Origin of the sequence: Ancylobacter mangrovi (assembly GCF_024752355.1) — a bacterium.
GTDB lineage: Bacteria > Pseudomonadota > Alphaproteobacteria > Rhizobiales > Xanthobacteraceae > Ancylobacter > Ancylobacter mangrovi.
The window spans coordinates 1-229,265 of the sequence record NZ_JANTHZ010000008.1 but is presented as its reverse complement, the minus strand read 5'-3'; the positions used below and the strand labels follow the sequence as shown (position 1 = coordinate 229,265).

Below are 229,265 nucleotides of genomic sequence, written 5' to 3'. Positions count from 1 at the left end.
ACGCAGGAAACGTTCCTGAGGATGATCGAGGTGCCGCAAAGCACCATCATCGAGAACCCCCAAGCCTATCTGTTCCAGGTGGCAAAATCTGTTGCACGCGCGGCCTCTGCCCGGCGTGCCGCCGAGACGGGACTTTTCGTGCCGGAAGAAGCGGGCTGCGTGTCCGCGGACGACACGCCCGGACCGGAGCGCATCGTCCTTGGCCGGCAACAGCTATTGCTCATGGCGAAGGCGATCGAGCAATTGCCGAACCGCTGCCAGGAGGTCTTCATCCTCAGCCGCCTGCACGGCCTTGCGAATGGCGAAATCGCCGTGCGCCTCGGCATTTCGCGCAACATGGTGGAAAAGCACATCATCCGCGCCCTGCTGCATTGCCGAAAAGTGCGCGCCGAGATTTTTTTCTGAGCGACGTCAGGTCATAAGCTGCGCTTCGACTCCAGTCCGATAGGACGCCGCCAGGGCTGCCGATGGCGAACAAGGCGAAACAGACCGAGGACGGACGGCGGACGGAAGAGGCTGCCGGATGGGTCGCGCGCCTCCAGTCGCGCGACGCGACGGATCAGGATCGCCGCGACTTTCGCGCATGGCTCGCCAGGGACCCCGCCAATGCCGCCGCCTATGAGGAATTGCAGAGCCTGTGGGGCGACCTCAGAGCGGTACCGATCGGGAAGGACCGGCTGAAGAAGCTGCGCCTGTCCCGGCGCGCGATTGCCGGCAACATCGTCGCCGTCGGGCTGATCGCGGTGCTGGCGACGACGCTCTACCAGCTGGGTTTCGTCGACCGGCTGCGCGCCGATCACTACACGTCGGTCGGCGAGGTCGGCCATTTCACGCTCGCGGACGGCACCCGTGTCGACCTGAACACCGACAGCGCCATAAGGATTATGTATTCACCGGCGGAGCGCCGGATCGAATTGCTGCGCGGAGAAGCCTTCTTCGATGTGGCAAAGAATCCCGCCCGCCCATTCGTCGTCGAGGACAACATCCTCAGCGCCACCGCGCTTGGCACGCGCTACGGCGTGCGCCGCGACGATGGCGGCGGCAGCGATGTGCAGGTCGAGGAAGGGCGCGTCGAGGTCACCTCGGCCCGTTCGCAGGTCGCGCTGGGAGCCGGAGACGTAGCGCGCGTGAACCGGGACGGGGCGCTGGATATCGGCACCGCCGACGTCTCCAGCCGGGTCGCCTGGCGCGAAGGAAAGCTGGTTTTCTCTGACCAGCCTCTGCGCGAGGTACTCGCCACGCTGGAGCGCTACCGGCATGGCCGTATCGTGGTCCTCGATGAGGCGGCCGCTGAGCGCCGGGTCTCAGGCATCTTCGACCTGAGGGATACCGATGAGGCCCTTGCCGTGCTGGAATCGAGCCTGCCCGTCACCATCGTTCATCTGACAGGGATGATGGTGGTGGTGCGCTCGCGCTGACGCAATTATTTCGAGTCCGACGTCAGGAGGCACCCGCCCGATCGACTCTAACCCATCGAGAGAATGTCGCCACGGAGCGGCATCCGACGGGACACGGGGATTGGGGATCGAGAATGCGGGTTGAAGAGACGACGGCAAGCATGCGTCGCATGATCGTGGGCGCGGGACTGGCGGGAATTTCCCTGCTGGCGTGCGCGACGGCGCTGCAGGCCCAGACCACACCGGCTCCCGCTCCCGCCGCGGCGGCCCGTATACCGATCACGGTGCCGGCCGGCCCGCTCGAAAGCGGGCTGCTCAGCCTCGCGAGGCAGGCCAATCTCCGGCTGCTCTATCCAAGCTCGCTTACGGTCGGCCGAGGCACGCCGGGCGTCAGCGGCCAGTTGTCGCCCGACCAGGCAGTCGCCCGCCTGCTGGAAGGCACCGGGCTGGGCTACAGTTTCACGAGCCCGAACACCGTCCGGATCTTCGATCCGACAGCGCGGAACGGCAGCGAGACGGGCGCACCCGCCGGAGGCGGCATCGCGCTCGATACGATCACGGTGGACGGAGAAGGCGGACTGCCGGCTCCCTATGCCGGTGGTCAGGTCGCGGTGGCGAGCCGGCTCGGCATCCTCGGCAACCGCGACTTCATGGACGCACCATTCAATGTGGTGACCTACACGTCCGAGACTATCAAGGATCAACAGGCGCGCAGCGTCGCCGACGTGACGGAAAACGACCCGTCCGTGCGCGCCACCTGGGCGGACGCCAGCTATTCCAACCAGTTCTACATTCGCGGGTTTCCGCTCGCCAATGCGGATATCTCCGTCAACGGCCTCTATGGCCTCGTCCCCTACCAGATGGCCGGCACATCCTGGGTGGAGCGGCTGGAGGTCCTTAAGGGGCCGGGCTCGATGCTGACCGGAATGCCGCCCCAGGGCAGCATCGGCGGCACCATCAATCTCACCACCAAGCGCGCCGGCGACGATCCGCTCACTCAGTTCACGCTGGGCTATATCTCGGACAGCCAGTTCGGCGGCAAGTTCGACGTTTCCCGTCGCTTCGGCGACGAGAAACAGTTCGGCGTCCGCATCAATGGCTCCTACAGCAATGGCGACGCACCGGTCGACGGCCAGTCGAACGAACTGGGCGAGGTAGCGCTCGGGCTCGATTATCGCGGCGAGCGGGTGCGGCTGTCGGCAGACCTGATCTATCAGAAGAACTATGCGGACAATCCAGTCCGGCCCGTCTATCTGCGGGCAGGCGCGGTTCCTGTCCCACAGGCGCCCGATGCCTCGACCAATCTCGGCCAGGACTGGTTCTACGCCGATGGCGAGGATATTCTCGGCATCGTGCGGGGCGAGGTCGACATCACCGACAACGTCACCGCCTACGCGACTGTCGGTGCGCGCCGGAACGACTTCCTCGGCCTCTACAATTTCATCTATCTCACCGACCCGGTCGGTAATTTCACCGCCAATGTCTATCTGCAGCCCACCTATGTCGACACGCTCACCGGCGAGGCCGGCGTGCGCGCCAACTTCGATACCGGAGCCATTCGCCACGAACTGACGGTCAGCGCCAGCGGCGTTCACAATGAGATGGGAGTGGTGGCGCCGGTGGTGGCTACATACTCGTCGAACATCTACGCACCGACGCCCTTCGCGGAGCCCGATCTCAGCGGTTATGCGACCAGCGCTCCGAAGACCAGCGAGGCAACGCTGACCAGCCTCGCCATCGCCGACAGCCTCTATGCATTCGATGATCGCGTGCAGCTCATCCTCGGTGCTCGCTACCAGAACGTGGTGCAGGAGGGTTGGAACGGGACGACGGGCCTGCAGACCGCCGATTACGACGAAAGCGCGGTCACGCCGGCGGTGGGCCTGGTGCTGAAGCCCTGGCAGAACGTCTCCCTCTACGCCAATTACATCGAGGGCCTGAGCCAGGGGCCGGTCGCGCCGGCGGGCTCCGCTAATGTCGGCGAGACCTTCGCGCCCCTCAAGTCGAAGCAGATGGAAGCCGGCGTGAAAGTCGACTTCGGCCAGTTCGCCACCACGCTCAGTGTCTTCCAGATCGAGCAGCCAAGTGGCGTGCTGGATACCGCGACCAACATCTACAGCATCGATGGTGAGGTGAGGAACCGCGGAGTCGAGTTCAACGTGTTCGGCGAGATCACGCCCTCGGTGCGTGTGCTGGGCGGCGTGACCTTTATGGACGGCGTCCAGACGGAGACGGCGAACGGCGCCTATGACGGCAACGCGGCCATCGGCGTACCGGACGTGCAGCTCAATCTCGGTGCGGAATGGGATACGCCCTTCATCGAAGGACTGACCCTGACCGGCCGGCTGATCTACACCTCCTCGCAATATGCCAGCCTCGACAACGCGCAGAGCATTCCCGACTGGACACGCGTCGACCTCGGCGCGCGCTACACCTTCGAGAGGGCAAACGGCAAGCCGGTGACGATCCGCGCCAGCGTCGAGAATGTCTTCGACGAGAGTTACTGGGCGGCCGCGTCCTCCTCGTTCGGCCTTGCCCGTGGCGCGCCGCGTACTGTGCTGTTGTCGACGACCTTCGATTTCTGACGTGGAACGCCCGGCGAGCATGCGCGTGTCCGGTCGCAGGATCGGAATCGATCGTCGGCGCTTCCTCGCCGGTGCGGCGCTGCTATGTGCGCCGGCGGGCAACGCTGCGGCAAACGCCGCGCCGCGCCCTGCGGCCGTTGATTGGGCGGCGGCTGAATGCCTGCTGGCGCTGCGCGTCGCGCCCATCGCGATCGCCGACATCGCCACCTATCGGCAATGGCTGCCTGAGTTCCAACCGCCCCTCAACGTCCGCGATCTCGGAGCGCGTACAGAGCCCAATCTGGAGTTGCTCGCCGAACTCGTGCCCGACCGCATCTTCATCTCAAACTGGCAGGGCGGCCTCGCGGCTTTGCTCCAGCGGATCGCACCGGTCGAGGTCGTGACCATCATCGATGCACGTACCGACGCCATGGACAATGCCCGCGAGGCCTTCACCCGGATTGCATCAGCGACCGGACAGCAGGAGGCCGCGTCCTCCTGCCTCTCGGCATTCGACGCTGCCCTCGCGGAGGGGAGAGGGGCTCTGGCTCGGGTGGCATCGCGACCTGTCTATGTCGGTGTGCTGCATGAGAATGGCACGCAGCTCTTTCTCTATGGCAAGGGGAGCTGGGTGCATTCCCTGATGCTCCGGCTCGGCCTGCGCAATGCCCTGACGACACCGACATCGGCCTTCGGCAACGCGCTGGTCGACATTGCGGAGCTTGCCGCCGTTCCGGATGCCGTCCTTCTGTATCTCGACCAGGGCGCACGCACCCGGCGCGCGGAGCGGGAACTGCGGGCCAGCACGCTATGGCAGGGCCTGCCGATGGTGAAGGAAGGACGCGCGCGCACCATTCCAGCCTTCTATGCGCTGGGGGGCGTCCCCTCGATCTGGCGGACCATGCGCCTGCTCGTGGCCGCTCTGGATAATGCGCCGACTGGCCGCGGCGATGGTTGAGAAGACATCGGGCAGCGGCTCCCGTCGCGTCGGCGGGCCGGGCATCCTCGTGTTTTTCCTCGCCCTCGCGGGCGCCGTGACGAGCGCCCACGCACTATCGGGCCTCCTGCCGCCCCGCCTATGGTGGCAGGCCGTCGCCGATACGAATGGCGATGTGCCGATGCTGATCTTCATGCATGTCGCGCTGCCACGCATCGTCATCGCGTGGTGTGCAGGCGCGGCGTTGGGGCTCGCCGGCGTGCTGCTGCAGGCCGGCCTGCGCAACCCCATGGCCGACACGACGACGCTCGGCACGGCGTCGGGTGCCTATCTCGCTCTCGCCGTCTGTTCGGTCTATGCGCCGAACCTTCTCGACCACGGCCAGGGCTGGGTCGCGCTCGCAGGTTCGGCCACCGCCGGCGCGATCGTGCTCGCCATCGGGCGCGGGGCCGGTTTCACGCCGATCACGGTCATCCTAGCCGGCCTCACGCTGAACCTCCTCTGCGGGTCGCTCGGGGCCGCGCTCACCATCCTGAACCATGAGACGCTGAACCCGCTTTTCGTCTGGCAAGGCGGCTCACTGGCGCAGAATGGATGGGGCAGTGCCGCCACGCTGCTTCCGCTGGTCGCGCTGGGGGGAATGATTGCCGCGCTCATCGCGCGCCCGCTCGCCAATCTCCACCTCGGCGACGAGCATGCCCGCAGCGTCGGCGTTCCGGCCGGACCGATCCGGCTGATGGCCCTCGGGCTGGCGATCGCGCTCGGCGCCTTTACCGTCAGTGCCGTCGGCGTAATCGGCTTCATCGGACTTGCTGCGGGTCACCTCGCGCGCCACACAGGTGCCCGAACGCTCGCGCAGAGGCTGCTCTGGGCCCCCGCGATCGGCGCTGCACTGCTCTGGTCGATCGACCAGGTCGTCCAGCAAGCCGGCACCCTTCGCAGCGGGCTGCCGACCGGCAGCGCGGCGGCGCTCCTCGGTGCACCTTTGCTGCTGTGGATCATGATGCGACTGCGCCATGCCGAGGTCGCCCCGCCGCGCCGTGTTCCGGAGGATGGCTTCCGCACGCGGCGTCCTCCCGCCGTTGCCGGCCTGCTGGTCGGCCTGCTCTGTACCGCCTGCGTGCTGGCGCTGGTCTTCGGCCGGAATGCGGATGGCTGGGGCTTCCTCAGCCTGGCGACCGCGCCGGACGTTCTCATATGGCGTGCGCCGCGCGTCGTGGCCGCGCTCGCCGCCGGTGTGCTTCTGGCCGTCGCCGGAACCCTGATGCAGCGCATGACCGGCAATCCGATGGCCAGCCCCGAGATGCTGGGCGTCTCCTCCGGCGCCGCCTTGGGCGTCATCGTCCTGCTTTATGCCCTGCCGGGGTTTCACCGGCCTGCAATGATGCTGGCGGCGTTCGCCGGCGCTGCGGTCACACTGGGTGTCATCGTCGCGATCAACTGGCGCTGGCACTTCGCGCCGGAGCGCCTGCTGCTCGCCGGCGTCGCGCTTGCCACGCTGTTCAGCGGCGTCGCCGCAATGCTGCTGATGGGAGGAGATCCGCGCACCGCTATGCTGTTGGCCTGGATGTCCGGCTCGACCTATTGGGTCACCACACCTGAGGCGTCGATGGCGATCGCGCTGGCGCTGGCGACGTTCCTCGCCGCGATGCTGAGCTTACGCTGGCTGGAGCTTCTGCCGCTGGGGACGACGGCTCGCTCGCTCGGCGTGGATGCCGCGCGAAGCCGTCTCGTGCTGCTCGCCATCGCCGCCGCAGCGACCGCTTCGGCCACTCTCGTCGTCGGACCGCTGAGCTTCATCGGCCTGATGGCCCCCCACATTGCACAGCGCGTCGGCATGAAGCGCGCGCTTCATCAGCTCGTTGCCGCCGCCGCCATTGGCGGCTCGCTGCTGCTGGCGGCGGACTGGGCCGGACGTACGCTGCTGTTCCCCTGGCAGATGCCAGCGGGATTGGTCAGTGCGGTGTTCGGCGGGCCGCTCTTCCTGTTCCTGCTGTGGGCACGCCGATGACACCTATCGCCTCGCGCCCGCTGCTCGTCAGCGCCATCCGCCTGCTGCGGCCATTCTGGCGTCTGGCGCTGGCGGCGACGCTTAGCGGGATGGCGAGCGGCCTCGCGACCGCATGGTTGCTCGCGAGCATCAACGACGCGCTGCATTCCGACCAGGGCGCCACGCCAGCCCTGCTGCTCGGTTTCGCCGGCCTCTGTCTCGTCACCGTGGCCGGCGAGGTCGCCTCCGATCTCGGCAACAGCTATGTCGGCCAGCAGGCCGTGGCAGTGCTGCGCACCGAACTCACCGACCGCATCCTGAGCGCGCCCATCGACCGGATCGAGCGCTTCCGCACGCATCGCATCACCGCTGTGCTCAACCATGACGTCGAGGTGCTCAGCAATTTCACCTTCGCCTTCTCCAGCCTGGCGATCGCCTTCGCGGTGACGCTGGGCGGCCTCGTCTATCTCCTCATTCTGTCGCCCCTTATGTCGCTGGTCGCTGCGGTCGCGCTGGCGCTCGGGATGACCGTGCATATGCGGGCGCGCAGCAGGGGACGCGCCGGCTTCGATGCCGCGCGGCGCCTGCAGGATGAGCTGCAGCAGCAGTATCATGCGATCTCCGAGGGAGCGAAGGAGCTGCGGATCAGCCGTCCGCGCCGCCTCCACATGCGCGCGGTGCGGCTCGGCGGCACCATTGCCGGCATACGCGATCTGCGCATCCGGGCAATGCGGACCTACATGTCGGCCAACGCCTTCGGCTCGGTCCTGTTCCTGCTCGTCATCGGCCTCCTGCTCGCCCTGCAGTCCCGCTTGGCAATTCCCGCCGAAGTGCTCTCCGGCTTCGTGCTCGTGCTGCTCTACATCAAGGGGCCGCTGCAGCAGCTAGTCGCCGCGCTGCCGGCGATCGGCCAGGCGCAGGTCGCGCTCCACAACATCGCCGCTCTCGAACGGGCTTTCGCCAACCCGGAAGACGGATTGCTCGAGCCCGTAAAGTCCATCCCGGCGATGAGGAGGATCGAGCTTGTGGGAGTCACCTATGGCTTTCCGCCGGAGGGCGGCGTGTCCTTCCATCTCGGGCCGGTCGACCTCACCCTCGATACGGGCGAAATCCTGTTCATCGTCGGGGAGAACGGCTCGGGAAAGACCACGCTGGTAAAGCTGCTGCTCGGGCTCTACGAGCCGCGCGAGGGGATCATTCGTCTAGACGGAAGGGAGGTAACGGCAGCAAGCCGCGACGACTATCGCCAGCTCTTTTCCACCGTGTTCGCCGACTACTTCCTCTTCGACGAGGTGATCGAGCCCGTCGACGAGCGCGATATGGCGCGTCACCTTCAGCGGCTGGAGCTTGTCGGCAAGCTGTCGATCCGCGAGGGCCGCTTCACGACGACGGACCTCTCGACCGGCCAGCGCAAGCGGCTCGCCCTGCTGCTGGCCTATCTGGAACAGCGCCCGGTCGTCGTCTTCGACGAATGGGCTGCCGATCAGGACCCCGCCTTCCGCCGCATCTTCTACGCCGAGCTACTCGGAGAACTGCGCGCGCAGGGCAAGACGGTGGTCGTGATAAGCCATGACGACCGTTATTTCCGCTTCGCCGACCGTCTCGTGCTCATGAAGGAGGGACGCATCGCCGAGATCCGGCACGGCGAAGAAGTCATTGGCATTCCGGAGCACGGTCATGCCTGATCCGTCTTCCCTCTCGCCTTCCGGCACCCCCTTGTTCGAGATGGCGGACCTGTCGTGCCGCATGGGTGAGCGCACGCTGCTGGACTCGTTGACCTTGCAGCTTCCGGCGCAGCGGCTCATCGGGCTGGTCGGCCACAATGGATCCGGCAAGTCGACGCTGCTGAAGATACTCGCGCGCCTGCAGGCGGCATCGACCGGCGAGGTCCATTTCGCCGGCACGCCGCTCGCCCGGTGGCGAGACCGTCCGTTCGCCCGAAAGGTCGCCTACCTGCCGCAGCAGCCCCCTCCGGCTCCAGGCCTGCTTGTCAAGGAACTGGTCGGGCTGGGGCGCTATCCCTGGCACGGACCGCTCGGACGCTTCCGCGAGGCCGACCGTGCCCTTGTCGACGAAGCGCTTGCCCTGGCCGATGTCGCGCAGCTCGCCGACAGGCTGGTCGACACGCTCTCGGGTGGGGAGCGCCAGCGTGCCTGGTTGGCGATGATGGTCGCCCAGGACACCGAATGCCTGCTGCTCGACGAGCCGATCGCGGCGCTCGACCTTGCGCATCAGATCGATGTGCTGGCCCTCGTACAGAACCTCTGTCGTTCACGCGGGATCGGAGCGCTTGTCGTTCTCCACGACATCAACCTGGCCGCCCGCTTCTGCGAGGAGATCCTGGCATTGCGCGCCGGCCGGCTCATCGCTCGCGGCACGCCTGAGGAGATACTGACGCCGGAACGGCTGCTTACAATCTTCGGTCTCCAGATGGACGTGCTGGTAAATCCGGCGAACGGGCAGCGCATTGCGACGGCACGGTGAGGGATAGGCGGATAGTCTTTCCGGACCGCGCCAATCTCGGTCATTGATCTGGCAACGGCCGCGGCCCAAAAGCGGACAGCAGCGAGTTGGGAAACGTCGGCACCTTTGCGCGCCCAGGCCGGACGTTCATGCCTCCAATCAACGCCCCCCAAAAAGCGGACGGATCTAACTCCAACTGACTCACAGCCGTCAGATAGTTGGAATCCTGCCTGGCGCACCAGCACGACCAAATCATCTGAGGCCCGACCGATCCGGCCGCCACACGGCGCGCCGGCGGAGAACGCCGTCGGCGACAACGTGGGCTCAGGCGCCCTGCGCCAGCAGTTCCGGATAGGCGTCGGTGACGATGTTGACCAGAGCCTCCGCAGCCCGGCTCGGCGCCCGCTCACGGTTCAGCAACAGGTAGAACTCGCGTTCGGGCAGCGGAAACGGCACCTGCCTCAGCAATCCGGCCTCGAGGCTCGGCGCGGCGACCGAGGCCGAGAGCGCCGTTGCCCCCATCCCGGCCTCGACGGCGGCGCGCACCGCCTCATTCGAGGGCAGCTCCAGCACCACCCGCAGCCCGGAGCCGCTGCGCAGATGCGGCCGCATCGCCTCCTCGAACACCGAGCGGGTGCCCGAGCCGGGTTCGCGCAGCACCCATTCGGCCGCCATCATCTCGGCGATCGTCACGTCGCCCCGCCCTTCCCAGGGGTGGCCCGGCGGCACCAGAACGATGAGTTGGTCACGCGCCACCGGCACCAGGGTGAAGCGCTCACTCGGCACCGCCGCCTCCACGAAGCCGATCTCCGCCGCCCCGCTGTCCACCGCCGCGGCCACCTGCGTCGTGTTGCCGACCGCCAGATGGATGTCGATGCCCGGATAGGCGAGGCGGAACGCCACCAGATGGCGCGGCAGCCAGTAGCTGGCGATGGTCTGGCTCGCCTGCACCGCCAGAGTGCCGCGCAACAGGGTGCCGTATTCGGCCAGCGTCAGCTCGGCCCGCTCCACCCGCGCCAGCACGGCACGCGCCTCCAGAAGGAAGGCGGCGCCCGCCTCGGTCAGCTCGATGTGGCGGCCGATACGGTTGAAAAGCCGGGTGTCGTGCCGCGCCTCCAGCGCCGCGATGGCGTGGCTGGCCGCCGATTGAGCGAGATTGAGCGCCTGCGCGGCCTTGGTGACGTGCTGGCGCTCCGCCACCGCCACGAAGATTCGCAGCTGATCAAGTGTCATGCCATACCCTTCGCGCGATCATAGTGCGCGGGAGGCATCGTTCGAAAGCGCCGATCTCGGAGGCGTGGCATCGCCGCTCTGGTCGGCCGCCGCACCGGGCGCCTGCCCGCCCGCGCAGGCGCGGCATTCGCGGAAGATGCGGGCGGTGCAGCGGGCGCAGATGGCGGCGTCCAGACGCGGATAGATCGCCGCGATCGCCTCGCGCTTCGAGCCGAAGATGTGATCGGCACCCAGCTCGTCGATGAAGCCGGTCCGTTCCCAGACCGCCAAAACCGCGGCGCGGGGGCGGTGGAAATTCAGGTCGCCGCCCGCGGCGCGGCGCTGCGCCAGCTCGTGCGTCCAAAGCTCGACGCCGGCGAGGTCGATGAAGTTCATGCTCTTGACCATCACCAGCAGGTGTTTCTGGTCGGAGCGCGCGCGCAACTGCTGCAGACGCCGCGCCACATGGCCAGCGGCGCCGAAATAAAGCGAGCCCTCGATGCGCAGAAGCTTGAGCTGCGGGCACTCGACAACTTCCCCCGGCAGATCCTCGACCGCGGTCAGCGTGCGCTCCGGAACCCGTTCATCGGGCACCAGCGCGCGCACCGCCGGGTGCGCGGTACGGTGGAGATAGGCGGCAAGCGCCAGCCCGCTGCCGATCAGGATCGCATGCTGGAAGGGCAGCACCAGCATGCCGGCCAGCGTCGCCACGGCGACCGCGAAATCCGCCCGCCCGACCCGCCAAAGCCAGGCGAAGCGCTTGAGGTCTATGAGGCCGGCGGCGATGTAGAGCAGCAGCGCCGCGATCGCCGGCAGCGGCAGCCGCTCCAGCAGCGGGCGGCTGACAAAGGCAAGCACGACAAGGAACAGTGCCGAGAGCACCGCCGCCATGGGGGTGCGGGCGCCGGCGAGATAGTTCGGCAGGGAGCGGTTCAGCGAACCGCAGGACACGTAGGAGGAGAAGAACGCTCCGGCGATGTTCGACAGGCCTTGGCCGACGAACTCGCGGTCGACGTCGACATACTCGCCGGAGCGGCGCGCCAGCGCCTTGGCAATCGACACCGACTGCCCGAGCGCGACGATGGAAAGCGCGGCGGCGATCGGGGCGAGCTGCTCCAGCTGCTTCAACGGCACCACGGGCACCGAGAGCGGCGGCAGCACCGAGGGGATGGTCCCGGCCCGCGCCATCTCCGGCAGGCCGAGGTGACGCACCAGAAGCTCGCTCGCGCCATAGCCGGCGAGCACGCCGATCAGCATATAGGGCAGCCGACGCGAGAGGCGGCCGGCGACAATGGTGACGACCAGCGTGCAGGCGGCGACGATGACCGCGCTCGGATTGGCCTCCATGAAGCCGCCGGCCACCGCCGACAGCGTGGCCGCCACCCCATGCGCGGCCCCGGGCGCGATCCCCAGCGCGTCCGGCAGCGCGTAGAGCCCGATCAGCAGCGCCGCCCCGCTCATGAAGCCCGCCAGCACCGGTGGCGAAACGAAATCCGTCACCCAGCCGAGCCTGCACAGGCCGAGCGCAAGCTGGATGAGCCCGACCATCGCCGTCACCGCCAGCGCGGCGGCGATGAAGCCGGGGGTTCCCGGTACTACAAGCGGCGCCAGCGCGGCGAGCAGCGCCAGCGAATTGGCGTTGGTCGGCCCCGAGACCACGTAGCGGCTCGACCCGAACAGCGCTGCCACGATGCAGGGCACGATCGCGGTGTAGATGCCGTATTCGGGGGGCATTCCCGCGAGGGTGGCGAAAGCGATGCCCTGCGGCAGCGCCAGCACCGCGCCGAGAAAGCCTGCGAGGGCGTCGGCCGGCAGGGTCCGCGGCGACACCAGCACGGCGAGGCGGGGAGCCGTCATCATCGTCCGTAGTACAGCATCACCGTGTGCCGGGCCTCGGCGAAGAACAGCCAGCGTTCGACCAGCAGCCCTGCGAGCTGGCACAGCGCGGCAAGCAGGCTCGCCCCCACCGTCACCGCTCCGGCCGGCGTCAGCGCGGCCAGCACAAGCAGCACCGCCGGCGCGAGGAAACCGAGGAACTGGGCAATCAGCCGAAGCCGGTCGCGATGCTTGCGCGCGACCCGGTAGCCCATCTCCTTGAGGAGGTAATTCTCCTCCGAATGAGGCCACTCGATGCTCAGCACCCGCCCTCCAGGCAGGCCGGTGGCGGAGTTGACCGTGGCCGGAAGGCCGGCCGTGTCGTCGTGCCGCCAGCTCGCCCGCTTCCATGCCCAGCCGGCCAGCGTCAGCGCAGCGGCCGCGCCGGCGAGCACGCTCCCGCCATCACCGGAGGCCGCCAGCAGCGCATTGAGCAGGGTCAGGCCGCTCATCGCCGCATAGAGCAGGTAGCCCGGCAGGGTGAACCGGCTCCGCCACTGCGCGATCGGCGTGAGCGAGGCGTAGATCATAGCGGTACAGCACACCGTCACCACCGCGCCCAGCGCGGCGAGGGCACCTGCCAGCGCCACCCAGCCCTCGGCTCGGCCGGTCAGCAGCCAGCCGAGCCCGAACAATCCGGCCGGCACGAAGGTCGCTACCGCGCTGATGCCCTCGCGCGAGAGCCACGAGGAGCGCCACTGCGAGAAAGCCCGCCACGCCCGCTCGGGCCGGCCGAGATGGCCGGCGGAGGAGAGCAGCCCACCGGTGATCAGGACCAGCGCCAGACCGAGGCCGAACAGACCGGGCCAAAGACCTGGAGGCGCCATGCCGGCGAGCGCCATCAGCCCGAGCAGGGCCAGCAGGCCGTAGCCCGCGCCGGTGGCGGTGGTGAAGAGGATGACGGAATAAGCGGGATGCATCGGCTACCTCGACAGCATGCGGTCGACCCAGCCCAGGAAACCGCCCTCCGGCGCGGCGTCCTCCAGCGGTGCCGCCGCGACCGTCGGCGCACGCTCGGATCGGGCACGGGGCGGCAGGTAGCGGTTGGTCGGCTCGTACCCCAGCTCGGGCATCAGCGGCACGCCGCCGCGCTCCTCGACCAGCCGCGAGATCGGCGATGCCGGGTCGCCGAGGTCGCCGAAATGGCGTGCTCCTGTCGGGCAGGCAGAGACGCAGGCCGGCACGCGGTCCTCGGGCGGGATGTGCTCATTGTAGATGCGGTCAACGCACAGCGTGCACTTCTTCATCACGCCGATCTCGACGTCGAACTCGCGCGCCCCATAGGGGCAGGCCCAGCTGCACAGCTTGCAGCCTATGCACTTCTCCTCGTCGACGAGCACGATGCCGTCGCTGGCACGCTTGTAGGAGGCGCCCGTTGGGCAGACGGTGACGCAGGCCGGCTCCGCACAGTGCAGGCAGGAGCGCGGGAAATGCACCGTGCGTCCTCCCTCCTGCGTGATGTGCTCGAAGGTGTGCACCCGGTTGAACCACACACCGTCGACACCTCCGCCATAGGGCTTCACGTCGGTGAGCGGGGCCATATGACCGCCGGTGTTCCACTCCTTACAGGAGGTGACGCAGGCCTGGCAGCCGACACAGGTGTCGAGGTCGATGACAAGCCCAAGGCTCTTGTCGGTCGAAGCGGGAAAGCAGGTCATCGTCCGAACGCCTTGCGGAACTGGGCGCCGAAGCTCAGCGTCTGCGGCGCGGGCGGGATCGAGGGTGGAAGCGGCAGGCGCTCGAAAGCCGGCTGGGTGAAACCGAACTCCGCCGGCGCGCAGCGGCGCAGCCGCACCCGCAGGTCGAACCATGCCGCCTGCCCCGTCACAGGGTCGGAGTTGGAATAGCGCTTGCCGGCGACGTCCGGCGGCAGGAGGTCGCCGATGGCATGGTTGAGCAGGAAGCCGCGATTGCTCTCGCCGGCATCGTCCTTCAACCCCCAGGCCCCCCGCCGCTTGCCGATGGCGTTCCAGGTCCAGACGGTGTTGCGCTCCACCCCGTCGACCAGGCGGATCTGCCCCTTCACCTGGCCGTTGACGCTCTCGATCCATACCCAGTCGTCATCGACTAGACCCAGCTCGGCGGCGAGGTCGCGATGCACGAACAGCCGGTTCTGGCTGGTGATCTGGCGCAGCCACGCGTTTTGCGATCCCCAGGAATGGTACATGTGCATCGGTCGCTGGGTGATTGCCGCCAGCGGGAACTCCCGGTCGTCCACCAGCGTCTGCTCGAAGGGCGGATACCAGAAGGGCAGGGGATCCATATGCGCTTCGATGCGGGCGCGCTCGCTCTCGGGCGGCTGCACCGCGCCATGGCCGCGCGCGGCGAGACGGAAGCGCTGCAGCGGCTCGGAATAGAGCTGAAACACCACCGGCTCCACCTTCGGCACGAAGCCCATCTGCTGGGCGAAGTCGAGATAGGCGCGGTTGGCCATCTTGTAGAAGCGCTGGTCGGCGTCGAGCGTGTGGTGCCAGAAGCCGCCATGGGCGATGTAGCGCTCGAGCTGCGAGGGGTTCGGCGCGCCCCGCCCGATCGCCTCGCCGTCCTCGCCCCGCCAGCCGGCCAGCGGCCCGATGCCCGGCGTGCGCTCGTGGTTGACGATGTAGTCGGCATAGTCGCGGTACGTGGCGCCGCCGTCCTCATTGACGAAGCCGGGCAGGCCGAGCCGTGCGCCGAGCTCGATCAGCACACTCTGGAACGGGCGCACGTCGCGGTCCGGCGGCACCACGGGATGGCGGATGGCGTCGCCCGGACCGTCGGCATGGCTGATCGGGCGGTCGAGCAGGCTGATGCAGTCGTGGCGTTCGAGATAGGTGGTGTCGGGCAGCACCAGGTCGGCATAGGCCACCGTCTCGGACGCATAAGCGTCCGCATAGATGATGTAGGGGATGCGGTAGTTCCCCTCCTCATCCGTGTCGGTGAGCATCGTCATGGTCTCGTCGGTGTTCATCGACGAGTTCCAGGCCATGTTGGCCATGTACATCATCAGCGTGTCGATCGGGTACGGATCGCCTGCCCACGCGTTGCGGATGACCATGTGCATCATGCCGTGGGAGGCGAGCGGCGCCTCCCAGGAATAGGCCTTGTCGATGCGCACCGGGTTGCCCTCGCCATCGACCAGAAGGTCCTCGGGCGCGTGCACGAAGCCCAGCGGCATGCCAGCCAGCGGCGTGTCGGGGCGCCCGCCATCCTTGCCGGCCGGCTTGGGACCGGGCGGCGGCGGCTTCGGGAAAGGCGGCTTGAAGCGCCAGCCGCCGGGCACGTCGACCGTGCCGAGCAGCACCTGCAGCAGATGGATGGCGCGGCAGGTCTGGAAGCCGTTGGAATGGGCGGAGATGCCGCGCATGGCGTGCATCGCCACCGGCCGCCCACGCATGGTCTCGTGGCGCCGCCCCTGCAGGTCGGTCCACGGCACCGGCAGCTCGATCGCCTCGTCGAAGGCGACATGGGCCAGCTCCGCGGCGATGCGGCGGATCACCTCGGCGGGCACGCCGCAGCGCTCGGCCACGGCCTCCGGCCCGTGCGAGGCGTCGAGATAGCGCTCGGCGAGCAGCTGGAACACCGGCACGCAGGCGCGCCCCTCGACGGTGAAGGCACCGGTCAGCGCCGGGGCGAGTTCGGGGTCGTCGAGCGGCACGGCGCGTGCGCGCAGCCGATCCCAGGCTAGCGGGCTGCCCTCGGCGTCGCGCAGAAACAGCCCATCGTCCGCTTCGCCGGGCGCCTTCACTACCAGCACCGGGGCGTTGGTGAAGCGCGCCAGATAGTCGATATCGACCCGCCCGGCTCGCAGCAGTTCGTGGATCAGGGCGAGCACGAACAGCCCGTCCGTGCCCGGGCGGATGGCGATCCACTCGTCGGCGATGGCGTTGTAGCCGGTGCGGCACGGGTTGATGGAGACGAACTTGCCTCCGCGCCCCTTCAGCTTGCCGAGCCCGATCTTGATCGGGTTGGAATCATGGTCCTCGGCGACGCCGAAAAGCAGGAAGTACTTGGCGCGGTCCCAGTCCGGCTCACCGAACTCCCAGAAGGCGCCGCCCACCGTGTAGAGGCCGGCGGTCGCCATGTTTACCGAGCAGAAGCCGCCATGAGCCGCGAAATTGGGGGTGCCGAACTTCGAGGCCCACCAGCCGGTAAGCGACTGCGACTGATCGCGGCCGGTGAAGAAGGCGAGCCGCTTCGGATCGGTGGACCGGATGCGGGACAGCCGATCGGCGGCGATCGACAGCGCCTCTTCCCACTCGATCTCGCGGAACTGGCCGGAGCCGCGCGGCCCGGTGCGCAGCAGCGGCTTGCGCAGCCGGCCCGGGCTGTAGTGCTGCATGATGCCGGCGCTGCCCTTGCCGCACAGCACGCCGCGATTGACCGGGTGGTCCTTGTTGCCGTTGATGTAACGGATCTGTCCGTCGCGCAGATGCACCTCGATGCCGCAGCGGCAGGCGCACATGTAGCAGGTGGTCTTTGCGACGCTGTCGCCCACCGGGCAAGACGTCTCGACCCCATCGCCTTCCGCGGGAGCGCGCGACACGTGAAGCGGCTGCTGCGTGGGGGCGGCGTTGGCACCCCGGACCTTACCTGTGATCATGCGGCGACTGTGCGGTCCAGTTTGGATTGCGTCTAATATTGGTTTGAGATCGGGATGATCTCGCCCAATGATCAATCGGCACGGAGCGCGGCTTGGCCTATCCCGTGTACCAGCCGCCGTTCAGGTGCAGCGTCTGACCGGTGATGAAGCGCCCGAAGGGGCCGGCGAGGAAGCACACCAGCTTCGCCAGCTCCACCGGCTCGCCCGGGCGCCCCATCGGCACCGGGCGCTGGACGAAGTGCTCCGGCAACGGGCCCTTGCGCTCGGTTGCCATCTGCGCCGGCGAGATGCAGTTCACCGTGATGTTCTCGGCGGCGAACTCGGCGGCCAGCGCGCGCGTCAGCCCGGCAATCCCCGCCTTGGCCGCCGAGACATGGGCACGGTGGCGCACCCCGACATGGGCGGCGACGCCGCCGATATGGACAATGCTTGCCGCCGCGCTGCGCCGCAGCAGCGGCAGCGCCGCCTGATCGCACAGGAAGGCGCTGTCGAGGATGCTGCTGACGATGCGGCGCCACTCGTCGTAGCCGATCGTCTCGAACGGGCCGTCCGCGCGCTCGGCAGCGTTGTGCACCAGCAGGTCGAGCCGACCGAAGCGCGCCTCCACCTCGCCGAACATCGCATCGACCGCCGCCGGATCCGTGAGATCGGCAAAATGCGCGAAGGCCGCCGCTTCGCCGCCGCCCGCTTCCCGGCACAGAGCCACCGTCTCCTGGGCGGCCTCGACCGAGCTTCGGGCATGAACCACCACCCGCGCGCCGGCGCGGGCGAGTTCGAGCGCGATGGAGCGCCCCACATTGCGGGCCGCGCCCGTCACGAGCGCGGTGTGGCCCTCAAGGTTCCGGCTGTCCGCCATGCTTTCCTCCCGTTTCCGGCCCGAATGTTCCGGGCTCGAATGTCCGCATCAGGAAAGCCGCCAGCTCGGCGGGCCGCTCCTGCATGATCCAGTGGCCGCAGCCCGGCAGGGCAGCGGTGAGCGCGCCGGGGCAGGCCGCCTCGACCGCGCGGCGACGCTCGGCCAGATGCTCGCCCACGGTCGGGTCACGCGTGCCCCAGACGGCGCCAACCGGCGCCTTGACCGCCTTCAGCATGCCCAGCGCGTCGCGGGTGCGCGAGAACACCCGGCTGTTCAGTCCTGGTCGGCGCCGGGTGTTGCAGTGCTGGATCTCGACCGCCAGCGCATCGACGCGTGCCGGGTCGGCGATCATGAAGACCTTGAGATTGTGGGCGGCGACCGAGCGCATCTCCCCCTCGCTCATGCCGGGACGGCGGCTGCGCAGGTCGACCGCGTCGCGTTCCTCGCCCAGCCCGCCGCCGGCGACCAGAACCAATCCGGCCAGTTGCGCCTCCAGATGTCGGGCGAGGTGGACCGCCACCAGCCCTCCGAAGGAGAAGCCGGCGACGCGGATGGTGGCCGCCGCGGGTGCGAGTTCCGCGAGGCCGGCCGCCAACCGGTCGGCCAATAGCGCCGGCGTGGCGTCCGGCGGCACGGGATCGGAATCGCGGAAGCCCGGCATGTCGGGCAGCAGCAGCCGGAATCGGCCTTCCAGCCGTTCCACCATCGGCAGCCAGTGCAGCCAGCTGCCGAAGCCCCCGTGTAGCAGTACCAGGGGCGGACCGGCGCCGAAGAGCCGCCAGACCACGCGGCCGCCCTCCGACCCGGTGACGGCGTGCTCGGCCCGCGCATCGGCGGCTTCGATGAAACGGCCCGCCTCGGCGGCATCCATTTGGTGCCACTCCCTCGGCATCAGGGGCGGATCTTTGCCTCGACGACGACAGCTCCCGCCTCGTCGCGGGCCCAGAGCGCGTAGCCCTTGCCGTCCTCGGCGCCTTCGAGATGGACGGGCGTGCCGGCGAAGACCGGCCGCATGGCGCGGAAAGAGAAGCTTCCGATCGCCATCGTCGGGCGCTCCCGACGCAGGGCCTCCACCAGCAGCGTCGCGGTCAGCTGGCCGTGGACCACGAGGCCGGGATAGCCCTCGACCTCGCGGGCATAGGGCTCGTCATAGTGGATGCGGTGGGCGTTGAAGGTGACGGCCGAATAGCGGAACAGCAGCCGCGTGTCGGGCACCACGCGATGCGACCACAGCGCGCCGCCGGGCGCGGGCTGGGGCGGCGGCGCCGGCTCGCCGGGCGCGGGAGCCTCGCGATAGACGAGGGTCTGGACCTCGGTCAGCATCAACAGGCCCCCCTTGAGATAGGAATGGTTGACCGTGACGAAGGCAAGCGTGCCGGTGCGCCCGTTCTTGACCGACACTCCGGCGATCCGCGAGCGCTTCTCCACCGTGTCGCCCACGCACATCGGCCGGTGGAAGGTGATCTCGCTTGCCGCCCACATGCGGCGCGGCAGTTCGATCGGCGGCAGAAAGCCGCCGCGCTCAGGGTGCCCGTCCGTTCCCAGCCCGGCCTGAGGCGCCAGCGGCTGGAAATAGAGCCACTGGCCCGTCGGCGGCAACGCGGTGCCGATCTCGACGGTACCGGCCTGATCGAGCGCCGCGTGCAGGCCCGCCAACGGCCAACCGTCCAGCTGCGCGACCGCCGTCTCGATGCGCCCGATCCACCCATCGAAGCCTGTCATCACACCTCCCCTTATCGTAGTTGTCATTGCAACTACTAATGCGGCGCTTTACAGTGCGCGTCAATGCCGAACGAGGCATCACGGAGGAAGCAGTGGCTAAGGTCGACATCAAGACAGAAATCACCGGCAACGTCTGGAAGATCGAGAAGGCCGTTGGCGACAATGTCGCTGAAGAGGAAGTCATCCTCATCCTCGAATCGATGAAGATGGAAATCCCGGTCTCCGCCTCCGAGGACGGGGTGATTCTCGAAATCCTCGTCGCCGAGGGCGAAACCGTGACCGAGGGTTCGGTCGTCGCGCGCATCGAGGTGTGACGATGAAAAGCGTCCTCGTTGCCAATCGCGGCGAAATCGCCTGCCGGGTGTTCCGCTCGGCCCGCGCGCTCGGGCTGTCCACGGTGGCGATCTATTCCGACGCCGACGCCGGCGCCGCCCATGTCGAGGCCGCCGACCGCGCGGTCGGCGTCGGCCCGGCGCCCGCGCGCGAGAGCTATCTGCGCGTCGAGAAGGTGCTGGAGGCGGCCCGCGAGGCCGGCGCCGACGCCATCCATCCCGGCTACGGCTTCCTCTCGGAGAACGCCGAGTTCGCCCAGAGCGTGCTCGACGCCGGGCTGACCTGGATCGGTCCTTCTCCGCACACCATCCGCCAGATGGGCGACAAGCAGCGCGCCCGCCAGATCGCCGCGGAGGCGGGCGTACCGGTGGTACCCGGCAGCGCCCGCTTTGAGCCGGGCGAGATCGAAGGGTTGGCGCAGGCCGCCGAGGCGGTGGGCTATCCGCTGCTGGTCAAGGCGGCGGGCGGGGGCGGAGGCATCGGCATGCGCCGGGTCGACGGTCCCGAGAAGCTCATCGACGTGGTGGTCGCCACCCAGTCCATGGCGCAGAAGTCCTTCAACAATGGCGCCGTTTTCCTCGAACGCTTCGTGCCCAAGGCCCGCCATGTCGAGATGCAGGTGTTCGGCTTCGGCGACGGGCGGGCGATCCATCTGTTCGAGCGCGACTGCTCGCTGCAGCGCCGCTTCCAGAAGGTGATCGAGGAAGCGCGCGCCCCCGGCCTACCCGCCGAGGTGGCGGACGCCATGGCGGCGGCCGCGGTGCGGCTGTGCGAGGCGACGGCCTACAGCGGCGCGGGCACGGTCGAGTTCATCGTCGACGCGGAGAGCTTCGAGTTCTTTTTCCTCGAGATGAACACCCGCATCCAGGTCGAGCATCCCGTCACCGAGATGATCACCGGCCGCGACCTTGTGGCCATGCAGATCGAACTGGCGCGCGGCACGCTCGGTTTCGTGCCGCAGAACGAGGTCGCCGCGCACGGCCACGCCATCGAGTGCCGGCTCTATGCCGAGGACCCGGCCAAGATGTTCATGCCCTCTCCCGGCCCGCTTACCACCTTCCGGCCGCCGTCGGGCATGGCGCACCTGCGGGTCGACAGCGGCTATCGCGAAGGTGACGCGGTAACTCCGTTCTACGACCCCATGGTCGCCAAGATCGTGGTCTGGGGCGAAAGCAGGGAGGTGGCACGGCTGCGCGCCATGGATGCGCTGCGGGCCTTCTCCATTGACGGCATACGCAACAATCGCCATTTCCTGCTGGCGTGTCTGGCCGATGACGACTTCGCCGCCGGCGACGTCCACACCGGCTTCATAGACGCCAATCGCGGCCGGCTGCTCGCGGCCTGAACTGGCGCCCCGCGGGGCACGACGGAGACGATAGTGGCAGGCAAGCTGGCCGTTGAGGCAAATGAATCCGACCCTCTTCTCACCGACCTGAAGCGGCTCGGCTTTACCGAGTACGAGGCGAAGATCTACGTCCAGCTGCTGCGCACGCCGCTCTCGACGGCCTACGAGATCTCCAAGGGCGCCAACGTGCCGCGGCCCAACACCTATCACTCGCTGGAAGCCCTCGCCCAGCGCGGCGCGGTGCTTCCGGTGAGCGAGAATCCGGTGCGCTACGTGGCGGCCCCGCCGGACGAGTTCCTGGTCGCGCTCTCCAACCAGACGCAGGCGCTGTGCGAGGACCTCTCCAAGCGCCTCACCTCCGTCGCCCCCGCCCCGAACGACCAGTATGTGTGGATGCTGCGTGGGGAATCGAGCGTCCATTCCAAGATCGAGACGTTGATCAAGGAGAGCCGCGTCTCGATCTGGATCAAGGCCAGCGACACCGTGCTGCGCCGGCACACCGACGTGCTGCGCGAGGCGGCGGCGCGTGGGCTCGACATCTTCATCGTGCTGTTCGGGCCGGACGCCGAGGAATTCCGCTTCGGCCCGACCTGCCGGGTTTATATCCATGAGGGCAATGGCGTGCGCATGGGTACGACCGACAACCTGTTTACGGTGTCGATCGACCATGTTGAGACGCTTACCGCCGCAGTGGAAGGCGAGGTGATCGCCTCCTACACGCGCAACGGTCCGATCGTGAACCTCGCCGAGTCGCTGGTTCGCCACGATTATTACATGGCCGAGATATTCGCCCGGCTCGGGCCACAGATCGAAGAGGAATTCGGCCCCTATCTGCGCGACCTGCGCCTCGCCTGCTTCTCGCCCGAGCAGGCGGCCTCCTTCAAGCACCGCACCGGCCTCGACTGATCGGCCCCAACGGGAAAAGGGCGGGGAGCCCCCACCCTTCCTGCTCACCGCCGGCCGAGCTGGCGCTCGATATGCCCGATCCCGGCCAGCGCGCGCGCCGCCGGGGCAATCTCGTCGAACACCGGCACCCCGATCGCCCGGGCTTTCTCGCGGTAGTGGCGCCGCCGCTCATCAAGCGCCGCCGAGCCGTCGGTGCGCAGCGCCAGCGCGAAATGCGCGCCGCCAGGCCATTTCGCCTTGGTCTGCTCGACCACCACGAACAGGTTGTCGATCGGGTCGACCGAGCCGCGACCGACAAACGCGGACAGGTTGAGGTGCATCAGCACCGCGTCCGGATCGGCGTGGCCGTAGACGATGTCGAGGATCTCGCCGGCGACGAAGCCGTCCTTCTCCTGCAGCGTGCGCACCGGCGTGTCGATGGGGTTGGCCACGCTGGTGCCCGGCGGCAGCTTCATCGCCTCCAGCCGGTCCCGTGCCTCCGGTGCGTAAGGCGCGACCTCCAGCCCGGCGGCGGCGAAGGCGTCGGTGCCGAGCACGCTCGATCCCCCGCCATTGCCGAACAGCGTCACCGCGTAGGTCGGCTTGTCCGGGCGCAGCGTGAAGTGCTGGAGCGCCAGCAGCATGTCGATGAACTCGTCGACTGTGGCGACGATGCTGACCGGCGTCTGCTTGCCCAAGGCCTCCCAGCCCTTTTCGTCGCCGGCCAGCGCCCCGGTGTGCGAGGCCGCAGCCAGCCGGCCGAGCGCGGAGCGCCCGCCCTTGAGGATGACCACCGGCTTGTCCGCGCCCTTCAGCATCTCGAAGAAGGCACGCCCCTGCTTCACGTCCTCCAGATAGAGGCCGATCGCGCGGGTCTGCGGGTCCGCAAGGTAATAGGCCAGCAGTTCGTGCGGCTTCACGTCGGCGCTGTTGCCGATCGTCACCGCACCGCTGAAGCGCAGCCCACGCCATTCGCCGCGCTTGATGATGTCCGTGGTCAGACCACCCGACTGCGAGACGATGCCGACCGTGCCGACCTCCTTCGGCGCGTCGGAGGGGAAGGTGAGCCCGCCACGCGGCGAATAGGTGCCGAGGCAGTTCGGCCCCAGCACCCGCACCCCGCCGGCCCGCGCGCCTTCGATCAGCGCCTCCTGAAGGGCCTTGCCCTCCTCCAACTCGCCGAAGCCGGAGGAGATGACCTGCGCGATCCGACAGCGCCCGCCCGCCTTGGCAAGGATGCCGGGAATGCGCTCGGCGCCGACGGCGATATAGGCATAGTCCACCGGCTCGGGGGTGTCGGCGAGGCCGGGATAGGCCTTCAGCCCCTCGATCTCCTCGGCCGCCGGATGGATCGGATAGATCTGCCCGGCATAGCCGAACGCCTTCATGCGGCGGATGAAGGTATTGGCGATTGCGACGTCCTTGGTCGACGCTCCCAGCACCGCCACGGTGCGCGGCTCGAACAGCGGCCGGAACGTGTCGAGGGGAGAGGCCGACGAGTCCGGGCCGGCGTCGACGCTCTCCGGAGTCGGCGACAGGATCACCCGTGCGTCGACCGCCACCGCGCCGCGCGAGGAGACGATGACCGGGTTGAGATCCAGTTCGGCGATATCGGCCTGGTGGCGCATCAGCAGGCCGTCGGCCCCGCCGATGCGCAGCATGACATCGACCAGCGCCGCCTCGTCCACGCCCGCCTCGCCGCGCGCGCCCTTGAGCAGGGCGCGGCCCTTCAGCTCGCCCAGCATGGCTTCGGCATCGCCAGCGTCGATCGGGCAGATGCGGAACGCAACGTCGCGCAGCACCTCGACGAAGATGCCGCCGAGCCCGACCATTATCATTGGCCCGAACTGGGGATCGCGGTAGCCCCCGATCACCATCTCGCGGCCGACCGGGACCATCTCCTCCACCAGCCAGCCGTCGACGCGGGCGGCGGCGATCAGAGGTTTGGCGGCCATGGCGTCGACCGCCTCACGAACCGCTTTCGCGTCGGCGAGGCGAAGCGTCACGCCGCCGGCGTCCGATTTGTGCAGGATGTCGGGAGAGACCACCTTCACGACGAAGGGCCCCTCGAGATCGGCCGCCATGGCGGCGGCCTGCGCGGCGTCGGCAGCAAAGCGCGAGCGCGGCACCCGGATGCCGAATTCGGCCAGAAGCGCCTTGCCGGCCGCCTCGTCGAGGCTGCCGCGTCCGTTGGACCGCGCCTCCGCGATCAGGGATTGTGCGCTGGTGGCGCGCAGCGCCGGAGTGTCCTGTACGGTCATGCTCGCCTCCTCAGTAGCTGGTCGGCCAGGTGTGCATCAGGTGCTGGCCGACGCCACCGGACCGTCGGCGGCGCTGGATCTCGAGCATGCGGATGATCCAGGCGCGGGTTTCCTGCGGCTTCACCACGTCCTGCGCTGAGAAGATGCGGGCCATGTCCCAGATCTCGAGATCCTTCTGGATATGCGCCAGCGCGTCCTCGAAACCCTCCTGCCCGGCGGTCAGGTTGTGGACGATGCTGGTGGCGAACACCGGGTCCATGAAGCTCACCTCGGCGGTCGGCCAGGCGATCATGGCGTCGTTGTGTGCGCCGCCGCCCATCGCCACATAGGCGCGCCCATAGGCCTTGCGGCACAGCACCGTGACCGAGGGCACGGTGGTGAGGCAGGTGGCGTTCATGAAGTTCATGATGTGGCCGGGCGCCCCGCGCCGCTCCGCCTCGGTGCCGACGACGAAGCCGGGTGTGTCGACGAGGCGCACGATCGGCAGGTTGAAGCTGTCGCACAGCACGGTGAGGTCGATGATCTTGCGGCAGGCCTCGGCCGAGAGCGCCCCGCCACCGACCTGTGGATTGTTCGCGACCACGCCGACCGCCTGCCCGTTGAGACGTGCGAGGCCGACCACGGCGGACTTGCCGAACCGGGCCTTGATCTCGAAGAAGCTGTCGCGATCGAAGATCACCTCGATGATCTTCTTCATGTTGTAGACCTGCGTGCGCTTCTCCGGCAGCACGTCGAGGATTCGGTCCTGCCCCTCGCCCGAGCCCTCGGAGACCGGCGCGGCCGGCGCCAGTTCGCCGCTGTGGCTCGGCATGTAGGAAAGGAAGCGGCGGATCGCGGCCATCGCCTCGGCGTCGGTATCGACGAAATGGTCGATGAGCCCGGTCTGCTCGGCGTGCAGCCGCCAGCCGCCCAGTTCCTCTAGATCGACCTTCTCGCCGATCGCCATCGAGACCAGGCGCGGGCTCGACACCGACATGATCGAGCCCTTCTTCATCACCGAGAAGTCGGCGCAGCAACACAGCCAGGCGGAGGAGCCGAAGGAGGTGTCGAGCGCCGCCGCTACCCAGGGCGTTTCGCGCATGCGCTTGAACTGGGTCGTGTCGTTGCCCAGCAGCGTACCCATGCCCTTGGAGCCCATGGCGTCGGGCAGCCGGGCGCCGGTGGACTCGCCGATATGCACGAAGGGCATGCCGCGCTCGGTGCAGGTGCGGCGTATGTAGCCCATCTTCTTCGAGTTGGTGGCGCTGGTGGAAGCGCCCTTGGTGGTGAAGTCGTTCACCACCACGCCCACCTCGCGCCCCTCGATCTTGCCGAAGCCGGTGATCTTCCCGTCGCGCGGGGTGGCGTCGACGTCGGCGTCGAACACCCCGGAGGCGCCCAACATCCCGACCTCGAAGAAGGTGCCGGGGTCGATCAGCGCGTCGACCCGCTCCTGCGCGTTGAACTGGCCGCGCTCGGTGCGCTTGGCCAGCTTGTCGGGGCCGCCCATGCGTTGCGCGCGGGTGCGGCGCTCGTCGAGTTTGGCGAGCATTGCGTCGTGAGGCATCGTGACATCCTGCGTGAGGCGGAGGGAGCGGCTGGCGCGTCGGACGCGCGTCAGGCGACAAGTTCGTGGGTTGCGGTGGTGGCCCGCGCGACCGCGTCGCGATCGAGTTGCGGGCGGTAGCCGGCGGGCATGCGCACCTCGCCGTCGACGAAGGGCAAGGGATTGGCGAACAGGCCGGTCCTGGGCTTGAGGAAGCCGTTGAACTCGCCCGCATTGTCGACCGTGTCGCGCGCTACGCAGGCTTCGAGCCAGCCCTGCACCTCGCTGCCGAGCCCGTCGCCCAGCACCGGGCTCATGCCGTTGGCGCGCACCGCGTTCAGGCCCTCGGCGAGCCGCTGCAGGCTGCCGAATCGCTTGAGCTTGAGCTTGCAGAAGCCCACCCCCTCGATCCCCGCCGCCCGATCGATGTCGGCCAGCGTGCAGATCGGCTCGTCGAGCATCAGAGGTACGGTCGAAGCGGCGGCAACGGCGGCGTTGGCCTCCCAGTCGTCGGAATCGCAGGGCTGCTCGAACAGCTCGATGCCGGAGGGGTCCAGACGCGAGGCGAAGGCGATACCCTGCGCACGGCTGAAAGCGCGGTTGGCGTCGAGCCGCAGCGTCGCCCGCTCACCGACCGCCTTCTGAATCACCGCGACACGGGCGAGATCGGCCTCGACATCCTTGCCCACCTTCACCTTGAAGGTGCGGAAACCCTGGCCGATCCATTCCTCGACTTCGGCGACGATCGCCTCGGGCTCCAGCGCGTTGATCGGCGTCAGCAGCGGCTGGCTGCGCGCATCACCCACGTCCAGCAGGTCGCTGCCTTCCAGCACCTCGATGGCCGCGGTGAGCGCGGTGGCGGCCACCTTGCTGCTGGCGAAGTCGGCAAGGACGATCGCCTTCGCCTCCTCCGGCGTCTTGCCGAGGACGGCGTCCATCTTGGCGAGGCAGAACGCCCAGCCGCCCTCGCGGGTTTCCGAGCTGGAGCCCGGCGAGATGTGCGCGTCCGCGAATCCGGTCCGTCCGTCGCTGTCCTCGACCTCGACCAGATACGGTTCGAACTCGTCGAAGGTCCGGTAGGACAGGCGGTAGGGCCGGATCAGCGGCAGCCGGAGCCGGCTGAGACGTATGCGTCGCAGATGCGTCATGGTGGCGTTTCCCCCGGGGAGAGCATGCGGCGGCAGCGCTGGTTTCCAGCCGCGGCGGCGCTTCGACCAGCCGCCCGCCTGCCCCGCTCGATTAGTTGTTGCTATTGCTACTACGAACTTTTAGAGTGCGCAACGTGGATCATTCGATCCCATGCCGGCCGTGCGGTCCGGTCCTTCCGGGGGACGGCAGGACGGACGCGGGGCTCGTAAACGGACCGAGGAGCCGGCACCTCTAAGCCAGCCCCGGACACGACTTCCGATTGCTGCTCGTCCCTCGTTCCAGGCCCGAGGATGAACGAAACGCCGTGACGTGCTGCCTGTCGTGGGATTGGATGGCCTGAACTCGAAGAACCAGAACGAAACTGGCGACAGAGCCCGCGCCAAAGGGCCGCCAGACTAGGGAGAATGGAAATGCTCACACGTCTGCTGAGGGCTGCGGCTATCGCCGCTTCCCTGTTCGTGGCTCCGGCCGTCGCCATGGCCGACTATCCCGAAAAGCCGATCCGCTATCTGCTGCACGTCTCGCCGGGCGGCGCGACCGACGTCATGGCCCGTAAGCTCGCGATTGCGATGGAGAAGACTCTCGGCGTTCCGCTGGTGGTGGAAAACAAGCCGGGCGGGCGCGGCGCGACCCAGCTCGCCGATCTGGCTTCCGCCAAGCCGGATGGCTACACCATCGGCGCCGTCACCTCGACCCATATCGGGGCGTTCAACCAGACCCTGAAGCAGTACAACGTCGACAGCTTCGACTGGATTGCGCGGCTGGTGAACGAGCCGTATCTGATCGTGGTCAACAAGGACAGCAAGATCAAGTCCTTCAAGGATCTTGTCGACGCCGCCAACGCCAAGCCGGGCAGCGTGGTGATGGCCGGCTTCGTGCGCGGTTCGGGCGGGCACTTCGCCTGGGAGATCATGGCCCAGTCGGCCGGCCTCGACAGCAAGAAGGTGCGCTGGGTGCCGTTCGACAGCGTCGGCGACGCGGTGACCGCCGCTCTCGGCGGTCATGCCGAGGCCGCCATCGCCTATGTCGACCTGGTCAAGACCTATGTGGACGCCGGCAGCCTGCGCGTCATCGGCATCATGTCGGAGGAGCGGGCGCGCCAGTTCCCGGACGTGCCGACGCTCAAGGAGCAGGGCTTCGACGCCGACACCTCCTGGCAGCAGATGCGCGGCATCATTGGTCCCAAGGGCATTCCCGAGCCGATCAAGGCCAAGCTCGCCGCGGCCGTCGAGCAGGCGCTGAAGACGCCGGAGTTGGTGGCCTACATGGAGGAATCGTCCCTGATCCCCTCCTTCCAGCCCCCGGCCGAGTTCACCGCCACCGCGGCCCGAGAGAACGCGCTCACCAAGGAATGGATGGAGCGGCTTGGGCTGACGCGCTGACGTCCGCCTCGTTCCGCCGGAGGCCGCCGCGCGCGGCCTCCCCTTCTCGGCCTTCCATCATGAGAGCCTGACCGTGACCATGGCAACGCAACATGAGGAATCCGCCCTCGACCACGCGGTCGAGGAGGACGAGGACTTCGCCTTCCGCCTGGAATTGGGCGACGTGCTCGTGGGCGCCGCGCTGCTGGCGCTGTCCATCACCTTCTGGGTGCTCGGCGCCCAGATCGACGATGGCGGCGAGGGGAGCATCGGCGCGGCAACCTTTCCGCGCGGCATCGCGCTTCTGCTCGGCATTGGCGCTCTTGTCCTGTTTGCCAACGGGCTGCGCCAGCTCGTCGCCGGTCCGAGCGGGCATTGGGTGACCATCGGGCGGCCGCTGCGGGTACTGATGGGCATCGCCCTGATGCTGGCCTTCGCGCCGGCCATGCGCGCCGTCGGCTATTACCCGACCATGGCCGTCTATCTCGCCGCGACGCTGTGGGTCGCCGACTGCCGCCGGCCGCTGCTTATCCTCGCCTATGTCGCCGGCTTCCTGCTGTTCAGCAAGCTCGTCTTCGAGATGCTGCTCTCGATCCCGCTGCCCTGAGGTTCCCATGATTGACGGTTTTCTCGCCGGTCTCTCGGCATTCTCCTCGTGGCAGGTCATCGCTGGTCTGTTCGGCGGCGTCGTCATCGGCTACATCGTCGGCGCGCTGCCCGGCCTATCTGCCGGCGTCGGCATGGCGCTGCTCATCCCCTTCACTTTCGGCCTCGATCCGGTCGTCTCGGTGGTGATGCTGGTCACCCTCTACATGGCCTCCGAGTATTCCGGCGCCATTCCGGCGATCCTGATGAACACTCCGGGCGAGCCTTCCTCCGCCATCACCGCGCTCGACGGCTACCCGATGCGCGAGCGCGGCGAGGCGGGCGAGGCGCTGACCCTGTCCATCCTCAGCTCGGCCGTCGGCTCGGTGATCAGCACCGTTCTGCTGATCTTCTCCGTGCTCTGGATGACCAAGATCGCGCTGGCTTTCGGCCCGGCCGAGTATTTCGCGCTCGCCGTGCTCGGCCTCAGCCTGATCTCGACCCTGGCCGGCCATTCCGTGCTGCGCGGCTTCATCGCCCTGCTGTTCGGCCTGCTGCTGACCACGGTGGGCACCGATCCGGTGGACGGGGTGATGCGCTACGTCTTCAACGACGGGCTGCTCGGCGGCTTCCCCTTCATCGCCGCGCTTATCGGCCTGTTCGCTCTTTCCGAGGTGCTACGGATGCTGGAGACGCCCGGCAACCGCACCACCCCGCTCAAGGCATTGCCGGGTCTCTCGGCTCAGATCGGGCTGCTCAAGCCGCACACCGGCAACATGCTGCGCTCGACCTTCATCGGCTACATCCTGGGCGTCATCCCCGGGGCCGGGGCGACCATCGCCTCCATCACCGCCTACTCGGTGCAAAAGCGGTTCTCCAAGTCGCCCCAGACCTTCGGCAAGGGCAATCCGGAAGGCGTCGTGGCCGCGGAGACCGCCAACAACGCCTGCATGCCGGGCGCGCTCGCCCCCATGCTGGCGCTCGGCATCCCCGGCAAGGCGAGCACCGCCGTGCTGGTGGGCGCGCTGGCCATCCAGGGCGTGCGGCCCGGGCCGCTGATCTTCACCCAGCACCCCGAGATCCCGTACTCCATCTACATCGCGCTGCTGGTCGGCATGCCCTTCATGGTCATGCTCGGTCTGTTCGGCTCGCGCATGTGGGTGCGTCTCACCACCATCCCGGCTTCGGTGGTCACCGCCATCGTGGCGGCGACCTGCCTGCTCGGCACCTATTCGGAATCCAACGAGATCTTCGCCGTCGGCGTCGCGGTCGGTTTCGGCATTGTCGGCTACCTGCTTGCCAAGGTTGAGATCGAGCCGGCGCCGATCGTTCTGGCGCTGGTGCTGGGCTACATGATGGAATCGAACTTCCGCCGCAGCCTCGTCATGTCGGGCGACGACATGACGGTGTTCCTGCGCGAGCCGATCTCGGCGATCTGCCTCGGGCTGGCCGCGATCATCTTCGTCGCACCGCTGGTGCAGACCCTGCTGGGCCGGCGACGCCGGAGGGCGGCCGCCGGAGAGACGTCGGTCCTGTCCGAGGAGGCCTCGCGATGAGCGCGGACCATCCCTTGCGCAGTGTGCTGTACGTGCCGGGCGAGAAGGCGCGGGCGCTGGAGAAGGCGCGCGGGCTCGACGTCGACGCGCTGATCATTGACCTCGAGGACTCGATCGCTCCGGAGATGAAGCCGCAGGCGCGCGAGAGCGCCTGCCGCACCATCGCCGCCGGCGGCTACGGCTTCCGCCAGCTGGCGCTGCGGGTGAACCCGCGCGGCTCGGCCTGGTTCGCCGACGACCTGAAGGCAGCCGCCGCCGCGCGGCCCGACATCGTGGTGCTCCCCAAGGTCGAGAGCCCAGAGGACCTCGCCGAGGCGTCCCGCCGTCTCGACGACGCCGGCGCCCCGCCCGACCTCGCCCTATGGGCGATGATCGAGACCCCGCTCGGCCTGCTGAACCTGCGCGAGATCGCGCAGGCGGGCGTTGGAGCGGGTGCGGGCGGACGACTCGCCGCGCTGGTGCTCGGCACCAACGACATCGCCAAGGATACCGGCGTGCAGCCCGGCGGCGATCGCGCGGCGCTGGTGCCCTGGCTGCTGCAGGCGGTGCTGGTGGCCCGCGCCTACGGGCTGCGGGTGTTCGACGGCGTCTACAACGCCTTCTCCGACCTGGAGGGCTTCACCCGCGAATGCACGCAGGGCCGCCGTCTTGGCTTCGACGGCAAGACGCTGATCCACCCCTCGCAGATCACGTCCGCCAACCGGGTGTTCGCCCCTGCGCCCGAGGACGTGGCGCAGGCGCGTGCCATCGTCGACGCCTTCGCCCGGCCGGAGAACGCGGAGAAGGGCGTGATTACGCTCGGCGGCCAGATGGTGGAGCGGCTGCACGCGCAGTCCGCCGCCCGCCTCCTGGCGCTGGACGCCGCGATCCGCGCTCGCGAGTCCAGCCCGGGCGACAAGCCTGCTGCGAGGCCGGCATCGGCTGGCGCATAGCCGCTGGCGCCTCGGGGCGTTGCCGGCATGCAGCCCGCGGCGACCGTTTTTTCCCTGGAAGCGGCAAGTAGGCCACCCGATTGGCAATCTGCAGCCGTATGCGCCGTGCCCAGATATGCGTGGGCTTTAGGGGAGCCGGCGCCTTAAGGCTCGTCCTGTAGACGGGTCTCTCGATGGGCGCGCATGGCATTCTCCTTCCGAGAAGCAGGCCCCAGTTAGCCCACGGCCTCGAGAGCCCGTCAGGAAGACGTCGAATCCGGCATGCCGGCGCCATGAGCAGAAGTTCGCTGCGGCAACGACGAATGGCCGGTTTGGGGCCGGAAGTGGTCACTTGTTGCTAGTCGTGGCGAGACGGCAATGCACCTGAACTCGGACACTGTGTCTGCTTTGGCCGTAGCGTGAAGGCGGACTTCAATGGACGGAAGCGCGGAAGGGGCTCACCCGATACAGCCCCTTGCCGTACAAGCCGATTCCGACGATCAATTCTTCGGGTTCGGCTATGCGACCGGGCCGTTTGAGCTATCCAGTCGAACGCCAGTCAGCTCTTCGCTCAGAGTCCAGAGCTTTTCAGCGGCCTCCGGGTCGAACGCCCAGGATCGGACACCGAGCAGTTCCCTGGAGTCGTCGGGCAACGCCGGGGCCACGTCGCAATTCTCGCAATACAGCCCACCCAACCCATCGAGAATGGGGCTCGTGGCACACCAGACCGCCGTCGCCGCGCCTTGTGCCGGGGTCTTCATGTTGCGCTCGGGATCGATGATCGGGTTTCCGTCGGCGTCGATATAGCCGGTTGCCTTGAGGTCTTCGGTTGAAATGAACTTGGCGAGTTCGGTTATGACCCCGCCCGGATGCAAGGAAAACGCACGCACCCCATGCGCCTGCCCGCGCTTATCCAACCCGACCGCAAACAGGGCGTTGGCGGTCTTGGAACGACCATAGGCGAGGCTGGCGTCATAAGGCTGACGCTCGAAGTTCGGGTCGTCGAAATCGAACCGGCCATACTGATGTGCGCGCGAAGAGACAGAGATGACCCGCGCGTTCTTCGCCTTGACCAGGGCTGGCCAGAGACGGACCGCAAGGTCGAAATGACCAAGATGGTTGGTCGAAAGCTGGCATTCGTAGCCACGGCTGTCGCGCGTCAGCGGGTTGAGCATCGTTCCGGCGTTGTTGATGAGAATGTCCAGCCCGCGGTTCGAGGCGAGGAACGTGTCGGCCAGGGTCTTGATCGAAGCGGGATCCATCAGGTCGAGCGTAACAACCTCGACGCCTTCGATCCCATCGAGGGCAGCTTTTGCCTTGTCGAGATTGCGCGCCGGAACAACGACGCTGGCGCCGGCCGAAACCAGAGCTCGGGTGATCTCCAGTCCCATGCCGTTGGAGCCGCCCGTGACCAGCGCGGTCTCGCGCGAAAGATCGATCCCGGAAATAACTTCGAGAGCCGTGCTCGCGGCGGAAAAGCCAGAGCCGAGTGGATTTTGCGATTGAGACATCATGTGCTCCTTATGTTGAACGCATCACATATCTCCGCATGTCGGAACGATGAATGCTTGATCGTGCAGAAAAATTGCGCGATCGTTCAGAAATGATCTCGGACCCTCTATCGCAAATCCTCAACCTGCTCGATGCCCGCTGCATCCTGAGCGGAGGCCTCATCGCTTCCGGGACATGGGTTCGGCGGTTCGCCCGGCCCAATGCGCTCAAGATCATGGCGGTCGTCGAAGGCGACTGCTGGTTGCTCATGGACACTTTTCCAGCGCCCTTACGGCTCACGAAGGGTGATATCTTCCTGGTCAACGGCAAGCACGCGATGACTCTTGCCAGTGAACCAGCGCCGCCGGCTCCGGACGTCACGTCCGGCGCCATCCGCGCGGTCTCCGATATTGTTGCGCACCGGCACGACGGCGACACTCTCATCATGGGCGGGCATGTCGCCGTCGATGCTGTGCGGCAGAGCCTGCTGCTCGACGTGCTGCCGCCAGCCGTTCACGTAGCCTCGACCACGCCGCAGGCCCCGATGCTCGACTGGCTGCTGGATCAGCTGGTACGCGAGGATCGGGTCAATCAGGCCGGCGCCGAGGCCACGCGTGCCTTGCTGGCGCAGTTGCTGTTCGTCCAGTCGCTGCGCGCAACATTGTTGGCCGAGGGGGCGGAGACCAGCGGATGGCTCAAGGCTCTCGGCGATCGGCGTCTCGCCCCGGCCTTGCAGATGATTCACGCCGATCCCGCCCGTAACTGGACCATCGCCGAACTGGCGCGTGGTGTTGGCATGTCACGCACCGGCTTTGCCCTGCGCTTTCGCGACGTGGCTGGGATGGCACCACTCGCCTACGTCTTCAACTGGCGGATGCGCCTCGCCGAATGCAAGCTCCGCGATATCGGTGTGCCCCTGTCCGAGCTTGCCCGCGAGGTCGGCTACAGCTCCGAAAGTGCGTTCAGCAACGCCTTCAAGCGGGCAACTGGCGTCTCGCCGAAACGTTTCAGGAGTCAGCTATCAGCAAACGTGGCCAAGGTGGACTGATCCTGGCGAGTTGAAGCTCTATGGCATGAAGGCCGCCTTCGACGAGATCATCGCGACCGCCGTGAAGCGTCAGCATGAGCCTCAGCGCGTTGTCGGCGACCTCCTTAACGCCGAGATCAGCGAGAAGCAGGCCCGCTCGATCAAGTATCAGATCACCATCGCCAAGCTGCCGCTCGCCCGGGACATCGACGACTTCGTGTTCGACGACACCCCGATCAACGAGACCCTGGTACGCGACCTCGCCTCCGGCAACTTCCTCGCCCATCAGCGCAATGCCGTGCTGATCGGCGGCACCGGAGCGGGCAAGACCCATCTGGCCATCGCCATCGCCCGCGCCTGTATCCGGGCCGGTGCTCGCGGCCGCTTCTTCAACGTCGTGGATCTCGTCAACAAGCTCGAGGCGGAAACCCGCGCCGGGCGCCAGGGCGGCTGGCCGACTATCTCGGCCGCATGGACTTCATCGTGCTCGACGAACTCGGCTACCTGCCCTTCGCCCGGTCCGGCGGCCAGCTCCTGTTCCACCTCATCGGCCGGTTCTACGAGCAGGCCTCGGTCATCGTCACCACCAACCTCGCCTTCGGCGAATGGCCCTCAGTGTTCGGCGACGCCAAGATGACCACAGCTCTCCTCGACCGGCTCACCCATCACCGCGACATCATCGAGACCGGCAACAAGAGCTGGCGCTTCAAGAACAGGATCTGACCTCGCTCGCCGATCCTTCCCGGGGTCCCTTTGCACGCCGATCAAGGGTCCCGTTCCAACGCCGTTTGACACGCCTGAGCTCGGATGGGCCAGAGATTCAGACGAATCGATGCCTGAGGCGCCCGGCATCCGGGGACTGCAGGGCAGATGACGCCGAGGCCATATCCCGGCGTTTTCGACCTCGCATTGCGCCTGGCAGAGGCGAAGGAAGGGCGCCGTCAGCGCGCCATGCTATCCGGCGACTTTCGTGCGGATGCTTCCGTTATGCTTCCAGCGCCCGCAGCGTGGAGCTTTGGAAGCAGAAAGCGCCCCGATGGGCGCTTTCTAAGCATTTGATTTTATTTGGAAAATTTGGAGCGGGCGATGGGATTCGAACCCACGACCCCAACCTTGGCAAGCAATAAATTACCTTGTCAAAGTATTGAGCGTCTCTATCGCACAATTCATTCCAGTACGCAAGAGAGCGCGTTTCTTCGGGTATCGAGCGGGTGTCTGGGATTGGACGGATTTGTACCCCAGTGAACTGGCGTGAAGCGCAGCGAAATGAGGAAACGGTGACCGCGCGGTGACCCTAACCTAAGCTCGGACTCTCCTCCGTAAAATCGGAGAATCCGCACGGTGATTTCTGGACGCTGCCCGCATCGCCAGCCTCTTCTTCTCGGCAGATACGACCGGCGGGGTGTTCCCAAGGCCGAAATGCGGGCGGTGGTGATTGTAGTCGTCCTACCGGGCTCGGATCTGCTCTCGAGAGCCGCCCATGCTAGAGAACAGTAAATCGTTGAGCAACTCGTCCCTTAGCCGACCGTTGATGGGATGGACGGCCCCCTGTGTTGCAAGGCGATCGTGAGGTTGGGGCAAGGCGCGGGTCGGGTGCCTTCACGTATGCGGCCCTTTTCTGCGGGCTATCTCATGACCGCTGGCCCTGATGAGTTTCGCGGATCGATGCCGCAATCAACAGAACGTGCTCTGGCTGCGCCTCAAGCTCTGCGGGTTCTATTCGATCCCCGGTCCGCGGTCGTGCCATCGCCTCACTTTCCCCTCGCAACTCTCAATGCCCCCTCTTCCTATCCCGCTGGGACCACGTACGGGCGGCAGCTTTCCCTGCGCGTCATTCAGCGCTCATGCAATGCGGGCCATCTTGTTGGCGGGCGCGATGATCACGATCTTGGGCGGGCGACGCTCCTGAAGGCTTCGGATCCATGCCTCTCTGCTTGACGCTCGGGCCTTGGCGAAGCGAACGGCATTGCCCGCGCCGATGTAGAGAAGATGTCGGATGTACCGCTCGCCCTGTTTCGATATCCGCCCCAGGTTCTCCCAGCCGCCAATTGAATGGCTGTAGGGAGTGAAGCCAAGCCAGACCGCGAACTCGCGGCAGGTGCGAAAAATGGATGGATCCGGCACAGTTGCAGCAATCGCCATGGCCGTGATCGGCCCGATACCCGGAATGGAGGCGAGGCGACGGCTGACCTCGTCGGCGCGGTGACGTGTGACAGCCTCAGAGATCGCTTCGGCATCGGCAGCATCTGCATTGTTGCGCTTGATATAGGGCTTCCCGTAGCTCGGAGGCATAAGGCGGACGTTTTGCCCAAGCCCACCAGCGGGCGCCCAGTAGTGGGCCTTTGCGCAAGCCTTGATTCCAACGACGCACCCGGGCAGCGCCCAGAAGTATTCCAAAACCTGTGAACGGCGACGCTTCACCTGCGCCATAGCACGCCCTTCCATATCGGGAGCATGGAGCCGCACTTAATGCCGGGCAGAGGAGCGGCCAGTAGGTCAGACGTTGCCCAAGAAGGCGACATGAGACCGAGCGCGCGCCTCCATTGCCTACTCCACATCGCCTTCACCGTTGCGTGGACGTCTGATAAACTCATCAAATAGCGATGGTCGAATCGCGCAAATGGTCGATGCGGCGGACGAAAATGAGAGATGTAAGTTCTATCTTGTGAGAATCTCTATCTTACCGAGCTTTCTTCATGGAAAGATTAGTAACGTGACATTTAGTAAGATATTATTGTCCAATAAATTTCAATTAGTATCATTGCCAATGCAGGGGTTTACGCACCTCAATGAAGCGAGGCGCGCATGAGAACTCGTTTTTGGCTTTGGATCTGCATCGGGTCTTTTGTGTTCGGCTTAGTCCCGACGGTTTCTCGAGCTGATTGGGAGACAAAGATACCGATGGGATACGTAGTCGGGCGGGTATTAACTTTGCACAACAAGTCAGATAACTTAAAATGGATCGTTAGTTTCGAATGTATTCCTGGTGCCGAGACTAAGCTGAGATTTGTTCTGACTAAATTGAATGATAATTCGTTTTTCTCATTGAGATACGTAGATTCGATAGTAAGTGTTGCGGGTGAAGATTTTCAGTTAAAATTATCAGTTGATACTACTGTTTATAGCAAAAATTCTCGCCTGGTGTCATTGGAGGCAGACGAAAGAGTCGTGCTTCTAATGTGGGAGCGGATGACGCTTCGTGATGGGGTAATTAGGGTAAATTTGTCGGGAGACAATTTATCCTTCTCCAGAGCGGGGGGGCAACCAAGAGGGGAATTCGACAAATTCGGGTCCAGATGTCGCCTTCGTTGAGTAAATTTTAATTTTATAGATATCAATGATGAATATCAAAGGTTGACGGCTCAGCATGTCAATTAAATTGAATGCACAAACCAGGAGGGATCGAAAGGATTCTCACGGTTACCTCATTGATATGATGCTCCTTGTTTTTTGATTGGCGGGGAAGGTGACATAGGGCAACGGGAATTTGCCGGCGTCGAGAAATGCAGGTCGGCCTGGCGTGCCACTGAAGCTTCATCCAGGGGCGATTAGAGCCTTGCCCGTTCAAGCGATGATCGCCTTCATCGACGACCACCGGGGCACTTATGGGGTCGAGCCGATCTGCAAGGTCTTGCCGATCGCCCCGTCTACCTACCGTGAGCGGCAGGCCCAGCGGCGCGACCCGGCACGGCAATCGGCGCGCGCGCGCCGGGATCTGGCGCTCAAGTCAGAGATCGCCCGGGTTCTTCGCCGAGAACTTCGCTGTCTATGGCGTGCGCAAGGTCTGGCGGCAGATGCACCGGGAGGGCTTCGCGGTCGCCCGCTGCACGGTGGCGCGGCTATATGGGTGAACTTGGCTTGCAGGGCGTGATCCGGGGCAAGGCCGTGCGCACCACGATCCGCGACGCGGCCGCGCCCTGTCCGCTCGATCATGTGAACCGCCAGTTCCACGCGCCGGCACCCGACCGGCTGTGGATGTCGGACTTCACCTACGTCGCCACCTGGGCGGGGTTCGTGTACGTGGCCTTCGTCATTGACGCCTACGCCCGGCGGATCGTCGGCTGGCGTGTCAGCCGCACGGCCCATGCCAGCTTCGTGCTTGATGCCCTGGAGCAGGCCCTGCACGAGCGGCGTCCGCAGCACCGCGGCGGCCTCTGCACCACTCCGACAGAGGCGCGCAATACGTCAGCATCAAGTACACCGAGCGCCTGGCCGAGGCTGGGATCGAGCCCTTCGTCGGCAGCGTCGGGGACAGCTATGACAACGCCTTGGCCGAGACCATCAATGGCCTCTACAAGGCCGAGGTGATCCATCGGCGTGGTCCCTGGCGCTCATACGAGGCCGTCGAGTACGCCACGCTGGAATGGGTCGACTGGTTCAACAACCATAGGCTTCTCGAGCCCATCGGCAACATCCCGCCCGCCGAAGCCGAGGCCGCCTATTATGCTGTGCTCACGCCCGCCACTATGGCGGCGTGACTCAAGCAAAATGGCCTCCGGCAAACACGGGGCGGTTCATCTTGCTCGTCTTGGCTCCACTGTCCGTCGTCAGATGATTTGAGACGGTTGCGGTGTCTCAGGAACGGAGGCTCTGGCTCATCTGAGCTCCTGAATGGCTGCGATGATCCAGAATTCCTCCCTTCCCGAAAACCCCTAAACCGTCTCAAGGGCGCTGACGGCAGACAATCATATCATCTGACGACGGACACACCTCCTTCTCAGGAGTTGGAGCCTCCCGCAAACACGGGGCGGTTCAGGAAACGGTGGGGTGGGATGGGCGTGTTCACCCGAATGATGGAAGACCTGTCCGGCCAGGGGGCCGTGCCTCAGACTGTCATGATCGGTGCGACTTATCTCAAGGCTCACCGCACGGTTTCCAGCCTTGGGGTAGAAAAGGGGATCTCGGACGCGTGATCGGCACGGACCAAGGGCGGCATGAATACCAAGCTGCACGCCGTCACCGATGCCGACGGCCGCCCCTCGAGCTTCTTCATCACGGCAGGCCAGATCAGCGATTACACTAGCGCGACAGCTTTGCTCGACGATCTGCCCAAGGCACAGGGATGCTGGCCGACCGGGGGCTATGACGCCGAGTGGTTCTGCGACGCGCTCGAGCAGAAGGGCATCAAGCCCTACATTCCCGGCCGCAAATCCGGCTCCTTGCCCGTCAAATACGACAAGCGCCGATACAAGCGATGCAACCGAATCGAGATCATGTCCGACCGGCTCAAAGACTGGCGCCGCGTCGCGACCCGCTACGATCGTTGCCCAACCGTCTTCTTCTCCGCCCTCGCTCTGGCCGCAACAGTCCCCTTCTGGCTCTGAGCAACGAGTCCTAAGCCTCCCTCCAAGTGGAGGAAAAACTCAGTGGCAGGCCGCTTGAGCTGCAGCGAAGGCGCTACTCGCTTTTTAATGGCAGACGAATACCGATTCCGCCAATTTTCCACAGAAATCAAGCGTGTCGCACAGTTTCGATTGCGCACGCCTATCTTGCCCAACCCATAATTTTTGACGTAGATGAATTAGGCAGTTTCAACGACTATGTCAGGAACTTTCGGATTAACGTCACTTTGAATGGGGGTGATCCCAATGGCTGGATTGACGCGGCAAATTGGCACGCCGTGTCGCGGCTTGCAATATGCCCGAGGCGGATGTCTGCAGGCTAAGGTGCAAGGTCTTTTGCGCCTTGAAGGTCCCACGTGACCTAGAGGATTAGATGGCACAGATGGTTCTTCCCAGCAAGATAGTCGTTTCGGACATTGTCTGTCAATAAACAAGTCTCGCACAGGTCTCCGCCAATAAACCCAGGAAAGTAGGAATATTTAAGCGCGCCATATAAATGGACTATTGATGCCATACACCAATTAGGCAAATGCAAACATACATGTATTTATCATGGTGTTGTATGCATTCTCTGATCAAATTTAGCCAATACCGTAGCTAAAATCGGAGAAGAATGAGGACATATACAATGAAATTTTCTGTCGAGCGGGCGGTAAGTTGGCATCAACGAGCTACTGCGTCGACAATAATGCTGTTAGTATTTATGAACTTTTTTTTGTCGATTATAAATAGCAATATATTTGAAATAGGTTCGTATAATGTTATTATAGTACAGTTGATTCTTACGTTTACGGCGGTCATATTGACGCTTCTCAATGGATTCAGGGCGACAAATACGATTCTGATATCATTGTATGTTATTATATTTATCGCAATATGTAATGTATTATATAATAATTATATGCCGGACTTAACTCTAGTGTACAACATACTATGTATACCTATATTTATTTTATGTGGAATGTCATTCAGGTCCCCTCCCGTTCGCGTGTATATGAATGTTTTTATATTTACATTCATTATTGTGTTGTTTGAAGTTATTTTCCCTGACACTTTTACAAAGATTGTGAATCCATTGTCTTATTATTTGAATACGAGAGACTGGGTAAGTGTGTCGGGAGATAATCACGAGTACTCGGAAATCGGACTATATGTCGGCGCAATTCGCCCTGGGGGGAGCTTTTTCGACTTCATTGGTGATGGCCACCGAGTAAGCGGACCGTTTTTAGAGCCTCTTTCGCTAGGTTATTATGCCATAATAACGGCTATTATGTCGATTTATTATTTCCAATATCGACGGTCTCGCAGATATATCTGTTGTATACTATGTATAGTGCTTGCGCTACTAGCTGACACGCGTATCGCGGTTGCATTGATTGTTATTTTTTCGTTTTCATTTCCAATGGTTAGGCGAATTCCTCGCTTATTTGCTTTGTTCGTGCCGACAATAACGTTCTTTCTTGTTTTTATAATTTATTTAATCAACTCATTTGGAGTGAGAGACGAGTTGATATATCGTTTGTCGATAACCTTTGACCCATTGATAAACCTAACTACATCTCAATTCCTTATTGGTGGATTTGATGTGTTTCAAAAAGGCGACAGCGGATTGGTGTATGTCTCGTCATTCATCGGAGTTATTGGTTTTTTTATCCTCTTATATCTGATATCTGGATTAATCATAAATAGACGAATTCCTCCATGGCTCGGTGTTTATATGTCCGTTTATATAATGGTCTCCTCTTTTTTTGGGGGCGCTTTTTTTTCGATAAAGACCTCGTCACTACTCGGGGTTTTTATTGGCCTCGTCGCGTCGGGAGTACTGAAGCCTATGAATTCTAATTCGCATAGCCGTCGGGGAAACGCGGGGTTTAATGGAGATGTTACTGATAGAAGAGGCCGTACTAGTTCGCTGACGTGCTCTTATTGACTGCTCAATTTAAATCTTTTGATTCTAGAGCTGATTTGACAATATTAGAGCTTGAGGTTTGTTTTGGGGATCTCGCAGCGTCATTTGCGTGATTCATGAATAGTCGGTTTCAAGGGAGCCGGCCATGGACGGGAGCTGGAAACACGATTTTGAGGGTTGGCTTGTGCTCTTCGAGGCCGGTGGCCCGCTCCGCATGAGTGGTCCATGTTGACTCTAATGCATTGTGGGCCTGTTGGCCGCATTTGATGTTGGCGGCACCGGCGGCACCGGCGGCACCGGCGGCATGATGACGGCCGGTGCCAGGGGCTTGTAGCCGAGCGCGGAGTGTGGCCGCTCGGTGTTGTAGTGCTAGTGCCGGCTCTCGATGACGATCCTCGCCTCGGCCGGGCTGTAGAAGATCTCACCGTCGAGCAGTTCATCCCGGAGCTTGGAGTTGAAGCTCTCGCAATAGCCGTTCTCCTACGGCGAGCCGGGCTCGATGAAGGCCGTCCTGGCCCCGACGGCGGTGATCCAGTCCCGCACCGCCTTGGCGATGAACTCCGGGCCATTGTCGGAACGGATATGGCTGGGCACGCTCCGCAGCACGAACAGGTCCGTCAGCACGTCGATGACCGCGGTCGAGTTCAGCTCGTGGTCGACGCGGATGGCCAGGCACTCCCGCGTGAACTCGTCGATCACGTTCAGCATGCGGAACTTCCGCCCGCTGTGGGTGCGATCCTCGACGAAGTCATAGGACCACACGTGGTTGGGATGCTCCGGCCGCAGCCGCAGGCAGGACCCGTCGTTGAACCACAGGCGCCCCTTCTTCGGTTGTTTGCATGGCACTTTGAGCCCCTCCCGCCGCCAGATCCGCTCGACCCGCTTCACGTTCACCGCCCAGCCGGACGCCTGCAGCAGTGCCGTGATCCGCCGATAGCCATAGCAACCGTATCGGGTGGCGAGTTCGATGATGTCGGCGGTCAGCTCCGCCTCATCGGCACGGCCCATGGGCTCCTTGCGCTGCGTGGATCGATGTTGCCCCAAAACCCGGCACGCGAGCCGCTCCGATACGCCGAGCTTGACCACGACGTGCGCGATGCAGCGACGGCGACGGGCGGGGCTTAGAAGTTTCCCGACGCGGCTTCCTTCAGGATCAGCTTCTCCAGCGTCAGGTCCGAAACAGCCTTGCGCAGCCGTTCGTTCTCCTTCTCCAGATCCTTCAGCCGCTTCACCTGGTCGCTCTTCAACCCGCCGAACTCCTTGCGCCAGCGATAATAGGTGAATGCTGTCACCCCGATGGTCCGGATCGCCTCCGCCACCGGCCGCCCCTGCGACACCAAGACGTCGACCTGCCGAAGTTTCGCGACGATCTCTTCCGGCTTGTGCTTCTTCTGCGCCATCGCGCCATCCTCCAAAGGCTCAAAAAACCTACTTCACGGACCACTTTGCAGGGGAAGGCCACTGCGCGTATGGGGTCGAGCCGATCTGAATGGTTCTGTCGATCGCTCCATCGACCTACCATGCATATGTCGCCCAGCGCCTCGATCCGGCGAAGGGATCGGCGCGGGAGCAGCGTGAGGCGACCTTGCGGCCCCAGATTGCACGGGTCTTTGCAGAGAACTTCGAGGTCTATGGCGCGCAAGATCAGGCGACAGATGACGCGCGAGGGGTTCGACGTGGCTCGCTGCACGTCGAACGGTTGATGCGGAGCATGGGCGTAGCCGGTCCGGCAAGCCGGTCCGCATGACCATTCCGGACAAGGCGGCACCATGCCCGCTGGACTGTGTGAACCGGGTCCTCCATGCCCCGGCACAGAACCGGCTGTGGCTGTCGGATTTCACATATGTCTCAACCTGGTCGGGCTTCGTCTACGTTGCCTTCGTGATTACCGCCTACGCCCGTCGTATTGTCGGCAGCTGGCATGAGCCGGACCGCTCATGCCAGCTTCGTGCTGGATGCTCTTGAGCAGGCTCTCCACGAGCGGCGGCCCGTTCATCGCGGCGGCCTGGTGCATCATAGCGACCGCGGCTCACGATAAGTGAGCATCCGCTACACCGAACGTCCCGCTGAGGCCGGCATCGAACCCTCCGTCGGTAACGTCGGTGACAGCTATGACAACGCCCTGGCCGAGACGATCCAGGGCCTCTACACGGCAGAGATCATCCATCGCTGAGGTCCTTGGAGATCCTTCGAGGCCGTCGAGTTCGCGACGCTCACCTGGGTAGACCCGTTCAACAATCGCCGGCTGCTGAAGCCGATCGGCAACAGCCGGCTAGCCGAAGCCGAGAAACGCTATCGCGCTCTGCTTCATGAGCAGCAAAATGGCGGCGTGACTTAAATCAAATGGCCTCCGGTGAACCCGGCGCGGATCACGATGGAACGACCGCAACGGGGGGCTCAGAGGCTTCCCGACGCAGCCTCACTGAGATCAGCTTCTCCCGCGTCACATCCGAAATCGCTTTGCTTCGGCGTTCGTCCTCCCTCGACAGGCCCTTAAGCCTCCTAGATTGTGGGCATTCCCTTTCCGTCCTTTGCTAAGCTCCAAGCACGGCTTAAAGTCGAGCCGGAGCTGCGAGGCCTCCACCTGCGGTGCACGGGTACATAGCATATGATCGAGGCCACGCTTCCCTCCGAGCACCGGGGAATTCGTTAGCGACGGCCGAACGGGCGGAGGAATTTGGATTGTCACCCCAAACGCCGGAAGCTAGCCGACTATTCGGCCAACTCGTGCGCGGATTTTTCGGCACGGCCGGGCTACGCGGCGCCTCCATGGTCTTGAGCTTCGGCGCCACGACATTGCTTGCGAGGCACTTTGGCCCCACCGATTTTGGCGTATACTCGCTAGCCTTGGCAACTGCAACATTACTTTCAGTTCCAACCGACCTCGGCCTCACACGGCTGGTGGTGCGTGAAGTTTCCAGATACCATGTTCGCGAAAATTGGGGGCTTATGCGAGGGTTGATCTCTCGCTCCAATCAGATTGTCATTGCCGCAAGCGGCGCGTGCTGTATCGGCCTAATAGCGTGGTTGTTCTTGCGCCGCGATCAGGGCAACCACGAAATCGATCTCGCGTTTGCCATCGCCTTCCTGCTTATCCCCCTCGTGACCCTTGGACGCCTCCGCGACGCCGTTCTTCGCGGCCTAGATCATATTTTTCAGGGTCAAATACCTGAAACTTTAATTCGCCCAGCTTTTTTTGTGACGATGATCGGCGGAGTTCTGATATTCGGCGACCTTCGACCTTGGTCTGCCTTAGCACTCAACGTCTTGTCTGCAATTGTAGCACTGGCAGCTGGTTCATGGATGCTATTACGTCAGCTTCCGCAAGAATTGCGCAATGTTAGACCGGCTTATGAAATGGCCGCTTGGCTTCGAGCTCTGTTACCATTATCGCTGATCGGTGGTCTCGACGCAGTCAACAATCAAGCTGATCTCATTGTCATTGGTATCTATCGAAGCGCTGGTGACGTGGGAACTTATCGATCCGCTTCGTTAATTTCCATGCAGATAGGTATAATATTAACACTGATGAATGTAGTATTGGCTCCTGCGATTTCGCGCATGTATCACAGCAATGCACACGATGAGTTACGTCGTCTCGCTCGGAGAAGCATGATATTCGTTGCTGGATCAAGCCTTCCGCTTGTATTAATCTGCATTTTTTATGGTCGGGCACTTTTATCGATTATCTTTGGCTCGCCTTATGTAAGCGCGTACATGGTCTTGGTTGCGCTCGCGCTAGGGCAAATGGTGAATGTGCTGGTCGGTTCGGTGGGTTTGATCCTGAATATGACTGGTCATGAAAAAGATGTGGCGATTGCTGGTGCGGTCGCAGCCGTTGGGAATCTGGCTCTAAATTTCGTCCTAGTGCCATCTTTCGGCATAGAAGGTGCTGCTTGGGCTACGGCGTCGAGCCTGGTCGTCGCGAACGTTATGATGTTTTGGGCTGTTAAAAGACGGCTGAATATCATTATGCTGCCGTGGCCAACGAAAAGTTGACGTCCTAGACTGTCTGTTCGTGTATTGAGACGAGGGATAAATGTGGGGATTTATTGTCGATCGAATAGGGTCGCGAAAAGCGGCAGACATTAAGGAGGCGTTGGTCGTGTCATTGCCATCGCCAATTCTACGAGCGCTGAACAATCGGATCGTTAATTTTGTTCCTCAACCGTTTTACGCGAAAAGCGCAATCTTTGTACACGTGCCGAAGGCCGCTGGAACTTCGATTGCCGTCAGCCTTTACGGTTCAAGGGTTAGCCATCAGCCCGCCGAATTGCTTCGCAAAGCAGATCCGCAATTCTGGAGCAGCGCCTACAAATTTTCTGTCGTTCGCGATCCATATGAACGGGTACTTTCAGCCTACCACTACCTTCGAATCGGCGGGACGGAGGAGGCTCCGATAGACGATAGAAGGGACATGCGTGATGTTGACCTGTCTACATTTGAAAACATGATTTATTGGCTAGAGAAAAATTTTCATAATATACGAAAATACAATTATGTTCTTTGGCCTCAGTATTGGTTTGTCTGCGATCAGGCCGGTCGGATCATGGTTGATGATATATTTAAAGTTGAAAATATGCCCGACCTTCAAAGAGAGCTGAATGCGCGGGGACTTATCAGTGGCGCCATCCCCCACGTTAATGCAAGTAGAAATAGCAACAAGTCGGCTCGAGATATTTTAGACGAAGACATAAAGCGGCGTATATTTTCTATGTATCGTAGAGATTTTGAGATGTTCGGATATATGTCGTGAGTATAAGCGATGTTGTAGAATGAAGTTGTTGGCAGTTGTTAAGTCGCGCTCAGGCAATGCGATTGCCGGCGGACTTTAAAAACGAAACATCTCGACGTTGAAATGGAGTTCATCATGAAATTGCCGAGATTTGATCCGACGTGGTCAGTGGATGTTAAGTCCTGTTACCTTTACGATGTGAAAGAGTATTTCGGAGGCGACGCGCCTGGCTCTCGGACGCCATTTCCTGACTATTATTTTCGTTTTAGAAATAGATTTACGCAAATTGTTGATGAAATTGAAAAATATTTACCTATTGGAAGTTCGATTATCGATATAGCTGCTGCTCAGGGGAACTTTTCTCTTTTTCTTGCAGAGCGCGGTTATAAGGTAACATGGAATGACCTTAGATCAGATCTCGAGGGCTACGTTCGTTCGAAATACGAATATGGCGACATAAGCTACGCGGCCGGAAATCTGCTTGATATTGAAAATGAGCATATCGGACGATACGATGGTGTGATCGCCACTGAATTATTGGAGCATGTCGCTCATCCCGACGAATTTTTGATTTCTCTTACTCGGTTGGTTCGCCCTGGGGGTTATTTGTTTATTAGTACTCCTAATGGTCGCTATTTTCGTAATCGACTTCCAAAATTTTCTGAGTATAGTAACCCCGCCGACTTTGAGGCTGTTCAATTTCGTCCGGACGGCGATGGCCATATATTTTTACTTTATCCAGATGAGATTACGGTCTTGGCAGAAAGGGCGGGGATAGATATCTGTGAGTTGAAACTCGGCTCAAATACGCTTACTACTGGAGAATTTAAGTCGAAATATTTATTAAAATGTCTGCCTGTGCGCGTTGTTGATTTTATAGAAAATGTCACGCGACGTTTACCTGAACCATTTCGGTCGAAAATGTTGAATAGTATGGTTTTCGTTCTTCAGAAGCCAAGATGATGTGCTATTGTCGGGTGAGAGTGCGGGAGATTTGAGTTGAGACTTTGGTGCTGAATTTGTTTATGCATCCTGTGCAGCTGACGAGGCATGTCGATTGCTGACTCGCGTGCTCGGGGTTTGCTGCATTAGATGATCTCACCATCGGTCGATTCCTCTGAGCTGTTCTGAACCGCTCCTAGAGTCCTGGACGCCTTCTTTCCTAAATTTTGAGGCAAGGAGGCCCCGATGGGCAAAGCGAACCTCACCGAGGACTTCAAGCGGGACGCCGTCCTTCAGATCACCGAGCGGGGCTATCCGGTTGCGGAGGTGGCGGCGCGGCTGGGGATCAGTAAGTACTCGCTCTACGAGTGGAGGAAACGCTACGGCAAGCCTGCCGCCGTGGCCCGCGATGACGATCAGGCTGCCGAGGTCCGCCGGCTGAAGCGCGAGTTACAGCGCGTGACGGAGGAGCGCGACATCCTAAAAAAAGCGGCCACGTACTTCGCCAAGGATGCAAAGTGAAGTACGCGTTCACCGCCGCGCATCGCCTGCAGTTTTCGATCCGCGCCATGTGTCGGTGCCTGCGTGTCCAGCCCAGTGGCTTTTACGCCTGGCTGAAAGACCCGCTGAGCAGACGCGCTCGGGAAGACCAACGACAGACCGAGCTGATCCGCGAGGCATGGAGCGGGAGCGGCAAGGTCTATGGCTATCGTAAGCTTCACGACGATCTGGCGGACATGGGCGAGAGCTGCTGCCCAAACCGGGTTGCGCGGCTGACGCGACTTGCCGGCATCCGGGCGCAGATTGGCTACAAGCGCCGCCCCGGCCAATATGGAGGCAAGCCATCCCTGGCGGTCGACAACACGCTCGATCGCCGGTTTGACGTGGAGGCGCCTGACAAGGCTTGGGTGACCGACATCACCTACATCCGCACCGTTGAGGGCTTCGCCTATCTGGCGGTCGTGATCGACCTCTTCTCACGCCGCGTCGTCGGCTGGTCCATGCAGGCCCGGCAGACGACCCACGTCGTGCTTCAGGCGTTGCTGGCCGCCGTCTGGCGGCGCAAGCCGAAAGACCGTGTGCTGGTGCATTCGGATCAGGGAAGCCAGTTCACCAGCATGGAGTGGGCTTCGTTCCTGAGACACCACGATCTGCAGCCCTCGATGAGCCGTCGCGGCAACTGCCATGACAATGCCGTGCGCGAGCCATCGAGCGCACCGGTGCGCATCTCCTGTTCCTGCCGCCCTACAGCCCCGACTTCAACCCGATCGAGATGGCCTTCTCCAAGCTCAAGGCTCTCCTGCGAAGGGCCGCTGCCCGAACCGTCGACGACCTCTGAGCCGCCGTCGCCGAATGCCTCGACGACTTCAAATCCCACGAGTGCCGAAACTACTTCGCCGCTGCCGGATATGACCCTGTGCAAGTCGAAAACGCTCTAGGCACTCGCGGGTGCAGTCGTCCAAGATTGCCAGCATACGGAAGCGCCGGCCATCCGTCAGCTGGTCGGCGACGAAGTCGAGTGACCAGCGGTCGTTCGGTCGCTTCAGGATCATCATCGGTGCCCGTGCTCCGATCGTCCGCATGCGACCGCCTCGCCGGCGGATGATCAGCCGCTCCCCACGGTAGAGGCGAAACAGCCGCTTGTGATGGGTCCGAAGCCCTCCCGCCTGAACAGGACGTGGAGACGCCGCTACCCAAACCGCCGGCGCTCCCGGGCGATGGCCTTCATGCGCTCCCGAGGCGCCGCGTCATGCCCGCGCGCGCCTCTGGATCTCATGATCATGCGGCAGAAGCCGGAGGCTTTACACGCCCGCCGTTCGCTCATCCCATGGGCTTCCATAAGGTCGGCGACAGCTCTGCACTCGGCGGCGGACGTCACCACTTCTTTCCGAGAAGATCCTTCAGCGCGACGCTATCCAGCATGGTGTCGGCGAATATGCGCTGAACGCTTGGTATTCTCGTCCTCGAGCGCTCGCAGCCGTTTGGCCTCCGACACGTCCATCCCGCCGAGACAGGCCCTCCATTTGTAGAGGCTGGCGTCGCTGACCCGGTGCATGTGACACAGGTTCGAGACCGGCGCCGCGGCCTCGTGCTCCTTCAGGATGCCGATGATCTGCTCTTCGGTGAAGCGGCTGCGCCTCATGTTCTGGTCCTCTCAATGGGCCAGAACGAACGTCAATCCGGATTAGAGCGATTTCCACTCATTCGGGCTCATAGCCGGACGATCTGAAGTAGTTGGTGCATTCGCCGGGCTGGAAGACGTCGACGAGCCTGCCGATGAGGTCCCACAGTCCGCTGACTGTCCGCTTGCCCGCCTTGCGGAGCATGGCCCTGAGCCGGGAGAATGCCTTCTCGATAGGGTTGAAGTCCGGGCTGTATGGCGGGAGGAAGCGCAGGGTTGCGCCGACCGCTTCGATCCTCTCCTTCGCTGCGGCCCGCTTGTGGCTCGAGAGGTTGTCCATGATGACGACGTCGCCGGGTTGGAGCTCAGGCACCAGAACTTGCGCCACATAGGCTTCGAACCAGTCGCCGTTGATCGGCCCGTCCAGAACCGTCGGTGCGACCATGCCGGTCATGCGCAGGCCCGCGACCAGCTTGGTGGCCATGCGGGAAGCCCATCCGCAGCCGCCCGCCTTTCGGGCAGCGCCCTGGCCGCGGGTCATGTTGGTCACAGTCCAGGTCTCGTCGATGAAGACGAGGGGTCCGGGTTCGAGGTCGATCTGGCCGTCGAACCAATGTCGACGTTGCCTCAGGACGTCGGGGCAGTCCTGTTCGATCGCGTGCCCGGCCTTTTTTGCGCGTGATCGCGTGACGCACGATGAAGCGATGCACCGTGCCGATCCCAACCGGGGCGCCGCGCTCGATCAGCTGCGCCTGAACCTCGACCAGGGTCATGTCTGCCTGCTCGGCGATGAGCTCCAGAATGAAGGCGCCATGCGCTTCGATCTTGCCGGAATGCCGGTCACCGCCGCGCGGCTTGGCCACGGCCTGACCGTGCTCCAGGGCACGCCGTCGCCAGCGGATCGCGATCGACACGCTGACCCCGAAGCGAGCCGCCGCCGCGCGGCAACTCAGGCCACCATCAACCGCTGCAACAACCCGATCCCGAAGGTCCTGTGAAAGCGTTCGAGCCATCCATGCTGGCCTCCTGCCACCAGTACGACGGGTGAATCACAACGACACCGGAAACGGAATCCCGGCTGAGTCAGATCGTGTGGAAAGCGCTCTAGCCAGGAAGGACAAAGCCACAATCGATAAGTTCGCAGGGGAGTGCCTAGCGATCCGCATCGATCGCAAGCTCAGCTCGACCGCCGTCATTGATGACCTGTCGGACCTGGTTGTGCTAAGGGGTGTGCTGGAACATGCGCGGTCCGATAATTGCTTGGAGCCCATCGGCAAGGCCGCGCGGATTGGATCGGGGCCGTCGTCGCCAGGACAGCCTTCATCGAGTAGGGTTTCACCCTGGGAGAATGGCTAGTGCGAGAGCTTCAATACCAAGCTCCGAGTCGAGCTGCTAAATGGGGAGATATTCTACAACATGGCCGGGGCATGCGACGTCGTCTGGGGCTCGCCAACACTACAACACCAAGCGCCGCCCTTCCTCGCCCGGCTACGAACCTCCATAACCGGCAGCTGTCCGTCAGTCGCCGCCGGCACCTCCATTGAAATATCCATGTGAATAGAAAGTTGACGGAGAGCATTCTTATGGACTGGCCACTATTTCTGAGATGCCGCACCGAACAACTCTCGGTATTATCGACACAAGTGCAGAAAGTCTTAGACAACTCTGCGACGACGTCTGAGCAAGCTGGACGAATTTACCACGCTCTCGAGATCCACGTGCAGGCATTGAGAATGGCCCGCACAACACTGATCGAAACAGCTGCTGACCGGGAGCTGATAGATGATATTAGACGTCTAGAGGAGTCCTTTTGTGACCTTGCAGACGCTACTGGGAGTAAGTTCGTCGAGCTTAGTCTGGTGCCAAATGACCCTTCTGACCGAAGGGTTGTGTAAGTTTGCAAGAGGCCTCGTTTCCGAATGAAGAAGAGGCCTCGCGTCAACAAACCCTTGCAGAGGGTTACGGGTAAGGAGCCTGACTGGCAATGAATAATGAAACCTTTGTCTTCCTCGCCTGCGTTAGGCTGAGTTGTGCGGCACCTTTCATCGGCAAAAGTCATTGAGGCTCGTTTTGAATCGGCGTGGTCGAAGTAGCTGCGCGCTAGTTCTCGTACACCCTTCCCACTTCGTCCCTCATGATCGATAACGTTAATGAATAATATTCTCCCATACGAAACCGATCCTCCGATTTTTGGCTTCCGTTTTTCGCCAGCTCGGATGAAATCAATCGTTGAGTTTATCGTCGCCAATCCTGTCCCACTTGACGGCGGTGTACGTTGTGTGGTGACGGCCAACCTCGACCACATCTGCAGATTGCGCGTCTCGCCAGCCTTCCGACATGCTTACAGTGACGCATGGCTGAGGACAATCGACGGAATGCCCGTGCTGGCCTACGCCAGGTTGCGTGGGAGCACAGTCCCATGCCGCATCACGGGTGCTGACCTTTTTGCTCAATTGTTCGACCTGCTCAATCCAGCGACAGACCGTCCCTTTTTTGTGACTGCATGCGACGAGGTTGGGTTGGCGCTCGTCTCGGAGCTGCGCTCGAGAGGATTTTCCGAGATGTCGGTAGCTTATATAACACCCCCGTATGGCTTTTCGGATATCGCCGCGGAGGACGAACGGCTTGCTTACATTATAAGAATGCACCGGTGTACACACCTTTTCTTCGGGGTCGGCTCACCCAAATCGGAGTTGTGGATCCACTCGCATCGAAACGAGCTGGGTGATCTCTACGCCTTCTGCGTCGGCGCTGCGCTCGAATTCAAGACAGGCATGAAGAAACGAGCGCCAAGTTGGATGCGGAGAACCGGAACAGAATGGTTATGGCGGCTTGGTCAGGAGCCACGCCGCCTCGCCCGTCGCTACCTTCTTCATTCTTGGTATTTTTGGGCTGCAGTTCGAGATGATATTTGGAATCGAGGCGCTTGATGGCGGCCACTAAAATAATAATTTTTCAGAATTACTACACTCCCGCAAGAGATGCCCTTTTTCGCGAACTGCATGGTTCCGGAATCGAGTTAATGGTCCTCTACGCGCACCAGCCTGGAGATGAAGGCCGTCTTTGGTCAGAGCCGGATGACGTTCCCTATCGATCTATTCAATTGCGCCACATTTCGATTTTTAAAAATGTATTATTTTTGGTTCCATTGTTTGCATTTACGTCCGGCCGAATAGTGATATTGCTTGACAATAACCCAACTAATTTATGCATGATTGCTTGGGCAGTTATATTTCGACTGTTTGGCTGCAAGATTGGTCTTTGGGTCGAGCACATTCCCGATCAGTTCAAGGGGAGGCTAAAATTAATTTTTCAAGAGACGAGCACTAGAATACTCTCGAAGTTGTCCAACGTTATCTTATCGTTTTCTGAAATGTCCGACAAATATCTAAATTATTTACAAATTAGTAGACCTATTCGCCGAATGATTCAAGCTGTACCACCTCCAAGTCGCCCCCCCTCGCCGCCGATACGAGGCCCTATTCGTAGCTTTGGCTATCTTGGGTCTGCCGATCGGCGTAAGAATGTACAAGCGTTGGTCGCTGCTTTCTCCAAGCTCCCCGATCCCTCGTTACGGTTGCATGTCGGTGGATTTTCGGGGGTATCTGAGGATGTTCGTATCGTCTGGCATGGCTACGTCGTTGGCGACGACAAGGAGGAGTTCTTTAATAATATACAACTACTTGTCATTCCGTCGCTCGCGGATCCCTGGGGCCTGGTCGCTAATGAAGCGCTCGAGCGACAGCGATTGGTAATTGCGACTGACGCCTGTGGATGTTCGGAGATGATCAATTTTATATCTCCCGAACTCGTGTGTTCGAATGACGTTATCGGACTTTCATCTTCTTTGGAATGGGCATCGACGCTGAGCGTCGTGCAGGTCACTCAACTAATTGAGAGATCATACGAAGTTATAGAAAAGTACTCTATATCTGCTGCGGCTAAGCGGTTTTCTGATATTGTTAAGGCGTTTTAGGAGATAAGTTTTGTAAACCCAAGAGCGGTCGGATTATTTAGCGTGTAAGTTTGATTATCTATGTTGTCATAGAATATAGATAATATGTCGTTTTTATTTAAGCAACGATATCAAGCTGCGGGAAATCGAGATGATGGCCGTTTCGGTTGTAATTTGCACTATTGAGGGCTCGGGGCGCGAGCAAAAACTGAAGGAAATCATTCGATGCCTTCAGCTGCAGGATCGTATAGAGCTCGAAATAATAATCGTTTGTCAAGTTTTAAATCCGTCGTTTCGAATTGAAATCGAGGGTGCAAATATCGTTATGACCGATATTTGCGGGTCGGGCGAAGTTCGTAACCGTGGCGCAAAGATTGCGAAGCACGAATTGATTTGTTTTCTCGACGACGATACCTATCCCGTGGGAAATGACTTTTTCCAAAGGGCTGAATCCGAACTGAGAAAACGAAACATTGATTTTTTGACGTGTAACATCCGATCTACTGGGAGGGTCAAGGCGTGCGAGCCGATTTCACATGATGTGGTTTTGAATAGGCGTACTATTATGGCTAACATGTGGGAGCCCGGCCTCATGTTATATAGATCTGATTTTAATAATTATCGCTTTGATCCGACGCTTGGAATTGGGTGCGTTCACGGATCAAGTGAAGGTTTCGATTTTGGCGTGCGCCTTATTGCTGCTGGGAAGCGTGGTACTAGAATTGCATCGTTGTTAATTGATCACCCTCCATTGAACGACGATGTCAATAACGGAATTGAGCGAGCATTTTTTTATGGTCTTGGAAACGGTGCCACTTTGGTTCAGCATGGCTATTATGTCGGTTATATATTCGCAATTATTCGTACTATAGCTCGTCTATTCGTTTCTCTCATGAGGGGAAAGTGGGCGATATCGCGCACCGCCTTTGTTCGTCTTGTAAGCCTCTGCGTGGGTCCTTTCCTTCCTCGTCGTCCCGCCCGCATTCTTCCTTTGCGCACATTGCATAATTGTTGATGTTAGTGGAGGATGAAGACTGCTGTCTGCCGAGATCCGGCTCAAGTTGATCGGGGTTAACGTAAGTGACTCTCTATTCCGCGCTCGATATGTTTCCGGATCGGGGAACGTTGTCTCCTCAGATGAGGAGGGGATGACCGTCGTCGGTCGCTAGGGAGTTATAATTGTGTTTGAATGGATGTTGCTTGGGGTTCAGATTCGTAACTGTGAATCGGCGTGCGTCAGTGGCACTGACGCATATTTGTTGGCGCCCTTTATGCTGGGGCGGCGAGGCGTGCCTCTAGCAGGTCGAGTTTCCCGCGCCCGTACATTTGGCGCTTCACTAGCTTGAGCTTGGTGATCTGGCCCTCGGTCTGGCCGTTGGACCAGGCAGACGTGATGGCCGCGGCGACGGCAGCGTGATCGTTTTTCACGCCACGCCCAAAGGCGGCGACGAGGCTTGAGTCCGCAAGTTCCAGCCAAGGACCGAGATCGGCAAGAGCCTTGTTACGGATCATGGTCTGGAAGGCGGCGATGATCTCGCGGGCCTCGACAAGCGAGGGAACGCCGCTCTCGGTCGCCGCGATCAACACGGTTTCGGATCTGGAGAGTTGATCGCGGGCGAGGGTAATCAATCGTGCAAGGGTTCGCGCCGATGGCGTCCGGTTCAGGCCGCCGCCCTCGACCGCCTCGACTCGCCTGCGACGCGTGGCCCATTCCGTAACGACCCTCAGGCTGCCGCGAAACCCCTGCTGTAGGAGCCGGCGCCAGAGTTCCGCACCGTTCCGATGCCTAGCCGCCCATTGCGCGTCGAGCCAGGGCAGGAGTAGCTCAAGAGAGCTCTCACGGGTGCGGAAGACATCCGAGCGCTGCCCGCGCAGGACACGCCGGACCAGACCGCGGCTGTACCCGGTGCGGCGAACGATATCCTTGATCGTCACCCCAGCCTTTGCGAGGTCGAGAATGACCCCGTTGGTCTCCTCATGGTGCAGATATCCTTCATACTGGATGCGTTCGGCAGCGGTCAGCAGATTCGGGTTGATGGTGGATGTGCCGACGGCGGCACGAGTCTGGCGCATGGATTTGCGAACGGCGTCGACGAAGGCCCGGCTCGCATTCTCCATCAGGTGCCGGCGATCGGCGACCTGTGTCGCTGCTGGAACGACCTTGGCTGCGGCCAGGGCATAGCCGCCACCCCGGTCCCGGGCGACAATGGTGATCTGCGGTTGGGCCCTAAGCCATGCCTGCGCTGTTGCCGGCTCCCGGTCGGGCAACAGGGCGATGGTCTGGCGCCTCTCCAGATCGAGATCAATGTTCCATAGCGCTGATTGCGTCGCCAGGCCCAGTCGTCAATGCCGATCACGGCAGGCGGAATCAGGGGCGGGCGGCCTCTTCTTCGGATCACCCGGAGCAGCGTGTCGTTGCTGGCCGGCAGCATCAGCCTTTGCGCAAAGCGCGCCGCAGGTCGGCCGCCCAAAGCAAGCCCGAGATGGTGGATAATCTGATCGAGCCGGGATGTGCGCCAGGACCATGGCAGCAGCGCCCCGCTTTCGAAGCGCTCCGTGAAGATGCGGCGAGGGCAGAGAACCGCATCGCAATGAAAGCGCCGCGCCATAACAACAAGACGAACCGGCCTGCCAGAAAGCGGCAGATCCGCTAGCTGCCGAGCATAGCGGCTATGAACGCGCGTTGAGGTCCCCTCACATCCCCGGCAGCAACTGCTCGCGCTGGAGGCACGGAGGCAGGTCCGGATGCCGGAATCCGTGCCGACCACTTCGTCGACGACAAACCCGCGCGGCACCAGCTCCGAGACCCGTAAATGCTGACCCATGGCATTGATTCTCCACGTGAACCAATTCCAACCCGACGCTCAACTCCATCGAAAGTGAGTCAGAGCCCCTTTTGAACGCCGATCAAGGGTCCCGTTCCAACGCCGTTTGACAGCCGTCACCGCGAAGAACGCCGAGCCACTACTTCCCGGCGCTCCTTCGACTGGAAATGGAGATAGCTCTCCGGCTGCCTGGCACCGCAGGTGCGGCCGCGACACGAATGCGGCTTAATTAGGGACGATTTCATTTTCGGATAAAGTCAGCATCAAGCCTAAAATTCGCCTAAAAGGGTATGCTCACATGCAATATGACTGATCATAGTTGACTGTTTCGCAATGAAATGTGGTTCGGAGTTCGATATGTGTAGAAACTCTCGACGTCAACACCTCTCACGCAGAGGATTTCTGACCTCCGGAATGATCGCATATACTACTGCGAACTCGGCTGGCGATGGCGCTTCAGCGAACGTCACGTCTGAGATTACCTCTGTTGAGCGCCTGACTTTCGCGGCCGCCAAGGCGCGACGCTTCTCGACTGACGTTCATTCTCTGGTTATTTCGAGCTACGCTGAAGACGTGCCATTCAGTCCGGCCACTTACCGGGCCTCCGTGAATGAACCTTCACACCCGGGGAAACTGCAGACAGCTGACGGGCGCTGGTGGGAAATGGTTGACGGGAATGTGTCACTTTTTGCCTTTGGGGCCAAAGGCGACGGGGGAGATGTTTTTAAAGAGCTTCAAGACGCTCTAGACTATCTTTCAGCAAAGGGAGGCGGTGAATTATTTATTCCTCAGGGGAGGTTTTCGTTTTCGAAAGACGTCCGTATCTTAGGTCATAATATTACGTTACGCGGCGTTGGCCCCGCTAGTCGCCTGAGTGGCACGAACAATGCTCGCCTGATAGTGGGCAAGGCGGAGTTGTTACCAGATGGCATGAAAACCGGCACCAAGACGATTGGCACAAGAATTTGTAATTTACATGTTGCACCCGCTGGGAACCATTCTGGCGAATGTGTACTTCTCGATTTTGCCGACAATACGACTATATCTGACAGTGTAGTTGGTCCTTTTGTGTTAGACGGAACAACGGTTGCGCATGGAATTAAAACGAATTGGGTGCAGTATACAGAATTTAGAAATGTTCTTATAATTGTAAATGGGTATGGCATTTATATTGTTTTACCGAAAACTCAAACAGAAAATGAGGATCATTTTTCTGTGTCCAGTTCGTGGATTTATTGTGGAAAATTTCGAAACAAAGAATTCTCTCCTGCTTGCCTCGCAATCGAGCGAGAGGCGGGCCGCGGGGCCGCTATATTTCAGCTCTCTCTCTCGTCGTGTCATCTTGGCGCGTTTATGAGCGGGGATGGGGACAATAAACATACCACCGGCGTAAAATATATAAGTACGGAGCCTGTCGATTCACGTCTAACCCACGCATTTCAATTGAATAATTGCATGTTTGAATACGTGTTGACTGGAATCGATATGAAATCGGCTACTCATGGCGATACGAGTAGAGTAATTATGGTTGGGTGTTCATTTCTTGGGCAAGCGGTTTGTTTATTGGGGTGGAAGACGAAGTCGATAGCCACCGTAATTAGTAGCTATTTTTTGCAGTGCGGTATGATTGTGGATGGTCCGCGCGTTTCATTTGTCGGAGCAAATGTTCAAACGGCAGTTAACAAGGTGTCGGCACAGGAGTTGACATACCATTCATTTAGTGACAAATACTTGCCAGGTTCACTTAGCGGTGTCCGTTTGGCGGAAAGAGGAGTAATATTTGTAAACAAGAATTCATCTCACGTTGTCATTCCTCATAATATGAGCGGGGTTCCTAATTCGATACGGATTAGTACAAGTTGGGACACCACGTGGTGGTTGGGGGGGGTGTCCGGTTCGGACTTTGTTGTGCATTTTGGTTCTCCAGCGCCGAAAAAGATGACACTAAATTGGGATGCAGAATTATGATAAATAGACAAATATATGATGTTGTATACGCCAATTCGTGCGTGCGGTAAGGGCGCTTTGGTGCGGTCGGATAACGCCTAATTATTCGGAGTTTTTGCAATTGACTTCACGTTATGTCCGTCTGCCTTGACCTAATAATGCATTCTTTGATCGAGAAGAGGCCGACTGTGGTCCCGACGACGTCCCACAGAGCAGAGATGCTGCGTTCGGCCCCGGGCGGGAGGGTGTCTTTCAGTTTTGCGGAGGCATTCTCGATCTTATTAAAGTCAGGGCTGTAGGGCGGCGCGAGCGTAAACGTGTCGCGGGCGTTTTCGATGGCTTTGCCGGCGACTGCGGGTGCTTAGGCAGGCAGATTATCCATCTCGATGACGTCCCTGGCTTCAACGTAGGGGCCAGCACCTGCTCGACAAAGACAAGGAAGACCATGTCGTTCATGGCTCCGTCGTCGGCGAGCGGACGGTCATGCCGCCGAGGCTCGGGGCTCCGCGAAGGTCGTCGTTTTCCGTCGTCCGTGAGGAACACCAGCCCGACGGCGCTCCCTAGGCTCAGGACCTATTAATTGCATTTGAGCTGTGATTCACAGTCTTCGTCGAGGAGGCTGAGATGGGCGATTTGTTCCTGTTGAGCGAGCGTCAGATGGCGCGGATCTCGCCGTGCTTTCCCCTGGCCCATGGCGTGCCGCGGGCCGATGACCGTCGGGTGGTGAGCGGCATCGTGTATGTCATCAAGCATGGCCTGCAATGGAAAGATGCGCCCAAGGCCTACGGCCCGCACAAGTCGCTCTACAACCGTTTCATCCGCTGGAGCCGGCTCGGGGTGTTCGATCGCATCTTCGCCAGCCTTGCCGGCGAAGGGCCGAAGCCTGAGCGCATCATGATCGATGCCACCCATCTCAAGGCCCACCGCACCGCGGCGAGCCTCTTAAGAAAAGGGGCTGTTCCCCGCCGTATCGGTCGCACAAGGGGCGGCCTGAACTCCAAGCTCCACACCGTCTGCGACGGCGAGGGTCGGCCGATCGTCATGCTTTTGACCGAAGGCCAGATGAGCGACCACAAGGGCGCCCGCCTCGTCCTCGACACCCTGCCACCGGCCCGAACCCTGATTGCTGACCGGGGCTATGACCGCGCCTGGTTCCGGAATGCGCTGACCACCAAGGGGATCGCACCCTGCATTCCCTCGTCGCGGAGCCGCAAACGCCCCTTCGCCTACGACAAGGCCCTTTACCGCCAGAGGCACAAGGTCGAGAACCTGTTCGCAAAACTGAAAGACTGGCGCCGCATCGCCACCCGCTACGACCGATGCGCCCACACCTTCTTCTCCGCCATCCGCATCGCAGCCGCCGTCATCTTCTGGCTCTGATCAATGAGTCCTGAGCCTAGGGAAGGGCGGCCATCTTGGTGGACAGACCTGTCTCGTCGATAAAAACGAGCCGCTGAAGATCGAGTATCGAATTCCACTGAGATCTGAACCGGTGGAGGTGGCTTTTTCCATCGAGGAGTGACCGATGTTTTCACCACATCTCACGCGGTACACGCGGAGGACATCGGAGTAATCGACACGGATTTGTTGAGCGTCATTCGGAGTTGGCCTCATCGGGTTCGTTGTTCGATCGGGGACATATCTCGCCGCACCGGCCTCTCGCGGTACATAGTCCGCAAGTGCCTGTGGGCGGGCGGCCTCGAACCCCGATTTCAGGTCCTTCAGCGCTCGAGCAACCACGATCCATATGCCGACAAGCTGCCGACGATGCTGCGGGTCAAGGTCGGCAAGTCATGCAAACACAAAGGCACGGTCAAGCAGCAGCAAGCAGATCCGGTGAGCCTCGGCTACGAAGGGGCGTACAATCGGGTCGTAACCTTTGCGCGGGACTGGAAGGTAGCCCGGCTGCGCAAGCAGCAAACCAGCCGCCGCGGCACTTTGGTGCCGGAGGCCTTCGTACTGGGCGATCATCGCCGGCGAGCGGACCAAGCTGCAGGTCGCTCACGTCAAACTGTCCTATAGCCGCGCGTTTACGCTGCGAGCCTACCTGCCGCGCAGACTCACGGGTTGCCGTTCGATACCCACAACCACGCCTCCCGGGTGCTGAGTGACGTGCCGCGGCTAGGGCGTGGCTCCATAAATTTGCGCGCCTTAGCGTGTCGTGATTCAAGCTCCCGAACCGGGAGCCTGAGAGATGCGCCCTCGCGAACTGTCCGACGAGGAATGGGCGATCATCGCGCCGCTGCTGCCGAACAAGGTGCGCGCGTGACGCGTGTGGACGATCGCCGGGTGATCAACGGCATCCTCTGGCGCTTTCGTACCGGCGCTCCGCGGCGGGATGTGCCGGAGCCCTATGGTCCGCGCACGACCCTCTACAGCCGCTTCGTGCGCTGGCAGGCCGCCGGGGTCTGGGACCATCTGCTGGAAGCGGTCTCGGCCGCCTATGACGGCGACATTGTGATGATCGACAGCTCCTGTGTCCGGGTGCATCAGCACCGCGCTGCGGTCAAAAAGGGGGCATGACGATCGTTGCAAGGGACTCTCGAGGGGCGGCCTGACCACCAAGATCCATGCGCTGGTCGATGCTGAAGGCAAGCCGATCCGCCTTGCCCTCACCGCGGGACAGGCAGGCGATGCCCCTCCAGGGCGGGAACTCCTGGCCCGCATCGCCCCGGGAGGCATTCTTCTCGCCGACAAGGCCTACGACACCGACGCCATCCGCGCGGAGACGACGCAACGCGGCGCCTTCGCCAAGGTACCGCCACGTGTCATCCGCAAGCGGGCCTTCGCCTTCAGCCCAAGGCTCTACCACCGGAGGGCCCAGATCGAGCGTTTTTTCAACCGCATCAAGCAGATGCGGGGCCTCGCTATACCCTACGATCGCCGCCCCGACAACTTTCTTGCAGCACTCAAGCTCGCCGCAACACGCGTCTGGATCAACGCGTCATGAGTCCGCTGCCTGGACATCGATGACAACATCCCAACGGCCGTCGACAAAGTCGGCCGCGGCAAGGAGCGCTAGGTCAATATCCTCTTCTCGGCCATGGTGAGCCACTTCCTGTCCAAGGCAGAGTTGTGCAAGCCGGCCTGCGGTTGGAAGAAGGGGCAGATTGCGAAAAACATCCAGGATGCCAATCATCGGCTCTGGCAACCGATGCCGAACGTCTTTCCGCTGGGGAGATCAAGTACCAGGAGCTGTGGATACAGATCGTGCACGGGGCGCAAACCGGCTCGATCGCCGATGTGTGGGCGGAGGAAATTCGCCACCTGATGTCGATGCAGTTCGACGGCTTCATCGAACGCGTCAAGCGCGTTCCCCTCCTGCCTCGCTCATCACAAGCGCTATCCAAAAAAAGTAGAACGAAGGCACCAGAAATATTGTAGCACTCACGCCTTCGTCGCATCAGATTCCATGATAAATTGAAATATATGCTCGAATATAAACATTATTATATGCCGTCGCCTAAACAAAACTATCTTGGGTGAATAATGCTCTCTAACATACGCCTAGAAACGGAACTCCACGAATATTGTTTTATATACTTAGTTCCATCATGGCGTCCCCTCATGCTTTGAGACGAAATCGCATTGACGATCTCAACCGGCCCCGCCTCATCGGACGCGATATACGCCCAGTCGGGAGCAACCGATCTATGTATCGCAATGTCACTGCAAACCGTCGGCAATCCTGCCGCAGCAGCTTCGGCCAGCGGCATGTTAAACCCCTCCGCAAGAGACAACGATATAAAGCAGCTAGCGTGATAATATAACCAACGAAGTTGCTTATCCTCACCATCTTTATACCAAATCACAGGACCATTAGGATCGGATGATATATCTTCGAGTTGGGCCACGTCCTCTCCCCATCCGGAGCGACCGACAATAACAAGCTTCCAACCGCGGATCGCCAACTCTGGCACTATCTTCAATAGTCTTTGATAATTTTTTCGAGGCTCAACTGTACCAACCGCTAAACAATAGGATTTTCCGAGGAGGGGCACCTGCTCCTCAACCTCGCCGGCAATATCAAGTCCTATAGCATTTCCGCATACTATTGTATTAAGTCGCGGAAAAATATTATTTAATTCGTCTGCAACAGTAATTGTTGGAGAAAAAACTTTTTCATGTCTATATATAGAAAGCTTCTCCGCATAATCAAACATAATCTGACTTTGCAAGCTGGCCATACCACGACGCGTCCAAGGAAAGGCATCGTGTACGACGCGAAAAGTCGAATTTCCTGAAAACCGGAATAATGGACTTCCAGGGAAACTGGGGAGAATGACGTTGGCAGTGGAAAGTCCATTTCGCTTCAAGGCAAAAGGCAACATAAGCCAATTTCTGAAGCCGGCTTTCATCTTAATACTGCGGAACGCAGCATCCGAAATATAATCATCGTTCAACACGGTGACCACATTTCTATGCTGCCGATTTAGTTCTTTCGCAAGCTGAATTCCAAATCTTTCAACCCCTGTCATTTCGCGTCGACGGGTCGCAAGCAAGAGATCGATCACGATCGGAGCGTCGTCAGCTTGAGTGTCGGAACTCAAATTACAAGTGCTGGACATATCTATCCTTAATGGGCTTAAACAAGCCTCTCCGTACCATGCGCTTATGTTTCGTTCCGTCAGACGCGAAGAACAATATAAAGGCGCCGGCGCTGAAGAAAACACAATAACACCGCCGACATGGCGAGCAGAGCCTCCTTTCTTGCTGCATCTCAGTTCAGTTTGCCCGCGTATTGGTTCTCAATTTGATAACCTCGTCCTCCGAATCGAATGCTTTACCCTACTAACCGTACGCATATGCGTGAATGGTGGCTAGGCTTAGGGCTCGGATCCATAAATTGGTTGGTTTCGTTGGCCTGGTGTGATTCGCGGCTTCCGGGAGGAAGCGCGGATGAATCGGGATCGTTTCTGGCTCACGGATGCGCAATTCGCGCGGATTGATTGCACAGCATCTGCCGACGGATACGCGCAGCAAGCCGCGCGTTGACGACCGCCGCGTGATCAGCGGCATCTGGCCTGCTGCCGGTTTCGTGGACACCGGGTTAGGGTAGCACAGCGCGTTCCTCGAAGGCGATTGGGCCGCGAAATCCCAGTGTCGAGTGTCGGCGCTTCGGATTGTAGAACCGTTCGATGTAGTCGAAGACGGCGGCCCTTGCCGCGTTGCGGGTGCGGTAGGTCTTGCGGGCCGTGCGCTCGGTCTTGAGAGACGAGAAGAAGCTCTCCATTGCCGGCCCGGCTCATCGAGCAGGCGATGCCGTGGTCGGCAGCCAGGCGCTGGAACTGCTCGCTACTGTATTGCGCCCCCTGGTCCGAGTGATGGAGGAGAGCGTCGGCCTTGCCGCGGCGCCAGATCGCCATCATCAGCGCGTCCATCACGAGGGTTGCATCCTGTTCGGCCTTCATCGACCAGCCGGCGACCCTGCGGGAGAAGAGGTCGATCACGCTACTTCCTTCTTCAGGGCGGCTATCTCGGCAAGCTCGGCGCGCTGCTGACCGTTGCCGGGAAACGCCAAGCCCGGCGCATCCGACAGTTCTCTCATCCAGCGTCGCAGGACGCTCTCCACCAGGTCGAGGCTACGGCAGGCCTGCGGCACGGACCCCCCGCGCTCCGTCACCAGCCTCACCGCCTCGATCTTGAACTCGCGGCTGAACTTCCGTCTCACCATTTCTGCACTCCAGGTCCGTGGTCACGATCTTATCTTCGTGTCCACGAAAACCGGCAGCAGGCCATCAGGGCGTAACAGAGACGGCCGGGGCTCTAATCGCCGCTGGATGAAACTTCAGTGGCAGGTCAGTTCTAGCCCTTAGGCTTCGAGCCGATGTCCGGACTCTACGCAAGCAACTGAACGGCACGTTTCTGGCAGAACTTCTGAGTTCGGAAGCTGCGCCCGACCCTTTCCTACGTCTCGAACACACCGTGCCTATCCGTGCCCCGCTATGCGCTTTTCCGCAGCGGCGCAGCCACGTAGGCACGGGAGCGTGGAACGGCATTAGCCGTGAGGCCTTTATGCGGCCGCTCGGCCGATCTATCTGTCAGGCATGACAGAGATCGACTGGACATGGATCCAATCTGAGTTCGATAGGATCGCTAGCGAGCTTAAAGGATGGCGCCTGATCGGCGAGGACGAGTACGAGCGGCTGAAGCTAAGTCGGCTGACGTACGGACTGATCGACGCGCAAGAATGGCGCGAGCGGAGCTTCGGGACGGCGATCTATGTCGCCCGACTCGGAGACGGAATCGTCAGGGACATGGCTGTCGGCCTCGCGCTTGAGTTGGGGCTAGTGATAAGCCCGTCCATGCTGCCGCCGAAATTCCTTCGATCTAAAATCGAGCGGGTGGATCATTTTGCAGTAGTTCAGTCGGCGCTGGATGACCGGCATGTTTCGCAAGAATTTCTGCTTTCATGGAGTAGATTGCAAATTTTATATGCACAGCGTGAGCTTCTTATTTGCTTGCCGGAGACAGAATCCGGGTTAGTTGAGAATAAATTGGTGGGCGCTCAAGGAAGCACAGAAATTCAACGCTATTGGTTTGCGTTCTGGATCAAAACGAATGCACGATCTCTATCAGTGTTTGATCGCGAGGAGGCCGGTCGGGAATTAGCCGACATATGTAAGGATGTGATTTCCAGCAAATTGATGCCTTGGGGCCCTTACCCAATCGATTGGTATGGGCGATTGCTTGACGAGGAGCAGGGCGATTTACGAAATGAGTATTATAAGCTGGGCATTAAGAAACTTGAGACATTGACGAAGTCCCCCTACGTCACGCCAGCGGTCCTACCTCCGCTGAGCCGGGCGGGCTTCTCGCCCGCGGACCCGGGGGGGGCGCGGGTACAACGCAAACGGTGAGCATAAAAGGGCGTTCCCCTAAACCAGGAGAACGTCGTGAGCGACACCCTTGACCCACGGACCATACTACTGCCCCAGCCGCCCCAGCGCGGGCCGATGGCCCACTGCGGCAATGACTTCCAAGGAACACCGCGAGATCAGAGGATGTTGGCTGTCCGCCAAGCAGCCGTCGATCTCATCTGCTACTCTGGCGTGCACAGCGCGGTCATAGACACGCAGTGCAGGTTTCGATTTTCTGCCGATCTTGCAGTCGTTTGTGGCCACGAGATCGACATTGAATTGAGTGCGGCTCACCCGAAACTTGTGAGCCTTATCGCTGAGAACCCGACAATATTTGGAGATGCCATGGAATATGGCCTCGAGATATGGGCAGGCGAAAAGGTTCTCGACATTGAGTGGAGTGTCCGCGGGGCGATTTTGGTTCGCTCGTTCGGAAGAGGGGCCTGGGAAAAGCGCCTGATCTCTGCGGCGTCGGAGGCGGTTTGATGACAGCTCAAACCGAGAAGCTCATGCCCCTGAAGGAAGCCGCCGAGCGCGTAGGCGCTCGGTATTGGCAGCTTCAGCGCGCCGCGAAGCGGAGCTGCTTTCCCACGTACACGCCGTACAATTCGCGTCGCCTCGTCAAGCTGTCCGAGGTGCTCGCCTACATCGAATCCTGCCGGCATGGAGGGCTCGATGAGCGCTGAGTTCAGCCTGACAGCCTTTGTCAAGGCGCTCTGGGGTGCGGATTTCGAAGGCGAGATCAAGCTCTGGAGCCGCCAGACGAAAAAGACCAGCTCCTACAAGCCGGGGGATATCCCCCGGCTTCTTCGCGATGTCGAAGAGCGCAAGCGTGCCGAGGATCTCTATCTCGGGCTAAGCAGCCAGCCCGGCGATCTGAGTCCGGCGGCACGCGGCTCAAACGACACCGCCATGGTCGTTCCCGGCGCCTTCGTCGATCTCGATTTTGCCGAAGCGAAGGACAGCTCCAAGCGATATCCGCCTGATCGCGACACAGCCCTTGAACTGATGCGTTCGTTTACGGCCCAGCCGCTCTTGGTCCAACATAGCGGGAACGGCCTCCATTGCATCTTCGGCTTCGACAAGCCCTTCGTGATCCGCAATCTAAGCGATCGGAAGCGGATTCAGACCATCCTTCGACAATTCACGCGGGAGTTAGCCGAGCATTTCGCTCAAGCCGGCTACGAGATCGACAATGTCAGCGACCTCGCCCGTGTCTTTCGGGTGCCAACAACCTTCAATCACAAGTCGGGCACTCCGAAGCCGGTGGAGGTCATCGAATTCTCCCCCGAGAACCGATTAACGCTGGCCGAACTGGAGCGGGGTCTACCGGACGAGGAAGTCGCACCGGAGCGCAGTCGCACCGCCAAGCTGGCGGACCATGCGCTCATACAGCGAGAATGTCCCTGGTACCGCCATTGTACCGGCGAAGGCGCGGCGACGTGCGACGAGCCCAACTGGTACGCCGCGGCGTCGATCACCGCGCGCTGTGACGATGGCGAAGCCATCTTCCACCAGTACAGCGCCCGGCACGCCGGCTATGACGCGCGCGAGGCGGACAAAAAGTTCCGTCGGGCGTTCGAGGAGGCAGGGCCGCGCACATGCGACGCCGTCTGCTCCGAGCTCGGCAACGAGCGCTTCTGCGACGGCTGCGCTCACCTTGGGACCATCACCTCGCCGGTGCAGCTGGGGACCGGCTACGATCCCGGCTCGGCCGGTCCTATCCCGCTGGGCTATACCAAGCAGGGCGACTACGCCCTGCTTGACCCTGTCCGGAAGATCGTGATCCTAGCTTCTGCGCAGCAATTGCTGTCGCAGCAGTACCTCATCGGCTTGGCGGAGTCGGGGTTCTGGCGACGCCAGTTCCCGGGACAGAAGCCCGGATCGGCGAACTATGCTGCAGCCGGCGAAGCGCTCCTAAAGGCCTGTCGCCGGGCGGGACCGTTCGAGCTTTCCCGGATCCGCGGTCGCGGCATCTGGCTCGAGAACGGCGAGGTCGTCGTAAATCTCGGCAAGCCGGTCGTGAGCGCGCGATACCTCTACCTCTGCTTCGAGGTCATTCCGCTCGAGGACCAGGAGCCTTTCGACGCTCAGCGCCTGAGGGATCACCTCGGACGGTACAAATGGCGTAGCCCTCAGGATGCCGGGCTCCTGTTCGGCTGGTTCGCCATGGCGCCGGTCTGCGGTGCGCTCCCCTGGCGGCCTCATAGCTTCGTCTACGGGCCGGCCCGATCAGGCAAGACCACAATCCACGCTGTCGCTTCCATCGTGCTCAGCCCGCTCGCCATCTCCGCCGATGGGCAGAGCACGGAGGCAGGCATCCGCCAGACCCTGGGACCGGATAGCCGGCCGATCCTTCTCGATGAGTTCGAGAGTGACCAGAACGGCACGACGCTGCGGAACGTCCTCCGGCTGGCGCGCAGTGCTTCTTCTGCCGACGTACCGGTGCTCAAGGGCACGCCCGAGGGTAAGGCGATGAGCTTCAGTTTGCGTACCACCTTTCTGTTAAGCGCCATCAATCCGCGCGGCATGTCGCCAGCTGACCAATCCCGCATCTCGATGTTCGAGCTGCTGATGCACGACAACGACCGGGATGTCGCCCGGCGCATCGCCGAGGACGAGGCCTATTTCCGCTCGACAGGATCGGCCTGGTGCTCGCACATGATCGCTTTGGCGCATCTAGTGCAGCCGGCGGCGGATGCCGTTGATCTCCACCTGACGGGAGACCGGCGGCATCGGCAGAATATGAGCATCCTGATCGGCGCGGGCTTCGTCGCTCTCAATGGCCGGGTGCCGACCGATGACGAGGCGAAGGCGCTCGCCGTCGAATACGCACCGGCGATCGAGCGCCACGCCCTCGAGGTCGACCGCGACGACGCGCAGGAGTGCTTCGACCATCTCCTTTCGCATATCGTCGACGGCTATCCTCTCGGGCATTGGCTAGCTTGCCTTCGGAATGGCCAGAAGGGGCGCACCAACGACCTCGGCGACGCCGAGATGGTGGTCGCCAGCTTCGGCCTGCGGCTGATCACCGAAGGCGAGAAGGCGGCGCTCTACATCGCCAACGGCGCGCCTCGCATGGAGGAGGCGTTCCGCGGCAGCACCTGGGCGCAGAAGGCCTGGGAGCGCGCTCTGCGCAAGCTGGAGGGAGCCTTCACCCCGAAGGATCCGGTTCACTTCCAGCTGTTGGGCAAGAAGCGGGCTCTCGGCATTCCGCTGCACTACCTGCCGGACGAGCCAATCCCCTCCAAGTTCGACTCGCCGCTCTGAGGCGGCGGCGCGGTACGGACGGACACCTACACACTATAGGGGAGGGAGGGGTATGTGCGCGCCGCGCGCCCTGCCGCATGCCCCCTATGGGTGCCGTATGGGCGTCCGTCCGTACCGGCCGTCCTTCATGCCCGCGCCTCGCCGGTCCGCGATTTCCACCTCGGGAAGCGTGGAGTCCGAGGCCACCGGAGCCGCGCGACGACGCGGCTTCGCCCCATTCGCACTGGCCGAGGTTACCGCGCAGGTCACCGTCTCGACCGCCTGGAGGCCCTCTGAGGCGCCGCCGCGATTAATTGTGCGGGTCACACCCGCTGTGTTTTCCTTCGGCTTTTTTGCCTGGAGCGAGCCATCCCCATGAACGACTTCAAGGTGTCGATCACCTCCACCACCCGCCGCCGCAAGCTGAAGGGCGGCCAGACTGCCGCCTATGCGCAGTTCTATTGCGAATACCGCGATCCCGACACCGGGAAGCGCCGCCGCAAGGCCTTCGACCGCAAGAAGGACGCCGAGGCCTACCGCAGCCAGCTGCTGCTCAAGGTCGCCGAGGGATCCTATATCGATGAGGCCAAGGTGCCGACGGTCGCCGAGGCGATCGATCACTGGCTTGCCGATAAGGTCGGCAAGGTGAAGCCGTCGACCTTGAAGGGCTACCGCGTCGTGGTGAACGGCGCGATCCGCGGCCCGCTGCTGGTCGGCACGAGGCAGGAGCGCGCCGACTACACCGAGAGCGGCCTCGCGCCGAAGGGCGCCCGCTTCCTCAAGCTGCTCGGCCATGTAAAGCTAACCGACCTGACCACGGCGGCGATCCGGTTATGGCATCGCACCGTCGTCGACCAGTGTGGCACCTATACTGCGAACCGGGCAAAGAGCCACCTGATCTCGATCCTGGCGCTCGCCGAGGAGGACTTCAAGGTTCGCGCGCCCTCGATGCCGACCGGCCTTGCACGGGCGCGGCACAAGCCGAAGAAGGCCATCCTGACGCCGCAGGATATCGGCAGGCTGATCGCCGCGGCGCGCGAGGATGCCGAGCACGGCCTCTACTACGCCTTCGCCTTCCTCGCCGGTACCCGGCCCTCGGAGCAGCTCGGCCTGCTTTGGTCAGAGGTCGACTTTGAGCGGAACGTCATCCGCATCGTGCGCATCCAAGAGCGCGACGGCAGCCTCACCGAAATGACCAAGACCGAGGCGGGAACGCGCACCATCCCGATGAGCGCTGTCCTTCGGGAGATGCTGCTCGCCTGGCGGCTGCGCTGCCCTCGGCTCGGCAAGGAGCTGCACCGCGTCTTCCCCGGCCCCGGCCGGCTGCAGGAATGGCCGAAGCCCCGGCTCGGCGGCGGCGGGCCGCTGCTCTACCAGAATTTCCGCAAGCGCTATTGGGCACCGGCGTTCAAGGCGCTGAAGCTGCCCTATGTCACGCCGCACTCGGCCCGGCACTCCTTCATCTCGACCTTGCAGGCCGAAGGCATCGAGGTCGGGCTGGTGGCGCAGATCGCCGGGCATGCCAATCCGACCGTGACCCTCGGCCATTACACCCAGGCCGTGCGCGACGGCAGCGCCGCCATCGAGGCGCTCGACCGGGCTTATGCGCGGTAGAGCAAAGGCTCAGTGCGGCGGCTGGCGGCTGGCGGGCCGTACGTCAGCTACGCGACGGGGCGGCAGCAGTACGCCGGCGCCCGCCGCGGGCTGGCCGCGGCCAGCCTACCGGCCCGCGCCGGCGCCCGTCAGCGGGGCTCCCTGGGGCATGGAGCGGCATGCAGCGAGCTCGCATGCAGATGCTGGCACTTTTGCTATCACAAGGTTGCCGCGTGGAATAATTGTGCGCCGATTTTCGCCGTGCTCTCCTGTCCTGTTCAGCAGAGGAGAACGCCATGCACATCATGGTGACGGATAAGCGGACCGGCGACGTCGAGTGGTTCCCGCTCGAGCAAGTGGCGGTGATGATGGAACTCGATCCCGAGGACATCGAATGGGCGCTGGAAGAGTTCGGCGAGTGCGAGGTCGAGGACTACCTCGCCACCCAGCCGGACTGATGCGCCGGTAAGAACGACCGACCGAAAGCGCAGCGGGCGCCGGGATGACCGGCGCCCGCGCTGTCATGTCTGCCTCTCCGGGGCGGGAGGCGAAACCCTCCCCCCACTCGCGGGTCCCTCCTTGCGGCTTTGACTGGGGCCCCAATCAGGCCTGCGATGAGGTTCGACCGCATATGCATGTACGTCCGGCGCCGCCGCACCCGCCTCACATGCAGGTGTTGACGCGGCCGGCCTTCACCAGATCCGCCCAGTTTTCGCCGAGCATCTCGCGCGCCGGCACGGCCTGCTCCGCGCCGGGCTCGCCATTGTGGAACATGCGGATCGCGAAGGCCTGGTCGTGGGTGCCGTAGACGACGGGAACGCCGGGCCGATAGGTGCTGGTCGCGTTGTAGAACCCACCCTGTACCACGCCGGTCGTCTGCACCGAGCCGGGCGTCTCCATCATCCTGACATTGTTGGCGCTGCGCGCATCGACGATGATGTAGCGGTCATAGCCGGCCTTGATGGTCTCGATGGCGGCCTGTTTCTGGGCGACCTGTGCGGCCCCGCTACCGCGGCATACCGGCGCCGCGCTGGTCTGGATGATCGCGGTGTCCGAGGATGTGCGCACGGCGCTGGAGGAACTGCAGGCGGCGAGCGCCAGCGCGGGCAGCAGCGCCGCGCAGACCAAACGTGCATCGGTCATGTCGAAATCTCTCTAGATGATTGAAACATAAGGATAATCAGAAAAAATCGGCCGCAATTCGCCGTCAATTATTCGGCCGTGTCGTCATCCAGTTCGGCCAGCAGAGCAGCCAGAGGGTTGTGCGTGAGTGAGGGAATGAAGCTCCCGAGAATGAAATCCTCCCTATGCCACTTTGCCGACGCTCGAGCCTTGGCGGACCATTTGGTGCTCGCCAGTTGCGCAGCCTCGGTGAGCGCCGCCGGGCTCTCGGGATGGTTCAAGAGCAGGAAGACCACGTGGGCCGTGCGGAACGCGCACAAGGTGGCCGCGGGTGCAACGGCATAGAGCCGAGCGGCGCAGGAGGCGATGAAGGCCTCGCGCTTCTCTCTCGGGAAGTGCTGGTAGATCAGCAGCGACTTGCCAGCCGCGTAGAACGCCGCCGCCTCGTCGAGATAAAGGAATTTGGACGAACCCTTTCGTCCTCGATGTAGGGTCGTTTCCAGGCCGTTATCCGGATCGAAGAAGACAAGGTCGGCATTGGCGAGTTCGCGTCGACAGTCCGCCATGAACCGCATGCGCTCGTCCGCTGCGTCGGTAAGGACCGCGTTGAAGTAGGTTGCGCCGGGAACGATGCCGCTCTGCTCGATGCTCTCCAGCCGCCGCCGGTCGGGCTCGGGGCTGACCAGCGAAAGCTCGTCGAAGAGCTCGGGATCGAAACGGCGATAGCGCTCTGGCTGCTCGAGGTATCTGCGCTTCTCGCCGTCGCTGCTGCCATCCGACGGCGTCAACATCCAGCACACGCCGATGCGGATGGCCCCGCCGGCCGATAGGACGCGCAGCAGCGCATACTTCCGGTAGTCGTTTATGTCGCCGACATATTGATGCTTCATCCGCGCCCACCTGCACATCGCGGCGAGCGGTTTCAGCCCATGGCGAGATGGCTGCCATCGCACACCACGTTTCGTCGTGTCTGGTGGCGCCGTAACGTACATGGACCCGTGGGGTATGTCAGGAACAATTCGTTCCCATGGAGCCCTTCGCATCGAACCTGAGGAAGAGAGCCGAGGAACTCGGCATTTCGAACGCCGAGGCAGCGCGCCGGGCGGGGCTAAGCGAGCGGCGCTATGGCAACTACATCAGCGGGCGCCGGGAACCGGACCTCGCCACGCTGGTGCGAATCGCCACGGTGCTGGAAACCTCGCCGAACGCGCTTCTGTCATTCGGCGCTCAGGTGGACGTCGTCGGCCCCAAGACCAAACTGCTCGCAGCAGCGAATGTGCTCACGTCGGCCGATTTGGAGACTGTCTCGATCATGGTTGAGGCACTGGCAAGCCGCCGCGGCGCACGTTGACGACAGTCGGGAATTGAACCCCAGCGAACTCCCGCAACACCGCGATTTCAACCGCCATGCCCGCGACGGACTTGTAACCCTGCGGTGACCGCGGGCCTCAAACGCCTGCTAATAGCTTGTGATTTCAACCGCCCGAAATCCCCGCAAACCTTGTAATGACACCGGTTTGTGAGGGATGGAAACTGGAGCGGGCGATGGGATTCGAACCCACGACCCCAACCTTGGCAAGGTTGTGCTCTACCCCTGAGCTACGCCCGCCCGCTCCGCACATCCGGCGCCGGTGAAAAGCTTCGGCGCCGAACGGGCCGTCTCTATGCCCCAGCCGCGCGACGAATGCAACGGGCTTTCTCGCGGTTTCGCACAGGCCGTGAAAGGCGGGCCTTTGCCGTCACGGCGCGGCGCGCAGCGTGAAGGCGTCGGCGAGCCGGGCGCCGTCGCCCGCGCGCTCCAGCCGGCAATGATGGGCGAGCCGTCCGTCCTCGCGCCGGGCGGCCATCCAGCGCACGCGTACGCTCTCGCCGGGGTCGACATTGCCGTAGAAGAACAGTTCGCGCCGCAGCGTGCTCGCCCGCGGCGCCCGCGCGGCGTCGAAGCGCCATTCGGTGCGGTCAACGAAGGCGACGAAGCTGGGAAAATAGAGGAAGCCCGCGCCGTTGAAGTCCTGCGACGGGCAGGGCTCGATCTCGAGCGCGCCCGCCTCCGCCCCCGCCCCGTCGAGCGGAAAGCCGCGGTGCTGCGTCAGCCGGCCGGTGCGCATCGCCGCCGCGCGCTCGCTCAGGCCGGAACGCGCGACCGCGCCCGGTAGCGCGTCGATCGCCACCCGCGCGACTGCGTGATTGCCGCTGCCGGCACGCCGCACGAAGCACGAGAGCAACTCCACCGTCCCCCGCTCGCGTCCGCGCGCGGAGAGCCGGTGCCGGCTGAGGAACTGGGTGCGCGAGACCCGCGCGATGGCGGACGAGATCGTCAGCCGGTCGTTCTCGCCGAGCGCGCCAAAATCGGCATTCTCGATCGAGAGCGCGCAGAAGGCGGCATAGACCGGCGCGCCGTCGACATCGCGGAAGTCCGGCACGGCATGCCCTGCGAGCCGCGCCAGCGCCATCCAGTGGCGGTGGCCGAGCTCCTTCAGGAGCCAGCCTTCCGACAGGCCGGCGAGGCAGAGCTGCGGCATGCCGAGCAGCACCGTGTCCTCGATCGCCGTATCTGCGAGCCCGGCGCCGCCGGGCATCGTCGCGTCGACGCCTGCGTCAGGGTGAGGGGCGAGACCGGCCGGGGGCACCGCGACGTTCATGCCGCGCTGCCCTGCAGCGCGCCCTCGGCGCGTGCGGCGATATGGCCGACGATGTGCGCGGCGTCGCGCCCGACGGCGCCGAAGCGGCCCGAGCCCCAGGTGTGCAGCCAGGGCAGGCCGATGAAGTACACTCCCTCGCGCTGGGTCACGCCGCGCCGGTGCTGGGGATGGCCGGCGCCGTTGAACACCGGCACGTCGAGCCAGCGGAAATCCGGCCGGAAGCCGATGCACCAGACGATCGCGGAAATGCCCGAGGCGGCGAGGTCGAGCCGCCCGCGCTCGCCCGCCGGCCGCCACACCGGCGCGTAGACGGAGGGCGCCGGCGCCTCGATGCCGTTCTCGGCGATATATTTGTCGATGGCGGCGTTGATGCCGTTATAGGTGCGGTCGGCGTCGTCGAGCGCCTGCGCGAGCCCGGTGTCGAAGACGAGGCCGGCGCCGTCATAGTCGCGCAGCGCGCCGTAGAGCTCCATGCCCTCCAGCGCGAATTTGCGCAGGTCGATGTCGCGCCCGCCGTCGCGCCCGGTCACATAGTGGTTGGTGTTGTCGCGCACCCCCTCGCGCAGGGGATGCTGGTCGACCGACATCTCGTAATAGCCCATGTCCGCCAGCCAGGCGACGACGTCGCGGCCGCGGTAGAAGCGGGCGCAGCGCGGCGCGTTGCCGACCGCCAGATGCACCTTGCGGCCCGCGAGGTGCAGGTCCTCGGCGATCTGCGCGCCGGACTGGCCGGAGCCGACCACCAGCACCCCGCCTTCGGGAAGCTGGTCCGCATTGCGGTAGTCGGCCGACTGGATCTGCCGGATCGAAGCCGGCAGCCGCTCGGCCATGCGCGGCACGATCGGCTCGTGATAGCCGCCGGAAGCGACGACCACATTGTCGGCGGTCACCTCGCCCGAGGTGGTGGAGACGTGAAACCCGCCTTCGGCGCGCGGCGTCACCCGGCGCACGGAGACGCCCTCGCGGATGGGCGGCTCGACCACGGCGCGGAAGCCGTCCAGATAGGCGAGGATCTCGTCCTTCTTCATGAAGCCGTCCGGGTCCGGCCCGGCATAGGAATGGCCCGGCAGGTCGCACTGCCAGTTCGGTGTGACGAGGCAGAAATTGTCCCAGCGCTGCGTCTGCCAGCTGTGCATCGCCTTGTGCTTCTCGAACACCAGATGGTCGATGCCGCGCGCACGCAAATGGTAGCTGGTGGACAGCCCCGCCTGGCCGCCGCCGACGATGACGACCGGGTAGTGCTGGATGAGGTTCTCGTTCATGGCGTTGTTCCGATCCGATGAGGGCGTCACGCGCGGCTATTCGGTGAAGGACTCGACGGTGACGCGGGCGTCGGGTGTGGCGAGGTAGCGCTGGCCGGCGCTCTCGATGCGGGCGAGCTGGCCGAGCGCCCGCGAGCAGGGCATGCCGTAGCGGGCCTCGACGCGCTGGCTGGCGATGTTCAGCGCCTCGCGGCTCTTGGAGAGGAATTCGTCGAGCGGGTAGCTGCAGCCGGGCTGGAGGAAGTCCTTGATCACCAGCGAGGGCGAGTAGCACTGCTCGGCCTGGCCGTCCGGCCAGCGGATGGAAAACAGCATCTCAGGCATGGGCCGGCTCCCGCAGGCGTTGATAGGTGGCGACATGCGCGCGCGCCGTGGCGTCCCAGTCGTGGCGCGCGGCAGCGGCCGGGCCGCGCCGGGCGAGGCGGGCCGCGCAGTCCGGCTTGAGGGCGATGACGAAGGCATCGGCGATGGAGGCGATGCTGGCCGGGTCGCACCACACCGCCTCGTCGTCGCGCAGATGCTCGGTGAAGGGTGCGATGCGCGAGATCACGCAGGGCACCCCGCTCGCCATCGCCTCCAGCGCGACGAGGCCGAAGCCCTCCTTCACCGAGGCGAAGGCGAGCAGATCGGCGATGCGGTAGAGCGCGGGCATGTCGTCATGTGGCAGCGGGCCGGTGACGATCACTGCGCGCTCGGGAAGGCCGGAGGCGGCGCGCTCGGCCGCGAAGGCGTCGGCATAGCGCGAATGGTCGAGCACGCTCGCCCCGCCGGCGATCACGAGCTGGGCGTCCGGCATCAGCGCATGGAGCTGGGCGAAGGCGGCGAGGATGGCCCGCGTGTTCTTGCGCGGCTCGACGCCGCCGACGCTGAGCACGACCGGTCCCTTGCCGATGCCGAACCGCGCCCGCAGCCCCGCCTCGCGCCCGTCCGGCCGGGGCGAGAAGCGGGCGAGGTCGACGCCGTTGCCGACGATTTCGGCGTCGAGGCCGAAATCCTCGGCCAGCGTCGCCCGCCACAGCCGGCTGACCACGAAATGCCCGTCGGCGCGGGTGATGGCGCGGCGCTGCAGCCGCTCCAGCCCCGCATGGTCGAAGCGGTCGATATGGTGGACCGTGCGCGCGAAGCGTCCGATCAGCCCGCGCTCCTTCAGCGTCGCCAGCGCATTGCCGGAAATGCCGTCCTGCGCGTGGAAGACGTCGAACTCGCGATGCGCGGCGCGTTCGAAATGGCGCACATAGTCGCCGGCGCGCAGATGCACCATCTCCTCGACATCCGCGCCGGCGCGGGACGCGGGCACGCTCACCGTGCCGCACAGGCTCGGGCGGAAGAAGCCGGCGCCGGAAGGGTCGGGGGCGTGCACCACCGCCTCGTGGCCGAGCCGGGTGAGCGCGTCGCCGAGCTCCAGCGCGTGCACCACGCCGCCGCGCGGATTGGTGGAGTGGGCGAGGATGGCGATGCGCAGCCGCGCGGGGGAGGGCGCGCTCATGCGGCGTCCTCCGTTCCGGTGCCGGTGCCGGGCGCGCAGCCGAGCAGCCGGTCGCGGGTGAAGTCCCAGATCACCTCGCGCGCGCCCTGATGGGTGACGGTGACGCGCCGGTCGGCGGTCACCGTGCCGATGGCGGCGGCGGCGATGCCGCGCTGCTCGAAGCTCGCCAGGATGGCGGGCGTTCCGGCCGCGCTCGCGCTCAGCAGATAGCCATAGCTCGGGAAGCTCATCAGCCAGCGCGCGGGGTCGATGTCGGCCGGCGCGGGCACGCGGGCGAGGTCGATCTCGACCCCGACATTCGAGCATTCCGCCAGCATGGCGGCCGTGCCCACCACCCCGCCCTGGCTGATGTCCTTGGCGGCGCGAGCGAGGCCGCGCTCGGCGATGCGGGGCAGCAGTTCGAGGTCGCCTTTGAGGCGGTGAGCGGGCGCGTCGGTCGCCGCCTCCCAATTGGAGAACGGCTCGCGATAGCGCCCGCGGAGGTCTATGGCGGCGATCAGCGCCTCGCCGGGCCGGGCGTCGAAGCTGGTCAGCAGACGGTTGGCGCGCCCGAGCACGGCGACCGAGAGCTGGCCGCGATCGGTGGAAAGGTTGGTGTGGCCGCCGACCAGCGGCACCCCGAAGCGCTCGCACGCCGCGCGCAGCCCGTCGAGCACCGGCGCCGCGCCGTCCTCGCCGGCCGCCCACACCGCGTCCACCACGGCGAGCGGGCGCCCGCCCATGGCGGCGATGTCGGAGAGGTTCACCATCACGCCGCACCAGCCCGCGAACCACGGGTCGCCGGCGACGAACTCGTTCATGAAGCCTTCGATGGCGAACAGCAGGAAGCCCTCGCCGTCGGGAATGGCGGCACAGTCGTCGCCGACGCGCACCGCGTCCGTGCCGCCGATGCCGAGCCGGGCGGCGGCGCGGCCGATATCGGCCTTTGCCCTGAGCCCGGCCGAGGCGCGCAGCTTCGCCACCACCGCCGCGAAGGCGTCAGCGCCGAGCGGAAGGGACGGGGCGGAAATGGAGGAGGTGCGCGTGGTCATGGCTCAGGCCGCCTCCCGCGGCAGCGGCGCGCGGGCCGGCGTGCCGCGCGCATGCGCCTGAAAGCCGGTCTCGGCGTCGCCGATCGGCGGATAGAAGCGCAGGTCCGCCTCCATCATCAGGTGCGGGCGCCCGTGCAGCTCCTTTTCCTCGACCACGGCCCAGTGCAGGCGGCGAAACAGCAACCCGTTCTGGCTCTGCACATGGGCGAGGAAGCGGGTGCAGCCGCGCGCATGGGCGGAGGAGACGGCGAGGCGGATCAGCGCCGGGCCGAGCGCGCCGACCTTGCGGTAGTCCTGCGCCACGGCGAGGCGCGAGCCCCACCAGGTGCCGGGGGCCTCCTCGTGGATTCGCACCGTGCCGACCACGTCGTCCGGCACCACGCCGAGCATGGAGACGGCAACGATGGGCGTGGCGATCTCGTCGATCGCGTCGCGGTCGTCGCCGGCGAACAGGCCCTGCTCCTCGCAGAACACCTCGCGCCGCAGCCGCGCGGCGCTGCGCTTCTCCCAGGTGGCGGTGGCGAACTTCACCTGGAAGGCGCAGGGCAGGAAGGGGCGGAACGGCTCGAAGATCATGAGCAGCCTCCCTGCCCGAGCGCCTGCCTTTCATAGGTGGAGAGCGCGGAGCACGCGCCGCATTTGGCGCAGCCCGCCTTCACGTCGATGGCCTTCAGCCCGCGCGCGATCATCATCCCCGAGAGCGGGCCGAGGATCGCATTCATGAAGGCCGGGGAGGGCGTGGGGTGGCTCTCCAGCGGCGTGCCGGAGATCGGCACGAAGGGCACCACGAAGGGATAGACGCCGATCCTCGTCAGCCGGTCGCACACGTCGAGGATCTCCTCGCGCGTGTCGCCGAGCCCGGCGAGGATGTAGGTCGAGACCTGCCCGCGTCCGAACACCGGCACCGCCGCCTCGAACGCCTCGAAATAGCGCGCCACCGAGACCTGCGCCTTGCCGGGCATGATCCGCGCCCGCACCGGCTCGGTGACGGCCTCCAGATGCATGCCGAGCGCGTCCGCCCCGGCCTCGGACATGCGGGCGAACCAGGCGTCGTCGTCCGGCGGCTCGCACTGCACCTGGATCGGCAGGTCGACCGCCGCCTTCACCGCCGCCGCGCTCTCGGCGAGGATCTTCGCGCCGCGATCCTTGCCGGGCGGGGTGCCGGTGGTCATCACCATGTGCCTGACCCCGTCGAGCTCGACCGCGGCCTTGGCCACCTCGGCGAGCTGGGCCGGGGTCTTGTGGGCGATGGTGCGGCCCGCCGCCAGCGACTGGCCGATGGCGCAGAACTGGCAGGTCTTGGTGCGGCTCTGGTAGCGGATGCAGGTCTGGAGGACGGTCGTCGCCAGCACGTCGCGCCCGTGCAGCACGGCGATCTTCGAATAGGGCACGCCGTCCGCCGTGCTCAGCCCGTAGAATTTCGGCTGCAGCGGAAAGGACACCTCGCCCAGCACCAGCCCGTCGCGGCTGATGCGGCTCCTGCCATAGGCGTCCGGCTTCTCGACCAGATACGGGCTCTCGAAGGCCGGCGCGGTGTGCACCGGCACCATCACCGTCATGCCGTCGATGGTGATCGCCTTGTGGTCCGAGGGGCCCGCGCCGCCGCGGCGCGAGTCCGCGCCGGCCCTCGGATCAACGAGCCGGACCCCGTAGGACTGCAACTCGTTGATCAGGCGTTCCGTCGGCATCGGCCGCAGCTCGCTTGCCGGGTCCATCGGTTTCATCACGCGCACTCCCGTAGCTGGCGAAGGTGGGAGCGGCCTCGGCGTGCGATGCGGTGTGCATGGGCACGGCGGGCCGGCTGTCGAGATTGAGGCTGAGCAGTTCCGGCCGGGCGTAGTGGCCGACCGAATCCATCATCCGCTTGCGCTTGGTGATCAGCGCCATGTCGAGATCGGCGACGAGGATGCCCTCGCCGGAGGTGAGCGGGGGCACGATGTGGCTGCCCTCGGGCGAGACGATCGCGCTCATGCAGCCGCCGGTCAGCGCCTTGCGCAGCTTCTCGTCCGGCGCGATGCGGGCGATCTGCTCGTCGGTGAGCCAGCCGGTGGAATTGACCACGAAGCAGCCCGATTCCAGCGCGTGGTGGCGGATCGTCACCTCGATCTGGTCGGCGAAGATCGGCCCGACCAGCGAGCCGGGGAACTGCGCGACGTGGATTTCCTCGTGCTGGACCATCAGCGCGTAGCGGGCGAGCGGGTTGTAGTGCTCCCAGCAGGCCAGCGCGCCGACCCGGCCGACGGCGGTGTCCACCACCTTCAGCCCGGCGCCGTCGCCCTGGCCCCAGATCATCCGCTCGTGGAAGGTAGGGGTGATCTTGCGCCGCTTGAGCTTCAGCGTGCCGTCGGCATCGAACACGAGCTGGGTGTTGTAGAGCGAGCCGTGGTCGCGCTCGTTCACACCCAGCACCACCACGACCCCGAGCCGGCGGGCGCTGGCGGCGACCGCCTCGCTCACCGGCCCGGGGACGACCACGGCGTTCTCGTAGAGACGCAGATGCTCGCCCCCGGTCAGCACCGGCGGGGTGACGAAGGAGAAGTACGGGTACCAGGGCACGAAGGTCTCGGGGAACACGACGAGCTTCGCGCCCTTGCCCGCCGCCTCCTCCAGCGCGGCGAGCACGCGGGTGAGCGTGCCCTCCACGCTGTCGAGGTCCGGGGCGATCTGCACCGCGGCGACCCGGACCAGCCTTTTCTCTGCCATCGTGACCTCCTTCGGGTCCGCAGCGCTCGAAGCGGGCCTCAGAGCGTCCAGGTGTCGAGGATGAAGGCGTTGTCGCGACGGTGGAGCAGCACGATGTCGAGCACGTCGAGCGGGCTGATCGGGACGATGCCGGGGATCAGCGCGCCCTCGCCATGGCCGTACAGCGCCTGCAGCGCGAAGCGGCAGGCATAGACCTTGCCGCCGTCGGCCATGATCTTCTCGATCCGGTTGTTGAAGTTGAGATGGCCGGGGAAGGCCTCGTCGCCGAGCTTGGGAAAGCCGCGCTGCACGCCGAGCGTCACGCCCGGGCCGTAGAGCAGCACCGAGGTCTCGAAGCCCTTCTGGATCAGGCGCGAGGCCTGCAGCAGGTTCACGAGGCCAATCGAACCCTCGAAGGCGACGGTGTGGAAGGTGACGAGCGCCTTCTCGCCCGGAGCGGCTTTGACGTCCTCGAACTTCTTGTCCTCGTAGTCGACCAGGACGTCGCCCTTCTGGTGCGCCGGAACGGTGATGGTGGCCATGTCGCTCTCCTTGGCTGGCGAAGGGGTCGCGGCGGGATGCCGGCCCATGCCAACAGGTCTGCAATCAATGTGCCAATTGACAGTTTTTCAAAAGAATCAATGAAACAGTCAAAATGCAGTCAAAAATACATTCAATAGCGCAGCCGAAATGGTGCGGTCGATGCTGAGAAAGGGTGCGAAAGCCTAACGATTGAGCGGGAACTTGCCCGCTTCCTGCGCATGCGCCGGCGGCTACGTAGTAACCCTTAGAACGCAGCAAATTGCGGACCAGTGGTGACAGGCCACCTCTGCAACATTATACAGTCAATTATGCTGTGTTTCCCGACTCGCGGCCGGCACGCGGGACGGGGCGCCTCGCGCGGCTGCGGGCGCGCGCAACCTTGCCGGACGACAGGCGAAGAACGACGACGACCATGGCCGACTGGATTCCCGACCTCTCCCGCTCCGACAAGCCCCGCTACCTCGCCATCGCCGATCTCATCGCCGAGGACATACGCGCCGGCCGCCTCGCCATCGGCGACCGGCTTCCGCCCCAGCGCAAGCTCGCCGGCCGGCTTGGCATCGACTTCACCACCGTGGCGCGTGGCTATGTCGAAGCGCAGAAGCGCGGGCTGGTGGAGTCGCGGGTCGGGCAGGGCACCTTCGTCTCCGGCATGCCGCGGGCCGAGGCGCGCCCGGCGACGCCCTCGCGCCCGGCCACCGTCGACCTGTCGATGAACCTGCCGCCCGAGCCGGAGGACCCGGCGCTGATAGCGCGCATGCAGGACGGCCTCGCCGAGGTCGGGCGCGATCTCGTCTCGCTGCTGCGCTACCAGGGCTTCGGCGGCACCGGCGCGGACAAGGACGCGGCGAGCGCCTGGCTCGGGCGCCGGGCGCTGGTGCCCTCGCAGGAGCGGGTCTTCGTCACCCCCGGCGCGCATCCCGCGCTGCTCGGCATTCTCGGCCTGCTGGCGCGGCCCGGCGAGAGCGTGCTGTGCGAGGCGATCACCTATCCGGGCGTGCGCGCCATCGCCGCCCAGCTCGGGCTGAAGCTGGTCGGCCTGCCGATGGACGGGCAGGGCATCGAGCCCGACGCGCTGGCCGACGCCTGCCAGAGGCTGGAGCCGAAGGCGCTCTACCTCAACCCGACGCTGCAGAACCCGACCACGATCACCGTGCCCGAGGCGCGGCGCGAGGCCATCGCCCGGGTGGCGCGGCGCTTCCACCTGCCGATCGTCGAGGACGACGCCTATGGCTTCATCCCCGCCCATGGCCCCGCGCCGCTCGCCGCCATCGCGCCGGATCTCACCTGGCACGTCGCGGGCCTCGCCAAATGCATCGGCGCGGGCCTGCGCGCGGCCTATGTCGTGGTGCCGGACGCGCGCTCGGGCTACCCCTTCGCGGCGGCGCTGCGCACGGCCAACGTCATGGCCTCGCCGCTCACCGCCGCGCTGGCGACGCGCTGGATCGAGGACGGCACCGCCGACACGCTGCTGCGCTTCATCCGCGCCGAGACCCGAGCACGCCAGGCGCTGGCGTCGGAAATCCTGCCCGAGGGCAGCTTCCACGCCGATCCGCTGAGCTTCAATCTCTGGATCGAGCTGCCCGAGCCCTGGACCCGCTCCGCCTTCGTCGGCCACATGCGCGCGACCGGCGTCGGCGTGGTGGCGAGCGACGCCTTCACCGCCTGTGGTCCGGCGCGCGAGGCGGTCCGGGTCTGTCTCGGCGGGCCGGCCAGCCGGGCCCAGATCCGCTCCGCGCTGGACTACATGGCGCACGCGCTGACGCAGGCGCCCGAGGCCGTCTCCGCCGTCATGTGACGCCTCAGGCGGCCTCGCGCGCGGCAGCCAGAAGCTGGTCCACGTCGTCGGCGCTGGTGGCGAAGGAGGTGACGAGGCGCACGATGTTCTCGCCCCAGCGGTCGGTGTAGAGCCGGAAGCCCTGCGCCAGCAGCCCGTCGATCACCCGCCGCGGCAGCCGCACGAACATCATATTGGCCTCGACCGGGCTCATGATCTCCGCCCCCGCCAGCGTCGCCAGCCCTTCGGCGAGCCGCGCCGCCATGGCGTTGGCCTGGCGCGCATTGGCGAGCCAAAGGTCGTCGGCGAGATAGGCATCCATCTGCGCGGCGAGGAAGCGCATCTTCGAGGTGAGGTGGCCGGCGCGCTTGCGGCGGAAGGCGAATTCCTGCGCCCGCTCGGGATCGAACAGCACCACCGCCTCCACTCCCATGGCGCCGTTCTTGGTGGCGCCGAAGGAGAGCACGTCGACGCCGGCCTTCCAGGTCATCTCCGCCGGCGTGGCGCCGAGCGAGACCAGCGCATTGGCGAAGCGCGAGCCGTCCATGTGCAGCGGCAGGCCGGCGTCGCGGCAGGCGGCGCCGATGGCGCGGATATGCTCCAGCGAATAGACCGTGCCGAGCTCGGTCGCCTGCGTGATCGAGACGCAGGCCGGCTGCACGCTGTGCACGTCGCCCTTGTTGCGGCGCGTCGCATGGGCGAGCGCGTCGGGGTCGATGCGCGCCTCCTCGCCCGGCACGTGGATCAGCTTGGCGCCGCCGGTGAAGAATTCCGGCGCGCCGCATTCGTCGTTCTCGATATGGCTTTCCGCATTGCAGAGCACCGCGCCCCAGACCGGGGTGAGCGCGGCCAGCGACAGCGCGTTCGCCGCCGTGCCGGTGGAGACGAGGAACACCTCGACCTCGCGCTCGAACAGCGCGCTCAGCCGCGTGGCGACGCGGGCCGAAATCTCGTCGGCGCCGTAGGAGGGCATGGCGCCCGCATTGGCGGCCCGGAGCGCGTCGAGAATGGCGGGCGAGACGCCGGCCATGTTGTCGCTGCCGAAGCCGGGCCGGGCGACGGCGGACGGGGAGGAGATGTCGGTCACGGGATCGTCCTGCGAAAGGGTGGTCCGCCTGTTTAGGCCGGAAACGCGGCCGCGCCCATTGCCAAAACGCCCGAGCTCGCGCTGCCGGGGCGCCTCGCCGAGGCGGGCATCGGGCGGGGCCCTCATGGCGTCCCCGCCCGGCTCGGCTAGAGTGGCGCCGCCGAGATCCACTCCCGACCCGTTACCGCTGATTCATGACTTCCGATCACGTCGTCGCCGACCAGGAGCCGGTGTTCCGCCTGCTCGCCGATCCCGCCACCCATGGCCTTGCGGGCGAGGTGGCGCGCATCGACACGCATGGCGCTGCGGTGTTCCTCGCCGGCGCCGACGTCTACAAGGTCAAGCGCGCCGTGCGCTTCGACTTCATGGACCTTTCCACGCTGGAGAAGCGCCATGCCGCCTGCCGACGCGAGCTGGAGCTGAACCGGCCGGCGGCCCCGGGCATCTATCTCGGCCTCGTGCCGGTCACGCGCCGCGAGGGCGCGCTCCATCTCGGCGGCGAGGGCGAGGTCGTCGAGTGGACGGTGCATATGCGCCGCTTCGACGAGACGGCGACGCTCGACCGCATCGCCGACCGGGACGGGCTGACGCCGGCGCTGCTCGATGATCTCGCCAGGGCCGTTCTCGCCTTCCACGAGCGCGCCGAGCGCCATGTCGAGACCGATTCCCCGGCCGCGCTCGCCAGGGTCGCCGCCGGCGTCGTCGCGGGGTTGCGCGAGACGCCGCGGCTCTTCGCGCCGCAGCGCGTCGCGGCGTTCGAACGGGCGCTGTCGGTCCTGCTGGAGCGGCTTGACCCCCTGCTGGCGCAACGGGCACGGACCGGCGAGGTGCGGCGCTGCCATGGCGACCTGCACCTGCGCAACGTGGCGCTGATCGACGGCGCGCCGGTGCTGTTCGACGCGCTGGAGTTCGACGAGGCGCTCGCCACCATCGACCGGCTCTACGACCTCGCCTTCCTGCTCATGGATCTCGGCCTGCGCGGCCGCGCGGACGCGGCCAACCGGGTGCTGAACCGCTACCTCGCCGCCTGCGGCGACGCCCCGCCCTATGACGGGCTGGCGGCGCTGCCGCTGTTCCTCGCCCTGCGCGCGGGGATCCGGGCGCAGGTGACGGCGGCGGCGCTGGCGCATCGCGCTCCGGCCGAACGCGCGGCCGGCGAAGAAGAGGCGCTCGCCTATCTCGCCTATGCCGAGCGCGCGCTGGCGCCGGAACCGGCCCGGCTCGTCGCCGTGGGCGGCCTGTCGGGCACGGGAAAGAGCACGCTCGCCGCCGGCCTTGCCTCGGCCATCGGCCCGCTGCCCGGCGCCGTGCATCTGCGCAGCGATGTGGAGCGCAAGCGGCTCGCCGGGGTCGGCGAGTTCGACCGGCTCCCGCCCGGCGCCTACACGATGGACGCCACCGTCGCCGTCTATGCGGCGCTGCGCGAGCGGGCCGGCGCGGTGCTCGCCGCCGGTCATGGCGTGGTGGTCGACGCCGTGCACCAGAAGGAGGACGAGCGCGACGCCATCGAAGCGGTCGCCCGCGCCCATGATGCGTCCTTCACCGGCATCTGGCTGGAGGCGCCGGTGGAGACGCTGGCCGGCCGGGTGGAGGCGCGGCGCGCCGATGCTTCCGACGCCACCGCCGAAGTGGTGCGCCAGCAGGCCGCGCGCGCGGCGGGGAGCCTCGACTGGATGCGGATCGACGCCTCCGGCACGCCGGACGAGGTGCTGGCGCGCGTGCGTGCCGCGATGGGCCTCCCGGCGCCGAAGCCCTGAGGCCTTACTTGCGACGCGTCGTTGTCTTGCGGCGGCTCGGCTTCTTCTCGCCGGCGAGGCGAAGGGCCGCCTCGCGCAGAAGCCGCTTGTCGTCCTCGAGCGCCAGGGCCGCCTCCGCCCGCTCCAGCGCCAGCCGCGACTGGTGCCGCGCCGCCTCGCGGAAGGCCTCGTCGCCCATGCCGGAAAGGGCGTGGAGCGCTTTCTGCAGGCGAAGCTGCACCTCGACCAGCGCGGCACCGTCGCGGGCGATCAGGCGGAACGCGTCGTCGAACAGGTCGGCGGGGGTGAGCGGCGTCACCATCACCCGCTCGTAGCGCACCTCGATCTCCTCGCCATCCTGCGGTCCGTTTGCCCACAGCGTCAGCAGCCGGGTGCAGCGGCCGATGACGTCGATCGCCGTGCCCGGATCGTTGACCGCGGGCGACAGCGCGCGCTGGGCGATCTCGCTCAGCACCTCGAGGCCGAAGCGCGGGTCCTGGTCGTAGCTGCGCTGCTGGCCGATGGAAAAGGCGCCCTGCGCGCCTTCGAGCGCGTCCGCGATCTCCTCCTCGCCCGCCTCCTTGGAGGGCTTGTCGAAGCACGCGAGAGGCGTGCCCTCATAGACAAAGGAGCCGGGCACGACGCACAGCCGCACGTCGACCTCCAGCGCCTCGGCGCGGGCGGCGACGGCGGCGACGTCGACATGCTGGACATAGCCCGTCAGGCGCGAGGGCACCGCCAGCGGCAGTTCGGGCGCGTCGGGATCGGCCGGCCGCCCGCCGAGGCAGGGAAAGCGCAGCCGCGTCTCGATCGCGTCATGGGCGGCGTCCTCCACCCGCCGCGTGGTCTCGCCGACCCGGCCGAGCGTGGTGAGGTGGTCGATCCAGCCCATCAGCGTGCCGACCACCAGGATGACGACGCCGATGGTGACGACGAACAGCACCACGCGCCCCTGCGGGCCGTAGGCGCCGGTCTTCAGCACGATGATGCCGACGATGCCGAACAGGAACGCGCCGATGAAGGTGGACAGCACGTTCTGGGTGATCCGGTCCTGCACCAGCAGCCGCGTGGCGCGCGGGGTCACGTTGCTCGTCGCCGCGCCGAAGGCCGAGGTCATGACGCTGAGCGAGAAGGTGGTGACGGCGAGCATGCTGGAGGCGATGATCGACAGGATGCTGTCGACCGCGTCGGCGCCGATGTCGTAGGTGAGCTGCCACGGCAGGAAGCGTTCGGCGATCGCCGCCAAAATGGCAGCCGCGACGCCGAGGGCGCCGATCAGGCTCGCCCTCACCCAAAGCCTGCGGCCGAACTGCCGCAGGATCCACTGCCATTTCGACATCCGCCCATCCGCTCTGCGCTCGGGACTGCGCTACCACTATGCCGCGACGGGCCGAACGGTTCCATGCGGGTGTCATGAGCGGGACGTCGCGGCGCCCCGGTGCGGCGGAGCGTGGCCTACACCCGCGCCAGAGCCTCCACCGGGTCGAGCCCTGCCGCGCGCTGGGCGGGCAGGTAGCCGAAGGCGATGCCGATGGCGGTCGAGCAGACCACCGCCGCGACGATCGAACTCGCCGAATAGATCAGGCTGAAATTGCTCTGGAACTGCGCGAAGGCGGCGCCGAAGCCGAGCGCCAGCGCGATGCCGAGCACGCCGCCGATCAGGCACACCAGCACCGCCTCGATGAGGAATTGCTGCAGGATGTCGCTGCGCCGCGCGCCGACCGCCATCCGCACGCCGATCTCCGCCACGCGCTCGGAGACCGACACCAGCATGATGTTCATCACCCCGATGCCGCCGACGACGAGCGAGATGACGGCGATCACCGCGATCAGCACCGTCATGGTCTGGGTGGTGGAGGTGATGGCGCGGCGTATGTCGTCGGTGTTGAGGATGAAAAAGTCCTTGGTGCCGTGCCGGCCCTCGAGGAACTCGGTGATCGCCTGGGCGGCGAGGTCGGTGGAAACGTCGTCGGCCACGCGCACCGTGATCGAGCGTAGCGACTGCGAGCCGATGATGCGCGTCTGCACCGTCGTGTACGGCAGGAACACGGAGAGGTTCTGGTTGCCGCCGAAACCGCCCTGCTGCGGCTCGGCGACCCCTACCACGCGCGCCGGCACGCTGCCGAGGAAGATCACCTTGCCGATCGCGTCGCCATCCACGCCGAACAGCGTCGTGGCCGTGTTCTGGTCGATCACCGCGTCCTGCGAGCGGGTGCGCACCGCGTCGGCGTCGAAGAAGCGCCCGGCGGCGAGGGTGGTGCCCTTGGCGAGGAAGTACTGCGCGCCGACGCCGTTGACGAGGGCGTTCGCTTCGGTCGACTGGTAGCGCGCGACCGAGGAGGTCGACACGGTCGGGGTGACGGCGGCGACATAGGGCTCGCCGGCAAGCGCGTTGGCGTCGGCGACCACCAGGGTGCTGATCTTGGCCGAGCGCACGTCGCCGAAGCTCTTGCCGGCGAACACCTCGATCGTGTTGGTGCCGAGGTCGGAGATGTTGGAGAGCACGCGCTGGCGCGAACCCTCGCCGAGCGCCACCACGCAGACCACCGAGGCGATGCCGATGATGATGCCGAGCATGGTCAGGAAGGCGCGCATGCGGTGCGCGTTCATCGCCAGCAATGCCATGCGCAGGGCCTCGCCGAGCGAGCCGAACCGGCCGCCGGCGCGCGTGTCACGGGTGCGGGCCGGCGCCGGGGGGGCCGCGGGCGCGCCATCGGTGCGCCGGTCGCCGACGATCTCGCCGTCGCTGATCTCGATGATCCGGCGCGCGCGGGCGGCGACGGCCGCGTCGTGGGTCACGATGATGACGGTGCGCCCCTCGGCGTTGAGCTCCTCGAGGATGCGCAGCACCTCCTCGCCGCTGCGCTTGTCCAGCGCGCCGGTGGGCTCGTCGGCGAGGATGACGTCGCCGTCGTTCATCAGCGCGCGGGCGATCGACACGCGCTGCTGCTGCCCGCCCGAGAGCTGCCCGGGGCGATGATCGGCGCGCCCATCGAGGCCGAGGCGCTGCAGAAGCCCCCGCGCGCGCTTGTGGCGACCCTCGCGCGGGGTGCCGGCATAGACCGCGGGAACCTCGACATTGTCGCGCGCGGTGAGTTCGCCGAGCAGGTGGTAGCGCTGGAAGATGAAGCCGAAATGCTCGCGCCGCAGCGCCGCCAGCTCGTTGCCCTCGAGGCTCGAGGTCTCGCGCCCGCGGATGCGGTAGCTGCCGCTGCTCGGCCGGTCGAGCAGGCCGAGAATGTTCATCAGCGTGGACTTGCCCGAGCCTGAGGCGCCCATGATGGCGACCATCTCGCCGGTCTCGATGGTCAGGTCGAGCCCCTTGAGCACCTCCAGCCGGTCCTCGCCGGTGATGTATTCGCGCCGTATCCCCGACAGCGAGATGAGCGGCTCGGCCATCGCTAGAACCCCATCGGCGGGCGCGGGCCGCCGGGGCCGGAGGAGGTCGTCGTGGAGGCGCTCGCCTCCCTCAGGACCACGCGCTCGCCCTTCGTCAGGCCCGAGCGCACCTCCACCTTCATCTTGTCGTCGAGCCCGATCCCGATGGTGCGCTCGCTCGCCCGCCCGTCCTCGCCGATCACGCGGACGCGGGCATTGCCCTCGCCGTCCGAGCTGAGCAGGGCGGAGGAGGGGATGGTGAGCACGTCATGGGCCGAGCCGAGCACGATGTGCACCTCGGCGGTCATGTAGGTGCGCAGCTTTCCGTCCGGGTTCGGCACGTTGAAGATGCCGTTGTAGTAGATCGCCTCCGAGCTCGAGGACGAGCTCGACGAACTCGAGCTCGTTGAGGTGGTCGAGGTGCTGAAGCTGGAGTCGCTGCGCACCGATTCCGGCGCCGGCTCGATGGAGGCAAGCGTCGCGTCGTAGCGCTTTTCCGGCTCGCCCAGAATGGTGAAGTAGACCGGCTGGCCCGGCACGACATGGACGATGTCGGCCTCCGAGATTTCCGCGCGCACGGTCATGGTGTCGAGCTGGCCCAGCACCACGATGGTGGGCGCGGACTGGGTCGCGTTCACCGTCTGGCCCTCCTGGCTGACGATGGCGAGCACGGTGCCGTCGATCGGCGCGGTGATGCGCGTGTAGCCGAGATTGGCTTCGGCGGTGGATACGGAGACCTCGCCGGCGGCGATGTCCGCGTCCAGCGCCTTGATCTGGGCGCGGGTGACGTCGACATCGGCGGTCGCGGTGTCGAAGTCGCTGCGCGAGACCGCCCTGGTTTCCAGCAGCTTGCTCTGGCGCTCCAGCGTCTTCACGTTGAGCGCGAGCGTCGCTTCCTTCTCGGCGCGCTCGGCGCGCACCTTGGCGAGCGTCGCCTGGGCGGTGCGCAGATCGTTCTGCTGGGTGGTGGAATCGATCTCCGCCAGCAGGTCGCCCGCCTTGACCTCGTCGCCGAGCTTGACCTTCACCGCGGTGATGCGGCCCGAGGCCTGGGCGCCGACCGCCACCAGCTTCACCGGCTTCAGCGTGCCGGTGGCCAGCACCGTGCGCTCGATGTCGCCGGTGGCGACGGTCGCGGTGATGTAGGAGGGCGTGGTGGCGGCAAACAGGTCCTCGCGCGCCAACCAGCCGCCCCCGGCGAGCAGGAGCAGAGCCAGCAGCGCGGCAAGCAGGCGCTTGCGAAGGACGGTGTTGCGACGTTCGTTCATGGTCCTGCGGGCGACGATCCGCCGGTGGCGGCCGGCATCGCGGCCGGAAAACGGGGAACGGCGGACATGGCTTTCGCCCATGTCCGCCGTCGGGACCCGATCGGGGGGCAGTCTGGTGATCAGGTTCCCTGCGCCCCCGGATGGGCAGTCCCGGGGGAATGGGGCCGGACCGACAGGCGGCGATCTTCCGCACGCGTCCGATGCCGCGACTATCCGGGCGATACGTTTCCGGCGAAGGTCTGGCCGTTTCCGAAAGTTGAGACGGCCGCACTATGTTGTTTCCGAATGTTGCCAGGTGCCGGTTGGAAACCTTTCGTTGCCATTCCTGCGTTGAACCCGGCGCTTTGTTGCTCCTTTCTGCGGTGAGGGAGCCGTGACCGGGAGGACCTTGTTGGACGCGGGCGCACATATTCTCGTCGTCGACGACGACCATGAGATCCGCAAGCTGCTCGGGCGGTATCTTCAGGGGCAGGGCTTCCGCGTGAGTCTCGCCGAGGACGGGCGCCACGCCGAGGAATGTCTCGCGGCCGCGCGCATCGACCTCGTGGTGCTCGACCTCATGCTTCCCGACGTCTCCGGCCTCGACCTGTGCCGATCGCTGCGCGCGCGCTCGAGCGTGCCGATCATCCTGCTCACGGCGCTGAAGGAGGATGTTGACCGCATCATCGGGCTGGAGGTCGGCGCCGACGACTATCTCGGCAAGCCGTTCAACCCGCGCGAGCTGCTGGCGCGCATCCGCGCCGTGCTCCGGCGCACGGCGCTGCGCGAGGAGCCGCTGGTGCCGGTCCACCAGAGCTTCCGCTTTGCCGGCTTCACCGCGCTTCCCGCCACCCGTCAGGTGATCGACGCGCAGGGTAAGGAGGTGGCGCTGACGGGTGCGGAGTTCGACCTTCTCAGCGCCTTCCTGGAACGGCCGGGCCGGATGCTCTCGCGCGACCAGCTTCTCGACATCACCCAGGGACGCAGCGCCGGCGCCTTCGACCGCTCGATCGACGTGCTGGTCAGCCGGCTGCGCCGCAAGCTCGGCGACGCCGGCCAGTTCCGCATCTTCAAGACATTGCGCAATGGCGGCTACCAGCTCGCGGTGCCGGTGGAGGCCGCCGAGGAGCCCGCCCGCCCGGTGGTGATGCCGTGAACACGCTGCGCACCAAGATCACCGCGCTGCTGGTGGGCGCGGTCCTGCTGGTCGCCCTGCTGGCGACCGGCCTGTCCTTCCTGCTGCTGTCTCCGCCGCGCTTCGAGGAGGCCGACACAGCGGTGGCGGCGCAATGGGCGCTGCTGGTCGACCTCGCGGGCAAGGCGGGCGACGCCCGCGTGGCCGAGAAGGGCAACGGGTTCGCCGGCCTGAGCGACCAGGAGCCCACGGGCGAGATCGCCAGGATGCCGAGCGAGGGCATCAACGCCGCGCTGGCGCGGCGCGGACGGGCCGAGCGGGTGAGCGTGCGCGCGTCGCATGGCGGCCCGTGGCCGATCGTCACCGGCCAGCTCGCCGACGGGCGCTGGCTGACCATGCCGATGACCATGCCGCCGCATCCCGGCAATGGCGGCTGGGCGCTGGCCGGCTGGGCGCTGGTGATGGCGCTCGGCACCACGCTGGTGATGGTGGTCGCGGTGCGGCGCCTCACCGAGCCGCTCGCGCTGCTGGAGCGGACGGTGGCGAAAATCGGCCCCGACGGGCGGCTGGAGCCGCTGCCGGAGGAGGGGCCGACCGAGGTGCGCGCCGCCGCCCATGCCATCAACCGGCTGTCCTCGCGGCTGAAGCAGGCGATGGAGAGCCGGATACGGCTGGTGGCCGCGGCCGGCCACGACCTGCGCACGCCGATGACGCGGATGCGGCTGCGCGCCGAGTTCTTCGAGGACGAGGAGGAGCGCGCGACCTGGATCGCCGATCTCAACGAGCTCGACCGCATCGCCGACAGCGCGATCCGGCTGGTGCGCGAGGAGGTGGACGACGCCGCGCGCAGCCCGGTGCGCCTCGACGGGCTGGTGCGCGAGGTCGTGGGCGAGCTGAAGAGCATCGGCATGCGGCTGGAGCTCGAGCACGCCGAGCCGGCGAGCGTCCTGGCGCGGCCATTGTCGCTGTGCCGGGCGATCCGCAACCTCGCCATCAACGCCGCCACCCACGGGCGCGCGGCGGTGGTGCGGGTGGAACGCTCCGGCGGCGAGGCGCTGGTCGTCATCGACGATGCCGGGCCGGGCATTCCCGAGGAGATGATGGCCCGCGTGTTCGAGCCGTTCTTCCGGGTCGATCCGGCGCGCGGCACGCCCATTCCCGGCGCCGGACTCGGCCTCGCCATCGCCCATGAGATCGTCACCGGCATCGAGGGACGGCTGGAGCTGAAGAACCGGCCGGGCGGCGGGCTCACCCAGATCGTGCATCTCCCGCTGGCGCCGGACGCCGCCGAGGCCGATCCGGTCTGAGCCGCCTTCGCTTTGTCGAATCCCGACGCGAAGATGGCGAACGCCGGGCGATTGCGCGCGGCTCGCCGTGGACGCGTCCGGGAGCCGGGTCGACGGCGGGACGCCGCCCTTCATCGCGGGGGAGTGCCAGTGGTCACGTTCATCAACGTGTTCACCGTCGATGCGGTCGATCAGCAGCGGCTGATCGACCTGCTGACCACGGTTACGGAAGGCCCGGTGAGCCGGGCGGCGGGCTTCGTCTCCGCCACCCTGCATCGCGGCACGGACGGCACCAAGGTCGCCGTCTACGCCCGGTGGCAAAGCCTCGCCGATTATCAGGCGATGCGCGGCGACCCGGAGCAGCAGCGCTGCTTCGAGGAGATCCTCGCCATCGCGACCTTCGAGCCGGGCGCCTATGAGGTGATCCGCACCTTCACCCCGCCCGAACCGTGAGAGAGGCCGGCCGGGCGCCGCGCCGGGTGTGGCGCAGCGTCCGGCCGGCGGAAGGTAAGCCGGGCCTCAGCGCTCGTAATAGCCGGCCTTGATGGTGGCGCCGATCAGGTTCACGAACAGCCGGCAGGCGGCGATCGAGGAGATGCGGTTCACGTCCTTGGCGGGCGTGATCTCGACGAGGTCCATGCCGACCACGCGGCCCTTGTTGACGAGGCCGTGGATGAGCTTGCGCGCCTGGTGGTAGGTCACGCCGCCCAGCGCCGGGCCGTTCACCGCCGGCATCACCGAGGGGTCCATGCCGTCGGCGTCGAGCGTGATGTAGTAGCGCCCGCCGGCGGGGATGCGCTCGAGGATCGCGTCCATGCCGACATCGTGCAGCTCGTAGGCGGTGACGATGTTGGCACCGTAGGCATAGGCTGCGTCGACCTCCTCCTGCCGGGCGCTGCCCTGGGCGCGGATGCCGATCTGGTAGATGTCCTTCACATGGTCCATCTCGGAGATGCGGCGGATCGGGCTGGAATAGCCGTCCGGCACGCCGTTCACCTCCTGGCGCCAGTCGAGATGCGCGTCGACATGGATGAGGGTGATCGGCCCTTCCTGGTCGTCATAGGCGCGCAGCACCGGGATCGGGATACCGTGGTCGCCGCCGAGGATGATCGGCAGCGCGCCGGCCTTCAGGATCTTGCGCACCGCCGCCTCGGCATTGCGGTAGCTCATGCCGAGGTCGCGCGGGTCGTTAATGACGTCGCCGCAGTCGACCATGCGGATCGGCTTGTTCATCAGCAGCGGGCCGCCGATGTCGAAATCGTAGCGCTCGGGCGCGCGCACCGCGCGGTCCGAGGCCTGGCGGATCGCGGTCGGGGCGTTGGACTGGTCGTTGCTGACCTCCTCGATCGAGTAGGCCGAGCCGTAGGGAATGCCGAGCACGGCGATGTCGGCCTTGAGATTGTCGAGGTCGTCGACGACCTCGGAATACAGAAGGCTCTTGTGACCGTATTTCGGCGGGTTGGTCAGGCGGGCACTCATGACGTCACGTCCTTGGGGTTTCGAGCGGCGATCCGCTCCATCGAAAGTTCATTCGGCGGCGGCGACAGGCGCGGCCTCGGGCAGCACCGAGGCGTCGCGGGCCAGTTCGTCGAGGCTGAGATGGCAGGCGATGCGGTGGCCGGGCCGGGGCTCGTGCACCGGCGGGGCCGTGTTGGCGCAGAGCTCGCCGAGCGAGCGCGGGCAGCGCGTGTGGAAGACGCAGCCCGAGCGCTGCGCGCCCGAGGGCGGGCGGTCGCCGCGCAGGCGGATGCGCTCGCGCCGCGCGGCGCCGGGGGTGGGCAGCGGCACGGCCGAGAGCAGCGCCTGCGTGTAGGGGTGGTAGGGCGGCTGCAGCACCGCGTCGGCCGGGCCGACCTCGCACAGGCGGCCCGAATACATCACCGCGATGCGGTCGGCGATGTAGGCGACGACCGAGAGGTCGTGGGAGATGAACAGGTAGGAGAGGTTCAGCTCGTCCTTGAGCCCGTCGAGCAGGTTGAGCACGGTCGCCTGCACCGAGACGTCGAGCGCGGAGACCGGCTCGTCGCAGACGATGAACTCCGGCTCGGTCGCCAGCGCCCGGGCGATGCCGACGCGCTGCTTCTCGCCGCCCGAGAGCTGGTGCGGATAACGGTCGTAATAGGCGCGCGGCAGGCCGACCCGGTCGAGCAGGTCCTCGACATGGGCGCGCAGCCGCTCGGGCGGCACGTTGGTCTGCAGCTTCACCGCGCGGGCGATCGCCTTGCCGATCCGACGGCGCGGATTGAGCGAGGAATCGGGGTTCTGGAACACGATCTGCGCCCGCTTGCGCAAATCGTCGAGTTCGCCGTCGGGCAGGCTCGCCACGTCGCGGCTGTCGAACATTACGTGGCCCGAAGAGGGGTCGACGAGGCGCAGGATGGTACGCCCGAAGGTCGACTTGCCGCTGCCGCTCTCGCCGACGAGGCCGACCACCTCGCCTCGCCGGATCTCCAGCGAGATGCCGTCGACCGCGTTCACCGTCTCCGCGCGCGTGCTCGGCCAGGGGATGACGCCGAGCTTGCGGGTCCATTCGATGCCGCCGCCGATGCGCCCGCGCCGGTAGCGCTTGGAGAGGTCCTCGGTGCGCAGAAGCGGCGCGTCGTCCTCCGCCGGCTCGCGGCTGGCGGCCACCTCGATGATGTTCCTGTCGTCCGCCGGCTCCTCCGGCCAGCCGGGCAGGCCCGCGCTCTTCCAGCAGCGCGCGCCATTGCCGGCGGCGTCGGTTGCGAGCACCTGCTCGTTCTCGACGCAGGCGCTTTCCGCGAACGGGCAGCGGGGAGCGAAGATGCAGCCGGGCGGGGCGTTGACGAGGTCGGGGAAACGCCCCGGGATCGGGGCGATGCGCCGCGCGCGCCCGTCCGCCGCGAGCCGCGGCAGCGAGGCGAGCAGGCCCTTGGTATAGGGATGGGACGGGCGGCCGAGCACCGTGTCCTTCTCGCCCACCTCGACCACGCGGCCGGCATAGAGCACGCAGACCCGGTCGGCGATGCGGTTCACCACGCCGAGATTATGGGTGATGAACACCATGCCGAGCCCGCGGCTGCGCCGCAGATTGTCCAGCAGGTCGAGGATCTGCGCCTCCACCGTCACGTCGAGCGCGGTGGTCGGCTCGTCGAGGATCAGCAGGCGCGGATTGCACACGATGGCGGAGGCGATCAGCACGCGCTGCTGCATGCCGCCCGAGAGCTGGTGCGGATAGGCGGAGGCGATCTCGCGCGGGCCCGGCAGGCCCACCTCGCCGAGCGCGGCGACGGCCTTCTCCAGCGCCTCGGCGCGCGAGAGCCCCTGATGGTAGACCAGCGGCTCGGCCACCTGCTCGCCGATGCGAAGGCTCGGGTTGAGCGAGGTGAAGGGGTCCTGGAACACCATGCCGATGGCGCGGCCGCGCAGCGCGCGCCGGCTCGCCTCGTCGAGCCCGATCAGCTCGCCGTCCTCGAAGCGGATCGAGCCGTCGAGATGCGCCTCGGGGCCGAGCAGCCCCATCGCCGCCAGCGCCACCGAGCTCTTGCCGGAGCCGGATTCGCCGACCACGGCCAGCGTCTCGCCGGCGTTCACGTCGAAGCTCACGCCGTTCAGCGCGCGCAGCCTTCCGCGGCCGGTCTGGTAGGTGAGGGTGAGGTCCTTGACGGACAGGAGGGGCGTCGTCATCAGCCGCCTTTCCGCTGCATGCGCGGGTCGAGCGCCTCGCGCAGGCCGTCGCCGAGCAGGTTCACCGCGATCACGGTGATGCCCATGGCGATGCCGGGCGCGAGCGCAACCCAGGGCGCGCGATCGATGAGGGGACGGGCTTCGGAGATCATGAGGCCCCAGTCCGAGCTCGGCGGCTGCGCGCCGAGGCCGATGAAGGACAGCGCCGCGCCGAGCAGGATGGCGAAGGTCACGCGCAGGCTCGCCTCCACCATGATCGGCGGCCAGGCATTGGGCAGGATCTCCGCGTGGAGGATGTAGGCGGCGCGCTCCCCGCGGGCGCGGGCGGCCTGCACGAATTCCTCGCCGGCGAGGTCGAGCGTGACCGAGCGGGTGAGCCGCACCGTGCTCGGCACGTAGACGATGCCGACCGCGATGATCATCTTCCACAGCGAGGGCGGCGTGACCGCCAGGATCAGCAGGCCGAGCATGATCGGCGGGAAGGAGAGCAGCACGTCGGTGGCGCGCATGATCGCCTCGTCCACCGTCCCGCGCCGGTAGCCGGCCCACAGGCCGAGCGGCACGCCGATCAACAGGCTGACCGCCGTCGCCGCAAAGCCCATCATCAGCGAGAGGCGCGCGCCCATCAGCGTGCGGCTGAACACGTCGCGGCCGAACTCGTCGGTGCCGCACCAATGGGCGAGGCTCGGCGGCTTGAGCCGGCTAAGTATGCTCATCTCGTCGAAGCGGTAGGGTGCGATCCACGGCGCGGCGATCGCCACCGCGACCAGCAGCGCCAGCACCAGCGCGCCGACGACGAGCTTCGGATTGGCCCCGGCCAGCAGCGAGCGCATGGGGCGCGCGGCCTCGGCGTTGGCGGCGTCAGCTTTCGGCATGGCCATAGCGGATCTTCGGGTTGAAATAGGCATAGAGCAGGTCGGCGATGAGGTTGGCGAAGCAGTAGACCGCCGCGATCAGCAGGATTCCGGCCTGGATCAGCGGCAGGTCGTGGCGCTCGATGGCGAACAGCAGCAGCCGCCCGATGCCGGGATAGGAGAACACCGCCTCCACCACCACGATATTGCCGAGCAGCCAGCCGACATCGATGGCGAGCACGGTGATGGTCGGCAGCAGCGCGTTGCGCAGCGCGTGGCGGCGGATGATCACGCCCTCCGGCAGCCCCTTGGCGCGGGCGTTGCGCACATAGTTGGAGCGCAGCGTCTCGATCATCGAGGAGCGCGTGAGGCGCGAGACATGGGCGATGAGGGTGAAGGTCAGGGTCAGCGACGGCAGGATCAGATGCGAGGCCCAGGACCAGACGCCGTGCGAGAGGTTCCCCGCGCCCCCGCTCGGCAGCCAGTCGAGATAGCGGGCGAAGACGATGATGGCGACGATGGCCCAGAAGAACTCCGGCACCGACACGCCGATATAGGAGAACACCGACACCGCATGGTCGGTGAAGCGGTTCTGCCGGACCGCGGCGAGCACGCCGAGCACGATGCCGAACACCGCGACCATGACGAAGGCGATGGCCGCCAGCAGCGCCGAGGACATGAAGGCGTCCCAGATCAGCGGGCCGACCGGCCGCTCCATGATGAGGGAATTGCCGAGATTGCCGCTCAGCACCCCGCTCGCCCAGCGCCAGTACTGGACATAGGCCGGCGCGTCGAGGCCGAGCTTGTGCTCGATGGCCTTGATGGTGGCGTCGTCGGCGAACTGCCCGGCGAGGATATGGGCGACGTTGCCGGGCATCACCTGCGTGATGGCGAACACCAGCACCGACATCACGACCAGGATCGCGACGATGCCGACGAGGCGCTTGATCACGTAAAGGACCATGGGACTTCCCGGGCGTTGCGGCCCCGCGCGCGGCGGGACCTGAGCAGCAGGAGGAGAAGGCGCGCCCGGCTCCTAAGGAGGGCCGGGCGCATCCCGCGGGCAGCGGGGGACATCGCCCGCGGGAGAGAGGCGGGCGAGCGTCAGCTCACTCGACCGTGGTCTCGCGCAGGTCGAGCCACATCATCGGGCTGGAATGGAAGCCCTTCACGTTCTTGCGGTAAGCGTTGACGTGGTTGAGCACGTAGGGGATCGCCCCGGCCGGGTTGTCCTCGGCGAGCGCCTGGAACTTCTTGTACAGCGCGGCGCGCTCGTCCTCGGTCTTGGCGGCGCGGGCGTCGTCCAGGACCTTGTCGATCTCCGGGTTCTTGTAGTTCCAGAGCTGCGTGTTCCACGACCCGGTCGAGTGGTAGAAGGGGTAGATCGAGGTGTCGATGGTCGGCCGGCTGAAGAAGCCGTCCGCGTAGAAGGCGGCCTTGCCCTCGATCTCCTTCACGAACTTGTCCCACGGCACGCGCTGGATATCGACCTTGATGCCGACCGGCGCCAGCATCTCCTTGGCGGCGATGCCGAGGCGCTCGCGCGTCGGGCGGCCGACCGGGACGTAGAGCGTGGCCTCGAAGCCGTCCGGATAGCCGGCCTCGGCGAGGAGCTTCTTGGCGCCCTCGACGTCGGGCGCGCCGATCGGGATATCCGAGTTGTAGTAGGGGTGCGAGGGCGGGATCATGGTGTGGGTCGGGGTGCCCTGGCCGTAGAGCGCGACCTCGACCAGCGCCTTCTTGTCCAGCGCCATCAGCACCGCCTTGCGCACGCGCGCATCGTCGAACGGCTTCTTGGCGCTGTTCATGATGAGGCCGTCCCAGGTCGAGGTCGGCGTCGAGTCGACGACGATGTCCGGGTTGTCCTTCATCTGGTCGATGGATTCGAGCGGCAGGCTCCAGACGAGGTCGACGTCGCCGGTCTCCAGCGCCGCGATCTCCGCCGCGCTCTCCGGCATGATGCGGAAGGTCACGGCGTCGAGCTTGGGCTCGCCCTTCACGTAATAGTCGGGGTTCTTCACCAGCTCGACGCGGTCGCCGGGCGTGAAGGACTTGAACATGAACGGCCCGGTGCCGATCGGATGGGTGGCGATGGTGTCGAACTTGTCGCGCGGCAGGATGCGCACCTGGCGGTCGCCGAACAGCTCGGCGAAGCCCGAATAGGGGATCTTCAGCTTGAAGACGACGGTCTCCTTGTCCGGCGTCTCGATGCTGTCGACGATGTCGAAGTTCACGCGCGCCGGCGAGCCGGTGGCCTTGTCCTTGATGCGCTCGATGGAGGCCTTGACGTCGGCGGCCTCGAGCTCGCGGCCGTCATGGAATTTCACTCCGGGACGCAGCTTGAAGGTCCAGGTCTTCTGGTCGTCGCTCTTGCTCCAGCTCTCGGCGAGGTCGGGCTTCACGCCGCCCTTGCCGTCGACTTCCGTCAGTCCGCTGAAGATGAGGAAGTTCATGATGTACTCTTCGCCGAGCTTGGTCTTGGCGGCGTCGAGCGTGTTGAGGTTCGAGGGGATGGCCACGCGCAGCGTGCCTGCCGCCATGGCCGGGGCCATCAGCGCGGTCAGGCTGATCGCCGCCGCGCCCAGGGCGCCGATAAATCTCTTCTTCATTCCCAACTCCTTCGAGGTCTTTGTTTATGCTTGAATTTTTTCATTGAGCCCCCGGCGCCACGAGCGCGCCGGGTGCCTTTCAGCGCCCCCGCGCGGCGAAGATCGCGCCGAGGAATTCCAGGATCAGCGTGGTGGCGAGCAGGCTGGTCTGCCCCTCGACATCAATGAACGGGTTCACCTCGACCAGGTCGAAGCCCACCACCCGCCCGCGCGCGGCGACGCCCTGAAGGAGGGCGCGCGCCTCGTGGTAGAGCAGCCCGTCCACGGTCGGCGAGCCGGTGCCCGGGGCGATGGAAGGGTCGAAACCGTCGATGTCGATGGTGACGAAGACGTTGCCGAGCTCGGGCATCGCCTCCAGCACGGCGTTGACGCCCTGCTCGCGAATGTCCTCGCGGGTGAAGATGCGCACGCCCTGGGAGAGCGCGTCCTCATAATCGCTCTCGCGGGTGCGCACGTCGCGTATGCCGAGCTGCACCATGTGGCGCACGAAGGGCAGCTCCTTGGCGCGCCGCAGCGGGCTCGCATTGGTGTAGCGCACCCCGGCGATCTCGTCGCGCCAGTCCATGTGCGCGTCGATATGCACGATGTCGATCGGCCCGAGCGCCTCGAAGGCGCGCACATTCGGGAAGGTGACCGAATGGTCGCCACCGAGGATCACCGGCAGCGCCCCGCGCGCCAGCAGCGCGCCGACCGAGGCGGTGATCTTCGCCATGTTGGCGTCGATGTCGAAATAGGTGATGTCGACATCGCCGCAATCGACCATTGAGACGTCCTTCAGGAAGCGCTGCTTCCGGTTGACGTCCCAGTAGCCGGCGGCGTTGCCGGTGCCCCAGGCGGCGTAGCGGGTCGACTGGTTGCGGATCTCGCGCGGCCCGAAGCGCGTGCCGGGGCGGTAGCCAACCCCGCAATCATAGGGGATGCCGAGCACCGCCACGTCGGCCTCGACCTGCGCGAAGTCCTCGCAGATCGGCGAGCGCAGGAAGCTCGCAATGCCGGCGGAGGGCATGTAGGCGGCGTAGCGGGGAGCGGGCGCGTCCATCATTCCGCCTCCGCTCTGGCGGGGTCAGGCACGGCCTGGCTGGCCGCTTCGTCGCCGCGGGACGCGGACGGGCCGGCCGGCAGCGCATCCTCCTCCCGCCACCACACGCCGAGCTCCCAGAGCTTCTCCTCGGTGCGCGCCACGGAGGCGGCGACGTCGCCGGGATGAAGGCCGGCGATCAGCGCCACCAGCGTCTCGCAGACCGCGAAGGCCGGCGTCACCGTGTCGAAGAAGGAAGGCGACTGGCTGGAGGCGAGCAGGGTGAGATGGGCCAGCCGGCCGATCGCGTTGGCCTCGCTGTCGGTGATGGCGACGACGCGCACTCCCTGACGGCGGGCGAAGGCGGTGGCCTCCACCACATGGCGGGCGGCGGGCGTGTAGCAGATGACCAGCAGCACGTCGCCGGGGCCGGAATCGAGCATGCCCGGATGGCCGACGCCGCCGGTGGCGTCGAGCAGCACCGAGCGGTCGTCGAAGAAGGACAGCAAATAGTTGAACTGGAACGCCGCCGGGAAGGAGGAGCGGTGGCCGAGGCAGTAGATCCGCCGTGCCGCCACCATGGCGCGGGCGGCTTCCACCAGCTTCTCGACCCGCGAGGGCAGGGCGACCTCGGTGAGGTGGCCGGACAGCCGGGCCAGCATCTCGGTGGCGATGCCCGCATCGCCGACCTCGCGATGGCGGCGCAGCAGGTTCTCGGCCCGCCCGCCATAAGCGACGGGCGCCTCGCGCAGGGCCGCGGCGTGGATGGCGCGCACCTCGTCGAACCCGGTCAGGCCGAGCTGCTGGGCGAAGCGGGTCATGGTCGCGGGCGGCACGCCGGCGCGGCGCGCCTGCTCGCGCATCGACAGCAGCGCCACGTCCTCGGGATGGTCGAGCACATAGCCGGCCGCGACCCGGATCTGGCCGGGCAGCTCGTCGAAGTGCTGCTTCACCCTGGCAACGAAGTCGGAGCGTTTCATGCCGGCCACGATAGGGGGCTGTTTCGCGCTCTGCAACGTTTGTTTCAAATCAGATAAATTTTGATCTGATTGATCCAAAATCGAGCAGGAATCCACCCGCTCATGCCTAGTTTGCAGGCAGATCGCAGGGATGGTGCCGGTCGGGGCGGGGAGCAGCAGCGCCGTCATTTCAGCAGCGTGCGGGCGATGATGTTGCGCTGGATCTCGGACGAGCCCTCATAGATCCGCATGATGCGGGCATCGCGCACATAGCGCTCCAGCGGCAGGTCCTGCGCATAGCCGTAGCCGCCATGGATCTGCAGCGCGGAATCGGTGACGCGCCCGGCCATCTCCGCCGCGTACAGCTTCGCCATCGCCGCCTCCTGCGAGAAGCGGGCGTGGCGGGCGCGCAGATGCGCGGCGCGCAGGCCGAGCAGGCGGGCCGCCTCGAGGTCGGTCGCCATGTCCGCCAGCATCCATTGCAGGCCCTGGAAGCGGGCGATCGGCTCGCCGTCGACCTGACGCTCCTGCACCCAGCCGCGCGCGGCGTCGAGCGCGGCCATGGCGATGCCGGTGGAGGTGGCCGCGACCTCGACCCGCCCATTGTCGAGCACCTTCATCGCGGTGCGGAAGCCGCTGCCCTCCTCGCCGAGCCGGCAATCGGCGGGAATAAGGCAGTCGTCGAAGCGCACCTCGAACACGTGCCCGCCGCGCAGCCCCATGGTCGGCTCGGGCGAGCTCACGCCGAGGCCGGGCGTGCCGCGCTCCACCACGAAGGCGCTGATGCCGCGCGCCCGCGCCGCCGGGTCTGTGAGCGCGAACACGACGATGAAGTCGGCATGGGCGGCGTTGGAGATGAAGTGCTTGGTGCCGCTGAGCCGGTAGGCGTCGCCCTCGCGGACCGCCCGCGTGCTCATGTCGGCCGGGTTGGAGCCGGCGCGCGGCTCGGTCAGCGCGAAGGCGCCGAGGCTGGTGCCCGCCGCCGCCGGCGGCAGCCAGCGGCCGCGCTGCGCGTCGTCCCCGCCGATGAGGATCGCGTCGGTGGCGAGGAAATGCGCGGTCAGCATGGAGGTGGTGGAGGCGCAGGCGCCCGCCAGTGCCTCGACAGCGAGATAGAGCGCCACCGCCGAGGCGCCCGGCCCGCCCCATTGCTCGGGCAGGTTCATGCCGGTGAGACCGATCTCCGCCAGCGCCGGCAGGTGCTCGCCGGCGAAGCGCCGCTCGGCGTCGATCGCCTGCGCGCGCGGGGCGATCTCCTGCGCCGCGAAACGGGTGATCGCGTCGGCAATGGCAAGGTCGTCATCGGTACAGAACGGGGTCATGAGCGGCTCGGCAACTGAAGGAAGGCCCGAGCTTGACACCCTCCCTTAATTAACAAAAATATCGGCTTTTCATAATCTGAATAAATAAAGGTAATTCACCGAGTGGCCATCAACGTCTCCTGGCGCCAGCTCACCTATTTCGTCGCCACGGCCGAGGCCGGCAGCACGCTGCGTGCCGCCGAGGCGCTCCACGTGTCGCAGCCGGCGATCTCGGTCGCCATCGGCCAGCTCGAGCAGAGCTTCGGCCAGAAGCTGTTCGTGCGGCGCCACGCGCAGGGGGTCGACCTCACCCCGTTCGGGCGCAGCAAGCTCGCCGAGGTGCGCCACCTGCTGGCCCACGCCCATGCGGTGATGGACAGCACCAAGGACGGGCGGCTCACCGGCGAGCTGGAGATCGGCGTCTTCTCCACTCTCGCGCCCGCCTATGCGCCGGGCCTGCTGCGCGCCTTCAGCGCCGCCCATCCCGACGTGCGGGTGCGCCTGCGCGAGGAGCCGCTCGACCAGCTCCACCGCGATCTCGCCGACGGCGTGGTCGAGCTCGCTTTGCTCTACGACCTCGACACGATCGGCGAGATGGCCCGCACCCCGCTCGGCGCGCTCACGCCCTATGCGCTGCTGGCGAAGGATCATCCGCTCGCCGACGCGGCGCAGGTCTCGCTGCGCGACCTGGCGCTGGAGCCGTTCGTGCTGATCGACCTGCCGCACAGCCGCGACTATTTCCTGTCGCTGTTCCGCATGACCGGGGCGATGCCCGAGCAGCTGCTGCGCTGCACCTCGCTGGAGACGGTGCGCGGCATGGTCGCCCACGGCCTCGGCAACAGCGTGCTGGTGACGCGGCCCTTCGGCGACCATTCCCATGACGGTCTGCCGCTGGTCTGCCGCCCGCTCGTGGAGAGCGTGCCGCCGCAGCGCGTCATCATCGGCTCCTCGGCCTACGCGCCGATGACGCGCGCGGCCGAAGCCTTCGTCACCGTCGCGAAGGACTACTTCCGCGGCCGCGGGGCGACGTGACGTTCTGAATAAACTCGTCTTATCCAATATATGAAAATTCATTAGTACACTTAATTCGATACGCTTCCTATGGTGCCGCTCGTCGCCCCCCCGCGATCGACCAGCATGAGGAGCCCTGCGTGACCGCCGCCACCAAGAACAGCCGGATCGTCCGCGCCCCGCGCGGCACCGTCCTCAACGCCCGCAGCTGGCAGACCGAAGGCCCGCTGCGCATGCTGATGAACAACCTCGATCCCGAGGTCGCCGAACGCCCCGAGGATCTGGTGGTCTATGGTGGACGCGGGCGGGCGGCGCGCAACTGGGAATGCTTCGACCGCATCGTCTCCACGCTGAAGGCGATGGACCAGGACGAGACGCTGCTGATCCAGTCCGGCAAGCCGGTCGGCGTCATCCGCACCCATGCCGACGCCCCGCGCGTGCTGATCGCCAATTCCAACCTCGTCAGCCGCTGGGCGACGCAGGAAGTGTTCGACGAGCTCGAGCGCAAGGGCCTGATGATGTACGGCCAGATGACGGCCGGCTCCTGGACCTATATCGGCAGCCAGGGCATCATCGGCGGCACCTTCGAGACCTTCGTCGAGGCCGGCCGCCAGCATTATGGCGGCGATCTTTCCGGCCGCTGGCTGCTCACCGCCGGGCTCGGCGGCATGGGCGGGGCGCAGCCGCTCGCCGGCGTCATGGCCGGCTGCTCGGTGCTCGCCATCGAGATGCGCGAGGAGCGCATTGAGCGGCGCATCCAGGGCGGCTATCTCGACCGCAAGGCCGGCAGCCTCGACGAGGCGCTGGCGATGATCGCAGAAGCGCGGCGCACCGGCGAGGCGCTCTCCATCGGGCTCATCGGCAACGCAGCCGAGGTCTATGAGGAGATCCTCGCGCGTGGCACGCTGCCCGACCTCGTCACCGACCAGACCGCCGCCCACGACCCGCTGTTCGGCTACATCCCTGCCGGCTGGAGCATCGCCGAGTGGGAGCGCCGGCGCGAGACCGACGCCGAGGGCACCATCGCCGCCGCCAAACACACCATGGCGCGGCAGGTGCGGGCGATGCTCGAGTTCCGCGCGCGCGGCATTCCCGTGTTCGACTACGGCAACAACATCCGCCAGATGGCGCGCGATGCCGGCGTCGAGGAGGCGTTCGACTTCCCCGGCTTCATCAGCGCCTATGTGCGCCCGCAATTCTGCCGGGGCCGCACCCAGTTCCGCTGGATCGCGCTGTCGGGCGAGCAGCAGGACATCCTGCATTCGAGCCGCAAGCTGAAGGGCATCGTCGCCGATCCGAGCTTCGCCCGGTGGATCGACATGGCGGAGAAGCGCATCCAGTTCCAGGGCCTGCCCTCGCGCAGCTACTGGATGGGGCTGCAGGACCGCGTCGCCGCGGGCCTCGCGCTCAACGAGATGGTGGCCTCCGGCGAGGTCGCCGCGCCCATCATCGTCACCCGCGACCACATCAGCTCCGGCTCGGTCGCCAGCCCGAACCGCGAAAGCGAGGGCATGCTGGACGGCTCCGACGCGGTCGCCGACTGGCCGATGCTGAACGCGCTCACCGCCTGCGCCAGCGGCGCGACCTGGGTGTCGCTGCACAATGGCGGCGGCGTCGGCATCGGCTATTCGCAGCATGCCGGCTTCGCGGTGGTGGCGGACGGCAGCGAGGACGCGGCCCGGCGCCTGCGCCGCGTGCTGGCGAACGATTCCTCCGTCGCCGTGTTCCGCCATGCGGACGCCGGCTACGAGGAAGCCATCGCCACCGTCGAGCGCGAAGGGCTGACCCGATCGGCCTCGTCCGCCCCGTGAGCGGGGCTTCGGCCGGCATCGGGGCCCCGACCGCCATCGGGCGGCTGGCGCAGTGGTGCGCCGGCTTCACGCCGGGCGAGGTGCCGCCCGAGGTGCGGGCGGTGGCGCGCAACTGCCTGGTGGACACGCTCGGCGTCGCCCTTGCCGGCGCCACGGCGCCGGTCGCGCGCAAGGCGCAGCGCGTCGCCGGCTTCGCCAGCGCCCCGGGTGCCGCGGCCGTGCCCGGCACCGGGCTTCGCCTCGCCCCGCCCGGCGCCGCCATGGCCAACGGCACCGCCGCCCATGCGCTCGACTTCGACGACAATTGCTATGCCGGCGTGGTGCACGGCTCGGCGATCATCGTGCCCGCGGCGCTCGCCGTCGCGCAGCAGGTCGGTGCGTCAGGCGGCGCGCTGGTCGACGCCATCATCGCCGGGTCGGAGGCGGAATATGCGCTCGGCGCCGCCGCCACGATGAGCCTCTACGAGAAGGGCTGGTGGACCACCGCCGTGCTCGGCCCGGTCGGTGCTGCGGTCGCCGCCGGCCGGCTTCTCGGCCTCGACGCGCAGGCGATGGACGCGGCCATCGGCATCGCGCTCGCCGGCGCGGGCGGGGCCAAGGCCGCCTTCGGCACCGATGCCAAGCCGCTGCTCGCCGGCCGCGCCGCCGAGGCGGGCGTCGTCGCCGCCCTGCTCGCCGCCGAGGGAGCGAGCGGCCCGCCCGACGTCGCTACCCATCCGCGCGGCTTCGCGGCACTGTTCAACGACGGCGTGTTCGACGAGAGCGCACTCGAGGCGCCCGGCACGCGCTGGCGCCTCCTCGATCCCGGCATCGACGTCAAGCGCATCCCGGTCTGCCTGTCCGCGCACACCAGCGTCGACGTGGTGGCCGAGCTGGCGCGCGCGCACGGCTTCGGCGCGGGGGACGTGGCGCGCATCGTCTGCGACGTGCCGCCGGTGATCGTCGCCAACCTCATCCACGACCGGCCGTCGACGCCCCAGCAGGCGCAGTTCTCCATGCCCTTCGCGCTTGCCGCCACGCTGGTGCTTGGCGATGTGACGCTGTCCGACCTCGACGAAAGGGTGATCCGCGACCCCGCCGTCGCCGCCCTGATGGAGCGCGTGGAGATGCACACCGGCGCCTCCTGGGACGAGGAGACCCGCAGGCACGCGCCCGAAGGGGCGCGGGTGCGGGTGGAACTCGCCGACGGGCGCGCCTTCGAGGGTTTCCGCGCCATCCCGCGCGGCGCGGCCGGCGATCCGCTGCCGCCCGAGGCGCTTGCCGCCAAGTTCCGCGCCTGCGCCGGCCTCCTGCTGCCGCCCGGCGCAGTGGAGCGGCTGCTCGCCCGCCTCGACGCGATCGAGACGCGGGCGAACCTGCGCGATCTGTTCGACGACCTGAACCACGAGGCCTGACCTGACCATGGCTCCCCTGCCGCCGCCGCTCGCGGGCGTGCGCGTGCTCGATTTCTCGCGCATGCTCGCCGGCCCCTTCTGCACCGCCCTGCTCGCCGATGCCGGCGCCGACGTCATCAAGATCGAGAGCCCGGACGGCGACGACGCGCGTCATTTCGCGCCGCGGGCGGGCGGGGAGAGCACCTATTTCCTGATGATCAACCGCGGCAAGCGCTCGGTGGTGCTCGACCTCAAGAGCGAGGAGGGCCGGCGCGCCGTGCACGAGCTCGCCGCCGGGGCGGACATCGTGGTCGAGAATTTCCGCCCCGGCGTCACCGCGCGCCTCGGCATCGACTATGCGAGCCTCGCCGCCATCAACCCGAAGCTGGTCTATGCCAGCATCTCCGGCTTCGGCCAGGAGGGGCCGCTCTCGCATCGCCCGGCCTACGACATCATCGCCCAGGCGATGAGCGGCATCATGAGCGTGAACGGCCCGGCGGGCTCGGGCCCGAACCGGGTCGGGGAATCGGTGGGCGACCTGATCGCCGGGCTGCAGGCGACCTGGGCCATCCTCGCCGCCCTGCACGGGCGCGAGCGCGATGGGCGCGGCCAGCATCTCGACATCGCCATGCTCGATTCCATCTTCTCGATCATGATGACCGCGCTGTCGCAATATCTGTTCACCGGCGAGGTGCCCGGGCGGATCGGCAACACGCACCCGATCAGCGCGCCGCTCGACAGTTTCGAGGCGGCGGATGGGCATCTCATCATCGCGGTCGCCAACGACACGCTGTTCGCCGACCTCGCCGCCGCCATCGGCCGGCCGGAGCTGGCAGTCGATCCGCGCTTCGCCACCGACCAGGCCCGCAAGGGCAACGAGGCGGCGCTGAAGGCGGTTCTCGAGGGCTGGACGCGCCAGCACAGCGTCGCCGAGGCGGTGGCGGCGCTGGAGGCGGCGCGCGTTCCGGCCTCGCCGATCCTGACGATCGATCAGGTGGTCGCCAGCGCCCACGCCAAGGCGCGCGGGCTGGTGCGCACCGTGCTGCACCCGGTGGCCGGCGCGATCCCCGTGGTGCCGCAGCCGGTGCATTTCCTCGGCTCGGGCGAACTCCCCATACGCCCGGCGCCGCTGCTCGGCGAGCACACGGACGAGATCGTGGGGAACGTCGCGCCGCACTGAGCGGTTAGCCCCGCGGCGGAGAAACCGGAGCGCGCGTACGGTGCGCCTCGGTTCGGCGGCTTGCCCACATGGCGCGAAGCGCGCCATGCTCCGTGGTTCGTCCTCCGATCCGCCGTGCAGGGAGAATGCGATGACACGCCCCTTCGATGCGATCGTCATCGGCGCCGGGCAGGCCGGCCCGCCGCTGGCCGGGCGGCTGACCGCTTCTGGCAAGCGCGTCGCCGTCATCGAGCGCCACTATTTCGGCGGCACCTGCGTCAACACCGGCTGCCGCCCCACCAAGACGCTGGTCGCGAGCGCCTATGCCGCGCGGATGGCCCAGCGGGCGGCGGATTTCGGCGTGGTGCTGAAGGGCGCGCCGGGCATCGACATGAACACGGTGGCGGCGCGCGCGGGCAAGATCATCCATGACAGCCGCGCCGGCATCGAGAGCTGGCTCGAGGGCATGGAGGGCTGCACCGTGCTGCGGGGCCATGCCCGCTTCACCGGCCCGCACGAGGTGACGGTCGACGGCGAGGCGCTGAGCGCACCGCTCATCTTTGTCAATGTCGGCGGGCGCGCGGCGGTGCCGGACATGCCCGGGCTCGACGAGGTGTCCTATCTCACCAACAGCACCATGGTGGAGCTGGACCGGCTTCCGGCCCATCTCGTGGTGGTCGGCGGCTCCTATATCGGGCTCGAATTCGCGCAGATGTACCGCCGCTTCGGCGCGCGGGTGAGCGTGGTCGAGAAGGGCCCGCGCCTCGTCGGCCGCGAGGACGAGGACGTCTCGGCGGCGATCCGCGAGATCCTGGAGGCCGAGGGCATCGAGGTGCACACCGGCGCCGAATGCATCAGCTTCTCCGGCCATGAGGACGGGCTGGCGGTGCATGTCGACGGGTCGGGCGGCGGGGCGCGGATTCCCGGCTCCGACGTCCTGCTGGCGATCGGCCGGCGGCCGAACACCGACGATCTGGGGCTCGCGGCGGCCGGCATCGAGACCGACGAGCGCGGCTACATCACCGTCGACGACCATCTCCAGACCAGCGTGCCCGGCGTCTACGCCATGGGCGACTGCAACGGGCGCGGCGCCTTCACCCACACCGCCTATAACGACTACGAGATCGTCGCCGCCAACCTGCTGGACGGGAAGGGCTGGAAGCTGAGCGAGCGCATCCCCGGCTATGCGCTCTACACCGATCCCCCGCTCGGGCGGGTCGGCATGAGCGAGGCGCAGGCGCGCGCCACCGGCCGGCCGCTGCTGATCGGCAAGCGGCCGATGAGCCGGGTCGGCCGGGCGCAGGAGAAGGCCGAGACTCGGGGCTTCATGAAGGCGGTGGTGGACGCGCAGACGCAGCGCATCCTCGGCGCCGCCATTCTCGGCACCGGCGGCGACGAGGCCATTCACGGCCTGCTCGACGCCATGAACGCGGACCTGCCCTGGACCTTCTTCCAGCGCGCGGTGCCGATCCACCCCACCGTGTCCGAGCTCATTCCCACCCTGCTGGAGGGCATGGAGCCGGCGGAGTGAGAGACGCTCCGCCCGGCTCGCTCAGCGGCGGGGGTGGTAGAGCGCCTCGAGCTCCCCGAAGGCGAGGTCGACGGTGACGGCGAACAGCGCCACCAGCACGGTCCCCTGCAGCACATAGGACGGGTTGCTGCCCGACAGCCCGTCGATGATCGGCGAGCCTAGGGTGAGGGCGCCCACGGTCGAGCCGATGGTGGCGGTGCCAATGCCGATCGTGACCGAGGTGCGCACGCCGGCGAGGATGATGGGCGCCGCGAGCGGCAGCTCGATCCGCCACAGCTTGCCCGCCGCCGAGAAGCCGGTGCCGTCGGCCGCGTCCAGCACCGGCGCCGGCACGCTCCGCAGGCCCGCGACGACGCCACCCATCACCGGCAGCACGCCGTAGAGCACCAGCGCCAGCACGGTCGGCGCGGCGCCGTAGCCCATCGCCGGCACCGCCAGCGCCAGCACCGCCACCGGCGGGAAGGTCTGGGCGACGGCGGTGAGCATCTCCAGCGTCGCCGCATAGTCCCGCCCCGCCGGCCGCGTGGCGAAGACGCCGGCGGCGAGGCCGACGACGATGGCGACCAGGCTGGCGAGCCCCGTCAGCATCGCGTGCGAGGCGACGAGCTCGGGAAAGCTCGCCCGGCTGTAGACGAGCCGGGTGCCGGGCGGAAACAGGAAGCCGAGATGGGGCGCGATGCGGTCCATGGTGAAGGTGAGGACGAGGAACAGCGCGCCGACCCACAGCACCGGACGCCCCAACAGCCGTACGAGGCCGGCCTGCCGTCGCCCGGGGGTCATCGTCCGACGAGGTCCGTCAGGTTAAGCGTGCCGCGGCGCCCGTTCGCCGCGTCCAGCACCGGCAGATGCGCGACGCCGTCCGCGATCATGCGCGCCAGCGCTTCCTCCAGAGTCGCGCCGGCGGGGATCGGTTCGCCATCGGCGGCCGGCGCGGCCGAGAAGTCGGTACGCTCGCCGACATTCAGCACCTGCAGCAGGTGAAGCCCCAGCAGCGGGCCGCCGAAGAAGCGCGCCACCTGCTCGCTGGCCGGATGGGCGAGCACGGCCGCCGGCGCGCCGGCCTGCACCAGCCGGCCATGCTCCAGCATGGCAATCGTGCCGCCGAGCCGGATCGCCTCCTCGACGTCATGGGTGACGAGCAGCACGGTGGTGCCGGTGCGCTTCTGGATCGCCGCGAGGCTCTCCTGCAGGCTGCGCCGGGTGAGCGGATCGACCGCGCCGAAGGGCTCGTCCATCAGCAGCAGCTCGGGGTCGGCGGCGAGCGCGCGGGCGACGCCGACGCGCTGCTGCTGGCCGCCGGAAAGCTGGTCCGGGTAGCGCTGGGCGTGGATCTCCGGCTCCAGCCCGACGAGGTCCAGCAGCTCGCTCACCCGCGCCTCGACGCGCCCGCGCTCCCAGCCGAGCAGGCGCGGCACGGTGGCGATGTTGCGGGCCACGGTCCAGTGCGGGAACAGGCCGATCGACTGGATGACATAGCCGATGCGCCGGCGCAGCTCGACCGGCGCCAGCCCGGCGATGTCGACGCCGTCGAACAGGATGCGGCCGGAATCGGGGTTCTCCAGCCGGTTGACCATCCGCAGCAGGGTGGACTTGCCCGAACCCGACGTGCCCACCAGCGCGCACACCGTGCCGGGCTCGACCGCGAACGACACGTCGTCGACCGCCTTGCGGCCGCCGAAGCTCTTGGTGACGGCGTCGAAGCGGATCACGTCGCCGGCCTCCGGAACAGCGCCAGCGCCACGCCGCGCAGGCTGAGGTCGGCGAGCAGCGCGAGCCCGATGGCGGACAGTGCGCCGAGCAGGACGAGGTCGCTCGCGGTCTGGCCGAGCCCCTGGAAGATGAAGGTGCCGAGCCCGCCTGCGCCGATCAGCGCCGCCAGCGTGGCGAGGCCGATGAGCTGAACCAGCGTGATCCGCAGGGTCTGGAAGAAGGTGGGAAGCGCGAGCGGAACCATGGTGCTGGTGAAGATCTGTCGCCCGGTCATGCCCATGCCGCGCGCCGCGTCCACCGCCGCACGCGGCACGCCCGACAGGCCCGCATGGACGCCGCGCGCGACCGGCAGCAGGCCGTAGAGCGCCAGCGCGACGATCGCCGGGAACGGGCCGATGCCGCCGATGCCGAGCCCGCGCAGCGCCGGGGCGAGGGCGGTCAGCGTCGTCAGCGGGCCGATCAGCAGCGCGAACAGGGCGATGGAGGGGATGGTCTGTACGATGTCGAGCGCGGCGAAGGCCGCCCCCGCCCGGCGCGGGCGGCGATAGGCCATGAAGCCGATCGCCGCGCCGACCGCCACCGCGACGACGAGACCCGCCCCGGTCAGCTCGAGATGCCGGAACAGCTCGTTCAGATAAGCGTGCTGGCGCACCGAGAATTCGCGCGCGAGCGAGAGCTCGGACAATGCACCGCCCGCCGCCAGCGCGAAAAGCCCGGCCGCCGTGGCGAGCACCGGCACCGCCTTCTGCGCCAGCGTGCGCGCCCGCTCCACCGCATCGGCGAGGGTGAAGAAGCCCGCCGCCAGCAGGCACCAGAAGCCGGCGCCGAGCGAGACGCGGGTCAGCGGCCCGGCATCGGCGCCGTGCACCATGGCGGCATGGCCGGCGATGCCGGTCGAGGCCAGCATCAGCGCGCCGGCGGCGAGGCCTAGCAGCATGTGGCGCAGGGCGAAGTCGCGCGCGAGGCCGAGGCCGGCCATCGCCGTCAGCGGCGCCAGCACGGCGGCGGTGCCGGCCGGACCGGCCGCCGCCCACAGGCCGAGCGGCGTGCCGGAGAGCAGCCGGTTCGGCGCGATCACAACGAAGCCGCCGAGAAGGGCCGCCGCCAGGCCGAAGGCGGCCAGCAGCACCGGCAGGGCGAGCGCCGGCGGGCCCGAACGCGAGGACAGGGCTGAACGCAAGGCCGACATCGTCAGGCCGCCGCCCGGGCCCGCACCGGGGCGGGGGGCGGCGCCGGACGCCGGCGGGCGGCCTCCCGCCGCCCCGCCGCTCTCACCCGAGCAGCCCCTTCGAGCGCAGATAGTCCTGCGCGACGGAGCGGGCCTCCATGCCGTTGAGCTGCACCTGCGCGTTGAGGTGCTGCAGCGTCTCGAGCGTCAGCCCCTCGAAGGCGGGGGCGAGCAGCCCGGCGATCTTGGGATAGGCGTCGAGCGTGGCTTTGCGGATCACCGGCGCGGGCTGGTAGACGGGCTGCACGTGCTTGGTGTCCTGCATCACCTTCAGGCCGAGCGCGGAGATGGCGCCGTCGGTGCCGTAGACCATGGCGGAATTGACGTCCGACGTGCCTTCCGCCGCGGCCTTGATGGTGGCGGTGGTGTCGCCGCCCGAGAGCACCAGCAGCTGCGGGCCGGCCAGCTTGAAGCCGTAAGCCTTCTGGAAGGCGGGCAGCGCCGCCGCGCTCTCGACGAACTCGGCCGAGGCGGCGAGCTTCACCGTGCCGCCGTCATTGGCCCAGCGGGCGAAGTCGTCGAGGGTGGCCAGCTTCTCCTTCTCGGCGACGTCGCCGCGCACGGCGATGCCCCAGGTGTTGTCGGCGGGTGCGGGCGTCAGCCAGACGAGGTTGTTCTTGGCGTCGAGCTTCTTCGCCTCCTCGTAGCCCTTCTTCGCGTCCTTCCACACCGGGTCGTCGGCCATGTTGAAGAAGAAGCCGGCATTGCCGGTGTACTCGGGATAGACGTCGATCTCGCCCGCCAGCAGCGCGGAGCGCACGATCTTGGTGGGGCCGAGCTGCAGGCGCCGCGTCACCGGGATGTCCGCATGCTCGAGAATCAGCGCGATGATGTTGCCGAGCACCGCGCCTTCCGTATCGATCTTGGAGCCGACCACCACGGGGTCGGCGGCGTAGGCCGCGCCCATCGGGAGCAGTGCCGCTGCGCTGAGCGAAAGCAAGAGGCGGCGGCGGTTAATGCTCGTGATCATGAGATCCCCCCTGGAGCGGTCGTTCGGGACGGTGGCACGATGCCGACCGGTTGGCGGGAACGAACGCACCGCCCGGATTGTTCCAACAACAGCCCGGCATGGGAAGGGACTTGTCCGTGATTGGCCGGCAAATGCGCCCGGCGGACCGGCCTCGGGCCCGGATGCCCGCCGCTTAACACCCGATCACGACACCGTAAGAACGTTTGTCCACAAGCAGGCTTGCAAGATAATAATTCGTATCCTATTAATTAGTCATGCATGAGATCGAAGCCCTCCGGCGCGCCCTGACGGCGCAACTCCTCCAGGCCGGCCGCCAGTGGCGGCGGGTCGCCGAGCGCGAGCTCGAGGTGCTGGGCATTTCCGAGGCCTGCGCCGCGCCGCTCCTGTGGACGCACCGTCTTGGCGGAGGCGTGCGCCAGGTGACGCTCGCCTCCTATGTCGGCATCGAGGGTCCCTCGCTGGTGCGCCTGCTGGACCAGCTCACGACCTCCGGCCTGATCGAGCGCCGCGACGACCCGACCGACCGCCGGGCCAAGACCATCTGGCTCACCGCGGCCGGCGAGCGGCTGGCCGCCCGCATCGAGGACCTGCTCACGGAAGTGCGCAGCCGCGTGCTCGCCGGCGTCAGCGCCTCCGATCTCGAGGCCGCCCTCCGGGTCCTGAAGCTTTTCGACGATTCGCCCGTTCCCGTGGCGGAGGAGGTGTCATCGTGACACTTCCCGCCTGGCGGGACTGGCTGTTCTCCGGCAAGGCCTTCCTCGCCTCCATGCTCGCGCTCTACATCGCGCTGGCCTTCGACCTGCCGCGCCCCTACTGGGCGATGGCGGCGGTGTATGTCGTCGCCAATCCGCTGGCGGGCGCCACCAGCTCCAAGGGCCTCTACCGCGCGCTCGGCACGCTGCTGGGCGCGGCCGCGGCGGTGTTCTTCGTGCCGCTCTTCGTCAACGCGCCGGAGCTGCTCAGCCTCGTCGTGGCGCTGTGGACCGGCTGCCTGCTCTACATTTCGATGCTCGACCGCACCCCGCGCAGCTACGTCTTCATGCTGGCCGGTTACAGCCTGCCGCTGATCGCGCTGCCCGAGGTCGGCGCGCCGGACCAGATCTTCGACGTCGCGCTGGCCCGCAGCGAGGAGATCATCATCGGCATCACCTGCGCCAGCGTCGTCGGTGCGGTGGTGTTTCCGACCAGCGTCGGCACTGCGCTGTCCGCGCGCATCAGCGGCTGGCTGGACGACGCCGCCTCCTGGGCCGGCGAGATACTGCGCGGGGAGGGCGCGCTGCCGGCGACGCCGCTGCGCCGCCAGAAGCTCGCCGCCGACATTTCCGGCCTCGACATGGTCATCAGCCAGCTCTCCTACGACGCGGCGACGCGCGACGTGGTCCGCCATGCGCGCGAATTGCGCGGCCGGCTGCTCATCCTGCTGCCGCTGCTCTCCTCGCTGGCCGACCGGCTGCATGCGCTGAAGACGCAGGAGGGCGCGCTGCCGGCCGACCTTGCCGCGCTGCTCGCCCGCGTCGCCGACTGGCTAGGGCGCCGGAACGCCGCCAACCCCGATGAAGCCGACCTGCTGCTCGCGGCCATGAAGGCGCTGCGCCCGGCGACCCCGGGCGACTGGGACGCGCTGATGCGCGCCAGCGCGCTCGACCGGCTGGGCGAGGTCGTCTCGGTGTGGAGCGACTGCCTGACGCTGCGGGCCGACATCCAGCGCGGCCAGCATGCCGGCCCGTGGCGGCCGCGCTTCCGCCACCGCCAGGTGGTCGGCGCGGCGCGGCACTATGATTTTGGCCTGATGCTGTTCTCGGCCGGCTCCTGCGTGCTGGCGACGCTCGCGGTCTGCGCGTTCTGGATCGCCACCGGCTGGTCCGGCGGCGCCGGCGCGGTGATGATGACCGCGGTGGCGTGCTCGTTCTTCGCGGCGATGGACCGCCCGGCGCCCTTCATCCGCTTCATGGCCAACTGGAGCGGCGTCAGCCTCATAGTCTCGGCGATCTACCTGTTCGCCATCCTGCCCTTCGTGCACGATTTCGAGATGCTGGTGCTGGTCTTCGCCGCGCCGTTCCTCGTGCTCGGTCTGATCATCGCGCGCCCGCAATACACCATGCTCGGCATGCTGATGGCGGTGAACACGGCGTCCTTCGTCGCCCTGCAGAACCGCTACGACATCGATTTCGGCAGCTTCGTCAATCAGGGGCTGGCGGCGATGGCCGGCATCATCTTCGCCTTCGTGTGGAGCGTGGCGACGCGCCCCTTCGGTGCCGAGATCGCCGCGCGGCGGCTGGTGCGGGCCGGCTGGGCCGACCTCGCGGACACCGTCGGGGGGCTGCGGCGCGACGACAGCCAGAAGCTCGCCGGGCGGATGCTCGATCGGCTCGGCCAGCTCGTGCCGCGCCTCGCGGCGATGGAAGACCGCGAGCTGTCCGGTGTCGACGGCTTCGCCGAGGTGCGCTCGGGCTTCAATATCATCGAGCTGCAGAAGACGCGCCGGCGCCTCCCGCCGGAAGGGCGCGCGGCGATCGACGCGGTGCTGGCCGGCATCTCCGCCCTCTACCGCGCCCGGGTGGCGCGCCGCAGCCTCGTTTCCCCGCCCGGGGAGCTGTGCGACGCGCTCGACACCGCGCTGCGCCGCATTGCCCATGACGGCAGCGGCGAGGCGCGGCGCGCGCTCGACGCGCTCATCGGGCTGCGGCGGGTGCTGTTCCCGGGCGTTCCGGGCCCTGCCGGCGACTTCGTGCCGGCGGAGCGCCGCCCGGCCCTGATGGCGGCGGAGTAGTGCCATGTCCGGCGAAATCGACGTCTACGGCGTCTACATTCCCAATCTGCTGGCGCTGATGCTGCTCACCCTTCCGGTGAGCCTGCTGCTGCGCCGGGGGCTCGCCCGTCTCGGGGCCTATGCCTTCGTCTGGCATCGCGGCCTGTTCGACGTCGCCCTCTATGTCCTTCTGCTGCAGGGCATGTCCCTGTTGTCCCAATGGTGGCTGTCATGACCTTCTCGCTGCGCGGCGCGTTCCGCGTCGCTGTCACTCTCCTCATCGTCCTCGCCGCGCTCGGAGCCGGGAGCGAGCTGTGGGGGCACTACATGAACGACCCGTGGACACGCGACGCCAAGGTGCGCGCGGATATCGTCGGCGTCGCGCCGGACGTCTCGGGCTTCGTGAGCGAGGTGCTGGTGCATGACAACCAGGCGGTGAAGGCGGGCGACGTGCTGTTCCGCATCGACCGCGCCCGCTTCGCCATCGCGCTCGACCAGGCCGAGGCGGTGGTCGCGGGGCGCAAGGCCTCGCTCGATCAGGCCAAGCGCGATCGCGAGCGCTACGAGCAGCTCAAGGACGTCGTCTCGCAGCAGAAGACCGAGCAGGCGCGGATGGAGGAGGCGGAGGCCGCCGCCTCCTACCAGCAGGCGCTCGCCGACCGCGACCTCGCCCGGCTCAACCTCGAGCGGTGCGACGTGAAGGCGCCGGTGAACGGCACCATCACCAACCTCTCCATGCGGCCAGGCGACTATGTGAGCACGGGCACCGCCAGGCTCGCCCTGGTCGACACGGATTCGCTCAGGATCGAAGGCTATTTCGAGGAGACCAAGCTCGCGCGCATCCATGTCGGCGCGCCGGTCTCGATCAAGCTGATGGGCCAACCCGAGACGCTGGAGGGCCATGTCGAGAGCATCGCCGCCGGCATCGAGGACCGCGAGCGCACCGTCGGCGACGGGCTGCTCGCCAACATCAACCCGACCTTCAGCTGGGTCCGCCTCGCCCAGCGCGTGCCGGTGCGCATCGCCTTCGACCAGACGCCGGCCGACGTGCGTCTCGTCGCCGGGCTGACGGCGACCGTTTCGGTCGGGCCGGTCGATGGCAAGACGCAGGTTTCGCGCGACACCACGTCGGCGGGTGTCGCGACCGCGGGCGGCCTCGCTTCGTCGCCGCGGGCGCTGCCCTGACGCTGGGGCACGGGCCGGCAGCGGGGCCCGGCCGGCGTCGCCGCGCAGGCTTCCCGCGCGACGTGCCGCCCGCGCACCGACTTTAGTGCTCTTTGCATTCCCCCGACGCGATTGTAGCCTCGCGCTTTAAGTGCCCCATTATGCAGGCAAACGGCACGTCGAAGCGGAGGAATGCTCATGCAGATTTTCAAGCCGAAGTTCGGCCGGGCGGCGGTCGCGGCGCTGGCGCTGGTGCTCGCGCCCGCCCTGGCGCCCGGATCGGCCAAGGCCACCGAGTTCATCAACATCCTGACCGGCGGCACCTCGGGCGTGTATTATCCGCTCGGCGTCGCGATTTCGAAGGTCTATGCCGACAACATTCCCGACTCGAAGGTGCAGGTGCAGTCGACCAAGGCCTCGGTCGAGAACCTGAACCTGCTCGAGCAGGGCCGCGGCGAACTCGCCTTCTCGCTCGGCGACTCGGTCAAGCTCGCCTGGGAGGGCGACACCGAGGTCGGCTTCAAGTCCAAGCTCGGCAAGCTGCGCGGCATCGCCGCGATCTATCCCAACTACATCCAGATCGTCGCCTCCAAGGACAGCGGCATCAAGACCCTGCAGGACCTGAAGGGCAAGCGGGTCTCGGTCGGCGCGCCCAAGTCCGGCACCGAGCTCAACGCCCGCGCCATCCTCGCCGCGGCCGGCATGAGCTATGACGACCTCGGCAAGGTCGAGTACCTGCCGTTCGGCGAGTCGGTCGAACTGATGAAGAACCGCCAGCTCGACGCCACGCTGCAGTCGGCCGGCCTCGGCGTCGCCTCGATCCGCGACCTCGCCTCCTCGCTGCCGATCACCGTGGTCTCGGTTCCCGCCGCCGTTGTCGACAAGCTGGGCCCGCCCTATGTGAGCGCCAATATCCCGGCCGGCACCTATGACGGCCAGAGCGAGGGCGTCGACACCGTCGCCGTGGTGAACTTCCTCGTCACCCGCGAGGGCGTCTCCGACGACGTCGCCTACCAGATGACCAAGCTGATCTTCGACAATCTCCCGACGCTGGAGTCGGCGCACAAGGCGGCGTCGCAGATCAAGCTCGAGGACGCCACCAAGGGCATGCCGATCCCGCTCCATCCCGGCGCGGAGCGCTACTACAAGGAAAAGGGCATCCTGAAATAGCGGCACGGCGCCTGCGATGACCGCGCCCGGGCCGGGTCGGCCGCCAGCGTCGGCGTCCCACCCGCCGGGTGCGGGCCCGCGAGCCTTCGGGCCTGCGGGAGCGCCGGCCGGGCGGCCTTCCGGTCCATTTGCACCCACCCCAACTTCCACGGCTTGAGCCTGCCGCTCCGGAACGTCCGATCCGGCGCGGCAGGCTCTCGCGGCGAGGCCGCCCATGCAGCACGACAGCGACCAGCACCAGATGCCGCCCGAGGCGGCCGACCTCGGCCTGCACGATCCGCTCAGCGACAGCTTCCCGGCCGGCATGGAGGGGCGCACCCTCTACTGGATCGCGGTCGCGTTCTCGCTGTTCCAGATCGCCACCGCCGCGCACCTGACCGACCTGCCGAGCCAGGTCATCCGCGCCATCCATGTCGGCTTCCTCGGCCTGCTCGGATTCCCGCTGCTGGCGCTGGTCCACCGCAAGGGGCCGGCGGCGAAGGCGGTGTTCTGGCTGCTCGCGGCGGGCAGCGTCGCGGTCGCGATCTACCAGTGGGTCGAGTACGGCCCGCTGATCCTGCGCGCCGGCGATCCCAACCAGGCCGACATCGTGATGGGCGTCATCGCCCTCGTTGTCGTGTTCTGCGCCGCCTGGGCGCTGATGGGGCCGGCGCTGCCGATCATCGCCGGACTGTTCCTCGCCTACTGCTTCTGGGGCGAATATCTGCCCTCGCCGTTCGAGACCCGCGGCTATGCCTTCACCCAGGTGGTCGAGCACATGAGCTACGGCACCGAGGGCATCTACGGCATCCCGGTCTACGTCTCCTCGACCTACATCTTCCTGTTCATCCTGTTCGGCGCCTTCCTCGAGAAGGCGGGCATGATCCGCCTCTTCACCGACGTCTCGCTCGGCCTGGTGGGCGACCGGCAGGGCGGCGCCGCCAAGGTCGCGGTGTTCTCCTCCGGCCTGATGGGCACGATTTCCGGCTCGGGCGTCGCCAACGTCGTGACCACCGGCCAGTTCACCATTCCGCTGATGAAGAGCTTCGGCTACCGCGCCGCCTTCGCCGGTGGGGTCGAGGCGACGAGCTCGATGGGCGGGCAGATCATGCCCCCGGTCATGGGCGCGGTCGCCTTCATCATGGCGGAGACGCTCGGCGTTTCGTACCACGAGGTGGTCAAGGCGGCGCTGATCCCGGCGCTGCTCTACTTCGCCTCCGCCTTCTGGATGGTGCATCTGGAGGCCGGCAAGTGGGGCCTGCGCGGCATGGACAGGTCCGAGCTGCCCTCGCCGGGCCGCGCGCTCCGGGAGCGCTGGTACCTGATCCTGCCGCTCGCCGTGCTGGTCTACCTGCTGTTCTCCGGCTACACGCCGCTCTATTCCGGCACCATCGGCCTCGCGCTCACCATCATGCTGATCCTCGGCGGGTCGATCGCGCTCGGCCTGCCGTCGACGCTGCTGCGCTATGTGTTCTGGATCGGCCTCGGCGTGGTGGCGGCGGGCTTCTTCGAATACGGCATACGCGTCATCGTCGGCGCGATGGCGGTGCTGATCGTCTGGAACATCTTCACCAAGGGCGGGCGCGAGGCGCTCATCATCTGCCGCGACAGCCTCGCCGAGGGCGCCAAGACCGCGCTGCCGGTGGGCATCGCCTGCGCGCTGGTGGGCGTCATCATCGGCACCATGACGCTGACCGGCGTTGCCACCACCTTCGGCCAGTTCATCGTCAGCGTCGGCGAGACCAACCTGTTCGCCTCGCTGGTGCTGACCATGATCACCTGCATCGTGCTCGGCATGGGCATTCCGACCATCCCCAACTACATCATCACCTCGTCGATCGCCGGGCCGGCGCTCAAGGCGCTCGGCGTGCCGCTGATCGTCAGCCACATGTTCGTGTTCTATTTCGGCATCCTCGCCGACCTGACGCCGCCGGTGGCGCTGGCCTGTTTCGCGGCGGCGCCGATCGCGCGAGAATCCGGGCTGAAGATCTCCTTCGAGGCGATCAAGGTCGCGGCCGCCGGCTTCGTGGTGCCGTTCATGGCGGTCTACACGCCCGCGCTGATGCTGCAGGACGGCGGGGCGCTGGCGAGCGAGATCGGCTATGTGCCGGCGGTGGCCTATATCGTCGTCAAGGCGCTGCTGGCGATCGGCCTGTGGGGGGCCACGGTGATCGGCTGGCTCGGCGTGCGGCTCGGCCTGGTCGAGCGGCTGGTCGCCATGGCCGCCGCCTTCACCCTCGTCGCCGCGCTGCCGCTGACCGACGAGGTCGGCTTCGTGCTGTGCGCCGGCTTCGCCTTCCACATCTGGCGGCGCAACCGCGCCCCCACGGCCGCGCAGGCCTGAGGCCCGGTGGGTGCCTGTCTCATGGTGGGGGCGAAGGCGGTGATGCTGGCCGCCAGCACCTTCACGCTCTCCTGGACCCATTCGGTCGAGCGCACCGGCTGGTCGGAGACCTATCGCGTCGAGAAGGCGGGCCTGCAACTCGTCGAGGCGCGGGTCATGGGCTCGGGGGCCGGTATGGACCCGGGCGAGGGCGCGCGGCTCGAGGGCGAATGGTGGGTGTGGAAGCCGACCCTCGGCCCGGTGCCGGAGCTGGTGCTCGCCGCTTCGGGTGCCACGGTCGGCGGCTGGCACCTGTGCGAGGGCGGCTGGCCGGGCAGCGCGTGCCGGACCCTCGGCGCGAGCGCCGGCGCTCCGATCCGCGTGCGGACTTGTGAGGCGGGGCGCTGAAAAGCGGCGAGACACCGAACAGCCTCCCCGCCTGACAAGTTGGCTCGCCTGTGACTTCCGCCGCCCGGGCGCATCGCATTCCGTGCGCTTCGCGGGTACGGCGATAGGCGACGTCACATCTCCCCGCGATCGGCGCGCGGCTGCCCATGGGTGCCGGGCACCGATCAGGGAAGTCGCCGCCGGACGCGGCCTGCGCGTCAGCCCTTGAGCTTCTGCAGCGCTTGCGCGCAGCCGACCGACATTTCCTTGCTGTGCGACTTCAGGCACTTCAGCAGATTGCCGCCGCCGGGCTGGATGCCCTGGCAGAGGCGCTCGATGTCGGCCTTGCAGTATTTCGCGAAATCGCCCTCCTGGGCGTGGGCGAAGCTTGCGGAAGCGGCCAGGACGAGCGCGACGAGTGTCATGCGCATGAGCAGTTCCTCCTCTTGGAAGTGAGGCTGCGTCCTGTAGCCGAAACGGCATTTTCGCGGGATGTCGATTTTTGATCGCGTTACGCCCGCGGCGCGTGCAACTGTCCAGCCGCTCGCCGGCGATCACGCCTTGTTCATCCGGCCCGGCCGTCTCAATCGGGCCGCATCGCCGTTGCAGAAGTCAGGCCGACCGTGCGGGGGGGCGCGCTCATATGCGAGGCTCCTGCGATGGCTCTTTTCGGTTTTCAGCCCTTCACGATCGTTGCCGGCATGTTCGCGCTCGGCGCCACCGGCATGGTGATCGTGGTCGTCGACATCGTCGCGAGCGGCGACAAGGACTAGCCTCGCCCCGCGCGTGACCGGCAACCGACCGGGCCTTCGCCCCTATTTGTCCTGCGCCTCTTCCTCGCGGGTGCGCTGGTTCTCCTCGGCGATGGTCTCGCCGTGATGCTGGCTGGAGCCGGCGCTCGCCGCCTCCTTGCGCTCGTGCGAGCGCTTGCGGCGATTCTCCGACTTGGCCGCTTTGGCCGGCTTGTGCTGATCCACGATGATCATGTGAACCTCCCGTTTTCCCGTGTCCCGTGACAACCGGCGCGGATGCGCTGCCGTTCCAAGGTAAAATGGGAGGCATGGAGAGGGCGCTATATGCGGGCCCTGCAGATGGGGGCCGGCCGTGGCCTCCCGGATAGGATTCGAACCTATGACCCCAGGTTTAGGAAACCTGTGCTCTATCCTGCTGAGCTACCGGGAGAGACCGCGCGTAGATGACTCCAATCGGGTGCGCGGATCAAGGGCCGCGTTCCCCGCCGTTGAAACATGCGGGGGCTTCCCGGGCGCCGGAGCGCCCGCTTTGCCGCAGGAGGTCTTTTCCAGCTTCGCATTGTGGTATTATCGCATTCGGGATGACCGGGAGCGGCTGGATGAGGTCGGGTTCGACCCAGCGCGAGATGCACCCGGCGGCGGGAGGTCGCTCGCCGTTGCCGTCGGCGTGTGACCGCGCGGCCGCCATCCTCATCCCGCTTCGCCAGGCCGTCGCCGCCAGCGCGGGCAGGCTCCGTGCCCTCGCGTTGGGCGTCGTTCTCACGTCGTCCTTCCTCGCGCCGGCTTCGGCCGCGCCGGCGGGCGGGGCGGCGTGCCCGGAGGGCTATGGCGCTCCGGTACGCGTCGCCGGCGTCAACGATTTCGGCGATCTCCTGCTGGCGGACGGGCGCACCTTGCGTCTCGCGGCGCTGGTCGTCGCGTCGGGCGAGCCCGACGCCCGCGCCGAATTCCGCGCCATGCTGGCCCGCGAGGCGGCCGGCCGTGAGATCGAGGTCGCCTCATCCCCAGTGCCGGATCGCTATGGCCGCCTCGTCGGCCTCGCGCGCCTTGCGGGGAACGACGACGCAGGCGCCGCCGGCCTGCAGCGGCGGGCGCTGGGCGAAGGCGTCGCGGTGGCGCTGCCGGAGCCGGGCTATCTCGGCTGCATGGCCACGCTGCTGGAAGCGGAAGGCCCGGCGCGTGTGGCGCGGCTGGGCCTCTGGCGGAATCTGCCCATCGACGCGCGCGACGAAGACGCACTGCGCGCGCAGGCGGGGCATTTCACAATCATGGAAGGACGGGTCGCCGGGGTTGGAAGCGGACGTGCGGTGGATTACCTCAATTTCGGCCGGGTTTGGCGTCAGGATGCCACCCTGCGTATGACACACGACTCGCGCGCCGCGCTGGAGGATACCGGCGTGGCGGTGGGCGACCTCGCGGGGCGGGTGGTCATGGCGCGCGGTGTCGTGTTCGAAGCGGGCGGCCCGGCGATCGATATTCGCTGGGCGGAGCAAGTGGAACTCAGGCCAAGGGTGACGGACGAGCAGGCGGGGAACTGGTGAAGACACCAGAGCGATGCGGAGGGGCAACGCGATCGGTGCGGGCGGGCTGGCAGGCCGCGCGCCGGATGCTGGCGCTCGCCCTCGTCGTGGGCAGCGCGCTGCTCGCGGGCTCCTGCGCCGGCCTCGTCGAGCCCAAATCCGCCGATGCCAACGTCCCCCATCCCCCGCCCAAGCTGGAAGAGGTGCTCACTCCGGCCCAGCGCAAGGAGCACGAGCGGCTCGTCGCCTCCTATGGCGGCACCTATGACGACCCCAAGCTGCAGGCGCTGATCCAGAACATGGTGACGCGGCTCGTGGCCTCTTCCGAGCGGCCCGAACTCAGCTACCGCGTGACGATCCTCAATTCGCCGGTGATCAACGCCTTCGCCCTGCCCAACGGCTCGCTCTACGTCACCCGCGGCCTGCTGGCGCTGGCCTCGGACGAATCCGAGCTCGCCTCGGTGCTGTCGCATGAGATGGCCCATGTCATCGCCAACCACGCGGCCACCCGCGAGGACCAGATGAAGCAGGCGGTGCTGGTGAGCCGGGTGATCTCGGACGTGGTCAACGACCCCGATCTCGGCGCGCTGGCGCTGGCGCGCAGCCGCGTCTCGCTGGCCAGCTTCTCGCGCGGGCAGGAGCTGGAGGCGGACGCGATCGGCGTCGGCATCAGCTCGCGGGCCGGCTTCGACCCGTTCGGGGCCGAGCGCTTCCTCAAGACCATGGGCCGCCAGGCGTCGCTGCGCTCCAGCTCCTCGGTCAGCCAGAACGCCAGCACCGAGCAGACCGACTTCCTCTCCAGCCACCCGGCGACGCCCGAGCGCATCTCCATCGTGATGGCGAATGCGCAGGAATACACCTCGCGCGGCAAGTCGGGCGAGCGCGACCGCAAGCAGTACATGGAGGCCATCGACGGGCTGGTCTATGGCGACGACCCGAAGGAAGGCTTCATCCGCGGGCGGCGCTTCTTCCATCCCAAGCTCGGCTTCACCTTCACCGCGCCGGAGGGCTTCTCGCTGGAGAACACCTCGCAGGCGGTGCTCGGCGCCAGCTCCTCCGGCCGCGAGGCGCTGCGCCTCGATGCGGTGCGGGTGACCGGCGACCAGTCGCTGGCGCAGTATCTCTCCTCGGGTTGGATCGAAGGGGTGGAGATCTCCTCGGTCGAGAGCCTGGTGCTGAACGGCTTTCCCGCCGCGACGGCGGTGGCGCGCGGCGACCAGTGGTCGTTCCGCATGTTCGCCATACGCTTCGGCAGCGACGTCTACCGGCTGATCTTCGCCGCCCGTGACCTGACGCCCGAGCTCGACCGCTCGTTCCGCGAGGCGGCGGATACGTTCCGGCGGGTGTCGATAGAGGAGGCGGAGAACGTCAGGCCGCTACGGGTGCGCATCGTCAAGGCGGGCCTGACGGACACGCCCGAGAGGTTGGCGGCCAAGATGGACGTGCAGGACAGGGCGCTGGAGCGCTTCCTGATCCTCAACGGCCTCGACCACGGGGCCAAGCTCTCCTATGGCGAGGAATACAAGATCATCGCCGAATAGGGGCGCGCGGGAAGGGACCGTAGAGGAGCGCCTTCAGACCGAGCTGAAGGCCCCGCGCGGCACGCCCGGGCCCTGGGTGAGGGCGACGCGCAGCTTCTCGATCGCGCGGCTCTCGATCTGGCGCACGCGCTCCTTCGAGATGCCGAGCCGTGCGCCCAGCACCTCAAGCGTCTCGCCGTCCTCGGTGAGGCGGCGGGCGGTGATGATGCGCATCTCCCGCTCGTTCAGCGCCCGCAGCGCGTCGCTCAGCCAGCGCTGCCGGCGCTCGCCGTCGATATGGCTCGAGGCCTGCTCGTCGGGCAGCGGATCGGACGCCACGAGCTGGTCGAGCCGCTCGGCGCCATCCTCCTCGCCCGCGGCGATGGGGGCGTTCAGCGAGAGGTCGGGCACGTTGAGCCGCGCGTCGAGGCGGGCGACCTCGACCGCGCTGACGCCGAGATTCTCGGCGATGGTGCGGTGCATCTCCTCCCGCGGCGCCGGGGTGGCGCTGCCATTGGCGCGCTCCAGCTGCGCGCGCACGCGGCGCAGGTTGAAGAACAGCGCCTTCTGGCCCGACGAGGTGCCCCCGCGCACGATGGACCAGTTGCGCAGCACATAGTCCTGGATCGAGGCGCGGATCCACCACGTGGCGTAGGTGGAGAAGCGCACGTCGCGGGTGGTCTCGAAGCGCGCGGCCGCCTCCAGAAGGCCGATATGGCCCTCCTGGACGAGATCCGGCATGGGCAGGCCGTAGCTGCGAAACCTCCGCGCGGTGGCGATGGCGAGGCGCATATGGGAGTGGATGAGGCTGTGCAGCGCCTTCTGGTCGCCGTTCTCGGACCAGCGGCGGGCGAGCGCATACTCTTCGTCGCGATCGAGCAGGGGGGCCTTGCTGGCCGCCCGCAGGAGAGGGTTGTGAATGTTGGCCACGTCGCTCATTCGCCGCTCCGGAAGAGATAGCGGGCCGGCACTGGCCTTCATGGCGCATGCGCCGGGCTAATCCGGATGCAAACGCGGCGGCGGGCGAATGGTTCCGCCCGCGCGCGCGTCGTCGCGCAAAAAGCGGCGACGGGTGCGAACGGCCCATGTCTCTGGGGGCGCGCGGCAGAGCGAGCGGGGAAGGGGGGCGGGAGCAGACAAACAAAAGCCCGGCGCGAAGCCGGGCTCTGTGTTCAGGAGAAGACGGCGGAAACCGTCAGGCGGCCTCTTCGGATTCCTCCTCGGTCGCCTCAGCCTCGGTCTCGTTCTTGCCGACGCGGCGCGGGCCCTTGAGCAGGTTGGTCTCGATCAGCTTGATCGCCTCGGTTTCGGTCAGGTTGTCGACCGCCGCGAGCTCGCGCGCCATGCGGTCGAGCGCGGCCTCGTAGAGCTGGCGCTCGCTGTAGGACTGCTCCGGCTGGGCCTCGGAACGGTAGAGGTCGCGGACCACCTCGGAGATGGCGACGAGGTCGCCGGAATTGATCTTGGCTTCGTACTCCTGCGCGCGGCGGCTCCACATGGTGCGCTTCACGCGGGCGCGGCCCTTCAGGGTCTCGAGCGCCTTCTTGACGATGGTCGGCTCGGAGAGCTTGCGCATGCCGACCGAAGCGATCTTCGGCACCGGAACGCGCAGCGTCATCTTGTCCTTCTCGAAATGAATGACGAAGAGCTCGAGCTTGAAGCCCGCCACTTCCTGTTCCTCGATCGCCGTGATACGCCCGACGCCGTGGGAGGGGTAGACGATGTGCTCGCCCGTCTTGAAACCCTGGCGGATGTTATTGGCCGGCTTCTTCATCGAGGTCATGCTTCGTCTGCTCCTGGGTCTCGGTTCGCGGCGCGCCATGTGGCGCGCAGCTGACCCGCAAGGGCGGCCTGCGGGTAAAGAAACGCCCCGGCTCCGACGGATGTCGAGCCGTACTTCAGCCGTCGACGGAAAATTCAGGGAAGCCCAGCGCCCGGCTTGAGCCGGTCGTTGAACGAGGACCCGATATAAATTCCGGGAAGGGCGCTCCGGTTCGGGAGCGTTGCACCATGGCAAACCCATTCGACTGCACGGGCAGTCTTATAACACAAATCCGGTGAGAATCAAAATACTGCCGCAATGCAGCGCGCAAGCTCCGCCCCCGCTCGCGGCCAGGCCAGCGTGGCGGTGGGGGCTTCCGGCGGGTGCGCCGGTCAGTCCTGCTTACCCGGTTCGGGCGACAGATACTGTAGCTTGTCGGGCACACCATCCCATTCCTTCGCCTCCGGCAGCGGGTCGCGACGGTCGGTGATGTTGGGCCAGACCTTGGAATAATCGGCGTTGATCTTCAGCCACGCATCGAGCCCCGGCTCGGTGTCGGGCTTGATCGCCTCGGCCGGGCATTCGGGCTCACACACGCCGCAGTCGATGCATTCGTCGGGATGGATGACGAGGAAGTTCTCGCCCTCGTAGAAGCAGTCCACGGGGCATACCGACACGCAGTCCGTGTATTTGCACTTGATGCAATTGTCCGTGACTACGTAGGTCATTCAGCCGGTCTCCGTGCGGGACGTGTGATTTAGCCGCGGCCATCCCCTAGCGCACCGATTCGCAGGGCGCAAGGCGCCAGCGGTCGGTCAGGGCGCATGGCTGCCCGGCAGATCGTCCGGGCTTATCTCCAAATAGGTGGTGGCGGCCGCCTTTGCATCCCCGCGCCGCGCAATGAAGCCGATCACGCGCAGAATGCGCACCCGTCCGTCGAGCGCCACCGTCACCACGTCGTCGAGCCGCACCGCATGGGCGGGGGCGGTGACGCGGCTGCCGTTCACCCGCACGCGGCCCGCGCGAACGAGCTCGGCGGCGCTGGTGCGGCTGCGCACGCAGCGCGCATGCCACAGCCACAGATCGAGCCGATGGCGCTCGGGGAGCGGCGTCGCGGGCGACGATGCCAAGGCGGCTGCGCCCTCGCTCAGCCGCCGTTCTTGTCCGCCTCCATGCGCTCCTTCAGCGCCATGAGGGCGGCGAACGGGGAATCGGGATCCACCGGACGGTCGCGGCGCGAATCCGGGCGCGGGCCGGAGGAGAAGCGGTCCTGGGAGGAGCGCTGGCGGTTGCCCTGGTCCTTCCCGGGACGAGGCCCGCGATGCTGGCCCCTGTTCTCCTGAGCCCGGTTCTCCTGACCCCGACCTTCCTGGCCGCGGTTCTCCTGCCCGCGATTGCCCTGGCCGCCGTCCGCCCGGCGGTCGTCGCCGCGCCCCTCCTGGCGGTCGCGGCGCGGCTCGCGGGCTTCCGCCTGGCGCGGGCCGCGGTTCTCGCGCCGGTCGTCGCGGAACGGGCGACGGCCGCGCTCCTCGCCTTCCGGGCGCTCGCCGCCGGTCGCCTCCGCCGCCGGACCGCGTCCGCTGTTGCGGCCGGCGCCCTTGCGGTGATGGCCGGGGCGCGACTGCCCCGGCGGACGGCCGGGACGCCACACCTCGATCGTCGCCGGCTCGGTCGGCTCCGCCGGCGCGGCTTCGGTCGTATCGGCTTCGGTCGTGCCGGCTTCGCCGGTCTCGGCAGCCGGAGCGGCCTCAAGGGCCTCGGCCGGGGCGGTCACTTCAGCCTCCGCCGCAGCCGCTTCTTCAACTGCCGCGACACTGTCCGTATCCGCCTCGCTGGCCGAAAGCTCGGCGCTCGAGGGCTCGGCCGGGATGAGTTCCGCGTCGGCCGTCTCGACAGCCGGCGCTTCCGCCGCGCTCTCCTCCGAAAGGACGACGGGCGCGTCGGCGGTGGTCTCGACGGACGGCGCAGCGGTAGCCTCGGTAAGGACCGCCTCGCCGCCTTCGCCGGCCGATGCCGCTTCCAGCGTCTCGAGGGCCGGCGTCATCGGCGCTTCGGCGGCGGTCTCGCTCGCCGGGGAAGTGGCGGTCGCGGCCTCTTCCGTCGAGGTTTCCGCCGAAATCTCGGCCGTCGTCTCGCCCGCAGGCGCCTCGGCGATCGCCTCGCCCGCCGGCGTGTCGGCCGGAGCGGTCTCGACCGGCGCCGGGCGGCGCTCCATGCGGTAGCCGAGCGAGCGCAGGATCGACGCGAAGTCCTCGCCCGCGCAGCCCGCCAGCGAGGTCATGGCCACGGTGGCGACGAAGCCGCTGCCGTCGAAGGCGCCCGCCGGCTTCTCGCCGGGCGCGCCGGGCCGCCAGGCGAGGGCCGGGCGGATGAGGTCGGCAAGGCGCTCGAGAATGTCGACGCGCACCGCGCGCTCGCCGGCGACGCGGAAGCCTACCGCGCGGTAGAGCCCCTTCTGGATCTCCGGGTCGACCGGGATCGAGGTGCGGCCCGAGGCGGCGAGATGGGGCAGCTCGTCGATGCCCTTCTGCTGCAGCCCGCCATGCTTCAGCGCCCAGAGCTGGGTCGCGAGCGCGCGCGGCGCCGGCTTCAGCAGCGCCGGCAGGTAGATGTGATGGGCGCCGAAGCGCACGCCATGGCCGCGCAGCACGGCACGCGCGTCCGGGGCGAGGCTCTTCATCTCGTCGGCCACGCGGTGGCGCTCCAGCACGCCGAGCGATTCCACGAGCTGGTAGGCGATGCCGCGGCCGATGCCGGCGATGTCCTCGGCCGAGCCGAGGGTCAGCAGTGGGCCGAGCAGCTTCTCGATATGCGCCTTCAGCCACAGGTCGAGGCGGGCCTGCACGCTGTCGCGCGCGGGGCCGGTCAGATGCTCGTCGGCGATGACCTTGAGGCGGGGGGTGAGCACCTCCTCGCCCGGGATCAGCTTGGCGACCGGTTCGCCGACCCAGCGCAGCGTGCCGTCCGAGGACAGCACGAAGGCGTCGTCGGGCGCCTCGGCGAGCCGTGCGGCGCGCGCCTCGATCTCGCCGGCGAGCGCCTTCTGTGCGGTGGCGCGCAACGCCTTCGCCTCCGGGCCGCCCGCCGAGGCGTCGGCCGCGAACTGGAAGCCGAGCAGATGGCCGATCACGTGGCCTTCCACGACGACGTCGCCGGTCTTGGTGATTTCAGTATCGAGCATCGCGTTCTCTCGCAGGCGCCTCATCAGCACGCTGGTACGACGATCCACGAAGCGGTGAGCCAACCGCTCGTGAAGCGCATCGGAAAGCCGGTCCTCGACGCGCCGCGTCACACCTTGCCAGTGTTCCGGGTCGTCGAGCCAATCCGGCCGGTTCGCCGCGAAGGTCCAGGTACGGATCTGCGCAATGCGTCCCGACAGGGTGTCTATGTCACCTTCCGCACGGTCCGCCAAGGCCACTTGTTTGGCGAACCAGTCGGTGGAGAGCCTTCCGAGGCGCATAAGGTCGCCATAGACGGTCGCCACGAGGTCCGCATGGGAGGCCGGAGAGACCTTCCGATAGTCCGGAAGCTGGCACGATTCCCACAGCCTTTCGATGGCGTCGGCGCCCACCGCGTGGCGCTTGATGTCGGGGTCGCGGCCGAGCGATTCCAGCACCAGCACGTCCTCGGCGGTGGGGGCGCGCGTCAGCCCTTCCTCATGCGGGGGCTGCGCTAGCGAGCGGTGCAGCGCTTCGACGGTCGAGAAGTCGAGGGCGCTGTTGCGCCATTGCAGCACGCGGTGCGGCTCGAAGCTGTGCGCCTCCAGCCGCTCGACCAGCTCGGCGTCGAACGGGCGGCAGCGCCCGGTGGTGCCGAAGGTGCCGTCGCGCTGGGCGCGGCCGGCGCGGCCGGCGATCTGCGCGAGCTCGCCCGGATTGAGCCGGCGGAACTGCCAGCCGTCGAACTTCACGTCGCCGGCGAAGGCGACGTGGTCGACGTCGAGGTTGAGGCCCATGCCGATGGCGTCGGTGGCGACGAGATAGTCGACGTCGCCGTTCTGGTACATCGCGACCTGCGCGTTGCGGGTGCGCGGGGAGAGCGCGCCCAGCACCACCGCCGCGCCGCCGCGCTGGCGGCGGATCAGCTCGGCGATGGCGTAGACCTCGTCCGACGAGAAGGCGACGATGGCCGAGCGGCGCGGCAGGCGGGTGATCTTCTTCTCGCCGGCGAAGGTGAGCTGCGACAGGCGCGGGCGCACCAGGATGTTCACCCCCGGCAGCAGCTTCTCCACCAGCGGGCGCATGGTGGCGGCCCCGAGCAGCAGCGTCTCCTCGCGGCCGCGCCGATTCAGCAGGCGGTCGGTGAAGACATGGCCGCGGTCGAGGTCGGCGGAGATCTGGATCTCGTCCAGCGCCACGAAGGCGACGTCGAGGTCGCGCGGCATGGCCTCGACGGTGGAGACCCAGTAGCGCGGACTGTCCGGCTTGATGCGCTCCTCGCCGGTGACGAGCGCGACATTGTGCTCGCCGGCCTTCTCGACGAGGCGCTGATAGACCTCGCGCGCCAGCAGGCGCAGCGGCAGGCCGATCAGCCCGCTCGAATGGCCGAGCATGCGGTCGATGGCGAGGCTGGTCTTGCCGGTATTGGTGGGGCCGAGCACGGCGGTGACGCCATGCGCCCGGAGCGAGGGCGGAAGCGGCTTGGCGGTGCTGGTGCGGGAATAGGCCGGCGGGGCGGCGATGTTCATAGGCCGATATCAGTCCGTGAGCCGGCAGGTGCCGGCCCTTGTAGCACAGGACTACACCATATAGGACCCCGCGCTCCCGATTGCCCGCCCGATTGCCCGTCGCGTTCGGCACGGAGCGATCAGGTGCGGGTTGGCGCGCGCCGGCCGGCGCTCAGGGCGCCGCGGCGCGGGACGGGCGCGGGCCCTTCCCGACCATCGGCTCGCTGACGAAGCTCTGCGCCTCGAGCTGGGCGACGCCGATGGCGGTCGCCACCGAGGCGCGGAACGGCACCAGCACCCGCGTGCCCGCCACCGGCACCAGCCAGACATACATTTCCTTGTTGCTGGTCATGTACTTCACCGCCTTGCGGCTGGGGCGGTGGCCGGCGACCGGGCGGTAGGCAATGCGGCAGACCACGGAGGGGCCGGCATAGCCCTTCTCGGCCTTGACGTCCTCCATGCGCTCGTAGCTGAGCTCGAGATTGTAGCGCTGGCGGCCGTCGAAGATGGAGAGCGTGCGCTCGCACGCCTTGGGCGAGAGCGGGTCGTCCGTGCCCGGCACCATGATGAGCGCCGCGGTCATGGGATCGAACACGCCCTTCTTGTCCTTGTCGGTCACCGGCACCCGGTCGTCGGACTGCGACACCGGCGGCTCGACGCTCATGTCGGTGACGCCGGCGCCGTTGAGCGCGAGGCGGATCGCCTCCGACTTCTTGTCGGTCTCCGCCTCCATGGCGAAGGAACGCGGGGCGAGCTCGCCATTCTCGACGAGGCCGCGCGCCCCGGCCGATCCCTTGGCGGAGGAGACGGCGCGCACCACGCCGGTGAGCCGGGCGCTGCCGGAGGCGGTGTAGGAGTCCTGGTCGACCTCGAGCAGAAAGGCGGCGCGGCCGAGTTCCAGCCCCGCGATCGACATGCGATAACGCGCCTCGAGGCGTCCGTCGGCATGTGCGGCGCTCGCCGCAGCCCCGGCGCCGGCAAGCGCCACCACTGCCGAAAGGCACAATCGCAGCATCAAGAGGTCGATCCCGAATCGCCAGCCACCCGCCAGCGTTCCAAATATGCCGTTTCGGATGGGCTTGGAAGGCGGCGGAACTGTGACCCGCTTCCCTCACGAAAGCGGTAGCGGCGCAGGCGCCTCCGTCGGCGCCGTCCGCCGGCCGGGAAGTCCACATGATCGCCACTCGTGCCCGCCCGGCCTTGACGCGCCCGAGGCGCTTGCATATAGGAGCGCACTCTTAATCTGATGGATGCCGCATGCGGGATCGTCGGCTGCTAGACAGCCTGCGGCGCTGCGGCTCGAACCTTGAGGAAGTCCACGATGTCCCGTCGGTGCGAACTTACCGGGAAGGCGGTTCTGACCGGCAATCTCGTGAGCCACTCGAACCGCAAGACCCGTCGGCGCTTTCTGCCGAACCTGGTGAACGTCACGCTCACCAGCGACGTGCTGAAGCGGTCGGTGAAGCTGCGCGTGAGCGCCAATGCGCTGAAGACCGTCGACCATCGCGGTGGTTTCGACGCGTTCCTGATGAAGGCCCGCGTCGAGGAGCTGTCGCCGAAGGCCGCCGAGCTCAAGCGCGCCGTCGCCAAGGCCACCGCCGAAGCGGCCGCCTGAACCGATGAAGATCGCCGGCACCGAGGTCACCGCCTCGCAGCTCGCCATTCCCGTCGCCGCGATGATCGCGGTGGTGGCGGCGTCGAACGTGCTGGTCCAGTACCCCGTGCAGCAGTTCGGTCTTTCCGAGGTGCTGACATGGGGTGCCTTCACCTATCCGGTCGCCTTTCTGGTCAATGACCTGACCAACCGCCGCTTCGGCCCGTCCGTCGCGCGGCGGGTGGTCTATGCCGGCTTCGCGCTCGCCGTCGTGCTGTCGATCTGGCTGGCGACGCCGCGCATCGCGCTCGCCTCGGGCACCGCCTTCCTGGTCGGCCAGCTTCTCGACATCAGCGTGTTCAACCGTCTGCGCCGCATGAGCTGGTGGCAGGCGCCGCTGGCCGGCAGCTTCCTCGGCTCGGCGCTCGACACCGCGCTGTTCTTCACGCTCGCCTTCGCGGGCGATGCGGACATGTCTTTCCCGGTCACCTACCACCTCACCGGCATCACCGTGCCGCTGTGGGTCGGCCTCGCCTTCTTCGACTTCACCGTGAAGATGGCCTGCGCACTGCTGGCGCTCGTGCCCTATGGCGCGCTGATGGGCTGGCTGAAGCCCTGGGGCGGCATGCAGGGTTCTCCCGCGCGCTGAGCTCTCGCCCGCGCGCTGACTTCTCACGGCACCGCGGCGACCATACCGGTGCCGGTTCTCCCGATCCCGAAGCTCTCCCGTACCGGCCTGCGTCCTAGCGCAGCACCGCGAAGCGCAGCAGCAGCGTGCGCTGGAGCATCGAGAAATTGTCGTCCGACAGCAGGGTGATGATCAGCCGGCCCTCTTCGTCGCGCGAGAGGCCGATCGCTTCCATGTTGTCGATCGAGGCCGCCCGGTTCGCGGTGATCAGCGTCTCGCCCACGATCTGCGCCCCGGGCTTCACCTCGCTCAGCGGGAAGCGGCGGATGCGCATCGCCACACCGCGCATCAGGTCGAAGCGGCGCTCCAGCAGATAGACCATGCCGTCATCGGAGATCGCCGCGTCGGTCGCCGAGAACTCGTCGTCGCGGGCGATCGAGAACGTGCCGGCCAGTGTCGCCCGATCGAGCGAGCGGAACAGGAAGCCGGGCAGCGTCGCCGGATCGGTCGGGCTCTGCTCGGCGATCGCGACCAGAGCGGCGGGCGTGCCGTCCGGCGGGGCGATGAGCGCCTCGATCCCCTCATTGGAGCCCAGCGCGGCGAGCGGGGCGCCGGTGACGAGCGGCCTTCCCGCCGTCGTCAGCGGCGCGTCGTCGGGAAACAGCCAGATCTCCTGCTTGCGCTCGATGCCGACGGCGTAGCCCGACGGGGTACGGGTGAGCGATTCGACGTCGCGCCGCCCGGACTTCGCCAGCGGCTGGCGGTTCTTGCCCAGCATCGGCGCCATGAAGGCGTCGCTGATTCCGGTCGGGCGGCCGTCCTGCGTGCCGATGCGGGCCTTCAGCCAGTAGCCGTGGTCGGTGACGGCGAGGAAGCCGGCGCCGTCCGGGTCGATCGACATGCCCGATATCCCGCCGAAGTCCGGCGCGGGGGAGGTGAGCACCAGCCCGCCCAGGAAGCGGAGCGCGCCGAACTCGATCGCGCCGCTGGCGTCGAAGCGCCGGATCGGCGTGGAGGTGATCTCGACCGGCACGGATTGCGCGGCGCAGGCGAGGGTGCCGGCGGCGAGCCAGGCGGCTGACAGGATGGCGCGGAGGGCGCGGGGGCGGACAGCGAACCTCATGACGAGCTATCCGCTGCGCTTCACGCGCGCCGGCAGCATGCGCTCGACGAGCGCGTCGCGCCGTATGAACTGGTGCCAGAGCGCGGCGGCGACGTGCAGCGCGACGATGCCGGCGATCACGAAGGCCAGCGCCACATGCACCGGACCGGGCCAGCCGAGCGTGCGGCCGAGCCCGGAAATGGTGATGATGCCGAGCACCGGCTGCACCACGATGGCGAGATAGAGCAGGCCGTGCGTGGCGTGGGCGGCGATCTCCAGCGGGCGCGACATGCCCGGCGGCAGGACGGGCGCGCGGTGCGTCATCCGCCAGCCGATGCGCAGCACCGCCAGCGCCAGTATGGCGTAGCCGGAGAACAGATGGATGCGGAACAGGTAGAAGCGCGGGGCCGAGCCGCGCTCGGCGAAACCCCATGTCCAGCCGGTGGCGAACTGCACGAGGATCAGCGCGGCGATCACCCAGTGAAGGGCGATGGCCACACGGTCATACTTGGTCGGCATCGCAGGCTCCGTCTTGCGCGATTCGTTCCGGCGGATCGGCGGACATATTGCGGTGCAAATGTTTTCCGTGCCATGTCACGAACAAGACAAGAGGGTCGGGAGCAGTCTTTGGCACGTGCCGCATCAACGGGACGCCGGACCGGGAGCGGGGCTTCCGCTGCCGGCGCGGCGGTGCCGGGCCCCGGCGGGCGCTCGGTCTATCCCAAGACGCCGCGCCGGCTGAAGCAGATCGAGGCCAAGCGCTCGGCGATCCTCGACGCGGCGCTGGGGCTGTTCTCCTGCAACGGGCTGCATGGCACGACGGTCGAGCAGATCGCCGAGCAGGCGGCGGTCTCCAAGACCAACCTGTTCTACTATTTCGCCTCCAAGGAGGAGGTGTATGTCGACGTGCTGCGCCGCCTGCTGGACCAGTGGCTGGCGCCGCTGCGGGCACTGGAGCGCGACAGCGACCCGGTGAAGGGGATCGCCGACTACATCCGGCGCAAGGTGGAATTCTCGCGCAGCCACCCGGAGGCGTCGCGGCTGTTCTGCCTCGAGATCGTCCAGGGCGCCCCCCTGCTGCGCCGCGAACTCGAGACCTCGCTCAAGGAACTGGTCGACGCCAAGGCCGCGATGATCCGTGAATGGGTGGCGCAGGGCCGGCTGGCGCCGGTGGACCCGCACCACCTGATCTTCTCCATCTGGGCGACGACGCAGCACTACGCCGATTTCGCGGTGCAGATCGACGCATTGCTCGATACGGGGCTGGACGACGACCGATTTGCCGAAGAGGCTGTGCGCAACATCCAGCGCATCATCCTCGACGGCGTGCGCATACGTCCGCCTGCCTGAGGCCGAGGGGGCGCCCGCCGGCCCCGCGCCGTTCACCGGAAGGAAGTCGCCATGCACCGGCGTGCACTGCTCCGCTCCGCCCTCGGCGCCACGCTCGCCGCGACCCTGATCGCCGCGCCCTCGACCGACCCGAGCCAGTTCGGCGGGCGCCCGCTCGACGTCGAGGCGTTGCTGTTCGACCCCGAGACGCCGGTCGGCGGCAACCCGAAGGGCGACGTCACCATCGTCGCCTTCTTCGACTATAATTGCGGCTATTGCCGCCGCTCCATGCCCGCGCTGGAGCGGCTGGTGCGCGAGGATGGCGGCATCCGCCTCGTCTACAAGGATTGGCCGGTGCTGGCGCAGAGTTCGGTCACCGCCGCGCAATTCGCGCTCGCCGCCAAGTATCAGGGGAAATATCAGGCCGCCCACAAGGCGCTGATGTCGATCACCGGCCCGGTCTCGGTGGAGCGGCTGGAAGCGGCGCTGAAGGCGACCGACATCGACCGCAAGCGCCTCGGCGGCGATCTCAAGACCCATATCGGCGACATCGGCGCCCTGCTCCGGCGCAACAACGAGCAGGCCGAGGCGCTTCAGCTTCCCGGCACGCCGGTGTTCCTCGTCGGCCCGTACAAGGTGGCGGCGGCGCTGGACTATGACGGGTTCCGCGAGGTGGTCGAGGACGCCCGCAACCGCGCCGCGGGCAAGTAAGCCGCGGCGAGCCCGCCGAATGCCGGAGCGGCGTGCGCGCCGAGCGGTCGCCTCTCCTGGCCGCCGGTCGCGGCGTCTCGTCAGGATCAGCTAATTTAATTCAATAGATTAGTTAAAGTAATAACTTGTCGTTCGCCGGCGGATCGCCTATCCGAGGGGACGGATGCGATGACGTGGCAGCGTCGATCATGAGTAAATTTTATTCCCATGATCGATATTTTCAATGTCGTCCATGACAATTCGGGCGTGGCCCGCCGTCCGACCGCCATCTCCGGCGCGGACGCTGCGGCAAATCGGGGATCTTCGCAGATGAGCCTTCCCACTGGCACGCAGGCCCGGGCGGGCTTCCGCTATGACGGCTACGGCACGCTGGGCCGGCTGGGGCTGATCTATATCGCCTCCAGCATCGTGATGGACGCCGAGTGGGCGGCGATGGCCGCACCGGGGCTCTCCGTCCACACCACGCGCCTGCGCCTGCCCAAGGTGACGCTGGAAGGCATCGACGCGATGATGAACGCGCCGGAGCTGGAGCAGTCCGCGCGCCTCGTCGGCTCGGCGCCGATCGACGTCATGTGCTTCGGCGGCACCAGCGCCTCCTTCGTCTACGGCACCGCCTACGACACGGGGTTGATCGGGCGCATGGAACGCTGGGCGCCCGGCGTGAAGGCGACCACCGCCTCCACCGCCTCGCTCGCGGCGCTGCGCGAGGTGAAGGCCGGCCCGGTGGCGCTGGCGACGCCCTATGTCGATTCCATCCACGAGCGCGCCATCAACTTCCTCGAATCGAACGGCCATCCGGTGCTGAACAGCGGCAATCTTGGCATCGACGAGGACTGGGCGCTGGCCGAGGTGCCGCTCGAGCAGGTGTTCGACCATGTGGTCGCCTGCGACCACCCGGACGCGACGGCGATCTTCATCTCCTGCACCAATTTCCGCTCCTCGGGCGCGATCGAGGCACTGGAGACGGCGCTGGGCAAGCCGGTGATCTCGGCCGTTCAGGCCTCGTTCTGGCATTGCCTCGAGGTGGCCGGCATCGACGGCGCGCGCCCCGGCTATGGCCGGCTGTTCGCCCGGCGGCTGGCGCCGGGCATCGCCTGAGGGCGGGAGCCTCAGGCCCCGACAGGCCGAAGCGCCGGGCAACAAGATGGTCGAGCGAGGCCACGCCCGGACCGCGGGCGATGATGATCAGCAGGCACGCTGCCCAGGTGCCGTGTGTCGGCCCGCGTCGGGATAGACAGATATCGCGATCACCAGCGGCATGCCGAGTAGCGCCAGCGCCGAGCGTCGGGTGGCGAGGCCGATCACCGGCAGCACCGGGAACAGGTGCTCGGCCGTCGCGGCCAGATGGGCGGCGAGGGTCGGGGCGATCAGCGGCAGCCGGTACTCGTGCTCGTACAGCTGGACCGCGGCGTCCTTCAGGTGCCAGCCGTCGACCTCGGTCTGGCCGGACTGCCAGATCACGCTGGCGATGGAGAGCCGGGCGATGGGGCTGATCGCGTCGTCCTGGACGTGCCCGGAAGGCCGGAGACGCCGGCAGCGTTTTAGGCCTGCACCCCGATGGCAGCCGCGCCAGGTCGGGCAGGTCGGTAAACTCGAGCACCGGTTCGGAGCCGGCTATGAAATCGGCGAAGTCGGCGGCGTCCGCATATCCAGCTTCTGGTCTCCTCCGCCCGGGCGAGCAGTGCCTCTGCGGCGGCTTCGGCGCGCAGCGCCGGTCAGTCGGGGACGTCGTTGTCCCATTCGATCAGCGTCGCCACCGGCCCGGTGCGTGCCAGCACCTCTTCGTAGAACGCCCATACCTGGTCCCTGACCGGGGTGTCGTGAGTAGCGGTGCGCCGGCGGTAGGCGCGGGTCGCGGCCGTGACGAGTGGCGGCGACGAACACGTTGTTCACGTCGAGCAGCAGCCCGCAGCCGGACGCCGCCGCTCGTGGCCTGTCACCCGCGGGAAGGCCAGCTCTTTCGTCGGACCTCCAGGGCTACGCAGCCGGCGCAGGAAACGTTACAGAAGGGGCGGGTACTTTCTCGCCGATCTCTTTCCGGCCGCGGTGGGGCGCCGGAAGACGTCCTGCGCGCGAGGGGCTGGCGGATTCGATGGGCGGCCGGTAACGAAAGCGCTCGCAGCGCCGTAGAGGAAGATGTCGGGTGAGCAGTTCAGCCCGCGAGCAGGAATGGGCCGAGTGGATGCGTCTCGCCATCGATGGCGACAGCGCGGCCTATCATCGTTTCCTATCCGCTGTGACGCCTCATCTGCGCAGCCTGGCGCGGCGCCGCTGTGCGGCATTCGGCGCGCCGGCCAGCGAAGCGGAGGATATCGTGCAGGAAGTGCTGCTGGCGGTTCACCTGAAGCGCGGGACATGGGACCCGGCGCGGCCGATCGGCCCGTGGCTCGCCACCATCGTGCGCAACAAGCTGATCGACGCGCTGCGCCGGCGTGGACGCGAGACCAGCGTGCCGGTCGAGGACATCGCCGAGCTTCCCGCGCTCGACGACCGCACCGACGGCTCGGACCGGATCGACGTCGAGCACATGCTGGACAAGCTGAAGGAGCCGCAGCGCGACATCGTCCGCTCCATCTCGCTGGAGGGCGCGGGGGTGCGGGAGACCGCCCAGCGGCTCAGCATGAGCGAGGGGGCGGTGCGCGTCGCCCTGCACCGCGCGCTGAAGTCGCTGGCGGCGATCTATCGGAGGTCGGACGGTGAAGACGACTGATCTCATCAGCCTGATGGCGGCCGACGCGCCGGTGCGCATGCGGCTCGGGCGCGCCCTCGCGCTCGCGCTCGTCGCCGGCGTGGTGGTGTCGGCCGTCGTGCTGCTGGTGTCGGTCGGCCTGCGGCACAATCTCGTCAGCGTATTCGAGACCGCGCGGGTGCTGTTCAAGGTCTGCTTCACGCTTGCGCTGGCGGTGTCCGCCGCGGCGCTGGTGTTCCGCGTCGGGCGGCCCGGCGCTCCGCTGGGACGGCGCCTGCTGCTGCTGGCGGGGCTGGTGGCGGTATTGCTGGCGGCGATCGGAACGGAACTGATGGTGGTGCCGCCCGCGCACTGGATGGCGAGCCTCGAAGGCGCGAACGCCGCCTTCTGCGTGTTCTTCATCCCCGTGCTGTCTCTGGCGCCGCTGGGTGCCCTGCTTTACGCGCTGCGCGAGGGGGCGCCGGACAGCCCGGGCCTTGCCGGGGCCGCCGCCGGCCTCGCGGCGAGCGCCATCGGCGCCGCGCTCTATGCCTGGCACTGCCCGGACGACAGCCCGCTCTTCGTGGCGACCTGGTACATGCTGGGCATCGCCATCGTGACCACGGCCGGCTTCTTCGCCGGCCGGCGCCTGCTGCGCTGGTGAGCCGGTCAGGGAGGCTGACGCAGACCTATTCGACGTTCCCAAAACCCTCGATGCCGGATTTCGTCACCGGCCGAACGGCCGCCTCGTGGTGATCGCGCCGGCGTCGATGCCGACCTGACCGTCGCGCCGGCCTTGCGAGACGCGAAGGCGAAGAACGGGCAGGCGAGGCCAAGCCCGGCCTCGTGTGGGAGGCGGATCGCCTGCTCCCCGGTCGCGAAGCTGAGCACCGCGGCGACCGGGCCGAAGATCTCCAGCCCGTCTCCTCATGCCTCCCGCGTGCCCCGGCGGCCGTTGCCTCGAGGCCGGACTGTACGTCAGGAGGCCGGCCCGTCGCCCGATCAGGAAGCCGCCATCTCCGCGCGGCGCCAGTGCTGGCTCTCCCGCACCAGCTCGACCAGCGCGCGCAGCCCGGCGGGGACCAGCCGGTGGCCGGGATAGTAGAGCGCCAGCCCGTCATAGGGCGGCGTCCAGTCCTCCAGCACGCGCACCAGCCGGCCGCTCGCCAGATGCTCGCGCACGAACCATTCCGAGGCATAGGCGATGCCGAAGCCGGCGAGCGCCGCCTCGATGCCGAGCGTGTGGCTGGACAGGGTGAGCCGGCCCTCGACGTCCAGCTCCATTTCCTCGCCGTGGCGGCCGAACTCCCAGCGGTAGAGCTTGCCGCTCGGCAATCGCAGCCTGATGCATTCGTGGCCGGAGAGATCGGTCGGGACGTGCGGCGTGCCGTGGGCGGCGAGATAGGCCGGCGTCGCCACGGCGGCCATGCTCTGCACCGGGCCGACCGGCACGGCGATCATGTCCTGAGGCACCGAGTCGATCAGCCGGATGCCGGCGTCGAAGCCGTCCGCCACGATGTCGACGAGGCGCTCCTCGCTGAGGAGGTCGAGCCGCATCTGCGGGTAGCGCCCGAGGAAGGCCAGCATGACCGGCGTGAAGATCTGCTGCGCCGCGCCTTCCGAGACGTTGATGCGCAGCGTGCCCGAGGGGCTCTCATGGGAGGAGCGCGCATCCTCGAACGCCTGCCCGATCTCGCCCAGCGCCGGGCCGAGGCGGGTGAGGAAGCGCATCCCCGCTTCTGAGAGCGCGACGCTGCGCGTGGTGCGGTGGAACAGGCGCACGCCCATCCGCGCCTCGAGCGCGCTCACCGCATGGCTCAGCGCCGAGGGCGAGGTGTCGAGCTCGATGGCGGCGGCGCGAAAGCTGCGATGCGCCGCCACGGCGGCGACGGCCTTCAGCTCGAACAGGCCGGTCTTGCGCATTGTTCGCGATCCTGCATCAAAGAGTGCCGGAATATGCCGCTTATTTCCACAACGGCAAAACCCATCTGTCCCTCGCTTACACACCTCACGAGGCGAGACAGATGACGAAGACCGTTCTGATCACCGGCTGCTCCACCGGCTTCGGCCGCGCGGCAGCCCTCCATTTCGCGCAGCAGGGCTGGAACGTGGTGGCCACCATGCGCCGTCCCGAGGCGGGCGCCGACCTCGCTGCCGATAACGTGCTGGTCACCCGGCTGGACGTGCAGGACCGCGACAGCATCGCGGCGGCGCTCGATGCCGGCATTGCGCGCTTCGGGCGCATCGACGTGGTCGTCAACAATGCGGGCTACGGCCTGTTCGGCCTGTTCGAGGCCACGCCGCGCGCGAAGGTGATCGAGCAGTTCGAGGTGAACCTGTTCGGCGTGATGGATGTCACGCGGGCGGTGCTGCCGCATATGCGCGCCAATGGCGGGGGCGTGATCGTGAACGTCTCCTCCGGCGCGGGGGTGTTCACCCTGCCGATGATCTCGCTCTACTGCGCCAGCAAGTTCGCGCTGGAGGGCTTCTCGGAATCGCTCTCTTTCGAACTCGCCTCGCAGAACATCAGGGTGAAGCTCGTCGAGCCGGGCGGGGTGCTGAGCACCGATTTCGGCCGGCGCAGCACGCAGGAGGCGGCGGGCGCCGCCTCGATTCCCGACTATGACCGCTTCGTCGAGCGCACTGCCGCGCTGTTCGCGGGCCTGCGCGGCGAGCGGCTCGCGAGCGAGGCCGACGTGGTCGAGGTGATCTACCGGGCCGCGAGCGACGACAGCGACCGGCTGCGCTATGTCGCCACCGAGGATATCCGTCCGCTGGTCGCCGCCCGGCGCGAGGGCTCGGAGGAGGCCTATATGGCGCTGCTGCGCCAGCGCTTCTCCGGCGCGGCCTAGGCGGCGAGGTGGCGGCGGAGGCTGGCACGCGGCATGCTTGCCGCTGGGGCAGCATGCCGTGCGGGAGTTCTCATGTCCGTCTTCATGGTCACCTTCGACCTCAGGAATCCAGCCAATGTCGACGCCATGGTCGACGCCATCAAGCTCACATCGTGGACGCAGCTCGGGCCCACCACCTATGCGGTGAGCACCGCCGAGACCGACGAGGAGCTGTTCTTCCGCCTGCGCGCCTTCACGCAGGACCGGGACGGCCTCTATGTGGCGCTGCTGCGCAAGCCCTATCGCGGCATGGGCTTTCGCGAGGTGAACCACTGGCTGGAGGAGAATCTGCGCTGGTAGGCGGCCGGCCCGCGCCCGCGCAGAAACCTGTCCGCACATGAAAAAAGCCCCGGCTCGCGCCGGGGCTTCGTCCGTCGGGATGTGCTGTCCGCTCAGTTGTTGCGGTTGCCGAACAGCTGCAGCAGCATCAGGAACAGGTTGATGAAGTCGAGATAGAGCGTCAGCGCGCCCATGATCGCCTTGCGGCCGGCGACCACGTCGTCGTCGCCCGCGAAGTACATCTCCTTGATGCGCTGCGTGTCGTAGGCGGTGAGGCCCGAGAAGATCAGCACGCCCGCCACCGAGATGACGAACTGCAGCATCGAGGAGGCGAGAAAGATGTTCACCACCATCGCGATGATGATGCCGAACAGGCCCATCATCAGGAACGAGCCCATCGCCGACAGGCTGCGCGTCGTGGTGTAGCCGTAGAGGCTCAGCGCACCGAAGGCGGCGGCGGTGATGAAGAACACCCGCACCACGCTTTCATGCGTGTAGACCAGCAGGATCGACGACAGCGAGATGCCGACTAGCGCCGCATAGAGCCAGAACACGATCTGCGCCGCGCCGACGCTCATCCGGTCGACCCGGAAGCTGAGGAAGAACACCGCCGCCAGAGGGGCGAGCATCACCACCCAGCGCAGCGGGCTGAGGAACAGCGCGGCGCCGAACTGCGTGAGGTAGACGTTCGGGGCGAGCGCGACCGTGGTCGGCACGTCCGAGACGGCGAGCATGTAGATGCCGAGCGCCGCGGCGCCGGTGATGGCGAGGCCGAGCGTCATGTAGTTGTAGACGCGCAGCATGTATGCGCGCAGGCCCTGGTCGATCTCGGCCTGCGTCCGCGTCGCCGTCGCTCCGAAGCGCGGCACGGAGACGTTGCGGTTGAAGTCGGACATGGACGATCCTCTCCCAATAACCTCTGTGCGGGCAGCCTCCGACACGATGCCGGATGGCCTCCGTTGGAAACCCGACAGGAATATGAGGTTCCCATCGCCCCGCCGCAAGTGAAGTTTGCGACAGGATTGACCTAGCGTTAGGCGCCGGAGGCGCCGCTACCCCGCTACAGATTGCGCAGGATGCGGGCCGGTTTCTGCCCGAGCGCGCGCCACGTACCGATGAGCCCGAAGCCGACGGTGAGCACCAGCGCGACCCCCGCCGCGCCCAGCGCCGCCCCGCTCGACCACGAGAAGGCGAGGTTCATCACCTGCGTCACCACCACATAGGCCGCGACCGTGCCGGCGCCGACCGCCACCACGGCGGTGACGAGACCGAGCGCGGCATATTCCAGCGCATAGGCGCCCACCAGCCGCGCCCTTGTGGCGCCGAGCGTCTTGAGGATCACCGCGTCATAGACCCGGTGGTGCTGGCCGGCGGCGAGCGCGCCCGCGAGCACCAGCACGCTGGCGACGAGGGTGACGAGGCTGGCGCCGCGGATCGCCATCAGGAGGTTACCGACGATCTCGCCGATCTGGGTCAGCGCCTCCTTCACCCGCACCGCGGTGACGGCGGGAAAGTCGGTGGCGACGGCGCGGGCGACGGCGCGCTCGGTGGCGTCCGAGCCCCCGTCCGGCAGGCTCAGCGTGGCGAGCAGCGTGTGCGGCGCCCCGGCGAAGGTGCTGGGCGAGAACACCATCACGAAATTGATCGAGAGCCGCTCCCATTCCACCTCGCGCAGATTGGCGATCTTGGCGGTGATGGTGCGCCCGAGCACGTTGACGGTGACGGTGTCGCCGATCTTGAGCCCGAAGGCGTCGGCGATCTCCTTCTCGAACGAGACCAGGGGCGGGCCGGTATAGTCGGGCGCCCACCACTGCCCCTCGGCGACGGTGGAGCCCTCCGGCACCTTGCGGGCATAGGTGACGCCGCGGTCGGAGGAGAGCACCCAGGCGAATTCCGGCGGCGGGGTGATGTCCTCCACCGGCCGTCCGCCGAGCGAGATCAGCCGGCCGCGCAGCATGGGCACGATCTCGACGTCGCCGGAAGGCGCCTTGTCCTGCACGTAGCGGGTGAACTCGCTCTCCTGCGTGCTCGGAATGTCGAGGAAGAAGAAGCTCGGCGCCTGCGCCGGCAGGCTGGCGGTGAGTTCGCGCGTCAGGCTGCGGTCGATCAACGCCAGAGTCACCAGCAGCGTCAGCCCGAGGCCGAGCGAGAGCACGATGGTCGGCGTCAGCGCCGCCGGCCGGTGGATGTTGGCGAGCGCCAGCCGCGCGCTGGTGTTGCGCGGCCGGGGCAGGCGGCGCGCCAGCGCCATGATGGCGAGCCCGACCAGGCGCAACGTCACCAGCACGCTGGCCGCCGCGACGAGGTAGTAGATCGCGATCCGCCGGTCCTCGGAGGCGAGCACCGCCAGCACCGCCAGCGCGCCGACGGCCAGCGCCGTCATCACCACATAGGCGCGGCGCGGGCGGCGGGGCCCGGCCTCCACGTCGTCGCGGAACAGCGCCGAGACCGGCACGTCGTGCGAGAGGCCGAGCGGCCACAGCGCGAAGGCGAGCGCGATCAGCGCGCCGTAGAGGGTCGCAAGCACCAGCGCCATGGGCTGTACGCCCGGCTCGATCGGCACCGGGAGCAGATAGCCGAAGGCGGCGTTCAACGCGAAGGGCAGCGCCGCGCCGACCGCGAGGCCGAGCGCGATACCGACCGCCGCGATCAGGCCGACCTCGACCAGATAGACCGAGAACACGGTTCCGCCCGGCGCGCCGAGGCTCTTCAGCGTGGCGATGACCGAGCGCTTGGTGTCGAGATGACTCTTCACCGCATTGGCGACGCCGACGCCCCCGACCAGCAGCGCGGTGAGCCCGACCAGGGTGAGATATTCGGTGAAGCGCTTCACGTTGGTTTCGAGGCGCGGCGTCGCGGCCTCGCGGGTGCGGACCTCGAAGCCGGACTGCGGCGCGCCCTTCTGCACGCTGTCGAGGAAATCGGTCAGCGTCGCGGGGCGGTCGAGCTTCACCCGGTAGTGCCAGTGCACCAGGCTGCCCGGCTGCAGCAGGGCCGAGGCGTGGAGCGCGTCGAGCGAGATCATCAGCCGTGGGCCGAAGCCGATGCCGGTCGCCAGCACGTCCGGCTCGCGGGTGATCAGCCCCTTCAGCACCAGCGTCGCCGAGCCGAGCTGGAAACGGTCGCCGGTCTTCAGGTTCAGCCGCTCCGCCAGCAGCGGGTCCGCCACCGCGCCGAAGGCGTCGCCTTCGCGGGCGAGCGCGCCCTGCAGCGGCTGGGGCGGCTCGAGCTCGACCGCGCCGACCATCGGGTAGTGGCCGTCCACCGCCTTGGCCTCGACCAGGCTCGAGGTGAGGGCGTCGCCCGTGCCGGCGCGGGCCATGGCGCGCAGCGTCGCCACGCTGGAGACGGTGCCGCCGGCGCGCAGCAGACCCATCTCGTCCGCGCTCGCCTCGCGCTGCACCAGCGTGAAGGCGGCGTCGCCCCCGAGCAGCGAGGTGCCCTCGCGCGCCAGCCCGTCGGTGAGCGAGCGCGAGAAGGAGCCGACGCCGGCGATGGCCGCGACGCCCAGCGCGAGGCAGGCGAGGAACACGCCGAAGCCGCGCAGGCCGCCGCGCAGCTCGCGCAGGGCGAAGCGCAGCGCCAGCGAGGAACGTGCCGTCGGGCCGAGGGCCGGCGGCCGGCCGGTGCCCGCCGTGGAGCGCAGGCTGGTGAGGCTCATGCCGGCGCCCCCGCCGGCGTGCCCGCCGCCCCGGCGTCGGGCACGATCTCGCCCGAACGCAGGCGGACCGTGCGGTCGCATCGGTTGGCGAGCGCCGGGTCGTGGGTGACGATCACCAGCGTCGCCCCGCGCCGCGCCTGCGCCGCGAACAGCAGGTCCATGATCTGCCGGCCGGTCGCCTCGTCGAGATTGCCGGTCGGCTCGTCGGCGACGAGGATGCGCGGCTCCGGCGCCAGTGCGCGCGCTACCGCGACCCGCTGCTGCTCGCCGCCGGAAAGCTGGGCGGGATAGTGGTCGAGCCGGTGCCCGAGGCCGACCGCGGTCAGCTCCGCAGCCGCGCGCTCGAAGGCGTCGGCGCGGCCGGCAAGCTCCAGCGGCACGGCGACGTTCTCGATCGCCGTCATGGTTGGGATGAGGTGGAAGGCCTGGAACACGATGCCGACATGGCGGCCGCGGAAGCGCGCCAGCGCGTCCTCGTCGAGCCGCGTCAGCTCCTCGCCGGCGACGGTGACGCTGCCGCTGTCGGCCTGCTCCAGCCCCGCGAGCACCATCAGCAGGCTCGACTTGCCCGATCCCGACGGTCCGATGAGGCCAACCGCCTCACCCTGACCTATATTGAGCGACACACCCTTGAGAATGTGGACCCGGGCCGCACCGGAGCCGAGCGACAGCTCGACCTGATCGAGGCGGATGGCGGGATCGGAACTGTCGGGATTGGACTGGGAGCTGGACGGCATGGTGGCCTTTGCGTTCGTCGGTGCGTTACTCGGCCTGCGGCGACCTTGCGTCAGCACGGCGGGCGAAAGGTCACCATATGGTGCACCGCATCGCGGACGAAAGGCCCGGCAGGCTGTGGCGGCCGCCTTTGCGGCCCTCGCTCTCGCCGGATTGATCGCGCCGGCCGCCGCCCGCGCCGAGCCGATCCATCTGGTCGCGTTCGGCGACAGCCTCACCGCCGGCTACGGCCTGCAGGGGAACCAGGCCTTTCCGGTGGTGCTCGAGGCGGCGCTGAAGGCCAAGGGCTACGACGTGACGATCGAGAATGCCGGCGTCTCCGGCGACACGTCGAGCGCGGGCCTCGCGCGCATCGACTGGTCGGTGCCGGACGGCACGGACGGCGTCATCCTCGAGCTCGGCGCCAACGACGCGCTGCGCGGCATCGATCCGGCCATCACCGAGAAGGCGCTCGACGACATGCTGGCGCGGCTGAAGCAGCGGCACATTCCGGTCCTGCTGGCCGGGATGCTGGCGCCGCCCAATCTCGGGCCGGACTACGCCGCGCGCTTCAATCCAATCTATCCGAAGCTGGCGGAAAAGTACGGCGTGCCGCTCTACCCGTTCTTCCTCCACGGCGTGGCGGGCGGCACCAAGCTGAACCAGGCCGACGGCATGCACCCCACGCCCGAGGGGGTGAAGCTGATCGTGCAGCGCATGCTGCCCGTGGTCGAGGCCTTCGTGAAGGACATCGCCACGCGCAAATCCGGCTGAGCGCAGGCTGGCCGGCCGGCGGCTTGCGGTGACGGGGTAGGCCGGGCTAGGTTCGCGCCCCGACCACGACCTGTTTTCCGGACATTCGACATGCAGTATCGCCCGCTGGGCCGCACCGGCCTCGAGGTCAGTGCCATCTGTCTCGGCACCATGACCTTCGGCCAGCAGAACACCGAAGCCGAGGGCCATGCCCAGCTCGACTACGCCCTCGACCGCGGCATCAACTTCCTCGACACGGCCGAGCTCTATTCCATTCCGCCCAAGGCCGAGACCCAGGGCTCGACCGAGCGCATCATCGGCACCTGGCTCAAGGCGCGCGGCAATCGCGACAAGGTGATCCTCGCCACCAAGGTGTGCGGGCTCTCCGAGATGAGCTGGTTCCGCGACGACGGCGCGCCCGCCCGCCCGGACCGCGCGCAGATCTGCGAGGCGGTCGACAAGAGCCTGACGCGGCTGCAGACCGACTATATCGACCTCTACCAGCTTCACTGGCCCGGCCGCCCGGTGCCGCAGTTCGGCGCCAACCCCACCCGCTGGACCACGCCGGCGGGCGAGGAGGTGCCGATCGCCGAGACGCTCGACGCCTTCGCCGAGCTGGTGAAGGAGGGCAAGGTGCGCCATGTCGGCCTCTCCAACGAGAGCGCCTGGGGCACGATGCGCTTCATCAGCGAGGCGGAGCGCACCGGCGCCCCGCGCGTCGCCTCGGTGCAGAACGCCTACAACCTGCTCAACCGCACCTACGAGACCGCGCTCGCCGAGGTGGGCCTGCGCGAGGATGTGGGCCTGCTCGCCTATTCGCCGCTGGGGCAGGGCTACCTGACCGGCAAGTACCAGAAGGGCGCCCGCCCGGCCGGCTCGCGCACCGCGCTGTTCAACCGCGGCCAGCGCTACGAGCATGCCGGCACCGAACAGGCGATCGACGACTATCTCGCCATCGCCTGCGAGCAGGGGCTCGACCCATCGCAGATGGCCATCGCCTTCTGCCTCGCCAAGGAGTTCGTCGCCTCGGTCATCATCGGCGCGACCACCATGGAGCAGCTCGAGACCGACATCGGTGCCATCGACGTCGCCTTCACGCCGGAGCTGTCGGCGAAGATCGACGCGGTGCACCAGCTTCGCGGCAATCCGGCGCCGTAGTGCGTCTCATGGGACGGGCGGGGCGACGGCTCCGCCCTATTCCTTCGGGTCGGCCCCGGCGGCCGGCTCGGCGCTGTGCCGGGTCATCAGCGGCACCTGCGCCATGGCGAAGACGAGGGTGAGCGGCAGGTAGCCGAAGGTCTTGAATGCGACCCAGGTATCGGTCGACACCGAGCGCCAGACGATCTCGTTCACCACCGCCATGACGATGAAGAACACGCCCCAGCGTATGGTCAATTCGCGCCAGCCGCGATCGGTGAGCACGAACACGTCGCCGAGTATGTAGGGCAGCAGCGGCTTCTTCAGCGCCAGCCCGCCCAGCAGCGCGAGGCCGAACAGCGCGTTGACGATGGTCGGCTTCATCTTGATGAAGTGGTCGTCCTGCAGCCACAGCGTCAGCGTGCCGAACACCAGCACCACCGCCGCCGAGACGAGCGGCATCACCGCGATCTTGCGCGCCAGCAGCCACATCATCGCCAGCGCGGCGAAGGTCGCGATCATGAAGGCGGCGGTGGCGACATAGATGCCCGCCCGCGCATTGGCGATGAAGAACACGACGAGCGGCCCCATCTCCAGCGCGAACTTCATCGCCGGGTGCATGGTGCGCAGCTTGGTTTGGCCGGGCGTGTCGCTCATTCGGTCAACCTTTTCCGGAAGGCTTTCGGGGGGCTCAGTCGTCGAGCCCGACGATGGCGCGGGCGAAGTCGCGGGCCTCGAACGGCTCGAGATCGTCGATGCCCTCGCCGACGCCGATGAGATGAACCGGGATGCCGTATTTGGCGGCGAGCGCCACCAGTATGCCGCCGCGCGCCGTGCCGTCCAGCTTGGTCATGACGAGGCCGGTGACGCCGGCGACGCGCGCGAACGCCTCCACCTGCGACAGCGCGTTCTGGCCGACCGTGGCGTCGAGCGTCAGCACCACCGCGTGCGGGGCGGAGGGCTCCTGCTTCTTCACCACGCGGACGATCTTCTCCAGCTCGGCCATCAGCTCGGCGCGGTTCTGCAGCCGGCCGGCGGTGTCGATGATGAGCACGTCCGCATTCTCGGCGCGCGCCTTCTGCAATGCGTCGAAGGCGACGCCGGCGGCATCCGCGCCCTGCTCGCGCGCGACCACCACGGCACCGGTGCGCCCGGCCCAGACCTTGAGCTGCTCGATCGCGGCGGCGCGGAAGGTGTCGCCGGCGGCGAGCACGACGCTCTTGCCCTGCGCGCGCAGGGTGGAGGCGAGCTTGCCGATGGTGGTGGTCTTGCCCGAGCCGTTGACGCCGACCATCAGCAGCACGAAGGGGCGCTCGGGCGCCTCGAACACGATCGGATGGGCGACCGGCTTCAGGATCTCCTCGATCTCGGTGGCGACCAGCGCGCGCACCTCGTCCGGCTCGATGGTCTTGTCGTAGCGGCCTCGGCCGACCGCCTCGGCGATGCGCTGGGCGGTCTCCACGCCGAGATCGGCGCGGATGAGGACGTCTTCCAGGTCCTCCAGCGTGCCGGCGTCGAGCTTGCGCTTGGTGAACAGGTCGGTGATGCCGGTCGACAGGTTCGACGCGGTGCGCGTCAGGCCCTGCGTCAGGCGCTTCCAGAATCCGGGGCGGGGGGAGGGTGTGTCGTTCATCGTGCCTCAGGCCGCGATCAGCCGCGCGCCGTCATGGCCGGCGATGCGAAGGGAAAGGAGCGTGCCCGGCGCCACCGGGCGCGGCAGGCGGACCGGCGTGAAGCCGGGCGTGCGGCCGACGCCGCCGCGTTCGGCGAGTACCTCGCGCGTGGTGCCGACCTCGGCCGCGAGATGGCGCAGCAGCGCGCTTGCCCCCTTCTCGCGCAGGCGCCGGGCGCGTTCGCGCACGGTACCGGCGGCCACCTGCGGCATGCGGGCGGCCGGCGTGCCGGGGCGCGGCGAGAATGGGAAGACGTGCAGATGCGTCAGCCCGCAGGCGTCGACGAGGTCGAGTGAACGGCGGAAATGCGCTTCGGTCTCGGTCGGAAAGCCGGCGATGATGTCGGCGCCGAACACCACGTCCGGCCGCAGCCGCCGGATGCGGGCGCAGAAGGCGATGGCTTCGGCGCGCGAATGGCGGCGCTTCATGCGCTTGAGGATGAGGTCGTCGCCCGCCTGCAGCGACAGGTGCAGATGCGGCATGAGCCGTTCCTCGCCGGCGATGGCGGCCATCAGCTCGTCATCGACCTCGACCGCGTCGAGCGAGGACAGCCGCAACCGCCGCATGCCGGGGCAGTGGGTGAGCAGCGCGCGCACCAGCGTGCCGAGCCGCGGGGCGCCGGGCAGGTCGGCACCGTAGGACGTGAGGTCGACGCCGGTGAGCACGATCTCGCCATAGCCGTCCTCGACCAGCCGGTTCACGCTCTCCACCACCGCGCCCATCGGCACCGAGCGCGAATTGCCGCGCCCGAAGGGGATGACGCAGAAGGTGCAGCGGTGGTCGCAGCCGGTCTGGACCTCGACGAAGGCGCGCGTGCGCCCCTCGATCGCCTCGCCCACCCCGTCGATGAGATGGGGCGCGCTCTCGCGCACGCTCATGATGTCACCGACCGCGATCCGCTCGTTCTGGCCCCCCTCGTCCGTGCTTCGGCCGAAATCGAGCGCCTGCCGGGTCTCGGCCCAGCGCATCGGATCGAGCTTCTCGGCGGTGCCGAGCACGCGGTCGACCTCTCCCATGCCCGCGAAGGCGGACGGGTCGATTTGCGCCGCGCAGCCGGTGACGACGATGCGGCGGGAAGGGTCCTCGCGCTTCAGCCGGCGGATCGACTGGCGCGCCTGCTTCACCGCCTCGGCCGTCACCGCGCAGGTGTTGACCACCACGGCGCGCTCCAGCCCGGCGCGGGTCGCAAGCGCCTGCGCGCTGGCGGAATCGAGCGCGTTGAGCCGGCAGCCGAATGTCACCACCTCGACCGTCATCGCGTCAGTTCACTTCGACGTGGGGCGTGTCGTCGGTGAGCATGGCGGCGGTCAGCCGGCCGTCGAACTCGTACTCGGCCGGGCCCGTCATGAGGATGTGGTCGTCCGCCTCGCGCCAGTCGATGAACAGATCGCCGCCGGGCAGCGTCACCCGCACGCGCCGGCCGGTCCGCCCGAGGCGGGCTGCGGAGACGGCGGCGGCGCAGGCGGCCGAGCCGCAGGCGCGGGTGAGGCCGGCGCCCCGCTCCCAGACCTTCAGCACGATGTGCTCGGGCGAGACGATCTTCGCCAGCGAGATGTTGGCGCGCTCGGGAAAGACGGGGTGGTGCTCAAGCTCCGGCCCGTACTGGGCGAGGTCGATCCCGTCGAGGTCGTCCACCCAGAAGATGGCGTGCGGATTGCCGACATTGACGACGGCGGGCGCGCGCAGCAACGGGGCCTCGGAAGGCCCGGCCTGCAGTTCCAGCTCGCGCGTGTCAGCGACCGGGCCGGCGAGCGGGATGTCGGCCCAGCCGAAATGCGGCACGCCCATATCGGCGGTCACGCCGTCCGGCTTGACCGTACAGTCGAGCAGTCCGGCGACGCTCTCGAATACGAGGTGATGGCGGCCCGTGCGGCCGGCCTCGTAGAGCGCGATGCAGCGCGTGCCGTTGCCGCAGGCGCCAGCTTCCGAACCGTCCGCATTGACGATGCGCACGAAGGCACTCGTGCCCTCGTGGAGCGGCGGGTAGAGCGCCATGATCTGGTCGAAGGGCAGCACGTCGGCGCGGGCGAGCGCGCGCGCCTCCGCCGCCGGCACCGCGAGCGGCGCGTCGCGCAGGTCGAGGACGACGATCTCGTTGCCGAGACCGTTCATCTTGACGAAGGGTCGATTTTCCAGCGCTGCCATGGCTCGCGATCGTGGCGGATGATCGTCGCCCTTATATGGCGACAGCCCCGCCGATGGCCAGCGCCGATGCGCAGGGCCCGCAGGCATCGCATACCGCCGGGCACCCGCATGTTGCCGAAAAAGCCTAGCTTCTCCCTTGTCGCCCGGGCGGCGGTATGAATGGGAGTAACCACCTAGAGGCGCACGGCAAATCAAGCTATACGAACCCTTAGCCCGGTACGGTCGCGCACCCGCCGGCGAGTCGCAAATCGCTCGAGATTGTCGCCCCGGTCGGAGAGTTCGAAACTCAATGACGACGGTCTTCTATGATGACGATCCCTGGCAGGAAGTTCAGGGAAAGAAGTGGTCGCGGAAGACCCCCCGTCATTACCTTTACTGCATCAGGCAGGCGGCGCAGGCCTGCGGAATGACCGCGGAGCCGTTCCGAGCAACCCTGAGTGGCGACGGCATCTATTTCACCTGGCGGCCCTCGCTGAAGAAGATCTTTTCCGCCCCGCGCTTCAAGCTGGTGTTCCTGACGTTCGGCGTGCCGACGCAGACCAATGGCTGGCGGCGGCACGTGGCGTGGCTGCGCTTCCTGTTCGTCTGCCTCCTCGCGTCGGAGGTGCACGCCATGGACGAGCGCACCTATCGCTACCTGCGCTCCCACCGGTTCATCCGGCGCAAGCTGCACCGCGCCATGCCGCTGGTGGACGTCGCCTTCTTCGAGACCGAGCGCGCGCCCTCCTCGTTCCTGCTGGTGGTGGGCGACGCGGACCGGGACGAGGCGGTGGTCGACAGGCTGGCGGAGAGTTTCGACATCGTCCGCGTCTCGACCTCCAAGAAGTCGGACGGCGCGCGCGAGGCGGCCAATCCGTGGGTCCGGTTCCTGGTCGGCATCGACTATGAGGAGCTCAAGGCGCTCTATGCCGGCGCGGCGGCGCTCATCATGCCGATCTCGACCAACCGCCATGCCGCCGGCACCACCACGGTGACCGAGGCGGTGAGCGCCGGCTGCCCGGTGATCTCGAACTCGATCTCGCAAGTGTAAATACCTCCCGCTGCACCGCACCAGGCCGTCCCGGCACGATAGCATGACGGGCGTGCACATCCGGCCCCGACATGCGCCGCGGACCCTTGCGGCGCCTCGTTTTTCGCTTAGCGACACAGCGATGCCGGGGGGGCGCCGATCCGGTTGTTACCTAAATGCCTTAGACGATGGCGCCGACGTTCGGTCCGGCACACCGCGGCGCCGGGCGGTCCGCGATTCGCACAGACGACGCCTAGATGCGCATCCAGAGCTTCACCGAGCCGATCTGGTTGAAATAGCCCGTGTCGCTCGCCTGCGCGTCGTAGAACAGGCCGACGGTGACGTCGGACGCCGCCTTCGAGGTGATGCCGACGCCGGCGCCGAACAGCCAGGGCGAGACCTCCGCACCGGGAACGACGAACGTGCCGCCCCCGCCGGCGAAGGCCGCGGTCGCCTCGCTCGTCGTGTCGAGGGTGTTGTAGCCGGCCGAGCCGTGCGCGGTGAGATCGAGCGCGTCGGAGAGTTCGATGCGCAGGGCGAGTTCCGCCGTTATGAACAGCTCGCTGTAGTCCTGCGACTGGACGGAGAGATCGAGAGGCCCGGCGCCGCTCTCCTGGTAGTCGTCCGAATCGACCTTGAGATAGTCGAGCCGAAGCGTCGGCATGAGGGTGACGCCATCGCCGACCGCGAAGGTCTTCCGCAAGCCGGCGCTCAGCGCCAGCACCCGGCTGTCATAGTCGGCCTCGGCCGAACTGCCCATGAAGGAGATGCTGCGCGAGGTCGAGGTGTCGACGAGGCCGCCCTTGGCCGAGAACAGGACATCGAGCCCCGGCATGATCGCATGCGACCCGTAGAGGCCCAGCACGTAGGATTTGAGGTTCGCCGAGCTCGCGGCGATGCTCGCATTGGCCGGATCGGTATTGGACGTGACGGAATTGCTGGAGAAGGCGAACAGGCCGCCGAGCCGCGTATCCTCGCCCAGCACCGTGTCGGCGCCCATCGCGAAGCCGCCGCCGCTGATGTCGTAGCCGGGATTGCCGCTCAGCCCGGCCTGGCTGCCGGCCCCGCCGAGGGGCTGCACCCAGATCGTGCGATCCGCGTACGCGTCCGTGCCGGCCAGCCGGTTGGAGACGACCTGCCCGAGCATACGCTGGACGTTCGCCGTCGCCTGCGTCGCCGCGCCGGTGAGCACGGGCAAGGTCTCGCTCAGGGCGGCGGAGAGCGAATAGCCCGACAGGTCGTTGAGCACGCTCGTCACCGGCGCCATGGCGCCGGTCAGGCCGGCCTCCGTGCCGGCGACGGCATAGAGCGTGCGCGCGGCATCGACGGCGGACCAGTTCGCGGTGGCGGTGGCCGCGTTCTGATAGGGGCTGACGACATGGATATAGGTCATGTCGCCGGTGAAGAGGGCGGTCTCGTCATAGGCGCCGAGCAGCATCTGCGCCGTCGACGCATCTCCCTCGATGCCGCCATACAGGCTCATCAGGCTGCTGTCGGTGAGGGTGTTGAACAGCACCCGGCCCTGCGGCGTGATCGAGCCCAGCAGCGTGAAGGTGGTACCGTCCGGGCGGACGCCCTGGCCCCAGAAATAGCCGCTCTTGTAGCCGGTGATGATGAAGGTGCCCGCCTCGCTGGTGCCGAAGGCGGCCGGGCTGACGATGCGCCACGGCGTGCCTTCGGTCCACGCCCATTGCGGCGACAGGTTGCTCGGCACCACCTGTGCGGCTGGCGGCGTGAAGGTCGCGGGATCGTAGGGCACCATGTAGGCCCAATGGCTCACCAGCAGGTCGGTGCCGGTGATCATCTGCATCTCCATGGTGGTCGTCCCGCCCTCCACCTGCATCCGGCCGATGCCGATGGTGGTGGTGCCGCCATCCGTGGGGGTGAACACCATGGTGATCTCGCCGTCCGGCGTGACGAGGCCCTGGATGGTCGTGTCGGTGAGGCTGTCGGTGGGCCCAATCGCCAGCGTCGCCGAGCTCGTGCCGGTGAAGACGCCGTTCGTCGAGGTGCCGAGCGACCACAGGGTCTGGTCGCCGACGGGGATGGGGTTGGCGAAGCTGGTGCTGGGCGAGGCGAAGGCCAGCATCTGCGGGACGGTCACGTACCAGTAGGTGTCGCTGATCACCGGATCCCACACCGACTGCGCATGCGCCTCGCGGCCCGCGAACGGCAGCGCGAGGATCACCAGACCGCACAGACCGCCGACGCGTCGGCCCCGCTTCGGAATGCCCGCTTTCATATGCCCCCCAGCATGTCTGCCGGCACCGGACCGGCCCGATCCGGCGCAACGGCGCCCCGGGCCATCAGAAATGGCCGCGGTTCCGGAGGTCAAGCGCGCAGCGAACTGCGTCGGCAGGCACCCGGCGTCACCCTTGGTAACGCATTCAGCGGTGTGGAGATACTTTCATTCGCCCGCGGCGGCCAGACGCCGAAGCGTCCGCGCGGGGGAGGCCGCCTCCCGCCGGATGGCGGTCGCGCGACGGCGCCGTGCGATCGTTGAGGCAAAATGTCGCAGCCGCGGCGGGGCGGCGCCCGGAAGATGATGCGGGCCGCGCGGTCGGATGCGGCCCGGAAATGAAAAAAGGCCGGGTTGTTGCCCCGGCCTCTCCCAATGCCTCAACGGTCCCTGCCAGTACATCCGTGGTCAGGGACTGGAGACAATGCCTCAGGCGGCCTTGAGGTTGGCCGCCGACTGCTTGCCACTGCGGCGGTCGGCTTCGATTTCATAAGAAATCTTCTGGCCGTCGCTCAGGCCCGGAAGGCCCGCGCGCTCCACCGCCGAGATGTGGACGAACACATCCGGTCCGCCCTGGTCGGGCTGAATGAAGCCGTAGCCCTTCTGGCCGTTGAACCACTTTACAGTACCTGTCGCCATGACGATGTCCTTTCAGTCGACATAGGAATTCGATTGCCCGCACCGCGCGAGCGTCACGTTGGCATCGATTTGAGAGGAAATTCGCCCGGCGCAGCTCTGCGCAAAACTGAGTTCAACATGCAAGATCGATGATTAATGCTAGCCGAAACGCGCGCTTCCCACAAGACCCGTTCCATTTCGGCGCGAAACAAGCGCTACGGAGGTCGTGCAGGCGGCGCGTCCTTCACGTCATGCCGATCTCGGACGAGGCGGCGGCCCGATCATCCGGGTCGCCGCCGGCATCGCGATCAGAACCGGTAGTTCAGGCCGGCGCGAACGGTGTTGAAGTCCACGTCCACCTTGCGGCCGACATAGGTCTCCTCGCCGAGGTCGGTATAGAGATACTCGACCCGTGCGCTGATATTCTGCGAGAACGCATATTCGAGGCCGCCGCCGACCGTGTAGCCGACATGGGTGTTGCTCTCGTCGACGGGCGTCGAATAGTTGAAGCTCACCTTGTTCGAGCCATAGGCGAGACCGCCGGTCACATAGGGCAGCCAGGTGTCGAAGGCGTAGCCGAGCCGGGCGCGCAACGTGCCGAAATAGCGGAGCTTGCTGCTGACCGAACTGCCGCTGTCGAAGGTCGCGCTGTCGCTCAGGTCGGAATATTGCAGGTCCGCCTCGGCACCCAGCACGATCTGGTTGGCGAGCTGGTAGTTGTAACCGATCTGGCCGCCGACGAGGCCGCCATCCTGGTTGTCGAGCTTCAGCCCGCTGTTGAAATCGGAGGAGCCCCAGCCATAGCCGGCGTTCACGCCCAGATAGAAGCCCGTCCAGGTGAAGACGGGGACCGGCTCGACCGCCATGACCGGTGCCTTCACCGGCAGGTCGGCTGCGAAGGCGGAGGAGCCCAGCAGCAGCACTGCGACTGACGTCAGTATCCCGTTACGCATGTGACTTCCCTCGCGTGTATTTACTGATCGATGAATATCCTGCCACGCAACTGGTGTACCAGTGCTTAATGGTCACACTTCGTAGAGAAATGTTCGCCACCGAATTTGAAGCAAATTTCTAGATATCGCCGAATGTTACCGTTTGGGCGGTTTGTGGAGACTAGGTCGGAAGCGGTACAAGGCAAATATTACGTAGCGGCATCCCTATTATTCTACCTGATTGCTGCCGATTCCACCCGATACCCTCCGTCTTTGGTGGTAAGGGCGTGACGCTCAAAGGCGGCCGGCGTGGCAAGCCGGGCCGATGGCTAGTTCGGCGCGCCGGCCGGGTTGCCGTCTCGAAATGGCTGCGCGGGGGCAACGAAAATACAATAAAATCCGTCAATCTGTATAATGGTAGCGATAGGTCAACTGGAGGTAGAAAGAAAACGCTCCGCGAGCGGCACTGATTGGCCGATTATCGTCGAAAAATAGTAGCATTTTCTTACCTTATCTACTTGTCGTAACTTTTCCAAAATCTGCCTATAGTCATCGGGCGTGTACGACAGGTCACCCGATTTCAGGTCCCTTGCCCGGAGGACACAGGATGCGGCAGCAGACGAAGGTCTTGCTCGTGTACCCACGGTTTGCGGGTCCTTCGTTCTGGAACTTCCGTGAGACATGCTCGCTGGTGGGAGCGCGCTATCCGGCTCCTCCGCTCGGACTGATCACTGTCGCAGCGATGCTGCCTGAGCACTGGGTCCTGCGGCTGGTCGACTGCAACGTCGAGGAGCTGTCGGACCGCGATCTCGGCTGGGCCGATCTCGTGCTGATGAGCGGCATGCTGCCCCAGCAGGAGAATGCGCTCCGCCTGATCGACCGCGTACACGCCGCGGGCAAGCTCGTGGCCGTCGGCGGCCCGGATGCGACCTCCAGCCCGGAACTCTACGCCGCTGCCGACTTCCGCGTGCTCGGGGAGGCGGAGGACGTCATCGACGACTTCATCGCCGCCTGGACGTCCGGCGAGACGAAAGGCGACTTCACCGCGCCGAAGTTCCAGGCCGATGTGACGCGCTCGCCGGTGCCCCGCTTCGATCTCCTCACATTCAGCAACTACCTGTTCGTCGGCGTCCAGTTCTCGCGGGGGTGCCCGTTCACCTGCGAGTTCTGCGACATCATCGAGCTCTACGGCCGCGTCCCGCGCACCAAGACGACGGAGCAGATGCTCGCGGAGCTCGATGCGCTCTACGCGCTCGGCTATCGCGGCCATGTCGATTTCGTCGACGACAACCTGATCGGCAACAAGAAGGCCGTGAAGGCATTCCTGCCGGCGCTGATCGAATGGCAGAAGGCGCACAGCCACCCGTTCGAGTTTTCGACCGAGGCCTCGATCAACCTTGCCGACGACCAGGCCCTGCTGGCGCTGCTGTCGCAGGCGGGATTCTTCACCGTCTTTGTCGGCATCGAGAGCCCGGACGAGGACGTGCTGCGGTCCGCGCAGAAGAAGCAGAACACCCGGCGCGACATCGTCGTCAGCCTCGAGAAGATCTACGCCGCCGGCATTGTCGTGATCGCGGGCTTCATCCTCGGCTTCGACGACGAAAAGCCGGGCGCGGGCGCGAGAATGGCCGAGCTGATCGAGGATGCCGCTATACCTGTCAGTATGGTCGGCCTGCTCTACGCCTTGCCCAACACGCAGCTCACCACCCGGCTGGGCCGCGAGGGCCGGCTGTTCGCCAGCGACCATGTCGACGAGGGCGTGTCGGGCGACCAGTGTATCGCCGGGCTAAACTTCGACACGAAACGTCCGCGCATCGACATCCTGCGCGACTATCATCAGGTCGTGTCGTCCATCTACACGCCCCGCTCGTTCTTCGACCGGGTCCGGCGCGTGGGCGAGAAGCTCAGGCCGCCGCCGGCGGTGGACAAGAGCTTCAACTTCGGCCGCTCCATGGCGGATGCCCGCCTCTTCACGAGCTTCATGGTGAAGTCCGCGTTCAGGCATCCCCAGCTCGCCCTGCAGATGACGCGGCTGATCGGCCAGGGGATGAGGACAAATCCCGGCGCGGTCCCGGCCATGGTCAAGATGGCGATTTTCTACGCCCATCTCGGCCCCTTCGCCCGCTATGTGAGCGAGGAGATCGCCTCCCAGATCGAGGCGATCGAGGATGGCTCATGGGCGGCCCCGGAGCGCACGCCCGCCATCGTCATGACGGCCTGACTCGGACGCAAGCGCGGCGCCCGCCTCGTTCTCGACGAGCGCGGTCGCCCGCGAGAGGCGCCGCCACGCGGCCTTGCGAAAATGCCTTCCCATCCTGCCGGGTTCGTCGACATCGCACGGCCCGTGCGGTGCGCATCCCGGCGCAGGAGAGCGTGCCGACGCGCGTCCGGCGGATATTGTCGGGTTCGGTGGCCTGCGCCTCGCGCACGGCTTCATCGCACGGGATTTCGCCGGCGTCGTAGCGAAGCGGTGTATCGCGCTGGGATGAGATCAGTGAGAGACGAAATTCACGAAGAATTTCAATGCCGATTTGGTGGAGCCGAGGGGATTTGAACCCCTGACCTCTGCAGTGCGATTGCAGCGCTCTCCCAACTGAGCTACGGCCCCACGCTTCAGGCCGCGCCTTGTACGGTTCCCGCCCGCCCGCTGTCAAGGCGCCTCGACGCTCCGTTCCCCGGCCTTGTGAATCGGGGTTGCCGCAATGCGGCGGCGCCTTTAAGCATCATGACAAGCATACCCTCCGGTGCCTGCCCAAGGTCCCTCTTCCGAGGCTCGCGATGTACTCGCTTCTCTGGCTGTTCGACACGCTGATCACGCTCTATGTCTGGATTCTCATCGCCTCGGCCATCCTGTCGTGGCTGGTGGCGTTCAATGTCGTCAATCCGCACAATCAGGTCGTGCGCAGCATCGGCGAGTTCCTCTGGCGCGTCACCGAGCCGGTGCTGGCGCCGATCCGGCGGATCCTGCCCAATCTCGGCGGCATCGACATCTCGCCGGTGATCCTCATCATCGGCCTCTACTTCATCCGCAACCTCGTGTTCGAGATCCTGCTCTGAGCCGAAATCCCGCGCCGGGCGAAGTTGGGTCGCTGGGCGACGGGCACGCGCGCGCGTGGTGCGCGGCGCCGGAAGGGCTGCTCGTGACCGTGCGCGCCACGCCGCGCGGCGGGCGCGACGCGCTCGACGGTATCGTCACGCTGGCCGACGGGCGCGAGGCGCTGAAGCTGCGGGTCTCGGTGGCGGCGGAGGACGGCAAGGCCAACGCGGCGCTGGCCAGGCTGCTGGCAAAGGCCGCCGGCATTGCCCCGTCGCGGGTGGAGCTCGTCTCGGGCGCGACGGCGCGGCTGAAGACCTTCAGGCTGACCGGAGACGCGGCCGAGCTTTCCGCCCGGCTGGAGCAGGCGGTGGCGGGCTAGCGGTCACGGGAGAGGGCGGCTTCAGCCGTTCCAGCCGAAGGCCAGCTTTTCGAGCGTGCGCTCGCCGAAGGTCTCTGTGGAGCGGGCGACGCCCATGCCGCCGAGCGCGCGGTAGAACCCCAGCGCCGGCTCGTTCGCCGCCAGTGCCCACACGGCGAGCCCCTCGAAGCCGGCGCTGGCCAGTTCCTTGCGCGCATCGTTGAACAGGCGGCGGCCGAAGCCGAGGCCCTGATATTCGGGACGCAGATAGAGCTCGTAGATCTCGCCCTCATAGGGCAGGCCGCGGGCGCGGTTGCGCCCGACATTGGCGTAGCCGGCCACCGCGTCGCCGAGGGTGAGCACCAGCACGCGCGAGCCGCGCTTCAGCGCCGTCTCCCACCACAGGGGGCCGCGCCGCTGGATCATCTTTTCCAGCTCGGCGCCGGGAATGAGGCCACGATAGGCAACCCGCCAGGCCGAGTCGTGGATCTCGGCAATCTGGGCGGCATCGGTCGGGCGAGCCCGGCGAGTCTCGACAAGAAGCGTGCTCATTGCCCCCTGATGGGAGCAAATGCGCTCCCCGGGATCAAGGGCTTTCCTCCGCGAACGCACGATCGATCCACCAGGGCGTTGCACCGCCGCTACTTCGGCAGGCGGTGACAGGCCGTGGGGCGGCAGGGCGCGGGCGCCCTGTAAGGCTCAGACGCCCTCGGCTTCCTTGCGGCGCTCCTCGCGCTTGCGGTCGTTCGGGTCGAGCAGGCGCTTGCGCAGGCGAATCGACTTCGGCGTGACCTCGACCAGCTCGTCGTCCTGGATCCAGGCCAGCGCGCGCTCCAGCGTCATGCGGATCGGCGGGGTGAGGCGGACCGCCTCGTCCTTCGAAGTGGTGCGCACGTTGGAGAGCTTCTTGCCCTTCAGCACGTTCACCTCGAGGTCGTTGTCGCGGGTGTGGATGCCCACCAGCATGCCCTGATAGACCTTCCAGCCCGGCTCGATCATCATCGGGCCGCGATCCTCGAGGTTCCACAGCGCGTAAGCGACCGCCTCGCCCGCCTCGTTGGCGATCAGCACGCCGTTGTTGCGGCCGGCGATCTCGCCCTTGTAGGGCGCGTATTCGTGGAACAGGCGGTTCATGATCGCGGTGCCGCGGGTGTCGGTCAGCAGCTCCGACTGGTAGCCGATGAGGCCGCGGGTCGGGGCGTAGAACACGAGGCGCACGCGGTTGCCGCCGGACGGGCGCATCTCCACCATCTCGGCGCGGCGCTCGCTCATCTTCTGCACGACCACGCCGGAGAATTCCTCGTCGACGTCGATCAGCACTTCCTCGATCGGCTCCAGCGCCTCGCCGGTGTCCGCGTCCTTGGTGAAGACGACGCGCGGGCGCGAGACGGCGATCTCGAAGCCCTCGCGGCGCATGGTCTCGATCAGCACCGCGAGCTGGAGCTCGCCGCGGCCCGAGACGTAGAAGCTGTCCTTCTCGGACGATTCCTCGATCTTCAGCGCGACATTGCCCTCGGCCTCGCGCAGCAGGCGGTCGCGGATGACGCGGCTCGTCACCTTGTCGCCCTCGGTGCCTGCGAGCGGGGAATCGTTGACGATGAAGGTCATGGTCACGGTGGGCGGGTCGATCGGCTGCGCCTTGAGCGGCGTGTCCACCGAGAGGTCGCAGAAGGTCTCGGCGACCGTGCCCTTCTGCAGGCCGGCAATGGCGACGATGTCACCGGCAACGCCTTCCTCGATCGGCTGGCGCTCGATGCCGCGGAAGGCGAGGATCTTGGAGACACGGCCCTGCTCGACCAGCGTGCCGTCCTGCGCCAGCACCTTGACGGTCTGGTTGGGCTTCACCGAGCCGGAGGAGATGCGCCCGGTCAGCATGCGGCCGAGGAACGGGTTCGATTCCAGCAGCGTGCCGATCATCTTGAACGCGCCTTCCTCGACGGTCGGCTCGGGCACGTGCTCGAGCACCAGGTCGAACAGCGGCGCCATGCCCTGGTCCTGCGGACCCTCGGCCGAATGGGCCATCCAGCCATTGCGGCCGGAGCCGTAGAGGATCGGGAAGTCGAGCTGGTCGTCGGTGGCGTCGAGCGCCGCGAACAGGTCGAACACCTCGTTGATGACTTCCTGGGAGCGGGCGTCCTGGCGGTCCACCTTGTTGATCGCCACGATCGGGCGCAGGCCGACCTTCAGCGCCTTGCCGACCACGAACTTGGTCTGCGGCATCGGCCCCTCGGCGGCGTCGACCAGCACGATGGCGCCGTCCACCATGTTGAGGATGCGCTCCACCTCGCCGCCGAAATCGGCGTGGCCGGGCGTGTCGACGATGTTGATGCGCACATCCTTCCACACGACCGAGGTCGCCTTGGCGAGGATGGTGATGCCGCGCTCCTTTTCCAGGTCGTTGGAGTCCATCACGCGCTCGGCGACCCGCTGGTTCTCGCGGTAGGAGCCGGACTGCTTCAGCAGTTCGTCGACCAGGGTGGTCTTGCCGTGGTCGACGTGGGCGATGATGGCGATGTTGCGCAGCTTCATGAATCAAACACCAAAAAGCGGACCCGAAGGCTTCCGGGCCCGCAATGAATTTTGCGGCGCACTATACTCAGAACGCCCGTCAAGGCAATGACGGCGCCGCGCGGCACCCTGAAGCGCCCAAATTAGCGCCTGCCGCAGCGTGCGCGGGCCCTGCCGCGGCGCTCACTGCTCGTCGCGCAGCTCCCACAGGCGCCGGATCTGCGGCATCTTCAAAACCTCGCCGTCGGCGGTGCGCAGCCACGCGACCTCGCGGTGGGCCGGGGCCTGCGTCATGGCGAAGGCGACGGCGTCGTCGAGCGAGCCGAACTCGTAGCTGTCCGGCCAGGTATCGGGGGCGTCGACGGTGTGGGATGGGGGCCAGTATTGCAGGCGCACGGCGGCATGTTCCGTGGTCATGCGCATTTCCTCCTCGCAAACGGGTTCGCACCGATTCCGGCACGCGCCCGCGCAGGGGCGCGGCGGACGAGGACAACGCGCCGGTCGGCGGAAGGTTCCCGACCGGACGAAATAGGTGTGCGCGGGTTCGCCCTATCTTGAAGAGAGGGCCGCAACGACCCAGTCTTCTTGGGACAACGAAGCCGAGGGACGACACATGAGCGATACCGATGGCCGCGAGCCGATCAACCCCGCCGACTATCCCGAGAAGGAGGTCGACGAGGCGATCGAGGAAAGCATGCCGGCGAGCGACCCGCCTTCCTTCAGCGGCATCACCGGCAACGAGCCCCCGCCGCCGCGCGAAGGGGCCGAGCGGTCCGAGGAGGACGTGGACGAGGCGCTGGACGAGAGCTTCCCGGCGAGCGATCCGCCCTCCTTCACGCCGGTCACCGGGGTCAAGGAGGACGACTGAGCGCTAGCTGCCGATCCCCGGCCCGGTCGGGCCGGGCGTCGAGCGGCGCGCCCAGGGGCCGAAGCGCGCATCGGGGCGCGCGGCGCGCAGCATCATCATCTCGCCGACATTCTCCGGCGAGAGCAGCCCGACCAGCCTGCCGGCGGCGTCGAGCACGCCCACCACCGGCGCCCTCTTCTCGGTGAGCAGGCGCAGCGCCGCGTCGAGCGGGGAGCGCACCGGCACGGTCGGCACCTCGCCCTGCATCGCCTCGATCACCGAGGAGGCCGGCCCGCTCTTCTGCAGCGCGTGGATCATGGCGTCGCGCGTGAGCACGCCGCGCAGGTGCCCCGCGCCGTCGACGACGGGAAATTCCTTCTGGGTGGTGCGGATCAGCGCCTCGGCCGCGTCGCCCACGCTCGCCTGCGGGCCCAGCGTCTCGAACTGGGTGATCATCGCGTCCTGCACCAGCAGCCCCTGCGCCGCCTGCTTCATCTGCACCGAGCCCGCCTCGCCGGAGGCAGCTAGGAAGACAAAGATCGCGATCACGATCAGCATCGGGTTGCCGAAGATGCCGAGGAAGCCGAGCCCGATGGCGAGCGCCTGGCCGATCGAGGCCGCGGTCTGGGTCGCCTGGGCATGGCCCATGGTCATGGCGAGCAGCGCGCGCAGCACCCGCCCGCCATCCATCGGGAAGGCCGGGATCAGGTTGAACACCACAAGGAAGATGTTGGCGGCCGCCAGCTTGGCGACGAGGCTCACCTGCGGGTTCTCGATGTTCTCGATGTGCTCCATGCCGACATGGCCGCCGAGGAACAGCAGCAGCACCGCCGCGATGACGACGTTGACCAGCGGCCCGGCGATGGCGACCACGAGCTCCTCGGAGGGCTTCTCCGGGATGCGCTCCAGCCGGGCGATGCCGCCGAACGGCCACAGCGTCACCTCCGGCGTCTTCACCCCGTAGCGCCGTGCGGCGACGATGTGGCCGAACTCGTGCAGCAGCACGCACAGGAACAGCAGCGCCACGAAGGCGACGCCCTCCCAGGCCGCGCCGCTGCCGCCCTGCCGGTAATAGGCCGCCCAGATCCAGACCAGGAACAGCAGGAAGGTCACGTGGATGCGGACCGCCGTGCCATAGACATGTCCGACGGTAAGCGACCAGGGCATGGGGCATCTCCTCGAGGCAGGGTGGCGTTACCATAGCCCTGCCGCGCCTGCATGACAGCGGATTTGCACGGACCTCCCGGGCGGCTTTCGGGGAACCCCTGCCGCGTCCTCGTGTTGCCTCACCAAAGAGGAGGCTTCTCATGGACACGATGAGCACGGAAAAGGCCGTCGATCACGTCTGGGGCATGATGGACGACATCCGCACCTGCATGCTGGTCTCGAAGCAGGGGCTCACCCTGCGCGCCCGGCCGATGCACGCGATCACCGCGCGCGAGGAGGGCTGCGTCTGGTTCCTGTCCGACCGGCGCGGCCACAAGGACGAGGAGCTCCAGCGCGAACCGCAGTCGGCGCTGGTCTTCGTCGACAAGTCCGGGCGCGACTTCCTGTCCGTCACCGGCGAGACCGAGGTCGTGCAGGATCGGCGCAAGATCGACGATCTGTGGAGCGAGGGCGCCGCGGCCTACTGGCCCGAGCAGGGCAGGAACGACCCGAATATCGAGGTGCTGCGTTTCGTGCCCGAGAACGCGGAATATTGGGACGGCCCGGCCAATGGCGCGCTGGTCGCGCTCAAGCTGGTGAGCGCGCGCATGGCCGGCCGCAAGCCGGACCTCGGCGAGAACCGCAAGGTGCCGCTGGACTGACGCGCCCTTGCGCGCTCCGGCCCGGCACGACGAAGGGCGGCCCCGCTGCGGGGCCGCCCTTTATCGTTGTGTGATCCTTGCGCGCGGCGAGGAGGGATCAGCCGCCGGTCAGCTTGTTGCGGTTGGCGAGGGTGCGCAGGCGCAGCGCGTTGAGCTTGATGAAGCCCTGCGCGTCGCGGTGGTCGTAGGCGACCGCGCCTTCCTCGAAGGTCACGAGGTCCTGGTTGTAGAGCGAATAGGGGCTCTCGCGGCCGACGACGTCGACATTGCCCTTGTAGAGCTTCACCCGCACCTGGCCGGTTACCAGTTCCTGGCTCTTGTCGATCAGCGCCTGCAGCATCTCGCGCTCGGGCGAGAACCAGAAGCCATTATAGATCAGCTCGGCATAGCGCGGCATGATCTCGTCCTTGAGATGCGCCGCGCCGCGGTCGAGCGTGATGCTCTCGATGCCGCGATGGGCCACCAGCAGGATGGTGCCGCCGGGGGTCTCGTAGACGCCGCGCGATTTCATGCCGACGAAGCGGTTCTCGACCAGGTCGAGCCGGCCGATGCCGTTCTCCCTGCCGAGCGCGTTGAGCTTCGTGAGCAGGGTCGCCGGCGACATCTTCTCGCCGTCGATGGCGACCGGGTCGCCCTTCTCGAAATCGATGGTGATGTAGGTCGCCTTGTCGGGCGCGTCCTCGGGCGAGATGGTGCGCATATAGACCATCTCGGGCGCTTCCTGCGCCGGGTCCTCGAGCACCTTGCCCTCGGACGAGGAGTGCAGCAGGTTCGCGTCGACCGAGAACGGCGCCTCGCCGCGCTTGTCCTTGGCGATCGGGATCTGGTGGCTCTCGGCGAACTCCAGCAGCCTGGTGCGGGAGGCGAGGTTCCATTCGCGCCACGGCGCGATGATCTTGATGTCCGGCTCGAGCGCGTAATAGCTCAGCTCGAAGCGCACCTGGTCGTTGCCCTTGCCGGTGGCGCCGTGGGAGACGGCGTCGGCGCCGACTTTGCGGGCGATCTCGATCTGCTTCTTGGCGATCAGCGGGCGGGCGATCGAGGTGCCGAGCAGGTACTGCCCCTCATAGACCGCGTTGGCGCGGAACATCGGGAACACGTAGTCGGAGACGAACTCCTCGCGCACGTCCTCGATGAAGATGTGCTCGGGCTTGATGCCGAGCATCTCGGCCTTCTTGCGCGCCGGCTCCAGCTCCTCGCCCTGGCCGAGGTCGGCGGTGAAGGTCACCACCTCGCAGCCATAGGTGGTCTGCAGCCATTTGAGGATCACCGAAGTGTCGAGACCGCCCGAATAGGCAAGTACCACCCGCTTGACGTCGCCAGTCATGTTCCGTTCCGCACGAGAGAGAGGGGGCCGAGGCCGTCTCCGGCCGCAGGCGCCCGGGCCTGAAAGCGCGCGGACTATAGGCATGGCGCGGCGCGGTGCAAGCCCGCAACCGTCAGACGCGTCCGCCCGTCAGGGCGCGGGCGGGCGCGTGGGCAGGGTGTCGGGCATCGGCAACGTCGCGCGCGGAAGCGTGGGCGTCGGTGCGGGCGTGGGGGCCGGCGCGGGCAGCGCATGAGCCGGCGGGGCGGGCGGCGCGGGAGGGTTCGGCTCGGCGGCCGGCGGCCCGGGTGGGGCGGCGGGGGGCGGCGTGCCGAGCGGTTTCCAGAAGCCGGCGGTCCATCCCGCCACCAGCCAGTAGGCGAGCCCGCCCGCGAGGCCGCCGCCGAGTATGTAGAGCGTGCCGTCGTCGAAGGGGACCGGCGTGTCCGAATAGGGCGAGAACAGCGCCGCCGCCACCAGCGCCGAGACCGCGCCATTGGCGGCGTGGAAGATCCAGGAGCGGATGGCGAACATCTCGGCGAACAGGATGCCGATGGCCGCGACCGCCCACATGGCGAGCATCACCGCCATCAGCGCGAAGCTCGCCGCCGCCAGCGCGTCGAACAGGGCCGGGGCATGCACGGCCACCGCACCGGAGAGCAGGTCGCCGATCCGCCAGTAGCCGACCATGATGACAACCATGGTCGCGATCATCCCGACGACGATGCCGAGCGGCACCAGGAGCACGCGAAGCAGCAGGCGCAGAAGATTGTCCATCGCGCTCACACCTGCCTGTGGCAGACGGCCTCGACATTGTGCCCGTCGGGGTCGAGTACGAAGGCGCCGTAATAGGTCGGGTGGTATTGCGGGCGCAGGCCCGGCGGGCCGTTGTCGCGCCCCTCGGCGGCCAGCGCGGCGGCGTAGAAGGCGTCGACCGCCTCGCGATCGTCGGCCGCGAAGGCGACATGAACCCGCCCGCCGGTGAGCGCGCCGCCGGTGCCGATCCAGAAGAACGGCTTGCCGCCGACGCCGAAGCCGGCATGGGCGTCCCCGCCGGTCTGGTCGGGCGTCACCTCCATGACGATGCTGACGCCGAGCGGCGCCAGCGCCGCCTCATAGAAGGCGCGCGAGCGCTCGAAATCGGCGACGGGAAATCCGACATGGTCCAGCATCGCACACTCCCTCCGCCCGGCGATCTCGCCCGGCTCATCGCGTTCGCTACTCGGCCGCCGCCATGGCGCGCAGCGCCAGCCGCTCGCGGGCGGAGAGCTTTTCGGTCTCGCTCTTGAGCTGGCCGCAGGCGGCGAGGATGTCGCGCCCGCGCGGCGTGCGCACCGGGCTCGAATAGCCGGCGCGGAACACGATGTCCGAGAACGCCTCGATCGTCTCCCAGTCCGAGCACTCGTATTTCGTGCCCGGCCACGGGTTGAACGGGATCAGGTTGATCTTGGCGGGAATGCCGGCGAGCAGGCGCACCAGCGCCTTGGCGTCGGCCGGGCTGTCGTTCACGCCCTTCAGCATCACGTATTCGAAGGTGATGCGCTTGGCGTTCGACGCCGCCGGATAGGTGCGGCAGGCCTCGAGCAGCGCCTTGAGCGGGTACTTCTTGTTGATCGGCACCAGTTCGTCGCGCAGCTCGTCGCGCACCGCGTGCAGCGAGATGGCGAGCATCGGGCCGACCTCGCGGCCGAGCTTCTCGATCTCCGGCACCACGCCCGAGGTCGAGACGGTGATGCGGCGCTTGCCGATACCGAGGCCTTCGCCGTCGGCCAGGATCTCGATCGCCTTCGCCACCGAATCATAGGCGTAGAGCGGCTCGCCCATGCCCATGAACACGATGTTGGTGACCAGCCGGTCGCCCTCGGTCGGCAGGCCGGGGCCGGTGGCGCGCTCGCGGCCCGGATAGTCCCCGAGCCGGTCCCGCGCGACCATCACCTGGGCGACGATCTCGGCCGCCGTGAGGTTGCGCACAAGACGCTGCGTGCCGGTGTGGCAGAAGGAGCAGTTCAGGGTGCAGCCGACCTGCGAGGAGACGCACAGCGTGCCGCGGTCGCTCTCGGGGATGTAGACCATCTCCACGTCGTGCGGCCTGTCGCCCGCGATGTCCGGCGGCAGGCGCAGCAGCCATTTGCGGGTGCCGTCATTCGACACCTGCTCGACCACGACCTCCGGCCGGTCGAGGGTGAAGGCGGCGCCGAGCTTCTCGCGCAGGCCCTTGCCGACATTGGTCATCTCGTCGAACGAGGTGACGCCGCGCAGATAGATCCAGTGCCAGAGCTGGGCGACGCGCATGCGCCGCTCGCGCTCGGCCACGCCGATCTCGCCCAGCGCCTCGGCAAGGCCGGCTCGGTCGAGCCCGGCGAGCGAGCGACGGGTGTCCTTCGCCGGGACGCCGGGCGTGGGGGCGTCGGCCTTGGGGACATCGGGCTTGGGGGCAATGGCCGCGCCCGCCCCGGCGGCCTCGGCCGCTGTGGTATCGATCAGGTTCATCGCTTTGTCGAAGATGCGTGTTTGCGCGCCTCATAGCACAGGCCGGCGCGCGAGGCGAATGCGCGTTACTTCAGCGGCACCCAGATGTCGATGACGAGGTCGTCCTGCGAGGTGGTGCGCGGGTCGGAGCGGTATTCCTCGATATAGAGGTCCTGCGCCTCGAGGTCCTTGGCGTCGAGCAGGTTGGCGATCTGCTCGTAGGTCGGGTCCATCGCGTCGTAGGGCCCGCGATGGGTGAAGCGCAGCGCCTTGCCGGCGGGCGAGGCGGAGAAGTCGAAGCCTTCCTTCGGCTTCTCGGTGGTGGCACCGGTGAAGGGGACCTCGGCCTCGAAGCGGAAGCCGTTATCGTCGGTGCTGGTGTAGAGGATGAAGGCGGCGCCGCTCGGCTTCAGCTTCAGCCGGTCCATCTCGGCATAGATCTGCTTCAGCGTCGCGACGATGGTGTCGAACCCCTCGTCCCAGTCGCTGTAGCCCTGCTTCGCCAGCACCGGCACCGGCTGCATCATGGCGAGGTCGCCGAAGCTGTCCGGCCGCTTCAGGGGATCTCCGCCGAGCGGCACCGCCTGAGTCTCCACCGCCTTGGGATCGACGACCGGCGGGGCGACCATGCTGCCGCCGGTCGGCGCGTCCGCGCCCTTGTCGGCCGTGCCCTTGTCGGTCGCGCCCGTATCGGCCGCGCCTTCATCGGGCTGCGCCATGGAGCCGGCATCGCCCGGTGGCGCGTCCGGCGCCTGCGCGTGAAGCGGCAGCGCGGGGGCCAGCAGGACCGGCAGCAGCGCGAGCCGGGCCAGCAACAGGCGGACGGGCGGAGGTATCATCGACATCGGGTCACCGCGGGCAGCGCAAAGGCTGGCGTCTGTTCTAGCACCGACGGCGGCGGCCCGCGACGGGCGTTCGGTCCCACCCCGGACCGCTCGCGCGATCGTGGCCCGTCGTGGCCCGCCCGCCACGCGCCGGCCAAGGGAGGGACGGGGCGGGTCGAGTCCGTCAGGGCGTCGCGGGCGTCCCCCGGCCGATGCCGACATATTTGAAGCCGCGCCCGACCAGGTCCTGCGGCGGGTAGATGTTGCGCAGGTCGACGACGGTGGGGCTCTTCAGCAGCGTCTTCAGGCGGTCGAGATCGAGGGCGCGGAACGCGTCCCACTCGGTGATGATGACGAGGCAGTCCGCGCCTTCGGCGCATTCATAGGCGCCCTCAGCATAGACCACCCCGCCGGGCAGCACCTTGCGGGCCTCGTGCATCCCCACGGGATCGTAGGCGCGCACCTTGACGCCGCGGTCGAGCAGCGACTGCACGATGTTGATCGCCGGGCTGTCGCGCATGTCGTCGGTGTTGGGCTTGAAGGTGAGGCCGAGCACCGCGACCGTGGCCTCGCGCGGCGGCACGTCGAGCGCGGCGAGCACCTTGCGCGCCATGGCGGACTTGCGGGTCTCGTTCACCGTGGTGACGGTCTCGATGAGGCGGATCGGCGTGCCCGCCTCCTGCGCCGTGCGCGTCAGCGCCAGCGTATCCTTGGGAAAGCAGGAGCCGCCATAGCCAGGGCCGGCATGCAGGAACTTCGGGCCGATACGCCCGTCGAGGCCGATGCCGCGCGCGACCTCCTGCACATTGCCGCCGACCTTCTCGCACAGGTCGGCCATCTCGTTGATGAAGGTGATCTTCATGGCGAGGAAGGCGTTGCTGGCATATTTGATCAGCTCTGCCGTGTTGCGCTCGGTGAACAGGATCGGCGCGGCGTTGAGCGAGAGCGGGCGGTAGAGCGCGGCCATCACCTCGCGGGCGCGCGGATCGGTGGTGCCGATCACCACCCGGTCCGGGCGCTTGAAGTCCTCGATGGCGGCGCCTTCGCGCAGGAACTCCGGGTTCGAGACAACGGCGATGTCGGCGCCCGGCGCGGCCTCGTGGATGATGTGCTCGAGATCGCTGCCGGTGCCCACCGGCACGGTCGACTTGGTGACGACGACGGTGAAGCCCTCGGCCGCCCGCGCGATCTCGCGCGCCGCCGCCTGGACATAGGACAGGTCGGCATGGCCGTCGCCCCGGCGCGAGGGCGTTCCGACGGCGATGAACACGACGTCCGCCTCGCGCACGGCCTGGGTCAGGTCGGTATCGAAATGGAGGCGGGAGGCTTCCACGTTGCGCCGCACCAGATCGTCGAGGCCGGGCTCGAAGATGGGTATCTCGCCGCGTTTCAGGCGCTCGATCTTGTCGGCATCCTTGTCGATACACGTCACTTCATGACCGAAATCGGAGAAGCAGGTCCCCGAAACGAGGCCGACATAGCCGGTACCAATCATCGCAACGCGCATGCGAAACCCAACCCCATTATAGATTTGCCGCAATCGGCGGGTGAGACAGAGATACCTTTGCTTATCAAATCCGCGCAGGTGCAGCGAGGCTGCTCTCGCCCTCCGCATCCTTTTTCCCGCACTGCGACAATCCTGTGAATGCCGGGGCCGCTGCGCCATGCCGCGAGCAGCGGAACGGAAGGCCGCGCGGGGGAGGTCAACGGCTAGGCGACGTGGGCCCGCAAGGAATATTACGTAAAGTAAAGTATAGGGGCCTCCGGCGAGGCTATTTCCCTACATTAGACTAATTAAAAACAGTGAGTTACCAAATGTTTAGTTGACATACGGGGGTTGTGGGACGATTACCCCACGCGACGGCCTAGTCGAACCTGTCCTTCGGTCATTCGTTCCAGCTCATGCGCATCAACTTCCCGCTCAACCTGCGTGCTGTCCTGACCGCCGGCGCGCTCATGCGGGCGGCTGTCGTTGCCGCGGTGCTGGCGGGCATCGGCCCGGCCTTCGCCGACGTCACGCTGAAGGACGTCACCGGCCGCGAGGTGCATCTCGATGCGCCCGCCCACCGGCTGCTGATCGACGACGGACGCTATCTCATCGCGCTGGCGCTGATTAATCCGGACCCGGTGAGCGTGCTGGCGGCGTGGCCGCACGACATCAACCGCATCGGCAAGGCCACCTACGCGGCCTATGAGAAGAAGTTCCCCGCCATCGACAAGCTGGCGCGGGTGGCGAGCTCGGCGGGCAGCCTGTCGGTCGAGCAGGTGATCGCGGCGCGGCCGGACCTTGCCGTGTTCTCGCTCGGCTCCCAGCCCACCGAGGAGCAGCGCTCGCGCATCGAGGCCGCCGGCATCCCCGTCGTGGTGATCGACTTCTTCACCCATCCGCTCGCCAATCTGGAGCCCAGCCTTCGCCTGCTCGCCGCCGCCACCGGGCGCGAGGCGCAGGCCGAAGCGTTCCTCGCCTTCCGCCGGGCCCGGCTCGACGCGGTGAAGGCGAAGCTCGCCGACCTCAAGCCCGACGAGCGCCCGCGCGTCTTCCTCGAGCCGCACGCGGCGATGACCTCGGACTGCTGCAATTCGCCCGGCAAGGGCAATGTCGGCGACATCATCGAGGCCGATGGCGGCACCAATATCGGCGCGGCGGTGATCCCGCGCGCCTTCGGCAAGCTCAACCTCGAATACGTCATCTCCCAGGACCCGCAGGTCTACATCGCCACCGGCGGCAGCCACATGGAAGGCACGGCGGGGCTCCTGATCGGACCGGAATACACGGCCGCGAAGGCGCGCGAGACGCTGGCGCGGGTCGTCTCGCGCCCGGGCTTTTCCGGGCTGGCGGCTGTGCGCGACCACCGGGTCCACGGCCTGTCGCACCAGATGCTGAACTCGCCGCTCGATATTTTCACCGTCGAGATCCTGGCCAAGTGGATCCACCCGGAACGCTTCAAGGACCTCGACGTGGACGAAACCGTGCGGGAAGTGAACGAGCGCTTCCTTGCCGTGCCGGTCGAGGGCCCGAACTGGGTCGACCTCGATTGATGCTCGCCGGTCGCCGGGGCCTGCGAGCACTCCCGATCCCCTTCAACGGAGAAACGCCATGCTGATCGACGCGATTTCCGCCCGGTACCGCCCGCGCCTGCTCGGGTCCGCCGCCCTCGCGACGCTTGCCGTCGTCGCCCTCACGGGCATCGCCTCGGCCGAGCCGCAGTTCGTCACCTCGGTCCAGCCGGCCGCCGGCCTCTACGAGGCGGTGTTCAGCGCGCCGATGAACCGCGTCTACGTCGCCGCCGCCGGCACCCGCGGGGCCACCGACACCAGCGTCATCGCGCTCGATCCCAAGACGCTGGAGACCAAGGAGACGATCGCGTTCGGCGACGACCCGGTCTACGGCCTCGGCATCAACAACGCGACCAGGACGCTCTACGGCACCCAGACGCGCGACGGCAGCGTGGCGGCGGTCGATCTCGCCACCGGCAAGATCGTCGCCAAGATCAGCTCCGGCGAGAAGGCGCATGTGCGCGAGGTCGCCGTCGACGAAGCGGCGAACCGCGTCTACGCCACCATTACCGGCATGCGCGGCAAGCCGAGCGCGGTGTGGGTCATCGACGGCGCCACCAACAAGATCGTCGACACGATCGGCGACCTGCCCGGCGCCGTCACCGGCATCTCGCTCGATGCCAAGGGCAAGCGGCTGTTCCTCTCGGCGCTGGAGGGCAACGAGGTCATCGTCGTCGACCTCGCCACCAACAAGCAGGTTAAGTCCTTCCCCTCGGGCGGCAAGGGCTCGATCAACCTCGCCTATGACGCCAGCGGCGATCAGGTGTTCGTCGCCAATATGGGCTCGGACGACGTGACCGTGCTCGACGCCAAGGACGGCTCGCTGATCAAGACCATCGCGACCGGCAACGGCCCGCTCAGCCTCGCCATCGACCCCGAGCGCAGCGTGCTCTACGTCGCCAACCGGCAGGGCGGCTATGTCACGCTGGTCGACACCAAGACGCTGGAGCCGATTGCCAACGTCGTCACCGGATCGATGCCGCAGACCGTGGCGATCGATACCGCGACCGGCAATGCCTATGTCACCAACAAGCTGAAGGCGCCGATGCGCCCCCGTCCGCCCGCGCCGCCGGCCGGCGCCGAGAAGGGTGCGGCGGCGGACGGGCCGCCGGCGGGTGGTCCGCGCGGGCCGCGCGTGCCCATGGTCGACCCCTTCGGCGACACCGTGTCGCTGATCAAGCCCTGATCGGCTAGCGCCAGGAGCGGACCTTCCCGATGACTCCCCGCCCGATGACAGCCCGATCTCAAGGAGCGACGCGTATGCGCGATGCCGGAGAGCAGGCGGCGTTCGCCCCTGCCTTGCCCTTCGCGCTGGTGTCGGACCGCGAGACCGTCGTCGGGAAGGGAAGCCTCGGCGTCGTGGCGCCGGGTACCGCGCCGCTGGAGGCGCGCGTGCGCGCGCTTCTGGCCGCGCGGCCGGAGGGGCCGCGCCTCGTGCTCGGCGCGCTGCCCTTCGATGCCGGCGCGCCCGCCCATCTGTTCCAGCCGGCCGAGGTCGCGCGCAGCGGCAGCCGCGCCTGCTTCGCCGCCGCCTTTCCCCCGCCGGCGCTCGTGCGCCCCGCATCCGCCCACCCGGCATCGGGTGCGCCGCGCCGCTGGACGGCGCATGCCGAACCTTCGCTCGCCGCCTACCGCGCCGCCGTGGCCGAGGCGCTGCGCCGGCTCGAGCGCGGCGACGAGGGGCTGCGCAAGGTGGTGCTCTCGCGCAGCCTGCGCCTCGCCTGCGACCGGCCGATCGAGACCTCGCACGTGCTGCGCGCGCTCGCCGAGGACCCGCTGGTGACGGCCTATTGCGTGCCGCTGCCGGAGCGCGAGGCCGGCCATGCGCGCGCGCTGGTCGGCGCCACGCCCGAGCTTCTCGTGTCGCGGCAGGGCACGCAGGTGCTCTCGCGCCCGCTCGCCGGCTCCGCCCGCCGCTCGCCGGATGCGGGCGAGGACCGCGCAGCGGCCGAGGCGCTCTCCGCCTCCGACAAGGACCGGCGCGAGCACCGCGAGGTCGTCACCGCTATCCTCGACCAGCTCGCGCCCTATTGCGCCGAGCTCGGTACGCCGGACGGCACGAGTTTGACCTCGACGGCGACCATGTGGCATCTCGGCACCCGCATCGTGGGGCGGCTGCGCGACCCGTCGGTCTCCTCGGTGGAGCTCGCCACGCGGCTGCACCCCACCCCGGCGGTGTGCGGCACGCCGCGCGAAGCGGCGGCAAAGCTCATCGCCGAGCTCGAAGGCTACGACCGCGGCTTCTATGCCGGTGCAGTCGGCTGGTGCGACGAGGCGGGCGACGGCGCCTGGCACGTCGCCATTCGCTGCGCCGAGATCGAGGGCGGGCAGGCGAGGCTCTATGCCGGTGCCGGCATCGTGCCCGGTTCCGACCCGGTCGCGGAGGGCGAGGAGACCTCGGCCAAGTTCGCCGCGCTGCTTCGCGCGCTCGGCGTCGGCGAGGAGGACGTGCCGGCGGAGGATATGGAGTGAAGCCTCTTTCCCAGGTCTGGCCGGCGGAATTCGCCGAACGCTACCGCGCCCGGGGCTATTGGCGCGGCGAGACCTTCCCGGCCATGCTGCGCGAGCGCGCGGTGCGCTTTGCCGACCACCTCGCCGTCGTCGGCGCCGACCAGCGCTGGACCTATGCCGAGCTGGAGCGGCACGCGGAGCGCATCGCCGGCGGGCTGCTCGCGCTCGGCCTCGCGCCCGGCGACCGGGTGGTGGTGCAGCTTCCCAATATTCCCGAATTCCTGTCGGTGGTGTTCGCGCTGTTCCGGGCGCGGATGATCCCGGTCTATGCGCTGCCGGCCCATCGCAGCGTCGAGATCGTGCATTTCGCCCGCACCGCCGAGGCGCGCGGCTACATCATCGCCGAGCGCCATGACGGCTTCGACTATCGCCCCCTCGCGCAGGAGGTGTGCCGCGAGGTGCCGGAAATCGCGCATGTGGTCGTGGTCGGCGAGGCGGGTCCCTTCACCGCACTCGACGCGCTGCCCGAAGGGGCGGCGGAAAAGCTGCCGGCGGACCCGGACCCGTCAGAGGTCGCCTTCCTGCAGATTTCGGGCGGCTCGACCGGGCTTTCCAAGCTGATCCCGCGCACCCATGACGACTACATCTATTCCTTCCGCGCCAGCGCCGAGATCTGCGGGCTGACACCCGAAAGCGTCTATCTCGCCGCGCTGCCGGTCGCGCATAATTTCCCCATGAGTTCGCCCGGCGTGTTCGGCGCGCTCCATGCCGGCTCGAAGGTGGTGATGAGCCCCTCGCCGAGTCCCGAGGTCGCCTTCGAGCTGATCGCCCGCGAGAAGGTGACGATCACCGGCCTCGTGCCGCCGCTCGCCCTGCTGTGGCTGCAGGCGGCGGGCAGGACCCAGCACGACCTGTCCTCGCTCGAGGTGCTCCAGGTCGGCGGCGCCAAGTTCATGCCGGAAGCCGCGCGGCGCGTGCGCCCGACGCTCGGCTGCACGCTGCAGCAGGTGTTCGGCATGGCCGAGGGGCTGGTGAACTACACCCGCCTCGACGACCCGGAGGAGATCATCGTCTCCACCCAGGGCCGGCCGATCAGCCCGGACGACGAGGTGCTGATTCTCGACGACGCCGGCGATCCGGTGCCCGAGGGCGAGCCGGGCAACCTGCTCACGCGCGGGCCCTACACGATCCGCGGCTACCACAACAATGACGGCGCCAATGCGCGCTCCTTCACCGCCGACGGCTTCTACCGCACCGGCGACGTGGTGCTGCGCACGCCCGAGGGCTACCTCGCGGTGCAGGGCCGGGCGACCGACCACATCAACCGCGCCGGCGAGAAGATCTCGGCCGAGGAGATCGAGGACCACCTGCTCTCGCATCCGGGCGTGTTCGACGCCGCCGTGGTGTCGCTGCCGGATGAGTATCTGGGCGAGCGTTCCTGCGCCTTCGTGATCCCGGACGGGGAGAAGCCGAAGGCGGCGGCGCTGAAGGCGTGGGTGCGCGCGCGCGGCCTCGCCGACTTCAAGGTGCCGGACCAGATCGTGTTCGTCGACGCCTTCGAGACCACGGCGGTCGGCAAGGTCTCGCGCAAGGAGCTGCGCGCCAGCCTGCGCCGCCGCTTCCTCGAGAGCGCCGGGGCGGAGGGCTGAGCATGAACGCGCCCAAGGCCGGACTGCCGACCATCGCGCCCTACGATCTGCCGCGCGCGCAGGAGCTGCCGAAGCCCCGCGCGCCCTTCCGGCTGGAGCGCGCGCGGGCGGCGCTGCTGATTCACGACATGCAGAACTATTTCCTGCGCGTCTTCACGCCCGATGCCTCGCCCATCTCCCCGGCGATCGCCAACATCGCGGCGCTGGCCGCGGCGGCGCGGCGTGCGGGCGTGCCGGTGTTCTACACCGCGCAGGAGGGCGACCAGGATAGGCGCGACCGCGGGCTTCAGGCCGAGCTCTGGGGGCCGGGCATGAGCTGGGCGCCCGAGCACCAGCCGATCGTCGATGCGCTGCGCCCGGAAAAGGGCGACCATGTGCTGGTGAAGCACCGCTACAGCGCCTTCCAGCGCTCGAACCTCGAGGAGCTGATGCGCGCGCGCTCGCGCGACCAGCTCGTCATCTGCGGTGTCTACGCCCATATCGGCTGCACGCTGACGGCTGCCGACGCGTTCATGCGTGATATAGAGCCCTTCATGGCCGCCGACGCGCTGGCCGACTTCTCGCGCGCCAAGCACGAGCTTGCCCTGTCCTACGTGGCGGATGTGTGCGGCGTGCCGCTGACCACGGCGCAGATCCTGGAGGTGCTGTGATGGCCATCGAGCCCGCCGACATCCGCCGTATCGTCACCCCGGTGGCGCCGGTGACGCGCGAAAAGATGCGCGCCGACATTGCGAAGATGCTGCACGAGGACCCCGAGGAGATCGGCGGCGACGACAGCCTGATCGATCTCGGCCTCGATTCCATGCGGGCAATGAACCTCGTGCTGATGTGGAGCGAGGGTGGGCTGGAGCTGGAATTCTCCGAATTCGCCGAGAACCCGACGCTGGACGGCTGGTGGAAGCTGGTGAGCGCCAGGCAGGACGCGCGGGCGGGCGCCGCCTGACCTCCATGGCGCAGGACGTCGCGGCAGCCCTCGAAGCGGCGGGCACGGAATCCTACCCGCTCACCGAGGCGCAGTCCGGCCTGTGGTACGCGCAGCGGCTGGACCCGGCCAACCCGCTCTTCAACACCGGCCAGTATATCGAACTTCTCGGCCCGCTCGACCGGCCCGCCTTCGAGGCGGCGCTGGCGCAGGCGACCGGCGAGGCCGACGCGCTTTCGCTGCGCATGGTCGAGGGGCGCGAGGGGCCGCGCCAGTTCATCGAGCCGTCGAACCGGCCGGTGCTCGAGATCGTCGACGTCTCCGCCATGCCCGACCCCGAGGCGGCCGCGCTCGACGCCATCGCCCGCGACATGGCGACCGCCATCGACCCGACGCGCGACCCGCTCGCCGGCGAGACGCTGTTCGTGCTGGGGCCGGAGCGCCACATCTGGCAGCAGCGCGTGCATCACCTCGCCATCGACGGCTACGGGATGATCCTGCTCACCCAGCGCGTCGCCGAGCTCTACAACGCCCGCCGGCGCGGAACGACGCCCGGTGGCCCGCCGCCCTCCTTCGACGTGGTGCTGCGCGAGGATGCGGACTATCGCGCCTCGGCCAGGCGCCAGGCCGACGGCGACTACTGGCGCGCCCTGTTCGAGGACCGGCCGGAGGTGGCGAGCCTCGCGCCCGGCAACCCGGTGAGCGCCTTTTCCTTCCATCGCAGTGCGGCCGAGATCGGGCCGGCCGCCTTCGCGGCGCTGGGCGAGGTCGGCGCGCGCACCGCCATTCCCTGGCCGGACGTCGTCACCGCGCTCACCGCGGCCTATCTCCAGCGCCACATGGCGACGCCCGAGGTGGTGATCGGCGTGCCCTTCATGGCGCGGCTCGGCAGCGGCGCGGCGCGCGTGGCGGCGATGCTGATGAACGTGCTGCCGCTGCGCGTGGCGGCGCCGGACGGGGCGCCGCTGGACGATTTCCTCGGCGCGGTGGCGAAGAGCCTGGTTCGGGCGCGCCGTCACGGGCGCTACCGCAGCGAACAGCTTCGGCGCGACCTGAAGCTGATCGGCGGCCAGCGCCGCCTGCACGGCCCGCTGGTCAACCTGCTGCCCTTCGACGAGACGCCGCGCTTCGAGGGGCTGGAGAGCCGGCTCGAAGTGCTCTCGACCGGGCCGGTGGAGGACATCACCTTCACCTTCCGCCTGCACGGCACGGACGGGCTGCGGCTGGAGGTCGACGCCAATCCCGAGCTCTATCCCGAGATCGAGGTCGAGGCCCACGCGGCGCGGCTGAAGGCGTTCATCGAACGGGCGGTCGCCGCCGCCTCGCCCGACGAGGTGCCGCTCGCCACGCCCGAGGAGGCGCACCGCCATATCGTCACGCTCAACGCCACCGCCCATCCGGTGCCGGGCGCGACGTTGAGCGCACTGATCGCGCGCGCGCTCGCCGCGACGCCGGAAGCGCCGGCGCTGCGCTTCGCCGGACGGACGCTGAGCTATGGCGACCTCGACGCGCGCAGCGCCGCGCTGGCACATGAGCTCGCCCGGCGCGGCATCGGGCGCGGCGACATCGTCGCGGTGGCGCTGCCGCGTTCGCTGGAGCTGATCGTGGCGCTGATCGGCGTGCTGCGCGCGGGCGCGGCCTATCTGCCGCTCGACCTTGCCCATCCCGACGAGCGGCTCGGCCGCATCCTCGCCTCCGCCGCACCGCGCCTCGCGCTGGCCCGCGCCGCCGACGCACCGCGCTTCGCCGGAAGGGTCGACACGCTCGCGCCGGAAGATTGGCCGGAAGAGCCCACAGGGGCGGCGCCGGAAGAGCCGCAGCCGGACGACGCGGCTTACGTCATCTACACTTCGGGCTCGACCGGCGAGCCCAAGGGCGTGGTGATCGAGCACCGCGCCATCGTCAACCGGCTGGAATGGATGCGCGTCCATTACGGCTTCGGGCCGCAGGACCGCATCCTGCAGAAGACGCCCGCGACCTTCGACGTGTCGGTGTGGGAGTTCTTCCTGCCCTTCCTCGCCGGCGCCTGCCTCGTCGTCGCCCCGCCCGAGGCGCATCGCGACCCGGTGGCGCTGGCGCGGCTCATCCGCGAGGAGCGGGTGACGACCGCCCATTTCGTGCCCTCCATGCTGGCGGCCTTCCTTGCCGAGCCGTCCGCGCGGGGGCTCGCGCTGGCGCGGGTGTTCTGCTCGGGCGAGGAACTGCCGGCGGACCTTCGCGAGCGCTTCCACCGCACGCTGAAGGCCGAGCTGCACAATCTCTACGGGCCGACCGAGGCGGCGGTCGACGTCAGCTACTGGCCGGCCGGCCCGGAGGACCTCTCGCGCCCGGTGCCGATCGGCTTTCCGGTGTGGAACACGCGGCTCTATGTGCTCGACGAGCGCGGCCGCGTGCAGCCGCCGAACGTCCCCGGCCATCTGTTCCTCGCCGGCGTGCAGCTCGCGCGCGGCTATCTCGGTCGGCCGGACCTGACCGGTGAGCGCTTCGTGCCCGATCCCTTCGTGCCGGGTGAGCGCATGTACGCGACTGGCGACCTCGCCCTGTGGCGGCCGGACGGCGCGGTGGTGTTCCTCGGCCGCTCGGATCACCAGATCAAGATCCGCGGCCTGCGCATCGAGCTCGGCGAGGTCGAGGCGGCGGTGATGTCGTCCGGGCTGGTGCGCCAGGCGGGCATCGTCGCGCGCGAGGATGGCGGCACGAAGCGCATCGTCGCCTATGTCGTGCCCGAGCCCGGCCTGGAGGTGGAGACGTTGCGTGCCCATCTCGGGGCCCATCTGCCCGACTACATGGTGCCGGCCGCCTTCGTCGCGCTCGATGCGCTGCCCGTGACCTCGAACGGCAAGCTCGACCGCGCCGCGCTGCCCGCGCCGGACTTCGCCGGCTCCGGCGCGCGCCCGCCGCAGAGCGAAACCGAGAAGCGCCTCGCCGCGCTGTTCGCCGAGCAGCTCAAGCTCGACGGGCCGATCTCGGCGGAGGACGATTTCTTCGCGCTGGGCGGGGATTCGCTACAGGCGGTCGGCCTGCTTCTGCATGTGCGCGAGGCGTTCGGGCGCGATCCCGGCCTCGGCGCGCTGTTCGCGCAGCCGACGCTGGCCGGCTTCGCCCGGCTGATCGACGCCGAGGCGGGCGAGGAGGATGCCGGGCTCGGCCCGCTCATCACCCTGGTCGAGGGCGACCCCGACCTGCCGCCGCTGTTCGCGATCCACCCCGCCGGCGGCATTTCCTGGTGCTACGGGCGCCTCGGGCGGGCGCTCTCGCCGCGCCGCACGCTATACGGCGTACAGGCGCCCGCGCTGGCGCCCGGGGTCGCGACGCCCGAGAGCCTGGAGGCGCTCGCCGCCGACTATGTCGCGCGCATCCGCGACGTCCGCCCGGAGGGGCCGTATCATCTCGTCGGCTGGTCGGTCGGCGGCATCATCGCGCAGGCGATGGCGGTGCGGCTGCGCGAGCAGGGCGCGCGGGTCGGCGTGGTGGCGATGCTCGATTCCTACCCGGCCGACGTCTGGCGCGGCGAGCCCGACCCCGGCGAGGACGGCGCGCTGAAAGCGCTGCTCGCCATTGCCGGGCACGACCCGGACCGGCTGCCCGCACTCGCCCTGACGCGTGAATCCGTGCTGGTGTTCCTGCGCGCCACCGACAGCCCGCTCGGCCGCCTGCCCGATGCCGCGCTCGACGGGGTGGTGCGCGTGGTCTCGGGCAACAACCGGCTGGTGCGCGGGCATTTCCACCGCCGCTATGACGGCACCATCCTGCATTTCCGCGCCGCGCTCGACCATGAGGGGCGCGACCTCGCCCCCGCCCAGTGGGCGCCCTATGCGGGGCGGGTCGAGGTGGTCGACATTGCCTCGCTTCACGCCCATCTCACCGGCCTGGAGGCGGTGGCGGCCATCGCCCCGGCGCTGGCGCGGGAGATGGCCGCGGCTGAACAGAAAGAGGACTGAGCGATGCGCGACAGCGGTCTCAACGGCAAGGTGGCCCTCGTCACCGGCGCGGCGGGTGGCATCGGCGCCGCCGTGGTGCGCCAGCTCGTGGAGGAGGGCGCGCGCGTCGTCGCCACCGATGCGGACGAGGCCGGCGCGCGGGCGCTCGCGGCCGAGATCGGCGAGGCGGTGACGCCCGCTCTGCTCGACGTGCGCTCGAGCGAGGCGGTGACCACGCTGGTCGACCATATCGAGCACCATATCGGTCCGATCGACCTGCTGGCCAACGTCGCCGGCACGCTGTCCTACGAGCTGGTGGTCGACGTGACCGACGAGGAGTGGGAGCGCGTCTTCGACATCAACGCGGCCGGCGTGTTCCGCGTCTCGCGCGCCGTCGCCAAGGTGATGCTGGCGCGCCGGCGCGGCGCCATCGTGACGGTGAGCTCGAACGCCGCCGGCATTCCGCGCCACGCCATGGCCGCCTATGCCGCCTCCAAGGCCGCCGCGACCATGTTCACCCGCTGCCTCGGGCTGGAGCTGGCGCCGCACGGCATACGCTGCAACATCGTCGCGCCCGGCTCGACGCTGACGCCGATGCAGACCGGCATGTGGGCGGACGAGCACGGCGCGGCGCGGGTGATCGAGGGCTCGCTCGAGACCTTCAAGTCCGGCATCCCGCTCGGCAAGCTGGCCCGGCCGGAGGACGTCGCCGACGCGGTGGTCTACCTGCTCTCCGAGCGCGCCGGCCACGTTACCATGGCCGACCTCTATGTCGATGGCGGCGCCACGCTGCGGGCCTGAACGCCGGCCTCGTCCAGCGCCCGGTCGACCATGATCTGCAGGAAGCCGTGCGAGCAGCGCTCGACCCGCGCGGCCACCTTGTAGACGTCGGCCAGCATGGCGGGCGTGATGGCGGCGTCCGGCGGGCCGTCGGCGGCGACCGCGCCCTGCTTCATGACCACGACGCGCGTCGCATAGCGGGCGGCCTGCGCGATGTCGTGCAGCACGATCACCACGATGATGCCGCGCTCCTCCGCCAGCTCGCGCACGAACTGCATGACGCGGAGCTGGTGGTGGATGTCGAGCGCGCTGGTCGGCTCGTCGAGCAGCAGCACGGTCGGCTCGCGCACGATCGACTGGGCGAGGCTCGCGAGCTGGCGCTGGCCGCCGGAGAGCTCGTCGAGCCCGCGCATGGCGAGGTCCGAGATGCCGAGCCGCTCCAGCGCACGAAGCGCGCGGGACTGCGCCTCGGCCACGTCCGACGCGCCGTCCGGGGACGACATCAGGGCGCTGAGCGTCGCCTCCAGCACGGTGAGCGCGACGCGCTGCGGCAGCGCCTGCGGCATGTAGGCGACGCGCGCGGAATGGCCGGCCACGGAAAGCCGGGTGAGTTCCACCTCGTCGAGCCGGATCGAGCCGCGGGCGGGCACGAGCCCGGCGAGCGAGCGCAGCAGCGTGGTCTTTCCCGCCGCGTTGGGTCCGATCAGCGCCGTGACGCCGCCGCCCTCGATCGCCGGCAGGGAGAGATCGGAGATGACGCGGCGGCGGCCATAGCCGGCCGACAGGCCCTCGATCCTCAGTGCAGGCGGCGCCATCACAGCCTCTCGCGCCGGGAGAAGACGAGCACGACGAAGAATGGCACGCCGATCAGCGCGGTGACGATGCCGACCGGCAGCAGCGCGCCGGGCACCAGCGTCTTCGAGGCGACCGAGGCGAGCGACATGATCGCCGCGCCGGTGAGCATGCTGGCGGGCAGGAAGAAGCGGTGGTCCTCGCCGACCAGCAGGCGGGCGATGTGTGGCGCCACCAGCCCGATGAAGCCGATCGTGCCGACGAAGGCGACCGAGGTCGCCGCCAGCAGGCTGACCCGCAGCAGGGCGAGGAAGCGCAGGCGCCGGACCGAGATGCCGAAGGAGCGCGCACGGTCCTCGCCGAGCCTGAGCGCCGTCATGCGCCAGGACGCGGCGAGCGAGAACGGCGTGGTGGCGAGCAGTACCAGCGCCAGCACGCCGAGCTTGTCCCAGGTGGCGCGCGCGAGGCTGCCCATCGACCAGAACACGAGCTGCTGCAGCGCCTCCTGCGTGGCGACGAACTGCACCAGCGCCACCAACGCGTTGAAGGTGAAGACCAGCGCGATGCCGAACAGCACCAGCGTCTCGACCCCGGTGCCGCGCAGGCTCGCCAGCATCTGCAGCAGCAGCACCGAGCCGAAGGCGAGGATGAAGGCGAACACCGGCAGGTTCCAGCCCACCGGCAGGAGCGGTAGCGAAAGCCCCATCACCAGCGCCAGCGCCGCGCCGAAGGAGGCGGCGGAGGAGACGCCGAGCGTGAACGGGCTGGCGAGCGGGTTGTTGAGGATGGTCTGCATCTCGGCGCCGGCGAGGGCGAGCGCGGCGCCGACCAGCGTCGCCATCAGCGCGTAGGGCAAGCGCACGTCCCAGATGATGACGCGCGAAGGAGCGTCGAGCGCGCCGGGATGCAGGATGCCGGTGAGGACGTCGGACAGCGGCAGGTTGGAAGGGCCGGTCGCGATGTCGAACAGCATCGCCGCGGTCATGAGCAGGCAGAGCGCGCCGATGAGCACGATCCGCCGGCGCACGAGACGCGCATAGGCCGACAGCTCGGCGTCATGGGCGGGCGAGGAAGGAGAAAGCTCGGACATCCCATCTCCGGCGGCGCCCCGCGCCCGAAAGGCCGGGAAGGCGAGGCCGGATAGGGTTCTGCATGAGCCCACCGGACCGGTCAAGCTTCTGGCGCGCCAGCGAATTTGCTTGGAATTGTTTCATTCTGGGAAAGCCCGATTTGCGCGCCGCTCCGCATGGTCTAGAGGTGACGCCTCCGCCGCAGCCGTGAACGCCGATGAATCCCGTCATCCTGCCCGATGCCCAGTGGTTCGACCTCGCGCCCGAGGGGGGCGGGGCGCCCTACCGCATCTTCCTCGCGCGGCCGCGCGTCGCCGCGCCGGCGGAGGGCTTTCCGGTCGTCTACATGCTCGACGCCAATGCCGGCTTCGCCACCTTCGTCGAGGTGATGCGGCGCGGCGCGGTGCGCCCGCAGGCGACCGGGATCCGCGAGGCGGTGATCGTCGGTATCGGCTACCCGGAAGGCGACGACCACCGCGCACGGCGCCATCTCGACTACACCGCCGGCCCGAGCGAGGAGACGCCGCGTCAAGGAGCGGCCCACCCCCACGGCGGGCGCGACGCCTTCCTCGCCTTCATCGAGCGCACGCTGAAGCCGCGTATCGCGGCTCTGGCGCCGGTCGAGGCGGTGAACGCGACGCTGTTCGGCCATTCGCTGGCCGGCTGGTTCACGCTCGATGTGATGACGCGCGATCCCGCCGCCTTCCGCACCCATGTCGCGGTGAGCCCGTCCATCTGGTGGGACGAGGCGCGTCTTCTGGAGGGGCTCGCCCTCGCGCAGGGCACGGCGGTGCGGGCGGCGCTGATGGTGGGCGAATGGGAGCAGGCGCTCTCGCCCTGGCAGCAGGGGCGCCCCGACGCGGGCGAGATGGCCGCCCGCCGCGCCCGCCGCGCCATGGTCGACCGCACCCGGGCCTTCGCCGCGCTCGCCGCCGAAAGGCTGGGCGCGCAGGCGCAGGTGAGCTTCGAGCTGCTGGCGGGCGAGGACCACGCCTCGGTGCTGCCCTCGGCGATGGCGCGGGCGCTGCGCTTCGCACTCGCGACGTGACGGCGGTGTGACCTAGCGCAAGCTGCTCCAGACGTGACTTGCTTAAGGTCACCGGGCCGCTAGTGGTAGCGGCCGAGACGGCCGCTTAAACGGAACACAGGCATGACCGACATTCTCTCCGACACCCCCGCCGCCAAAGTGCGCTCCATCCAGATCGCCGCGGCGCTCATCGTCGCCGTGGCAGGGGCCGGAACGCTGGCCGGGGCGTGGTACTTCCAGCTCGTGGTCGGGCTCGCGCCGTGCCCGCTCTGCCTCGAGCAGCGGGTGCCCTATTATGCCGGCGTGCCGTTCGCGGTGCTGGCGATCCTGAGCGCGGCGGCCGGCAATCCGAAGCTCGCGCGCGTGCTGCTGGCGGTGACCGGGGCGCTGATGGCGACGGCGGCGGCGCTCGCGATCTACCACGCGGGCGTGGAATGGCACTTCTGGGCCGGGCCGACCTCCTGCACCGGCTCGGCGCCGGCGATCTCGACCGGCAACATGCTGGAGAGCCTGCAGCAGGCGCCCCGCGTGGTGCGCTGCGACGAGGCGCCGTGGCGGCTCGCCGGCATCTCGCTCGCGGGCTACAACGCGCTGATCGCGACCGCGCTGACGCTGGTCGCCTTCCGCGGCGCGGCGGTGCGCTGAGGAGCGTCGCGGCCTACGGGTCGAGCTCCGTATCCCAGTAGAGATAGTCGACCCAGCTGTCGTGCAGGTAGTTGGGCGGGAAGTGCCGGCCGTTCTGGTGCAGGTCGAACACGGTCGGCTGGAACGGGCGCTGGCGCGGCACCATGCGCGCCTCGTCCGGCATCATGCCGCCCTTGCGCAGATTGCAGGGCGAGCAGGCCGCGACCACGTTCTCCCAGGTGGTCTGCCCGCCGCGCGAGCGCGGGATGACGTGATCGAAGGTCAGGTCGTCGCGCGATTCGCAGTACTGGCAGGAGAAGCGGTCACGCAGGAACACGTTGAAGCGGGTGAAGGCCGGCTGGCGCGCGGGGCGGATGAAGGTCTTCAGCGACACCACGCTGGGCAGCCGCATCTGGAAGCTCGCGCTCGAGACCTGCCGCTCGTAATACTCGACGATGTTCACGCGATCGAGGAACACCGCCTTGACCGCATCCTGCCAGGACCACACCGACAGGGGGTAGTAGCTCAACGGCCGGTAATCGGCGTTGAGGACGAGGGCAGGCCAGGCACCCGGAGACAAAGTCGCCGTCAACGCTCGCTCCCTGATTGGAGCGCCTGCCCGGCGACGGGCGCCGCGCGACGCACGCCGATACTCTATATGTAGCGTGTCAGTCTTGTGAAGCGGCTGTATCGATGTGGCCGCGCGCGGCCGCGCTCAGCGAGGCGGGGCAAGGATCTCGTTGAGGAAATTGCCCGCCAGCAGCAGGCCGGTCTGGTCGATTCCGTGGCCGAGACCGTTCGACAGATGCCCGCGCACCGCGATCCCGCGTGATTCGAGGCTTTCCATGGCGCGCGGAAGCGCCTGCGGGGGAATCACCTCGTCACGGTCGCCATGGATCAGCAGCACCGGCGGCCGGCTGGTGATGGCGGCGTCGAAGGCCTCGATCTCGCGCTCGCCCGGGAGCACGTGGATGCCGGAGAAGCCGACGATGCCGGCCGGCGCGGCGGCACGGCGCAGGCCCGTGTGCAGCGCCATCATCGTACCCTGGCTGAAGCCGACCAGCGCCAGGCGCGAATCGGCAAGGCCGAGCCGGGCGAGCTCGGCATCGAGGAAGGCGTCGAGCGCGGCATGCGCCGACTGCACGCCGATCCAGCGCTCGCGGTCGTCGCGCTCGACATAGCCGAACCATTGCCGCCCGACCGGTGCCATGGCGCAGGGTTCGGGCGCATGGGGCGCGACGAAGGCGGCGCCGGGCAGGAACGAGGCCCAGAGCTCGCCGAGCTCGATCAGGTCGCGCCCGTCGGCGCCGTAGCCGTGCAGCAGCACCACCAGCGCGTCGGCGGGGCCGCCGGAGGCGGGGGCGAGGCGCGGGCCGTCCAGCATCGGCATCGCCCGGGCGCCAGTCAGTTGGTGCCGTCGGAGGCGCCGGCGCCGGACGCGACCTTGGACATCGAGTTGTGGTCGATCAGGTCGTCGATGCGCTGGCGCTCCTTCTCGAACTCGACGAGGATCTTGCCGTCCAGCGCCCGGCCGCGCGGCAGGCGCACGCGCATCGGGTCGACGAAGCGCCCGTTGACCAGCACCTCGTAGTGCAGGTGCGAGCCGGTGGAGAGGCCGGTCGAGCCGATATAGCCGATCACCTGTCCCTGGCGCACGCGCACGCCGGCATGGATGCCCTTGGCGAAGCGGGACTGGTGGGAATAGGTGGTCATGTAGCCGTTGGCGTGCTGAATCTCGATGCGCCGGCCATAGCCGGAGGTCCAGGCCGCCTTGGTGACGGTGCCGTTGCCGGCGGCGTAGATCGGCGTGCCGGTACGGTCGGCCCAGTCGACGCCGGTGTGCAGGCGGCTGTAGCCGAGGATCGGGTGGCGCCGCATGCCGAAGGGCGAGCGCAGCACGCCCCCGCCGAGCGGCTTGCGCAGCAGGAACTTCTTCGCGCTCTTGCCGGTCTCGTCATAGAAGTCGACGACGCCGTCATCGGGCGTCTGGTAGCGGTAGAAGCGGTGGTCCTCGCCGCCGGTGGTCAGGCTGGCGAAAATGACGCCGTTGGCGCCGCCGCTCTCGTCCGGCTCGTACAGCACCTCGAAAGAATCGCCCGGCCGGACGCGGCGCTGGTAGTCGACGTCGAAGGAATAGACGCGGATCAGGCTCTCGATCACCGGGCGCGGCACGTCGTGGCGCAGCGCCGTCTCCCAGAGGCTGTCATAGAGCGTGATGCCGCGGCCGCTGGTGCCGTCGTCATCGCCGTCGTCGGGCGTGGTCGGGTCGACATCGGCGAACTGCACGTCCGCCGGCTCCTGCACCGGCAGGAAGGTTCCCCGGTCGGAGAGGGCGACCGTGCCCTTGGTCCCGCTGTCGTCGAAGGCGGCCACGCGCAGCGGCGTGGTGATGTCGCCGCGGGTCTCCATCAGCACGTTGAGCCGGGTGCCCTCGGCCAGCGGCGCGGCGCGCAGCGCGCGGTCGGTGAAGGCGTCGGCGGCGGCCTTGGCGGACACTTCCGGCACGCCGAGCGCCGTCAGCAGCGAGATGATCGTGTCGCCCTTCTTGGCGACCACGGTGCGCTCGTCCCAGTCGTTGCCGCCGGTGGCGTCGTCGTCGGACTTGCTGATCGTGCTGATGTTCCCCGGCCGCGAGGCGGCGGTGAGCGGATCGCGCCCGCCCGAGGGCGCGAAGCTCAGCGCGCCGCCGAAGCCGGAGGCGACCGGGGCGTCGGCGTCGACCGTCGGCATGCTGAACTCGGCGGTCTCGCGCACCTTCATCAGCACGTCCTCGATCGGCAACTCGGCCGCGAACTTGGTGCTGGGCGGAAGGCTGGTGATGTCCCGCATCACCAGCGTCATGTCGCCGGTGGGCTCGGCCTGCGGGGCCTCGCCGTCGTCGTCGGACGAATCGACGATGAGCTTGGCGGGGTTGAAGGGCGGCACGTCCGCCGAGGCGGCGGTGATGGACTGGGCGAGGTTCGACTCGACCTTGGTGACGGCGCGGACCTTGATGATCTCGCGGTCGCCGTCCATCGTCACCGAGGACAGGCGCAGCGTCTGCTTGGCGCTGAAGCTCTCCGAGAGGATCGACATGCGGTCGCCCTTGCGGGCGATGTTGGACGGGCGTTCGCCCGCCGCGAGCGCCCCGCGCAGGGCCGAGCGCACCGTCTCCGGGCTCTGGGCGAAGCGGTATTCGCCATCGAGCGCGGCATAGACGGCGCCGCCCATCAATGCCGCGCCGCAGATGCCGGTGAGGAGGGTGGCCATCAGCCAGCGGATGGAGATGCGCCGGCGGTTGATCGGCTGCTCGGCATCGCCGTCGACGCCGAGCGGGGGCTCGTCGCCGAGGTCGAACGCGGTGAGACGACCTCGCCGCGTGCTGCCTGATCCGCGCCTGCTCTCCAACAGCCTTTCCCCCTGGCGTCCTTTTACCGGCCGTCTGCCCGCGGCCGGACGCCTTCATTTTCGACATTGCGCGTCCGCCGTGGCGGACGGCTGATTCGGTGGTGTGGAGCTACCCGCTCGCGCGGGCGGCCCGGACGATGGCTTCTGCGGCCCTCACCGTCAACCCGCACGTGTCCCGACCCCGATTCGGGCCCGTGGACGCAGGCGGGGACGATATAAAGCGGCGGCTCGCGGCAAAACCATGACCGGCCGCCCGATCGTTCGATATTGCTGGGCCTTACTGGACGCTGGCGGACATGCGGCGCAGCGGGGAGGGCGGCGGCAGCGGCACCTGCGCCGGCTCGGCGAAGGAGGAGGCGAGCGTCGCCCCGCCGGCCGGGTGGAAGCTCGCCTGCAGCGGCATGGGCGCGCCGGGGACCATCGGCTTGTGGAGCTCCGAGCCGGCCGGAACCGGCGCCGCGGCGACCCGCACGGCGGAGGCCGGCGCGCCGGTCGGCAGCGGAACGGGCGCGGCGACGCCAGCCGCGTCCGCCCCCGATGCCGGGGCGATGCCCTGCCAGGCGGTGGCGTAGGAGGTCGGCGCGCTCAGGATCGGCGCCGCGCCCCTTGCCGCGACCGCGGGCCGGGGCGCAATGGGCTCGGGCGCCGCCATGGTCGCCGCCACGGGAGCGGCGAGGGCGGCGGGCGCGGCAACCGTGCCGGACGGGGTCTGCGCGACGAGGGGCGCGTCGGTCTGCGGCGGCGTCACCGTCGGGTTGTCGAACCGCTTGAAGAAGTTCCAGATCTCCTGCGGCGCATCGAGCCCGGATCGTCGCGGCCCGAGCACGATCGCCGCCAGCGCATCCATGGCGTCGGTCGATTGCGAGGGCGGCTGGTGGCCGCCGGCGATCTCGTAGAGCGCCACCGCCGAGCCGGGCGTGCACTGCTCCCAGCGCAGGATGCGGGCATGCGGCGCGCGGGTCTCGACCGGCGGCGCGCAACTATCGAGGCGGGCGAACAGATTCGCGCTGTCGGTCGCCGACATAAGCCGCGCGCCGGGCGTCGGGCGGCCGAACATCGGTACGATCGGGTCGTAGGTGCCATTCATCATCAGGATCGGCACCGGGCGCGCGGGCTTGCAGGATTCGGCGTAGCCCACCGGCACCGTCATCATCATGGTGGCGAAGGCGGCGAAGCTGTTGGCGTAGCGGCAGGCGACATAGGCGGTAAGGAAGCCGCCATTGGAGAAGCCCATCAGATAGGCGTGCGAAGGGTCGGCGAGCCCTTCCTTCTCCAGCGTGTGGAGCACGTCGAGCACGAAGCGCCCGTCGTCGCGCGGGTAGATGATCGGCATGATGCCGGCGACGGTGGCACGCCCGTCGTTCCACAGCAGGTTCAGGCCCTTGGGATAGGCGACGACGAAGCCCTCGCGGTCGGCGATCTTGTCGAGGTCGAGATAGCGCTGCATCACGCCGGCCGGCTGCCAGGCGCCGTGCAGGGCGATCACCAGCGGCTTGGGGCCGGGCGGGGCGTTGCTCGGCACATGCAGGATGAACTCGCGGCGCATGCCGCCGGAGGTGATGGTGCGCTCGCTATCCTCGCCGCGGCTCTGGGCATGCGCGCCCGAGGCCGCGACACACAGGCCGAGCAAGAATGCGCCGAGCAGGAACCAGGGTTTCGCGAATTGCATACGCTACGCAACCTCGACATGGCGGGGTTTCGCGGGAGCCCCGTACAGACAGCGACTTTCCGTCAATTAAAAGGCAAAGATGGTTAACGACCCGTCAGCAAGTGATACCACGGCGTTCCGGGCGCAACGAAGCTTTCCGCGCCGGGGCGGTTCGAATCGGCGCGGCCATCGGCTAGTGTGCCGGCGCTGCGATGCAACCGCGCTGCGCGGCACCGCAGGAGACGATAGAAATCGCCTTTGGAATGATTGCGAACTGCAATCGTTTCCGCTACGCACAAAAACACATTCCTGAGTGATCTGGGGACACCGATATGTCAGGAGCGGCCCAGCGGCCTCTTTCCCCGCACCTGCAGATTTACCGCCCGATGCTGACGATGATGATGTCGATCGTGCATCGCATCACCGGCGTCGCACTGTATTTCGGTACGCTGCTTCTCGTGATCTGGCTGGTGGCGGCGGCGAGCTCGCCCGACAGCTTCGCTTTCGTCAACGGGCTTTATGGAAGCTGGCTCGGCATCCTGGTGATGGTCGGCTATAGCTGGGCCCTGATCCACCATGCCCTCGGCGGCATCCGGCACTTCGTCTGGGATTTCGGCCACGGCTTCGGGCCGGAATCGCGCGAACTGCTCGCCAAGGCGACGATCGGCGGGTCGATCGGGCTGACGGTGCTGCTGTGGATCGGCATCTGGCTGATGAAGGGCTGAGCGATGAGCACCACTTCCGGTTCCTCCATGCGCACGCCGCGCCGCACCATTTCCGGTCTCGGCTCGGCGCGTTCGGGCACGGGCCATTTCTGGCTCCAGCGCGTGACCGCGGCCGCCAATCTCATCCTGGTGCTGATCGCGCTGCCGGTCTTCGTCTACGTCGCCGGGCAGGACCAGGCGGGCATGCGGGCCGTGCTCGGCAACCCGTTCGTCGCCATCGTCATGCTGCTGCTGCTGGTCTCGATCACCATGCACATGCGCATCGGCATGCAGGTGGTGATCGAGGACTATGTCCATTCCGAGGGTCTGAAGATCCTCTCCCTGCTCGGCAACACCTTCTTCTCGATCGCGGTTGGCTGCGCGGGGGTGTTCGCCATCCTCAAGATCAGCTTCGGAGGCTGAGAGACCTATGGCCGAGACGACCTCCGCCAATGGCGCTTCCAACGGCGCCGGCCATGCCGGCCCGGGCGTGAACGGGGCGGCCTACCCGATCATCGATCACACCTATGACGTCGTCGTGGTGGGCGCCGGCGGCGCCGGGCTCCGCGCCGTGGTCGGCTGCTCGGAGGCGGGCCTGCGCACCGCCTGCGTCACCAAGGTGTTCCCGACCCGCTCGCACACGGTCGCCGCGCAGGGCGGCATCGCCGCCTCCCTCGGCAATATGAGCAAGGACGACTGGCGCTTCCACATGTACGACACCGTCAAGGGGTCGGACTGGCTGGGCGACCAGGACGCCATCGAATATCTCGTGCGCCACGCCCCCGACGCGGTCTACGAGCTCGAGCACTGGGGCGTGCCCTTCTCGCGCACCGAGGAAGGCAAGATCTACCAGCGCCCCTTCGGCGGCATGACCACCGACTACGGCAAGGGCACCGCGCAGCGCACCTGCGCCGCCGCCGACCGCACCGGCCACGCCATCCTGCACACGCTGTACGGAGCGGCGCTGAAGCACTCGGCCGAGTTCTTCATTGAGTATTTCGCGCTCGACCTGATCATGGACGAGGACGGGCGCTGCCGTGGCATCGTCGCCCTGAAGATGGACGACGGCACGATCCACCGCTTCCGCGCGCAGATGGTGATCCTCGCCACCGGCGGCTATGGCCGCGCCTATTTCTCTGCCACCTCGGCCCATACCTGCACGGGCGACGGCAACGCCATGGTGCTGCGCGCCGGCCTGCCGCTGCAGGACATGGAGTTCGTGCAGTTTCACCCGACCGGCATCTACGGCGCGGGCTGCCTCATCACCGAGGGCGCGCGCGGCGAGGGCGGCTACCTCACCAATTCAGAGGGCGAGCGCTTCATGGAGCGCTACGCGCCGTCGGCCAAGGACCTCGCCTCGCGCGACGTCGTCTCCCGCTCCATGACCATGGAGATCCGCGAGGGCAGGGGCGTCGGCAAGAACAAGGACCACATCTACCTGCACCTCGACCATCTCGACCCGGCCGTGCTGCACGAGCGCCTGCCCGGCATCTCCGAGAGCGCGCGCATCTTCTCGGGCGTCGACGTGACCAAGGAGCCGATCCCGGTCCTGCCGACGGTCCACTACAATATGGGCGGCATCCCGACCAACTTCCACGGCGAGGTCGTGACGAAGAAGGACGGCAATCCCGACCATGTGGTGCCCGGCCTGATGGCGGTGGGCGAATGCGCCTGCGTGTCCATCCACGGCGCCAACCGGCTCGGCTCGAACTCGCTGACCGACCTCGTGGTGTTCGGGCGCGCGGCGGCGCTGCGCTGCGCCGAGCTGCTGACCCCGAACGAGAAGCAGGCCGAGCTGCCTTCCAACTCCGCCGAGCTCGCCCTGTCGCGCCTCGACCATTTCCGCAATGCGGACGGCTCCTCGCCGACCGCCGACCTGCGCCTGCGCATGCAGAAGGTGATGCAGAACAACTGTGCCGTCTACCGCACCGGCGAGGTGCTGGAGGAGGGCCGCAAGCTCATCGCCGAGGTGTTCGCTGGCACCGAGGACATCAACGTCACCGACCGCTCGCTGGTGTGGAATTCCGACCTCATCGAGACGCTGGAATACGACAACCTGATCGCGCTGGCTTCGGTGACGATGGAAAGCGCGGCGGCCCGCACTGAGAGCCGCGGCGCGCATGCCCGCGAGGACTATCCCGAGCGCGACGACGCCGAGTGGATGAAGCACACGCTCGCCTTCGTCGATTTCGACAAGCGCGCGGTGAAGCTCGACGACCGCCCGGTGCACACCTACACGCTGTCGAACGACATCCAGTACATCGAGCCGCGCAAGCGCGTGTATTGATCCTTCCCGCCCGCGCCCCGGCGCGGGTGGCCCGAGCCTGCCCCGAACCCTCTGCCGAGGACGAGCCCAGTCATGGTCCAGCTTACCCTGCCGAAGAATTCGACGATCACCGAGGGCAAGGTGTGGCCGAAGCCGGCCGGAGCCAACCGGCTGACCGAGTACCGGATCTATCGCTGGAACCCGGACGACGGGAAGAACCCGGCGGTCGACACCTATTTCGTCGACCGCGACGATTGCGGGCCGATGGTGCTGGACGGGCTCATCTGGATCAAGAACACGGTCGACCCGACGCTGACCTTCCGCCGCTCTTGCCGCGAGGGCATCTGCGGCTCCTGCGCCATGAACATCGACGGCACCAACACGCTGGCCTGCCTGAAGAGCATGGACGACGTGACCGCAAAGTCGGTCAACATCTACCCGCTGCCGCACATGCCGGTGGTGAAGGACCTGGTGCCGGACCTGACCCAGTTCTACGCCCAGCACGCCTCGGTCGAGCCCTGGCTGCACACCGAGACGCCGGCGCCCGAGCGTGAATGGCGCCAGGCCCGCAGCGACCGCGAGAAGCTCGACGGCCTTTACGAGTGCATCCTGTGCGCCTGTTGCTCGACCTCCTGCCCGAGCTACTGGTGGAACGGCGACCGCTATCTCGGCCCCGCCGCGCTGCTGCAGGCCTATCGCTGGCTGATCGACAGCCGCGACGAGGCGACGGGCGAGCGTCTCGACGATCTAGAAGACCCGTTCCGGCTCTATCGCTGCCACACCATCATGAACTGCGCCAAGGCGTGCCCGAAGGGGCTGAATCCGGCGAAGGCGATCGCCGAGATCAAGATGATGATGGTCTCGCGCCAGTTCTGAGCCGCGGCCGACTGAGGTACACAGGCGGGCGATGACCGATCACGCCCGCCCGATCTTCCGCTTCGCGCCGAGCCCGAACGGGCTGCTGCATCTCGGCCATGCCCGCTCCGCGCTGCTCAACGCCGCGATGGCGCGCGCGCAGGGCGGACGGCTGCTCCTGCGCATCGAGGACATCGATCCCTCCCGCTGCCGGCCCGAGTTCGAGGCGGCGATCGAGGAGGATCTCGCCTGGCTCGGCCTCGATTGGGAGCGGCCGGTGCGCCGCCAGTCCGAGCATCTGGACGACCATGCGCGGGCGCTGAAGCGGCTCGCCGCCATGGGCCTCGTCTATGAGAGCTTCGAGACCCGCGCGGAGATCCGCCGCGCGGTCGAGACCCGGCCCGGCTGGCCGCGCGATCCCGACGGCGCGCCGCTCTTTCCCTTCGCGCGCGACGCGATGAGCGCGGCCGAGCGCGACCGGCGCCGGGCGGCGGGCGAGCCCTTCGCGCTGCGCCTCGACATGGCGCGGGCGGTTGGGCGCGCCGGCCCGCTCACCTGGCACGAGACGGGGCAGGCGGCGCCGGTGGCCGCCGATCCGCTCGCCTGGGGCGACGTCGTCATCGCCCGCAAGGAGGTGCCGACCAGCTATCATCTCGCGGTCGTGGTCGATGATGCGCTGCAGGGCGTGACCCATGTCGTGCGCGGCGAGGACCTGAAGGCGGCGACATCGGTGCACCGGCTGCTGCAGCACCTGCTGAAGCTGCCCGAGCCGCTCTACACCCATCACGCGCTGCTGCTGGATGCCGAGGGGCGCAAGCTTTCCAAGTCCATCGGCTCGCGGAGCCTGCGCGCGTTGCGCGAGGTTGGCCTTTCGCCGGCCGATGTGCGGTGCATGGCGGGCGTGTCGCTGGAGTGAGCTGGCGAGTGCGCGGGTTTGCCGGCTATTGGACGCCGAGGATCATCAGCCAGAGCGTGACGGTGAACAGGCTGGCGGCGGTCGACAGCGACACCGCTCCGGCCGAGGCCGAGACCCCGACCCGGTAGCGCTGGGCCAGCAGATAGGCGTTGATGCCGCTCGGCATGGCCGCGAACACCACCGCCACGTCCGCCCATACCGGCGGCATGGGCAGCATGCGGGTCAGCACATAGACCAGCGCGGGGTGGACGACGAGCTTCAGCAGCGTGATCAGCAGCGCCGGGCCGAGGTCGCCGCGGATCGGGTAGCGGTGCAGCGCGAGGCCGAGCGAGACCAGCGCGCAGGGCACCGCCGAGGCCGAGAGCATGTCGGCGATCTGCTTCAGCACGCCGCTCGGCTCGAAGCCGACCAGCTTGGCGGCGCCGCCGGCATAGATGCCGATGAGGATCGGGTTGAAGGCGAGCAGGCGGACCAGCTTCTTCAGCCCCGCCGCCGAGAGCCCGCCCGTGACGCCCTCGGTCAGCACCGTCGCCACCACCATCATGATCGGCAGGTGCACGGCGATGAGCAGGAACAGCGGCACCGCCCCCTCCGGCCCGTAGGCCTGGAGGATGAGCGGCACGCCGACGAACACGGTGTTGGCCTGGCCGGAGGTGAAACCGTGGATCACCGATTCCGTGTAGCCGCGGTGAAACAGGCGCTTCGCCGCCAGCATGCCAAGCGCGAACACGATGAACGCGCCGGTGAAATAGGCGATCCAGTAGCCCCAGGGCTGGCCTTCCTCGGGCAGCCGCGCCCCGGCCAGCGTCTTGAAGATCAGCACCGGGACGGCGAGGCCGAACACATATTCCGACAGCCCTTCGGCCGCGCGCTCGCGCAGATGACCGCTGAGCGAGGCCAGATAGCCGAGACCGATCAGCCCGAAGACCGGCGCCACGATGAGGGTGATGGCGCCGAGCTGCGCGAGCATGGTCGGTTCTCAGGCGGCGGCGTCGGCCGTGGCGCTGGACACCAGATGCGAGGTGCGCACCGGCACCATCACGTCGATCCGCGCCCACAGGCGCTCGGCGAGTTCGGCCGGCGCCACGAAGGCGATCTCGGCCCGCATGTCGCCGAGATTGGCGGGGTCGATCCGCCCGTCCGCGGGTCCGTCGAGCCGGATGCGGGTCGGCTGGACGTCGTGGATGGCGAAGGGCTCCAGCAGGCGGAGCATCAGGTTGGGATGCGCATCGGCCTCGACGACGAGGCGATGGCGGAGAGGGCCGGAGAACATGGCAAATTCCGATGACGAAAGGGAAAAAGGACTGTGTGCGTCAACGATCCCGGCCGACCTGGTCGGCCGGGCGACGAATTCGCCGCCCCGCGCGGATGCGCTCGTTCCCGTGAGTGGTCATCATCATGGCCGGCAAGCTATGCGCCGGACGCGGCCTCGTCAATGGGCAGGCCGGGCGATCGGCTAGAGGAAGCTCTGCGGGTCGATGTCGATCTCGACCTTGAGGCCTCCCCGGACCCTCGGGGCCTCCGCCATCCACGCCCGGACGTAGTTCGAGAGGTCGAAATTGCGCTCGGAACGGGCCAGCAGGCGGAAGCGGTGGCGACCGCGCACCAGGGCGAGCGGGGCCTCGGCGGGGCCGAGCACGCGCACCTGCTCGGTGAGCGGGGCGCAGGCGGCGAGCGCGCGGGCATGGGCCTGCGCGGCATGGGCCTCGGTGCCGGAGACGATCAGCGCGCAGAAGCGGGCGAAGGGCGGCAGGTGCGCCTCCTCGCGCACGGCGATCTCCTGATCGTAGAAGGCGTCGCGATCACCGGCCACCAGCGCCTGCATCACGGGGTGCTCGGGCATGTAGGTCTGCAGGAAGGCGCGTCCTTCCACATTGGCGCGCCCGGCGCGGCCGGCGACCTGATGCAGGAGCTGGAAGGTACGCTCGGCCGCGCGCGGGTCGCCATGTCCGAGCCCGACATCGGCGTCGATGACGCCGACCAGCGCGAGGCCGGGGAAATTGTGCCCCTTGGCGACGAGTTGGGTGCCGACCACCACGTCGACCTCGCCGTCCTCGATCGCCTTCAGTTCGGCGCGCAGCCGCTCGACCCCGCCGGCGAGGTCGGAGGAAAGCACCTGGATGCGCGCGTTCGGCATCAGCTTCTGCACCTCCTCGTGCAGCCGCTCGACGCCGGGGCCGCAGGGGATCAGCGTATTCGGCTCATGGCAGTTCGGGCACTCGTTCGGCACCGGCATGGCGTAGCCGCACTGGTGGCATTCGAGCCGGCGGCGGAAGCGGTGCTCCACCAGCCAGGAGGAGCAGGAGGGGCAGCGTATGCGGTGCCCGCAGGCCCGGCATAGGGTGAGCGGGGCGTAGCCGCGCCGGTTGAGGAACAGGAGGCTTTGCCCGCCCGCCTCCTGCGTGCGCTCCATCTCCTGGGCGAGGCGCGGGGCGATCCACTGGCCGCGCGGCGGGCCTTCCCTGCGCAGGTCGATCGGCTCGAGGCGCGGCACGCGGGTGCCGGTGAAGCGCTCGGGCAGATGCAGGCGGGCGTAGCGCCCGCGCCGGGCGTTCACTTCGGTCTCGATCGAGGGCGTCGCCGAGACCAGCGCGATCGGCGCTTCCTCCAGCCGCGCGCGCAGCACCGCCATGTCGCGCGCATGGTAGTGGACGCCGTCATCCTGCTTGTAGGCGCCGTCGTGCTCCTCGTCGACGATGATGAGGCCGAGCTCGCGGAAGGGCAGGAAGAGGGCCGAACGGGCGCCGGCGACCACGCTCACCTCGCCGGTCGCGACGCCCCTGAACACACGCCCGCGCCGCTTGGAGCCGACAGCGGAGTGCCACTCGGCCGGCAGCACGCCGAAGCGCCGGGCGAAGCGGTCGAGGAACGCCTGGGTGAGGGCGATTTCCGGCATCAGGATCAGCGTCTGCCGCCCCTGCCGGATCGCCTCGGCAACCGCCTCGAAATAGGTCTCGGTCTTGCCCGAGCCGGTGACGCCGTCGATCAAGGTGGGGGCGAAGCGCCGCGCCTTGACCGAGGCGACGAGCTCGGCCGCCGCCGCGCTTTGTGCCGGGGAGAGCGCGGGGCGGGAATGGTCGGGATCGGGCACCTCGGCCGCCGGCTCGGGCGGCAGCACCACGGTCTCCAGCACGCCATCGTCGATCAGCCCGTCGATCACCGAAGCCGAGACGCCGGCCTCGCGCGCCGCCTCCGCCTTGGAACGGACGAAGCCGTCGAACAGCGCGTCGATCACCTTGGAGCGGGCCCGGGTCTGGCGCTCCGGCCGGTTCGACGTGAGCCGCACACCGGTGCGCTCGCGCGCGATGCCGGCGCTCTCGTCATGGCGCAGCGCGAGGCGCAGGACCATGCCGGGCGGGGTGACGGTGTAGTCCGCCATCCAGCGGATGAAGGCGAGCATCGCCGGCTGGAGCGGGGCGACGTCGTATTTGCGGTCGATGAGCTTCAGCTTGGCTGGATCGACCGTGCGCGCGCCCTCCATGCGCGGCCAGACGCAGCCGAGCATGCGGCGCGTGCCGAGCGGCACCACGACTATATCGCCCGGCGCCACCTCCATGCCTTCGGGCACGCGATAGGAATAGGCGGACCCCACGGCGACGGGCAGCAGCACGTCGACCACGCTCTCGCGCGGGGGAAACAGGGGAGGGGAATCGCTCGGCTGGGCTCGGGTCATGCGGGGGTCTTCATAGCGCATCGCGGCACGCCGGGTCTCGCCCCGGAGTCGGCCGGTGTCGCCTCGGTGATGACGGGGAGACGGCGAAACCTTAAGAAAGCCGTGGCACCCTGGCGGGGATTTGTCGACGCGCATCGGGAGGCGGCCATGGCGAGCACGGATGCCCAGAAGGCGGCGCGGGCCGAGCGCTCGCTGCTGGCCGGCGCGGCACCGGATGTGGGCGCGGCGCTGAAGGGCTGGCTCGACCGGCTCGGCCATGAGCGCCGGCTCTCGCCCAAGACCCGCGAAGCCTATGCGCGCGACGTCGCGACCTTTCTCGGCCTGATCGCCGCCGATCGCGGCCGCCCGCCGAGCCTCGCCGATCTCGCGGCGCTGACCCCGCGCGACGTGCGCGCGGTGATCGCGGCGCGTCGGGGCGAGGGGATCGAGGCGCGCACGCAGATGCGCTTCCTCGCCGCCGCCCGCTCCTTCGGCCGCCATCTCGAGCGCGAGGGGCTCGGCAAGGTGGGCGCGCTCGCGGCCGTGCGCGGCCCGCGCGTTCCCCGCACCCTGCCGCGCCCGCTCACCCCGGCCGATGCACGGGCGATGGCCGATCCCTCGACCCGGGCCGGTGAGGCGCGCGAGCCCTGGATCCTCGCCCGCGACGCCGCGGTGCTGGCGCTGCTCTACGGCTCAGGGCTGCGCATCTCCGAGGCGCTCGGCCTGATGCGCCGCGACATGCCCGAGCCCGGGCGCGGCGACCAGATCCTCGTCCACGGCAAGGGCGGCAAGACCCGCATGGTGCCGGTGCTGCCGGCGGTGCTCGCCATGGTCGACGACTATGCCCGCGCCTGCCCCTATGATCTCGAGCCGACCGGCCCGCTGTTCCGCGGCGCCAAGGGCGGGGCGCTCTCCCCGCGCATCGTGCAGCTCGCCATGGAGCGCATGCGCGGCGCGCTCGGCCTGCCCGACAGCGCCACGCCGCACGCGCTGCGCCATTCCTTCGCCACCCACCTGCTCGGGCGCGGCGGCGACCTGCGCTCGATCCAGGAACTGCTCGGCCATGCCTCGCTCTCCACGACGCAGATCTACGCGGCGGTGGATACGGCGACGCTGATGGCGGCGTGGAAATCGGCCCATCCGCGGGCGGGCTAGAGCGTAGCCGGCGAAGCCTGGTCCGCCGGTGCCCGCCTCGCTCGGAAATGAAGGGGGAAGACGATGCAGCCCATCCGTCCCGTGATCGAGCACATGTCGATCGGCGTCTCGAACTATGAGCGCTCGCTCGCCTTCTACGACGCCGTGCTGGCGCCGCTCGGCCTGGTGCGGGTGATGTCGCATCCCGAGCCGGAGGGGGAATCCGCGTGTTGGGGACCGGCCGGCGAACTGCCTTCGCCCGAGGGTACGCCCGGCGCCGCGCCGTTCTGGATCCAGCACCGCAGCGAGGCCATCGTTCCGGTGCCGGGCTTCCATCTGTGCTTCATGGCGCCGGATCGCGACGCCGTGCGCGCGTTCCATGCGGCCGGCCTGCTCGCCGGCGGGCGCGACGAGGGAGCGCCGGGCCTGCGCCCGCATTATGGCGAGGGGTATTATGCCGCCTTCCTGTTCGATCCCGACGGCTGGAAGATCGAGGCCGTCACCTACACGGGTGCGTGAGGAGGCGGTTCCTGCCGCCTATTGAGGCACTCGCGCACCCCTGCCGCTCTTTTCAGCCCGGCCGGACTGCGCGACACTTTCCCCATCGGAACCCCCGACCGAGAGGAGAGTGCCTGATGAAGCGTATCGCTACCGTGTTCTGCGCGCTTGCGCTCACTGTCGCCGCGACCGGCGCGGCCTTCGCCGATTGCTCGCCGGGCCATACGGCCTCGGCGCCGCCGGTGCAGACCGACACCAAGGGATCCTGAGCCGAGCTTTCGACCGGACCTCTTCGATTGTTCTCCCAGCTACGGACAGGCAAACGGCCCGGAAGGCGACTTCCGGGCCGTTCTGTATCCGAAGGCGGGTGTTCGCGCGCTCACATGTGGATGGCGCGATTCTCCACCGCCATCGCCGCTTCCTTCACCGCCTCGGAGCGGGTGGGGTGGGCGTGGCAGGTGCGGGCGAGGTCCTCGGACGAGCCGCCGAACTCCATCAGCACCGCCGCCTCGTGGATCATCTCGCCGGCCTCGACGCCAATGATGTGGACGCCGAGCACCTTGTCGGTGGTCGCGTCCGCCAGCACCTTCACGAAGCCGTCGGTTTCGTCGTTCGCCTTGGCGCGGCCATTGGCGAGGAAGGGGAACTTGCCGACCTTGTAGGCGATGCCCTCGGCCTTCAGCTCCTCCTCCGACCGGCCGACCGAGGCGACCTCCGGCGAGGTGTAGACCACGGCGGGGATGACGCCGTAGTTCACATGGCCCGCTTGGCCCGCCAGCAGCTCGGCGACCGCCACGCCCTCTTCCTCGGCCTTGTGGGCGAGCATGGGGCCGGCGATCACGTCGCCGATGGCGAAGATGCCGGGGACGTTGGTGCGGAAATACATGTCGGTGACGATGCGCCCGCGCTTGTCGGTCTCGACGCCGAGCGCCTCCAGCCCCAGCCCTTCCGTGTAGGGCACGCGGCCGATGGCGACGAGCACCACGTCGGCGTCCAGCACCTCGGCATCGCCGCCGGCGGCAGGCTCGACCGAGACCTTGAGCGCCTTGCCCTTGGTCTCGACGCCGGTGACCTTGGAGGCGAGCTTGAAGCCGATGCCCTGCTTCTGGAGGATGCGCTGGAACGACTTGGCGACGTCGAGGTCCATGCCGGGCAAGATGCGGTCGAGGAACTCGACCACCGTCACCTCGGCGCCGAGCCGCCGCCACACGCTGCCGAGCTCCAGCCCGATGACGCCGGCGCCGACCACCACCAGCTTGCCGGGCACCTTCTCCAGCGCGATCGCGCCGGTGGAGGAGACGACGCGCTTCTCGTCGATCTCGATGCCGGGCAGCTTCGCCACGTCCGAGCCGGTGGCGAGGACGATCGCCTTGGTCTCGAGCGACTGGAACGTGCCGTCGGCCATCGCGACGTCGACCTTGCCGGCCGTCGGGACGATAGCGGTGCCGTGATAGGTGTCGATCTTGTTCTTCTTCATCAGGAAGGCGACACCCTTGGTGTTGCCTTCCACCGCCTGGTCCTTGAAGCCGAGCAGGCTGGGGAGGTCGAGCTTGGGCGTACCCACGCTGATGCCCATCTTGGCGAAGCCGTGGCCGGCCTCCTCGAACAGATGGGAGGCGTGCAGCAGCGCCTTGGAAGGGATGCAGCCGATGTTCAGGCAGGTGCCGCCGAAGGTGGCGCGCTTCTCGACCACGGCGACCTTGAGGCCGAGCTGGGCGGCACGGATGGCGCACACATAGCCGCCGGGGCCGGTGCCGATGACGATCAGGTCGTAGGACATTGTTCTACCTGTTGAGGGGAGCGGCCGATCGGCCGGCCGCTCGCGCGGTGAGGCGGCCGGCGATCACAGGTCCAGCACGAGGCGGGTCGGATCCTCCAGCGCTTCCTTGACGCGGACGAGGAAGGTGACGGCGCCCTTGCCGTCGACGATGCGGTGATCGTAGCTCAGCGCCAGATACATCATCGGGCGGGCGACGATCTGGCCCTTCACCACGACCGGGCGCTCCTCGATGCGGTGCATGCCGAGAATGCCCGACTGCGGCGCGTTGAGGATCGGCGTCGACATCAGCGAGCCGTAAATGCCGCCATTGGTGATGGTGAAGGTGCCGCCCTGCATGTCCTCGATGCCGAGCTTGCCGTCGCGCGCCTTGCGGCCGAGGCCGGCGATGGCCTTCTCGATGCCGGCGATCGACATCTGGTCGGCGTCGCGCACCACCGGAACGACGAGGCCCTTGTCGGTGCCGACGGCGATGCCGACGTGGTAGTAGTTCTTGTAGACGAGGTCGGTGCCGTCGATCTCGGCGTTCACCTCCGGCACGTCCTTCAGGGCCTGGATCACCGCCTTGGTGAAGAAGCCCATGAAGCCCAGCTTCACGCCGTGCTTCTTCTCGAACACGTCCTTGTACTGCGCGCGCAGGCTCATCACCGCCGACATGTCGACGTCGTTGAAGGTGGTGAGCATGGCGGCGGTATTCTGCGCGTCCTTCAGCCGGCGGGCGATGGTCTGGCGCAGCTTGGTCATCTTCACCCGCTCTTCGCGGGAGGCGTCGTCCGGCGCCGAGGGCGCGCGGGCCACCACGGGCGCGGCCGGCGCGGGGGCGGAGGCGAGGGCGGTCAGCATGTCGCCCTTGGTCACGCGGCCATCCTTGCCGGAGCCGGCGAGCATGGCCGGGTTGAGGCCGGTCTCGGCGGCGATCTTGGCGACCGCCGGGCCGTTGGCGCCGGCCGGTGCGCTCGCAGCCGGCGCGGCGGGAGCGGGCTTGGGCGCCGGCTCGGCCTTCGCGGCTTCGGCCTTGGAAGCCTCGGCCTTCGGAGCCTCCGCCTTCGCGGGCGCGGCCTTGGCGGGTGCTGCGGCGCCGGCACCCTCGCCGATGGAGCCGAGCAGGGCGCCGACCTCGACGGTCTCGCCGTCCGCGGCGACGATCTCTGAGAGCACACCCGCCGCGGGAGCGGGAACCTCGATCGTCACCTTGTCGGTTTCGAGCTCGACCAGCGGTTCGTCGGCTGTGACGGCGTCGCCGGCCTTCTTGAACCACTTGCCGATCGTCGCCTCGGTGACCGATTCGCCCAGCGTCGGAACGCGGATCTCGGTGGCCATTGCTCTTTCTTCCTTCCTGTGCCGGTCCGGGACCGGCGATCCCTCGACTATGCTCGAAACTCCCGGCGCGCCCGCCGGTGCCTCAGCCCAGGGCGTCCGCGAGGAACGCCTTGAGCTGGGCGAGATGCTTGGACATCAGGCCGGTCGCCGTGGCCGCGGAGGCGGGACGGCCGGTGTAGCGCGGACGGGCCGAGGCCGAGCCGGCCGCCTCCAGCACCCATTCCAGATAGGGCTGGACGAAGGCCCAGGCACCCTGGTTCTTCGGCTCTTCCTGGCACCAGACGATCTCGGCCTGCTTGAAGCGGGAGAGCTCCTGAACCAGCGTCTTCAGCGGGAACGGGAACAGCTGCTCCAGCCGCAGCAGGTAGATGTCGTCGGCGCCGAGCCGCTCGCGCTCCTCATAGAGGTCGTAATAGACCTTGCCGGTGCACATCACGACGCGGCGGATCTCGTTATCCGGCTTCAGGTCGATCGCGTCCGGCGCCTTGTGGCCGGAGGAGGCGTCAGCGTCGTCCCACAGCACGCGGTGGAACGAGGTGCCCGCGCCCATCTCCGACAGCCGCGAGACGGCGCGCTTGTGGCGCAGCAGGCTCTTCGGCGTCATCAGGATCAGCGGCTTGCGGAAGTCGCGCTTCAGCTGGCGCCGCAGGATGTGGAAATAGTTCGCCGGCGTCGTGCAGTTGGCGACCTGCATGTTGTCCTCGGCGCACATCTGCAGATAGCGCTCGAGGCGGGCCGAGGAGTGCTCGGGGCCCTGGCCCTCATAGCCGTGCGGCAGCAGGCACACGAGGCCCGACATGCGCAGCCACTTGCGCTCGCCCGAGGACAGGAACTGGTCGAACACCACCTGCGCGCCGTTGGCGAAGTCGCCGAACTGCGCTTCCCACATGGTCAGCGCGTTGGGCTCGGAGAGCGAGTAGCCGTACTCGAAGCCGAGCACCGCCTCTTCCGAGAGCATCGAATTGATGACCTCGTAGCGGGCCTGGTTCTCACGCAGATGGTTGATCGGGGTGAAGCGCTCTTCGTTCTCCTGGTCGATCAGCACCGAATGACGCTGCGAGAAGGTGCCGCGCTCGCTGTCCTGGCCGGACAGGCGCACCGGGTTGCCGTCGAGCAGCAGGGTGCTGAAGGCGAGCGCCTCGCCGGTCGACCAGTCGATGCCGGCGCCGTCCTGCAGGATCGCCTTGCGGCGGGAGTCGAGGAAGCGCTGGATCGTGCGGTGGACGTGGAAGCCCTCCGGCACGGTGGTGATCTTGTCGCCGATCTCGCGCAGCAGGTCGAGCTCGACCCCGGTGACGCCGCGGCGCGGGTCGTCCGCGTCGGCCGCCACCTTGAGCCCGGCCCAGCGACCGTCGAGCCAGTCCGCCTTGTTGGGCTTGTAGGCCTGCCCGGCGTCGTATTCGCCGTCGAGCCGCGAACGCCACTCGGCGCGCATGGTGTCGATCTCGCCCGGCTCCAGCACGCCCTCGGCCTCGAGCTTCTTCGAGTAGATCTCGAGCGTGGTCGGGTGCTGCTTGATCGCCTTGTACATCAAGGGCTGGGTGAAGGCCGGCTCGTCGCCCTCATTGTGGCCGAAGCGGCGGTAGCAGAACATGTCGACCACCACCGGCTTGTGGAACAGCTGGCGGAACTCGGTGGCGATCTTGGCGGCGAAGGTGACGGCCTCCGGGTCGTCGCCGTTCACGTGGAAGATCGGCGCCTCGATGGTCTTGGCGACGTCGGACGGGTAGGGCGAGGAGCGCGAGAAGCGCGGATAGGTGGTGAAGCCGATCTGGTTATTGATGATGAAGTGGATCGACCCGCCGGTGCGGTGCCCCTTCAGCCCGGACAGGCCGAGGCACTCGGCCACCACGCCCTGGCCGGCGAAGGCGGCGTCGCCGTGCAGCAGCAGCGGCAGCACCTGGGTGCGGTCGGCGTCGCCGAGCAGGTCCTGCTTGGCGCGCGCCTTGCCGAGCACCACCGGGTCGACGATCTCCAGATGCGAGGGGTTGGCGGTCAGCGACAGATGCACCTGGTTGCCGTCGAACTCGCGGTCCGAGGAGGCGCCGAGGTGGTACTTCACGTCGCCCGAGCCCTCGACCTCGTCGGGAGCCCAGGAGCCGCCCTTGAACTCGTGGAACAGCGCGCGGTGCGGCTTGCCCATCACCTGGGTCAGCACGTTGAGCCGGCCGCGATGGGCCATGCCGAAGACGACCTCCTTCACGCCGAGATTGCCGCCGCGCTTGATGATCTGCTCCAGCGCCGGGATCAGGCTCTCGCCGCCGTCGAGGCCGAAGCGCTTGGTGCCGGTGTAGCGCACGTCGAGGAACTTCTCGAAGCCCTCGGCCTCCACCAGCTTGTTGAGGATGGCGCGCTTGCCCTCGCGGGTGAAGCTGATCTCCTTGTCCGGGCCCTCGATGCGCTCCTGGATCCACGCCTTCTCCTCGGGCGAGGAGATGTGCATGAACTCGACGCCGAGCGTCTGGCAGTAGGTGCGCTGGAGGATCGCGACCATCTGGCGGACGGTGGCGAACTCCATGCCCAGCACGTGGTCGATGAAGATCGGCCGATCGAGGTCGGCCTCGCGGAAGCCGTAGGAGGCCGGGTCGAGCTCGGGCGCGGTGCGCTCGGGCTCGAGGCCGAGCGGGTCCAGCTTGGCGTGCAGGTGGCCGCGCATGCGGTAGGCGCGGATCATCATCAGCGCCTTGACGGAATCGCGGGTGGCCTGCTGCACGTCGGCGGAGCTGAGCTCGACGCCGGTCTTCTGGGCCCGCGCGCTGACCTTCTCGCCGACCGCCTTCTCGACCTCGATCCAGTTGCCGTCCATGGCCGAGACCAGCTCGCCATTGGCGTGGATCGGCCAGTTGTCTCGCTTCCAGGAGGCGCCCCGGGCGCTCTTCTCGACGTCGGCTGGGGCGTCCTTCAGCCCGGCGAAGAAAGCCTGCCACTCGGCGTCCACCGAGGTGGGGTCGGCTTCGTAGCGGGCGTAGAGATCTTCGATCCAGCCCGCATTGGCGCCGTAGAGGAAGGAGGTGTTGAGAAAGGCGTCGTTGCTGTCCGCGCGTGCCATGGGTCTATCCCTGATGGTCGGTCGAGCCAGGGTTTTATGCGCCATGGGGCGCCGAAAACCAAGGTAGCGATAGCTTATACGAACGGCGCACCGACCATCACACGTTCGCGTTCCGTCCGCTTTATTGACTTACATCCCGAAATGGCTGTCCAGACATGCAATAGTTGCTGAGCGAAGCCGCTCGGCTCCCGACGGCGGGAGCCGAGTACTATGACCGTTCACTCGATCGAGCGATCCTCGAACAGGTAGTCGTGAAAGGTCAGCGTGTCCTTCAACCTGTACCATGGCTTCAGATACTCCTCGACCTCCGGCAGCATCTCGGTCTCGACCAGGATGTAGCGCGGCTTGTGCCGCTCGAAGTCCAGACCCTGCAGCACCGGGATCTCGAAGCCCTCCACGTCCAGCGAGAAGAAGTCGACCTTGTCGATGCCGTGCTCCGTGAGCAGCGACGACAGCGCTCGTACCGGCACCGTGATGCTGCTCGCCGTCGCGCGGCTGCGCTTCTTCTCGCCATTCGCCACGGTGGTGGTGAGGTCGGAGACGCTGAGCTCCAGCGTGTCGCCGTCCCTTTCCTTCGGACCGAGCGCGACATTCGCCACCGGCGCCTTGCGGAAGCGCCGGGCGAGGCCGGCCAGCTCCGGCACCGGCTCGATCAGGAGGCCGGACCACTGCCGATAGGCTTCGAGATACCAGGTATTGGATTGAGAGATACCGTCGTTCGCTCCCACCTCGATGAACGTTCCGTTCTTGCCCGGGAGATAGTTCAGCATCTTGCGGTCAAGATCGAACAGCGCCGGGAAAGCATCGCGGCCGATAGCCGCCATGCTCCTGAAGTATATGTATTTGAGGTGCTTTTTTTGCCAGGCGCCTAAGGGCAATTTCTGGAACAGGTAACGCAGCATTGAGATGACACCCCCGGATTGGTCAGCGCCCACCTGTACCATTCCCGCAGGCGGGCCGCCTACGGAATGATGCATGGACCAAGCCAATCGCGGCACCTGCCGCCCGCAGGAAAAACGCCGCGCAGATCGCCCGCCCGCCGGTCGCGGATGGGGAGCGCCGAAGGCTCCCGTCCGCCGTGTCGGGCGCCTGCGAGGGCGGCGCCGGCCAAGGGCCCCCGCCTGGGTCTCCAGATGGGCCGCCACGGGCACCGCGCTCGCCGCGGCGAGCGCCGCTCCTGCGATGTCGGGTCCCACTTGAGCTGGCGGCGTCATGGCGGTGTTCCTGCCTGCCGGGAGCGCTCGCCCGGGCGGCTTGCCGTCCCGGGAGAGCGGCGCCTCCCGGCCTAATGACCGAGGTCGGGCGCGATCTTCTGACACTCCGAAACCAGCTCCTGGACGGAGGCGATCGACTTGTCGAGCATCGCCCGCTCGCCCTTGTCGAGGCTGATCTCGACCACGCGCTCCATGCCCTTGGCGCCGATGATGACCGGCACGCCGAGATAGAGGTCCTTCACGCCGTACTCGCCGGTGAGGAAGGCGGCCGCCGGAAGCAGGCGCTTCTTGTCGCGCAGATAGGAGGTCGCCATCTCGATGGCCGAGGCGGCCGGGGCGTAGAAGGCCGAGCCGGTCTTGAGCAGGTTGACGATCTCGCCGCCGCCCTTGCGGGTGCGGTCGACGATGGCGTCGACGCGTTCCTGCGTGGTCCAGCCCATGGAGACGAGGTCCGGCAGCGGGATGCCGGCGACGCCGGAATAGCGCACCAGCGGCACCATGTCGTCGCCATGGCCGCCGAGCACGAAGGCGGTGACGTCCTCGACCGAGACGTCGAACTCGTCGGCGAGGAAGTAGCGGAAGCGGGCCGAGTCCAGCACGCCGGCCATGCCGACGACCTTGTGGGTCGGCAGGCCCGAGGCCTTCTGCAGCGCCCACACCATGGCGTCGAGCGGGTTGGTGATGCAGATCACGAACGCGTCGGGGGCGTATTTGGCGATGCCCGCGCCGACCTGCTCCATGACCTTGAGATTGATGCCGAGAAGGTCCGAGCGGCTCATGCCCGGCTTGCGCGGAACGCCGGCGGTGACGATGACGACGTCGGCGCCCTCGATCGCCTCATAGCTGTTGGTGCCCGCGAGCTTGGCGTCGAAGCCCAGCACCGGCGAGGCCTCGGCAATGTCCAGGCTCTTGCCCTGAGGAATACCTTCGGCCACGTCGAACAGGACGACGTCGCCGAGTTCCTTGAGCCCCGCGAGAAGGGCCAGAGTGCCGCCGATCTGGCCAGCCCCGATCAGTGCAATCTTTGCTCGAGCCATGAGATTTCCTGACGTTTCGAAAAGGTGCGGCGGACTGCCGCGCGGGCATCGGATAGCCCTTATCGCCGGAGCGTTCAAGCGATGAAGGGCCTCGATGTTAACGGGTCGGGTAAGACTTTTCGCTCATTACTTTGGCATACCAAATACACGGCGTGGAAAGACGTAAATGCACGTACAATTCACCCTGATCTGCGCATGGAACATGGCAGATAAGCCTGTGCGTGGGGTCTCGCATGCCGGTCGCACAAGCGCCTAGCGCCGGCGCGCCGCCAGGTCTTCCATCAGCTCGATCTGAATCTCCTGGATCTCGGCGAGGCGCTCCCACTGGTGGGTGAGCATGTGGTCGATCTTCTCGTGCAGATGCCGGATCTCGAGCTCGGCCTTGAGGTTCACCCGGTAGTCGTTCTCCGAGCGCAGCCGGTCCTTCGCCTCCTGCCGCTTCTGGCTCATCATGATCACCGGCGCCTGCAGCGCGGCGATGCAGGAGAGCACGAGGTTGAGCAGGATGAAGGGGTAGGGGTCGAAGATGCCGGCGAGGCCGAGCATGTTCACCATCATCCACACGGAGATGAAGACCATGAAGGAGATGATGAACACCCAGCTCCCGCCGAAAGAGGCGATCGTGTCGGCCGCCCGCTCGCCGAAGCTGCGGTTGCTGTCGATCTCCTCCTCGACGTTCTCGGTGAGGATGTCGTTCTTGGCCAGGCTCTCGATCACGTCGTTGTCGAGCTGGCTGAGGTCGCCGCGCTCGGCCTGCAGCGTGGCGGCGATATAGGCGGCGCGCTCCTTGGCGAGGGCGGCGCGCGAGATCATCGCGTCCGGCGCCAGCTCGGGATGGAGCGAGCGGATATGGTCGGCGAGCGCGGGGCGCAGCAGGTCGAGCCTCACGCCGTCATGGTGCGACAGGATGCGCCCCGTGAGGGCGCATTTGTGCACGACGTGTTCGCTGTGTCTGTTCCTGTTCATCGTGCCGTGCCCGTCGTCATCGACCTAACTGACTTTCGTGACGGAGATTTCACGGCGGCGGGCCGGCGATCAAGCCCGTCGTCAGGTTTCGACGAGGCCCGTGGCGTTGCCGCTGGCCTCGGAATCGCCGCGCCCGTGCGGTCGGGCGATATAGTCGGAGGAACGCATCTCGTGCAGGCGCGAGACCGTGCGCGCCCATTCGAACGCCTCCGCCCCCTCGGTGCCGGTATAGAGCGTCTCGGCCTCGGCCTCCGCGGAGGCGACCACCTTGACGCCCTTCTCGTAGAGCTCGTCGATCAGCGTGATGAAGCGCTTCGCCTCGTTGCGCCGGTCCTGGTCGAGCTGGGGAATGTGGTCGATGAGGATGGTGTGATAGGCGCGGGCGAGGCGCAGATAGTCGGCCGCGCCGAGCGGATTGCCGCACAGATCCTCGAAGCTGAAGCGCGCCGCGCCGGCGCCGGCATGGGGCACGTGGATGGTGCGCCCCGCCGAGGTGATGGACGCCGGCGCGCCGCCGTCGGTTCCGGCCACGCGCCGCCAGATGATGTCCATCTCATGGTCGATCTCGGCCATGCTCTGCTGCGGTCCGGCGACGTACCAGGTGCGCACGCCGCCGAGCTTCTCCATGCGGTAGTCGGTGGGCGATTCGATCTGCACCACCTCCATGTGCTGCTCGATCATCGCGATGAAGGGCAGGAAGAGCGCGCGGTTGAGGCCGCCCTTGTAGAGGTCCTGTGGCGCGACGTTGGAGGTCGCGACGATGACGACGCCGAAGTCGAACAGCTTCTCGAACAGCCGGCCGAGGATCATCGCGTCGGCGATGTCGGTGACGTGGAACTCGTCGAAGCACAGCAGCCAGGCTTCCTCGTAGAGCGCGCCGGCGACGATGGCGATCGGGTCGCCCTCCTTGATCCGGCCCGATTTCATGTCGCCGCGCACCTGATGGATGCGCGCATGCACGTCGATCATGAATTCGTGGAAGTGGGCCCGGCGCTTGCGCTTGCGCACCGCGACGCTCTCGTAGAACAGGTCGACCAGCATCGTCTTGCCGCGCCCGACCGCGCCGTGGATGTAGAGCCCGCGCACCTTCGGGATGGTGTCCTCGCGCCGGGCGAACAGCCAGCCGAGCGCCGAGGATTTGCGCGCCAGCCGGCGCGTGGCGATCCGCTGCTCGAGCTGGGCCAGCGCGGCCACGATCTTGGCCTGGCCCGGATCGGGCGCGATGTCGCCAGCCGCCATGCGCGCGACGTAGCGCGCCGCAAGCACGGATCCGCCGGCTTCCGCCGTCAGCGCGATGTCCGCCATATCGGACTACTCCCAACTGTGCCGCGCACGCTTACCGGGCGCAGTGCGGCGCGGCAAGCGCCGGCCGGTCACCTTGCCGGCCGGCCACCTACGGGAAGGCGGCCGGCCGGTCGGGCGGTCGTGTGGACCCGATCAGGACCGAATGCAATGCCGGCGGCCGCCGTCCCTTTTTTTCGTGTCTCGGGCGCCGGAACTTTTTGCTCGCCATCACGTTGTCCTCTCCTTGCCTTGACCTCGCCCGGTTCGTCCGGCCACTCTGATCGCGTTCAGATGCGGGCGGAGTGTGGATGCGGCGGGGCGGTCTTTTCAGCACCATGCGGGGGCTCTTTCCGGTGATGGTGGCGCTGATCGCGCCTGTCACCGGCCATGCCGTCGAGCGCAAGAACGCGGCGACGGTGAGCATTTCATCCTCGGCCATCATGATCGACGGCGACGACCGGCTGACGCCGGCCGACTATGCGCGCGCCAACCGGCTCTCCACCGCGCAGCTCGCCACGCGCTTCGGCGCCACCGGCATCGTGAGCTGCGGCGGCGCGGTTGGCACCGGCCAGCTCGTCGGCGCGGACAATGTGGTGGTGACGGCGGCCCATGTGCTGTTCGCGCCGGACGGGAAGGCGCGCGCCTCCTCCTGCGTGTTTGCGCTCGATGCCGGCGGGCGGCGGCAGGTAGTTGAGCTGCGGCTCGACGGCGTGATCAGCGGCAGCCGTTCGCCCTATGCGTTTCCGGCGATCCGCGACTGGGCGGTGGCGCCGCTCGCGGCCCCGGTCGCCGGCGCGCATCCCTATCGGCTCGCGCGGACCATGAAGGTCCCCGGCGCGATCGTGCTCGCCGCGGCGGCGCGGGGCACGCATGAGAACCCCTCGCTGCAGGACTGCCGGGCGCGCCAGGTGACCGCCGAGGGCGAGGGCATGCGCGAGGTGGCGATCGACTGCGACGCGGAGGGCGGCGCGTCGGGTGCGGCGCTGCTCGACCGGCAGGGCGACTTCCTCGGGGTCTATGTCGGCTTCCGCTCGACCCACCCCGGCACCGCCGGCCCATTTTCTATGCAGCACTACAATTTCGGCGTCACCGCCGATGGCGACCTGCGCCAGGCCGTGACCGAGGTCGTGAACCGCGGGCGGCAGCTCAGCGCCAACCGGTAACGGGCGGTTCCTCGCCTGCACGCGGGGCGGCGGCGGCGTTTCGCCTCGCGCGTGTTGCCACGGTGGCGAATGAGGCGCAGCTTTGGCATCGCTCGTCATGTGCGCATGCGAGCCATGCAGGTGCACAAGTTGTCATATGTTGCGACGCGTCTATGTATGCTGCGCCGCAATATCGAGCGGCGATTTGTGAGATCACCATAGAGATTCGACATGGTCACGTCCGCCACGATGCCCATGAGCACCAGGTCCGACAGCGCCGGGCCCACGAACGCTGCGCCTGCCGCCGTTGCCACGGCCGCGGCCGGCCGTGCCGCGCGCCATCATGCGCTCGCCGGGGGCCATATACGCAAGCTGCTTGCCGCTGAGCGCCACCTGCTGCTCGAGCATTTCCTGCGGCTCGACCCGCTCAGCCGCTTCATGCGCTTCGGCGGCGTGATTTCCGATGCCGCGCTCGCCCGCCACGCTACCCGCGTGATGACCGGCGACGCGCTGGCGCTCGGCTATTTCGTCGATGGCGAGCTGCGCGCGGTAGCCGAGCTCCATCCGCTTCCCAAGCGCGAGGGCAAGCCCACCTCGGCCGAAGCGGCGTTCAGCGTCGAGCGGGACTGGCAGGGCAAGGGCGTCGGCTCGGCGCTGATGGAACAGCTCGTCCTCTTGGCGCAGAACCGCGATATCGAGGAGCTGCAGGTCGTGTTCCTGCCGAACAATGGCCGGATGAAGCGCCTCGCGGTGCATGGCGCGGCGGATTTCTCGCTCGACGAGGACGAGGTCGTCGGCCGCCTCAAGGCGCCGCATGCGACCGTGTTCTCGCGCCTGCGCGAATTCATCGGCGACACCTTCTCGGTCTTCTCGTCGGCCTTCGACCTGCAGGAACGCTCGCTGCCGCCCTCGCTGCGCGGCAACTGAGCTCCGCGTCGGGCCCTTGGTGACGCTGCGGCGTCAAAGCCGTGAAGGGCCGGCGCTCTGCCTTGATTTGGCTGCGATCGCACGTGAGACAGGGGGCTCCTGCATGTGAGCCGCCTGCGATCATGGTCCCGCGCCCCATTCCTTTCGACGTCGGCCGGCCACGGCTCGACCGCGCCTGTCCCGCCGGCGCGGCGGAACGGCGCGCGTCGCATGTGGGCACCACCGGCTCTGCGGCCCCGGCTGCTAGAATGGCCGGTAGCCTTCCGGCTGCGCCTTCATTCTCCACTGTCCTGAGCGGACCGCCCGGCCCGGCGACGAGGCCGGGTCCCATGCGCGCGTCCGCTCCCGCTCCGTTCCCTCACGATCCCACGGATCCATAAGAGCTTTTCATGCCCGCTCCCCTTGCCAAACGCCTTGCCGGAGCCGCCCTCCTCGCCCTGCTTCTGGCGGGATGTTCTTCCGGCCCGGAGATGGTGCCGGTCGACGACACCTTCTATGCGAACATCGCCAAGGGCGGCACGCTCGACCCCGAGGCGGCGGCCTCGCTGCTGAGCGACTACCGCAAGGGGCATGGGCTGCCGGCGGTCACCATCGACCCGACGCTGATGGCGGTCGCCGAGCGTCAGGCCAAGGCCATGGCCTCGGCCGACAAGCTCTCCCATGACATCGGCGGGCGCTCGCTCACCACGCGGCTCAAGGCGGCGGGGTTCACCGGGCTGAAGGCGGCGGAGAATGTCGGCGCGGGCTATCACACTTTGGCCGAGGCCTTCTCGGGCTGGCGCGATTCCCCCTCGCACAACAAGAACATGCTGATGCCGGGCGCGACCCGGCTCGGCATCGCGGCGGTGCGCGCGCCGCGCAGCAAGTACTCGGTCTACTGGGCGATGGTGATCGGCGTGCCCGACCCGAAGGTCGAGGCCGCGCAGGCCGCGGCGCAGGCTGCCGCCCAGCAGGGCGGGGGCGCTCCGGCTCCGACCGGCGGCGACACCCAGGTGCTCATCAACGGCGCCCCGGTGCCGGGGCAGTAACGCGGCAAGACCGCCGGCGAGCGGCGCTCAGCGCCGCATCGTCGCCGGTGCCAAGGGGTTGTCGGCCAGCACCGCGCCGTCCGGCTGGTCCGGCATCGGCAGCCCCATGAAGGCGTCGAACAGGCGCCGGATCACCGCCGGCTCGACGTCGCGCACGATCATCACCAGCCGGGTGCGGCGGTCGTCGTCCGGCCAGCCGGGAAGCTGGCTCGGCGGATGCAGCACGTGCTGCACGCCGTGCAGGACGAGCGGGCGGTCCGGGTCCTCGGCGAGCTTCACGATGCCCTTGAGGCGCAACAGCTTGCTGCCATGGGTGCCGCGCACCAGCTCCAGAAACATGTCGATCGCCGCCGCCGCCACCGGCGCCTCGGTGGCGAGGGTGAAGGCGCGGATGCGGTCGTCGTGCCGGTTCGGGTCGTGGACATGGCCGCGCGCCTCCGCCTCGGCCGCGTCGACCGCCTCGTCGGCCAGCCAGCGCGCGACGTCGGGGATCTTGGTCGAGGGATCGAACAGCCCGGCATCGAGCAGCGCCGCCGGCGTCGCCTCGCCGCGGGCGGCGTCGAGCACCGGCGCGGCGGGGGCGAGGGCGCGGAGCCGGCGCCGCAGATCGTCGAGCTGCGCGGCCTCTTCGGGCGTCGTCACGAGGTCGGTCTTGGTGAGCACGATCCGGTCCGAGATCGCTACCTGGCGCACGGATTCGGGATGCTCGTCCAGCGTGGCGCCGCCATTGATCGCGTCGACCACGGTGACGACGCCGTCGAGCCGGAAGCGCATCACCAGATAGGGATGCATCATCAGCACGTGGAGGATCGGCGCCGGGTCGGCGAGGCCGGTGGTCTCGATGAGGATGCGGCGGAAGGGCGGGATGGCGCCGTTGTCCATCCGGCGCAGCAGGTGCTCCAGCCCCTCCACGAGGTCGCCGCGCACGGTGCAGCACAGGCAGCCCGAGGCGAGCAGCACGGTGGCGTCGTCGAAATGCTGGACCAGCAGATGGTCGAGGCCGATCTCGCCGAATTCGTTGATCAGCACGGCGGCGTCGGCGAGCCCCGGCTCCTTCAGCAAGCGGTTGAGCAGGGTGGTCTTGCCGGCGCCCAGGAACCCGGTCAGCAGCGTGACCGGAATCGGTTCCGGCGGCTGGCGCGGCATGTCGGTCATCGTCGGGATTCCTTCCGTTCCGGTTCCGCAGGGCCTGCCGGAGCCGGAACCGGCTAGGCTCACTTCGGCGGTGCGGGCACTGCCGGATAGGTGGGGGCGGGGGCCTGCCGCGGCAATGGCTTGGCCGGCGGGCGCGGCGCGGTGGTGGCGAGCGCCTTCGTCTTCTTGGTGGTGACGGTCTTCTTGGCCGGCGGCGCGGGATAGGCCTCGGCGAGCGCGTCGTCGCTCGGATAGGGACCGACCCAGACGTCGACCGGCGGCATGGAGGGCGGCAGGTTCTGGAGCAGGCTGGCGCCGGTCACATTGTCGCCGAGGCTGCCCATGCCGGCGGCGACGAAGCTCGACGAACTGGAGGAATCGCCGTCGTCGTCCTCCGAGGCCGTGTTCTTGCGCTTGCCGCCGCAGACCTGCGCGCGCATGTCGGTGGGCGGGCCGCCCTCGTTGCGCAGCGAATCCACCGTCGGGGCCACGGCGCCGAAGATCTTCCACGAATGCTGGAAGCCCTTCTCCAGCAGCAGGGCGGCCTCCTCTGTGCGCTCGCGGCCGGAATTGGTGCCGAGCACGATGGCGAGGATGCGCTTGTCGCCGCGCTTGGCGCTGGCGACGAGGTTGAAGCCGGAGGCGCAGATGAAGCCGGTCTTCATGCCTTCCGCGCCGGGATAGCGGTCGATCAGCTTGTTGTAGTTGCGGATCACCCGGCTGCCGAGCTTGATCGCGGGAATGCTGAACAGCTTCGCCCGCTCGGGGAACTCGGTGTAGATGGCGCGGGCGAGCACGGCGAGGTCGCGGGCGGTGGTGATCTGTCCCGGCGAGGGCAGGCCGTTCGGGTTGTCGTAATGGGTGCCGTCCATGCCGAGCTCGCGGGCGGTGAAGTTCATCTCCTCCACGAAGCCCGGCAGGCTGCCGCCGACGCCCTGGGCGAGCGCGATGGCGATGTCGTTGGCCGACTTGACCAGCATCATCTTCAGCGCATTGTCGATGGTGATCTGGGTGCCGATCTTGAAGCCCATCTTCGAGGGCTCCTGGGCGGCCGCCTCGGGCGTCATGGTGATGAGCGTCTCGGGCGTCACGCGGCCGGCGCGCAGCGCCTTGAAGGTGACATAGGCGGTCATCAGCTTGGTCACCGAGGCCGGGTACCACGGCTTGGTGGCGTCTTCGGCCAGCAGCACCTTGCCGCTGTCGATCTCGATGACGAGCTTCGGCGTGGCATGGGCCGTCGCCGTCAGGCCGATCGTGGCGGCGAGGGCGAGGCTGCCGAGGAGGACGCTGCCGGGGATGAGGGCGCCCAGCGCGCGCCGGGCGAAGGCGAGACCGGCGCGGCGGGGATGGCGGAGGGTGCGGAAGGACGAAAGTTTCAGCACGCTTCTGATCCGTCTCCAGCTTGGCTGCGGCTTCAAGGCTCTCTGCTGCACCTCATACTCCCTTCCCTGCTGCGGAGCAAAATGCGCGGGCGCCTCGCCGGCCCGCCATGCTTCACAGGATCGAGAACACGCGCCGGCCGGGCCGGTGCGCGCCGCCGGCGCCACCATTGGCGAGGCTAGGACGGGCCGCGGCGCGTTATCCCGCCATAACCTCTTCATCCAATTGCCTCTAGGATGAATTCATGACTGATTCGATTCGCCGTCTGCACGAGGCCGTGACCGCGACGCGCGACGGGATGAACTCCTCGCCGCGCACGGCGAAGCTGTTCGCCAGGGGCCGCGGCTTCATCGCCAAGAAGGTGGCGGAGGAAGCGGTCGAGGTGGCGCTCGATGGCGTGTGCGGCGACCGGGCGGGGGCGGTGCGCGAGAGCGCGGATCTGATCTACAATCTCATCGTGCTATGGGCCGATCTCGGCATCGAGCCGGAGGAGGTGTGGTCCGAGATGCAGCGACGCGAGCAACTGCTCGGCATGGCCGAGAAGCTGCCCAAGCGCCGCTTCGCCGCGGAGCCCGATTCCGGTTCGGCCAAATCTTCGCCCAGGCCGGTGTCCAAATCCGCGCTCGAATTCTCGGGCGAGGGCCCCGGCCCGGGCGCACGCCGTCGCTGAGCCTTTCCGAACGCCCGCCTTACCCCTTCCGCCGGGACCTCTCCATGCTGCGCCGCCTCTATCAGTGGGTCATCGATCTCTCCGAGCGCCCGTCCGCTCCCTGGGCGCTGGCCGGCGTCTCCTTCGCCGAGAGCTCGTTCTTCCCGGTGCCGCCGGACGTGATGCTGGTGCCGATGTGCGTCGCGCGCCCGAAGCTCGCCTGGTGGTACGCGCTGATCTGCACGCTGGCCTCGGTCGTCGGCGGCCTGTTCGGCTACGCCATCGGCGCGCTGCTCTATGAATCGGTCGGGATGTTCCTGATCCACCTCTATGGCTACGGCGACAAGGTCGAGGCGTTCTCTGAGGCGTACCAGCACTACGGTCACTGGATCATCCTCATCAAGGGGCTGACCCCGATCCCCTACAAGGTGGTGACCATCACCTCGGGCTTCGCCCATTACAGCCTGTTCTGGTTCATTGTGCTGTCGGTCATCACCCGCGGCCTGCGCTTCTTCATGGTCGCGGGGCTGCTGTACTGGATCGGCCCCTCGGCGCGGACCTTCATCGAGGAGCGGCTGGGGCTGGTGACGGTGGTGTTCGCGGTGGTGCTGGTCGGCGGGATCGTGGGCTCGCTCTACCTGTTCTGAATCCCGTTCCTGTCCCCTTTCAGTGCCCGCGATGGCGAGCACCGATACGCGCCTCCAGCGCCGCCTTGGCCAGCAGGGTGACGATCGCCAGCAGGGCCAGCAGCGAGGCGACGGCGAAGGACGCCTGGAACTGGTACTCGTTGTAGAGGATCTCGACCTGCAGCGGGATGGTGTTGGTCTCGCCCCGGACATGGCCCGAGACCACCGACACCGCGCCGAACTCGCCCATCGCGCGGGCGTTGCAGAGCAGCACCCCGTAGAGCAGCGCCCACCTTATGTTGGGCAGCGTGACGCGCGTGAAGACGCGCCAGCCATCGGCGCCGAGCGTGACCGCGGCCTCCTCCTCGGCCGTGCCCTGCTCCTGCATCAGCGGAATCAGCTCGCGGGCGACGAAGGGAAAGGTGACGAACACGGTGGCGAGGGTGATGCCGGGCCAGGCGAAGATGATCTTCCAGCCATTGTCGATCAGCCAGCCGCCGAAGAAACCCTGCGCGCCGAACAGCAGCACGAAGACGAGGCCGGCGATCACCGGCGAGACGGAGAACGGCAGGTCGATGAGCGTGATCAGGAAGCTCTTGCCGGGAAAGGAGAACTTCGTGATCGCCCAGGCCATGACGAGGCCCATGGCGGCGTTGAGGCCGACCGAGAGCGCGGTGACGAGCAGCGTCAGCTCGATCGCGGCGAGCGCGTCCGGCTCGACGAGGGCGCTCGCATAGGCCGCCCAGCCCTTCGACAGCGCCTGCGCGAAGACGTTGACGAGCGGCAGTACGATGAACAGGCCGACGACGAGGGCGGCGGCGGCGATGACCGCCCGTCGCACCGGAGCGGGCTCGGCATGGACGCTTTCCGGCTTCATGACAACCGTCCCGTGCGGGCCTGCGACCAGCGCTGCAGGGCGTTTATGACGAAGAGCAGGAGGAAGGCGGCGACGAGCATGGTCGCGGCGATGGCGGTGGCGTCCGCATAGCGGAATTCCTCCAGCCGGATGACGATCAGCAGCGGGGCGATCTCCGACACGTTGGGCAGGTTGCCGGCGATGAAGATGACCGAGCCGTATTCGCCGACGGCGCGGGCGAAAGCGAGCGCGAAGCCGGTGAGGAAGGCGGGGAAGACCGCCGGCAGGACGATGCGCCGGATGGTGGTCCAGCGCCCGGCGCCGAGCGTGGCGGCGGCCTCTTCGAGGTCGCGGTCGAGATCTTCCAGCACCGGCTGGACGGTGCGCACCACGAAGGGCAGCCCGATGAAGATCAGCGCGACCAGGATGCCGAGCGGGGTGAACGCCACCTTGATGCCGAACGGCGCCAGCAGGGCGCCGATCCACCCGTTCTCCGCATAGAGCGTGGTGAGCGCGATGCCGGCGACGGCGGTGGGCAGGGCGAAGGGGATGTCGATCAGCGCGTCGAGCACGCGCCGGCCGGGGAAGTCGTAGCGCGTCAGCGCCCAGACGATGACGGCGCCGAAGACGAGGTTGAGCGCCGCGGCGGCGAGCGACAGGCCGAACGAGATCTTCAGCGCGTTCAGTGTGCGGGTGGCGGTCAATATGCCGAGGATGCGCGCCGGCGAGAGCTCCGCCGTCTTCAGGAACAGCCCGGCGAGCGGGATGAGCACGACGAGGCCGAGCCACAGCAGCGTCAGCCCCATGGTGAGGCCGAAGCCGGGAAGCACGTGCCCGGCGCGCCGGGCCGGCAGAAGGGCGGCGGCGCCGGCGTTCATCGGCGGGTCGAGGACGGTTTCGCTCACGGCGGGTCTCCGGCGGCGTTCGGACGAGGCGTCCGCCCGGACGACCGGGGTCGTCGGGCGGACGGGCGGCGCGTGGTCCGGAAAGGCGGGTCAGTTCGAGTAGATTTGGTCGAACACGCCGCCATCGGCGAAGTGGGTCTGCTGCGCCTTGCGCCAGCCGCCGAAGATCGGGTCGTCGATGGTGACGAGGTCCACCTTGGGGAACTGGTCCCTGTACTGCGCGGCGATTTCGGGATCGCGCGGGCGGTAGAAGTTCTCCGCCGCCAGCTTCTGGCCTTCCTTCGAATAGAGCAGCTTGAGATAGGCCTCGGCGGCGGCGCGGGTGCCCTTACGGTCGACGTTCTTGTCGACCACGGCGACCGGCGGCTCGGCGAGGATCGAGAGCGAGGGCACGACGATGTCGAACTTGTCGGCGCCGAGCTCGCGCTGCGAGAGGAAGGCCTCGTTCTCCCAGGCGAGCAGCACGTCGCCGACCCCGCGTTCGGTGAAGGTGATGGTGGAGCCGCGCGCCCCGGTGTCGAGCACCGGCACGTTCCTGAACAGGGCGGCGAGATAGTCCTTCGCCTTGTCCTCGGAGCCGTATTTGCGCAGCGCGTAAGCCCAGCCCGCGAGGTAGTTCCAGCGCGCCCCGCCCGAGGTCTTCGGGTTCGGCGTGATGACCTGGATGCCGGGCTTCACGAGGTCGTCCCAGTCCTTGATGCCCTTGGGATTGCCCTTGCGGACCAGGAACACGATGGTCGAGGTGTAGGGCGAGGAATTGTCGGGCAGGCGCTTCTGCCAGTCCGGCGCGATGAGGCCGCGATCGGCGATGGCGTCGATGTCGTAGGCGAGGGCCAGGGTGACGACGTCGGCATCGAGCCCGTCGATCACCGAGCGGGCCTGCTTGCCGGAGCCGCCATGCGAGGCCTTGACCTCGACGCTCTTGCCAGTCTGCGCCTGATACTCATGCGCGAACAGTTCGTTGAACTTGGCGTAGAGCTCGCGCGTCGGGTCGTAGGAGACGTTGAGCAGGGTGACGTCGGCGGCGCGCACGGGCGCGGGCGAGGCGACGGAGCCGACAAGGGCAATGAGCGCGGCGGCGGCCGCGGGGCCGAAATTCAAGCGCATGGATTCTTCTCCCCGAATGAGGCGCCCGGTGCCAACAACCCCCGGCGCCAAGACTGTGAGAGGAAGATTTCCACCAGTAAATGATATGGTCAATATAGAATATCGATTTACTAGAAAATAATCTAACCCATTGAAAGTGCTGGACTAGACATGCCGAGGCAGGCGCTGCGACGGGAGCCGCAGCGCCTGCATTTCAAGGGGAGATCAGAGGGTCGAGAGCAGCGTGTGGATGCCGCACTCCGCCTTGTCGCGCCCCCGCCAGCGACCGGCGCGGCCGTCCTCGTCGGGACGGGCGCGGCTGGTGCAGGGCATGCAGCCGACGGAGGCGAAGCCCTTGGCGGCGAGCGGGTGCGGGGGCAGGTCGAAGCGCGCGCGGGCGGCTTCCAGATCCGCCCGCTCCAGCGTGGCGAGCGGGTTGAACTTCAGCCGGCTGCCGTCGCGCTCGACCACCGGGATGCTGGAGCGCAGCCCGCCCTGATAGCGCTTGCGCCCGTTAAGCCAGCCGTCGAAGCCGGCGAGCGCGCGCGCCAGCGGCTCGACCTTGCGGATGCGGCAGCAGGCGTCCGGGTCGCTGTCCCACAGGCTGCGGTCGGCGTCGAGCGCGGCAAGGCGGTCCGCGTCCGGGTGGATGGTGCGCACGTCCGTGAGGCCGAGCCGGTCGATCAGCGTGTCACGATAGGCCAGCGTCTCCTCGAACAGCCATCCGGTGTCGAGGAAGACCACGGGCAGCGTGCGGTCGACCTCGGCCATGAAGGCAAGCAGCACCGCCGATTCCGTGCCGAAGGACGAGACGAGGCACAGCTTGCCCGGCGCGACATTGTCGATGGCGGCGGCGATGATCTCCGTCGGGCTCGCCTCGGCCAGCGCGCAGGACAGGCCGCCCACGTCGTCCTTGCAGGGCACGGAACCCTCATTGGAGAGGTCGAGACGCTGGGCGATGGTCATGGAGAATGCTCCGGGATCATTCCGGGCGCGCCGTGCGGCCGAGCCGCTGGCGCAGGAGGCTGGGACGTTCATCCGTTGCCGGCTGGTAGAAGGCACTGTAGCGGTGCACCACCTCTTCGAAGGCGGCGGCATCGGCCTGCTTGACGGCCTCGATCTGGTCGAAGCCCGAGCGCTGCATGAGCAGGAACTGGTCCTGCAGCACGTTGCCCACCGCCCTGAGCGGCCCGGTCCAGCCGAGCCGTTCACGCAGCAGCCGCGCCTGGCTGTAGGCCCGCCCGTCGCGGAAGATCGGGAACCCCAGCGCGATCAGCGAGAGCTGGCCGAGATAGGGCTCGATCTCGCCGATGGGGCGGTCGTTCGGCCAGATGACGCCGACCGGCGCCTGCCGACCCTTGAGCGCCTCGGCCTCGCGCAGGAAGCGGTCGATGCCGATCAGCACCGGCGCGCCCTCGGGCAGCGCCTCGTCGTCGCCGATGCGGTGGAAGCGGTCCTCGACCACGCGGCCTTTCTCAATGAGCGGCATAGACGCGCTCCTTGAAAGGCTCGACGCCAAGGCGGGCGACGGTGTCGACGAACAGTTCCTGCGGGCCGGAGCGCAGCTCCATATAGGTGGCGACCACGTCCTCCACGAGGCCCGGCACCTGGTCGTAGGAGACCGCCGGGCCGAGCAGCGTGCCGAGCTGGGCCTGCTCGTCGGCGCGCCCGCCGAGCGTGATCTGGAAGAACTCCTGGCCGTTCTTCTCGACCCCCAGAATGCCGATATGGCCGACATGGTGGTGGCCGCAGGCGTTGATGCAGCCCGAGATGTTGATGTGCAGCCGGCCGATGCCGCGCGCCTTGTCGAGGTCGGCGAAGCGCTTGGCGATCTCCTGCGCCACCGGGATCGCGCGGGTGTTGGCCAGCGCGCAATAGTCGAGGCCGGGGCAGGAGATGATGTCGTTGACGAGGTTGACGTTCGGCGTGGCGAGCCCGGCCGCGTCGAGCCGGCGCCAGAGCTCCGGCAGGTCGCGCCTGGCGACGCTCGGCAGGCAGAGATTCTGCTCGTGGCCGACGCGGATCTCGCCGAAGGCATGGGCGTCGGCGAGGTCGGCGATCACGTCCATCTGGTCGGCGGTGGCGTCGCCCGGAGGGGCGCCGACTGGCTTGAGCGAGATGGTGACGATCGAATAGCCCGGCACCTTGTGGGGGTGGACCGAATTGGCGAACCAGGTGGCGAAGCGCGGGTCCGCCATCGCCGCGGTGAACTCGGCCGGCTCGTCGTCCAGCGCCTCATAGGCGGGATAGACGAAGCGCGAGCGGATCTCCTCGATCATCTCGTCGGTGAGGTGCAGCGCGCCGTCGCGGATCGCCGCCCATTCGGCCTCGACCGCCTTCGAGAATTCCTCGGCGCCGATCTCGTGCACCAGGATCTTGATGCGGGCCTTGTAGATGTTGTCGCGGCGCCCGTACTGATTGTACACGCGCATGATGGCTTCGATGTAGCTCAACAGCTCGCGCACCGGCAGGAACGGGCGGATCGACTTGCCGACGAAGGGCGTGCGCCCGAGTCCGCCGCCGACCAGCACCTCGAAGCCGAGCTCGCCCGCCTCGTTGCGGTGCAGGCGCAGGCCGACATCGTGCACCTTGATGGCGGCGCGGTCGTGCCCGGCGGCGGTGATGGCGATCTTGAACTTGCGCGGCAGGTAGGTGAACTCGGGATGCAGCGTCGAATACTGGCGCAGGATCTCGGCCCAGATGCGCGGGTCGTCGAACTCGCCCGGCACCGCGCCGGCCCACTGGTCGGTGGTGACGTTGCGGATGCAGTTGCCCGAGGTCTGGATGCCGTGCACGCCGACCTCGGCGAGCTCCGCCATGGCGTCGGGCAGGTTCTCCAGCTTGATCCAGTTGAACTGGATGTTCTGCCGGGTGGTGAAATGGCCGTAGCCGCGGTCATAGGTGCGCGCGACATGGGCCATGCGGCGAAGCTGGGCCGCCGACAGCGTGCCATAGGGGATGGCGACGCGCAGCATATAGGCGTGGAGCTGAAGATAGACGCCGTTCATCAGCCGGAGCGGCTTGAACTCGTCCTCGTTCAGCGCGCCCGCGAGGCGGCGGTTCACCTGATCGCGGAATTCCGCCACCCGTTCGGCGAGGAAGGCGCGATCGAATTCGTCATAGACGTACATGGGCTTCGCTTCGGCTGTAGCGGCTCAGGCCGCCGGCAGGTCGGCGCCCAGGGCGCCGGGCAGGGTGAAGGTGGGGCCGGCGACGCGGATGCGCTCGCGCAGGTTCCCCGGCCGGACGGTGCCGTCCTCGACGACGACCACCGGGGCGACATAGGCACCGACCGCATCGGTGTGACGGACGGAGGCGCTCTCGAGCAGGGCGATGGCCTCCGGCGCGGTGGTGACGACGGCCGCGTCGGCGAGGTCGGTCGACCAGCCGCCCGCCGCGGTCCGCCAGACCACGACGCCGTCGCTCAGGCGGTTGGCCGTGACGGCGACGGGGCCGTTGACCTTCAGTTTCTGCTGCTGCGGAGCGGCCATTGCCCGGGAAGTCCTGTCATTAGAGTCTCTACAACGAACATAACACGAAATGGATGCGTGCAAAGGCCATTTAAACACACGGATCATGTGTGTTTAAAATCAAGCAGAATATGTCTGTGAATTATGCCTGGATGCAGATGGGCAGGCCGTGCCTATCCCTGTCGGGTGGCGAAGGGAAGGCGCGCGCCCGTCCTTCGGCGATACGCCGGGCGGTCCAGGCCGCCGCGCAGGCGTCGAGGAGATCGTCCGCACCGACCCCGATCGCACGCGCCCGCGCGGCGGCGGTGATGTCCTCGCCGAAGCCTTGCGCGGCAAGGAGTTGGCGGCGCAGGACCAGCCCCGGCCCGTGCGGCGCGTTCTTCACCTTCTTGGCGATCGGCACCGGCGCCTCGCCGTTCATCGCCCAGAAGCTGACCTCCGGATGGCACTCGTGGAGGCGCGTGCGCAGGGAAGGGTGCTCGCACAGCAGCGCGTCGATCTCGCCGATCCTCGGCATGATGTGGAAGGCCTGCTTGGCGAGGGCGCGCGGCGGATCGGAGGTTGCGCGGGCGACAGCGCAGGCATGCCGATAGCGCAGGCCTTCCTCCGGATGGGCCTCCGCGTCCAGCGCCGCGGCGACCGCCGCGCGCGAAGGGATGGAGAACACGCTCGACTGGCGGGCGCCGAGAAGCGGGCGCACCAGCCGCTCCGGCGCGCGGCCCTTCGGGCCGATCCGGTCCGGCAGCCCGATCGGCATGTCGATGGCGGCGAGGTCGGGCGCGTCCGGCCGATCGAACAGTTCGCCGACACGGGAGATGCGCTCGGCCCGCATCGCGCCGCCCGGCTCGACGATGACCGCGACCCAGCCGCCCTTGCAGCCGTCGATGCTGGCGACGCGCATGGCGCTCCTCCCGTCGGTCCGCCGGTCAGATGATGTTCAGCTCCGCATGCGGGCGCCCGGCGGCGATGCGTTCATAGCCGAACACGTCGAGGTCGAGCGAGACCGAGCGGCCATGCACGATCCATTCGGCGATGGCGCGGCCGGCGGCGGGGGCCTGCTGCAGTCCGTGGCCGGAGAAGCCGTTGATGAAGTAGAGATTGCCGACCTCCGGATGCGGCCCGATCACCGCGTTGTGGTCGAGCAGGTTCATCTCGTAATGGCCGGCCCAGGCGCGCACCACCTTCAGCTCTTCCATGGCGGGGATGCGGTGGGCGAGGGCGGGCCAGATGCCTTCCTCGAACACCGACCAGTCGACCTCGAAATCCTCGCCGGCATCGGGATCGTTGTCCTCCGGCGGCGGGGCGCCGCAGATCTGGTAGGCGCCCTCGGGCCGGATGTAGAAGCCGGTCGGGTCGACGAGCAGGGGAAGGCGCGGCAGCGGCGTGCGGCAGTGAAGCACGAAGACGCAGCGCTTGCGCCCTTCCACCGGCAGCGCGAGGCCCGCCATGGCGGCGACCCGGCCGGCGCGAGGGCCGGCGGCATTGACCAGCACGCCGCAGCCGACGCGCCGCCCGTCCGCCAGCGTGACGCCGGTAATGCGCCCGCCCTCGCGCGCGATTGCCGTGACGTCGCCGGTGACGAACTGCGCGCCCTGTGCTTTCGCGGCCGCGCGCGTGCAGGAGAGCAGCGCATGGGCGTCGAACCAGCCCTCGCCCGAGCGGCCATAGGCACCGGCGGCGAGGCCCGCGACGTTGAGCCAGGGGAAGGTGGCCGCGAGCGCGTCGGGCGCGAGTAGGTCGATGTCGGCGCCCTCCGCCTTCTGCATCCGGTGATTGGCCTCGAGCACCGGCAGGCCGGCGGCGCTGGCGAGGATGAGATAGCCGCCCTCGTGCCAGGCGAGATCGGCGTCGGGCCCGAAGCGCTCCTTCGCGCCGCGCAGGAACTCCAGCCCGAACAGCGACATGCGGATGTTCTCGGGGATGGAGAACTGCTGGCGCAGCGAGGCCGCCGACAGGGTGGTGGAGGAATGCGCGAAGCTCGGGTCGCGCTCGATGACGGCGACCCGGCCGTGGAAGCCGGGATCGCGCGTGAGGAAATAGGCCGTCATGGCGCCCATGATGGCGCCGCCGACGATGAGCACGTCGAAACTGTCGTCCATGATCCGGTCCCGGGCCGACGGCATCGACTGGCCGTGCGCCTGACAGCCGGATAGGCTCGAAATGGATTTCTGCCAATTAGCCGAGCGAATCATGTCCCCAGCCCTCCGCCCCCGCCGCAGCGTGCTCTACATGCCGGGCGCCAATGCCCGCGCGCTTGAAAAGGCGCGCAGCCTCGACTGCGATGGCGTCATCATCGACCTCGAGGACGCGGTGGCGCCCGATGCCAAGGCCGGGGCCCGCGCCCTGGTGGCGGAGGCGCTCGCCGCCGGCGGCTTCGGCCATCGCGAGGTGGTGGTGCGCGTCAACGGCGCCGACACGCCCTGGTTCGAGGACGACCTCGCCGCCTTCGCGGCCACGGCGGCGACCGGCGCAGGGCCGGACGCGGTGCTGATCCCCAAGGTGGCCGACCCGGAGACGCTGCGCGTGACCGGGCGGCGGCTCGATGGGCTGGGCGCGCCGGTCGGGCTCAAGGTGTGGGCGATGATCGAGACGCCGCTCGCGGTGCTGAAGGCGGGCGAGATTGCGCTGGCCGCCCGCGACCCGCTGAGCCGGCTCGCCGTGCTGGTGCTCGGCACCAACGATCTCTCGAAGGAGACCGGCGCGCGCATCGTGCCCGGCCGCGCGCCGATGCAGGCCTGGCTGTCGCTCTGCGTGCTCGCGGCGCGGGCCGGCGGGGTCGACGTGCTCGACGGGGTATGGAACGGCTTTCGCGACCTCGAGGGCTTCGCGCGCGAATGCGTGGAGGCGGCCGATCTCGGCTTCGACGGCAAGACGCTGATCCACCCGACCCAGATCGAGCCCTGCAACGCCGCCTTCTCGCCGCCCGAGAAGGAGGTGGACGAGGCGCGGATGCTGATCGAGGTGTTCGACAGGCCCGAGAACGCCGCCAAGGGCGTGCTGCAGATCGAGGGCCGGATGTTCGAGCGCATGCATGCCGACATTGCGCGCAAGACGGTGGCGCTCGCCGAGGCCATCGCGGCGCGGAACTGAGGAAAAGAAGATGAAGCTCTATCGCTATCTCACGGGACCGGACGACGTGTCCTTCTGCAAGCGCGTCTCGGCGGCGTTGAACCGCGGCTGGCAGCTCCATGGCAGCCCGACCCTGACCTTCGACCCGCTGAAGGGCCGGGTGATCTGCGGCCAGACGATCGTGAAAGAGGTCGAGGGCGAGTGGTCGGAGGAGATCGTGCTTTCCGAGCAGTAGGGTCGCGTTTCAGGCGCCGAGGGGCGGCGGAAATGAAGGGTGCGTGGCGCTTATGGGCTGGCCGGCGCGGGCTTTAGGGCGGGAGCCGGCGGGAATCGGTGCCCGGATGCCGCCGATCCGCAGCCTAGACGAAAGTCCGACGCGGCGGCGCCGGAGGGCGGCCAGAGACGGGGCGCGAGATGCGTCAGAAGTGCTAACCTATTGAAAGGTAGCCAATTATCGCTTTTGCCGGGTGGAGTTGTCCACCGAGGGCGGACTGTGTCGCTTTTGTAAAAATCCCCGTTGACACGGCATCTTTGGTCCCCTTATAAAGCGGCCATCGACGGGGCGCGCCGCTGACGCGGTGCTTTTGCTCCTCAGGTTGATCCCGACAGAGACGAGGTCTTCGGACCGGCGGTCGCCGGCGGGAAAACTGTCGACTGCAC

General features: G+C 67.4%; 193 protein-coding genes, 3 tRNA genes, 16 pseudogenes and 1 other annotated feature (1 of these 213 running past the window's edge). Of the genes and pseudogenes, 101 read left to right on the top strand and 111 right to left on the bottom strand.

Annotation, left to right across the window (positions count from 1 at the left end; genetic code table 11):
* From NVS89_RS17635 to NVS89_RS17605, 7 genes are all read left to right on the top strand, one after another.
* A protein-coding gene (locus NVS89_RS17635; protein WP_258734068.1) for an RNA polymerase sigma factor crosses the window boundary here: on the top strand, positions 1-405 show its 3' portion. 102 nt of this gene lie to the left of the window's left edge; only the last 405 of its 507 coding nucleotides appear in the window; the start codon falls outside the window, past its left edge; it ends in the stop codon at positions 403-405.
* A 62-nt stretch (positions 406-467) separates the two neighbouring features.
* On the top strand, positions 468-1,418 hold the full coding sequence (locus tag NVS89_RS17630; protein ID WP_258734067.1) for a FecR family protein: 951 nt from the start codon (positions 468-470) through the stop codon (positions 1,416-1,418).
* 140 nt (positions 1,419-1,558) lie between these two features.
* Complete coding sequence (locus NVS89_RS17625) at positions 1,559-3,982, top strand: TonB-dependent receptor (RefSeq protein ID WP_258734066.1); 2,424 nt, start codon at positions 1,559-1,561, stop codon at positions 3,980-3,982.
* A gap of 19 nt (positions 3,983-4,001) precedes the next feature.
* Positions 4,002-4,919, top strand: coding sequence for an ABC transporter substrate-binding protein (locus NVS89_RS17620; protein WP_258734065.1), 918 nt, complete (start codon positions 4,002-4,004; stop codon positions 4,917-4,919).
* A complete protein-coding gene (gene fhuB / locus NVS89_RS17615; protein ID WP_258734064.1) occupies positions 4,912-6,909 on the top strand; it encodes a Fe(3+)-hydroxamate ABC transporter permease FhuB in 1,998 nt (665 codons plus the stop codon). Before NVS89_RS17620 ends, fhuB begins: the two co-directional genes overlap by 8 nt.
* Positions 6,894-8,573 carry a cyclic peptide export ABC transporter gene (locus NVS89_RS17610; RefSeq protein ID WP_258734063.1) on the top strand — a complete coding sequence of 560 codons (1,680 nt, stop codon included), beginning with the start codon at positions 6,894-6,896 and terminating at the stop codon, positions 8,571-8,573. The genes fhuB and NVS89_RS17610 overlap by 16 nt, the downstream gene beginning before the upstream one ends.
* Positions 8,566-9,372: an ABC transporter ATP-binding protein gene (locus tag NVS89_RS17605; protein ID WP_258734062.1), complete on the top strand. Its 807-nt coding sequence runs from the start codon at positions 8,566-8,568 to the stop codon at positions 9,370-9,372. The genes NVS89_RS17610 and NVS89_RS17605 overlap by 8 nt, the downstream gene beginning before the upstream one ends.
* A 303-nt stretch (positions 9,373-9,675) precedes the next feature.
* On the opposite strand, the gene NVS89_RS17600 is transcribed toward NVS89_RS17605, so the two are convergent.
* The 8 genes from NVS89_RS17600 to NVS89_RS17565 form a co-directional block, all read right to left on the bottom strand.
* The gene (locus NVS89_RS17600) at positions 9,676-10,584 is read right to left on the bottom strand and encodes a LysR family transcriptional regulator (protein WP_258734061.1); all 909 of its coding nucleotides are present in this window, start codon (positions 10,582-10,584) and stop codon (positions 9,676-9,678) included.
* Positions 10,585-10,602: 18 nt separating this feature from the next.
* A complete protein-coding gene (locus tag NVS89_RS17595) occupies positions 10,603-12,420 on the bottom strand; it encodes a SulP family inorganic anion transporter (protein ID WP_258734060.1) in 1,818 nt (605 codons plus the stop codon).
* Entirely contained in the window at positions 12,420-13,358 is a 939-nt protein-coding gene (locus tag NVS89_RS17590; protein WP_258734059.1) for a dimethyl sulfoxide reductase anchor subunit family protein, read from the bottom strand. The genes NVS89_RS17595 and NVS89_RS17590 overlap by 1 nt, the downstream gene beginning before the upstream one ends.
* A 3-nt stretch (positions 13,359-13,361) precedes the next feature.
* Entirely contained in the window at positions 13,362-14,096 is a 735-nt protein-coding gene (locus NVS89_RS17585; RefSeq protein WP_258734058.1) for a 4Fe-4S dicluster domain-containing protein, read from the bottom strand.
* Positions 14,093-17,020 (bottom strand): molybdopterin oxidoreductase family protein, encoded by a 2,928-nt coding sequence (locus tag NVS89_RS17580; RefSeq protein ID WP_258734057.1) that lies wholly within the window; start codon positions 17,018-17,020, stop codon positions 14,093-14,095. Before NVS89_RS17580 ends, NVS89_RS17585 begins: the two co-directional genes overlap by 4 nt.
* Before the next feature lie 97 nt (positions 17,021-17,117).
* Positions 17,118-17,876, bottom strand: coding sequence for an SDR family NAD(P)-dependent oxidoreductase (locus NVS89_RS17575; RefSeq protein WP_258734056.1), 759 nt, complete (start codon positions 17,874-17,876; stop codon positions 17,118-17,120).
* A complete protein-coding gene (locus NVS89_RS17570; protein WP_258734055.1) occupies positions 17,854-18,747 on the bottom strand; it encodes an alpha/beta fold hydrolase in 894 nt (297 codons plus the stop codon). Before NVS89_RS17570 ends, NVS89_RS17575 begins: the two co-directional genes overlap by 23 nt.
* A 20-nt stretch (positions 18,748-18,767) precedes the next feature.
* Entirely contained in the window at positions 18,768-19,598 is an 831-nt protein-coding gene (locus NVS89_RS17565; protein WP_258734054.1) for an HTD2 family dehydratase, read from the bottom strand.
* A gap of 92 nt (positions 19,599-19,690) precedes the next feature.
* Here NVS89_RS17565 and NVS89_RS17560 point away from each other — a divergent pair, with 92 nt between their 5' ends.
* The 3 genes from NVS89_RS17560 to NVS89_RS17550 are packed head-to-tail and all read left to right on the top strand — an operon-like array spanning position 19,691 to position 22,182.
* A complete protein-coding gene (locus tag NVS89_RS17560) occupies positions 19,691-19,912 on the top strand; it encodes an acyl-CoA carboxylase biotin carboxyl carrier protein subunit (protein WP_258734053.1) in 222 nt (73 codons plus the stop codon).
* A gap of 2 nt (positions 19,913-19,914) precedes the next feature.
* Complete coding sequence (locus NVS89_RS17555; RefSeq protein WP_258734052.1) at positions 19,915-21,276, top strand: acetyl-CoA carboxylase biotin carboxylase subunit; 1,362 nt, start codon at positions 19,915-19,917, stop codon at positions 21,274-21,276.
* Positions 21,277-21,309: 33 nt separating this feature from the next.
* Positions 21,310-22,182, top strand: coding sequence for a TrmB family transcriptional regulator (locus NVS89_RS17550; RefSeq protein ID WP_258734051.1), 873 nt, complete (start codon positions 21,310-21,312; stop codon positions 22,180-22,182).
* Between the two features lie 44 nt (positions 22,183-22,226).
* On the opposite strand, the gene NVS89_RS17545 is transcribed toward NVS89_RS17550, so the two are convergent.
* The 3 genes from NVS89_RS17545 to NVS89_RS17535 are packed head-to-tail and all read right to left on the bottom strand — an operon-like array spanning position 22,227 to position 27,095.
* On the bottom strand, positions 22,227-24,422 hold the full coding sequence (locus NVS89_RS17545; protein ID WP_258734050.1) for an acetate--CoA ligase family protein: 2,196 nt from the start codon (positions 24,420-24,422) through the stop codon (positions 22,227-22,229).
* Between the two features lie 10 nt (positions 24,423-24,432).
* On the bottom strand, positions 24,433-25,968 hold the full coding sequence (locus tag NVS89_RS17540) for an acyl-CoA carboxylase subunit beta (RefSeq protein ID WP_258734049.1): 1,536 nt from the start codon (positions 25,966-25,968) through the stop codon (positions 24,433-24,435).
* 50 nt (positions 25,969-26,018) lie between these two features.
* A complete protein-coding gene (locus NVS89_RS17535) occupies positions 26,019-27,095 on the bottom strand; it encodes a mandelate racemase/muconate lactonizing enzyme family protein (RefSeq protein ID WP_258734048.1) in 1,077 nt (358 codons plus the stop codon).
* 411 nt (positions 27,096-27,506) lie between these two features.
* On the opposite strand from NVS89_RS17535, the gene NVS89_RS17530 reads away from it, so the two are divergent.
* The 4 genes from NVS89_RS17530 to NVS89_RS17515 all read left to right on the top strand — a co-directional run bounded on the left by NVS89_RS17530 (position 27,507) and on the right by NVS89_RS17515 (position 31,530).
* Positions 27,507-28,478: a Bug family tripartite tricarboxylate transporter substrate binding protein gene (locus NVS89_RS17530; protein WP_258734047.1), complete on the top strand. Its 972-nt coding sequence runs from the start codon at positions 27,507-27,509 to the stop codon at positions 28,476-28,478.
* A gap of 79 nt (positions 28,479-28,557) precedes the next feature.
* Positions 28,558-29,064 (top strand): tripartite tricarboxylate transporter TctB family protein, encoded by a 507-nt coding sequence (locus tag NVS89_RS17525; protein ID WP_258734046.1) that lies wholly within the window; start codon positions 28,558-28,560, stop codon positions 29,062-29,064.
* Between the two features lie 7 nt (positions 29,065-29,071).
* On the top strand, positions 29,072-30,598 hold the full coding sequence (locus NVS89_RS17520) for a tripartite tricarboxylate transporter permease (protein WP_258734045.1): 1,527 nt from the start codon (positions 29,072-29,074) through the stop codon (positions 30,596-30,598).
* Positions 30,595-31,530 (top strand): HpcH/HpaI aldolase/citrate lyase family protein, encoded by a 936-nt coding sequence (locus tag NVS89_RS17515; RefSeq protein WP_258734044.1) that lies wholly within the window; start codon positions 30,595-30,597, stop codon positions 31,528-31,530. Before NVS89_RS17520 ends, NVS89_RS17515 begins: the two co-directional genes overlap by 4 nt.
* Before the next feature lie 497 nt (positions 31,531-32,027).
* Here the strand turns inward: NVS89_RS17515 and NVS89_RS17510 are convergent, their stop codons facing one another.
* Positions 32,028-33,020, bottom strand: a complete 993-nt coding sequence (locus tag NVS89_RS17510) for an oxidoreductase (RefSeq protein ID WP_258734081.1) — start codon at positions 33,018-33,020, stop codon at positions 32,028-32,030.
* 53 nt (positions 33,021-33,073) lie between these two features.
* Between NVS89_RS17510 and NVS89_RS17505 the strand changes: the two genes are divergently transcribed.
* On the top strand, positions 33,074-34,048 hold the full coding sequence (locus NVS89_RS17505) for an AraC family transcriptional regulator (protein ID WP_258734043.1): 975 nt from the start codon (positions 33,074-33,076) through the stop codon (positions 34,046-34,048).
* A gap of 25 nt (positions 34,049-34,073) precedes the next feature.
* Positions 34,074-34,750 (top strand): annotated as a pseudogene (istB, locus tag NVS89_RS17500) (IS21-like element helper ATPase IstB).
* Positions 34,751-35,869: 1,119 nt separating this feature from the next.
* On the opposite strand, the gene NVS89_RS17495 reads toward istB, so the two are convergent.
* On the bottom strand, positions 35,870-36,457 hold the full coding sequence (locus tag NVS89_RS17495) for a transposase (protein WP_441296723.1): 588 nt from the start codon (positions 36,455-36,457) through the stop codon (positions 35,870-35,872).
* Between the two features lie 1,100 nt (positions 36,458-37,557).
* Positions 37,558-37,673: a sequence feature (AL1L pseudoknot), on the top strand.
* On the opposite strand from NVS89_RS17495, the pseudogene NVS89_RS17490 reads away from it, so the two are divergent.
* Both NVS89_RS17490 and NVS89_RS17485 read left to right on the top strand, forming a co-directional pair.
* A pseudogene (locus NVS89_RS17490) lies at positions 37,566-38,505 on the top strand (IS3 family transposase); the annotation flags it as partial. (Overlaps the previous feature by 108 nt.)
* Before the next feature lie 279 nt (positions 38,506-38,784).
* Positions 38,785-39,351: pseudogene (locus NVS89_RS17485) on the top strand (IS5 family transposase); the annotation flags it as partial.
* A 2,161-nt stretch (positions 39,352-41,512) separates the two neighbouring features.
* Here the strand turns inward: NVS89_RS17485 and NVS89_RS17480 are convergent.
* A pseudogene (locus NVS89_RS17480) lies at positions 41,513-42,678 on the bottom strand (IS3 family transposase).
* Between NVS89_RS17480 and NVS89_RS17475 the strand changes: the two are divergent.
* The 6 genes and pseudogenes from NVS89_RS17475 to NVS89_RS23010 all read left to right on the top strand — a co-directional run.
* Positions 42,660-43,616 (top strand): annotated as a pseudogene (locus tag NVS89_RS17475) (IS3 family transposase); the annotation flags it as partial. The pseudogenes NVS89_RS17480 and NVS89_RS17475 sit on opposite strands and share 19 nt — an antisense overlap.
* 251 nt (positions 43,617-43,867) lie before the next feature.
* Positions 43,868-45,277, top strand: a complete 1,410-nt coding sequence (locus NVS89_RS17470) for a flippase (RefSeq protein ID WP_309486567.1) — start codon at positions 43,868-43,870, stop codon at positions 45,275-45,277.
* A 40-nt stretch (positions 45,278-45,317) separates the two neighbouring features.
* Positions 45,318-46,034 carry a sulfotransferase family 2 domain-containing protein gene (locus tag NVS89_RS17465; protein ID WP_258734040.1) on the top strand — a complete coding sequence of 239 codons (717 nt, stop codon included), beginning with the start codon at positions 45,318-45,320 and terminating at the stop codon, positions 46,032-46,034.
* Between the two features lie 102 nt (positions 46,035-46,136).
* A complete protein-coding gene (locus NVS89_RS17460) occupies positions 46,137-46,976 on the top strand; it encodes a class I SAM-dependent methyltransferase (RefSeq protein ID WP_258734039.1) in 840 nt (279 codons plus the stop codon).
* 225 nt (positions 46,977-47,201) lie between these two features.
* Positions 47,202-48,160, top strand: a pseudogene (locus NVS89_RS17455) (IS3 family transposase); the annotation flags it as partial.
* Positions 48,160-48,369: pseudogene (locus NVS89_RS23010) on the top strand (transposase); the annotation flags it as partial. The pseudogenes NVS89_RS17455 and NVS89_RS23010, both read left to right, overlap by 1 nt.
* Positions 48,370-48,391: 22 nt before the next feature.
* Here NVS89_RS23010 and NVS89_RS17450 read toward each other — a convergent pair.
* The 3 genes and pseudogenes from NVS89_RS17450 to NVS89_RS23005 all read right to left on the bottom strand — a co-directional run.
* A pseudogene (locus NVS89_RS17450) lies at positions 48,392-49,098 on the bottom strand (transposase); the annotation flags it as partial.
* Between the two features lie 58 nt (positions 49,099-49,156).
* Positions 49,157-49,801: an IS630 family transposase gene (locus NVS89_RS17445; RefSeq protein ID WP_374114593.1), complete on the bottom strand. Its 645-nt coding sequence runs from the start codon at positions 49,799-49,801 to the stop codon at positions 49,157-49,159.
* A 175-nt stretch (positions 49,802-49,976) separates the two neighbouring features.
* Positions 49,977-50,090: pseudogene (locus NVS89_RS23005) on the bottom strand (IS630 family transposase); the annotation flags it as partial.
* Positions 50,091-50,205: 115 nt separating this feature from the next.
* On the opposite strand from NVS89_RS23005, the pseudogene NVS89_RS17440 reads away from it, so the two are divergent.
* The 4 genes and pseudogenes from NVS89_RS17440 to NVS89_RS17425 form a co-directional block, all read left to right on the top strand.
* Positions 50,206-50,578: pseudogene (locus NVS89_RS17440) on the top strand (integrase core domain-containing protein); the annotation flags it as partial.
* Between the two features lie 649 nt (positions 50,579-51,227).
* A complete protein-coding gene (locus tag NVS89_RS17435; protein ID WP_258734037.1) occupies positions 51,228-52,007 on the top strand; it encodes a WecB/TagA/CpsF family glycosyltransferase in 780 nt (259 codons plus the stop codon).
* On the top strand, positions 52,007-53,053 hold the full coding sequence (locus NVS89_RS17430) for a glycosyltransferase family 4 protein (protein ID WP_258734036.1): 1,047 nt from the start codon (positions 52,007-52,009) through the stop codon (positions 53,051-53,053). Before NVS89_RS17435 ends, NVS89_RS17430 begins: the two co-directional genes overlap by 1 nt.
* Positions 53,054-53,183: 130 nt before the next feature.
* Positions 53,184-54,047, top strand: a complete 864-nt coding sequence (locus tag NVS89_RS17425; RefSeq protein WP_258734035.1) for a glycosyltransferase family 2 protein — start codon at positions 53,184-53,186, stop codon at positions 54,045-54,047.
* A gap of 254 nt (positions 54,048-54,301) precedes the next feature.
* Here the strand turns inward: NVS89_RS17425 and NVS89_RS17420 are convergent.
* Positions 54,302-55,857, bottom strand: a pseudogene (locus tag NVS89_RS17420) (ISL3 family transposase).
* Positions 55,858-56,271: 414 nt separating this feature from the next.
* Between NVS89_RS17420 and NVS89_RS17415 the strand changes: the two are divergent.
* The 4 genes and pseudogenes from NVS89_RS17415 to NVS89_RS17395 form a co-directional block, all read left to right on the top strand.
* Positions 56,272-57,825 carry a hypothetical protein gene (locus NVS89_RS17415; protein ID WP_258734034.1) on the top strand — a complete coding sequence of 518 codons (1,554 nt, stop codon included), beginning with the start codon at positions 56,272-56,274 and terminating at the stop codon, positions 57,823-57,825.
* A gap of 603 nt (positions 57,826-58,428) precedes the next feature.
* Entirely contained in the window at positions 58,429-59,184 is a 756-nt protein-coding gene (locus NVS89_RS17405; RefSeq protein WP_258734033.1) for an IS5 family transposase, read from the top strand.
* Between the two features lie 814 nt (positions 59,185-59,998).
* Positions 59,999-60,754: pseudogene (locus tag NVS89_RS17400) on the top strand (IS5 family transposase).
* Positions 60,755-60,769: 15 nt separating this feature from the next.
* Positions 60,770-61,147: pseudogene (locus NVS89_RS17395) on the top strand (IS21 family transposase); the annotation flags it as partial.
* Positions 61,148-61,277: 130 nt separating this feature from the next.
* On the opposite strand, the gene NVS89_RS17390 reads toward NVS89_RS17395, so the two are convergent.
* Positions 61,278-62,318 carry a glycosyltransferase gene (locus NVS89_RS17390; protein ID WP_258734032.1) on the bottom strand — a complete coding sequence of 347 codons (1,041 nt, stop codon included), beginning with the start codon at positions 62,316-62,318 and terminating at the stop codon, positions 61,278-61,280.
* A gap of 385 nt (positions 62,319-62,703) precedes the next feature.
* Here NVS89_RS17390 and NVS89_RS17385 point away from each other — a divergent pair.
* Positions 62,704-62,824 (top strand): annotated as a pseudogene (locus NVS89_RS17385) (IS5/IS1182 family transposase); the annotation flags it as partial.
* Positions 62,825-62,854: 30 nt separating this feature from the next.
* On the opposite strand, the pseudogene NVS89_RS17380 reads toward NVS89_RS17385, so the two are convergent.
* A pseudogene (locus NVS89_RS17380) lies at positions 62,855-63,260 on the bottom strand (DDE-type integrase/transposase/recombinase); the annotation flags it as partial.
* Positions 63,251-63,478 (bottom strand): transposase, encoded by a 228-nt coding sequence (locus NVS89_RS23000; protein WP_374114592.1) that lies wholly within the window; start codon positions 63,476-63,478, stop codon positions 63,251-63,253. The pseudogene NVS89_RS17380 and the gene NVS89_RS23000, both read right to left, overlap by 10 nt.
* A 373-nt stretch (positions 63,479-63,851) precedes the next feature.
* Between NVS89_RS23000 and NVS89_RS17375 the strand changes: the two genes are divergently transcribed.
* From NVS89_RS17375 to NVS89_RS17350, 6 genes are all read left to right on the top strand, one after another.
* Complete coding sequence (locus tag NVS89_RS17375) at positions 63,852-64,664, top strand: hypothetical protein (protein ID WP_258734031.1); 813 nt, start codon at positions 63,852-63,854, stop codon at positions 64,662-64,664.
* Positions 64,665-64,700: 36 nt separating this feature from the next.
* Positions 64,701-65,150: a hypothetical protein gene (locus NVS89_RS17370; RefSeq protein ID WP_258734030.1), complete on the top strand. Its 450-nt coding sequence runs from the start codon at positions 64,701-64,703 to the stop codon at positions 65,148-65,150.
* Positions 65,150-65,350, top strand: coding sequence for a hypothetical protein (locus NVS89_RS17365; protein ID WP_258734029.1), 201 nt, complete (start codon positions 65,150-65,152; stop codon positions 65,348-65,350). The genes NVS89_RS17370 and NVS89_RS17365 overlap by 1 nt, the downstream gene beginning before the upstream one ends.
* The gene (locus NVS89_RS17360) at positions 65,340-67,934 is read left to right on the top strand and encodes a hypothetical protein (protein WP_258734028.1); all 2,595 of its coding nucleotides are present in this window, start codon (positions 65,340-65,342) and stop codon (positions 67,932-67,934) included. Before NVS89_RS17365 ends, NVS89_RS17360 begins: the two co-directional genes overlap by 11 nt.
* 354 nt (positions 67,935-68,288) lie before the next feature.
* Entirely contained in the window at positions 68,289-69,527 is a 1,239-nt protein-coding gene (locus tag NVS89_RS17355) for a tyrosine-type recombinase/integrase (protein ID WP_258734027.1), read from the top strand.
* Between the two features lie 275 nt (positions 69,528-69,802).
* Positions 69,803-69,964 (top strand): hypothetical protein, encoded by a 162-nt coding sequence (locus tag NVS89_RS17350; RefSeq protein ID WP_258734026.1) that lies wholly within the window; start codon positions 69,803-69,805, stop codon positions 69,962-69,964.
* Positions 69,965-70,169: 205 nt separating this feature from the next.
* On the opposite strand, the gene NVS89_RS17345 is transcribed toward NVS89_RS17350, so the two are convergent.
* Both NVS89_RS17345 and NVS89_RS17340 read right to left on the bottom strand, forming a co-directional pair.
* Positions 70,170-70,649 (bottom strand): hypothetical protein, encoded by a 480-nt coding sequence (locus tag NVS89_RS17345; protein WP_258734025.1) that lies wholly within the window; start codon positions 70,647-70,649, stop codon positions 70,170-70,172.
* Between the two features lie 68 nt (positions 70,650-70,717).
* Positions 70,718-71,518, bottom strand: coding sequence for a hypothetical protein (locus tag NVS89_RS17340; RefSeq protein ID WP_258734024.1), 801 nt, complete (start codon positions 71,516-71,518; stop codon positions 70,718-70,720).
* Positions 71,519-71,655: 137 nt separating this feature from the next.
* On the opposite strand from NVS89_RS17340, the gene NVS89_RS17335 reads away from it, so the two are divergent.
* Entirely contained in the window at positions 71,656-71,979 is a 324-nt protein-coding gene (locus tag NVS89_RS17335) for a helix-turn-helix domain-containing protein (RefSeq protein WP_258734023.1), read from the top strand.
* A 183-nt stretch (positions 71,980-72,162) separates the two neighbouring features.
* Here the strand turns inward: NVS89_RS17335 and NVS89_RS17330 are convergent.
* The 10 genes from NVS89_RS17330 to NVS89_RS17285 all read right to left on the bottom strand — a co-directional run bounded on the left by NVS89_RS17330 (position 72,163) and on the right by NVS89_RS17285 (position 80,273).
* Positions 72,163-72,237, bottom strand: a tRNA-Gly gene (locus NVS89_RS17330).
* Between the two features lie 130 nt (positions 72,238-72,367).
* Positions 72,368-73,270 (bottom strand): Pnap_2097 family protein, encoded by a 903-nt coding sequence (locus NVS89_RS17325; RefSeq protein ID WP_258734022.1) that lies wholly within the window; start codon positions 73,268-73,270, stop codon positions 72,368-72,370.
* The gene (locus NVS89_RS17320; RefSeq protein ID WP_258734021.1) at positions 73,267-74,532 is read right to left on the bottom strand and encodes an MSMEG_0569 family flavin-dependent oxidoreductase; all 1,266 of its coding nucleotides are present in this window, start codon (positions 74,530-74,532) and stop codon (positions 73,267-73,269) included. The genes NVS89_RS17325 and NVS89_RS17320 overlap by 4 nt, the downstream gene beginning before the upstream one ends.
* Positions 74,533-74,568: 36 nt before the next feature.
* Entirely contained in the window at positions 74,569-74,856 is a 288-nt protein-coding gene (locus tag NVS89_RS17315) for an MSMEG_0570 family nitrogen starvation response protein (RefSeq protein WP_258734020.1), read from the bottom strand.
* A complete protein-coding gene (locus NVS89_RS17310; RefSeq protein ID WP_258734019.1) occupies positions 74,849-76,018 on the bottom strand; it encodes an MSMEG_0565 family glycosyltransferase in 1,170 nt (389 codons plus the stop codon). Before NVS89_RS17310 ends, NVS89_RS17315 begins: the two co-directional genes overlap by 8 nt.
* A complete protein-coding gene (locus NVS89_RS17305; RefSeq protein WP_258734018.1) occupies positions 76,015-77,049 on the bottom strand; it encodes a sll0787 family AIR synthase-like protein in 1,035 nt (344 codons plus the stop codon). Before NVS89_RS17305 ends, NVS89_RS17310 begins: the two co-directional genes overlap by 4 nt.
* Positions 77,050-77,052: 3 nt before the next feature.
* Positions 77,053-77,625, bottom strand: a complete 573-nt coding sequence (locus tag NVS89_RS17300) for an MSMEG_0567/Sll0786 family nitrogen starvation N-acetyltransferase (RefSeq protein WP_258734017.1) — start codon at positions 77,623-77,625, stop codon at positions 77,053-77,055.
* Positions 77,622-78,737: an MSMEG_0568 family radical SAM protein gene (locus NVS89_RS17295; RefSeq protein ID WP_258734016.1), complete on the bottom strand. Its 1,116-nt coding sequence runs from the start codon at positions 78,735-78,737 to the stop codon at positions 77,622-77,624. Before NVS89_RS17295 ends, NVS89_RS17300 begins: the two co-directional genes overlap by 4 nt.
* The gene (locus NVS89_RS17290; RefSeq protein WP_258734015.1) at positions 78,682-79,752 is read right to left on the bottom strand and encodes a Nit6803 family nitrilase; all 1,071 of its coding nucleotides are present in this window, start codon (positions 79,750-79,752) and stop codon (positions 78,682-78,684) included. The genes NVS89_RS17295 and NVS89_RS17290 overlap by 56 nt, the downstream gene beginning before the upstream one ends.
* 38 nt (positions 79,753-79,790) lie before the next feature.
* The gene (locus tag NVS89_RS17285; RefSeq protein ID WP_258734014.1) at positions 79,791-80,273 is read right to left on the bottom strand and encodes an MSMEG_0572/Sll0783 family nitrogen starvation response protein; all 483 of its coding nucleotides are present in this window, start codon (positions 80,271-80,273) and stop codon (positions 79,791-79,793) included.
* Between the two features lie 413 nt (positions 80,274-80,686).
* Between NVS89_RS17285 and NVS89_RS17280 the strand changes: the two genes are divergently transcribed.
* A complete protein-coding gene (locus NVS89_RS17280) occupies positions 80,687-82,072 on the top strand; it encodes an aminotransferase-like domain-containing protein (protein WP_258734013.1) in 1,386 nt (461 codons plus the stop codon).
* Between the two features lie 4 nt (positions 82,073-82,076).
* On the opposite strand, the gene NVS89_RS17275 is transcribed toward NVS89_RS17280, so the two are convergent.
* On the bottom strand, positions 82,077-83,138 hold the full coding sequence (locus NVS89_RS17275) for a threonine aldolase family protein (protein ID WP_258734012.1): 1,062 nt from the start codon (positions 83,136-83,138) through the stop codon (positions 82,077-82,079).
* A gap of 194 nt (positions 83,139-83,332) precedes the next feature.
* Between NVS89_RS17275 and NVS89_RS17270 the strand changes: the two genes are divergently transcribed.
* Positions 83,333-84,895, top strand: a complete 1,563-nt coding sequence (locus tag NVS89_RS17270) for a bifunctional aminoglycoside phosphotransferase/ATP-binding protein (RefSeq protein ID WP_258734011.1) — start codon at positions 83,333-83,335, stop codon at positions 84,893-84,895.
* Positions 84,896-84,899: 4 nt separating this feature from the next.
* On the opposite strand, the gene NVS89_RS17265 is transcribed toward NVS89_RS17270, so the two are convergent.
* The 3 genes from NVS89_RS17265 to NVS89_RS17255 form a co-directional block, all read right to left on the bottom strand.
* Positions 84,900-86,213: a DUF2254 domain-containing protein gene (locus tag NVS89_RS17265; protein WP_258734010.1), complete on the bottom strand. Its 1,314-nt coding sequence runs from the start codon at positions 86,211-86,213 to the stop codon at positions 84,900-84,902.
* A gap of 116 nt (positions 86,214-86,329) precedes the next feature.
* Positions 86,330-88,273, bottom strand: a complete 1,944-nt coding sequence (locus NVS89_RS17260; protein ID WP_258734009.1) for a MacB family efflux pump subunit — start codon at positions 88,271-88,273, stop codon at positions 86,330-86,332.
* 2 nt (positions 88,274-88,275) lie between these two features.
* Positions 88,276-89,520, bottom strand: a complete 1,245-nt coding sequence (locus NVS89_RS17255) for an efflux RND transporter periplasmic adaptor subunit (protein ID WP_258734008.1) — start codon at positions 89,518-89,520, stop codon at positions 88,276-88,278.
* A gap of 391 nt (positions 89,521-89,911) precedes the next feature.
* On the opposite strand from NVS89_RS17255, the gene NVS89_RS17250 reads away from it, so the two are divergent.
* The 3 genes from NVS89_RS17250 to NVS89_RS17240 all read left to right on the top strand — a co-directional run bounded on the left by NVS89_RS17250 (position 89,912) and on the right by NVS89_RS17240 (position 92,373).
* Entirely contained in the window at positions 89,912-90,655 is a 744-nt protein-coding gene (locus NVS89_RS17250) for a response regulator (RefSeq protein WP_258734007.1), read from the top strand.
* Entirely contained in the window at positions 90,652-91,941 is a 1,290-nt protein-coding gene (locus NVS89_RS17245) for an ATP-binding protein (protein WP_258734006.1), read from the top strand. The genes NVS89_RS17250 and NVS89_RS17245 overlap by 4 nt, the downstream gene beginning before the upstream one ends.
* A gap of 129 nt (positions 91,942-92,070) precedes the next feature.
* Positions 92,071-92,373 (top strand): antibiotic biosynthesis monooxygenase family protein, encoded by a 303-nt coding sequence (locus tag NVS89_RS17240; protein WP_258734005.1) that lies wholly within the window; start codon positions 92,071-92,073, stop codon positions 92,371-92,373.
* A gap of 66 nt (positions 92,374-92,439) precedes the next feature.
* Here NVS89_RS17240 and NVS89_RS17235 read toward each other — a convergent pair whose 3' ends face one another.
* From NVS89_RS17235 to NVS89_RS17200, 8 genes are all read right to left on the bottom strand, one after another.
* On the bottom strand, positions 92,440-93,399 hold the full coding sequence (locus tag NVS89_RS17235; protein WP_258734004.1) for an agmatinase: 960 nt from the start codon (positions 93,397-93,399) through the stop codon (positions 92,440-92,442).
* A 48-nt stretch (positions 93,400-93,447) separates the two neighbouring features.
* Entirely contained in the window at positions 93,448-95,568 is a 2,121-nt protein-coding gene (locus tag NVS89_RS17230) for an ABC transporter ATP-binding protein (protein ID WP_258734003.1), read from the bottom strand.
* On the bottom strand, positions 95,568-96,443 hold the full coding sequence (locus tag NVS89_RS17225) for an ABC transporter permease (RefSeq protein ID WP_258734002.1): 876 nt from the start codon (positions 96,441-96,443) through the stop codon (positions 95,568-95,570). Before NVS89_RS17225 ends, NVS89_RS17230 begins: the two co-directional genes overlap by 1 nt.
* On the bottom strand, positions 96,430-97,386 hold the full coding sequence (locus NVS89_RS17220; protein WP_258734001.1) for an ABC transporter permease: 957 nt from the start codon (positions 97,384-97,386) through the stop codon (positions 96,430-96,432). The genes NVS89_RS17225 and NVS89_RS17220 overlap by 14 nt, the downstream gene beginning before the upstream one ends.
* Positions 97,387-97,531: 145 nt before the next feature.
* Positions 97,532-99,031, bottom strand: coding sequence for an ABC transporter substrate-binding protein (locus NVS89_RS17215; RefSeq protein ID WP_258734000.1), 1,500 nt, complete (start codon positions 99,029-99,031; stop codon positions 97,532-97,534).
* A gap of 79 nt (positions 99,032-99,110) precedes the next feature.
* On the bottom strand, positions 99,111-100,073 hold the full coding sequence (gene speB, locus NVS89_RS17210; RefSeq protein ID WP_258733999.1) for an agmatinase: 963 nt from the start codon (positions 100,071-100,073) through the stop codon (positions 99,111-99,113).
* Positions 100,070-101,029 (bottom strand): MurR/RpiR family transcriptional regulator, encoded by a 960-nt coding sequence (locus NVS89_RS17205; RefSeq protein WP_258733998.1) that lies wholly within the window; start codon positions 101,027-101,029, stop codon positions 100,070-100,072. Before NVS89_RS17205 ends, speB begins: the two co-directional genes overlap by 4 nt.
* 164 nt (positions 101,030-101,193) lie before the next feature.
* Complete coding sequence (locus NVS89_RS17200; RefSeq protein WP_258733997.1) at positions 101,194-102,330, bottom strand: acyl-CoA dehydrogenase family protein; 1,137 nt, start codon at positions 102,328-102,330, stop codon at positions 101,194-101,196.
* Positions 102,331-102,432: 102 nt separating this feature from the next.
* Here NVS89_RS17200 and NVS89_RS17195 point away from each other — a divergent pair, with 102 nt between their 5' ends.
* The 5 genes from NVS89_RS17195 to NVS89_RS17175 all read left to right on the top strand — a co-directional run bounded on the left by NVS89_RS17195 (position 102,433) and on the right by NVS89_RS17175 (position 109,194).
* Entirely contained in the window at positions 102,433-103,341 is a 909-nt protein-coding gene (locus tag NVS89_RS17195; protein WP_258733996.1) for a LysR family transcriptional regulator, read from the top strand.
* Between the two features lie 119 nt (positions 103,342-103,460).
* The gene (hutU, locus tag NVS89_RS17190) at positions 103,461-105,131 is read left to right on the top strand and encodes a urocanate hydratase (RefSeq protein WP_258733995.1); all 1,671 of its coding nucleotides are present in this window, start codon (positions 103,461-103,463) and stop codon (positions 105,129-105,131) included.
* Complete coding sequence (locus NVS89_RS17185) at positions 105,128-106,525, top strand: MmgE/PrpD family protein (RefSeq protein ID WP_258733994.1); 1,398 nt, start codon at positions 105,128-105,130, stop codon at positions 106,523-106,525. Before hutU ends, NVS89_RS17185 begins: the two co-directional genes overlap by 4 nt.
* Positions 106,526-106,532: 7 nt before the next feature.
* The gene (locus NVS89_RS17180; RefSeq protein WP_258733993.1) at positions 106,533-107,684 is read left to right on the top strand and encodes a CaiB/BaiF CoA transferase family protein; all 1,152 of its coding nucleotides are present in this window, start codon (positions 106,533-106,535) and stop codon (positions 107,682-107,684) included.
* Between the two features lie 130 nt (positions 107,685-107,814).
* Positions 107,815-109,194, top strand: a complete 1,380-nt coding sequence (locus tag NVS89_RS17175) for an FAD-containing oxidoreductase (RefSeq protein ID WP_258733992.1) — start codon at positions 107,815-107,817, stop codon at positions 109,192-109,194.
* A 21-nt stretch (positions 109,195-109,215) separates the two neighbouring features.
* Here the strand turns inward: NVS89_RS17175 and NVS89_RS17170 are convergent, their stop codons facing one another.
* From NVS89_RS17170 to osmF, 4 genes are all read right to left on the bottom strand, one after another.
* Positions 109,216-109,974 (bottom strand): ABC transporter permease, encoded by a 759-nt coding sequence (locus NVS89_RS17170; protein ID WP_258733991.1) that lies wholly within the window; start codon positions 109,972-109,974, stop codon positions 109,216-109,218.
* Entirely contained in the window at positions 109,971-110,903 is a 933-nt protein-coding gene (locus NVS89_RS17165; protein WP_258733990.1) for an ABC transporter ATP-binding protein, read from the bottom strand. The genes NVS89_RS17170 and NVS89_RS17165 overlap by 4 nt, the downstream gene beginning before the upstream one ends.
* Complete coding sequence (locus NVS89_RS17160) at positions 110,900-112,093, bottom strand: ABC transporter permease (RefSeq protein WP_374114591.1); 1,194 nt, start codon at positions 112,091-112,093, stop codon at positions 110,900-110,902. The genes NVS89_RS17165 and NVS89_RS17160 overlap by 4 nt, the downstream gene beginning before the upstream one ends.
* Before the next feature lie 82 nt (positions 112,094-112,175).
* On the bottom strand, positions 112,176-113,102 hold the full coding sequence (gene osmF, locus NVS89_RS17155) for a glycine betaine ABC transporter substrate-binding protein OsmF (protein ID WP_258733988.1): 927 nt from the start codon (positions 113,100-113,102) through the stop codon (positions 112,176-112,178).
* Positions 113,103-113,356: 254 nt separating this feature from the next.
* Between osmF and NVS89_RS17150 the strand changes: the two genes are divergently transcribed.
* The 7 genes from NVS89_RS17150 to NVS89_RS17120 all read left to right on the top strand — a co-directional run bounded on the left by NVS89_RS17150 (position 113,357) and on the right by NVS89_RS17120 (position 120,895).
* Entirely contained in the window at positions 113,357-113,815 is a 459-nt protein-coding gene (locus NVS89_RS17150) for a MarR family winged helix-turn-helix transcriptional regulator (RefSeq protein ID WP_258733987.1), read from the top strand.
* Entirely contained in the window at positions 113,812-115,872 is a 2,061-nt protein-coding gene (locus NVS89_RS17145) for an FUSC family protein (RefSeq protein WP_258733986.1), read from the top strand. The genes NVS89_RS17150 and NVS89_RS17145 overlap by 4 nt, the downstream gene beginning before the upstream one ends.
* A gap of 4 nt (positions 115,873-115,876) precedes the next feature.
* Entirely contained in the window at positions 115,877-116,086 is a 210-nt protein-coding gene (locus tag NVS89_RS17140; protein ID WP_258733985.1) for a DUF1656 domain-containing protein, read from the top strand.
* Positions 116,083-117,036: an efflux RND transporter periplasmic adaptor subunit gene (locus NVS89_RS17135; protein ID WP_258733984.1), complete on the top strand. Its 954-nt coding sequence runs from the start codon at positions 116,083-116,085 to the stop codon at positions 117,034-117,036. The genes NVS89_RS17140 and NVS89_RS17135 overlap by 4 nt, the downstream gene beginning before the upstream one ends.
* 177 nt (positions 117,037-117,213) lie before the next feature.
* Positions 117,214-118,185 carry a TAXI family TRAP transporter solute-binding subunit gene (locus tag NVS89_RS17130; protein ID WP_258733983.1) on the top strand — a complete coding sequence of 324 codons (972 nt, stop codon included), beginning with the start codon at positions 117,214-117,216 and terminating at the stop codon, positions 118,183-118,185.
* A 214-nt stretch (positions 118,186-118,399) separates the two neighbouring features.
* The gene (locus tag NVS89_RS17125; protein WP_258733982.1) at positions 118,400-120,508 is read left to right on the top strand and encodes a TRAP transporter permease; all 2,109 of its coding nucleotides are present in this window, start codon (positions 118,400-118,402) and stop codon (positions 120,506-120,508) included.
* A 6-nt stretch (positions 120,509-120,514) separates the two neighbouring features.
* On the top strand, positions 120,515-120,895 hold the full coding sequence (locus NVS89_RS17120) for a DUF1850 domain-containing protein (RefSeq protein ID WP_258733981.1): 381 nt from the start codon (positions 120,515-120,517) through the stop codon (positions 120,893-120,895).
* Between the two features lie 197 nt (positions 120,896-121,092).
* Here the strand turns inward: NVS89_RS17120 and NVS89_RS17115 are convergent, their stop codons facing one another.
* The 3 genes from NVS89_RS17115 to NVS89_RS17105 form a co-directional block, all read right to left on the bottom strand.
* Positions 121,093-121,305: a cysteine rich repeat-containing protein gene (locus NVS89_RS17115; RefSeq protein ID WP_258733980.1), complete on the bottom strand. Its 213-nt coding sequence runs from the start codon at positions 121,303-121,305 to the stop codon at positions 121,093-121,095.
* Positions 121,306-121,689: 384 nt separating this feature from the next.
* Positions 121,690-121,860 (bottom strand): hypothetical protein, encoded by a 171-nt coding sequence (locus NVS89_RS17110; protein ID WP_258733979.1) that lies wholly within the window; start codon positions 121,858-121,860, stop codon positions 121,690-121,692.
* Between the two features lie 119 nt (positions 121,861-121,979).
* Positions 121,980-122,056, bottom strand: a tRNA-Arg gene (locus NVS89_RS17105).
* Between the two features lie 169 nt (positions 122,057-122,225).
* Between NVS89_RS17105 and NVS89_RS17100 the strand changes: the two genes are divergently transcribed.
* Both NVS89_RS17100 and NVS89_RS17095 read left to right on the top strand, forming a co-directional pair.
* Positions 122,226-123,167: a thermonuclease family protein gene (locus NVS89_RS17100; protein ID WP_258733978.1), complete on the top strand. Its 942-nt coding sequence runs from the start codon at positions 122,226-122,228 to the stop codon at positions 123,165-123,167.
* A 65-nt stretch (positions 123,168-123,232) separates the two neighbouring features.
* A complete protein-coding gene (locus NVS89_RS17095) occupies positions 123,233-124,687 on the top strand; it encodes a M48 family metalloprotease (protein WP_258734080.1) in 1,455 nt (484 codons plus the stop codon).
* Between the two features lie 33 nt (positions 124,688-124,720).
* On the opposite strand, the gene NVS89_RS17090 is transcribed toward NVS89_RS17095, so the two are convergent.
* The 6 genes from NVS89_RS17090 to NVS89_RS17065 all read right to left on the bottom strand — a co-directional run bounded on the left by NVS89_RS17090 (position 124,721) and on the right by NVS89_RS17065 (position 132,109).
* Positions 124,721-125,605 carry an RNA polymerase factor sigma-32 gene (locus NVS89_RS17090; protein ID WP_258733977.1) on the bottom strand — a complete coding sequence of 295 codons (885 nt, stop codon included), beginning with the start codon at positions 125,603-125,605 and terminating at the stop codon, positions 124,721-124,723.
* A 256-nt stretch (positions 125,606-125,861) separates the two neighbouring features.
* Positions 125,862-126,449 (bottom strand): CarD family transcriptional regulator, encoded by a 588-nt coding sequence (locus NVS89_RS17085; protein WP_258733976.1) that lies wholly within the window; start codon positions 126,447-126,449, stop codon positions 125,862-125,864.
* Positions 126,450-126,820: 371 nt separating this feature from the next.
* Positions 126,821-127,156 carry a ferredoxin FdxA gene (gene fdxA, locus NVS89_RS17080; RefSeq protein WP_258733975.1) on the bottom strand — a complete coding sequence of 112 codons (336 nt, stop codon included), beginning with the start codon at positions 127,154-127,156 and terminating at the stop codon, positions 126,821-126,823.
* 87 nt (positions 127,157-127,243) lie between these two features.
* Positions 127,244-127,558 carry an RNA-binding S4 domain-containing protein gene (locus tag NVS89_RS17075; RefSeq protein WP_258733974.1) on the bottom strand — a complete coding sequence of 105 codons (315 nt, stop codon included), beginning with the start codon at positions 127,556-127,558 and terminating at the stop codon, positions 127,244-127,246.
* Between the two features lie 17 nt (positions 127,559-127,575).
* Positions 127,576-131,115: a helicase-related protein gene (locus NVS89_RS17070; RefSeq protein WP_258733973.1), complete on the bottom strand. Its 3,540-nt coding sequence runs from the start codon at positions 131,113-131,115 to the stop codon at positions 127,576-127,578.
* 151 nt (positions 131,116-131,266) lie between these two features.
* Positions 131,267-132,109, bottom strand: a complete 843-nt coding sequence (locus NVS89_RS17065) for a DUF3108 domain-containing protein (RefSeq protein WP_258733972.1) — start codon at positions 132,107-132,109, stop codon at positions 131,267-131,269.
* A 306-nt stretch (positions 132,110-132,415) separates the two neighbouring features.
* Here NVS89_RS17065 and rpmB point away from each other — a divergent pair, with 306 nt between their 5' ends.
* Together rpmB and NVS89_RS17055 are read left to right on the top strand one after the other, a co-directional pair.
* Positions 132,416-132,709, top strand: a complete 294-nt coding sequence (gene rpmB / locus NVS89_RS17060) for a 50S ribosomal protein L28 (protein ID WP_258733971.1) — start codon at positions 132,416-132,418, stop codon at positions 132,707-132,709.
* A 4-nt stretch (positions 132,710-132,713) separates the two neighbouring features.
* Positions 132,714-133,337, top strand: coding sequence for a queuosine precursor transporter (locus NVS89_RS17055; RefSeq protein WP_258733970.1), 624 nt, complete (start codon positions 132,714-132,716; stop codon positions 133,335-133,337).
* 94 nt (positions 133,338-133,431) lie between these two features.
* Here NVS89_RS17055 and NVS89_RS17050 read toward each other — a convergent pair whose 3' ends face one another.
* Together NVS89_RS17050 and NVS89_RS17045 are read right to left on the bottom strand one after the other, a co-directional pair.
* The gene (locus NVS89_RS17050; protein ID WP_258733969.1) at positions 133,432-134,439 is read right to left on the bottom strand and encodes an esterase-like activity of phytase family protein; all 1,008 of its coding nucleotides are present in this window, start codon (positions 134,437-134,439) and stop codon (positions 133,432-133,434) included.
* Between the two features lie 6 nt (positions 134,440-134,445).
* Positions 134,446-134,937: a cytochrome b gene (locus tag NVS89_RS17045; protein ID WP_258733968.1), complete on the bottom strand. Its 492-nt coding sequence runs from the start codon at positions 134,935-134,937 to the stop codon at positions 134,446-134,448.
* Positions 134,938-135,108: 171 nt separating this feature from the next.
* Here NVS89_RS17045 and rutR point away from each other — a divergent pair, with 171 nt between their 5' ends.
* The 3 genes from rutR to NVS89_RS17030 all read left to right on the top strand — a co-directional run bounded on the left by rutR (position 135,109) and on the right by NVS89_RS17030 (position 137,556).
* Positions 135,109-135,768 (top strand): HTH-type transcriptional regulator RutR, encoded by a 660-nt coding sequence (gene rutR, locus NVS89_RS17040; protein WP_258733967.1) that lies wholly within the window; start codon positions 135,109-135,111, stop codon positions 135,766-135,768.
* 51 nt (positions 135,769-135,819) lie between these two features.
* Positions 135,820-136,458 carry a DsbA family protein gene (locus tag NVS89_RS17035; RefSeq protein WP_258733966.1) on the top strand — a complete coding sequence of 213 codons (639 nt, stop codon included), beginning with the start codon at positions 135,820-135,822 and terminating at the stop codon, positions 136,456-136,458.
* A 309-nt stretch (positions 136,459-136,767) separates the two neighbouring features.
* Positions 136,768-137,556 carry a maleate cis-trans isomerase family protein gene (locus tag NVS89_RS17030; RefSeq protein WP_258733965.1) on the top strand — a complete coding sequence of 263 codons (789 nt, stop codon included), beginning with the start codon at positions 136,768-136,770 and terminating at the stop codon, positions 137,554-137,556.
* 87 nt (positions 137,557-137,643) lie between these two features.
* Here NVS89_RS17030 and NVS89_RS17025 read toward each other — a convergent pair whose 3' ends face one another.
* The gene (locus NVS89_RS17025; RefSeq protein WP_309486566.1) at positions 137,644-137,919 is read right to left on the bottom strand and encodes a DoxX family membrane protein; all 276 of its coding nucleotides are present in this window, start codon (positions 137,917-137,919) and stop codon (positions 137,644-137,646) included.
* Positions 137,920-138,110: 191 nt separating this feature from the next.
* Positions 138,111-138,384: pseudogene (locus NVS89_RS23035) on the bottom strand (multinuclear nonheme iron-dependent oxidase); the annotation flags it as partial.
* A gap of 217 nt (positions 138,385-138,601) precedes the next feature.
* Here NVS89_RS23035 and NVS89_RS17015 point away from each other — a divergent pair.
* Positions 138,602-139,168 (top strand): sigma-70 family RNA polymerase sigma factor, encoded by a 567-nt coding sequence (locus NVS89_RS17015; protein WP_258733964.1) that lies wholly within the window; start codon positions 138,602-138,604, stop codon positions 139,166-139,168.
* Positions 139,155-139,790 carry an NrsF family protein gene (locus NVS89_RS17010; protein ID WP_258733963.1) on the top strand — a complete coding sequence of 212 codons (636 nt, stop codon included), beginning with the start codon at positions 139,155-139,157 and terminating at the stop codon, positions 139,788-139,790. The genes NVS89_RS17015 and NVS89_RS17010 overlap by 14 nt, the downstream gene beginning before the upstream one ends.
* Positions 139,791-140,128: 338 nt before the next feature.
* On the opposite strand, the gene NVS89_RS17005 is transcribed toward NVS89_RS17010, so the two are convergent.
* Entirely contained in the window at positions 140,129-141,049 is a 921-nt protein-coding gene (locus NVS89_RS17005) for a LysR family transcriptional regulator (protein ID WP_258733962.1), read from the bottom strand.
* Positions 141,050-141,150: 101 nt separating this feature from the next.
* Here NVS89_RS17005 and NVS89_RS17000 point away from each other — a divergent pair, with 101 nt between their 5' ends.
* Both NVS89_RS17000 and NVS89_RS16995 read left to right on the top strand, forming a co-directional pair.
* The gene (locus NVS89_RS17000; protein WP_258733961.1) at positions 141,151-141,978 is read left to right on the top strand and encodes an SDR family oxidoreductase; all 828 of its coding nucleotides are present in this window, start codon (positions 141,151-141,153) and stop codon (positions 141,976-141,978) included.
* A gap of 72 nt (positions 141,979-142,050) precedes the next feature.
* Positions 142,051-142,317: a hypothetical protein gene (locus tag NVS89_RS16995; RefSeq protein WP_258733960.1), complete on the top strand. Its 267-nt coding sequence runs from the start codon at positions 142,051-142,053 to the stop codon at positions 142,315-142,317.
* A gap of 92 nt (positions 142,318-142,409) precedes the next feature.
* Here the strand turns inward: NVS89_RS16995 and NVS89_RS16990 are convergent, their stop codons facing one another.
* The 3 genes from NVS89_RS16990 to NVS89_RS16980 all read right to left on the bottom strand — a co-directional run bounded on the left by NVS89_RS16990 (position 142,410) and on the right by NVS89_RS16980 (position 146,694).
* Positions 142,410-143,192, bottom strand: coding sequence for a Bax inhibitor-1/YccA family protein (locus NVS89_RS16990; RefSeq protein WP_258733959.1), 783 nt, complete (start codon positions 143,190-143,192; stop codon positions 142,410-142,412).
* A gap of 164 nt (positions 143,193-143,356) precedes the next feature.
* A complete protein-coding gene (locus NVS89_RS16985; RefSeq protein WP_258733958.1) occupies positions 143,357-145,957 on the bottom strand; it encodes an ABC transporter permease in 2,601 nt (866 codons plus the stop codon).
* Positions 145,954-146,694, bottom strand: coding sequence for an ABC transporter ATP-binding protein (locus NVS89_RS16980; protein ID WP_258733957.1), 741 nt, complete (start codon positions 146,692-146,694; stop codon positions 145,954-145,956). The genes NVS89_RS16985 and NVS89_RS16980 overlap by 4 nt, the downstream gene beginning before the upstream one ends.
* Positions 146,695-146,809: 115 nt before the next feature.
* Between NVS89_RS16980 and NVS89_RS16975 the strand changes: the two genes are divergently transcribed.
* Together NVS89_RS16975 and NVS89_RS16970 are read left to right on the top strand one after the other, a co-directional pair.
* Entirely contained in the window at positions 146,810-147,445 is a 636-nt protein-coding gene (locus tag NVS89_RS16975; RefSeq protein WP_258733956.1) for an arylesterase, read from the top strand.
* Between the two features lie 90 nt (positions 147,446-147,535).
* On the top strand, positions 147,536-148,582 hold the full coding sequence (locus tag NVS89_RS16970) for an aldo/keto reductase (protein ID WP_258733955.1): 1,047 nt from the start codon (positions 147,536-147,538) through the stop codon (positions 148,580-148,582).
* 36 nt (positions 148,583-148,618) lie between these two features.
* Here the strand turns inward: NVS89_RS16970 and NVS89_RS16965 are convergent, their stop codons facing one another.
* From NVS89_RS16965 to dapF, 4 genes are read right to left on the bottom strand one after another with little or no spacing between them, the layout of a single operon-like run.
* Entirely contained in the window at positions 148,619-149,218 is a 600-nt protein-coding gene (locus NVS89_RS16965; RefSeq protein ID WP_258733954.1) for a septation protein A, read from the bottom strand.
* A 34-nt stretch (positions 149,219-149,252) separates the two neighbouring features.
* Positions 149,253-150,194 (bottom strand): signal recognition particle-docking protein FtsY, encoded by a 942-nt coding sequence (gene ftsY / locus NVS89_RS16960; RefSeq protein WP_258733953.1) that lies wholly within the window; start codon positions 150,192-150,194, stop codon positions 149,253-149,255.
* Positions 150,195-150,200: 6 nt separating this feature from the next.
* Positions 150,201-151,490 (bottom strand): tRNA (N(6)-L-threonylcarbamoyladenosine(37)-C(2))-methylthiotransferase MtaB, encoded by a 1,290-nt coding sequence (gene mtaB / locus NVS89_RS16955; RefSeq protein ID WP_258733952.1) that lies wholly within the window; start codon positions 151,488-151,490, stop codon positions 150,201-150,203.
* A gap of 4 nt (positions 151,491-151,494) precedes the next feature.
* Positions 151,495-152,379, bottom strand: a complete 885-nt coding sequence (gene dapF / locus NVS89_RS16950) for a diaminopimelate epimerase (protein WP_258733951.1) — start codon at positions 152,377-152,379, stop codon at positions 151,495-151,497.
* A 406-nt stretch (positions 152,380-152,785) separates the two neighbouring features.
* On the opposite strand from dapF, the gene NVS89_RS16945 reads away from it, so the two are divergent.
* Positions 152,786-153,409 (top strand): hypothetical protein, encoded by a 624-nt coding sequence (locus NVS89_RS16945; protein ID WP_258733950.1) that lies wholly within the window; start codon positions 152,786-152,788, stop codon positions 153,407-153,409.
* Positions 153,410-153,641: 232 nt separating this feature from the next.
* Here the strand turns inward: NVS89_RS16945 and NVS89_RS16940 are convergent, their stop codons facing one another.
* The 3 genes from NVS89_RS16940 to NVS89_RS16930 form a co-directional block, all read right to left on the bottom strand.
* Complete coding sequence (locus NVS89_RS16940; protein WP_258733949.1) at positions 153,642-155,630, bottom strand: autotransporter family protein; 1,989 nt, start codon at positions 155,628-155,630, stop codon at positions 153,642-153,644.
* Between the two features lie 426 nt (positions 155,631-156,056).
* The gene (locus tag NVS89_RS16935; protein ID WP_258733948.1) at positions 156,057-156,266 is read right to left on the bottom strand and encodes a cold-shock protein; all 210 of its coding nucleotides are present in this window, start codon (positions 156,264-156,266) and stop codon (positions 156,057-156,059) included.
* Between the two features lie 287 nt (positions 156,267-156,553).
* Positions 156,554-157,198: an outer membrane protein gene (locus NVS89_RS16930; protein ID WP_258733947.1), complete on the bottom strand. Its 645-nt coding sequence runs from the start codon at positions 157,196-157,198 to the stop codon at positions 156,554-156,556.
* A gap of 586 nt (positions 157,199-157,784) precedes the next feature.
* On the opposite strand from NVS89_RS16930, the gene NVS89_RS16925 reads away from it, so the two are divergent.
* Entirely contained in the window at positions 157,785-159,398 is a 1,614-nt protein-coding gene (locus NVS89_RS16925) for a B12-binding domain-containing radical SAM protein (RefSeq protein WP_258733946.1), read from the top strand.
* 311 nt (positions 159,399-159,709) lie between these two features.
* Here the strand turns inward: NVS89_RS16925 and NVS89_RS16920 are convergent.
* Positions 159,710-159,785: transfer RNA gene (locus tag NVS89_RS16920), tRNA-Ala, on the bottom strand.
* A 170-nt stretch (positions 159,786-159,955) separates the two neighbouring features.
* Between NVS89_RS16920 and NVS89_RS16915 the strand changes: the two genes are divergently transcribed.
* Positions 159,956-160,234 carry a YggT family protein gene (locus NVS89_RS16915; RefSeq protein ID WP_258733945.1) on the top strand — a complete coding sequence of 93 codons (279 nt, stop codon included), beginning with the start codon at positions 159,956-159,958 and terminating at the stop codon, positions 160,232-160,234.
* Positions 160,235-160,266: 32 nt separating this feature from the next.
* Positions 160,267-160,593: a DUF167 family protein gene (locus NVS89_RS16910; RefSeq protein WP_258734079.1), complete on the top strand. Its 327-nt coding sequence runs from the start codon at positions 160,267-160,269 to the stop codon at positions 160,591-160,593.
* A gap of 21 nt (positions 160,594-160,614) precedes the next feature.
* Here the strand turns inward: NVS89_RS16910 and NVS89_RS16905 are convergent, their stop codons facing one another.
* The 3 genes from NVS89_RS16905 to NVS89_RS16895 all read right to left on the bottom strand — a co-directional run bounded on the left by NVS89_RS16905 (position 160,615) and on the right by NVS89_RS16895 (position 163,497).
* Positions 160,615-161,124 (bottom strand): GNAT family N-acetyltransferase, encoded by a 510-nt coding sequence (locus NVS89_RS16905; protein ID WP_258733944.1) that lies wholly within the window; start codon positions 161,122-161,124, stop codon positions 160,615-160,617.
* Positions 161,125-161,271: 147 nt separating this feature from the next.
* On the bottom strand, positions 161,272-163,101 hold the full coding sequence (typA, locus tag NVS89_RS16900; protein ID WP_258733943.1) for a translational GTPase TypA: 1,830 nt from the start codon (positions 163,099-163,101) through the stop codon (positions 161,272-161,274).
* 162 nt (positions 163,102-163,263) lie between these two features.
* Positions 163,264-163,497: a hypothetical protein gene (locus NVS89_RS16895; protein WP_258733942.1), complete on the bottom strand. Its 234-nt coding sequence runs from the start codon at positions 163,495-163,497 to the stop codon at positions 163,264-163,266.
* A gap of 196 nt (positions 163,498-163,693) precedes the next feature.
* On the opposite strand from NVS89_RS16895, the gene NVS89_RS16890 reads away from it, so the two are divergent.
* Positions 163,694-163,948 (top strand): hypothetical protein, encoded by a 255-nt coding sequence (locus NVS89_RS16890; protein ID WP_258733941.1) that lies wholly within the window; start codon positions 163,694-163,696, stop codon positions 163,946-163,948.
* Between the two features lie 3 nt (positions 163,949-163,951).
* Here NVS89_RS16890 and NVS89_RS16885 read toward each other — a convergent pair whose 3' ends face one another.
* Entirely contained in the window at positions 163,952-165,094 is a 1,143-nt protein-coding gene (locus NVS89_RS16885) for a site-2 protease family protein (protein ID WP_258733940.1), read from the bottom strand.
* A gap of 140 nt (positions 165,095-165,234) precedes the next feature.
* Here NVS89_RS16885 and NVS89_RS16880 point away from each other — a divergent pair, with 140 nt between their 5' ends.
* A complete protein-coding gene (locus tag NVS89_RS16880; protein ID WP_258733939.1) occupies positions 165,235-165,735 on the top strand; it encodes a pyridoxamine 5'-phosphate oxidase family protein in 501 nt (166 codons plus the stop codon).
* 97 nt (positions 165,736-165,832) lie between these two features.
* Here the strand turns inward: NVS89_RS16880 and NVS89_RS16875 are convergent, their stop codons facing one another.
* The 6 genes from NVS89_RS16875 to NVS89_RS16850 all read right to left on the bottom strand — a co-directional run bounded on the left by NVS89_RS16875 (position 165,833) and on the right by NVS89_RS16850 (position 171,841).
* Positions 165,833-167,062, bottom strand: a complete 1,230-nt coding sequence (locus NVS89_RS16875; protein ID WP_258733938.1) for an argininosuccinate synthase — start codon at positions 167,060-167,062, stop codon at positions 165,833-165,835.
* A gap of 129 nt (positions 167,063-167,191) precedes the next feature.
* Positions 167,192-167,818, bottom strand: a complete 627-nt coding sequence (locus NVS89_RS16870; protein WP_258733937.1) for a hypothetical protein — start codon at positions 167,816-167,818, stop codon at positions 167,192-167,194.
* 5 nt (positions 167,819-167,823) lie between these two features.
* Complete coding sequence (locus NVS89_RS16865) at positions 167,824-168,213, bottom strand: VOC family protein (RefSeq protein ID WP_258733936.1); 390 nt, start codon at positions 168,211-168,213, stop codon at positions 167,824-167,826.
* 46 nt (positions 168,214-168,259) lie between these two features.
* A complete protein-coding gene (rlmN, locus tag NVS89_RS16860; protein WP_258733935.1) occupies positions 168,260-169,531 on the bottom strand; it encodes a dual-specificity RNA methyltransferase RlmN in 1,272 nt (423 codons plus the stop codon).
* Between the two features lie 65 nt (positions 169,532-169,596).
* Entirely contained in the window at positions 169,597-170,355 is a 759-nt protein-coding gene (locus NVS89_RS16855) for a GyrI-like domain-containing protein (RefSeq protein ID WP_258733934.1), read from the bottom strand.
* A 163-nt stretch (positions 170,356-170,518) separates the two neighbouring features.
* A complete protein-coding gene (locus NVS89_RS16850) occupies positions 170,519-171,841 on the bottom strand; it encodes a UDP-glucose dehydrogenase family protein (RefSeq protein ID WP_258733933.1) in 1,323 nt (440 codons plus the stop codon).
* Positions 171,842-172,236: 395 nt separating this feature from the next.
* On the opposite strand from NVS89_RS16850, the gene NVS89_RS16845 reads away from it, so the two are divergent.
* From NVS89_RS16845 to NVS89_RS16810, 8 genes are all read left to right on the top strand, one after another.
* Positions 172,237-173,373, top strand: a complete 1,137-nt coding sequence (locus tag NVS89_RS16845) for an ABC transporter substrate-binding protein (protein WP_258733932.1) — start codon at positions 172,237-172,239, stop codon at positions 173,371-173,373.
* 58 nt (positions 173,374-173,431) lie between these two features.
* On the top strand, positions 173,432-174,577 hold the full coding sequence (locus NVS89_RS16840; RefSeq protein ID WP_258733931.1) for a YncE family protein: 1,146 nt from the start codon (positions 173,432-173,434) through the stop codon (positions 174,575-174,577).
* 74 nt (positions 174,578-174,651) lie between these two features.
* Entirely contained in the window at positions 174,652-175,863 is a 1,212-nt protein-coding gene (locus NVS89_RS16835; RefSeq protein ID WP_258733930.1) for an isochorismate synthase, read from the top strand.
* Positions 175,860-177,491, top strand: coding sequence for a (2,3-dihydroxybenzoyl)adenylate synthase (locus NVS89_RS16830; protein ID WP_258733929.1), 1,632 nt, complete (start codon positions 175,860-175,862; stop codon positions 177,489-177,491). The genes NVS89_RS16835 and NVS89_RS16830 overlap by 4 nt, the downstream gene beginning before the upstream one ends.
* A gap of 2 nt (positions 177,492-177,493) precedes the next feature.
* Positions 177,494-178,141 carry an isochorismatase family protein gene (locus NVS89_RS16825; protein ID WP_258733928.1) on the top strand — a complete coding sequence of 216 codons (648 nt, stop codon included), beginning with the start codon at positions 177,494-177,496 and terminating at the stop codon, positions 178,139-178,141.
* On the top strand, positions 178,141-178,434 hold the full coding sequence (locus NVS89_RS16820; protein WP_258733927.1) for a phosphopantetheine-binding protein: 294 nt from the start codon (positions 178,141-178,143) through the stop codon (positions 178,432-178,434). Before NVS89_RS16825 ends, NVS89_RS16820 begins: the two co-directional genes overlap by 1 nt.
* Positions 178,386-182,354: a non-ribosomal peptide synthetase gene (locus tag NVS89_RS16815; RefSeq protein ID WP_258733926.1), complete on the top strand. Its 3,969-nt coding sequence runs from the start codon at positions 178,386-178,388 to the stop codon at positions 182,352-182,354. The genes NVS89_RS16820 and NVS89_RS16815 overlap by 49 nt, the downstream gene beginning before the upstream one ends.
* 3 nt (positions 182,355-182,357) lie before the next feature.
* The gene (locus NVS89_RS16810; RefSeq protein ID WP_258733925.1) at positions 182,358-183,134 is read left to right on the top strand and encodes a 2,3-dihydro-2,3-dihydroxybenzoate dehydrogenase; all 777 of its coding nucleotides are present in this window, start codon (positions 182,358-182,360) and stop codon (positions 183,132-183,134) included.
* Here NVS89_RS16810 and NVS89_RS16805 read toward each other — a convergent pair.
* Positions 183,101-183,928 carry an ABC transporter ATP-binding protein gene (locus tag NVS89_RS16805; protein WP_258733924.1) on the bottom strand — a complete coding sequence of 276 codons (828 nt, stop codon included), beginning with the start codon at positions 183,926-183,928 and terminating at the stop codon, positions 183,101-183,103. The two genes, NVS89_RS16810 and NVS89_RS16805, sit on opposite strands and share 34 nt — an antisense overlap.
* The gene (locus tag NVS89_RS16800) at positions 183,928-184,995 is read right to left on the bottom strand and encodes a FecCD family ABC transporter permease (RefSeq protein ID WP_258733923.1); all 1,068 of its coding nucleotides are present in this window, start codon (positions 184,993-184,995) and stop codon (positions 183,928-183,930) included. Before NVS89_RS16800 ends, NVS89_RS16805 begins: the two co-directional genes overlap by 1 nt.
* Before the next feature lie 197 nt (positions 184,996-185,192).
* On the opposite strand from NVS89_RS16800, the gene NVS89_RS16795 reads away from it, so the two are divergent.
* Positions 185,193-186,023, top strand: a complete 831-nt coding sequence (locus tag NVS89_RS16795; RefSeq protein WP_258733922.1) for an alpha/beta hydrolase — start codon at positions 185,193-185,195, stop codon at positions 186,021-186,023.
* 102 nt (positions 186,024-186,125) lie between these two features.
* Positions 186,126-186,647 (top strand): disulfide bond formation protein B, encoded by a 522-nt coding sequence (locus NVS89_RS16790; RefSeq protein ID WP_258733921.1) that lies wholly within the window; start codon positions 186,126-186,128, stop codon positions 186,645-186,647.
* A gap of 13 nt (positions 186,648-186,660) precedes the next feature.
* Here NVS89_RS16790 and NVS89_RS16785 read toward each other — a convergent pair whose 3' ends face one another.
* The 4 genes from NVS89_RS16785 to NVS89_RS16770 all read right to left on the bottom strand — a co-directional run bounded on the left by NVS89_RS16785 (position 186,661) and on the right by NVS89_RS16770 (position 191,682).
* Positions 186,661-187,218, bottom strand: a complete 558-nt coding sequence (locus NVS89_RS16785; RefSeq protein ID WP_258733920.1) for an HNH endonuclease — start codon at positions 187,216-187,218, stop codon at positions 186,661-186,663.
* A 123-nt stretch (positions 187,219-187,341) separates the two neighbouring features.
* Positions 187,342-188,010, bottom strand: coding sequence for an alpha/beta hydrolase (locus tag NVS89_RS16780; RefSeq protein ID WP_258734078.1), 669 nt, complete (start codon positions 188,008-188,010; stop codon positions 187,342-187,344).
* A 20-nt stretch (positions 188,011-188,030) separates the two neighbouring features.
* On the bottom strand, positions 188,031-190,013 hold the full coding sequence (locus tag NVS89_RS16775; RefSeq protein ID WP_258733919.1) for a M23 family metallopeptidase: 1,983 nt from the start codon (positions 190,011-190,013) through the stop codon (positions 188,031-188,033).
* A gap of 277 nt (positions 190,014-190,290) precedes the next feature.
* Positions 190,291-191,682, bottom strand: a complete 1,392-nt coding sequence (locus tag NVS89_RS16770) for a PHB depolymerase family esterase (RefSeq protein WP_258733918.1) — start codon at positions 191,680-191,682, stop codon at positions 190,291-190,293.
* Positions 191,683-191,993: 311 nt separating this feature from the next.
* Here NVS89_RS16770 and sdhC point away from each other — a divergent pair, with 311 nt between their 5' ends.
* The 5 genes from sdhC to gluQRS all read left to right on the top strand — a co-directional run bounded on the left by sdhC (position 191,994) and on the right by gluQRS (position 196,402).
* Entirely contained in the window at positions 191,994-192,386 is a 393-nt protein-coding gene (sdhC, locus tag NVS89_RS16765; RefSeq protein WP_258733917.1) for a succinate dehydrogenase, cytochrome b556 subunit, read from the top strand.
* 3 nt (positions 192,387-192,389) lie between these two features.
* The gene (sdhD, locus tag NVS89_RS16760) at positions 192,390-192,788 is read left to right on the top strand and encodes a succinate dehydrogenase, hydrophobic membrane anchor protein (protein ID WP_258733916.1); all 399 of its coding nucleotides are present in this window, start codon (positions 192,390-192,392) and stop codon (positions 192,786-192,788) included.
* Positions 192,789-192,795: 7 nt separating this feature from the next.
* A complete protein-coding gene (gene sdhA / locus NVS89_RS16755; RefSeq protein WP_258733915.1) occupies positions 192,796-194,652 on the top strand; it encodes a succinate dehydrogenase flavoprotein subunit in 1,857 nt (618 codons plus the stop codon).
* A gap of 72 nt (positions 194,653-194,724) precedes the next feature.
* Positions 194,725-195,507: a succinate dehydrogenase iron-sulfur subunit gene (locus NVS89_RS16750; protein ID WP_258733914.1), complete on the top strand. Its 783-nt coding sequence runs from the start codon at positions 194,725-194,727 to the stop codon at positions 195,505-195,507.
* Between the two features lie 31 nt (positions 195,508-195,538).
* Positions 195,539-196,402 (top strand): tRNA glutamyl-Q(34) synthetase GluQRS, encoded by an 864-nt coding sequence (gluQRS, locus tag NVS89_RS16745; RefSeq protein ID WP_258733913.1) that lies wholly within the window; start codon positions 195,539-195,541, stop codon positions 196,400-196,402.
* A 25-nt stretch (positions 196,403-196,427) separates the two neighbouring features.
* Here the strand turns inward: gluQRS and NVS89_RS16740 are convergent, their stop codons facing one another.
* The 3 genes from NVS89_RS16740 to NVS89_RS16730 form a co-directional block, all read right to left on the bottom strand.
* On the bottom strand, positions 196,428-197,372 hold the full coding sequence (locus NVS89_RS16740) for an AEC family transporter (protein WP_258733912.1): 945 nt from the start codon (positions 197,370-197,372) through the stop codon (positions 196,428-196,430).
* Positions 197,373-197,381: 9 nt separating this feature from the next.
* Complete coding sequence (locus NVS89_RS16735) at positions 197,382-197,675, bottom strand: hypothetical protein (protein ID WP_258733911.1); 294 nt, start codon at positions 197,673-197,675, stop codon at positions 197,382-197,384.
* 183 nt (positions 197,676-197,858) lie between these two features.
* Positions 197,859-200,075: a primosomal protein N' gene (locus NVS89_RS16730; protein WP_258733910.1), complete on the bottom strand. Its 2,217-nt coding sequence runs from the start codon at positions 200,073-200,075 to the stop codon at positions 197,859-197,861.
* A 147-nt stretch (positions 200,076-200,222) separates the two neighbouring features.
* Between NVS89_RS16730 and NVS89_RS16725 the strand changes: the two genes are divergently transcribed.
* The 3 genes from NVS89_RS16725 (at position 200,223) to NVS89_RS16715 (ending at position 201,955) form a co-directional block, all read left to right on the top strand.
* The gene (locus NVS89_RS16725) at positions 200,223-201,209 is read left to right on the top strand and encodes a tyrosine recombinase XerC (RefSeq protein WP_258733909.1); all 987 of its coding nucleotides are present in this window, start codon (positions 200,223-200,225) and stop codon (positions 201,207-201,209) included.
* A gap of 63 nt (positions 201,210-201,272) precedes the next feature.
* The gene (locus tag NVS89_RS16720) at positions 201,273-201,707 is read left to right on the top strand and encodes a VOC family protein (protein WP_258733908.1); all 435 of its coding nucleotides are present in this window, start codon (positions 201,273-201,275) and stop codon (positions 201,705-201,707) included.
* A 116-nt stretch (positions 201,708-201,823) separates the two neighbouring features.
* Positions 201,824-201,955 carry a hypothetical protein gene (locus NVS89_RS16715; RefSeq protein WP_258733907.1) on the top strand — a complete coding sequence of 44 codons (132 nt, stop codon included), beginning with the start codon at positions 201,824-201,826 and terminating at the stop codon, positions 201,953-201,955.
* Positions 201,956-202,065: 110 nt separating this feature from the next.
* Here the strand turns inward: NVS89_RS16715 and lpdA are convergent, their stop codons facing one another.
* The 7 genes from lpdA to zapE all read right to left on the bottom strand — a co-directional run bounded on the left by lpdA (position 202,066) and on the right by zapE (position 212,354).
* Positions 202,066-203,466 carry a dihydrolipoyl dehydrogenase gene (gene lpdA / locus NVS89_RS16710; protein WP_258733906.1) on the bottom strand — a complete coding sequence of 467 codons (1,401 nt, stop codon included), beginning with the start codon at positions 203,464-203,466 and terminating at the stop codon, positions 202,066-202,068.
* 63 nt (positions 203,467-203,529) lie between these two features.
* Positions 203,530-204,783, bottom strand: a complete 1,254-nt coding sequence (odhB, locus tag NVS89_RS16705) for a 2-oxoglutarate dehydrogenase complex dihydrolipoyllysine-residue succinyltransferase (RefSeq protein ID WP_258733905.1) — start codon at positions 204,781-204,783, stop codon at positions 203,530-203,532.
* 82 nt (positions 204,784-204,865) lie between these two features.
* Positions 204,866-207,832, bottom strand: a complete 2,967-nt coding sequence (locus NVS89_RS16700; protein ID WP_258733904.1) for a 2-oxoglutarate dehydrogenase E1 component — start codon at positions 207,830-207,832, stop codon at positions 204,866-204,868.
* Positions 207,833-208,050: 218 nt separating this feature from the next.
* Positions 208,051-208,656 (bottom strand): FkbM family methyltransferase, encoded by a 606-nt coding sequence (locus NVS89_RS16695; protein ID WP_258733903.1) that lies wholly within the window; start codon positions 208,654-208,656, stop codon positions 208,051-208,053.
* A gap of 461 nt (positions 208,657-209,117) precedes the next feature.
* Positions 209,118-210,083, bottom strand: a complete 966-nt coding sequence (gene mdh / locus NVS89_RS16690; RefSeq protein ID WP_258733902.1) for a malate dehydrogenase — start codon at positions 210,081-210,083, stop codon at positions 209,118-209,120.
* Between the two features lie 252 nt (positions 210,084-210,335).
* The gene (locus NVS89_RS16685; protein ID WP_258733901.1) at positions 210,336-211,049 is read right to left on the bottom strand and encodes a DUF1003 domain-containing protein; all 714 of its coding nucleotides are present in this window, start codon (positions 211,047-211,049) and stop codon (positions 210,336-210,338) included.
* An 81-nt stretch (positions 211,050-211,130) separates the two neighbouring features.
* Positions 211,131-212,354, bottom strand: a complete 1,224-nt coding sequence (gene zapE / locus NVS89_RS16680) for a cell division protein ZapE (RefSeq protein WP_258733900.1) — start codon at positions 212,352-212,354, stop codon at positions 211,131-211,133.
* Positions 212,355-212,641: 287 nt separating this feature from the next.
* Here zapE and NVS89_RS16675 point away from each other — a divergent pair, with 287 nt between their 5' ends.
* From NVS89_RS16675 to NVS89_RS16665, 3 genes are all read left to right on the top strand, one after another.
* The gene (locus NVS89_RS16675; RefSeq protein WP_258733899.1) at positions 212,642-213,496 is read left to right on the top strand and encodes a S1 family peptidase; all 855 of its coding nucleotides are present in this window, start codon (positions 212,642-212,644) and stop codon (positions 213,494-213,496) included.
* A 234-nt stretch (positions 213,497-213,730) separates the two neighbouring features.
* On the top strand, positions 213,731-214,402 hold the full coding sequence (locus tag NVS89_RS16670; protein ID WP_258733898.1) for a GNAT family N-acetyltransferase: 672 nt from the start codon (positions 213,731-213,733) through the stop codon (positions 214,400-214,402).
* 389 nt (positions 214,403-214,791) lie between these two features.
* A complete protein-coding gene (locus NVS89_RS16665) occupies positions 214,792-215,430 on the top strand; it encodes a CAP domain-containing protein (RefSeq protein WP_258733897.1) in 639 nt (212 codons plus the stop codon).
* 27 nt (positions 215,431-215,457) lie between these two features.
* Here NVS89_RS16665 and NVS89_RS16660 read toward each other — a convergent pair whose 3' ends face one another.
* On the bottom strand, positions 215,458-216,585 hold the full coding sequence (locus tag NVS89_RS16660; RefSeq protein WP_258733896.1) for a CobW family GTP-binding protein: 1,128 nt from the start codon (positions 216,583-216,585) through the stop codon (positions 215,458-215,460).
* A gap of 59 nt (positions 216,586-216,644) precedes the next feature.
* Positions 216,645-217,946, bottom strand: a complete 1,302-nt coding sequence (locus NVS89_RS16655) for a D-alanyl-D-alanine carboxypeptidase family protein (RefSeq protein WP_258733895.1) — start codon at positions 217,944-217,946, stop codon at positions 216,645-216,647.
* Between the two features lie 242 nt (positions 217,947-218,188).
* Between NVS89_RS16655 and hisE the strand changes: the two genes are divergently transcribed.
* Both hisE and NVS89_RS16645 read left to right on the top strand, forming a co-directional pair.
* Positions 218,189-218,614 (top strand): phosphoribosyl-ATP diphosphatase, encoded by a 426-nt coding sequence (gene hisE, locus NVS89_RS16650; protein WP_258733894.1) that lies wholly within the window; start codon positions 218,189-218,191, stop codon positions 218,612-218,614.
* A gap of 44 nt (positions 218,615-218,658) precedes the next feature.
* On the top strand, positions 218,659-219,240 hold the full coding sequence (locus NVS89_RS16645; protein WP_258733893.1) for a YqaA family protein: 582 nt from the start codon (positions 218,659-218,661) through the stop codon (positions 219,238-219,240).
* Between the two features lie 19 nt (positions 219,241-219,259).
* Here NVS89_RS16645 and cysW read toward each other — a convergent pair whose 3' ends face one another.
* From cysW to NVS89_RS16600, 9 genes are all read right to left on the bottom strand, one after another.
* Positions 219,260-220,096, bottom strand: coding sequence for a sulfate ABC transporter permease subunit CysW (gene cysW, locus NVS89_RS16640; RefSeq protein ID WP_258733892.1), 837 nt, complete (start codon positions 220,094-220,096; stop codon positions 219,260-219,262).
* Complete coding sequence (gene cysT / locus NVS89_RS16635; RefSeq protein WP_258734077.1) at positions 220,093-220,953, bottom strand: sulfate ABC transporter permease subunit CysT; 861 nt, start codon at positions 220,951-220,953, stop codon at positions 220,093-220,095. Before cysT ends, cysW begins: the two co-directional genes overlap by 4 nt.
* A gap of 117 nt (positions 220,954-221,070) precedes the next feature.
* The gene (locus tag NVS89_RS16630) at positions 221,071-222,087 is read right to left on the bottom strand and encodes a sulfate ABC transporter substrate-binding protein (protein ID WP_258733891.1); all 1,017 of its coding nucleotides are present in this window, start codon (positions 222,085-222,087) and stop codon (positions 221,071-221,073) included.
* Between the two features lie 204 nt (positions 222,088-222,291).
* A complete protein-coding gene (locus NVS89_RS16625; protein WP_258733890.1) occupies positions 222,292-223,032 on the bottom strand; it encodes a phosphoadenylyl-sulfate reductase in 741 nt (246 codons plus the stop codon).
* Between the two features lie 16 nt (positions 223,033-223,048).
* Positions 223,049-223,555 carry a DUF934 domain-containing protein gene (locus NVS89_RS16620; protein WP_258733889.1) on the bottom strand — a complete coding sequence of 169 codons (507 nt, stop codon included), beginning with the start codon at positions 223,553-223,555 and terminating at the stop codon, positions 223,049-223,051.
* Positions 223,542-225,197: a nitrite/sulfite reductase gene (locus NVS89_RS16615; protein WP_258733888.1), complete on the bottom strand. Its 1,656-nt coding sequence runs from the start codon at positions 225,195-225,197 to the stop codon at positions 223,542-223,544. Before NVS89_RS16615 ends, NVS89_RS16620 begins: the two co-directional genes overlap by 14 nt.
* Before the next feature lie 24 nt (positions 225,198-225,221).
* The gene (locus NVS89_RS16610; RefSeq protein WP_258733887.1) at positions 225,222-225,557 is read right to left on the bottom strand and encodes a DUF2849 domain-containing protein; all 336 of its coding nucleotides are present in this window, start codon (positions 225,555-225,557) and stop codon (positions 225,222-225,224) included.
* Between the two features lie 121 nt (positions 225,558-225,678).
* A complete protein-coding gene (locus NVS89_RS16605) occupies positions 225,679-226,437 on the bottom strand; it encodes a DUF429 domain-containing protein (protein WP_258733886.1) in 759 nt (252 codons plus the stop codon).
* A 25-nt stretch (positions 226,438-226,462) separates the two neighbouring features.
* A complete protein-coding gene (locus NVS89_RS16600) occupies positions 226,463-227,635 on the bottom strand; it encodes an NAD(P)/FAD-dependent oxidoreductase (protein WP_258733885.1) in 1,173 nt (390 codons plus the stop codon).
* Positions 227,636-227,726: 91 nt separating this feature from the next.
* Here NVS89_RS16600 and NVS89_RS16595 point away from each other — a divergent pair, with 91 nt between their 5' ends.
* Positions 227,727-228,626 carry an HpcH/HpaI aldolase/citrate lyase family protein gene (locus NVS89_RS16595; RefSeq protein ID WP_258733884.1) on the top strand — a complete coding sequence of 300 codons (900 nt, stop codon included), beginning with the start codon at positions 227,727-227,729 and terminating at the stop codon, positions 228,624-228,626.
* 10 nt (positions 228,627-228,636) lie between these two features.
* A complete protein-coding gene (locus NVS89_RS16590) occupies positions 228,637-228,840 on the top strand; it encodes a DUF1737 domain-containing protein (protein WP_258733883.1) in 204 nt (67 codons plus the stop codon).
* Positions 228,841-229,265 lie beyond the last annotated feature (425 nt).

Coding starts and splice junctions, on each gene's coding strand:
- NVS89_RS17625 (WP_258734066.1), top strand. CDS start 1,559: ATGCGTCGCATGATCGTGGGCGCGGGACTGGCGGGAATTTCCCTGCTG.
- NVS89_RS17415 (WP_258734034.1), top strand. CDS start 56,272: ATGATCGCATATACTACTGCGAACTCGGCTGGCGATGGCGCTTCAGCG.
- NVS89_RS17580 (WP_258734057.1), bottom strand. CDS start 17,020: ATGATCACAGGTAAGGTCCGGGGTGCCAACGCCGCCCCCACGCAGCAG.
- NVS89_RS17295 (WP_258734016.1), bottom strand. CDS start 78,737: ATGCCGACGGAACGCCTGATCAACGAGTTGCAGTCCTACGGGGTCCGG.
- NVS89_RS17310 (WP_258734019.1), bottom strand. CDS start 76,018: ATGAGCGCGCCCTCCCCCGCGCGGCTGCGCATCGCCATCCTCGCCCAC.
- NVS89_RS17345 (WP_258734025.1), bottom strand. CDS start 70,649: ATGACCGATGCACGTTTGGTCTGCGCGGCGCTGCTGCCCGCGCTGGCG.
- NVS89_RS17175 (WP_258733992.1), top strand. CDS start 107,815: ATGACACGCCCCTTCGATGCGATCGTCATCGGCGCCGGGCAGGCCGGC.
- NVS89_RS17085 (WP_258733976.1), bottom strand. CDS start 126,449: ATGACCTCGATGAAGAAGCCGGCCAATAACATCCGCCAGGGTTTCAAG.
- NVS89_RS16870 (WP_258733937.1), bottom strand. CDS start 167,818: ATGGACAATCTTCTGCGCCTGCTGCTTCGCGTGCTCCTGGTGCCGCTC.
- NVS89_RS16885 (WP_258733940.1), bottom strand. CDS start 165,094: ATGCCCTGGTCGCTTACCGTCGGACATGTCTATGGCACGGCGGTCCGC.
- NVS89_RS17230 (WP_258734003.1), bottom strand. CDS start 95,568: ATGACGACGCCCCTCCTGTCCGTCAAGGACCTCACCCTCACCTACCAG.
- NVS89_RS17365 (WP_258734029.1), top strand. CDS start 65,150: ATGACAGCTCAAACCGAGAAGCTCATGCCCCTGAAGGAAGCCGCCGAG.
- NVS89_RS17520 (WP_258734045.1), top strand. CDS start 29,072: ATGATTGACGGTTTTCTCGCCGGTCTCTCGGCATTCTCCTCGTGGCAG.
- NVS89_RS16740 (WP_258733912.1), bottom strand. CDS start 197,372: ATGCTCGCGCAGCTCGGCGCCATCACCCTCATCGTGGCGCCGGTCTTC.
- NVS89_RS17460 (WP_258734039.1), top strand. CDS start 46,137: ATGGAGTTCATCATGAAATTGCCGAGATTTGATCCGACGTGGTCAGTG.
- NVS89_RS17090 (WP_258733977.1), bottom strand. CDS start 125,605: ATGAGCGACGTGGCCAACATTCACAACCCTCTCCTGCGGGCGGCCAGC.
- NVS89_RS16940 (WP_258733949.1), bottom strand. CDS start 155,630: ATGAAAGCGGGCATTCCGAAGCGGGGCCGACGCGTCGGCGGTCTGTGC.
- hisE (WP_258733894.1), top strand. CDS start 218,189: ATGACTGATTCGATTCGCCGTCTGCACGAGGCCGTGACCGCGACGCGC.
- NVS89_RS17575 (WP_258734056.1), bottom strand. CDS start 17,876: ATGGCGGACAGCCGGAACCTTGAGGGCCACACCGCGCTCGTGACGGGC.
- fdxA (WP_258733975.1), bottom strand. CDS start 127,156: ATGACCTACGTAGTCACGGACAATTGCATCAAGTGCAAATACACGGAC.
- NVS89_RS17130 (WP_258733983.1), top strand. CDS start 117,214: ATGCAGATTTTCAAGCCGAAGTTCGGCCGGGCGGCGGTCGCGGCGCTG.
- NVS89_RS16850 (WP_258733933.1), bottom strand. CDS start 171,841: ATGCGCGTTGCGATGATTGGTACCGGCTATGTCGGCCTCGTTTCGGGG.
- NVS89_RS17205 (WP_258733998.1), bottom strand. CDS start 101,029: ATGAAACGCTCCGACTTCGTTGCCAGGGTGAAGCAGCACTTCGACGAG.
- NVS89_RS16890 (WP_258733941.1), top strand. CDS start 163,694: ATGAGCGATACCGATGGCCGCGAGCCGATCAACCCCGCCGACTATCCC.
- NVS89_RS17435 (WP_258734037.1), top strand. CDS start 51,228: ATGAATAATATTCTCCCATACGAAACCGATCCTCCGATTTTTGGCTTC.
- NVS89_RS16770 (WP_258733918.1), bottom strand. CDS start 191,682: ATGCAATTCGCGAAACCCTGGTTCCTGCTCGGCGCATTCTTGCTCGGC.
- NVS89_RS17115 (WP_258733980.1), bottom strand. CDS start 121,305: ATGCGCATGACACTCGTCGCGCTCGTCCTGGCCGCTTCCGCAAGCTTC.
- NVS89_RS16880 (WP_258733939.1), top strand. CDS start 165,235: ATGGACACGATGAGCACGGAAAAGGCCGTCGATCACGTCTGGGGCATG.
- NVS89_RS17065 (WP_258733972.1), bottom strand. CDS start 132,109: ATGCTGCGATTGTGCCTTTCGGCAGTGGTGGCGCTTGCCGGCGCCGGG.
- NVS89_RS17180 (WP_258733993.1), top strand. CDS start 106,533: ATGGCTCCCCTGCCGCCGCCGCTCGCGGGCGTGCGCGTGCTCGATTTC.
- NVS89_RS16675 (WP_258733899.1), top strand. CDS start 212,642: ATGCGGCGGGGCGGTCTTTTCAGCACCATGCGGGGGCTCTTTCCGGTG.
- NVS89_RS16780 (WP_258734078.1), bottom strand. CDS start 188,010: ATGCTGGACGGCCCGCGCCTCGCCCCCGCCTCCGGCGGCCCCGCCGAC.
- NVS89_RS16840 (WP_258733931.1), top strand. CDS start 173,432: ATGCTGATCGACGCGATTTCCGCCCGGTACCGCCCGCGCCTGCTCGGG.
- NVS89_RS17425 (WP_258734035.1), top strand. CDS start 53,184: ATGATGGCCGTTTCGGTTGTAATTTGCACTATTGAGGGCTCGGGGCGC.
- NVS89_RS17600 (WP_258734061.1), bottom strand. CDS start 10,584: ATGACACTTGATCAGCTGCGAATCTTCGTGGCGGTGGCGGAGCGCCAG.
- NVS89_RS16615 (WP_258733888.1), bottom strand. CDS start 225,197: ATGTACGTCTATGACGAATTCGATCGCGCCTTCCTCGCCGAACGGGTG.
- NVS89_RS17350 (WP_258734026.1), top strand. CDS start 69,803: ATGCACATCATGGTGACGGATAAGCGGACCGGCGACGTCGAGTGGTTC.
- NVS89_RS16930 (WP_258733947.1), bottom strand. CDS start 157,198: ATGCGTAACGGGATACTGACGTCAGTCGCAGTGCTGCTGCTGGGCTCC.
- NVS89_RS17530 (WP_258734047.1), top strand. CDS start 27,507: ATGCTCACACGTCTGCTGAGGGCTGCGGCTATCGCCGCTTCCCTGTTC.
- NVS89_RS17170 (WP_258733991.1), bottom strand. CDS start 109,974: ATGACCCCCGGGCGACGGCAGGCCGGCCTCGTACGGCTGTTGGGGCGT.
- NVS89_RS17525 (WP_258734046.1), top strand. CDS start 28,558: ATGGCAACGCAACATGAGGAATCCGCCCTCGACCACGCGGTCGAGGAG.
- NVS89_RS17510 (WP_258734081.1), bottom strand. CDS start 33,020: ATGTCTCAATCGCAAAATCCACTCGGCTCTGGCTTTTCCGCCGCGAGC.
- NVS89_RS16795 (WP_258733922.1), top strand. CDS start 185,193: ATGAATCCCGTCATCCTGCCCGATGCCCAGTGGTTCGACCTCGCGCCC.
- NVS89_RS16790 (WP_258733921.1), top strand. CDS start 186,126: ATGACCGACATTCTCTCCGACACCCCCGCCGCCAAAGTGCGCTCCATC.
- NVS89_RS16810 (WP_258733925.1), top strand. CDS start 182,358: ATGCGCGACAGCGGTCTCAACGGCAAGGTGGCCCTCGTCACCGGCGCG.
- NVS89_RS23000 (WP_374114592.1), bottom strand. CDS start 63,478: ATGGTGAGACGGAAGTTCAGCCGCGAGTTCAAGATCGAGGCGGTGAGG.
- NVS89_RS16965 (WP_258733954.1), bottom strand. CDS start 149,218: ATGAGCGACACGCCCGGCCAAACCAAGCTGCGCACCATGCACCCGGCG.
- NVS89_RS16800 (WP_258733923.1), bottom strand. CDS start 184,995: ATGTCCGAGCTTTCTCCTTCCTCGCCCGCCCATGACGCCGAGCTGTCG.
- NVS89_RS16700 (WP_258733904.1), bottom strand. CDS start 207,832: ATGGCACGCGCGGACAGCAACGACGCCTTTCTCAACACCTCCTTCCTC.
- cysW (WP_258733892.1), bottom strand. CDS start 220,096: ATGAAGCCGGAAAGCGTCCATGCCGAGCCCGCTCCGGTGCGACGGGCG.
- NVS89_RS17375 (WP_258734031.1), top strand. CDS start 63,852: ATGACAGAGATCGACTGGACATGGATCCAATCTGAGTTCGATAGGATC.
- NVS89_RS17070 (WP_258733973.1), bottom strand. CDS start 131,115: ATGAACATCGCCGCCCCGCCGGCCTATTCCCGCACCAGCACCGCCAAG.
- NVS89_RS16945 (WP_258733950.1), top strand. CDS start 152,786: ATGACCGCGGAGCCGTTCCGAGCAACCCTGAGTGGCGACGGCATCTAT.
- cysT (WP_258734077.1), bottom strand. CDS start 220,953: ATGAACGCCGGCGCCGCCGCCCTTCTGCCGGCCCGGCGCGCCGGGCAC.
- NVS89_RS17095 (WP_258734080.1), top strand. CDS start 123,233: ATGCTGGCGCTCGCCCTCGTCGTGGGCAGCGCGCTGCTCGCGGGCTCC.
- sdhC (WP_258733917.1), top strand. CDS start 191,994: ATGTCAGGAGCGGCCCAGCGGCCTCTTTCCCCGCACCTGCAGATTTAC.
- NVS89_RS17160 (WP_374114591.1), bottom strand. CDS start 112,093: ATGTCGGCCTTGCGTTCAGCCCTGTCCTCGCGTTCGGGCCCGCCGGCG.
- osmF (WP_258733988.1), bottom strand. CDS start 113,102: ATGATCACGAGCATTAACCGCCGCCGCCTCTTGCTTTCGCTCAGCGCA.
- NVS89_RS17620 (WP_258734065.1), top strand. CDS start 4,002: ATGCGCGTGTCCGGTCGCAGGATCGGAATCGATCGTCGGCGCTTCCTC.
- NVS89_RS16605 (WP_258733886.1), bottom strand. CDS start 226,437: ATGCGCGTCGCCAGCATCGACGGCTGCAAGGGCGGCTGGGTCGCGGTC.
- NVS89_RS16820 (WP_258733927.1), top strand. CDS start 178,141: ATGGCCATCGAGCCCGCCGACATCCGCCGTATCGTCACCCCGGTGGCG.
- NVS89_RS16825 (WP_258733928.1), top strand. CDS start 177,494: ATGAACGCGCCCAAGGCCGGACTGCCGACCATCGCGCCCTACGATCTG.
- NVS89_RS16875 (WP_258733938.1), bottom strand. CDS start 167,062: ATGACTGGCGACGTCAAGCGGGTGGTACTTGCCTATTCGGGCGGTCTC.
- NVS89_RS17035 (WP_258733966.1), top strand. CDS start 135,820: ATGCACCGGCGTGCACTGCTCCGCTCCGCCCTCGGCGCCACGCTCGCC.
- NVS89_RS17305 (WP_258734018.1), bottom strand. CDS start 77,049: ATGACCACGCGCACCTCCTCCATTTCCGCCCCGTCCCTTCCGCTCGGC.
- NVS89_RS17215 (WP_258734000.1), bottom strand. CDS start 99,031: ATGAAGAAGAGATTTATCGGCGCCCTGGGCGCGGCGGCGATCAGCCTG.
- NVS89_RS16665 (WP_258733897.1), top strand. CDS start 214,792: ATGCCCGCTCCCCTTGCCAAACGCCTTGCCGGAGCCGCCCTCCTCGCC.
- NVS89_RS17100 (WP_258733978.1), top strand. CDS start 122,226: ATGAGGTCGGGTTCGACCCAGCGCGAGATGCACCCGGCGGCGGGAGGT.
- NVS89_RS16895 (WP_258733942.1), bottom strand. CDS start 163,497: ATGACCACGGAACATGCCGCCGTGCGCCTGCAATACTGGCCCCCATCC.
- NVS89_RS17280 (WP_258734013.1), top strand. CDS start 80,687: ATGGCCGACTGGATTCCCGACCTCTCCCGCTCCGACAAGCCCCGCTAC.
- ftsY (WP_258733953.1), bottom strand. CDS start 150,194: ATGAACGACACACCCTCCCCCCGCCCCGGATTCTGGAAGCGCCTGACG.
- typA (WP_258733943.1), bottom strand. CDS start 163,101: ATGAAGCTGCGCAACATCGCCATCATCGCCCACGTCGACCACGGCAAG.
- NVS89_RS16660 (WP_258733896.1), bottom strand. CDS start 216,585: ATGACCGACATGCCGCGCCAGCCGCCGGAACCGATTCCGGTCACGCTG.
- NVS89_RS17360 (WP_258734028.1), top strand. CDS start 65,340: ATGAGCGCTGAGTTCAGCCTGACAGCCTTTGTCAAGGCGCTCTGGGGT.
- NVS89_RS16720 (WP_258733908.1), top strand. CDS start 201,273: ATGCAGCCCATCCGTCCCGTGATCGAGCACATGTCGATCGGCGTCTCG.
- mtaB (WP_258733952.1), bottom strand. CDS start 151,490: ATGACGGTCGAGGTGGTGACATTCGGCTGCCGGCTCAACGCGCTCGAT.
- odhB (WP_258733905.1), bottom strand. CDS start 204,783: ATGGCCACCGAGATCCGCGTTCCGACGCTGGGCGAATCGGTCACCGAG.
- NVS89_RS17140 (WP_258733985.1), top strand. CDS start 115,877: ATGTCCGGCGAAATCGACGTCTACGGCGTCTACATTCCCAATCTGCTG.
- NVS89_RS17465 (WP_258734040.1), top strand. CDS start 45,318: ATGTGGGGATTTATTGTCGATCGAATAGGGTCGCGAAAAGCGGCAGAC.
- NVS89_RS17565 (WP_258734054.1), bottom strand. CDS start 19,598: ATGACAGGCTTCGATGGGTGGATCGGGCGCATCGAGACGGCGGTCGCG.
- sdhD (WP_258733916.1), top strand. CDS start 192,390: ATGAGCACCACTTCCGGTTCCTCCATGCGCACGCCGCGCCGCACCATT.
- NVS89_RS17050 (WP_258733969.1), bottom strand. CDS start 134,439: ATGAGGTTCGCTGTCCGCCCCCGCGCCCTCCGCGCCATCCTGTCAGCC.
- NVS89_RS17225 (WP_258734002.1), bottom strand. CDS start 96,443: ATGCCGAAAGCTGACGCCGCCAACGCCGAGGCCGCGCGCCCCATGCGC.
- NVS89_RS16685 (WP_258733901.1), bottom strand. CDS start 211,049: ATGAACAGGAACAGACACAGCGAACACGTCGTGCACAAATGCGCCCTC.
- NVS89_RS16630 (WP_258733891.1), bottom strand. CDS start 222,087: ATGCGCTTGAATTTCGGCCCCGCGGCCGCCGCCGCGCTCATTGCCCTT.
- NVS89_RS17340 (WP_258734024.1), bottom strand. CDS start 71,518: ATGAAGCATCAATATGTCGGCGACATAAACGACTACCGGAAGTATGCG.
- rpmB (WP_258733971.1), top strand. CDS start 132,416: ATGTCCCGTCGGTGCGAACTTACCGGGAAGGCGGTTCTGACCGGCAAT.
- NVS89_RS16620 (WP_258733889.1), bottom strand. CDS start 223,555: ATGCCGCTCATTGAGAAAGGCCGCGTGGTCGAGGACCGCTTCCACCGC.
- NVS89_RS17315 (WP_258734020.1), bottom strand. CDS start 74,856: ATGCCTGAGATGCTGTTTTCCATCCGCTGGCCGGACGGCCAGGCCGAG.
- NVS89_RS17055 (WP_258733970.1), top strand. CDS start 132,714: ATGAAGATCGCCGGCACCGAGGTCACCGCCTCGCAGCTCGCCATTCCC.
- NVS89_RS17135 (WP_258733984.1), top strand. CDS start 116,083: ATGACCTTCTCGCTGCGCGGCGCGTTCCGCGTCGCTGTCACTCTCCTC.
- mdh (WP_258733902.1), bottom strand. CDS start 210,083: ATGGCTCGAGCAAAGATTGCACTGATCGGGGCTGGCCAGATCGGCGGC.
- NVS89_RS17570 (WP_258734055.1), bottom strand. CDS start 18,747: ATGGATGCCGCCGAGGCGGGCCGTTTCATCGAAGCCGCCGATGCGCGG.
- NVS89_RS16980 (WP_258733957.1), bottom strand. CDS start 146,694: ATGCCGTCCAGCTCCCAGTCCAATCCCGACAGTTCCGATCCCGCCATC.
- NVS89_RS17515 (WP_258734044.1), top strand. CDS start 30,595: ATGAGCGCGGACCATCCCTTGCGCAGTGTGCTGTACGTGCCGGGCGAG.
- NVS89_RS17585 (WP_258734058.1), bottom strand. CDS start 14,096: ATGACCTGCTTTCCCGCTTCGACCGACAAGAGCCTTGGGCTTGTCATC.
- NVS89_RS17220 (WP_258734001.1), bottom strand. CDS start 97,386: ATGGTCCTTTACGTGATCAAGCGCCTCGTCGGCATCGTCGCGATCCTG.
- NVS89_RS16645 (WP_258733893.1), top strand. CDS start 218,659: ATGCTGCGCCGCCTCTATCAGTGGGTCATCGATCTCTCCGAGCGCCCG.
- NVS89_RS17540 (WP_258734049.1), bottom strand. CDS start 25,968: ATGCCTCACGACGCAATGCTCGCCAAACTCGACGAGCGCCGCACCCGC.
- NVS89_RS17505 (WP_258734043.1), top strand. CDS start 33,074: ATGCTTGATCGTGCAGAAAAATTGCGCGATCGTTCAGAAATGATCTCG.
- NVS89_RS16855 (WP_258733934.1), bottom strand. CDS start 170,355: ATGTCGATGATACCTCCGCCCGTCCGCCTGTTGCTGGCCCGGCTCGCG.
- fhuB (WP_258734064.1), top strand. CDS start 4,912: ATGGTTGAGAAGACATCGGGCAGCGGCTCCCGTCGCGTCGGCGGGCCG.
- NVS89_RS17545 (WP_258734050.1), bottom strand. CDS start 24,422: ATGACCGTACAGGACACTCCGGCGCTGCGCGCCACCAGCGCACAATCC.
- NVS89_RS16625 (WP_258733890.1), bottom strand. CDS start 223,032: ATGACCATCGCCCAGCGTCTCGACCTCTCCAATGAGGGTTCCGTGCCC.
- NVS89_RS17005 (WP_258733962.1), bottom strand. CDS start 141,049: ATGCGCAAGACCGGCCTGTTCGAGCTGAAGGCCGTCGCCGCCGTGGCG.
- NVS89_RS17125 (WP_258733982.1), top strand. CDS start 118,400: ATGCAGCACGACAGCGACCAGCACCAGATGCCGCCCGAGGCGGCCGAC.
- NVS89_RS17535 (WP_258734048.1), bottom strand. CDS start 27,095: ATGACGCATCTGCGACGCATACGTCTCAGCCGGCTCCGGCTGCCGCTG.
- NVS89_RS17335 (WP_258734023.1), top strand. CDS start 71,656: ATGGAGCCCTTCGCATCGAACCTGAGGAAGAGAGCCGAGGAACTCGGC.
- NVS89_RS16715 (WP_258733907.1), top strand. CDS start 201,824: ATGAAGCGTATCGCTACCGTGTTCTGCGCGCTTGCGCTCACTGTCGCC.
- zapE (WP_258733900.1), bottom strand. CDS start 212,354: ATGGCGGACATCGCGCTGACGGCGGAAGCCGGCGGATCCGTGCTTGCG.
- NVS89_RS16935 (WP_258733948.1), bottom strand. CDS start 156,266: ATGGCGACAGGTACTGTAAAGTGGTTCAACGGCCAGAAGGGCTACGGC.
- NVS89_RS16925 (WP_258733946.1), top strand. CDS start 157,785: ATGCGGCAGCAGACGAAGGTCTTGCTCGTGTACCCACGGTTTGCGGGT.
- NVS89_RS16995 (WP_258733960.1), top strand. CDS start 142,051: ATGTCCGTCTTCATGGTCACCTTCGACCTCAGGAATCCAGCCAATGTC.
- dapF (WP_258733951.1), bottom strand. CDS start 152,379: ATGGCAGCGCTGGAAAATCGACCCTTCGTCAAGATGAACGGTCTCGGC.
- NVS89_RS17260 (WP_258734009.1), bottom strand. CDS start 88,273: ATGGCCGAGCCGCTCATCTCGCTGTCGGGGATACGGCGCGAATACATC.
- NVS89_RS17265 (WP_258734010.1), bottom strand. CDS start 86,213: ATGTCGAAATGGCAGTGGATCCTGCGGCAGTTCGGCCGCAGGCTTTGG.
- lpdA (WP_258733906.1), bottom strand. CDS start 203,466: ATGTCCTACGACCTGATCGTCATCGGCACCGGCCCCGGCGGCTATGTG.
- NVS89_RS17235 (WP_258734004.1), bottom strand. CDS start 93,399: ATGAGTGCCCGCCTGACCAACCCGCCGAAATACGGTCACAAGAGCCTT.
- NVS89_RS17150 (WP_258733987.1), top strand. CDS start 113,357: ATGCATGAGATCGAAGCCCTCCGGCGCGCCCTGACGGCGCAACTCCTC.
- NVS89_RS16985 (WP_258733958.1), bottom strand. CDS start 145,957: ATGAGCCTCACCAGCCTGCGCTCCACGGCGGGCACCGGCCGGCCGCCG.
- NVS89_RS17595 (WP_258734060.1), bottom strand. CDS start 12,420: ATGACGGCTCCCCGCCTCGCCGTGCTGGTGTCGCCGCGGACCCTGCCG.
- NVS89_RS17285 (WP_258734014.1), bottom strand. CDS start 80,273: ATGGCCACCATCACCGTTCCGGCGCACCAGAAGGGCGACGTCCTGGTC.
- NVS89_RS16990 (WP_258733959.1), bottom strand. CDS start 143,192: ATGTCCGACTTCAACCGCAACGTCTCCGTGCCGCGCTTCGGAGCGACG.
- NVS89_RS17555 (WP_258734052.1), top strand. CDS start 19,915: ATGAAAAGCGTCCTCGTTGCCAATCGCGGCGAAATCGCCTGCCGGGTG.
- NVS89_RS16905 (WP_258733944.1), bottom strand. CDS start 161,124: ATGAGCACGCTTCTTGTCGAGACTCGCCGGGCTCGCCCGACCGATGCC.
- sdhA (WP_258733915.1), top strand. CDS start 192,796: ATGGCCGAGACGACCTCCGCCAATGGCGCTTCCAACGGCGCCGGCCAT.
- gluQRS (WP_258733913.1), top strand. CDS start 195,539: ATGACCGATCACGCCCGCCCGATCTTCCGCTTCGCGCCGAGCCCGAAC.
- NVS89_RS17590 (WP_258734059.1), bottom strand. CDS start 13,358: ATGCATCCCGCTTATTCCGTCATCCTCTTCACCACCGCCACCGGCGCG.
- NVS89_RS17605 (WP_258734062.1), top strand. CDS start 8,566: ATGCCTGATCCGTCTTCCCTCTCGCCTTCCGGCACCCCCTTGTTCGAG.
- NVS89_RS16730 (WP_258733910.1), bottom strand. CDS start 200,075: ATGACCCGAGCCCAGCCGAGCGATTCCCCTCCCCTGTTTCCCCCGCGC.
- NVS89_RS16595 (WP_258733884.1), top strand. CDS start 227,727: ATGTCCCCAGCCCTCCGCCCCCGCCGCAGCGTGCTCTACATGCCGGGC.
- NVS89_RS17300 (WP_258734017.1), bottom strand. CDS start 77,625: ATGATCTTCGAGCCGTTCCGCCCCTTCCTGCCCTGCGCCTTCCAGGTG.
- rlmN (WP_258733935.1), bottom strand. CDS start 169,531: ATGAACCTGATCGATACCACAGCGGCCGAGGCCGCCGGGGCGGGCGCG.
- NVS89_RS16835 (WP_258733930.1), top strand. CDS start 174,652: ATGCGCGATGCCGGAGAGCAGGCGGCGTTCGCCCCTGCCTTGCCCTTC.
- NVS89_RS17110 (WP_258733979.1), bottom strand. CDS start 121,860: ATGATCATCGTGGATCAGCACAAGCCGGCCAAAGCGGCCAAGTCGGAG.
- NVS89_RS16750 (WP_258733914.1), top strand. CDS start 194,725: ATGGTCCAGCTTACCCTGCCGAAGAATTCGACGATCACCGAGGGCAAG.
- NVS89_RS17495 (WP_441296723.1), bottom strand. CDS start 36,457: ATGGCGCAGGTGAAGCGTCGCCGTTCACAGGTTTTGGAATACTTCTGG.
- NVS89_RS17030 (WP_258733965.1), top strand. CDS start 136,768: ATGAGCCTTCCCACTGGCACGCAGGCCCGGGCGGGCTTCCGCTATGAC.
- NVS89_RS17270 (WP_258734011.1), top strand. CDS start 83,333: ATGACTTCCGATCACGTCGTCGCCGACCAGGAGCCGGTGTTCCGCCTG.
- NVS89_RS17000 (WP_258733961.1), top strand. CDS start 141,151: ATGACGAAGACCGTTCTGATCACCGGCTGCTCCACCGGCTTCGGCCGC.
- NVS89_RS16670 (WP_258733898.1), top strand. CDS start 213,731: ATGAGCACCAGGTCCGACAGCGCCGGGCCCACGAACGCTGCGCCTGCC.
- NVS89_RS16970 (WP_258733955.1), top strand. CDS start 147,536: ATGCAGTATCGCCCGCTGGGCCGCACCGGCCTCGAGGTCAGTGCCATC.
- NVS89_RS17430 (WP_258734036.1), top strand. CDS start 52,007: ATGGCGGCCACTAAAATAATAATTTTTCAGAATTACTACACTCCCGCA.
- NVS89_RS16725 (WP_258733909.1), top strand. CDS start 200,223: ATGGCGAGCACGGATGCCCAGAAGGCGGCGCGGGCCGAGCGCTCGCTG.
- NVS89_RS17200 (WP_258733997.1), bottom strand. CDS start 102,330: ATGACCCCGTTCTGTACCGATGACGACCTTGCCATTGCCGACGCGATC.
- NVS89_RS17630 (WP_258734067.1), top strand. CDS start 468: ATGGCGAACAAGGCGAAACAGACCGAGGACGGACGGCGGACGGAAGAG.
- NVS89_RS16865 (WP_258733936.1), bottom strand. CDS start 168,213: ATGCTGGACCATGTCGGATTTCCCGTCGCCGATTTCGAGCGCTCGCGC.
- NVS89_RS17325 (WP_258734022.1), bottom strand. CDS start 73,270: ATGAACGTCGCGGTGCCCCCGGCCGGTCTCGCCCCTCACCCTGACGCA.
- NVS89_RS17320 (WP_258734021.1), bottom strand. CDS start 74,532: ATGAACGAGAACCTCATCCAGCACTACCCGGTCGTCATCGTCGGCGGC.
- NVS89_RS17290 (WP_258734015.1), bottom strand. CDS start 79,752: ATGGCAGAGAAAAGGCTGGTCCGGGTCGCCGCGGTGCAGATCGCCCCG.
- NVS89_RS17405 (WP_258734033.1), top strand. CDS start 58,429: ATGGGCGATTTGTTCCTGTTGAGCGAGCGTCAGATGGCGCGGATCTCG.
- NVS89_RS16590 (WP_258733883.1), top strand. CDS start 228,637: ATGAAGCTCTATCGCTATCTCACGGGACCGGACGACGTGTCCTTCTGC.
- NVS89_RS16600 (WP_258733885.1), bottom strand. CDS start 227,635: ATGGACGACAGTTTCGACGTGCTCATCGTCGGCGGCGCCATCATGGGC.
- NVS89_RS16805 (WP_258733924.1), bottom strand. CDS start 183,928: ATGGCGCCGCCTGCACTGAGGATCGAGGGCCTGTCGGCCGGCTATGGC.
- NVS89_RS16735 (WP_258733911.1), bottom strand. CDS start 197,675: ATGTTCTCCGGCCCTCTCCGCCATCGCCTCGTCGTCGAGGCCGATGCG.
- NVS89_RS17255 (WP_258734008.1), bottom strand. CDS start 89,520: ATGAACGAACGTCGCAACACCGTCCTTCGCAAGCGCCTGCTTGCCGCG.
- speB (WP_258733999.1), bottom strand. CDS start 100,073: ATGATGGACGCGCCCGCTCCCCGCTACGCCGCCTACATGCCCTCCGCC.
- NVS89_RS16915 (WP_258733945.1), top strand. CDS start 159,956: ATGTACTCGCTTCTCTGGCTGTTCGACACGCTGATCACGCTCTATGTC.
- NVS89_RS17045 (WP_258733968.1), bottom strand. CDS start 134,937: ATGCCGACCAAGTATGACCGTGTGGCCATCGCCCTTCACTGGGTGATC.
- NVS89_RS16695 (WP_258733903.1), bottom strand. CDS start 208,656: ATGGCGGCTATCGGCCGCGATGCTTTCCCGGCGCTGTTCGATCTTGAC.
- NVS89_RS16845 (WP_258733932.1), top strand. CDS start 172,237: ATGCGCATCAACTTCCCGCTCAACCTGCGTGCTGTCCTGACCGCCGGC.
- NVS89_RS17355 (WP_258734027.1), top strand. CDS start 68,289: ATGAACGACTTCAAGGTGTCGATCACCTCCACCACCCGCCGCCGCAAG.
- NVS89_RS16610 (WP_258733887.1), bottom strand. CDS start 225,557: ATGGCCGCTCCGCAGCAGCAGAAACTGAAGGTCAACGGCCCCGTCGCC.